Origin of the sequence: Colwellia sp. M166 (assembly GCF_024585285.1) — a bacterium.
Taxonomy (GTDB): Bacteria; Pseudomonadota; Gammaproteobacteria; order Enterobacterales; family Alteromonadaceae; genus Cognaticolwellia.
The window spans coordinates 3863988-4094673 of sequence record NZ_CP040755.1 but is presented as its reverse complement, the minus strand read 5'-3'; the positions used below and the strand labels follow the sequence as shown (position 1 = coordinate 4094673).

Genomic DNA, 230686 nt, shown 5'->3' with positions numbered 1-230686 from the left:
TTATTGAAAGAAACCGATGCCCTTACCACGATCGACCGTGTTGGCGAAGAAATTCAAGCTCTGCTGTCGCGCGTATTTAGCAAGTTTGATATTGAACATTGTTTTGCCGGTCCTAATGCCATGTTTGGTGTGCATTTTGGCGCCAGTGTACCGCAGAACTATCGTGACTGGAAAAAAACCAATAGTGATTTATACACGCAATTTGCCCTGAATTTAATCGACAAAGGTGTCATGCTAGAGCCTGACTCGCGTGAACCGTGGTTTATTTGTGAAGCACATCAAACCATCGACTTTACCTGGTTAGAGCAAGTAGCTGAAGAAGCAATGGCAGAAGCACTTGAAGTAAAGTAAGCGTAAAGTAGGCATCAGAAATCAACAACAAAAAGCACGAATATAGCTATACTCGTGCTTTTTTATTCAAATCTAATTCACTGCAAAATGACTACATATCTACATCTCAACATAGCTAATGAGATGGTTATTCTGCTAGTGCAATAGCGGCCATTTTCATGGTGTTAGCAAACGACTCTGCGCCAGCAATAAATAAACCATTATGACAAAACATAGCATCATCAATACCGGTTACTTCTTGTAGTGCTTTACCCGATAAACCAGCCCACGCGTGTGGTAATGATTTCCTATCTTCAAATGAACCCGGTTCAACCGGCACGGTTTGAATTCGCCATTGACCTGATTGCGATGGATAAACCATATATAACGCTTCTGTCGACAAAGCATGTACCGTTCTTTTCCACGGTGTATATTTTTCTAAGACAATAACCCGCGGATCTTCAGCGTTTTCAATTGCCTGAGCAACAATCGTTTTCGCGCTAATACCGCCGCTTGCAGAGGCAATAAAACGCGCTAAAATACGTGCAGCAAAATCAACCGCTTCATTAAAACAACCATCAAAGTCGCCATCTTCTTGCCATGTAGGGTTAAACATTGAAATGGTTTGGCTCAAACTAATCCCTTGAGCAACACCTTCCACATGGCCGCAATCAATGGCATCAATAGTCGACACTAAACCGTCATCAACCGCATTAGCGACTTCTTGATTATTTTGACATAGCGCTAAACCATATTTTTGCCAAATTAAACCAAATGACGAATAAGGAATACCATTTTCGCGTGCGCCTGCCCCACCACGTTGATGATGATCAAAACGACCAGCATCTGCGTCATATTCACCGCCAACATCAATCACAATGTCAGCCTTGGCAATAACGTCTAGATCGCGTGTGCGTATCAAGTTAAAACCAGGAAAAATACTTTTAAGGGCAGCGATACTAAATACATCGTCTGCATGAAAATTACCGTCATGCGTTACTATTGTTTTATCAGTCATTTATATTCTTTTAATTAGCTTGTGTCAGGTTAGACAGAAATATGAAGCAGTCATATAATGAGTTTCCAATTTAATAAAGTGCTAAATAGGAAAAATTAAGGCCGAATTCTATACGAATACCAACAATAACAACAGTTGAGTAGGCAATAAATTCAAATCCACGACACTAAACCTATAAAGCTGGTCGATAACAGCGTAGGATCAAGCTACTTTGTTAACACTAGGTTTGCACTCAGGTGCACAATATCAAACCATTATGCAACTAACCGCAAAAGCAGCCCTTAATCATGCCCTACTTATTTCTATTGCCACACCTGAATTTAAAGGTGATGAAGCTACTGAATCTCTAGCAGAGCTCGCTCGCTTAGTCACAACCTTAGGCTTTAAAGTGGTTGGTACTCAATCGCAAAAACTAAGTTCAACAAAAAGAGTGAATGTACTGGGTTTAGGAAAACTAGCTGAAATAGCTCATCTTACGGGTAACAAAGGTGATGTTGAAGACATTGAAGAAGTTGAATACTCTGCAGCTAAAGCGCTAGCGGATGAAGCGGCAATGGCCATGACATCGTCAGATATACCGTCTGAAAACCTTCCCTTTGGTTGTGCCGATGTGGTGGTATTTGATTGTGACCTGAGTCCGTCTCAATTACGTAATGTTGAAAATCAACTAGGCGTAGAGGTATTTGACCGTACCGGTATCATCATCGAAATTTTTAGTCGCCATGCTCGTACTAAAACAGCGAAATTACAAGTTGAAATTGCCCGACTTAATTATGTCGCGCCACGACTTCGTGAGTCCTCTTGTGGTGATAAAGAACGTCAAATGGGTAAAGGCGCAGGTGAAACTACACTGGAATTAAACCGTCGGAAAGTACGCGACCAATTAGCCGAATTAAAACGCGAGTTAGTGAGCGTGCAAGACGAAATGCAAGGACGTCGCACACAGCGCTCAGAGCTATTTTGTGTTGCTTTAGTTGGCTATACCAATGCTGGAAAATCGTCAATGATGCGAGCAATTACTGGTAGTGATGTTGAAGGTGAAAACAAATTGTTTGCCACCCTTGATACTACCGTCCGTGCTTTGTATCCAACCACCCAGCCGAGAATATTAGTCTCTGATACCGTCGGTTTTATTAAAAAATTACCGCACGACCTCGTTGCCTCATTTCATTCAACCTTAGCAGAAGCCCATGACGCTTCATTATTGCTATATGTGGTTGATGCTGCTGACCCCTCTTTTCGTACACAACTTGATGTTGTTCATGAAGTATTAGCAGAAGTTGGCGTTGAAGATAGTAAAAAATTATTAGTACTGAATAAATCAGATCAGCTAACAGCTGAGCAACAACAGGCCTTAATGGTAGAATTTCCTGATGCCATGATGACCTCAACTCGCAACCCTGATGATATCAGTAAACTACATCAGTATGTCGTTAATGCGGCACAAGAAGAGATGATTGAAGATGAGATCATTGTGCCTTATACCGCCAAAGGTATCATAGGTGAAATTCGTGCCAGCATGAGCGTCACTAAAGAAGACTATCAATATGAGCATATTAAACTTACTGTACGTTCGAACGCAATTGAATTAGAAAGATTAAAAAAACGTATGAAGAATTTATAAAGACCAAAGCGCACTCAGTAGTAAAGTGGCATAATTTAGTGTTAAAAAATACATTTTTTACCTATCGAAAGCGATAAGTGAAGCTTCGCCCAACAAATCAATTATACCTACGGCACAGTTGATAAAATATCTACATTTTTATCAACTGAATATTAGTGGAAGCCTCTGTCCCCCTAAAGCTTGATTTTTTATTAACTGTTCTTCCCTCAATTTAATAGACACCTCATCATATTGATGAGACTACAATGCCCAAATATACACAACCTAGAAAAACATGGTTTTATCCAGTAAGTTTCAAAATCAAGGCAGTCAAACTAAGCTCAAAAAACGATATTGTGTCAAAGCATGTTGCGTTAGCGCTTGATATTTAACTGTTTATGCCCTGTCGTTAGCAAAAACAGCACTGAGAAAAAAATATTTTAAAGCTCAGCGCTACAAAGGCAGTAACAAAATAATGCCTCTAATGACTGACTTCTTAGTAAGGTATTTAAACTTGTAGAGTGAAGCATCTTGAATTGAAATATTGCGATAAACTATTGCTTAAAACCCTGAGTGTGATTAAAGCCCTGAACGAGTTTTTATTTCAGTAGCTTCAACCGCATGTAGAATATGTTGATAAGGCTGAGATAACAAACACCAAAAAATTTGGCATTCTGGCTGTTCTAACATTATGCAGGCATTGTAAACTTCATCACAAAGCGATTTTATTTGCCTGTCTTTGCTCGGCATTGAGTAGGCAATAATGCCGGTATTCATCACTCGGTTGTTAGCACAATAGCCATTTTCGAGCTTAGTATTAATAAAATCGATGGTTTTATCCATATGCTTCACATATCTTTCTTGCCCTTTTGCGTCTTCTACCTCGTGCCATATAGTGGGCTTAAACCTTGCTTCATACCTGAGTAAGATCCCTTTTTTATTAAGCTTAATGATATCAGCAATGTCATCAGAAATTCGTCGACTGTCCATATATACGATGTGTTCAGCATGCTTGAAATTAGTGTCATCAATTTGCAGAAATTTAACTTTTTTAGCCAATAATGAGGAAGTAATACTTTCTCCGTTATCAATGTCACTTTCAATAAAGCAGAAATGCCAACCTTTAAACAAAACTTCTTTTTTTAACCTTTTATTGTTCGAATAAAAGTAGCAGTTTTCGATATTATTAGGTGCTGGAGGTATAATGGACACTAAACCTAGGGCATCTAAAACGCGAAAAGGTAGGATATTTTTTATCGTCGCGTAACACCATTGTTTACAGGCAGCGAATGAATTGACTCTAAGTGGCTTATTAAATTTATAACCAAACCAACACGATAACACAGCAACGTTTTTCATTTGGTCTTCCTTAACCGCTCGATGGTTTATAGCTGATAATACGAGAATACTGACGACTATATAGCCACTCAGAATAATAGCCAATCAAACAATAGATTAAACAGAGCTTTCTCCCCTTGCTCGGTTATTTAAATATGTGAGTAGTGCACTTTACGTCTTTTATTATCAAGCCTTAGCTTGATTCGCTGCCTTTTTAGCAACATATAATGCAAAAAATACAATCACAATGTACCTTGGCATTATTGTACCTATGGTAAATAACCAATTTTGTGACTGTCCTATGTTGATAAAAAAGAAAATATGCTGAAAACAAAAAGGCGCCAATAACACTAAAAATGGTAAGTAATGTTTATTGGAGTTGAAGTATTTGACTATAAAAGCAAAAAGAAAATAAACCATTATTAACGGTAAAGCCGTTGTAATCATGTCGACTAAGGCAAAGGCAAAAGTTGGCGGTACTTTAGCTATCGGAGCCAAAATGTTAGCAGGTACGGCAATAGCAGCACCAATACTGATGATGTATACCGATAAGTACGCATATAAAATACCGAGTAAAGCAGCTAACACAGTAATTTTACTCTATCCATGAGCCGGTCTCCATTAAAAATATAACTACGTCCTATTTAGGCACATATTGTTTATATGGCATATTCGAATGTTGCACTGAGCTGTTATCTCTCAGCGCTGATATATCTATTCGTGTCAGTATTAATATTTTTCATGTTTGATGATTTACTTTTTAAACTAAAGCGCTGTAAAGTTAATGTTATTGCACCATATAATTCTTCGCATCATCCTAGCAAATATCATGTTTTATGCTGTTGCCATTACACCTAACTTTACTCGATTAAGCAAATCATCATTAAAAGCAATGCCATTTAACCTTTGATGCTTTTACGCATTTGGCTAGCACATTCAGCCAGTACAATAGCGCCGGCGGTTGAAACATTTAACGAATTTCCCATGCCGTGCATGGAAATATGTATCTGTTGATTGGTTAATTTCAGTGCCGCCTCACTAACGCCCTTGCGCTCATTACCTAACACTAACACACAAGGTGACGAGTAATTAAGCTCTTTGTAGTCAACCGATTGCTGACAAAGTTCAACGCCGTAAATAGCGTAACCTTTATCAATTAAGCCCTGTATGCTTGCGGTGGTACTATCGCTATATTCAACACAAACCCATTTCGCTTCATTTCTTGAGGCTTTACGCAATTTTTTATCTGAAATAGTCAGCGCACCACACACAATTATTTTCTCGATAGCAAAAGCGTCAGCCAAGCGAATAAACGAGCCAATATTGTAGCTATTGGTGACATTGTCTAATACCAATACCAGTGGAATTTTAGGCTTATTTACGTATTCATCTCGAGTAGGCTTGGTGGTTCTAAGCTCTTCTTTGCTAAGTTGTATTGCTGAATGCATGCTGTTTACTCTTGTTACGACCGATGTATGTGTGATGTTGTGCTGAAAATCGTTTATTGTTTTATCTTTATTGCTAATAACATTGGGGTATAATTAATCGACATCATTTTTAAGAGTTAACATTATCGACCAACAAAATAGTAAAAAAATTAATCAGCAATTCCCGTCTGCAGCATTATCCGTATCAGTGACAAATACACAACTTAAAATTGCCACTTTCAACTTATTTAATTACCTTGAACCGCCAAATGCTTTTTATGATTTCGAACGTATTTATAGCGCTGAGCAATGGCAAAAAAAGCAAAAATGGATCGCTGACTATTTACTAGAACATCAGCCAAACATTATTGGCTTTCAGGAGGTTTTCAGTCCTGAGTCATTAAAACAACTAGTTGCTGCACAAGGTTATCAGCATTTTGCTGTAGTTGACCAAGCACAAGTTATTGATGACTTTATTTATCGTAGCCCGGTTGTAGCCATTGCCTCTCGCTACCCCATTGTTGCACTAGCCGCGGTTAAGCCAAACACTGAGCTAGCAGAAAGTTTAGGGCTAGCTAGTGACTTTTCATTTAGCCGTAAAGTACTAAGAGCCACCGTAGATGTTCCTCATCTTGGCCATTGCGACTGCTATGTCGTGCACTTTAAATCTAAACGCTCGATGATCGAACTTGATGAACAAGATAAAACTCATAGCGCTGAAAAAACCATTATTGAGAGCTTAAAAGTACAAGTAGCCGGTGGCTGGGGTTCAACCATACAGCGTGGCAGTGAGGCAGCATTATTAATGATTGAAATGATTGCGCGGCGCGAAACTAGTAATAATCCGATGGTATTAATGGGCGACTTTAACAACAGCTTAGCCGACGGCGTGCTCAGCCATTTACTTACCAATACTCTGCGCTTTGTTTCTGCTATTGATCGCGATGCATATCTGGCTAAATATTGTTTAAACGATGCTTGGGATTTATTTCAAGTGGCACAAAGTAATGACGGTGATGTACAAGGCGAAACACATATAGAAACTCATCAGCAAGTTAGTCAAGCAGTTAGTCAAGCAGTTAGTCAAGAAAAAGTGCAAACAAAACCAATAGCACGTACACCAACGCATTATTTTGGCGCGAGCAGTTCAGTGCTCGATTATATTTTACTGTCATCTGAATTTGACGCTAGCGACCACGACAGTTTGTATCAAGTCAGCGATTATCACACCTATGATCGACATTTAATTAACCCTATTTTTGATCGTGATGGCGAAAGTACCGATCATGGCATAGTGTTAGTTACCTTAACCTTGAGATCTTAATAGTAAACCGGTTAATTAACCTGATAAAAGCAACTAAATATAACTACCCAGCTGATGCAACTAAATTTAATTGCCTTTGTAAAAGCAATCAAATATAGTTGCATTAGGTATATACACTGAATTAGGTTAATTAATATGATTGCGGTATTAACAGGGGATCTCGTCAGCTCGACGAAGATGACTAATGAAACATATACCAATGCTATTGATAGCATTAAAAGTCACCTTAAAACAGCAAATGAAAAATATCATGCCATTGGTGAAGTGTATCGAGGTGACGAATTTCAAATCCAGTATCCAGACCCTATTCAGGCTTTAAAAAGCACATTACTCATTAAGCTTGCCCTGCACTTAGCAAGTTTTTCAACAAAACCTATACAATGCACATTATCGTTAGCTTACGGTCGCCATAATATTTATGATAACAAGCCAAACACTTCATCAGGACCGGTATTTATAGCGTCGGGAAGAGGTTTAGAAAAGTCTCAGCGAGGCGAGTTGTCACTATGCTTTACGCAAAACGATAGCGATCGTGAACTTCAGCTGTTAACGCAGTTTTTAAGTCATTTATTGAATCGGCTGACGAAAACCCAAGCTGAATTACTATATCAATATATAGATAGCGACTTTGCTGAACATAAAAAAATTGCAGAAATTACCGGAACAACACGGCAAAATATCAGTAATAGATTAAGTAATATTGGCGCTTTTCTTGTGAGAGATTACACGAAAAATATAAATCAAAAAATTATGCTATACCAAACAGATTAATGACTTGACCACTTAGCAAGAATTAAAAGACTCAGAGGCAACAACGAATGGAACTGTTACTGCTATTGTTAACTGCACATTTTATTAGTGATTTTTATCTCCAGCCCGCTCATTGGCTTACTTATAGAAACAGCCACCATATAAAATCGCTGGGGTTTTGGCAGCATGTTGCCGTTCACACCCTGCTTAATATCGTAGTTTTTCTTATCTCTGATATAGCATTGCTGCCCGCAATTATTGCTATTGTACTGATATCACTAGCACATGTTCTGACCAATCACTGGTTGTCGTATCGAAGCAATAAGCTTAGCTTTTTATTAACCACACAAAGTTTCCATTTATTGCTTATCTGCATTATTTGGGCATATCTTGCCAACTTCACCATCGAGCAAGTAACTAGCTTTATTAGCAGTTTTTTAAGTGCCAAAAACCTGATCATTGCTATTTCATATTTGCTAGTTTGTAAGCCTGCTTCTGTCATTATTTCATTGGCTTTAAAGAAACACACCGATAGCCTAACTCAACATTCTAATGGGTCAACAGAAAACACTACGATAGAAGAAAATGAAAATATTGGTTTAGTGTCGGCTGGTGCTTGGATTGGTTATATTGAACGTTGTTTAGCTATTTCATTTATCTTTATGGGGCAGTTTGCCGGCATTGGGTTTCTGGTCGCGACTAAAACTATTTTTAGATTTGGGGATTTGACAAAAAATAAGGATATGAAACTAACCGAATATATGATGCTAGGTACGCTATTAAGCTACGCTATCGCCTTATTCATCGGTTGGAATGTATTACAAATTTATAAGGTTTTATAATCTACTACCGTGTTTGAACAAGTAAGGTCAATGACTTATCAGCCTTAGCACACTTATGCTAAACCTTACTGAGTAAGTCTTGCTTTGTCAGAGTCGTGATCAAAGTGCTAATTTTAGGTAGTAAGCCTTTGATGGATTGATTTTTATCATGTAGTGCCTCAACTAAGTTGGTACTACTATCAACTAAAGCATCACTGTAAGCAAAGCCGATCAAAGCAACTAACTTAACCATACCTTCTTCATCAAGCATCTTATAACTTTCATTTTGTTGATCATAAACGCTGTTAACTAACTCAATAGTACTGACCAGCTTTTCCATTTTAGGGTTAAGTCTAAGTAGCGCTTCAGCCCTTTTACTGGGTGCTTTATCAATAAGTGCTTTACTGAAGGCTAATTTAGGCCGAGATTTATTACGCTTACGCGCTGGTTTTCTTTTGATAACCTTACGCTCTATCGAATCATCAAAGGTGAATTCGCCATCAACAAACTGAGCGATATTAGTTACACTTAAACGTTCAGACATTATGGCTGCAGATTTAGCTGTTTTACGCGTAAAGTCACGATGATCTTCAGCAAAACCATGAGTAGAAATACATTGTGCTAAATCGAGTATTAAAGCATCAGTTTTACCTTTTGAAGCTCGTAAACACCGACCAATAATTTGTAAATATAACCTTAATATTTTTGTTGGTCGAGCTAACACTACGCAGTCAGTTGTCGGATCATCAAAGCCTATGGTCAACATAGACATATTAATGATCAAGCGCACCTCATTCGATTTATAACGGCGAATACTTTCATCGTTATCACTAATAGAACGTTTAGAATGTACCCGCTCATGCTTAACACCGAGCGAATCAAAAGCGTCAGAAAGTGCTTCAACATGCTTGATAGAGTTAGCAAACAACATAACTTTTCGCCCTTGGGACAGCGCATCATTAAGTGTTTGTTGGGCAACAAGAGAACAATGCTCAAGCAATATTAGGTCTAAGCCAGAAACACTAAAATCACCGCGGTACATTTTCACAGCGCTGTAGTCTATTTCTTGCGATAAGCTTGGTACTTTGTAAACCGGTTTGGCTAATTCTCCGATTTCAATTAACTGCCGAGTTGTTGTTTCTTCAATCAACTGCATGGACGGATCAATATAAACGCCTAATCGATCAATCGGTGTGGCAGTCAGACCGATAATTAAATCAGGCGATAGCTCTTCACGCATATTAATATAAACACCGCCCATACAACCGACATGATACTCATCACGTAGCAGTACATCACAAACGATGTTGAGGTGTCTTCGTCGGTTAAATGATTGTTCCATCACTAAAGTGACATCACCACCAGCAACATAGTTATAGCCCGATTTAACCACACTTACTGATAAGCCGTTTACCGTAAGCGTATGTAATAATTGAGGTACTAAGGCAGCATTACGCAGGCTCACCACAACTTTCTTGTCGGGCATTGCTTGACATAATTTAAGTATACAAATGCTCTTACCGCCCCCCGTAGGTAATGCGATAATGGAGTTAGCCCCTGCTGCGATAGCCTTACGGACACTGTTAACTTGATAATCTTTTTCTAATATCCGCATGCCATACTACTCAGTTTTTTTCCTTGCTTATTCTAAATAAGTTTTTTAAAACTCATTTTATTATCAGCTAAATTATTGCTTAAGCTGGTTCTTGAACTAGCTCTAGATAATCAATCTTATGGTTATATTTTATGATTACATTGCACAGCCTTATTGCACAATAGCGAACAATTTACCGCTCAAAATCATAGCCCTTATTGAAGGCGAAAAAGTATTATACCCTCAATCAACGACAAGATGCAGGATTCTGCACTTACTTGCTGTAGAAACAGCAATACTATTGCAAATAACCACCTAAAAGCGCTCAATTTACAACCTAAGTAGTGCAGCTATTTTCATTCAATAGTGATTAAGGCTTGCTAGCGCGGTAAAATTTCACCATGATATTAAATCGAGTGCATTTTAGTTTTAGTTTTAGTTTTAGTTTTAGTTTTCAAGGAATTTTCATTAATGAACTCATCGAAGTACCTGCTCCAAAAAATAGTTAATTTTTCCCTTGTTCGAAAAGTCATCGCTATAGTAGCGTTTATCCCTATGTTTTCACATGCCAGCATTGCAGATGAAAATTTTCTTCAGTGTAAAGCTAATTTAGCTAAACGTGCTGGTAGCTCGGGTTTTTCTACTTACATCACCAAAACCGTTATTGATGATATTGCACCACTTAAACGGGTGATCGCATTAGATAAAAAACAACCTGAGTTTACCCAAACCTTTGCGCAATATATTAAAGCCAGAGTAACCGCGTATCATGTCCGCGTAGGCAAAGAAAAACTTAAAAGTCATAAAGCGCTATTTGATCGTTTAGAAGAAAAATACGCCGTTCCGCGTCAATACTTAGTGTCTTTTTGGGGCTTAGAAACTGTTTTTGGCAAACATAAAGGCAAAATGTCAGTATTAAATGCACTAGCAACACTGGCTTGTGATCAGCGTCGTAGTGAGTTCTTCACTTTAGAATTATTAAATCTATTTACCTTAATTGAAAGCAAAAAAGTTTCTGTCGAACAACTACAAGGCTCTTGGGCTGGGGCAATGGGACATATGCAGTTTATGCCAACCGCTTTTTTAACATATGCCGTTGACGGCGACAACGACGGTAAAGTCGATATTTGGCAAAGTGAAGTAGATGCGCTAACCACAGCAGCAAATTACTTACATAATATCGGTTGGCAAAGTAAAGAGCGTTGGGGCAGAGAAGTTAAACTTCCTGATAATTTTGCCTTTGAAAAAGTCGCTTTTGACCAATATTATTCACTCACACACTTTCAACAATTAGGCGTACAGCAAACAAATAATCAAGCATTGCCTGCTTATGACATTCAGGCTGAGCTTTACCTTCCTTCTGGTTATCAAGGACCGGCATTTTTACTCTACCCCAATTTCAATGTCATCATGAAATGGAACTTGTCGAAAAGTTATGCCCTCTCGGTTGGCATATTAGCCAATAAACTCGTTGGCGCTAAAGGTGTAGAATTTATAGCAAAAGCTCAAAATCAAGCGAAGCCTTACAGTATTACCGAAATGAAAAACCTACAAAGCCAACTGAATACGTTAGGCTTTGACACCGGCGAACCTGATGGCATTTGGGGACCAAAAAGCCGAAAAGCCATTCGCTCATTCCAATTACAACACCAACTGATTGCTGATGGCTATCCAAATAAAGCGCTGATTTTAGCGGTTGATTCAGTGATAAACGCCCGTAAAACTCACACAACTAATAACAACCAAGAGAGTTAACGGCACCATGATCTTTGAAATAGCATTTCTGTTTTTTGCTGGTTTTTTTGGTGGTGTACTTAACTCGATTGCCGGCGGTGGTAGCTTTATTACCTTTCCGGCACTTATCTTTGTTGGTATTCCTCATATCATGGCCAGTGCAACCAATACTTTCGCTTCATGCGCGGGTTATATCAGTGGTACTTATGCTTTTCGAAAGGAACTTGCGGAACATAAAGATGAATTGCTACGGATCATTATTATCAGCTTACTCGGCGGTATTTCTGGAGCCTGGCTCTTGCTTAAAACCCCCGAAGAGCTGTTTAAAGAGGCTATTCCTTGGTTATTACTGTTTGCTACCGTGTTATTTATTTTTGGAGCTCAAATTAATAGCAAGCTAAAAACCATGGCGAAAAGTCATCAACATGCCTCTGCCATTGGTGTTATTTTATTAATGGTATTACTGTTAGCCGTATCGGCTTATGGTGGATTTTTCAATGCCGGCTTAGGCATTATAGTACTGAGCTATTTAGCATTAGCTGGCCACACTAATATCAACACCATGAATGGCTTAAAGCTATTAATATCAACAACTGTATCACTCATTGCTATCGTATTGTTTATTTATAATGACGTTATTGCTTGGTACGAAGGTTCGATTGTACTATGCGGCACACTAGCCGGAGGTTATGTTGCGGCAAATGTATCGCGCAACTTGCCACAAAAACAAGTGAGACGCTTTGTTATATTTGCCAGTATTGCGACTACGCTCTATTTCTTTTTTGACAGTTATATGGCTTAAGCTTTGCCGTTACTGACTTTTACCTATTAGCGTAAAGCATTGCGGGTAAAAAAATAATAAAACAATAAACTAGACTGACTTCAAGCGCAGTGCGCCAATAACAAGCTATTCAACTATTATTTACAGCATATTCTGATCAATAAATAAATGTTCAAGTAAATTTTTCACTTGTTCATCATCATCAAAAAACTTAATGCCAACACTTACTTTTCCTTGTTCATTACGGCTATTACAAACTTGAGCAGGTATTTTCACATCACCGGTACTTGGGTGGTGAATACAAACAAAAACATCACGCTTGTTAACCATTATTTTGGTGTTATCAGCTTTAAAAGCAAAACCACAACCTTGTATTGATATGTCAGCAATAATACCATTTAAACGAACACCTTTTCCATCACCAACTTCTATGTCTACCATAATGCTGGCTGGTAAATGTGTCGTGATTCGTTGCTGTAATCGCAATTGTCGACTTTCAATTTTTTCAGGGTAATGCAATATAATAAAGTTTTCAGGGTATTTTGTTATATGCTTTATGGTCGAACGAAAAGCATAACACTCGCCGCGCTCGCCTTCTAAAATATAGCGAGCAATAACAACGTTACCTTCAACCAATACATCTTGATAATCACTTATTCGCGATGAGACGGGATATTTTAAAATAATATACTTACCGATTTCATAACCGATCAGCGGCACTTTAATACGAACTTTAACAGGATGATTAATTTCTATATCAAGCACTTTACCGGGTTGAAGGTCAAAACCATATGATACTGCGGGTACTTGTTGAGTTAATACAGTCATTACTTCCTTGCAACTATGTTGATGAAACCTCTTCTTAATATAAACAAGCAAGTCACTTTAAACAATGGCTATTTTTTAATATATCTTACTGATGGCTTAAGCTACGGCCTGACACTGAGAACCACTTGAATGGTTAACTTAGTTAGCTATACAATAGCCACGTTTTTCATCAATAAAGTACTTTGCTTGCAGCTCAATACCCTCTATGTTTAAGGTTATGCCAAACACTATGCAGAACATTATCCAAAACAATAAGCCAGCCAACAAGCTCGGCTTTAAACTCAGTAAGCGCTTACAACAAATTGAAGCTATGATAACACCTCAATACGATCATATATGGGATTGTTGCTGTGATCATGGCCTACTTGGCTTTGCGCTTTTATCAGGTAAGATATCCGGCCAAACCTCGCAGCAAGGGTCATTTCAGGCCAGCAGCACAGTGCATTTTGTTGATATTGTTCCCGAACTTATGGCTAAAGTTCAGCACAAGCTGGAGCGTTTTTATCCAAACTCAAGTTGGAAAACTTATTGCTTAGATGTGGCAAAACTGCCCTTAAGGCAACAAGGTAAACATCTGGTGATCATTGCCGGTGTCGGCGGCGACTTAATGCTGCAGTTTATTAGCGCCATTGTTGAGCAGCATAAGCAGCTCAATATTGATTTTTTACTTTGCCCTGTCCATCACCAATTCGCCTTACGTCAGCAATTAATCGCGCTAGATTTTAGTTTGAAAGACGAAGTGCTAATCGAAGAAAATCAACGTTTCTATGAGATACTCTTAGTTTCATTCTTGAACGAAGACAAAAGTGAAAACCCAGCTGAAGAACTAAGCGAAACCAAAAGCAAAATTAACCCTGTTGGCGATAAAATTTGGCAAACAACATCAAGTAAGCAACGTGAAATAATCGATAGATATTTGCATAAAACCCTTAGCCATTACCAACGTATTCAACAAGGAGCTCAACAAAATAAGGTAAACGATGTACAGCACATAATTGATGCTTATAATGCTATTGCACGCTAATACCATAGCGCAATATCACCACTGCTGTAGCTATTAGTTATCTATCACAACAACACTTCAAGTAGTGTTGTTGAGATAGATAACAAGGCAAGGTATTTCATTAACACCTTGCTTAGGAAGAAATTGAACTATGGCAAAATTTTATGCTATATCAAGGTTTTCTGTTGCTATCATGCTACAATACTGGCTATATTCATCGTAACAACACCCCCTACTATCATGGCAAAAACATCACTCACCATCCGTGAGAAAACCATCTTTGACGGTATTTTCACTAAATATATTTTAAAATTTCTTTTTAGCCTTTGGTTCAAGGTTGCCGGCTGGAAGCTGTGCAAAAATGCCCCTGAAGGTGCTGGAGTAGCGATTGCCGCACCGCATACTTCAAATTGGGATTTCTTTTATGCCCTGGGTGCTGCCATACAACAAGATGTTAAAATATACTTTTCTATTAAAGACAGTATCTGCCGAGTACCGATATTAGGTACATGGCTAATGTATCTTGGCGCGATTCCAATTGATCGTTCAGAGCAAGGTGTTGGCCAAGTTCAACAAATAAAAGACTTTATTGATAGCCAAAAATTAAAGCGGGTGTTTTTCTTATTTACCCCAGAAGGCACCCGTGGTCCAGTATCTAAATGGAAAACAGGTTTTTACCATGTGGCTCAAGGCTGTGGTTTACCAATATTTTTAGCTAAAGTAGATTACCTGAGCAAAGAATCTGGTGTTTTTCATACTTTCAAATTAACCGACAATAAAGCAGACGATATCAAAGCAATACAAGCGTCTTATAAAACTATTCGTGGTAAGTTTCCGCTGCATCAATACCCGCCATACGCAGGTAGCATCCCTAAATTATCTGAAGTAGAAGCTAAAATAATCAAGACCATGTACTCTTGCAAAGGTGTTGCCACTAAAATGGAAATCACCGCAAAAGCTAAGCTGGATGAGCTATCAACAACCATGTTGGACTTTTTAATTGAGAAAGGCATGCTTGAAAAAGTTTCGTCTAGCGCTAACCCTAACGAGCCTAGTTATCAGTTAACTTTTGCCGGTAAAGGTTGCTTCCTACATTTATCACCGAGTGTTTAACAAGTTGTTTTTTAATGATGCTGACTGCTATGCAATGACCATAACTTAGTGGTCATTGCATAGCCGTCAGCATTTCCCTTAATTAACGCTAGCCTGTAAATAAAAAAAGAGCTAAACAATAACTTGCTTAGCTCTTTTTAGTTGCTTAAATGCATCACGTTAACGCAGCGCTTTGCTTTAAAGCGATTTATGCGTCTTTATGTAAATGAACATCCATTTGTGGGAAAGGAATGTTTAAGCCTTCTCTGGCGAAGGTTTTATATACGTTCTCATTCATGTCGAAGTAAACACCCCAATAATCCGGCGCACTTACCCATGCTCTGACAGCAAAGTTCACTGAACTGTCAGCTAAAGCAGAAACAGCAATAAATACTTCAGGCTCTTTTAAAATACGGCTATCTGCATCACATAAACGTTTAATAACTTCGCGTGCTTTGTCTAAGTCATCACCGTAAGCAACACCAATGGTCCAATCAACACGTCTTTTTGGCTCAGTTGAATAATTGATCATTGATGATGTTGATAATCCGCCATTTGGAATAATAATGGTTTTATTATCAGGCGTTTTCATAATGGTATTGAAAATTTGTATTTGAGAAACACTACCAACATACCCCTGCGCTTCTATAACGTCACCGACTTTGAACGGTTTAAAAACCAAGATCATCACACCGCCAGCAAAATTCTGTAATGTGCCTGACATTGCCATACCAATGGCTAAACCAACGGCACCAACAATGGCAATAAATGAGGTCATTTCGATGCCTAACATGCCTAGTACTGTGATAACCAACATAACTTTTAACAGACCGTTGACAATGCCTGTTAAGAAAGGCTTTAACGATGGATCAGTGCCGCTTTTGTCTAAAGTACTTTTTACCACTCGACCGATGACATTTATTACCCAGCCACCAATGATCCATACCAAAATAGCACCAATCAATTTCGGTCCATAAAGTAATGCCATACTGATAACTTGATCAACAACTTCTTCTGTATTCATATTTTTTCCCTGATTTATTTGTCGAGTTTAAAAGGCTGACTTTTTTGCTCTATTTAATTTTTTTATTTATTTTGGTGAAACTTAACTTGAGCTTCTAACCTAAGTTAAATTTCACCTTATGAATATAGAATAAAAATCATAATTATTCTCAAAGTTATTTTTGATTTTCATATAGTACTGACGTCGAGACCGACCTAGGCTAATGACTAATTACCTTGCTGAGATGGGAATTTTGCGATCGTTGAAGTTAAGGGCTTAACTCCAACGATGATTCGATTATCGCTATATACTTGTTGCTTTTATGAAACGGCAATCGACTCACTTATACCAATGCGACTAAGTTTCTTCCCACTCAGTGAAATTTAAAAGCTTTAGCGGCACTGGTTCACCGTTCCAGACTGAACCTAAGTACATCCATATAGGCAAGGCATTGATGTTTACTTATCTGGAGTTAGCTTTAAAAGCCTGGCACCTGAGCCGTCTTCTAAAATCCATAACGCCCCATCAGGGCCTTGTTCAACTTCTCGTATACGTTTATCCATAGCAAACCTTTCCGCTTCTGCTGCGCTATCACCGATTATGTTTATGCGTAAAAGTGCCTGAGACTTAAGGCCTCCGATAAAAGCATTACCCTGCCATTGGGCAAACATAGCGCCGTGATAAATAATCAAACCGGACGGGGCAATTGTTGGTAGCCAAAAAGCGGCTGGTGCATGAAATTCTGCACGGGTGTTATGCGCCGGAATAGCAACACCTGAGTAGTGTTCGCCCTCAGAAACAATTGGCCAACCATAGTTATGGCCAGCGATAGTCAAGTTTAATTCATCGCCATCTCTAGGACCCATTTCATGGGTCCACAAACGCCCTTGCTGATCAAAAGCCATACCCAGCATATTTCGGTGCCCTAACGACCAGAACGTTTTTGCCAGCTCCCCTTTAAGTTGAAAGGGATTATCTTTAGGTACAGAGCCATCGGCATTTACTCGAATTACCTTTCCTAAGTTTTGCTGCCAGTCTTGCGCCGGTATTTGCTTTTGTCTATCGCCAGAAGTTATAAATAGTTGCCCGTTAGGACTAAATGCCATGCGGTGTGAGTAATGCCCATAACCTGATACTTTGGGAAATTGACGCCAAATAAATTCAATATTTTCAAGCGTCGGCGTTGAAGCGTTTATTTTTAACTTTGCGCGGATCACAACGGCGCCTCTTTTTCCTGACCTACCTGCTTCTACATAAGATAAATAAAGCCAATTATTTATCTTAAATTGCGGATGCACAATAACATCGCCTAAGCCACCTTGCCCACCGTATACAACTTCAGGTACGCCTTGTATTGTTTGCTTAGAGCGTTTTTTCAAATCAACTAAAAACAACTTCCCTGCTTTTTCAGTAACAATAAGTTTGCCATCAGGCAAAAAAGACATCGCCCAAGGAGAATCGAAAGTAGCAAATTCTTCAGCAAACAAGGTAGCCCCAGCAGTACCGCTATAACTCTGCTGACCGCCAGATTCAGCACAAAGATTAAACGAGAACAAGAATAACAACAGGTACTGACAATATTTAAAAGCGAGTGACGACATAATTTTCTCAAGGTAATTAAGAACTAAATATCTGTATGTTTAGTATATAAACATCCACAAAATAGTTCAGCAAAATGGCGAATATAATTGAGATGCCGGTCGTAGCTTTTAACTCCAGCGGCCACTAGCTTTAATTTTAGTTCAAGCTTAAGTTTATTTTATTGCTTAACGTATAGTGAAAACAATAGTTATAAAAACAACTTAACACTAACAAAGCTTGTTATTTTTTACGCATAAACTGAAATTTTTTGTCTATTGTGACTATCTACTTCAACAGAGTTATTAAGCTTGAATAAATGTAAAGGAATGCTATATGCCAAAATCATTGATAAAACTATTAACTGCAGCCTTACTGATAATAGGTTTCAGCGCACAAGCACTTGAAATTGAAGATTTAGGTGATGGTTTGTACCGTTTTATTGACGACAGACATCGCTCAGTATTTTTGATCACCCCACAAGGCGCCATTGTTACCGACCCACTGAATAAAAAAGCTGCCACTTGGCTGAACGAACAAATTAAAACCCGTTTTAACGTTCCCGTTAAGTATGTCATCTATAGTCATAATCACAGTGACCATATTTATGGCGCAGAAGCATTTAAAAGCCCGCATACCACTTTTGTTGCCCACACACTCAGTGCGCAAGATATTAAAAACACGCAAATGAAAACTGTAACACCTGACCTCACTTTCGATGACGAGTTAGTGCTAACCCTAGGAGACTCAAGCGTTAAACTTAATTACCATGGCCCCAATGACGGTCGTGGCTCAGTCAGTATGTTGTTTGAAAAGCAAAAAACCTTATTTGTCGTTGATTGGATATTAATCGGTAGAATGCCATGGCAAAAGCTATGGAGTTACGATATTCAAGGCATGATCAACTCAACAAAAGCGGTGCTCAATTATGACTTTGATACCTTTGTTGGTGGTCACGCTGATATAGGAAATAAAGCCGATGTAAAACATTATTTAAGTTACATAGAGCAATTATACAGCCAAGTAACTGCAGGTGCTTTAGCCGGTAAAACACTTGATGAAATAAAACAAAACATTCAGCTAGATGAATTTAAAGACTTCAGACAATATGAAGCTTGGTTACCGCTCAATATTGAAGGCGTATACGAACGGTTAATGGAAGAGTCAGGCATGGGATGGCGCAGTGATTTATAATGCTCGTTTAGATGCTAGATATACAGATAAAGATGAAATCACAATACGTTATTTCATCATATCAACCCATTACGCTTTAAACCTTCGAGCGCTAACACGACATAAAAAAATAAACCCACAAAACTTTAAGCAATAAAAGCAAAGGGTTATATGAGTAGAGAATAAGCCGACGCTTAATGCTACAGCCTAAATTTGTGCAACATTAACTTTTTTAAAATAAATGTTGCACAAATTTAAAACTCACATTATTATCTCGCCGCTTCTTGATGATAGCCAATCCGAGTACATTACAAATTTAGTTTGTAGCAAGGCAATGAGCAACTATCCAAGAGTGAATTTGACTGTGCATAAGCACTATTGATATCACTTAACTGACTCGTAGATACCCCTTATCCGAGCGGTTACTGAGAACGTAATAACGACGTTCTTTTACTCGGAGAATACCATGGCTTTATCTACGCAATTAAAAGATTTCCACATCAAAGTACCTGCAGTTGCGGCTGCAGCTAACCAAAGCGAATGCTTTGCTTATACGCAACCAAGCAATCAAGAAATTGAACAACTAGCAGCACAATACGGTGCGCCTTTAATGGTGCTTGACTGCGAAGCTATTCGTCGCCAATACCACGCACTTAAAAATGCACTACCAAACGTAACCCTACACTTTGCCTTAAAACCTCTGCCATTAGCCGCGGTTGTTCGCACATTATTAGCAGAAGGCGCAAGCTTTGATCTTGCCACCAGCGGCGAAATTGATTTAGTTGCCCGTGAAGGCGTACCAAGTGAGCGTACCATTCACACGCACCCTATTAAACGCGATAGCGATATCCGTGATGCACTAGCTTATGGTTGTACTGTATTTGTGGTGGATAACATCAACGAACTAGAAAAATTTATTGCTTACAAAGATCAAGCTGAAATTTTAGTACGTTTAAGTTTCCGCAATAAAGATGCATTTGCTGATTTATCTAAAAAGTTTGGTTGTAGCCCTGAAATGGCCATTGAAATCATGACCTACGCACAACAGCTAGGTATTAGAATCAAAGGCTTATCGTTTCATGTTGGCTCGCAATCGCCAAACCCAACTAAATACGTAGAGGCAATAAATGCCTGTGCAAAAATAATTTTACAAGTAAATGAACTCGGTTTACCTGCATTGAGCACATTAGATATCGGTGGTGGTTTTCCGGTGCCTTACAGCACTGACGTATTACCAATTGATGTGTTTTGCACGCCAATTAACCTCGCCCTTGCTCAATTACCAGAAACCATGCAAATACTTGCTGAGCCGGGTCGATTTATTGTGGCAAGTTGTGTAACCAGTGTGGCGTCTATTATGGGTCAAGCTGTGCGTGAAGGTAAAACATGGTACTACTTAGATGACGGTATTTACGGCTCGTTCAGCGGTTTAATGTTTGATGAAGCGGCATACCCAATCGACAGTGCAAAACAAGATTTTACGCGTTTTGAATCCGTACTTGCAGGCCCAACATGCGACAGTATTGATGTAATTAGCGAATCGATCATGCTACCTAAACTTAACAATGGCGATTTAATTATTAGCCGTATGATGGGTGCTTATACGCTAGCGACAGCTACCGACTTTAACTTTTTCAAACGCGCAGAAGTCGTGGTATTAAATGAGCAAATACACCACCAAGAATTAACCGGCTAAGCGCTTAGTTAAAGTTTCCTGCACGGTAAAATCAGGCTTGTATCCATACAGAAAAACGCAGTTTAATACTGCGTTTTTTACGTTAAACAACATATAAATCATTAACCATAAATAACAATAAAAAAATTATTCATCCGTGTCTTACCAATAAAGTGGTATCTTGTTATTTGTTCGAAAGCAACCATGATCACTCTAATCTGCTTTGGGAGAATACTGATTAAAATATTAAGGTTCATGGATGAACGGTAAAGCGCAATGCTATGAATGCCATGGATGGCAAGGAGCGCAGTGCTACCCGAGCGTTAGCTCGATACATTATTATTTTATCACGTTTATTTATCTTGCTACGTTGGCCAAACAAAGGGAGCAGGCTTGCTGGAGGTCTTTTCTGCTACTGCTGTTTTTTGAGCAAGTATCCCTCTGATTGCACTCCCTGTGCCTTTATCTTTACTACAAAAGGTTTTCAGGTACAAAATTTCAACTCTACTGCGTGCCCAAGGGGTTGTACGAAGAAATTTCAAACTTGATTTAAGGCGCGGTTTATTGAGGAAACAACGAATATTCAGTAACTCACCCATCTTATCCCAACCAACTTCCTTCTCAAGTTCAGTTAGAATTTGTTCAAGTTTCACGCCGTGTAGCGGCTCATTACCTTTATTCATTGGCTACCTAAAATCAAAAAATAGCATTGTACCAAGTTTTCTAACGATTAACAGACTTATGGTTTCTCCCACCCATCACAATTTTTTAGTTTGGCCTTAACCGTCGCTTAGAGTTTGATTATTTGCTTGGCGTCGGGGTCGACTACACGCAAGGGGGCTTATGTTTAGGGTACGGGCACAGATCTCCCCCCTTGCATCCCTCACTGTGCACTGCTCAGCTAAAACTGAAATAGTAATTTTTGCAGTTATCGATACCTGACGAATGCTCGTCCCTGCGCGACGTCAGTTCCAGCCATCGACGTGCAGGGATGCACTAATGCCGTGAAGGCATGGATGCCTGAGAACGGCCATGGCTGTCATCGATTAACTGCTGTTAAAAATTAATATTTCAACGCTGAGGTGGGAATTTAGCGATCGTTAAAATGGTACAGCAAGTAAAGCTAATAATAGAATTACGAAAGATTAGCGATCACCCCAATCTGCTTTGGAAAAATGCTGAATAAAATATTAATGTTCAGCTATTGTTGGCAGGATGCCATCAAAGCGAAGTAGCACATGGATGTGCGTTCTGAGCGTTAGCTCGATACATTATTATTTTGTGAAGAGTACATTTTTCAGCAGCGCCGAGGGAGTCCAGAGCGAGGTCGGCGTCAGCCTCCCTTTGGGTGTCGTCGCCACTGCGACAATGATAAACCAAAGCAAGTAGCGTAAAAATGCACCAAATATTATTTATTTGTTATTGATATTTTTGAGTGGGTGATGTGATGGACGCTCCCAATTACGGCGTCAATGCGCCAAACTGGTTAAAAACAATCAGTTAATTTAAGGAACGTCCGTCATGAAAGTTAGCACAATATCAATTGATTTAGCAAAAAACGTTTTTCAACTCATGGGGTTTACTGAGGCTAATAAAGGCGTTTTTAATAAGCGCTTGAACCGCGCTCAACTGAAGCATTTTATGCAAATGCAACCCCCATGTCGTGTTGTGATGGAGGCCTGTTATTCTTCTCATTATTGGGGCCGGTTGTTTGAATCCATCGGTCACACTGTGCACTTAATTCCTGCGCAACACGTGACACCTTTTGTGCGAGGAAACAAGAATGACAGTAACGATACACTGGCCATATTCGAAGCAAGTAGGCGACCTTTCATTCGGTTTGTCCCCATCAAAACCCAAACTCAGCAAGAAACGTTAATGCTACATCGCTTGCGAGAAAGGTTACTTAAAACACGTACAGCGGTCACTAATCAACTACGTGGTTTATTAGCTGACATTGGCCTTGTTTTCCCGTTAGGCATACCTGCTTTTAATGAAAGTATGCAAGCATTATCACTTGATACCACGTTATCGGTATCAGTTCAGTGGCTAGTTAACGATGTTTATCAAGAATTCAAAACCTTAAACCTACGTATTAAAGCGATTGAAAAACAATTAAAAACTGACATTGAAGCCAATTCATTAGGGCAAATACTATTGAGTATCCCTGGCATTGGTTACCTCAATGCTTCTGCCTTTATTGCCTCTATAGGCAGTGGACAAGCCTTCACCAGTGCACGCGACTTTGCTGTTTGGCTAGGCATTACACCCAAACAATTTGCCTCAGGCAATAAAAGCGTGATGGGCGGCATCAGTAAACGTGGAGACCAATACCTGCGTAAACAGCTTATCCATGGTGCGCGTGCCATCATCGTTCATGCCAGAAAGAAACACGATGCATTGAGTGTGTGGATAACCCAGTTAAGTGCACGAAAACCGTTCAATTGTACCGCGGTTGCCACTGCGCACAAGTTAGCACGCATCATGTGGACATTGTTACAAAAGCAATGCCATTACACGCCTCAACCGGTTAAGGTAATCACATGATTGACGACCCGTTTTACCCTCTAGTAAGCCTGTGCAGGACAAAGGCCATGAGTCTGTGTGGGTGTTTAGGCTGCTAGAGGGGACTTAATTTATCCAGAAAACTTTTCAAGACTGTTGTTGATAAGATGAAAAAAAGGCACTAGCCAACTAGAACAAAGCCTGTGAGAGGACAAGTGTATCTATCACGTTTGGGTGAACAATGTTTTAAGGTATTTCTAGTTCGCAACTTATCTGGAGCATGGATAACAAACCATAGCTCGAATATATGTCAGTACAGTTTGCTTTAAGCAAGCGAAAGCGCCTGTCATCATGAACAAAAGTATGAAAAGAGTAATGCTCAGTAATCAAAAACATAAGCCCGTTTTGTTATGTTTTCGTATTCACTTGGGTTGACATCAAGGAAGCGTCCATATATGTCCGCTATTTCCTCTATTTCCGTTATTCTCATATGCGTATACCAACGCTTAGCTAAGCGGAAAAATGCAGTTGGCTATAATGTGCGAGGTACGAGCGCAGCCAACTGTAATTTTTCCGTTTAAGCACCTTATAGTTGCCTTGGATTAATCGTAGTGCTAACATTTGTGAGTACAACACTAGTTTAAGGTAACTTATAATGGACACTCGCATTCAATTTAGAGTTGATGAAGAAACAAAACGTTTGGCGCAACTAATGGCCGAAAGCCAAGGTCGCACTCTTAGCGACGCATGCCGAGAACTCGCAGAAGGTTTAGCAGAAGAACAGAGAAAAACGATGAGCCATGATGCATGGTTATCGGAACAAATAAATGCAGCATTTGACAAGTTTGATAATGGAAAAGCTGATTTTATTGTACATGATGAAGCAAAAACATTAATGGAAGCAAGAAAACAGAAAATCCGTAATAGAGACAAATCATGATCTTTTGGGAAGAAGAATCACTAAATGATCGTGAAAAAATATTTGAATTTCTTTTTGATTTTAACCCAAATGCAGCAGACAAAACTGATCAAACTATTGAAGCTAAAGTTGAAAACTTACTAGAACACCCACTAATGGGTGTTAAAAGAGATATTTTTCGTGGAAGAGTGCTAATCATTCCAGAAATATCAATGATTGTTTCTTATTGGGTCGATGGTGATACGATTAAAATAATGCGAGTTTTACACCAAAAGCAGAATTTCCCACCAGAATAAAGGCAACTACCGAGCCTGTAGAATTACTCGTTTTTATTAAAATTAAATGAATAGTGCCTTTACTGGTGGTCATTTTGGCACTGTCATTATCGGTAACGTTACTTTTAACAGGCTTGCCTGTGCTGCCTGTTTTTTCTTGGTGAGTGGCTAAGAACTCGCTGATTTTACTGGCGCTATTATCAAGTTTCGCTTTTTGCTTTAAGTCATGACTGACTTCATCATCACTTAAGCCATCTTGTACTTGATGCCTCGCCAATATACGTTGGCTGGCCTTACGTAATTTCGTTTCCTTACGCTTTAGCTCTTCAAACGTGCCGCTGTATTCCTTACTGGCATTTGATTTTATTTTGCAACCATCGATAGCAAACATATGGCGACCAATGAGGCCTTCTTTATCACATATCAGTAATACTTGGGTAAATAGTGGCTCAATTTGCTCTTTCATCCGCGCAACGAATGCAGCAATACAGGTGTAATGTGGCTGAATATCTCCCGATAAACTCATAAAGGTAATGTTGGTTTCACAAGCGTTGGCAATGCGGCGACTATTGATAAACCCACGAGAATAACCAAAGAGAATTGTTTTTAGCATCACGGACGGAGAATAGGCGGCTGCGCCGCCTTTATCGTTTTGATACCACTGTTCAAAGCCTGATAAATCAAGATGGTTATCAACAATATGCGCAAGCGCATACTCAAAGGTGCCGGGCATTATTTGTTGTGAAAAATCGATGGGAATGAACTTACTTTGACAAGATAAATCAGGTTTATAGTTCGCCATGATATTTTGCTGTCGGTGAATAATATCTATTAGATCACAGACTAAAACTCAGTTCAAGGTTAAAAAACAAGCAATTCCGTCAAATATAAAAAAGATGTGAAAACGTCATTTTTGGAGAAATTCTACAGCCTCAACGCCAACTTAAGTGGAAAAATAAAGTTGGCTAAAATATTGAACAGAGTGAAAATAGCCAACTGTATTTTTTCCGTTTGAAGTTCTTATAACTCAATATCATCCAAACTAAGCAACTGACGACTATTACGTAAAGTTAGTATTTTAACTTCATTTTCAACTTTATAGATAATACGATAACTACCAAATATCACTTCACGATAATTTGAACCTGACAACTCTGGCACTTCTCGGCCTAATTCAGGTTGAGAACCGAGTAAGTCAGTGCGATCAAAAACATCATTAACCCATTTGTCTGCAGCCGATGGTTTATCAAGCGCAATAAACTTAGCAGACACTTCTAGTTTTTCTAACGCTAAAGGTGACCAAACTACTTTCAAGGATTAATACTCTTTAAAATTTGTGCGCGAGCATCAGAATTAGAAATACCTAATCCAGCAGAAAGTTGAGCTTCAGCTTTTTGTACTTCTTCAAGTAATTCAATTTTTTCCTGCATTGACTCATATTCTGCCACATCGACAACTACAGCCACACCTTTTCCTCTTTGTGTTATCACAATTGGTCTTCTTGTTTCGTTAATTTGACGAATAAATGACGCTGCACCAGCTCTAAAATCAGAAAGTGGTTGAATATCTTGATCAAAATGAAGTCTAGTCATGAATAATACCTTTAGTTGTACGTCCTATGGTACAAAGTATAGATAAAACTAAATGCAAGTACAAGACTTTGAACTTGAGTTATAACGAGCCTGTAGAATTACTCGTTTTTATTAAAATTAAATAATGAAAATGCTCTAACTGGATTATTTTCTTTTAACAATCAAAAACGTTTACGTTTTTGCCGATTTTAATTTTTCTATCGTTGAGCATTCAACACTGGCGAGTATTGGAGCGATAATGTAGTTTTGAGGTCATTTTAGTGGTGTGATGTTAGAGTTTTAGGCCCTAATGCAGGCGACTTCTTAACTTTTCAATGTTATGAACAAGGCAATACATTTGCCATTGGGTGTTCACGTTATCTTTTCCGCGCAAGGTGAATTTATTCATGCCTTTATTGACGGTAATATTGCCAAATACTGGTTCTATTGCACCTAACCTTTACTGTATTGCCGTCGACCAATCGAACTGTCTATTTTTATCTTCATTTTGTCGCTGTGACTGATGTTTTGCACTTTCTCTGTTAAGAACTGTACTTGTCGGCCCGTCGATTTAGGCGATTTTCTCATGCATTCATTTTGCAGGAGTCTTAACTAGGACATTTTAAATAAAATTAAGTAAGGAAATCGTCGATATGGCATGGCAGGCACAGTTGAGATTATGCCGACGATACAACCGACTCATGCACAAAGGCAAACATCGCGAGGTGGTACTACCTAAAGTTGATGTGAAACTGCGTATGTTGAGAATGCCAGCATGAATATTTTTTTAAACACAAGTTTTGAGTTAGCGCATGGGATCAAGCATCGGGTGTGGCACAACCACCGACGGCGTTAGGATGGCAATAGCCTAACGGCTATTGAACCACGAACATAGACTGAAGACAGGTGTCACGACGAAATGAGTAAGGTAGGCGCTGTTAACCAATAGGTTGGTAATCCACGAATATCAGCATGATAACCGACGAAATTACTTGCTTCATTCTATGCGTTAACTCACTTAATTTAAAAGTGAATAGAAAAGGTTCTGAAATTAATGAACACGGATCAGTGTATTTAACTTGACGTGGGGAGTCATACCCCAATAAACCGGCGAAAAGAGCGAAGCGAGTTGAGGTCGGATTAATTGGATTGTTGAACGAAGCCGCTTTGCGGCAGAAAAAACAAAAGTAATCTGTACTTACCTTAACTGTCAATGTCGGCAGTCTTGAGGAGTACCTTATGAATATCACCGAGCAAGCTCGTTTCAATTTATTGGTTCAATCTTACCTTAACGAACTGACCTTACAAGGAAAAAGTGACAAAACTATTGACTGTTACAGTCGATGTATTAGGCAAACAGCCACTTTCTTTGATACCTGCCCAGACGACTTGACGGTTGAAGCGCTGAAAACTTACTTCCTGTACCTCGTTGAGAATAAATCATGGAGTCACGTTAAAATCACCCGTTGTGCTATTCAGTTTTTATACACACACGTGCTACAGCGCCCTTGGCAATGGGTTGATATTGTTAAGCCCCCCTAAAGTTCAAGCACTTCAGGATGTTTTATCCTTATCTGAAGTCGCTGCAATTATTAATACCACGCGTCAATTACGATACCAAGTGTATTACTTAACCACTTATAGTTTAGGGTTGCGCTTATCTGAAACCTTAAATTTAACGATTGCTGATATTGATCGTCATTTAATGCAAGTGCATTTACGTTATACCAAAAACAAAAAAGACCGTTTCGTTCCTTTGCCACAAGCAACCTTGTTGGCATTACGTCATTATTGGAAAACACACCGTCATCCCAGTTTGTTGTTTCCTGGGGGGAAGCCACCACATATTCGACAAGACAAAACGCTGGTCATGGACAAAGGCGGTATACAAAAAACCATTAAACTTGTCGCTAACGCCTGTGGCATAACTAAAAATGTTCACGTGCATACGCTGAGACACTCTATTGCCACCCATATGCTTGAGCGTGGCGCGAGTTTGCGCTCTATTCAAGTTTTTCTAGGTCACGCTTGCCCCAAAACAACCGCGCTTTATACCCGCATGACAGAGGAAGTCGCGCAAAACAGTACACTTATGCTCAATGATATCGTTGACTCGCTTAACATTACTTGGCGGGAGCAGCGTGATGATTGAACTCGCCCAGATAGCCAGACAGTATCAAGATGAATTTACCCAAAAATACGCGAAACAAATGAAAGGAGTACACCATCAGGCACTCACAAAAATCATGGCGTGCCATACCCCACAAGCAGGGGCAATGTTGTATCATTGTGATGATTGTCAAACCAACAGCACCTTTCATCCTTCATGTGGCCATCGACACTGTCCGGCTTGCCAACATAAGAGCAATAGTGATTGGTTAACGTTGCAACAACAAAAATTGTTGCCTGTAGATTATTATTTAGTAACGTTCACGTTACCCTATCAATGTCGTCATTTTATTTGGACTCACCAAAAGTGGGCTTATCAAGCGATGTTCACTGCCGCTAAACAAACCCTAGACGCTTTTTTTTTAAACGAGATAAACAGCTTGGGGAAAATAATGGCCTCATTGCGGTGTTGCACACGCACTCCAGGCGACTTGAGTTTCACCCTCACATTCATCTTGTGGTACCCGCAGGCGGGTTAGATAAATCGAGAAAACAGTGGCAAACAAAATCAGGGAAATACCTTTTTAAAGCCGATAACTTAGCCAAGGTGTTTCGAGGAAAATTCATCGCGCTACTGTGTGCGTCTGGTTATTATCTCCCGGCTAAAACCTCTAGTTCGTGGGTAGCTGATTGTCAGCACGTAGGGAAAGGCGATAGTGCGTTAACCTACCTTGCTAGATACCTCTATCGTGGGGTGGTGAATGAAAACAACCTACTCTCGATTAAGCATGACCGAGTGACGTTTCAATATAAAGAAAGTAAAACGAAACAGTTTAAAACCATCACCGAGCACGCTACGGCCTTTTTATGGCGAGTACTACAACATGTACTGCCTAGCGGTTTTCGACGAGCACGCAATTATGGTTTTTTACATGGCAATGCTAACCGTACGTTAAAGCGGTTACAGTTACTGCTTAACGTGGTGTTAGCGCCCAGTGAAACATTACCTACAAAGGCGTTTGTTGCCCTAATTGTGCCACTCAAATGACGCTATACCTAATGCGACGAGGTCATCGCGTCATTATGGGTCATACGATATAAAACAAGGAAGTGCCTAAGCAAAAGGAATTGTTGCGCCCTAAACAGTCACAAAGTGAGGATAATAAATATAAGAAAAAACAAATTGTTGCGTTACTATATTACCAAACTCTGTTTAGTGATAGTAGCTGCGCTTGGCCTGAAAATCACCGCTTAGAGGCACCGCCAACAGACAACCCATCTTAGTTTTATTTATTTACTTATAAAGAGTACGCACCAACACCGGGCTTGTTCAACAACAGGATTAAGTTGCGGCTGCGCGCAACCTATCCTTTATTTATTATGTGCCACCACGTTATACTGTACAAATAAACGTACATGAACAATTTGGAGTCCAATATGGATGCAATAAGCTACACAGCAGCTAGAGCAAATTTAGCAAACACAATGGCGAATGTTTGTAATGATCATGCGCCAGTTATTATAACTCGTAAAAGTGAAGCTCCTGTTGTGATGATGTCTCTAGAAGACTATAACTCAATGCAAGAAACTACATATTTACTCAGATCTCCAGCTAACGCTAGAAGCTTACTTGATTCTATTGCCGAACTTGAAGCTGGCAATGGCACTCAAAGAGAGCTTATCGAGTGAAACTCACTTTTTCAACTAAGGCCTGGGAACAATATCTATACTGGCAAACTACTGACAAAAAAATACTTAAACGCGTCAATTTGCTCATTAAAGATATCCAAAGAACGCCAAATGAGGGCATTGGAAAACCTGAGCCATTAAAGCACGGGTTATCAGGCTATTGGTCTCGTCGAATTAATGATGAGCATCGCATCGTATACAAACAGCAAGATGATACAATTCTAATTGCTCAACTGCGCTACCACTACGGCACATAGCCCAATTAACAGGCAAGAAATAGTTGGTTAAAATATGCGACGAAGGAGCAAAAACCAACTGTTTTTTGTCCTTGTTTAATTTATTGAACGAAGCCGCTTTGCGGCAGAAAAAACAAAAGTAATCTGTACTTACCTTAACTGTCAATATCGGCAGTCTTGAGGAGTACCTTATGAATATCATCGAGCAAGCTCGTTTCAATTTATTGGTTCAATCTTACCTTAACGAACTGACCTTACAAGGAAAAAGTGACAAAACTATTGACTGTTACAGTCGATGCATTAGGCAAACAGCCACTTTCTTTGATACCTGCCCAGACGACTTGACGGTTGAAGCGCTGAAAACTTACTTCCTGTACCTCGTTGAGAATAAATCATGGAGTCACGTTAAAATCACCCGTTGTGCTATTCAGTTTTTATACACACATGTGCTACAGCGCCCTTGGCAATGGGTTGATATTGTTAAGCCCCCTAAAGTTCAAGCACTTCAGGATGTTTTATCCTTATCTGAAGTCGCTGCAATTATTAATACCACGCGTCAATTACGATACCAAGTGTATTACTTAACCACTTATAGTTTAGGCTTGCGCTTATCTGAAACCTTAAATTTAACGATTGCTGATATTGATCGTCATTTAATGCAAGTGCATTTACGTTATACCAAAAACAAAAAGACTGTTTCGTTCCTTTTCCACAAGCAACCTTGTTGGCATTACGTCATTATTGGAAAACACACCGTCATCCCAGTTTGTTGTTTCCTGGGGGAAGCCACCACATAGTCGACAAGACAAAACGCTGGTCATGGACAAAGGCGGTATACAAAAAACCATTAAACTTGTCGCTAACGCCTGTGGCATAACTAAAAATGTTCACGTGCATACGCTGAGACACTCTATTGCCACCCATATGCTTGAGCGTGGCGCGAGTTTGCGCTCTATTCAAGTTTTTCTAGGTCACGCTTGCCCCAAAACAACCGCGCTTTATACCCGCATGACAGAGGAAGTCGCGCAAAACAGTACACTTATGCTCAATGATATCGTTGACTCGCTTAACATTACTTGGCGGGAGCAGCGTGATGATTGAACTCGCCCAGATAGCCAGACAGTATCAAGATGAATTTACCCAAAAATACGCGAAACAAATGAAAGGAGTACACCATCAGGCACTCACAAAAATCATGGCGTGCCATACCCCACAAGCAGGGGCAATGTTGTATCATTGTGATGATTGTCAAACCAACAGCACCTTTCATCCTTCATGTGGCCATCGACACTGTCCGGCTTGCCAACATAAGAGCAATAGTGATTGGTTAACGTTGCAACAACAAAAATTGTTGCCTGTAGATTATTATTTAGTAACGTTCACGTTACCTTATCAATGTCGTCATTTTATTTGGACTCACCAAAAGTGGGCTTATCAAGCGATGTTCACTGCCGCTAAACAAACCCTAGACGCTTTTTTTAAACGAGATAAACAGCTTGGGGAAAATAATGGCCTCATTGCGGTGTTGCACACTCACTCTCGACGACTTGAGTTTCACCCTCATATTCATATTGTTGCGCCTTCTTTTTAAACGAGATAAACAGCTTGGGGAAAATAATGGCCTCATTGCGGTGTTGCACACTCACTCTCGACGACTTGAGTTTCACCCTCATATTCATATTGTTGCGCCTTCTGGCGGGTTAGATAAATCGAGAAAACAGTGGCAAACAAAATCAGGGAAATACCTTTTTAAAGCCGATAACTTAGCCAAGGTGTTTCGAGGAAAATTCATCGCGCTACTGTGTGCGTCTGGTTATTATCTCCCGGCTAAAATCTCTAGTTCGTGGGTAGCTGATTGTCAGCACGTAGGGAAAGGCGATAGTGCGTTAACCTACCTTGCTAGATACCTCTATCGTGGGGTGGTGAATGAAAACAACCTACTCTCGATTAAGCATGACCGAGTGACGTTTCAATATAAAGAAAGTAAAACGAAACAGTTTAAAACCATCACCGAGCACGCTACGGCCTTTTTATGGCGAGTACTACAACATGTGCTGCCTAGCGGTTTTCGACGAGCACGCAATTATGGTTTTTTACATGGCAATGCTAACCGTACGTTAAAGCGGTTACAGTTACTGCTTAACGTGGTGTTAGCGCCCAGTGAAACATTACCTAAAAAAGGCGTTTGTTGCCCTAATTGTGCCACTCAAATGACGCTATACCGAATGCGACGAGGTCATCGCGTCATTAGGGGTCATACGATATAAAACAAGGAAGTGCCTAAGCAAAAGGAATTGTTGCGCCCTAAACAGTCACAAAGTGAGGATAATAAATATAAGAAAAAACAAATTGTTGCGTTACTATATTACCAAACTCTGTTTAGTGATAGTAGCTGCGCTTGGCCTGAAAATCACCGCTTAAAGGCACCGCCAACAGACAACCCATCTTAGTTTTATTTATTTACTTATAAAGAGTACGCACCAACACCGGGCTTGTTCAACAACAGGATTAAGTTGCGGCTGCGCGCAACCTATCCTTTATTTATTAGAGAGCTATTTATAATTACGCTTATCAAATTCCATGAATAAAGCTCCGTACAAGGCAAAAATTGTAACGAATGACATAAAGGCAACCATTAGCCAAAATGCAAAAGGGTTTGCGGTTTCACTTATGAATATATTTTTATAAGTAAACTCTCTGCTGGAAATAACTTCCCAAAGATAATTGACTCCAATTAAAACAGCGAAAACGCAAATACCTTCTATTATAGAAAACTTACTTTTTAGTTTAGGTAATTTCATTGCGCTATTTTGCACCCAAAATATGATTAAACACTTTTAGCTCTCTAACGCCTTGCTAAGAGGCAAAAAATAGTTTGCTAAAATGTTGAGGAACGAAAACAGCAAACTGTTTTTTGTCCTTTTGAGCAACTTGTTAGGGCTAGCTTACGTCAAGCGAAGGTATTGCGAATACAACACCTTCCATATGCCCGATCACACCTTCTTCTTTACTTTTATTTTCACCTGTTTTTAGTAGAGTGAAATAATCGATCATATTCCCGTCATCATCAGATGTTTTAGTAATAATGCATCTTTTGTCTCTTGGAGTTTCGACTACTGCTACATGATCAACTTCTAATATTTTTCGATCAAACCTCTGGCAAAGAGAACCAAAATAAATTTCATTCTCAATATGTTCACAATTTAAAAAATCTTCAGTGCAAATTGAGCACTTACCAATAGATTCAGTAGCTCCTGAGCTGTTATAAAGTGCCCAACTAGGGAAAACCGCACTCTCAATATCAATTAATTGTTGTTGAAAATTGAGGATTCCTTCATATTCTTTTACCTTTAAACCAATACATGTATATTCTTGCGCATCAATTAAAAATGACCAAGATTTTTGATAACTCTCATCCTTTAAAGCCAACCACATATTCAAGACCGATTTAAGTGCATTAACTACACATTGCATATGAAAGAATTCATTTGCCATAGGCTCACTGTCAAAATGAACAGCTTGGGACTTATAAGATTTTATTTGAAGAATAAATTCTTCACATTCTTGAACTTTTTGACTTTGTAGCTCTTTAGAACGAGTAAAAAAATTAAGCTTTCCACATGAATCAACGAAATCTCGAAAGTTTTGACTTATTTTTTCAAAGGACATTTTGTCAGTCACGATTTATCTCTTTTTACTACTTCTAGTATTGATGATTCCAACTTATCAAGTCCATTAATATCACCTTCATATGAAATTTCAGTTGTTTTTGTCGACTTAGTTTCCTTATACAGCACTTTAAGTTTGATTTGTGGACTTTCAGAACTTCCTTTAAAGAAGTCTGTTAAATAGTTTGATACGACACCACAAAATACTGATATTAATTCACTATTACCAGAGACTACTGCAGAAGAAAGTAAGATCATTGGTCCAAACCACTCTCCTGAACGCTGTTCAACAAGCACTTCTGGTTCAGAAAATAACTGCAGATCCAGTTCATTTTTTGCATATTTCCAAAATGAAATAGCTGTAGATGAATATTTATTATTATCTTCTGCCTTAAAGCTGACGGGCATTAGCATTACTGCATTTTTTTCGAATGCATTTCCTTCTAATTCGATTTCAGATATTGCAATACTCAATTAAATACTCCTAGAGCCCTAACGCCCAAATAACAGGCTTAAAATGGTTTGTTAAAATTTTGAGGAACGAAAAACAACAAACTGTTTTAAGTCCTTGTTTATTTTCTTGTTGAACGAAGCCGCTTTGCGGCAGAAAAAACAAAAGTAATCTGTACTTACCTTAACTGTCAATGTCGGCAGTCTTGAGGAGTACCTTATGAATATCACCGAGCAAGCTCGTTTCAATTTATTGGTTCAATCTTACCTTAACGAACTGACCTTACAAGGAAAAAGTGACAAAACTATTGACTGTTACAGTCGATGCATTAGGCAAACAGCCACTTTCTTTGATACCTGCCCAGACGACTTGACGGTTGAAGCGCTGAAAACTTACTTCCTGTACCTCGTTGAGAATAAATCATGGAGTCACGTTAAAATCACCCGTTGTGCTATTCAGTTTTTATACACACATGTGCTACAGCGCCCTTGGCAATGGGTTGATATTGTTAAGCCCCCCTAAAGTTCAAGCACTTCAGGATGTTTTATCCTTATCTGAAGTCGCTGCAATTATTAATACCACGCGTCAATTACGATACCAAGTGTATTACTTAACCACTTATAGTTTAGGGTTACGCTTATCTGAAACCTTAAATTTAACGATTGCTGATATTGATCGTCATTTAATGCAAGTGCATTTACGTTATACCAAAAACAAAAAAAGACCGTTTCGTTCCTTTGCCACAAGCAACCTTGTTGGCATTACGTCATTATTGGAAAACACACCGTCATCCCAGTTTGTTGTTTCCTGGGGGAAGCCACCACATATTCGACAAGACAAAACGCTGGTCATGGACAAAGGCGGTATACAAAAAACCATTAAACTTGTCGCTAACGCCTGTGGCATAACTAAAAATGTTCACGTGCATACGCTGAGACACTCTATTGCCACCCATATGCTTGAGCGTGGCGCGAGTTTGCGCTCTATTCAAGTTTTTCTAGGTCACGCTTGCCCCAAAACAACCGCGCTTTATACCCGCATGACAGAGGAAGTCGCGCAAAACAGTACACTTATGCTCAATGATATCGTTGACTCGCTTAACATTACTTGGCGGGAGCAGCGTGATGATTGAACTCGCCCAGATAGCCAGACAGTATCAAGATGAATTTACCCAAAAATACGCGAAACAAATGAAAGGAGTACACCATCAGGCACTCACAAAAATCATGGCGTGCCATACCCCACAAGCAGGGGCAATGTTGTATCATTGTGATGATTGTCAAACCAACAGCACCTTTCATCCTTCATGTGGCCATCGACACTGTCCGGCTTGCCAACATAAGAGCAATAGTGATTGGTTAACGTTGCAACAACAAAAATTGTTGCCTGTAGATTATTATTTAGTAACGTTCACGTTACCTTATCAATGTCGTCATTTTATTTGGACTCACCAAAAGTGGGCTTATCAAGCGATGTTCACTGCCGCTAAACAAACCCTAGACGCTTTTTTTAAACGAGATAAACAGCTTGGGGAAAATAATGGTCTGATTGCGGTGTTGCACACGCACTCCAGGCGACTTGCGTAATATCATGAAGCCGATCGGTCAATACTATTCAAGCCGATCACTTTTTTGTCTGCCAGTAGACCTTAGTAAAATCTAACTTGAGTGATCGCCATCAGTCAAGGAATTTAGTTTTTTTCGCATCGATTCGCCTTTTAATTCCAACTTTATTGCTCCGTGAACAAGCCGATCTAGGATCGCATCAGCATGTGTCGATTCTCCGATCATTTCATACCAATTTTCTATCGGTAATTGGCTGGCAATTAAGGTCGATTTTGTGTCATATCTCGCATCAATTAATTCCAGTAAATCACTGCGTTGTTGAGCTGTTAATGGCTCTAATCCCCAATCATCTAGGATCAGTAAATTGGCAGAGCTAAGCTTGTTGATCAGTTTTCGATAACTACCATCGGCTTGCGCTAAGAACATCTTTTCTAATAGCTCTTTAAGCCTAAAATAATAAACGCTACTCCCTTGTTGGCAGTGGTTTTGACCAAGAGCACAAGCGAGGTAAGTTTTGCCACACCCCGTTGCTCCCGTGATCAAAATGTTTTGGTGAAGGCGTAGCCATTCACCTTGTGCTAATGAACGGATCTGAGTTTTATCTAGTTGTCGTGCTGCGCCATAGTTGAGTTGAGCAAGCGTACCGCCAACTCTGAACTTTGCTTGTCGAGTTAGGCGGTCAATTTTACGCTGATCACGCTGAGTTATTTCATAGTCAAGCAATAAGCTTAGTCGCTCTTCGAAGCTTTGTTCAACGTAGAGATTGGGTTGCTCATATTGCTGCAATAGTGCATCACGTATACCGCTTAGCTTTAAGTTACTTAACTGGTTATTGACTTGTTGATTGATATTTTGCATAAGATTTCCTTTGGTTTGTTAGTTTTGATTAATGGTAATAGTTGTTGCCGCGGATATTTTTATGATCAATATCTTGTAGTAAATCACCTTGAGCTTGTGGCAAGGGTTGCTTATCCAAGCCCTTTTCTAAAATGTTTTTTACTTGTTTTACGCGAGTAACACCTGTGGCTAATGCGCGATGACAGGCTGCTTCAAGACGTTGGTCAGTAAACTTCTTACCTAGGCTTAATAACCCCATACAAGCACGGTAGCTTTGCTCTGGATGCTTTTTAGCTTGCATCAATTGCATAACAAACTGCTCCGTTGAACCACCGAACTTAGCTGCCCAACGTTCGAACCGTTGTGGTGACCATTGCTGCTGCTTTTGATGAGCTATTGGCATATGTAGATCAAGCGTGGTGTGTGCACCTTCTCGGTGTGATCTTGGGTGAACGGCTACTTGAACACCCTGATGGTAAAAGTGTCACCAGTTGACCTGTGGCATGGGCTTCAAGCTTTTGTTTGATCAAGGTATGAGGTACTGAGTAGTAGTGTTTTTCAACTTCGACATGATAATCAATATGCACGCTTACTTGTTTGACTAAGGTGTAACTGTAAGCCTGTGTGGGTAGTGGTTTGAGAGCAGGTTTATCAATGGATTCAAACTGACTGAGCCTTGAACCAGGGTGCTTCTTCATTTTCCGCTGGTTTAAGTCGACAAGCAGTTTTTGTATCTTTAGGTTTAATTGGCGCAAGCTAAAGAAGCTTTCATTGCGAAGCCGTGCCATTATCCAGCGTTCGACAATTTGCACACCCACTTCTGCTTTGGCTTTATCCTTGGGCTTATAAGGTCTAGCAGGCACAATGACCGTATCATAATGTGTCGCCAATTGTTGGTAGGTTGGATTTAAATCAGGCTCATATCGACAAGGTTTAGTTACCGCACTTTTTAAGTTGTCAGGGATTACCAGCTCTGGCACACCACCAAGAAACTCAAAACAGCGAGCATGACTCATCACCCAATCTTCTAGCTTTTGGCTATACGTTGCCTCCGCATACGTATAATTAGATGCGCCCATAACTGCGACAAACACTTGAGCTGTACGGTATTCACCTGTACTAGCATCAACAATATTCATAGTTGGGCCGCAGTAATCAACAAACAGTTTTTCACCTGCTTTATGGTTTTGTCGCATGGACGGTTTTTGACATTTAAGCCATGCCTTGTACTGTCGGCAGAAGTGGGTGTAACTGTAAAATCCTTCCTCGTGTCGCTCTTTGTATTCTTGCCAAAGCAGCAATAGCGTCATGGTTTTGGGTCGCAGCTCCTGCTGAACTAACAACCAGTCAGGAATACTAAAGCCTTTTAGTCGGGGCTTTGTTTTGAAGAATGCTCGTTGCAGAGAATGATCATCCCATTTTTCATCAAGCGGCCAGCAAGTGATACCTAACTCTGCTGATTTACAGGCATATTTAGAAACAATTGAAGGTGAAATAGATAAGCTGTTTGCTATCTTTCGATGACTGAGTTTACAGTCGTATTTTAGTCTTAAAATCTCTTTAAGTTTACGCATTGAAATAGGTGCCGTTGGCATGGTTATTCTCATCATCAAAAATGAAAAGAATAACGGTTAGAAACACCTACTGGATAGACAAAAATGAGTATAAATTGAACGATACCATTCAAGCCGATCACTCAATACCATTTTGACCAAAAAGTGATCTGCATCGATGGTATTGAGTGATCGCGATGGATAGTATTAAGTGATCGGCTTAGATGGTATTAGGTGATCGCGATGCATGAGAATATGCACGACTTGAGTTTCACCCTCACATTCATCTTGTGGTACCCGCAGGCGGGTTAGATAAATCGAGAAAACAGTGGCAAACAAAATCAGGGAAATACCTTTTTAAAGCCGATATAACTTAGCCAAGGTGTTTCGAGGAAAATTCATCGCGCTACTGTGTGCGTCTGGTTATTATCTCCCGGCTAAAACCTCTAGTTCGTGGGTAGCTGATTGTCAGCACGTAGGGAAAGGCGATAGTGCGTTAACCTACCTTGCTAGATACCTCTATCGTGGGGTGGTGAATGAAAACAACCTACTCTCGATTAAGCATGACCGAGTGACGTTTCAATATAAAGAAAGTAAAACGAAACAGTTTAAAACCATCACCGAGCACGCTACGGCCTTTTTATGGCGAGTGCTACAACATGTGCTGCCTAGCGGTTTTCGACGAGCACGCAATTATGGTTTTTTACATGGCAATGCTAACCGTACGTTAAAGCGGTTACAGTTACTGCTTAACGTGGTGTTAGCGCCCAGTGAAACATTACCTAAAAAAGGCGTTTGTTGCCCTAATTGTGCCACTCAAATGACGCTATACCTAATGCGACGAGGTCATCGCGTCATTAGGGGTCATACGATATAAAACAAGGAAGTGCCTAAGCAAAAGGAATTGTTGCGCCCTAAACAGTCACAAAGTGAGGATAATAAATATAAGAAAAAACAAATTGTTGCGTTACTATATTACCAAACTCTGTTTAGTGATAGTAGCTGCGCTTGGCCTGAAAATCACCGCTTAGAGGCACCGCCAACAGACAACCCATCTTAGTTTTATTTATTTACTTATAAAGAGTACGCACCAACACCGGGCTTGTTCAACAACAGGATTAAGTTGCGGCTGCGCGCAACCTATCCTTTATTTATTAGTAGTATTTTAATCCACTGAACTTTCTTTCGTTGTTGTACGTTTTTTGATTATACTCAAGGATAAAAACACTATAGCAGAAATTAAAAACACTCCTGAGCCAATAAAGTCTTGTTCAAAAACGTTGTAGATTAAACCTAAAAACATAATAAAAGATGCAATTAAATAATTATTAGATTTAGATGATGAATCGTTTTTCATTGACACTTCCCTTTGATTGATAATGGATATTTGCTGATACTACTAACGCCTCGTTAAGAGGCAAAAAATTGTTGGCTAAAATTAGCGACGAAGGAGCAAAAGCCAACTGTTTTTTGTCCTTTTAAACGACTTGTTAGTTTTTGTTTAGCAACACTATTTTCCTATTTTTCCCATAGATTTCATGTAACTATCCAGTTGCCCCATAGAACTTAACATTCTAAATGGGTTACTTCTAGCAGCGTCATCCTCATGGGCTTCGGTTATACTACACCAAGGACATAAATCGCTCTCTGCTACTAGTGGCTCTGCACAACTATCACAAATATTGGGTGCAATTAAAATATTGTTTTCAGAGAATGTGAAAATATCCTTAGACTCATTTTTCATATATGGTTTCGGGTGGCTTTTACCGATGACTAACTCATACCAAGTCAATTCATTTTCATCAGCTATTTCCTGAGCTAAGCCAACCTTTTCCTTAGGGTATTTTGAACCTATAATAATGCCCGTTACCAAACTACAAGGAATGTATAAAATATCGTTTCCAGCTACTTTCTCAGTTACCTTTTTTAAATCAACAAACCGACACTCTTGCTCGTATTTCCAGTCATCGTATTTAGCAAAATATGATTCAACAAAAATATATTCTTGTAAGGCATAAGAGTAACGTGGTTTTTTTAAAACAGCGGCTCTTTGGAGGATCGGTTGAAGATGTTCACTTGGTGCATCTCTATAAGTAACATCCCAGATTGGGTTACCTTTAAAGTGTTCTTGCAACTTATCTAAATCAAACTCTAATACGAACCCTGTATGATTATTCGCATAATGCGCCCACATAGGGGAAACAATCGGAGACTTAGAAAAACAGGTTGTAGGACTTTGTGGAATATCAGAAATAATATCATTATAAAAAGCAAGTTGATCCGCAGGAGTGTTCAAATCCATACCAAGGAAAAGCTCATACGGATCATTATAATCCTGTGGTAAAGAGCATTTTACACCGCAAAAACCTTCTTTTTGGAAAACTAGTTCGATTACATCATTTGAAAAGTATTTATATATTTTTGACATTTGAATCGATCATCCATGTACGAAAAAAACTAACGCCCGCGTAATAGGCGCGAGCTTGCGAGCGTCCTGATTGACGCGATTGTTATCTGTTTCACCTGCCTTATTACGACAAACATGAATAGCATTGCTCACCCTGCTAGGAATTTAGAAACTTCACTTGAATACTCTTGAATAAATTCAAGTTTATTATCTAGTGGCTCTACTGTATTCGGCGGAGCTAAATCCATGAACGAAAAATGACCAGCGCCGTTAGTGATGCGTAGATCTGCTTTTTGCGAACTAGATATAGCTTGAGCCAACCATTCACTTTGTGATGGTGGGGTAATGTTATCTTCAGAGCCCACCCAAACTAAAATCGGCACTTTTAGAGCATCAAGTGCGCCCGGAGCTTGGAAGAACCCAGTAGGTGGCGCCAAAAGGGCTAGGCGAAGCAACCTCTTTTCCCGGCTAATATTGACCTGCCGGCCAGGACCCAACCACATTTGCGCCCCAGCTAGAGCGAAAAGAGTAGTGGCGCCAATTGAGTGACCTACACCAACTACTTTTGCGCCAGGTTGACTGAACGCTGAGAGTGCGAGAGACAAACGCCTTCCTCGCAAAGCCAACTCTTCCTCTCTCGGGTGTGGCGAAAGTAATCGCTCGAAATGAGGAGCAATGACGGTGAAATCAGATTCGACTAATTCTTTCAAAAATGTACTGTATCGCTCAGGTTGACCTCCAGAGCCAACAGCAAAAAGTACTACAGGACAGTTTTTGTCGCCCTCATGTATTGAAACATCGAATGGCACTCCGCCATCTTCAATTATTTCCAATCTCATAAATAATTTGTTCCTTTGGCTCGATGCCGGACAAATAACAGCTTATTATGAAGAAAAAATCCTTATTTAAACAAGGAAAAGATCCTTTTTTCATATTTTTAATAATCAAAACATACCTTATTTATCTATTATCTACAATAAGTTACTAATAAAACATTTCGTTATGCTAAAGACATAAACGAGAATATTTCCTTTTTATTGGATAAAAGCAGGATACCTCACTAAACTGTATAAATACACAGTACAATTAATGGCGTAACAAAATAAATAAGGATAAATATATGAGCTCTCTTTTTCTTACCCATATTAAAGAGCAGATGTGGACAAAAAGATATGCAAAACGCACTATCGAGTCTTATTTATATTGGATAAAAGCGTTTATCATTTTTAATAATAAGCGGCACCCTAGCACTTGCCATAATCATGAAGTTGAGTCTTTTCTCTCTCATTTGTCTAATGTCATCAATGTGGCGCCTAAAACACAGGCATTAGCATTGAATGCCTTATCGTTTATGTACAAATATGTGCTTAAAAATGAATTAACATTGGAATTGAATTTTAATAAAAGCCATATTCAGCAAAAATTGCCTGTCGTACTAACGCAAAAAGAAGTATCTGCACTGCTTCGACAAATTGACGCTAACTTTCAATTAACTTGTCAACTTATGTACGGAAGTGGCCTGCGCTTAATGGAGGCTGTTCGTTTACGAGTACAAGATATAGATTTTGATTTTTATACTGTTAGAGTGTGGCAAGGTAAGGGAGGAAAAAACCGCTGCGTGACTTTAGCAAAAGAGCTTGTTGATGCATTAAAGATGCAAATAAATTACGTTGAACTACTTTTTATCTGTGACTCTAAAAACACTAATTATCAGGGTGTTTATTTGCCTTTCGCATTAAGTAGGAAGTACCCTAACGCACGAAAAGAGTTAGGATGGCATTATTTATTTCCTTCAAAAAGACTAAGTATAGACCCTGAAGTGAATGCGCTTAGACGGCATCATATAAATGAAACATCGATAAGAAAAGCAGTAAAACAAGCAGCAAGGAAAGCCCATATCGAAAAAAATGTAACTTGTCATACATTGCGTCACTCCTTTGCTACACACTTGTTACAACGAGGTGCCGATATTCGTACGGTACAAGAGCAATTAGGGCATAGTGATATTAGAACAACACAAATATATACACATGTCATTGAATGTGGTGCTGATGGTGTTACTAGCCCGTTATCTGATCTAATGAAAATAATGCCAAGTTAATTAATTATCTGCTCATTTTTAATGGTTAAAATGAAAAAATAGTTCGCTTAATTAAAATGATTTTATATACAACAAAAAAAGCGAGCCGAAGCTCGCTTTTTATTATTCTATATCAACCAGTTAGTCTTGATAAGTAGAAACCGGAGGACAACTACAAATCAAATTACGATCCCCGTATACATCATCAATACGGTTAACCGTTGGCCAGAATTTATTCGCTGCTGCCGCAGGCACAGGGAATACCGCTTCAGCAATCGTGTAACCACGATCCCACGTATCGGTAATATCTGCTAAGGTATGCGGTGCATTGTGTAATGGGTTGTCTTCACTTGACCATTCACCTGACGCTACTTTACGCACTTCATCACGAATACAAACCATCGCTTCAATGAAACGGTCTAATTCAACTTTTGACTCAGATTCTGTCGGCTCAATCATAAACGTACCCGCTACTGGAAACGACATGGTTGGCGCATGGAAACCGTAATCCATTAAACGTTTTGCCATATCAACTTCAGTCACACCTGATTCTGCTTTAAGTGGACGTAAGTCGATAATACATTCGTGAGCAACTCGGCCATTTTTCCCCGCATATAAAATCGGGAAATGTTGGCTAAGTTTGGTTGCTAAGTAGTTAGCGTTAGTGATCGCATACTTAGTCGCATCCGTTACACCTTTACGGCCTAATAAAGCAATGTATAGGTAAGAGATACATAAAATACCGGCACTACCGTAAGGAGCGGCTGAAACTGCGCCATTACCTTGAGTGCTTTCGCTCACGTTGATTAACGCATGGTCTGGCAAAAATGGCGCTAAATGCGCTTTAACGCCGATAGGACCCATACCTGGACCGCCGCCGCCGTGTGGAATAGCGAAGGTTTTGTGTAAGTTTAAGTGTGAAACGTCAGCACCGATAAAGCCTGGTGAAGTCACGCCAACTTGCGCGTTCATGTTAGCGCCATCAAGATAAACTTGACCGCCATGCTGATGAATAATATTACAAATTTCAGCAATAGTCGTTTCGTATACACCGTGTGTTGACGGATATGTGATCATGATACATGACAAATTCTCGGCTAACTCGCTAGCTTTGCTACGCAAGTCGTCCATGTCAACGTTACCTTCTTTATCACAGGCAACAACAACCACTTTCATGCCAACCATTTGCGCTGACGCGGGGTTAGTACCATGTGCTGAAGCAGGGATTAAACAAATGTTACGATGATCATCACCACGGCTAGCGTGGTATTTGTGAATCGCGATAAGACCGGCATATTCACCTTGTGCACCCGAGTTTGGTTGCATTGAAATGTTGTCGTAACCTGTTAGCTCAATTAATGCGTCGCCTAACTCGTCAATCATTTGCTTGTAACCTTGTGCTTGGTCAACAGGTGCAAATGGGTGCATGTTAGCAAATTCAGGCCATGATACTGGGATCATTTGCGCTGTCGCATTCAATTTCATGGTACAAGAGCCCAATGAAATCATCGAATGGTTCAATGCTAAATCTTTGTTTTCTAACTTTTTGATGTAACGTAGCATCTCAGTTTCACTGTGATACGAGTTAAATACTGGGTGGGTTAGAATCGCTGTTTCACGTTTTAATGCCGCAGGAATTGAGTCACTGCCTAATACACGCAACTCAGCGTCAAGTAATTCGATATCTAAGTCGTGATCTTCACCAAATAAAATAGCTAATATTGCGGCAAACTTAACGCGGTTAGTGGTTTCATCAAATGAAATACTGATTTGATTTTCAACGTCAGTACGAAAGTTAACACCTTTAGCTAAGGCACGCGCTACGATGTCAGCTTTTTTCTCGTTTGATAAATTAAACGTTAAAGTATCAAAAAATTGTCCGTGTAAAGGTGTTAAACCTTTAAGATTAGCGGCATGCGCTAAAATATCAGCAAAACGATGAATACGTTCAGCAATCACTTTTAAGCCTTTCGGACCATGGTAAACCGCATAAAATGCCGCCATGTTCGCGAGTAATACTTGTGCGGTACAAATGTTTGAGTTGGCTTTTTCGCGGCGAATATGTTGCTCGCGCGTTTGCATGGCCATACGCAATGCTGGGTTACCGCGAGTATCTTTTGATACCCCGATAATACGACCCGGCAATGAACGCTTGTATTTATCAGACGTTGTGAAGAATGCGGCGTGTGGTCCGCCATAGCCCATAGGAACCCCAAAACGTTGGCTTGAACCAATAACCGCATCTGCACCTAATTCACCCGGTGCTTTTAATAACACTAAGCTCATAATATCGGCGGCAACGGCAACAATACCTTTTTTCTCATGTACTTTAGCGATTAACTCACTGATATCAGTAACTTCACCCGTCGCACTTGGGTATTGTAATAAGGCACCAAATACGTCGTGCTCTACCACGTCAACCGCAGGTGCTACAACAATGTCAAAACCAAACATCTCGGCACGTTGTTTAACAACGTCGATAGTTTGTGGGTAAACATCACTTGCAACGAAGAAGGTATTTGATTTTTTATTTTTAGATACCCGTTTTGCTAATGCCATGGCTTCAGCAGCTGCTGTACCTTCATCAAGCAATGACGCTGATGCTAGGTCTAAACCGGTCAGGTCTAAACACATTTGTTGGTAGTTTAATAATGACTCTAAACGACCTTGAGCAATTTCTGGTTGGTATGGCGTGTAAGCCGTGTACCAGCCTGGATTTTCTAACACGTTACGTAAAATAACATTAGGCGTAAGTGTGCCGTAGTAACCTAAACCAATATAAGTCTCGTTGACTTTGTTTAAGCTAGCCACCGCTTTTAAGTCGGTTAACGCTTGTACTTCGGTTTTGCTTTCTTCAATCGCCGGTAAATCTGCTAAACGAATATCGCTTGGTACGATTTCATTGATCAAGGCATCAACAGATTCAGCACCGATATCGTGCAACATAGCTTGAGTTTGCTCGTCATTTGGACCAATGTGACGACGAATAAAATCTTGTCTTTGCTCTAATTCAGCTAAAGATAAAGAGTCATTATATTGAGTAGTCATAAAACAGCTTCACTTAGTATTTAAACGTAATATAAAAGAAAGCCCCGGTATTCAAGTGAATCTTCGAGGCTTAAAATTCTTTTCGTAAACAGTTTGTTATTTATACACAGGTTAATTGTTCCCGACTTAACCTAAGTACTTACATCCATGTAAGCAAGGCGCTAAAGTTATCAGTCTTATGAGCTTAGTGAACTAAGTGATTGAGACGAATAACAAAAGCAACGCAGTATAAAGACAAAATGTGCCCGAAAAATTAGCGATATCAATTATGTTTTAGGCAAAGCGGTCAAGTTGCAAACCGTTGGAGCTTACTGGTGTAAGTGACAAGGTGAGCAACGCCGACAATGCAAACTAAACTTAATTGACGAGGCTAAATTAGTCTTCGTCGATCGAGTTTGCATAACCTTCAGCATCAAGCAAGCTGTCTAGCTCGCCTTCATCTTCAATTTTTAACTTGAATAACCAACCGTCACCAAACGCGTCTGAGTTTACTAACTCAGGTGAGTCTTCTAGGTCTTCATTCACTTCAACAACTTCGCCCGTTACCGGTGCGTAGATGTCTGATGCTGCTTTTACTGATTCTGCTACGGCAACGTCGTCACCAGTACTTACGCTGTCACCAACTTCAGGTAATTCAACAAATACCATATCGCCTAAAAGGTCTTGTGCGTGCTCAGTAATACCGACAGTAACGATACCGTTACCTTCGTTACGTACCCATTCGTGTGATGTTGCATATCTTAGTTCTGAAGGAATGTTGCTCATAGTTTTGTTCCTAATCTTTATTTTTAAATTTTGTGTAAATTACTATAGTATAAAGCTATGCCTACGCTAATAACGTCATACTATAGCTTAAATTTTTAGCATTTTTAAGCACATTTTATCGCCAATTTATTGTAGCGAATGGGTTGTAAATTGCTTAAAAAACTTTTTCACCGTTACGTACAAAGCTCGGCTTAATCACTTGCACTTTAACTAATTTTTTACGCATTTCAACTTCTACTGTAGTGCCTAACTTTACGCTACGTGGTACGCGTGCCATGGCAATACTGTGCCCTAGCGTTGGAGAGAAAGTGCCTGAAGTAATAATGCCATCACCGTCTTCAGTGATCACTTTAAGACCGGTGCGTAATACGCCTTTTTCTGCCAGTACTAAACCGACTAATTTAGCTTGGTCGCCCGCTGCACGTTGTGCTGCTAATACTTCACGACCGTTAAAGTTACGATCTTCTGGTTCCCAGCTAATGGTCCACGCCATGTTAGCGGCTAATGGCGAAACGCTTTCGTCCATGTCTAAACCATAAAGGTTCATGCCCGCTTCTAAACGTAGGGTATCACGAGCACCTAAACCACAAGGTTTAACGCCGGCATCAAGCAAGTTTTGCCATAAATCAGCGGCTTGGTCAGCAGGTAAGGCAATTTCATAACCGTTTTCACCGGTATAACCTGTAGTAGCAATAAATAAGTCGCCAGTTTGAGCTGAGAAGAATGGCTTCATACCATCAACAGCGGCAATTTGTTCAGCCGTTAATAACGTCGCTACTTTAGCTTTGGCTTGTGGGCCTTGCACAGCGATCATGGCAAATTCAGGACGTTCAGTTACGGTGACGTCGAAAGCAGCTGATTGCTCAGCGATCCAAGCGAGATCTTTTTCACGTGTTGCTGAATTTACCACTAAGCGGTAATCTGTATCAGTGAAGAAATAAACGATTAAATCATCGATAACGCCGCCTTCATGATTACACATACCGGTATAGAGTGCTTTACCAGCAACGTCTAACTTGGCGACATCGTTGATCACTAAACGGCGTAAAAATGCTTGTGCATCAGTACCTTTAACATCAACGATGGTCATGTGTGAAACATCGAACATACCGGCATCTTTACGCACCGCGTGATGTTCTTCAATTTGAGAACCGTAGTTGATTGGCATTTCCCAGCCGTGGAAATCAACCATTTTAGCGCCAGCTTCTATGTGCTTAGCGTGTAATACTGTTTTATTTGTCATCGTACGTTTCACTCACGTTAGTTGTTTTATCTAAATTTTCAGCGCTAAAAGCAAGCACAGAGACTAAATCTAGGATAAAGACGGTAGATTTACAAAAAGTGAGCAAGATTATATCCCTCAGCAGCTGTTGATTCAACAGATAAGATGGCTATTTTAAAATTTAAACCCGACTAAAGAAACTATTCCAAATTAAATTTTCAAAAGTCTACCTTTTAAAAATTTAATTCCTTAAGTGTCGATAAAGGCAGCGATTGGCAAATTTAAATTTTATCTTGTCGGTAAATAATGACAGAAATGAATTTCTCAAGCTGCCAATTTAGTATCAACAGATTGAGAAAATATCGACCTTTCTTGACCTAATGGTCAATAAAAACAAGGTAAGAGTGCGATCATTGTGTTTTTTTGTTGGCTAAGTATTGTGACCGTGGTTTGGCTAATTCAGGTAATTGCCCCTTAAAACCCAACGCTTGATTTATCATTAAAGCTTTAGCCGGTTTAATTTTATTAAGTAACGACATACCAACACCACGAATTAATTTAACCGCGCTTTGCTGCGGAGCAAAAGCTTGTTTAATCGCTTCCATGGCGGCAATCATTTCTGCCGCTTCGCTTTTACGCCAACGGGCAAACTGCTGCAGCGATTTATCACTATACCAACCGTGATCATTGCCATTGCTTTGGGCTTGCGTACTTTTAAGTTTTACTTGTTCAACAAGGGTTTGTGCCAACGCGGCAGCATCAAGTAAACCTAAGTTCACTCCTTGCCCCGCTAACGGGTGTATTGTATGTGCGGCATCGCCAACCAGTACCATACGACTTTTCACAAACTCTTGGGCAAAACGCATAGTTAACGGGTAAGTAAAACGTTCACTGACTAGGGATATAGCACCCAACTTACCGTCACTTGCCGCGGTTATTTCTTTGGCAAAATCTTCGGCTGATAACGTGCTTAATCTTGTCGCTTCTTCAGGGCTTGTTGACCAAACAATAGAGCATAAATCGTCTTGGTATAATGGCAATAATGCTAAGGGTCCCGTTGCTAGAAATACTTGCCAAGCGGTATTTTGATGGCCTTGTTGGCATTTAACGGTCGCGACAATGGCATGATGATCATAATCACGAAAGGTTAACGGTACGTTCATTTGTTGGCGCACCCAAGAATTTGCCCCGTCAGCACCAACCACTAATTTTGCCACTAGCGGCATCGCTTGCTGGCCAGTTTCGCGATTAACTTCAAAGGTGGCGAATACTTCGTTATCACTGAGGTTTAATTGCTGTAGTTTATGCTCAGTAAAAAACTCAATGCCACTGTCTTGTGTTGCTTTGTGCCATAGCGCATTGCGAATTGCTTTGTTTTCAACAATAAAGCCTAATTGTTCGGGGCCATGCCCTACGGTTTTGTGGTTAACATCTTTTAAAGCAAAGTCTAATTGACCATAACCGGCTTTATCCCAAATATGCATGTCATGATAAGGCTGAGCGCGTTGAGCGATTATATCTTGCCAAACATTGAGGTTGTTAAACAGTTGCACACTGACGGCATTAATAGCACTCACCCGTACTTCGGGCTCATCAGTGAGTTCAGTTATCGGCGAGTTGTCAACAATCGCAACGCTTAGCTCACTTTGCTGACGGATCGCTAAGGCAAGCGTTAAGCCCACCATACCGCCACCAACAATTAACAGATCAAATTTTTGCATTATATTTCACATTTATTTGTTTAATTCTAATAGCCCGACGGGCTTTTTAGTTGTCGCACTTAGCTTATAACTGGCGGCTAAAAGCTGGCTGCTAATAACCCATGGTTTTCTTCACCAAGGCGTTTTTCAACATCGGCACATAATTCAATACTTTCAAGCCAATATTACGCCCTGCAACTAATAGCGGTAATTGGTTGGAAAACAAGGTCACTAATGAGTCGGTTAAGCTGATCACTTGTTGTTGGTCTTGCTGTCGAGCCTTGGCATATTGCATTAAATTAGCAAACGAGCCAATGTCTTGTTGGCTCTCTAAAGCATTTTTGATCACTTGAGTCATATCACTGACATCACGTAAACCTAAGTTAAAACCTTGTCCGGCAATCGGGTGTATGGTGTGTGAAGCGTTGCCAATTAAGGCCATGCGATGATAAACCTGCTCGCTCGCTTGCACTAATTTTAACGGATAAACCACCCGTTTGCCGACATGCGTTATCTTACCCAGCCAATGACCAAAAGCTTGCCCTAGCTGCTCAGCAAATTCATCATCTGACAAATTTATCATTTTTTGGGCTAACGCTGGCGTTAACGTCCATACCAATGAACAACGTCCTTGATGTTGTTGATTAGCATTTGGCGATAGCGGTAACATGGCAATTGGGCCAGTTTCGGTGAAACGCTCGTAAGCAATATTATTATGTTGATGAGCGGTAGCGACATTGGCAATTAATGCCGATTGTTGATAATCACGGCTGGTGGTCGCAATATTGGCAAACTTGCGACAAGGTGACTGCACACCATCACAAGCTAACAATAGCGCTGTGGTTAACTTAATTCCCGAACTTAACGCAATATTGACTTGCTCGCTTTGCCATTGCACATTTTCAATGCTGTCAGGAGTAAACCAAGTAATGTGTTTTTTTGTTGCTAAGGCTTTTAATAAAGCCGCACCAATAACCGACATTTCAGCGACATAACCTAGCGCGTCAACTTGTTGATGTTTTGCATATAATCGAGCTTTGCCATAATGACCACGGTCTGAAATATGAATATTTTGAATTGGCTCAGCGTATTGATACAAATACTGCCATGCTCCAACTTCAGTTAAATAAGCGGCACTACCATGTGATAAAGCTAATACCCGATCATCGAAGCTACGTGACGGATCAGTTAAGATCGGATTCGCTTCAATAATCGCTATTTTCAGTGCGGCTTGCTGCGAAGTAACTAAAGTGGATAAACTCAGTGCCATTAGTGCGCCCGATAAACCGCCGCCCGAAATAACCACATCAAAGTGCTTAGCCGTATTAGCAGTAACCTTGTCTTTATTTACGCTTGTGTTCATCGTTAACCTTTAATTTTTATACTGCTTTAGCGTTTTTTTGTTACTTTAGCCTTATTAACAACAGGCATAATTAACCCTAAGCTTATCTTTTGATCAGGTTTATCACTTTGTTTTTAATCAACTGATTTGTTTGCAATAAAAAACAGTTACTTCGACATCAGTGTTTCAATTTCTGCAATGGTTTTCGGTGCATTAACGGTTAAGTTTTCAAAGCCTGTAGGCGTTACTGCAATATTGTCTTCAATTCGTACGCCAATACCACGCCATTTTTCATCAACACTTTGATCGGTTAATGGGATATAAATACCCGGTTCAATGGTCATCACCATGCCCGTAGCAAAAGGTCGATGTTGTTCACGTTGCTGATTTGAGTGATAGTCACCGACATCATGCACATCGAGTCCTAGCCAGTGTCCTAAGCCATGAATAAAATACTTTTTGCAGGCTTTTTGTGCCAACAACTCACTTAGGTCACCGGTTAAAATACCTAAGTCATATAAGCCTTGGGTTAAAAAACCACCAACAAGACGGTTTAATTCTGCAAAGGTTTGCTGTGGTTTTATCGCCTCGATAGCAAGATTTTGACTGTCGAGCACGAGTTGATAAATTAACGCTTGTGGCTCAGTAAACTTACCACTGATTGGAAAAGTACGCGTAATATCGGCGGCATAGCCCGCCAATTCGCCGCCGGCATCAATAAGCAGTAAATCACCATTATTTAGCGCGTCATCATTATCGGTATAGTGCAAAATATTGGCGTTATCACCACCGGCAACAATAGTGCCATACGCTGGGTAACGGGCACCGTTGGAGGCAAATTCATGTAGTAGTTCTGCCTCAATTTGATATTCAAACTTACCGGCTTGGGTTTGCAACATTGCGCGTTGATGAGCAGCACCACTGATCACGTTAACTTGTCGCATAATATCAAGCTCTGCTGATGATTTGTGCAAACGCATTTCATCAATCAGTTCGCTACAATCAATTAAAGATTTTGGTGCTTTAACACCGCTGCGAGCAGACTTTCTAACTTGGCTCAACCAATTTAGCACTTGTTGTTGAAATTCAGTCAGTTCTGGTTGGCAAATCAATACTGCACTTTTGCCCGCAATTAATGGCAACAGTTGCTCATCGACTTCTGCTAAGTTAAAACAGCTATCAACTTGATAATCAATCACGGCTTGTTTTTGACCGACTCGTCGGCCATGCCAGATTTCTTGCAGTTGATCTTTCTCTCGAGAAAATAAAATACTTTGCGCAGACCTTGATTGCCCGTTTTTGACTAATGCCAAAATAGCATCGGGTTCATTAAAACCCGTTAAGTAGTAAAAATGCTTACTTTGGCAAAAGGGGTATTCGGTATCATTACTGCGGGTAACTTCTTTACCCGCCGAAATGAGCGCTATGCTGTTGGCTGGCATTTGCGCTATAAAATCGCTTCTGCGCTGACAAAATTCAGCAACAGGTAGTAGCGTGTTTTTGATCATAGTTACCAGCTCACTGTTTTTATAGTTGGTGGGTAGCTTAAAGATAAATAACTAAACGTTTTAGTCGCTAGTGCTAATGCAGCGTTGCCGAGTTATCTTTTAGCTCAGGTGCGGCACCTAATTCGGTAAAACAAAGTAAGGCAGAAATTCTGACGTATTCAGCAATTTCAAAATAGGCTTGCTCGGTGTCTTCATTTTCTTCGACTTCATCTGACAAATTGGCAATTTCACCAAAGTCGGTCAGTACTTCTTTGACATCTTCAGACAGTGTGGCATTTTTATTTTGTTGTAAACCAAAGCCTAAATTAAAACCTTGTACCCATTTACCTAGGGCATGGCCACGTTCAACAATTGAGTCGTCATCATCAGGTAGCATTAATTGAAAGCTATAAGAATCATCAAGAATTTTTTGCCAAATATCACTGTAAATATCTTTAACTAAGCTTTTAACGCTAGCAGGCAAGCCTTCGGCATTATTAAGCATGTCATTAACCATAGCGACATAATCGTTACTTTCAAACTCAAAACCTGCCGCAATTAAGCCAGTAAGCACACCATGAATTTCAGCAGCGTGCGCCTCAATACCTTCGCTAGTTAAAATTGCTTGTACAGAGGGAAAATCTAAAGTGGTGCTATCAGCCATAAAAATATCAATTCAATCGAGGTATATTGTTGACTATCTTAACATCGGCATAGCCTTGATTCCAGAAAAAAACCATAGAGATCACTTGCATAGTGTAACACTCACCGTTATAGTTCCCCCTTATGGGGTACTAAGTTTTGATTATTATTACTTTTCTTGGTATTACAGTCTGTAGTTTAGTATTTCGAGCTATTGTTTGAAAATACTAAAATAATGTTTTTGAGAATAACAACGCGATGAGCCAACACACAGTTACGATAAATGTTGCCAACAAACGATTAAAAATCGCTTGTCCTGCTGGCCATGAATCGGCTTTGTTGCAAGCAGCCGATGAAATTAATAAGCGCTTAGCTCTCGATGTGAAGAAAAGTCCTTCGGCAAAAACCCCTGAGCAAGCTTTGGTGATGATGTCGTTAAACCTTGCCAATGACTTGGTTAAAGCACGAGCTGAGTTAGAGCAAGAACGCGAAAAAATGCAAAGTAAAATTGAACTGCTACAAGCCACAATTGAACTGGCTGTTAATTCCCCTAAAAGCGCATAACTCACCCTCTCGGTATTATTCAATTTTCTAAAAATATGGTTTTTGTTTAAAGAAACTTCAATTTGTTCAAGCATTAAGCAGTCAGGTCTTACAAGTAATAAAAGACTTAATTCGGCTGACATTATTCGCTATAATAACTTCGTCTTCTGGGATGTTTGTTTGTGAACTATGTCCCTGAGCCGATAAGTTTTACCTAAGGAAGTTGATTATTAACTATTGTGCAAGCCCGGCTCGTATCGGGAAGCCTACGGTTAGCATGATATTTCCGCCCTGAACACCCGGTGTTCAGGACTATGTGAGCTGCGGCATTCTGGAAGACATTACTAATTTTTTATTGCTAACAAGCCTTCTGCTTAAAAATATCAATACTATTTCCGCACATCACTAGAAAAGCACCCAGTGTTCAGGACTATCTGAGCTGCGGCATTCTGGAAGACATTACTAATTTTTTATTGCTAACAAGCCTTCTGCTTAAAAATATCAATACTATTTCCGCACATCACTAGAAAAGCACCCGGTGTTCAGGACTATCTGAGCTGCGGCATTCTGGAAGACATTACTAATTTTTTATTGCTAACAAGCCTTCTGCTTAAAAATATCAATACTATTTCCGCACATCACTAGAAAAGCACCCGGTGTTCAGGACTATGTGAGCTGCGGCATTCTGGAAGACATTACTAATTTTTTATTGCTAACAAGCCTTCTGCTTAAAAATATCAATACTATTTCCGCACATCACTAGAAAAGCACCCAGTGTTCAGGACTATCTGAGCTGCGGCATTCTGGAAGACATTACTAATTTTTTATTGCTAACAAGCCTTCTGCTTAAAAATATCAATACTATTTCCGCACATCACTAGAAAAGCACCCGGTGTTCAGGACTATGTGAGCTGCGGCATTCTGGAAGACATTACTAATTTTTTATTGCTAACAAGCCTTCTGCTTAAAAATATCAATACTATTTCCGCACATCACTAGAAAAGCACCCAGTGTTCAGGACTATCTGAGCTGCGGCATTCTGGAAGACATTACTAATTTTTTATTGCTAACAAGCTTTCTGCTTAAAAATATCAATACTATTTCCGCACATCACTAGAAAAGCACCCGGTGTTCAAGATTATCTGAGCTGCGGCATTCTGGAAGACATTACTAACCCTGTGTCTGCTAGAAAAATATATAGATCTCATTTGCCGGTTAATAATATACTTAACAATATTGTTTTCTGTTCACTCTAAGCCGTAGTTATTTAATGCCCCCGCAAAATAAAACCCATACCAAGATAGCGATTTCAAAGCGAGACAGTCTGCAGCAAGTTAATCGTGCTGACCCTATCGGTATTTTTGATTCGGGTGTTGGCGGTTTATCTATTACGCAATGTATTCAACAGCAACTCCCTCATGAGAACTTACTTTATGTGGCGGATACCTTGAATGCCCCCTACGGTGAAAAGTCGACACAATTTATTCAACAGCGAGTTAACGAGATTGCTCAATGGTTTATTGAACGTAAAGTTAAAGCTATTGTTGTTGCTTGTAATACCGCGACCGTTAATGCCATAGATCAGTTACGTAAACACATTTCGATTCCGGTCATTGGCGTAGAGCCCGCGATAAAGCCAGCAGCAAACTTTAGTAAAAACAAGAAAGTCGCTATTCTGGTCACGAAAGCAACGGCAGAAAATCAGCGTTTTCTCACCTTAGTGGCGCAATATCGTAATAACAGTGAAGTCACGATTCAGCCCTGTCCAGGTTTAGTTGAGCTTATTGAGCAAGATAAAAAAAACTCTGTTGAATGCAAACTGATGTTGAGCGCTTATTTGCTGCCGCTTATAACCCAAGGTGTTGATACTATTGTCTTAGGTTGCACGCATTATCCGTTAGTCAAAAGCTTAATTAGTGAAATATGTGGTGACGGTGTACTCATTATGGAGACAGCACAACCCGTCACTGAGCAGTTGCAACGACAATTAGCATTACACCAGCTAATGAATAACAGTAATGACTTAGGTACAACAAGCTTTTATAGCTCTAAACATAGTGCACCACAGCAAGCGCTTTTCAGCCACATTTGGCAACGTCCATTACAATTAAAACACTATCCCTAAAAAATTTAGCGCCACAACATGAACAAAAAGTAATATTTTTTGAGATATAGGAATAAGTTTTGATATAGCTCAAAGACGTTTAGCCATCTAGGCGTAAAAAACTCTAGAAAAGCGATAGGTAAACAGTTAGAATATCGCCATTAAAGCAATTTTTGTTTTTCAATTAATTTTTACGAGGGTTTATGTCTACACACCTTTTTACTTCTGAGTCAGTATCAGAAGGACATCCGGATAAAATTGCCGATCAAATTTCTGATGCGGTTTTAGATGCTATTATTGCCAAAGATAAGCATGCACGTGTTGCTTGTGAAACCATGGTAAAAACTGGTGTTGCCATTATTTCAGGTGAAGTTACTACGTCTGCATGGGTAGATTTAGAAAGAATTACCCGTGATGTTATTTCAGAAATTGGCTACACCTCTTCTGATGTTGGCTTTGATGGTGAAACATGTGGCATCATGAATTTAATTGGCCAACAATCTCCAGAAATAGCTCAAGGTGTTGATCGCGTAAAGCCTGAAGATCAGGGCGCTGGTGACCAAGGTTTAATGTTTGGTTACGCCACCAATGAAACCGAAACTTTAATGCCTGCACCATTATACTATTCTCATCGTTTGGTTGAGCGTCAAGCTGAAGCACGTAAATCAGGTATTTTACCTTGGTTACGTCCTGATGCAAAAAGCCAAGTAACCTTTATCTATGAAGATAACAAGCCTGTCGCTATTGATACTGTTGTGCTTTCAACTCAGCATAATCCTGATATCAAACAAGAAGACTTACATGATGCGGTAATGGAAAACATTATTAAGCATGTTTTGCCTGCAGAGTTGTTAACTAAAGAGACAAAATACCATATTAATCCAACGGGTCGTTTCGTTATCGGTGGCCCAGTGGGCGATTGTGGCTTAACCGGTCGTAAGATTATTGTTGATACCTATGGCGGCATGGCTCGTCATGGTGGTGGGGCATTCTCAGGTAAAGATCCATCAAAAGTTGATCGCAGTGCGGCATACGCTGGTCGTTATGTTGCAAAAAATATTGTTGCGGCTGGTTTAGCTGATCGTTGTGAAATTCAAATTTCATACGCTATCGGCGTTGCTGAGCCTACTTCAATCTCTGTTGATGCCTTTGGCACTGGCAAAGTCTCTGAACAGCGTTTAGTTGAGCTTGTGCGTGAGCATTTTGACTTACGCCCATACGGCATCACTAAAATGTTAGATTTGCTGCACCCAATGTATAAACAAACGGCAGCTTACGGTCACTTTGGTCGCGAACCTTTCGAAATGACCGTCGGTGATGATACTTTCACAGCATTTAGTTGGGAAAAAACCGATAAAGCAGAAGCGCTACGTTTATCTGCTGGTATCTAATAAATATCGCCAAATAGCATTAATATTAAGCATAAAAAAACCGCTCATTGAGCGGTTTTTTTATAACAAATAATCGAGATAAAACAGCCTCATACCAAGTTTATTAAGTTTGTTCCCCCTCAGAAACTTAGTAAAACTGGTATTAATCTATATAAACATTCGCACTACATAGCCAACATCATATTTTCACTATCGGGTTTGATCACAAGTATATCACTAGAGATTTTATCAGTTAAAAACTGCGAACTATCGCCGAGCATTCTATTGAAGAAATGATCATGTTTACAATTACCAATAATTGTTAAACCGACATGAAGCTCATCAGCAGTTTGCGGTATATCATCATCAGGCATTGACTCATTTAGGTGAACAGTACCATTGATATTTGCGTGAGCAGCAACATACTTATTAATTGTTTTCATGTGTTGACGCTTCACCGAAACCCCTTCCCTAAAACCAGAGTCTGCATCATAGTTTATTGCGATAGAAGCTGACTCACCATAATAACAATCCAAGATATGTAATTCGGCTGACTTCAACGGTATTAACTGCTCGCTAGCATCCAAAATAGTATGATTCAATGCTTTATTGGTTTCAGTGTCATCATCAATATCCAAACAGGCAAGAATTTTATATTCAGGTAATTGTGCATTATTTTTTACCAGCCAAACCGGTAACTCGCAATGTCGAGTTAAGTAACGCTCAACTGATAAAGTGAACAAATCAAGGAGATGGTTTTCTTTATGAAAAAGCCTCATCACTAAAGATATTTTATTAGCGTTAATAATTGCAGCGATAGATGTTACCGCTGGCGCTTGCCATGAAATGATAATGTCTAAATCTAGGTCTTCATCAGTCAAGCGATTAAACTTTTCACAAATCAATTGCTGTTGCTGTAAAACAAATAGTGATAAGTCATCTGGCAAGCCACTATCAAATTTTTTGTCATGCACTTCTTTATAAAAAGACCTAAATACCGTTATTTTAACATGGTTCTGTTTGGCTACATCAACCGCACGTTGTAAAACAAAGTTATTAGTATCACTTGAGCTTTCAATCACCAATATATGCTTAAAAATACTATTCATCGCTATCTTCCTTAAAGGTGTCTGCATTTTATCGTTACTATCTATAGAAGCGAAAAACCAGCTCTATATGCGACATTTAATTTTCTAGCGTTGGAGTTATACCAAGTTTATTAAGTTTGTTCCCACTCAGAAACTTAGTAAAATTGGTATTATGACTTGCTCACGTAACATTAGCGTACTTGACGGATGTGGGAAATAGCGAAGTATTAATGAAGGGTTAGTGTGTGGCTTAGCCATGCTTTGGCTAATTGGGCATTTCTTTCAACTGTTTTTTTAGAGATCTCAAACAGGTCAGCTATTTCTTGAGTTTTTAAGCCAGCAAAAAACTGCAAATGTAATATATCAGCCTTGCGTTGATCAAACATGGCCAAAGAACTAAGTGCTTCGTCTAACTCAATCATATCGTCAGAGAAGTAGCTGGGTTGTTGATGCTCATGGAGGGTTAGCAACTTAGCACCATCGCCTCGTTTGGTTGCTTTTTTCATTTTGGCATAATCAACAAGAATTCTACGCATAATACGGCTAGCTAAGTTGAAGAAATGAATACGGTCATGATAATTCACTTTCACATGCATAAGCTCAAGAAAAGCTTCATTTACTAATGCTGTGGCTTGTAATGTATGGCCTCTACCCTCTTTACTCATTTGCTTTGCTGCTAAACGATGCAATTCATGACTGACAAACTCACTTACTTTATCCAAAGCATGTTTCTCACCTGCTTGCCAATCTCTTAGCAAACGAGTGATTTCAGCTGAATTATCTCTATTCATAAACTTTCACAATCATGTTTTTCGTCTAGTATTTAACCAGTATACCGTAATTTCAATTTTTCGCCGGCGCATAACAAAAGACATAGCAAAAGATAAATGAAAATACAGGGATAAATTAAGGTTATGGATAAAATAACATGGCGTTTAATAGAGGATATTTTCAATCAAGCTATCAAGCTGCCTAAAGCACAACAATCAGCCTATATTACGCAAGCGTGTGGTACAGATACCGAGCTATTTCATAAAGTAAAATCACTATTAGATAATCAAAACAACGCCACCAAAATTTATGATGTGATCTCGAAAACCGCGGCTAATTTTTTTACGTTACAAGAGAGCCTCATTGGCCAAAACATTGGCAATTATCGCGTCATTAAATCTTTAGCTAAAGGTGGTATGGGCAGCGTGTTTTTAGCTGAGCGTGCCGACCAACAGTATCAACAACAAGTAGCTATCAAACTTATTAATACACAACTTGCCGACAAACAAACCCAAAACGCTTTTCGCACCGAACGGCAGATACTGGCTAATTTACAGCATGCAAACATTTCTCGGTTGTTAGATGGCGGTACTTTAGATAATAATATGCCTTATTTGGTGATGGAATACGTTAAAGGCGAGCCCATCAATAGCTATTGCCATAACAACAATTTGTCATTAAAAGCACGACTAACACTATTTAAAAAAGTTTGCCACGTCGTGCAATATGCACATCAAAACCTTATCATTCACTGTGATTTAAAACCTTCAAATATATTAATTACAGCAACTGGCGAGGTGAAGTTACTCGACTTTGGTATTTCGAAATTAATTGTTCAACAAAGTAGCGGTGATAACGAAGAAAACCCCTTACCCACCCACGCTTATAGCTTAGCTTATTCAAGCCCTGAACAAATAAGGTGTGAGCCAGTGTCGATCATGGCTGACATTTACGCTTTAGGTGTTGTACTTTTTGAAATGCTTACTCAGCAAAGACCTTTCGATTTAAATAATAAAAATCTTACCGAGTCAAAAAATTTGCTTATGAATGTCGAGCCTTTGCTCGCCAGTGTGGCCCTAAAAGCGGCATCAACAGCCGATTCGACAAACAAAATAACAGCAAGCCAACTCTGCGGGGATATTGATGCGATTATCAACAAGGCCTTAGAAAAATCAGCCACTTTAAGGTATCAATCTGCAAGCCAATTTGCTGATGATATTAATAATTTTCTTAACTGCCAACTCGTTACCGCAAGAGTTAGTCCACGGTCATTAAAGTTAGTAAAACTATTTAAGCGCAATAAAACCATTAGCCTAACTTCTTTATTACTTTTTAGCGCTATTGTTAGCTTTAGCACAACCTTATGGCTACAGTCGATTCAGTTAACCAAAGAGCGAGATCGCTCAGCACTTACCTTATCATTCTTTACTGATATGTTTAACGAATTAGATCCCAACAAAGAAAAGGGCCAAAACGTACTTGTTAGAGAGGTGTTAGACAAAACCAGTACAGCGCTTAACAATACGGAACATTCATTGAAGCAGCATCCAGACTCTGAAGCGATTATTCGCAGTGTGATCGGTAATATCTATTTAGAGTTAGGCATGCTCTTACCTGCCGAACAACACTTACATGGCGCTATGTCGTTATTTCAGCAACAAGCATTAACGCATTCGCCAGCCTATTTAAACTTGCTAATACAGCTTACTCGTTTGTACGCAGTACAGTTTGAGCACAAAAAATCACTGACGATTATTTATCAGTCGCTAGCACTTAGTAAAGAACTATATGGTGATAATGCGCCGCACACATTGGGTATCATGAGTAACCTCGCTGGGTATTTAAACATGCAAGGCGATCATCACGCCGCAAAAACCTTATTTGAAGAAGTTTACCTAGAACGTTTAAAAACGCTGGGCGAAGAGCATATTGATACTATCGCCACCCTGAAAAACATCGGGATTGTTTATCACTGGTTAGGAGAGTATGACAAAGCCAATGAATATTATCGCAATGCCTATCACTTATTGGTTAAAACCAAAGGCGAAAAACACCCGGCAAGTTTTAGCATCTTGAGTCTTATTGGTTCGGTATTACAAACCATGGGACAATACCAACAAGCCTTACCTATTATTAAACAACATATTGAAATAGCGACAGTTGTTTTAGGCGAAAATCACCATGAAGTACTACGTTCTATGCACAACTTAGCTGATGTCTATAAGGGCTTAGGTCAATTAACACCTGCAGAGACTTTATTCAGAAAGGTATTGAAAAAGCGTCAAGAACACTTGGGCAGCACCCATATTGAAACACTGCAAACACAAAAAAAACTGGCTAAATTACTCAATAAAACCGGAGGAGCAAGCAAGCTTGAAGAAGCATTAGCGTTAGCATTAAGTACCGTTAATACGAATACAAACAAGCTCGGTGAAGCGCATCCTGATACGCTCAGTTCTTTACAAACACTCGCTAATGTTTATCTTTCTCAGCAACAGCATGATAAGGCAAGAAAGCTATATCTGAAAATTTTGGCAATAAGAGATAATAGCAATGAATACCAAAACCATCCAAGCTCGATTACTATTTATCTTAACCTCGCGAGTATTGATATTAACAATAATAAAATAACCTCAGCTGAAAAAATGTTTAAGCAAGCGATCTTAATTGCAGAAAAACACCCAAAATTGCATCAACAAGATATCAAGCAGAGTGCTTTAAAATTTATTGAATATTATCGAAGCCAGAATAACGAGACAAAAGTACAAGACTTTCAAATTCATCTAATTTGAACTTAACTCCGATAACAATCAGCTATTGATATTAAGGCCTGTTTTTAAACAAACCATAACTTAAATTAAATAAATGCTAATTGCTATAACAATAGCTAAGCTTTGTTTAAATACCCTGCTATGACGCCATTTGAGGGCAAAGCATAACAACTAAAACCCTATTCAATAACCAAACTGATACAGATAAAATCTTAAGTAATAAAAAACAAATCATTAAATTTTGTAAGAAAAACTGAGTTCGGTGGTCTATTAAATTAGTTTTTATCAATTATTAATATTTCAAGGAACTTTTATGGCTCAACCATTATCGTCGGATGTAGAAAATCGTTTGCAGTGGTCATTACTATCACTGCGACTAGGTGTTTTTGTTGTTATGTTCATGTGGACACTGGACAAATTTGTTAATCCTGGTCACGGCACACGCATTTTTGAAAAATTCTATGGTTTAGGTGGTTCAAGTGAAACCATTATCTACGTATTAGGTGCATTACAACTGGTATTAGTTTTCGCATTTCTCTTTGGTTTTAAAAAGCGTATCTCATACGGTCTTATCTTTTTAATACACGGTGGTTCAACATTATCAGCTTACGCACAATATTTAGATGGCTTTAAGCATTTGTTATTTTTTGCTGCATGGCCAATGTGGGCAGCATGTTTTGCCCTATACTTATTACGTGATCAAGATACTAAGTTCACTATAGATAAGTAATATATAAAAATGGATTAGCGGGCTTTTAATACCACTGAAAAGGCCTGTTAACTCCTTATTTCATTAGTAAAACTCGACGTATACACTCTCAACAGCTAGCATTAGATGGTAAATAAAGCAGGATAAGTCATTGCTGACATCACATTCACAGCATTAAAGCTAAAAATAACCTCCCCTCACCAGCTTATCTAGCGAAAAATAATAGCAACAGATCTCAGTGAAAATAATAACGCCTAACAGTTATAATATAAGCCGTTGACAAAATAATGTAATATTTTTCTTTAAACAATTGAATTCTCGATGAGTTGCCCTTATTTACAATCTATATTAAGAGCAATAGCCGGTAAGTAATTTAAAAAATATTACGGCTAACCTTATCAATTGTATTATTGCTAACCCAACAACCTCAAATGATCACTATGGAAACTTTTTATGCGTAATCCTCGTATTTATCAAGCACAGGCATTTGAAGTCGGTCAAACGCAAGCATTAAACGATGATGCTTTTGGCCATACCGTACGAGTATTACGCCTTAAAGATGGTGACGACATCACTTTATTTAATGGTATAGCAGAGCAGCAAAGCTATTACGAATACCAAGCAAAACTTTGTAATGTCGGTAAAAAACGTGCTGATATTGAAATTATTGCAAAAAATAAAGTCGAGAATGAATCACCGCTTAATATTCATTTAGGCCAAGGTATTTCACGCGGTGAACGTATGGACTTTACCTTACAAAAATCAGTTGAGTTGGGTGTGAATACTATCACCCCTATTTTTACTGAACGCTGTGGTGTAAAGCTTACCGGTGAGCGTTTAGAGAAAAAGCATGAGCAATGGCAAAAAATAGTCATCAGTGCTTGTGAACAAAGTGGTCGATGTGCGGTCCCTATTGTAGCAGCACCGATTTATCTCGATGATTGGTTACAGCAAGACAGTTCAGCTTTAAAGTTAAATTTACATCCCCGAGCTCAGCATTCAATTATGAGTCTGCCGATTGAGAACAATCGTGTACGCTTGCTGATAGGTCCTGAGGGTGGTTTAAGTGACGATGAAATTGCCAATGCTAATAGCGCAGGCTTTCACGATGTATTACTTGGACCTCGTGTACTAAGAACAGAAACAGCGGCTTTAACAGCAATCACCGCCTTGCAATGTCGCTACGGTGACTTAACCTAGCTTCAAGGCATAAAGCACTTATCAAAACATTAAGACAATTAGGAAAAAATATGAGCATAAAAATTGGCGTTGTAATGGACCCTATTTCCGAGGTCAAAGTAAAAAAAGACTCTTCAATGGCAATGATGCTTGAAGCGCAAGCGCGTGGTTATGAAATTTATTACATGGAGATGCAAGATCTCTATTTAGAACAAGGTGTCTGTCGAGCAACTGCCGCGAAAGTAAAAGTATTTGATGACCCACAACATTGGTATGAACTCGATGCACGTGAAGATATCAATGTCGCTGATTTAGATGCGGTATTAATGCGTAAAGATCCGCCATTTGATACTGAGTTTATTTATGCCACATATATGCTAGAACGAGCAGAAGTTGCGGGAACGCTCATTGTTAACAAACCACAAAGTTTACGTGATTGTAATGAAAAATTATTTACTGCTTGGTTTCCAGAATTAACGCCAAAAACGTTAGTCACACGCAACAATCAGAAAATTAGAGAGTTTCATAAAGAAAACAAAGATATTATTATTAAACCATTAGATGGTATGGGCGGTTCGTCTATTTTCCGTATTGGTGAAAATGATCCTAATGTGGGGGTTATTCTTGAAACTTTAACCGCTCATTCAACACAATATGCTATGGTTCAAGAGTACATGCCTGAAATTGTTGACGGTGATAAGCGTATTTTAATCGTCAATGGTGAACCAATGCCATATTGCTTAGCCCGTATTCCTGCCCAAGGAGAAACTCGTGGTAATTTAGCGGCTGGTGGTCGCGGTGAAGCTCGTCCATTAAGTGCTAGCGATAAACTCATTGCTGAAACGATAGCGCCAGAATTGAAAAAACGTGGTTTATACTTTGTTGGTTTAGATGTCATCGGCGATAAAGTCACTGAAATCAATGTCACTAGCCCAACCTGTATTCGCGAAATTGAAGCAGCATACCCGATAAATATTAGCGGTAAATTAATGGATGCCATTGAGCAAAACATTAAAAAACGCTAAATCTGATATTAATATTGACGCTAAAGATGAGCTTCTTTAGCCTATTTCCCTTTGATTATTGAGGTATATTTATGGATAGTTTTGAAAATCAACTCTTGATTGCTATGCCCAGTTTAGACGACTCCTACTTTAATAAAACTGTCACCTATATCTGTGAGCATAACGCTGAAGGTGCGATGGGATTAATTATTAATTTACCTATCGACATCACGTTAAATGAATTACTGATACAAATTGACCAAGCCAAAGAAGACACCCCAGAGCTTGCTCAACAAGTATTAACCGGTGGACCGGTATCACAAGATAGAGGCTTTGTGTTACATAGCACACAATCTGGCTGGAGTAGTTCGTTGGCCTTAAGCAGTGATGTAATGATCACAACATCAAAAGATATTTTAATGGCACTCGGTACAGAAGATGCACCTGAAAAATATATGGTCACGCTTGGCTATGCCGGTTGGGGGCCAGGCCAATTAGAGGAAGAAATCAAAGCTAATTCTTGGTTATTAACCCCTGCAGATGACACCATTATTTTTGATACGCCCATCGAACAACGGTGGAAAAAAGCCACTGAAAAGTTAGGTATTAATATTGCTCATCTCTCCAGTGAAATAGGACATGCATAATGGTAAGTAAAGCAGCTATCGGGCAGCGAACAATCATAGGTTTTGATTTTGGTAAAAAGTATATTGGTGTCGCCATTGGTCAAGAATTAACCGGCTCAGCCTCTCCTTTAGGCTCAATAAAAGCACGTGATGGTATTCCTGATTGGGATGGCATGACTAAATTTATCAATGAATGGCAGCCTGACTTTATTGTGGTGGGTTTACCTCTCAACATGGACGGTAGTGAGCAACAACTTACCCGCGATGCAAAAAAATTCGGTAATCGCGTTGCTGGCCGATTTGGCATTAAAGTAGAGTTTCAAGATGAGCGCTTAACCACAGCAACAGCCAAAGAAGTTTTATTTGCTGAAGGTGGTTATCGTAACCTTAAAAAAGACAATATTGACGCGGCATCTGCAAAATTAATTATAGAAAGTTACTTTGAAAATCAATATTAAGCATTTGAACGGTTATTACCCGACACTCTTAGCAACTTTTCCTTTAATTCACCTGACATTTCTTACTCAGAAAGAGCTCTTTAATGGCGATTATTGCACTTATTAGCCCATTGATTATTATTGGCTTTATCGGTTTCTTACTGGCAAAGAATGCTTGGTTTGACAAAGCTCAAATTGATACGTTAACTAAATTCACTTTCAACCTAGCCATTCCGGCATTTTTATTTCAACAGCTGGCGAACGCCGATTTAAGCACAATAAATTTAAACATTTATGCCGCCTTTTATTTACCTGCGTTATTGGTTTATGGCTGTGCTTGGGCGTTAAATTATTATTTTCATCAACATTTACAACATGACCTTCCTGCATCGGCTGTTTACGCCTTAGGGGCAAGTTATTCAAATAATGTCATTGTTGGTATGCCGGTGGCTTTAATGGTTTTAGGTGAGCAGGTGCTGCCGACCGTATTTCTTGTTATCAGCTTGCACAGTGCCTTGCTATTTGGTGCAACCAGTATTTTAGCAGTTAATATTAAACAATTTAACTGGCGAGTATTTCTCAAACAAACCTTTTACAATCCGTTATTAATTGCGATAACCAGCGGATTTTTAGTTAATTTAATGGCGCTAAAATTACCAAACATAATCAATGACAGTTTATTACTTTTAGGTAAACCCGCCATCACCCTCGCCTTATTTTTGCTTGGCGCCTCTCTGGCTTTTTATAAAATTCGTAGTGAAATAAAATTCATACTTTCTGCCAGCATATTAAAACTCGTACTTTTACCGAGCTTAATACTATTAGCAAGTCATTATATCTTTCATTTTTCAGTGATAATAACCATGACCTTGGTTATCTTAAGTGCAAGTCCTACAGGGGTAAATGCTTACTTAGTTGCTAAGCAACAAGCAAAACATCAAGAAACAATTGCCGGAACCGTAGTAACCACGACTTTACTTTCTATTATTACATTACCTTTATGGTTGTGGGGCTTATCAAGTATCTTCACGCCATAGCTAAGCCATGCCCATAGCGAGTAACTCGTTTAGTCATATCGGACTAAAATGGATTTAGGCTATAACCTTTACTGTTTAAAACAGCATGAGCGGTCATTGCTGACAAAGCCATTTTAACGCCTGGCTCTAGTAATTCATGCTCGATATCGTAATATGCCGCTGATTGCCCACATAAATAAACCTGTACTTGGTTTTTCATCAAATCTTGCAAAAGTGCACTATTAGCGTTAGTTTTTTTAAATTTCTCTTGGTACAGCGAAGCTTTTAATAAATCAAATCCGGCTTTACCGTGTACCACTAAGGCTAAGTGAATATTTTCTGCCGGGACACCATTAGCCACATGCATATTAATAAAGCGAGCTAGGGTTTCAATTTTTCGATTAACCTCACCAACTTTACCTTGTTCACTGACATCAAAAGCGACTTTAAATAGCGCACTTTTATCAAAGTTAAGGTCTTGTTGAACTTTCGCATGCTTCCCATAATTTTTGATAACCGAGCCAGCAGCAAACTGCTCAGCCCCAGCCAATGCGATATTACTTGTGGTCATGACTAAAACCATCAGAGATAAACGTATGAGTGATATCATTACAATGCCCTTTCTTTATAGTGTTGTTAGTTAAGGTGATTGTTAGTTACAGAGAAAACAAGCATACCGAAATTAGCATGCTTGCTTAGCTAACATCAGCAAAATAATCAGTACGCTTTTGGCTCTAAACCATCAATGGTGACACCGGACAATGAGCCTGTCCCCCCTTGTTCATTACTGCGCAGTTTAATCATTAAGCGTAAATCATTAGGTGAATCAGCATGATGTAAAGCGTCAGCATAATTAATAAGCCCTTGTTGGTAGAGATTAAATAAAGCTTGATCAAAAGTTTGCATACCTTGTTCGGTAGACTTTTCCATCACCTCTTTAATACTGCCAACATCGCCTTTTTTAATTAGCTCGGCGATATAGGGTGAGTTCAACAAAATTTCAATCGCCGCTACACGGCTATTGCCGTCACGAGTTGGAATTAATTGTTGAGCGACAATACCGCGCAAGTTCAGCGCTAAATCAAAGAGTAATTTTCCATGCTGCTCAGCTGGTACTAAATGCATAATACGATCAATCGCTTGGTTAGCATTATTCGCATGTAAAGTGGCAATACATAAGTGCCCTGTTTCAGCAAAGCTTAAGGCATGTTCCATGGTCTCTTGGTTACGAATTTCACCAATCAAGATGACATCAGGCGCTTGGCGTAATGAGCTTTTGAGTGCAGCATCAAAACTTTCAGTGTCTAGCCCTACCTCACGCTGTGTCACCATACACTTACCATGCTCATGAACAAATTCAACCGGATCTTCGATGGTTAAAATATGACCTCGAGAGTTTTTATTGCGATAACCAATTAACGCGGCCATTGACGTTGACTTACCGGTACCGGTACCACCAACAAATAACACTAAGCCACGTTTTGACATCACGACATCTTTTAGCACGGAAGGCAAGCCAAGATCATCCGCTTCCGGTATTTCAGTGACAATGCGACGAATAACCATACCCGCCATATCACGCTGCCAAAATGCCGAAACACGAAATCGGCCAATACCATCAATTGAAATGGCAAAGTTACATTCTTTGTCTTCATCAAACTCACGTTGCTGTTTTTCTGACATCGCATTATGAACTAAACCTAATGCTTCAGCCGACGTAAGAATCTTGTCATCAATGGCAACAAGTTCACCATTAATTTTTGCACTAACCGCTAACTTGGCCGTAACAAACATATCCGATGCTTCATGTTGCACCATTTTTTGTAATAAATCATGAAAAATCATCTGGTTACCCTTTAACTTAAGTCGAAACTAGCTGAAACTAGTAACCCATAAATTGGCTTTTATCCTGTGCTTTTTCCATCGCATCATGCTTGGTGATAATGCCGCGGTTAACTAAATTTTGTAAACATTGATCCATTGTTTGCATGCCATGCGACATACCGGTTTGAATAGCAGAATACATTTGGGCAATTTTATCTTCACGGATCAGATTTCGAATAGCAGGTACGCCCATCATAATTTCATGAGCTGCTACGCGCCCACCGCCGACTTTTTTGATCAAAGTTTGTGAGATAACGGCACGTAAAGACTCTGAAAGCATTGAGCGCACCATTGCTTTTTCTTCACCTGGGAAAACGTCAATAATACGGTCAATCGTTTTGGGTGCAGAAGTGGTATGCAAGGTACCAAAAACTAAGTGACCCGTTTCCGCCGCAGTCATGGCTAAACGAATAGTTTCAAGATCTCGCATTTCACCAACCAGAATAACATCAGGGTCTTCACGTAAAGCCGAACGTAATGCTGCACTAAAGCTCAAGGTATCGCGATGAACTTCACGTTGGTTAATCAGGCAAGAATGATTTTCATGCACAAATTCAATCGGATCTTCTATGGTTAAAATATGATCATGTTTATTTTTATTAATATGATCAACCATAGCAGCAAGTGTGGTTGATTTACCCGAGCCGGTAGGTCCAGTAACCAGCACTAGGCCACGAGGCAATGCTGATATATCACGAAAAATATCTGGGCAACCTAAATCATCCAATGATAAAATTTTGCTTGGGATAGTACGAAAGACCGCCGCAGGTCCACGATTTTGGTTAAAAGCATTCACCCTGAAACGGGCTAAATTTGGCACTTCAAAAGAGAAATCGACTTCTAACTTTTCTTCATACTCTTTTCGTTGACGGTCATTCATAATATCATAGACCAAAGCGTTAACATCTTTTTCGTCAAATGCAGGTATATTAAGTTTACGTACATCACCATCGACTCGTATAGATGGTGGAGTTCCAGTTGATAAATGTAAATCTGACGCATTGTTTTCTACGCTAAATGCGAGTAATTCGGTAATATCCATACAAACCTCTTAATCGAGTTAATAATTGATCTAACAACTGAATAAGTTATTGAGAACTGAAATAAATAATATGATTGCTATTAAAGATAATATTGCCCAAGTTAAACTGCAAATTTCTTCTGCTTGTCAACATGCTCACCGCAAACCTGATGAAGTTACTTTACTTGCAGTGAGTAAAACTAAACCTGTTGAAATGCTTGAGCAAGCTTACCAAGCTGGGCAACGAAACTTTGGCGAAAGCTATGTACAAGAAGCCATTGATAAAATAACCGCTTTGCAGAACAAGTCTGATATAACTTGGCATTTTATCGGGCCAATTCAAACCAATAAAACCAAATTAATTGCCAATCACTTTTCTTGGGTACATAGCATAGATAGAATCAAAGTTGCCAAACGTCTTAACGAGCATAGGTCAAATCAAGATACTCCGCTAAACATATGTTTACAAGTGAATATTAGTGGTGAAATAACTAAATCTGGCGTTTTACCTCAAGAGCTTCCAGCCTTGCTTGAAGCCATCGAAACTTGTGAAAACTTATGCTTACGTGGTTTAATGGCTATTCCAGAAAAGAACGCCTCTGCGGCGAGTTTTATACAAATGCAACAGCTATTTCTAACACTTAAAACGCGATACCCTACCATGGACACATTATCCATGGGCATGTCAGCTGACATGCAGCATGCTATCAATGCTGGCTCAACACTGGTACGCATTGGCTCTGCCATATTTGGTGCTAGAAACTAATCACTTAAACGAAGCTTACAGATCAGCCTAGATAATAAAATACTGTAGCAGGCTAAGACAAAGGTAGTCTTTCACTCGTAGTAACTGCAGTTTACAATTTACAATACGTAATTCGATACATAGCACGCTCGCAAATATCGGATCAGTCAGACTTGATAGGAAAATTATGAAAACAATTGCATTTATCGGCGCAGGCAATATGAACGGCGCAATTATTTCCGGCCTAGTACATGGCGGTTTTATTCCCGAGAACATTATGGTGTCAAATCCATCAGCGCCAAAACGTGAAGCTTTACAAGCAGCACATGGTATTTTGCAAACACAATGCAATATTGAAGCAGCAAAATTTGCTGATGTTATTGTATTAGGTGTAAAACCACACTTTATTGGCGATGTGTGTCAACAATTAGGTGAAAATTTAGATCTTACTGGTAAATGCTTTATTTCAGTTGCCGCAGGATGCACTATCAAGCAAATAGAACAGGCACTCAATCAACCTTGCACTGTGATCAGAACCATGCCAAATACACCGTCACAGCTCGGTTTTGGTGTTACGGGGATATATGCTAACGAGCTGATCAATGATAAAGAAAAAGCATTTACCACCGCACTTATGGAGTCAGTTGGTATCATAAAATGGTTAGAGTCAGAACAACAAATTGACCATATCATTGCTGTATCAGGCTCGGGCCCGGCTTATTTTTTCTTGTTTATGGAAGCGATGGAAAAACAAGCCAAAGCTTATGGTTTTAGTGAACAAGACAGCCGTGAGCTAGTCCAGCAAACCGCCCTAGGCGCAGCTAAGATGGTGACAGAAAATAAATTATCTATCAGCAAGTTGCGTGAGAACGTTTGCTCAAAAGGTGGTACAACCCAAGCAGCAATTAGTGCCTTTAGTGAAGGCGGCTTAGAGCAACTTGTCACTAAGGCAATGGATACCGCATTGAATCGTGCTAAAGAAATGGCACAAAAGGCTTAATAGTATTATTATTCCTTGCGTAATAACCTCAGCAACCTGAACTCGGGGTAAGTAAATTGCTAGGTATAACGATTACATGACGGTTAAATTCATTCTCATAATTTTGGAGTTTTAGATGGAAGCAATTAATTACTTGCTTAAATTTGCTTTTGACGCAGTACTGATGATTTTAGTGCTACGAGTATGGTTACAACTAGTGCGCGCTGATTTTTATAACCCATTTAGTCAGTTTATTGTTAAAGTGAGTAATCCCTTGGTTATCCCATTGCGTCGCATCATTCCGGGTTTAGGTGGTGTCGACTTAGCCACCATTGTTTTAGCCTATGTTGTTGCCACCCTAACCTTTATTATCATTCCACTGCTTAATGGTGGCCCAATAGATATTATTTCTGCTTTGTATTTGGGCTTAATTTACCTTATCAAACAAACTGGCGTATTACTGTTTATTGTCATGTTAGTGATGGCATTAATGAGCTGGGTAGTGCAAGGTTACAACCCAACGCAAATGATTTTTCATCAACTTACCGCTCCGGTATTAACCCCTATTAGACGTATTATCCCAAGTATAGGTGGCCTTGATTTATCGGTACTTATCGCCTTTTTATTATTGAATGTGCTTAATATTCTCTTCCGCGGATGGGTGCCTTACTGGGCAATGTTGTAGTTGTTATTTAATCGTATATACTTAACACAAACGGCTTAATAATTAAGGTCATAAACATGAAAAATATCATCACTAAGCTAGTAATGTTTGCGATATTGTCTATCGCATTTGCCACAGCAAGTAACGCTGAAAACATGAAAAAAATGAACGATATTAACGTTCATTATATTGCTTTAAGTTCGACGTTTTTGACGCCTGAAATTGCTAAGGCTTATGGCATTGAACGTAGTCGTTATAAAGGTCTTATCAATATTTCAGTATTAGATAATACCCAGCAGGATAATCCCGCTAAAACGGTTATTATCAATGGTAAAGCCCGTAATGATGTTGGTCAAATAAAATCACTTGAGTTCACTGAAGTTGTTGAAGGTGATGCGGTTTATTACCTTGCCCAAGTGAATTACACTAATGAAGAAACGATTTATTTCGACATTAATATTACCGATAAAGGGCAACAACATAACTTAAAGTTTTCGCAAAAGTTTTATGTTGATTAGCATACTAAGTTGAATAATACACTTCATATAAACGGCACTATAAATACTTTAGGTAAGTTATAGTGCCTTTTTTTTGCCTATTTTTAGCAACTATATTTAGTACCAAAGGCGCTGCTTAGCCCCTATTTTCACCTCAAATATATTACGCCGCTTTAGCGCTAATAGCGTGATAAAACTTTGCACCAAAGCTATTCACTAATAACCCAACCATCACAATAATACCGAAGATCTGCTGCGTTGACATCCTCTCTTCAAGCAATAATGACAAAATTAACGCCCGAGATAAAAATAATAACTATACCTAAAATTGTAGCTTTTAACGACATATGGCCTCTGAGTTCTTCGTAATTTAAGGCTTTACGCTCCCTCTTTGTTGCAGATTAAGGTATTATGCGCGCCATTGTTATAATTAATTTATTTTTGCGCCTATATAAACGTATTACCATGCTTCGCGGTGCATTTAATCAAGATATTCTAAAAGGTATTTTTCATGACCACTATCGTATTGGCAACCGGCAATCAAGGTAAAGTTAAAGAACTGGCCAGTTTATTAGCTGCACAGCATATTGAGATCAAACCACAAAGTGAATTCAATGTACCTGAGGTTGCAGAAACGGGTACTACCTTCGTTGAAAACGCCATAATCAAAGCTCGTCATGCCGCCAAAATTACCGGCATGCCAGCTATCGCTGATGATTCAGGTTTAGAGGTTGATGCACTCAATGGTGTTCCAGGTGTTTACTCTGCACGTTATGCCGGTGAAAATGCTAGCGATGAAGATAATACCAATAAATTATTAACCGCATTAGAAAATGTTGCCGATGAAAATCGCACAGCACGTTTTCATTGTGTATTGGTTTATATGCGTCATGAGACTGATCCAACACCGTTAATTTGTCACGGTGTATGGCAAGGCAGCATTTGTCGTGAAAAACAAGGTCAACAAGGCTTTGGCTACGATCCTATTTTTTGGCAAGCTGAACATCAGATGACCTCAGCACAATTACCTAGAGCATTAAAAAACCAACTCAGCCATCGTGGTCAGGCATTGCAACAATTAGTGCCACTACTGAGTAAAGAGCTTGCTAAAAACCTGATTGAAGAAAACACCTAAATGTTAATTGCCCCGCCGCTATCGTTATATATTCACATACCTTGGTGTGTAGAAAAATGCCCTTATTGTGACTTTAATTCCCATGCGTTAAAGCATGCGATCCCTGAGCAAGATTATATCGCACAACTTTTACTGGATTTAGATACCGATATCACGCGTTTTAATCTCAGCGACAGACCTTTGCATTCAATATTTATTGGTGGCGGTACACCGAGCTTATTTTCAGCACCTGCCATCGAGCAACTGCTAACGCAAGTATTGCAACGCTTTGAGCATAAAGCTGATATTGAAATAACCTTAGAAGCAAACCCCGGCACCGTTGAAGCAGATAAGTTTATTGGTTTTTTTAATGGTGGCGTGTCTCGTTTATCGGTGGGTGTGCAAAGCTTTGCATCAGATAAATTAATAAAGCTAGGTCGTATTCATGACAGCCAACAAGCAAAAACGGCCGCGAATCTCGCCAGCGAATGCGGTGTTAAAAGTTTTAATCTTGATTTAATGCACGGTTTGCCAGATCAAAGTGTTGAACATGCACTTGATGATTTAAAAACCGCGATCAGTTTAAACCCAACGCATATTTCTTGGTATCAATTAACCATTGAGCCCAATACCGCTTTTCATTCTAAGCCGCCGAAATTACCGCAAGATGAAGTGTTGTGGAATATTCAAGACCAAGGTATTGCCCTGCTCAATCAAGCCGGCTACCAACAGTATGAAATATCGGCCTATAGCAAGCCAGAATATCAATGTCAGCATAACCTGAACTATTGGCAATTTGGCGATTACTTAGGTATTGGTTGTGGTGCGCACGGCAAAATCACTGACGTAGACCATCAAAAAATCTACCGTACAGTAAAAGTGAAGCATCCCAAAGGCTATTTAGATACCAGCAGAAAGGCACTTGATAAACTGCATACCGTGACAGCAGAAGAGCTCTCCTTTGAATATATGATGAATCGCTTACGTTTATTTTCTGGCTTTTCACTTGATGACTATCAAGCCTATACGGGGTTAAACACTGATACCGTTTTACCGACCTTGCTACAAGCAAAAACTAAAGGGTTGATGGAGTTCGATGGCACGCTTTGGTCGGTCAGTAAATTAGGTCATAGATACTTAAATGATTTATTGGAAATGTTTTTATAGCTTATGAGTGACAACAACCTATCCTCTAAACCAGATTTTCCAATAGAAGCCGATTTGCCGATAAAAACAACATTTTCAACTGATGATGAAAGGTTTATGCGCCGCGCTATGGTCTTGGCTGATCTAGCTCAGCGCCACAATGAGATCCCCGTTGGCGCTGTGTTAGTGCGTGATGGTGAAATCATCGGTGAAGGCTTTAATCAATCCATCATGAATAACGACCCATCAGCCCATGCAGAAATGATGGCAGTTCGTGATGCCGGCAAAAACATCGCAAATTATCGTCTACTCGACTGCACCTTATATGTAACACTTGAACCCTGTTGTATGTGCGCAGGATTATTAGTACATAGCCGTATAAAGCAGTTAGTGTTTGCCAGTAAAGATTTGAAAACTGGCGCTGCTGGCAGCGCGTTCGCATTATTAAATCATCAACAGCACAATCATCAAGTAGAGGTAAAATCCGGACTGTTCGCTGAAGAGTGCAGCACCATGTTGTCAGCATTTTTTAAACGCCGCAGAGCCGAGAAAAAAGCCGAGAAGCAAGCGAAAAAAAATGAGAAAGAGTGAAACATCTAAATCTGTCGTAGCTACAAATCAAGCTGATCAGCTTTGTGCTTTAACAGTCTATTGTTAGTATGTAACATCAGCTATCGTTTTGCTTTTGAGTTAAAGCTTCGATACCTTTAACTCAAAATCGGTAACTTTCAACTTTTAAAAATCAGCTATAATACCAATTTGATTAAATTTTTTCCCAGTTCAGAGCTCGAGTTTAAAAGGTTTACCTGCTGCGTTATTAATTTTGACAAGGTTCTTACAGGGATGTGAGTCATTAGAACAACACAGGAGCAGTTGTCGAGAATAACCCTTATCTTCAATCAATGCCTTGCCTGCATGTAGGTACTTAGGTTCAGTCTGGAACTATGAACCTGTGCCGCTAAGCCTTTTAATTCTCGCTGAGTGGGAAAGAACTTAATCAATTTGCTATAAGATCTCAACTGAACTTATATAGCTTAGGTAATACAGCTTAGGAAATACAACTTAAGAAACCCCGTCCAAGTTCATCGTCCGACATCAACTGCTCTGATTAATGTCTTTAAACTGAAGATATAATGCTTGCCTTGAAAAAGCATCAATCTTTGTTGGCTTACAGGACGTAGGTACTTAGCGTGGGCAGGACACGATAAGCTGTGCTTAATAAGCACTTGGAGCAACCAAACACTATATCAAGCGCCTCGATTGCAAAATTTTTCAAGTGCAACAGAGCTATAAAGTGAAAGATCAACAGCCCTTAGTTTAATCCAACTGCTCATACATAATTTTACTGCGAACTAACTGAGCCAATGTTTTTGCTCCTAGTTTCATCATGACATGGGAACGATGTACTTCAACAGTACGCTCGCTAATATTAAGATCTGAAGCTATAACTTTGTTCATCATGCCATCGGTTACTCGCTCAAACACCTCTCGCTCTCGACTCGATAGCGACTCAATCTCTATTTTAGTTTTATGTTTATTGATCAGTTGTTCATGTTGTTTGTCATCAAGAACAAGTGCCTCATTAATTCGGTCAATTAAGTGCTGCTCATTAAATGGTTTTTTTATAAAATCAAGCGCACCTAAACGCATGGCTTCGACCGCCATAGGAATATCACCGTGACCAGTAATGAATATGATCGGCAATAAGCAATTTAAGTCTTTGAGCTTTTGTTGCAGTTCTAAACCGCTCATTTTAGGCATGCGTATATCTAAGACTAAACAGCCTGTCATATTTTGATTATAGACATTTAAAAACGCAGCACCTGATCTGAAGCTCTGAGCAGTTAAATTAATAGATTCAAACAGTAATTCTAACCCTTCACGAATACCTTCATCGTCGTCAATTATAAAAACGGTTTGTTTATTTGTCATAAACGATCCCTCTATCATGTATCGGCAAGGTAAACATAAAAATGGCTCCCGTTGGTTTATTGTCATGAAAGTGAATATGTCCACCATGTTCTTCCACTATGCTTTTTGAAATAGACAAGCCTATGCCGGTGCCATTTTGTTTAGTTGAGGAAAATGGTTTAAATAACGTCTCTCTCATCTCTTCCGGTAAGCCGGCACCAGTATCCGTTACTGATATTTCAAGGTACTTATCCATGTTTAATTTTATTTTGAGCTCTATTGTTGTATCACTTTCAATTGACTGCATGGCTTCCATACCATTACGTAATAAATTAAGCACAACTTGCTGTATTTGGACTCGGTCAACATACACATTAGTCGGCTGTTCACAGGCTATAATTTTGATAGTAATATTATGTAGACGAGCTTCAAATTCGGCCAGTTTACTCACTTCGATGATCATAAGGTTGCAATCAATAATCTCTTTTGTTCTTTTGCCTTTCTTAGTCATTTTCTGCATACGCTCAATAACCGCACTCGCCCGTAGAGCATGTAAACTTAACTTTTCAAATAGTGCAGGAAGTCGGTCAAATTTACCACTTTCACAAAAATTTTTAGCTGTTTGCGAAAAAAGTGAAATTGCCGTCAATGGTTGATTAATTTCATGTGCAATTCCTGCCGCCATTTCCCCTAGAGCATTAACCCTTTCGGAATGGGCTAATTGTTCGGTATGCAATTGTGCTTGATCTTCTAATGCTCTTTGTTGAGTGATATTTCTAATTAAACCCACAAACATTTTATTTTCATGGTTGTTAATTTCACTTACCGATAAATGAATGGGGAATGTGCTGCCATCTTTATGTTTAGCAACAAGTTCTCGACCAATACCAATAATATGAGCTTGTTTACTGGTTAAGTATTGTGCTAGATACTGGTCATGATGATGACTAAATGAAGCCGGCATTAAAATGCTTACATTTTTATCTAGCACTTCATCATAGGTATATCCAAATATACTTTGTGCTGCGTTGTTAAAACTCTTTATCAAGCCGTATTGATCTATGGTAATAACGCCATCAATCATAGCGTTGACTACCGCATCAGAAAAAGCATAACTTGTTATAAGGTCGGCTTCGGCCTTTTTAATTGACGTAATGTCGTAGACAAAGCCTTCAATGACGACATCATCATTATACATGGAATCTACCGCCCCACCTTTTTCCCAAACTAATTTAACACTATTGCTTTTGGTGTTAATTCTATATTCAATTTCAAAACTGCTATGGTTTTTAATCGCTGTGTTTATTGTCTCTTTTACACGTTGATAATCATCTGGATATATTACTGCTTGCCAAAGTATTCTATTATTTTTAAATTGCTCCCTAGTGTAACCTGTTAAGGTTTCACAACCGTCACTCACTCGCATCATAGGCCAGCTTTTTGTATCAAAAGACTGGTAAGCCATGCCAGGAAGATTCTTTAGTAAATGTTCAACTTTGTTCCGGCCATCTTTTATTTCTACGGTTTTATTACGAGCAATTAAATAGGTATAAGCTGCCAATGCTATTAAAATAGCAATAAAAATAGCTAGTGTAATTATTACCCCTATTACCTTGTAGTGAACCACATATAAAAATTCATTCTTAGGTGAAATATTTATTTGCCATTGGTGAGCTTGCAAATTATAGGATGCTTTTTTATTCCAAGAATTTTTAATTGTTAACTGATTGTTTTGATTTGAATAAACAACTTGTCCATCAATTAACAAGATGAAATTATGTTCCTTGAGTAAGTACGTCGGTATGACTGATTTAATATATGGTTTGAAAAGAAGCACGCCTGCGATAAAACCATGTAATTGTTTACTGTTTTCAAGCGTACTAAAAACTGGCGCGTATAGTCCTAATCCTTCACTGCCATGAATAGAAAATAAAGGATTGGTGATCACCACTTGTTCGGTTTTTTGCGCTTTTATTGCCGCGGACAATGCTGCTGGTTTTTCTGCCAAATCAAAACCAATCGCAATTTCGTTTCCTTCTTCAGGTATTATTTTTCGGACGTGGAATGAGTTATCAATCCAGCCAATCGCTTGATAGCCATATTGTGAGTCATATAATGTTTTGCTAATGACACGCCAATTATCTTTTAATAGGTGACTGGAAGTTGGAGGGAGTTGAGATAATTCTGCAAGAAATATTATTCGTTTTTTTAAATCGTCTTCAAGTAATACTTTAATAGTATCGGCGGTACTTTGTGTTACTCGTTCAATATGCAGTCGTTCTTCAGTATCGATATTAAATATGATGAACGCCATGAAGCTGGAGGCCAATAGCCCAGCTGTTATTGCGTACAATAAGATAGCTAGCGGGGATGAAAAAGATAACTTTTTTTTATCATTAAAATTCATATTCAGTTAAAGCTAACACCTATGTAGGTAATTAATGATTGTCTTCTGCTTAAAGCCAACCATAGGCATTTTATGGCTAGAGGAACGTGCTTAACCATTAAGCTAATATTATGTTTTAGTTAAATTAATCATCAGCCTAGTCGTAATATTACCGAGCAATTTATCCGTGCATTTATCATTCTACTTATTAGCTTACTATCTTCGATCTATCATGCCTGCGTCAAGAGTTAACTGCGCTATTTGGCGATTAATTAAAGATTTAAATGAGGCCTTTAAAGGGCGGGGAACCTAAGCCTCAAAAAGCTGACTTTCAGTATTAAATAATAAGACACTTAACATATTAATTACTTCTGTTTTTTAATTCATTTCAAACCAAATAAGTCCCTTTAGAATCAATGCGTTGAAATTTCAAGTTGTGGTTTTCCACATCAGTTTACGTGACATTACGAATAGTCTTCATTTAGTACTTGATCTAGCATAATGGTACACACATTTCTAAGCGTTATTTATTTAAATATTGAGCGCATTAAAAGTTTTATTAATTAACTGAGGAAATTATCATGGCCTATGCAACAACAAATCCATATACAGGAGAAGTGGTAAAAACTTTCCCTGACGCTACAGACGCTGAAATTATTAAAGCGATAGAAGATGCCGACAAAGCCTTTTCATCATGGAAAGAAACGTCTTTTGCTTCTCGTGCCAAAATAATGCAAAAAGCGGCTGATTTATTACGCAAAGACTTAGCGGGTTATGCCAAGTTATTAACTTTAGAGATGGGTAAAATAATATCAGAAGCAAAAGCTGAAGTTGAATTATCTGCGGCCATTTTAGAGTATTACGCTAACAATGCCGAAACTCTTCTTGCATCAGAAACATTGCCCGTTGCCGATCCTGCTGAAGGCGAAGCAATTATTGTACACGAACCCCTTGGTGTATTGCTTGCGGTTGAACCGTGGAACTTCCCGTACTACCAAGTGGCTCGTATTATTGCGCCACAGTTGTCTGCGGGTAACACTATGTTACTTAAACACGCTGGTATTGTTCCGCAAAGCGCCGCCGCATTTGAAAAACTGATGTTAGATGCAGGTTTACCTAAAGCTGTTTTCCAAAATCTTTACGCAGCACATGCACAAACAGAAACGATCATCTCTCATCCGTTGGTTCGTGGTGTTGCACTTACCGGCTCTGAAGGCGCTGGTGCAATCGTTGCGTCTACCGCGGGTAAAGCACTTAAAAAATCAACATTAGAACTTGGTGGTGCTGATGCCTTTGTTGTACTTGCTGACGCTGAAATGGAAAAAACCGTTAATTGGGCTGTATTTGGTCGCCACTGGAACGGCGGACAAGTATGCGTATCATCTAAACGCATGATCATTGCTGATGAAGTTTATGATGACTTTGTTGAACAGTACACCGCAGGTGTTGCTAAGTTACAAGCAGGCGACCCGTTTGATCCTGCAACGACATTAGCGCCATTATCGTCACAAAGTGCAGCAGATGAACTAAAAGTTAAAATTAGTGAAGCAATTAAACTTGGTGCAACCGCGACTGAAGTAGGTCCTAAAGTTCCTAGCCAAGGTGCTTTTGTACAACCAACCATTTTAACGAATATTAGTGAAGATAATCCTGCCCGTAATTGGGAATTTTTTGGTCCTGTCTCTATGCTGTTTCGTGCAAAAGACGAAGCAGACGCCATTAGAATTGCCAACGATTCTCCATTTGGCTTAGGTGGCTCAGTGTTTACCTCGGATCCGAAACATGGCTTAGAGGTTGCCAAACAAATCTCGACTGGAATGATATTTATAAATCATCCAACCATGGTGAAAGCCGACTTACCATTCGGTGGCATTCGTCATTCTGGCTATGGTAGAGAGCTTATAGGTTTGGGCATTAAAGAGTTTGTTAACCATAAACTCATCGACGTTGTTGATATTGATGCGCCATTTTAACTCACCGTAATTAGGGCTGCTATTAATTATATAGCAGCCCTAAAAGTACCGACAATTGTAAATAATATATAGGAATGATTATGAGTAAAAAAATGAAAGCCGCCGTTGTCGAGGAATTTGGCAAACCTTTAGTCATACGTGAATTAGATATTCCATCGCCAGCTGCAGGGCAAATATTAATTAAGACGGAAGCTTGTGGTGTATGCCACACCGACTTACATGCTGCAAATGGTGATTGGCCATTAAAACCGACGCCACCATTTACGCCCGGCCATGAAGGCATTGGACTTGTTACTGAAATTGGTGCAGGTGTTACCAGCGTAAAAGTGGGTGATAGAGTAGGTGTTCCATGGCTTTATTCCGCCTGTGGTCATTGTGAGTTTTGTTTAAGCGCTTATGAGCCAGTGTGTCCTGAAGCTGAATTTGGTGGTTACACCAAGGACGGTGGTTTTGCTGAATATATTATTGCCGATCCAAATTACGTTGCTCATATTCCTGCAGGCCTATCAGCAATACAAGCTGCACCCATTATCTGCGCAGGTATTACAACGTATAAAGGCATTAAAGAAACCGAGGCTAAACCGGGTGAATGGCTTACTATTTCAGGTTGTGGTGGTCTTGGCCATTTAGCTATTCAATACGCTAAAGCGATGGGACTTAAGGTTTGTGCGGTGGATATTGATGATGACAAGCTTACACATGCAAAAGAAGTCGGTGCTGATGCGGTGGTTAATGCTAAAACAGAAAGTGCCGCTGAAACTGTCAAAGAAATAACCGGTGGTGGCGCACATGGTGTACTTATTACCGCACCTTCCTTACCGGCCTTTGAACAAGGGGTTAATATGACCCGTAAACATGGTACCTGTGTTTTAGTGGGCTTACCGCCTGGTGAGTTCCCAACGCCACTGTTTGATGTAGTAGCAAATTGCATCACTATTAAAGGTTCATTTGTTGGTAACCGTAAAGATATGGCCGAAGCGCTTGCTTTTGCCGCGCAAGGTAAAGTTAAAGCAGATATCGAGTTACAACCTTTAAGCGCTATCAATGACATTTTTGAACGACTTGAGCATGGTAAAGTACCAGCTCGTGTTGTTATTGATTTCACGCTTTAAATTGTCATAGATACAATGGTTATTCGTTAATTTTTATAGGCTTAGTTATAGGCCTATTTATAAAAACACACGATGCCATTGTGTCTTTCACTTTCTTTTCTCTATGACAAAAACTTATTACAAAGTTTTGCTCCCCTTCCTGTCGTTAAAATCGGAGGTTATTAAATGAAAATCGGTGTGCCAAAAGAAATTTCCAAGGGTGAACGACGCGTTGCCACAACCCCAGATATCGTAAATAAATTAACAAAACTTGGTTTTAATGTTGCCATTGAAACCGGTGCAGGGGTCGCGGCTAATTACACTGATGATGCATACATTCATGCCGGTTGTGAAATAGTGAGCTCTGCAAAAGCGTTATGGCAACAGTCTGATATTGTCCTTAAAGTACAAGCGCCAGAAGCTGGAGAACGTGCGTTATTAAAAAGTGGACAAACATTGATCTGTTTTTTATGGCCAGCACAAAACCCTGCCATGCTAAAAGAATTAACCGAACGGGGTGTAAACGCCATCGCGATAGATAACATACCGCGTATTTCTCGTGCACAAAAAATGGATGCGCGTAGTTCGATGGCCAATATATCCGGCTATCGCGCAATAGTAGAAGCTGCGCAACATTTTGACCGATTTTTTACCGGTCAAATAACCGCTGCAGGAAAAGTAGAACCCGCTAAAGTACTTGTTATTGGCGCGGGTGTCGCTGGCTTAGCTGCCATTGGTGCGGCAAAAAGCATGGGCGCAATTGTGCGTTCTTTTGATACCCGAGCGGAAGTTAAAGAACAAATTGAAAGTATGAACGCCGAGTTTTTAATGCTCGATTTTAAAGATGAAGACGGCTCCGGCGAAGGCGGTTATGCCAAAGTGATGAGCGACGAATTCATCAAAGCCGAAATGGCATTGTTTGCAGCGCAAGCTAAAGACGTTGACATTATTATTACCACGGCGCTTATTCCAGGAAAACCTGCTCCTAAGTTGATCACCAGCGATATGGTGGCCTCAATGAAAAATGGCAGCGTCATTGTTGATCTTGCAGCGGAGCAAGGCGGTAATTGCGTATTAACCATACCAGGAGAAGTTACCGTAATTGATGGTGTATCTATTATTGGTTACACCGACTTACCCAGTCGTCTTGCAGCGCAGTCCAGCCAACTCTATAGCAACAATTTACACAACTTATTAGCCGAAATGACACCTAAAAAAGATGGAGTTCTTATTATTGATATGACAAATGACGTTGTCTTAGGTGCAACTATTTGCCTTGAAGGAAAAACAACTTGGCCGCCACCAGCCCCTACGCTTTCAGTTGCACCTAAAAAGCCCGCGCCTAAAAAAGCTGTACCTGTTACGGTTGAGAAAAATAAATCTATAGTTGGCCCGATGATTGGCGCTACTCTTAGCGCTATAGCATTGCTTGGGCTCGGTGGGTTTGCTCCGGCTAATTTTATGTCGCACTTTACTATTTTTGTATTGGCTTGTTTTGTTGGCTATATGGTGATTTGGAGCGTATCGCCAGCATTACATACGCCATTAATGAGCGTAACTAATGCTATTTCAAGCATCATTGTTATCGGTGCCTTGATTCAAATAAGTTCGACGGACGATACAATTAAATGGTTTGCCGTTTTTACGGTGTTAATTGCCAGCATTAATATTGTTGGCGGGTTTGCTGTAACACATCGCATACTTAAAATGTTCCGTAAGTGAGGTTGTCATGATTAGTACGGGTATTGTAACCGTGGCGTATATTGCTGCGATGGTCCTTTTTATTTTAGCTTTAAGCGGATTGTCTAATCAAGAAACGGCTCGAAAGGGCAATTGGTATGGCATTGCGGGAATGACTATTGCGTTTCTGGCAACCGTTTTAGGTGTGGTCAGCAATAATTATATTGAGTTGATGGTGGCATTGTTAATTGGCGGCAGTATTGGCATGTTAGTCGCCAGACGCGTGCAAATGACCGAAATTCCGGAGCTTATTGCTATTTTACACAGCCTTATTGGGCTGGCGGCTATTATGGTGGGTTATGCTAATTTTGCTGATGCCTCAACTAGTTTTGCCGGTATTGATTTAACCATTCATGACATAGAAACCTATGTTGGCGTGCTGATCGGTGCGGTTACTTTCTCAGGCTCAATAACGGCTTACGGTAAACTTTCAGGGCGCATAGGCAGCAAGCCATTGACGTTACCCGGACGCCATATATTTAACCTCGCGTTATTGGTTGCAGTGGTTTGGTTTGCTCAACAATTTGTTGCTCAGTCTGCCATTGGTGGAGGTTTGTTACCTTTGCTGATTATGATAGCCATTGCCTTAGTTTTTGGTGTTCATATGGTTATGGCGATTGGCGGTGCTGATATGCCGGTGGTTATATCTATGCTCAATAGTTATTCAGGTTGGGCAGCAGCGGCTACAGGCTTTATGTTGAGTAATGATCTGCTGATTGTCATTGGTGCACTCGTTGGCTCAAGTGGCGCTATTTTGAGTTACATTATGTGTAAAGCAATGAATAGAAACTTTTTATCTGTCATTGCTGGTGGTTTTGGTACTGGCGCTAGTGCAAAAGCATCATCTGTTGGCGAGCAAGAGCAAGGCGAAGTGATAACAACCACAGCAATTGAGAGCGCTGAACTGCTTAATAATGCTAAAGAAGTTATGATCATTCCTGGCTACGGAATGGCGGTGGCTAAAGCACAGCAGATTGTCTTCGAACTTAGCGATAAATTACGTGATAAAGGTGTTAATGTTCGTTTTGCAATACATCCTGTGGCTGGACGTATGCCAGGGCAAATGAATGTGCTACTAGCTGAGGCAAATGTACCTTACGATATTGTCTTTGAAATGGATGAAGTAAACGATGACTTTGAGCACGTTGATGTTTCCTTAATCATTGGCGCTAATGATATCGTTAACCCCTCAGCGCTTGATGAACCAAACAGCCCGATAGCCGGCATGCCGGTACTTGAATGTTGGCATGGTAAAACATCTATTGTGTTAAAACGCAGCATGGCAACGGGTTATGCGGGCGTGCAAAATCCTTTATTTTTCAAACAAAATACACAAATGTTATTTGGTGACGCCAAAGCGACATTAACGGCTGTTGTTGCGGCGCTTTAAACATTTTATAAAAGAGCATACTATACCGCTGATAGCTAACATCATAATCAAGCTATATTTAAAGTAAAAAATATCCGCTGCTGAATAAATTCATGCAGCGGAAATTATTTAGTCTGAAATAGCTTAGCCAGTAGCCGTTACTGTTCAGCAACAAACTGCTTGGCTTTGGCCTTTAATTCATCAAGATCGGCTTGGTTGTAATAGCGATTATGCGAAATCACACCCGTAAGTTTTTGCGTGTTTCGTACATCAGTTAGCGGGTTACCCGTTAAGAAAATAATATCCGCCGTTTTACCTTTACTCAGCTCACCAAACTGTTCACTTTTACCTAAAAACTTCGGACCAGCAAGTGTCGCTGATTGCAATGTTTGCAAAGGTGTTAAGCCATAATCACTAAAAATAGTCAGCTCTTGATGTAGTGATAAACCGGGGTAAATGTAAGAATTTAAAAAGCCAGCATCAGTGCCTGCAATAATTGATACTCCGGCCTGCTGGGCCAATACAAGTAACTGAGCTGTTTTTACAAAGCGCTCTTTACGTTGTTTTATTTGTTCAGGAGTGTCTTCGTTTGCTCTGTCGACACGCCATTGATAAGTGGCTTTAAGCTCTTTGCCCAAGTAATTTAAAAATTCATCATTTTGATGATTGTCTTCATCAATATAAGCGGTAATTTGGCCGCCAACCAAGGTTGGTACTACTGCAGTGTTATTTTTAGCTAACACTGCGTATTTACTCAATGCCGTTTTTTTAGCAATATTTGCGGTGATAATCGGTAAAGCACTACGGTAACTCAGCTCACCAGAAGCGACTTTAGCTGATATTTCAGGTTCATTGATTGCTGCCGCTTTTAATAAATAGGTCATGTGCTCTATGGCATCTAACCCCGCATGAGACACATCCGTTACTGATAGCGAAAAAGGAATATGTCCCGATATTTGGTAACCGCGTTTTTTAACCTCTTTTACTGCTTTTAAATAGAGCTCAGGCGTTAATGCGCTATCGGTGATTTTTATAAAGTCGACATTCATCGCATCAAGACTATCAATCGCAGCATGCATCTCTTCAACTGTTTCTACTTCAAGGTCGCCCGGCCAAATAGAGTCTTTGCCTTCGAGCTTAGGTCCTGAGGTATAAATGGTTGGGCCAATTAACTGATTATTATTTATTTGTTCACGCCAGCTTAAAACAGAGTCACTTAAATCAGCGGCAGCATCACGTACCGTAGTAATACCATAAGCAAGATACAGTGGTAAAAGCTGTTTATTTTCTTCTATTAGGTCTTCACCACCACCAAAGTGCACATGCATATCCCAGAGTCCAGGCATAATAAATTGCGCTTTGGCATCAATATAATTCTCGGCAATATAGCTATTTTTTAATGAATAATTACTGCGTTCGATGATCACGCCATCTCGAATTGCCAATGATTGCTCTTTATTTAACTTACCTGTCTTTACATCAACAATAGTCGCATTGCTGATCACAATATCAGCGTATTCATTGGGTTGACTAACGCAGGCATTAACTAGCAAGCAAGTTGAAAATAAAAGTATAAATTTCATATTTTTAACTCTTAAATTTTTTATTCAGATTAACATAATCATAGCTAGTAGCTAGACGGTTTGAGTTAAAAGGTAAAAAAGATAGGATGGTTGATAGCAACAATTCAATCTCACACATTCGACATCATCAAATTGAACACTTAAGACTCACAACATAGGCTTTATGCAATTACCCCACGAATGTTTTATGTTCATTAGTTACTTTTAATTTTTTAACTAAAAAGTCTACCGCCGCTTTTACTTTTGGTACTAAATAGCGCTGTTTTTGATACAATAAATAAACCGCCATATCAGAATTTTGTGTTATTGCTAACTCATGATCAAACTTAAGTTCTTGCAACTTTCCTGACTCAAGATATGACGCTAACGCCCATCGCGTTGACATTAAAATACCTTCACCGTCACAGGCTTTTTTCGCTAGCCATGGTCCGTTATTTGAAATCGCTATCGCTGGCCCCGAAACATCATGCCATTGACCGTTCATGTTACATAACCAAGGCGTTGGTCCTGATGGCGTTTTAAAATAAATGCCATGATGTTCTTTTAGTGCCATTACGTTATCAGGTACGCCGTGTTTTGCTAAATAACTTGGTGAAGCAACAGGAATAAAGCCATTGTCCATTAGTCTTATGGCTAACACACGTTCATTTGGCGCGTAACCACCGCGAATCGCAATATCAACATCGTCACGTCCTAGTGTTGATAGCTCATCACTTAAACTAATATCTAAAACAATTTCTGGGTATAACACGCTTAACTCATCTAACAAAGGCAGTAATATTTTTTCACCAAAACCGACCATCGAACTGATAGATAAGCGGCCCATTGGCGTTGTTTGGTAACTACGCACCGTTTCATTACTTTGCTCTAGTTGATTCAATATTTGCTGAATGTCGTTATAATAAATTTGTCCTACTTCAGTCAGTTTAACGATTCTGGTCGAACGCTTTAACAGTGTTGCTCCCAGACTCTTTTCTAAATCTGCAACGCGCCTCGACAACGATGATGGCGGCACATTTAACGTACTCGCCGCTTTGGTAAAACTACCGGTTTCGACGACTTTACTGAAATAGCGTATTGCACGTAATTGATCCAACTCACTTCTCCATTAAAATAGAACTTGAATGTTTCGCTCTACTATTGCTTTAAAAGCAATAGTGATTCGCATTTTTCCTTATATATAACCAAATTAAAACCAGTAATAATAGGTTTAACTTAAACATTGCCACCTTGCTCTTGTGGCAAGATATTAAAAACAGAAGCTTTAATTGCATTTTCGACAATTAAACATAATTAGAGTTAGACACAAATACAGTTAAACACAATTTTCACGTTAACAATGGGACATTTACTTATGATGACTTTGCACGGTTTTGCCGCTAGCAACTACTACAACCTCGTGAAACATGTATTGCTATACAAAGAGCTACCATTTAAAGAACACCTGCTTTACGCGGGTAGTGAAGCATTACTGACAATTAGTCCTGCTGGCAAAGTACCTGTTATCACCACGGCTGAAGGCCTTGAGCTTTCAGAGTCGAGTGTTATTTGCGACTTTATCGAAGAGACTTACCCTACAGCGCCGCTATACCCTGAAAATGCAGGAGAGCGAGCGGTTGTACGCCAAATAATGAAAATGGCAGAGCTGTATTTTGAACTGCCAAGTAGACGACTGATACCTTATGCACTTTCAGGCACTGAAGTTCCAGAGTCAGTTAAAACTGAAGTACGCCAAGTATTAACCCGCGGCATTACCGGTTTAAGTCGTTTGTGTCAGTTTTCACCTTGGGTTGCCGGTGAACAATTCACCATGGCCGATATCTACCTTTATTATGTCAATACCATTGTTAACGCTTTTGGCTCTAGCCAACTTGAATGGGATGTACTGGCAGAAGTGCCCAGAATGAAAACATGGAATGATGCCATGAGTCAATCGGCCATTGCCCAAAAAGTGGAGGCTGATCGTCAGGCAAACATGCCTGAGTTTATGCAAAAAGTTAAAGCCCAGATCCAAGCAGCAAATGCTGGATAGCGTTTAGCTGTAAAAACAATCAATACCATGAGAAACAAGACCAAAATTTTTATTTGAATTTAATTACGAACGAAGTATGACCAATACCATAACGTTATTGGTTGAAAAAATTTCATTATTTGCAGGAGCAAACATTATGACAACGTCAAATATTCAACTTACTTCAACTATCAGCGAAGACAATAAATTAACTCTTGCCTTAAAAAACATCGAAATACCACAACCTGGTGCCGATGAAGTGGTTATTCGTCTAGAGGCTGCGCCATTAAACCCGTCTGACTTAGCGGTGCTTTTTAGCGCTGCAGATATGACAACAGCGCAGCAATCAGGCACTGAACAAAGCCCTGTGATCACGGCAGATGTTCCAGCTAAGTTTATGCCTGCGGTTAAAACGCGTGTTGGTAAAGCTATTCCTGTTGGTAATGAAGGCGCAGGAACCGTTATAGCTGCGGGTTCATCGCCTGCAGCGCAAGCATTAATGGGTAAAACCGTTGCCGTTATTGGTGGTGGTACTTATCGTCAATATATTTCTGCCAACGTACAAAGCTGCTTAGCATTAAAAGCAGGTACTACTGCGAAAGAAGGTGCATCTTCTTTTGTTAACCCGCTTACGGCATTAGCGATGGTTGAAACTATGCGTGCTGAAGGTCATAAAGCCATTATTCATGCAGCGGCTGCATCTAACCTTGGCCAAATGTTAAATCGCATTTGCATTGCCGATGGCGTTGATTTAATCAATATTGTCCGTAAAGCCGAACAAGAAACATTGTTGCGTGATATGGGCGCAAAATACGTTGTTAACTCACGTAGTGATACATTTCTTGCTGACTTAACGGCGGCAATTATTGAAACCGGCGCAACTATCGCGTTTGACCCTATTGGTGGCGGTAAGCTAACCAGTGACATTCTAAATTGTATGGAAGTTGCTGCATCTCGTGATATGAAAGAACACAGTGTTTATGGCTCTGATACATTCAAACAAGTGTATATTTATGGTGCATTAGACCGTGGCCCTATAACACTAAATCGAAATTTTGGTTTTGCTTGGGGTGTCAATGGCTTCTTATTATTCAATGCGCTAGGTAAGTTAGGTACTAAAACGGTCATTGCGATGCGCAAACGTGTAGCAGATGAAATCACCACCACATTTGCTAGCCACTACACACATGAAGTGTCGTTGGCAGAAGTATTACAATTAAAATCGATGGCAGCTTATTCTAAACAAGCGACTGGTGAGAAGTACTTAATTACTGCGCAAAGATAATTCAGTTAAAAAGTAATGACTTCTTAACTGAATTACTGAATTTTAATGTATGCAAAGCAGATACTGATTATGGTATCTGCTTTTTGTTACTTATGCGTAATAAAAAACAACAGGCTACATTTCAAATGTTATCGTTAAACAGATATCTGACAAAAAAACCGCCTCCCACCATAGCGAGTACTGCTTTTCATTAAAAACCGAGAAAGACCTTAGGCGATGAGATACCGGCAGTGCGATTCAACCAATGTGTTGTATCAAATTGTTGAACTCAAAGCTACCAGGGGAAATATACCAAACCTATTAAGTTTGTTCTCTATCAGCGCTTTCCCGCGGTTTGAGAACACCGATCACTTTTTGAATATAGTTATTCTATATGAAAGAAATTATGTCTTTGAACCACCACAAGTAAACTTCTCTTCCCCCAAGTGATATATATTATTAACTCCAACATATATACCTGAGATGACTCCACTTATCGGCAGTAAAATAACACCACTAATAGAATAAAAACTATTTGTGCCTTTAGCCGCATCAACAACTTTTAATATTTTTCGGTCGCTAGATATTTCACATTGATTAACATATGAGTGATCATCAACAGGCATTACAACACAGCCACATAAAAAAAGAGTTAGAGCAAAAAGAGTAAATTTCATTAAGATATCATCCATGATTGAATTAAAAATATAACCAAGCTGTAGCATAACTCCAACAGCCAAATTCAGCTATAAAAATAGTCATTGAAATCAATCTTAAGCAACTTTATAGCATTGAGTAATACATGATTAAGAGCGTTAGAAGATCAAGAAACTAAACTTACACATAGCCCTTATTATGTTCGACTTTCCACGAAGTTATATATTGCGTTTAATATTTCTAAACTGTTTAATTTATTAACTGGTTTGTCTAAATTTATTATTTTATCTGCTAAATTACTCGGGTTATCGGACTCAAGAAACTCAACTGAATTTAAACTTATGGCACGCATAGCCTGAAAATACTCAAACTGTGGCGCAATTAGTTGCAAATGTTTAACAAAATTTCTTCTAGATCGTGTTGGATCTGAAACTTTCCTTGCACTCAATTCAGAATGAGGAGCCTTAAGGACAATATATTTATTTGGAAATTCGATATCACCGTTCTGAACTCTGCATTGGTAAAAATCAAACACCTCATTTAGTGGTTGAAGACCGTCATTGGTAAATATCCAGTTATACCAAACAGGCTGAAATGGATCTCCATCTAATACTGCAACACCACCTTTTTGTGATTCATCTCGCGCCAATTTCCACCGGTCTATTTGGCGCTCAAAATACCAAGTGCTTGATTCATTTATCGAGCTTTCAAAAAGCTCATTTACTTCAGCGATTCTAAGATAGCCAAATCTTTCTTCTAGTAACTTACTCACTGTAGTTTTGCCTACAGCGCTAGCACCTTCAAGACAGACAATACTCATGGCTACTCCGAAGTGCCAACACCTAAATAACAGGCAAAAGATTGTTGGTTAAAAAAGCGATGCAGGAGCATAAGCAACTATTACTTGTCCTGCTTTAACGACTTATAGTTATGTTTTAACTATCAGCTGATTCTTGAGTTGTTTGTTTTTTCCTTAATAAAGTAATTAGCTGAACTTGAGACTCTGCTATAGACTTTTGAGAACCTGCAATGTCTGTAATACGGTTAAGTAATTTGACAGCAAAAACGATAACCGCAGCGACAATTGCAAGTTGAAAAATAATGGCTAAAAAAGCTACTCCTGCGAACATATACGATCCTTATATAGTGAATAAAGCATAAATAGTTTTAATAACTTACCAGTAAGTTTAATTACATTCAACTTCATCTATGTGTGTACGTAACGTGCCAAATGTCTTGGTCAGGTATTTATTTGGCGACAAAAATTATTCATTAGAAAATATACAGCAAAAAATTTGCTATTAAAGCATTCAATATGCACTTTGAAGTCATGTCGATGGAATTAGCTAATGACTATAATGGTGGCTTTTTCAACAGGCTAATTAAATTAATAATCTCATAGGTTGCTGATTGATTTAAGCGGCTAATAATCATTTTTTTGTCCAATATCTGCAGTTAAATATTCAACAAGTTCAATTTCATAGCCGTCCGAATCAATAAAGTAAGTATTGTTACGAACGCCTGCAGCACCATCACCCTGCACTCCAACAAATCCTGCCGCCATTAGTCGTTGAGTTATATTCGTTAACTCGTTAGTCACAAAAGCAAAGTGACTTAGCCCTACTTGAAATGCACGATTGTCGCGAATATCGCTTTCACCATGGTCACTCAACGCCAGATAAATATCATCATCGCCAAAGTGTAACCAGCGTCTTGGCTTGCCATACCATGTGGACTGCCCCTCACCTCTAATACGCCAGTGTGGAAAAGCGACTTGATAAAATTTTAATGCTTGTGGAATGTCTTTAACAACTAAATTTAAATGCTCTAAATACAACATGGTAATCCCTCTTATGATTAATTTATTTTCAGCAAACTAGCAAATTACATATTCAGTAAAGTTGCACAATAAATTTCTAATGTGCGAGAGATAACCTTTGAGATAAAGTGACTTACTTGTGATTGTTTGCTTTTTTTTGCGTGATCTTTTAATAAAGCTTTCATTGTCTTATTCCTCTGCGTTAATCTGAGTATCAGTATAAAACCTCAAGTTAGCTTGAGGTAAAGCGATTTTTCAACAAATTCAAAAAAGAAGATATCTATGCTGGAAGAAGCTAATTTAAGTGTCGGACAAGTAGCTAAGCGCTGCGGTGTAAAGGTATCAACTTTACATTTTTACGAACAGGTGGGTTTAATCAAAAGCCTGCGTAATCAAGGCAATCAACGGCGTTATAAACGTGAGGTATTGCGGCGAATTTCAGTCATAAAAGCCGCACAGAAAATGGGCGTGTCGTTAGAAGAAATTAAAAAGGCTTTTGCCAACTTACCAGATAAAAGAACACCAACTAAAGATGACTGGCAGCAGTTATCACGCTCCTGGCGGCAAGGCTTGAACCAAAAAATAGCATATTTAGAAAAACTCAGAGATTCACTTGATGGCTGTATCGGCTGTGGCTGTCTTTCGATGAAAAACTGTCCAATATATAACCCTGAAGATATCTTAGCCAGTGAAAATAACGGCCCGGTATTACTTGAAAGAAATAGTAATTGATCGTTAACTTTGGCCCTATAGCTTAACTGAGAAAGAACTTATATCTGTGTAAATAACCAATTTCGAGCATCTTGCAAGTGGTAGAAATATTTGCAGTTTTTTAATTGTAACACTGCTGGCTAAGCATTATTAACAATACCAAGCTGAAGTTGATGGTTATATGTCATTGCCCGAGCCAAACCGTTTTGCCTGTTTAACCACAAGATGTGCTGATTAGATATTCTATGCACATTAGACGTGCTCACTTCTTACGCCGTACAGTCAAACAATAAGCAAAACCTTGACCATTCAGGCTATCTACTATTTGTGAACAAACGGCCTGCGTTGCAAAGTTATTAAAATGTCGACTGAAATAGTTTTCAACATTCTGCCGTCAAGTTCAACGGTATAAGTGCCGTGCTCAATCATAACTTTTAAAACTATTGTTTATCTTAGCTTTGCTGACTTTTTTTATACCAACGTAAAAGCTCTTTTTGATCCGCTGGAATTTCTAAGCCTTGATTAACAAATGATAAAGCCTGTTGCGCTAATAGCTGCTCAGCTTTAGCTTCTATTTTAGTTAAACATTGATAGAAAACTTGCTTTTCATCGTCATTTAAAACACTTTCCAGTGCTTGAGCACGAGGCTCTAAGGCATTACTCAGCTGCTTGTACAAGGTCACACCAAGCTCAGTTAAGGTTAAGTGTTTAATATTTTTACTGACCGAGTCAGGTTTCGCCGCGATCAGTTTTTTCGCTAAAAGTACTTTCACTGCTCGGCTAACAGTAGAAGAGTCGAGTCGAGATTGATAAGCAATATCCGCTGATTTAATCGGCATATATGAGCCAATATTAAGCAATACTCGCATTTCTCTCGGCTCTAAATTTGATAAACTACGGATATTTAAATCACGGTTAAGTGCCAACAAATTACTTACTATTGCGACACGATAGGGTAAATGTTCGGATAGGTTCAATGGTTCATCAACTAAATTAGTTAGATTAAACGCTTGCTCTCTCGCTGAAGAAGAAATAATTACACCTTAAATTGTCAGTAAAATCATCCAAAAATCACTTTACCTTGCAGCTAAAGTTGACACAAGTTATATCCATATATTTTCAATACGACTTTCATTTATAAATGAAAATTTGAAATACTTAACGATATTGCATTTGCAATATCGATCATATATGTTAAAACTGAATGAAGTATTTTAAGCGTTATAAATTATCTTTGGAGATCACACTCATGCCCTTAGTTCGCCCTCTTGCTAGCGATGAAAATAAAGAAGTTGTAGAGCTTGCACGATTTTTCAATGAAACCTTAGGTTTTTGTCCTAATAGCGTGCTCACCATGCAGCGACGCCCTGCGATTGCTAAAGCCTTTATTAATTTAAATATGGCTGTAATGGCAAATGATGGCCGAGTTAACGCAGAGCAAAAGCGCTTAATTGGCTATATTACCAGTGCGAATACCGGCTGCCGATATTGTGAAGCTCATACCATTTTAGCCGCGCAACGTTACGGCGGTACAGATGAGCGTCTAGAAAATATTTGGAATTTCCGTGCTAGTACCTTGTACACAGCAGCAGAAAAAGCAGCTTTTGAATTTGCTTTAGCGGCTTCAAGTGTCCCTAATGCAGTTGATGATAATATTGCAAAAGCGCTGCATAACTATTGGGATGATGGTGAGATAGTTGAAATATTAGCCGTTATTTCATTGTTTGGTTATTTAAATCGTTGGAATGATTCTATGGGGACAACCATGGAAGATGGTGCGGTTGAAGCTGGTGAACAGCTATTACAAGCAACAGACTGGAGTCGAGGAAAACACAAATAACCAGGTAGCTGGTGATTTAAACTGGTAGAAATGAGCTACTGAACAATGAATTTGGTATTAAAGGATCTGTTTTCAAGTTAGCAATGACCTAGCTCGTTATTTACTTTAATACACGTTGGTAGCTCACTGTATCGCTCTAATGAAAACTGCATATGACGGCGATTAGCCAATCGTACCTTATTACGATGTAAGGTTCTTTTTCGTTGATTACTTGCTAAATATCTCTTAATTCTCATATTAACCTCTTTAACATACATATTACTGATAGTTTTCAGTAGATACTTTATAACTTAATGTAATTTTAAATACTTACAATCAGTTTTCTTAGTATCACTAAGGTATATGACAATTTCATGACACAGCGCATAATATCAATAAATCCCTGCTATTACTCAACAGCAACAACATGCTCAGCATCAACTAAGACTTGTTTGGTCTGATTATCCATCCAAGTTAACGTATCATAGTAACGACGAATGTTCTCAACATAATTAACCGGTTCATCACCACGAGCGTAACCATAGCGCGTTTTTTTATAAAACTTTTTTTGTTTTAATAAGGGTAAACGCTCTTTTACTTCCACCCAGCGATCAGGATCGCCACCTTGTTGTTGAGTAATTTTTCTCGCATCATTTAAGTGCCCTAAACCAATATTATAAGACGCAAGCGCAAACCAAAGTCGGTCTGGATCTGGAATTCTCGCGGGCATACGACCAATAAGTCGCTTAAAATATTTTGCGCCACCACGAATACTTTGCTCGGCATCTAACCTACTTTTTATGCCCATTTGCTTTGCTGTTGGTAACGTTAGCATCATCATACCACGCACACCGGTATATGAACGGGCATGAGGTTCCCAATGAGACTCTTGATAACTGATTGCAGCGAGTAAACGCCAATCAACCTCTTGTCCATATTTTTCAAATAATGGTTGATATTTCGGCAATTTTTGCTCAATTGCCTGAATAAACATTCGGGTATCAACATAGTTAAATTCTTCAATATGACCATAATGTTTATCATTCAAGGCTAATAAAACACCGTTATGATGAACCTCACCAAAAAACTCAATTAAGCTGGCAAAAATAGAGTTATCACCATTTTTATTAACCATCCAAGCTAAAGGCTCTTCTTGACGAATGGTAAAGCCGATGCTTATTTCAGGATAATAGCGACGACTAATCGCCAAGGTATTACTGTCAGCAATGGTGTAATCAATTTCACCAGAAAGCACACGTAACAGTAATTCTTCGCTATCTAATTCAGCGCTTGTCGACCAAGAGAGTTCCGGGTGAGATATCTTTAATTGTACCAAGCTTTCCACATGGCTCGATTGTTCTACCACCGCTAGCTTGCCGGTTAAATCAGCAAGTTTTCGGGGTCTAATGTTGCCCTGTTTAAAGACTAGCTTTTGACTAACATCATAATAACTTGGAGCAAAGTGATACTGTTCACGACGTTCATCAGTCACGGCTAGGCCAGCTGCTAAAAAATCAACGCCACCATTATCGAGTTGCTGAAACAATTCATTTAAGTTGTAGCTAGGCATCATTTTTAATTCGACACCCAAGTATTCAGCATAGTTTTTAGCTAATTCGTATTCAAATCCCGCTGGACCTTCTGCATCAAGATAATAGCTAGTGTTACCATAAAGCGTGCCGACAGTGACGTAGCCACGATCTATGATGCGTTGCAAACTAGCCGGTGTTTCTTGTGTTTTACAACCAGAGAAAAGCAGCATAAATGGCAGTAAAAACAACACCAACAGCTTATCCATGCTAAGTTTGTTAGCAAATGATTTTATTTGATTTTTTATCATAGTGCCTATTGTCACGTGAATTGAGATATTAAAAAAGCTATTTTTTATAATTGTCAATTATATCGCTAAGAAAATTCCGCCAAAATATGACAAATCATTTCTCTAATTAGGCCATTTAATCTATAATACGCGCGTTTTTTATCCTTAATAAATCTAACCGGTGAAATAGACTATGTCGATGTTGATGAAAACCCTTCGCGGTGCGCCAGCACTATCTGATTTTAGAATAAGTAAACTACTAAATCAGTGTTCTGAACTGCAACTGCCCGTTACGGATATCTATGCTGAATTTAGCCACTTTGCACATATTTCAGAGCAATTGAATACTGAAGAGACTGAAGTTTTACAACAACTTCTTAAGTATGGTCCAACAATTGAAGAACATGAGCCTGTTGGGCAACTATTATTAGTAACACCGCGTCCTGGCACTATTTCACCTTGGTCATCAAAGTCTACCGACATCGCAAACAACTGTGGTTTAACTAAAATCATTCGCTTAGAACGAGGCCTAATTTATTATGTTAGCACCGAAGATTCTTCGCCATTAACCCCAGCGCAACAGTCAACATTAAATAACTTATTGCACGACCGTATGATGGAGACCATTTTTAAGGATCTCAATGATGCAACAGCTCTATTTGCTAGCGCAGAGCCTGGTGAATTAACCAGTATTGATATTGAGCACGGCGGTAAAAATGCCTTAGTACAAGCCAATATTGATCTCGGTCTTGCCTTAGCTGATGATGAAGTTAACTACTTATTTGAAAACTTCAGTAAACTTGGCCGCAATCCGCACGACATCGAACTTTATATGTTCGCTCAAGCTAACTCAGAGCATTGTCGTCATAAAATATTCAACGCAGACTGGACTATCGATGGCGTAAAACAGCCTAAATCATTGTTCAAAATGATCCGTAACACCCATGAAGTCAACCCTGACTTTGTCTTAAGTGCTTATAAAGATAATGCTGCGGTTATGGTGGGTAATAAAGGCGGTCGTTTCTTCCCAAATCCTGCAACCAACGTTTATGGTTATCACCATGAAGACATTCAGATACTAATGAAGGTTGAAACCCATAACCACCCTACGGCTATTTCCCCTTATCCGGGTGCAGCAACAGGCTCAGGTGGTGAAATTCGTGATGAAGGCGCTACCGGTATTGGTTCAAAACCGAAAGCAGGTTTAGTCGGATTTTCAGTTTCAAACTTACGTATTCCTGGTTTTGAACAACCGTGGGAAACTGACTTTGGCAAACCAAACCGTATCGTTTCGGCCTTAGATATTATGACTGAAGGTCCTTTGGGCGGTGCGGCATTTAATAACGAATTTGGTCGCCCGGCTATTTTAGGTTATTTCCGTACTTACGAAGAGCAAGTTAACTCGTTTAACGGCAGCGAAGTACGTGGTTACCACAAGCCCATTATGTTGGCCGGTGGTTTAGGTAATATTCGTGACGAGCACGTACAAAAGCGTGAAATTGTTGTTGGCGCTTACTTAATTGCGCTTGGTGGCCCAGCCATGAACATAGGTTTAGGTGGCGGCGCAGCTTCTTCAATGGCTTCAGGCCAATCAGCTGAAAGCTTAGATTTTGCTTCTGTACAACGTGAAAATCCTGAAATGGAACGTCGTTGCCAAGAAGTTATTGATAAGTGTTGGCAGCTAGGTGAAGAAAACCCGATTGCTTTCATCCATGATGTTGGCGCAGGTGGTTTATCAAATGCTTTCCCTGAATTAGTTTCTGATGGCGGCCGTGGTGGTGTTTTTGAATTACGTAACGTACCAAATGATGAACGCAGCATGGCACCACATGAAATTTGGTGTAATGAGTCTCAAGAGCGTTATGTTATTGCGGTATCAGACAAAAACTTAGCAACCTTTGAGCAAATATGTCTTCGTGAACGCGCACCATTTTCTGTGGTTGGCCGTGCAACTGAAGAAGAACATTTAACGGTGAATGATTCACACTTTGCCGGCAATGAAAAACTTGCTACGCCAATTGATTTACCGCTTGAAGTGTTATTAGGTAAAACACCGAAAATATTTAAAGACGTTGAAACAAAAATAGCGACTGGCGATAACTTTACCGTTGCTGACATCACCTTAGCTGATGCGGCAGAGCGTATTTTATCACTACCTACCGTGGCAGAAAAAACCTTCTTAATTACTATTGGCGATCGCTCGGTAACCGGTATGGTTAATCGCGACCAAATGGTTGGCCCTTGGCAAGTACCCGTTGCCGATTGCGGTGTTACCGCTTCAGCACTTGACTCTTACCACGGCGAAGCTATGTCATTGGGTGAACGCACTCCCGTTGCATTGCTAAACTTTGGCGCTTCAGCACGTTTAGCGGTAGCTGAGTCATTAACCAATATTGCCGGTACTGATATTGGCGATTTGAACCGCATTAAACTTTCAGCTAACTGGATGTCACCTGCGGGTCACCCAGGTGAAGATGCTGGTTTATACGAAGCGGTAAAAGCCATCGGTGAAGAACTTTGTCCTGCGCTTGGCTTAACCATTCCGGTTGGTAAAGACTCAATGTCGATGAAAACGACATGGCAAGAAGCGGGAGAAAATGGCGAAGACAGCGGCGAGCAAAAATCAGTTACTTCTCCAATGTCATTAATCATCACCGCTTTTGGTGTTGTTGAAGACATTCGTAAAACCGTAACGCCTGAATTGAGAATTGATCAAGGCGATACCCGTATCATTGCCATTGATTTATCAAAAGGTAAACAGCGTTTAGGCGGTTCATGTTTAGCACAAGTTTACAAACAGCTTGGCAACGAAACACCTGATGTTGATTGCCCTGAAACCTTAAAAGGTTTCTTCAACGCTATGCAGACACTAGTACGCGATGAAAAACTGATTGCTTACCATGACATTTCAGATGGTGGTTTATTTACCACGGTTGTTGAAATGGCATTTGCAGGCCATACCGGTGTTGATATCGACTTAAGTAAGCTGACATCAGCGTCTGGTAATGACGTAGATGTATTGTTTAGTGAAGAGCTTGGCGCGGTTATTCAAATTCGCGAAAGCGATGTAGATGCTATTAATACAGTATTTGCTAAATTTGGCATTGAAGATTGTTGTACTGATATCGGTCGTATCAATAACGAAGATACCCTGCGCTTTAGCCGTAACGGTGAAGTCGTGCTAGAAAACTCTCGTACTTACTACCGTACAACTTGGGCACAAACCACGTATAAAATGCAATCATTACGTGATAACCCAGAATGTGCACAACAAGAGCATGACGTTAAATTCGATACTGAAGATCCAGGTCTAAACGCTGACTTAAGTTTTGATATTAATGAAGATATTGTTGCTGACCTTATTATCAAAGATGCGCAAAATGCCAAGGTAAGCAATCCTCGTATTGCTATTTTACGTGAGCAAGGTGTTAACTCGCACGTAGAAATGGCTGCGGCTTTTGACCGTGCTGGTTTCATTGCTATTGATGTACATATGTCAGACATTTTATCTGGCCGCACTGACTTAGCCGACTTTAACGGTTTAGTGGCTTGTGGTGGTTTCTCATACGGCGATGTACTTGGCGCTGGTGAAGGTTGGGCGAAATCTATCTTGTTCAACAAAGACGCTAAAGCTATGTTTAAAGCCTTTTTTGAGCGCGAAGATACTTTCTCATTAGGTGTTTGTAATGGCTGTCAAATGCTGTCAAACCTGAAAGAAATTATTCCTGGTGCTGAGGCATGGCCACGTTTTGTGCAAAACAAATCAGAACGATTTGAAGCGCGCTTTAGCTTGGTAGAAATACAAGAAACACCGTCTATCTTCTTTGATGGCATGGCTGGCTCTCGTATGCCAATCGCGGTTTCTCATGGTGAAGGCCGTGCCGAGTTTAGTTCTGATGATGCTATCGATACAGCGAATCTGTCTGGCACTGTAGCTCTGCGTTATGTTGATAACTATGGTCATATCACTGAAACCTACCCGGCTAACCCGAACGGTTCACCTGACGGTATTACAGCGTTAACGACAACCGATGGCCGAGTAACCATTATGATGCCACACCCTGAACGTGTGTTCCGCACTGTGGCCAACTCATGGCACCCTGATGAATGGCAAGAAGATTCACCTTGGGTACGTATGTTCCGCAACGCCCGTAAGTTTATTGGCTAAGCAGCTACGACATTAGTAACTTATCACTCATCTGGTAAGTTTCGGTTATGAAAAAAGCGCCTTTGGGCGCTTTTTTATTGCCTTAATACCAATTGAATTAAGGCAATGTGTGACTACGCATAATGATTGATACTAGTCTTATTTACGGTTGATAGTTTTTAAAGGGGAAGTTAGCTATCGGTTGTTCTTTAGGTCAAGTGATAGCCAAAAGCGGTCATAAATCTTTTGTAGAACAATGATCATATTTAGGGTAATACCACCCTAAATATGATCATTGTTTGTGGGGCTGGTTTAAGCTCAAAGCAGTCGTTAGCTGAATCGTGTTGAAATCTACTTTTTCAACTTATAACTACAAGTTAAAAGCATAAATAAAATTATTGGACTTTATTTATTCATCTAATGCGAATATTGACTCTACAGGAACTTCGAAATACCTAGCAAGTTTTAGAGCAATAACAACTGATGGAGTAAAACGACCTGTTTCGACTGTACTAATTGTTTTTCTAGACACGCCAATTAAGTCAGCAAGTTGCTGTTGAGAAACCTTCCTTTTACTCCGTAATTTCGCAATATTATTATCTAATTGACTATTCATCTTCGCCTCGTAATAGAAGTAATATTGGTAAGCTATAACTGATAAATGACAGCCCAAGTGTAAACTCAGCAAAGTCACTAAAGGATAGATTAACTAAAAAGCTTTGAAAGTGATGACCGAAAACAGAAAAAAACACACAAGGAAAGCACAGGAAGTATTGAATGAATATTTAAACCCTTTATTGTTAATATGATTAAAATACTCATCATTAAAATGACTATACCATATTGTATATCTATCCATATTTCCCATTGATTTTATTGTTTTAAATAATGTAAAAACAATAGATATACCTAAAACTATACTTAATAGACCTAAGGTTATGTATAACCAATCATATAGAGTAATAAAAGGCTCAAGTAATTTGTATAAGGGAGAAGATATAAACATTAACCCTACAAATATCCCTAATAGTGAATTTCTTTTTAAGAAAATCTGTTCGTTTATTGCTGTCGATATGATTTGAGTATTCATTGATTTATTCCATTAACACAAAAATGATACCTGTAGGTTACTTGTGATACCCTAAGTTGTCAATGGTAACCTTTAGGTATCAATCAGTATGAATGAAGATTATTATCAAAAGTTAGCCTGCTGCATAAGAATGGTATGACTATTTGATCGTCTCAACAGCCTCTTTTATTTAAAGTGTCTATGACTGCTTTGGTGGCTTTGTTGACTATCAAGATCAGGTTAGCTCAATAGCTTATGAGCACTAAATATAGCTCAAAAATATATTTATTTTAATGTCCGCTTTCGTATCTAAGCGGACTATTTATTTTGATAAATTCACGCCTAAGTTAATAACCTGCGGGGTCAGGTTCGTTGAAAGTAGTCGGAATTGAATAAACGGAATTATGAATTAGACTTTGGATACCCAAAGAATGTAAAGGAAAAAAAGTTATCATGCCACCCATGATAATAGTCAACAACAATGACACATCAATGCTCTTTCATTTCGAGTATTTAAACACTTATTTATTGAAAAGTTCACTCAACAATTTAGAGTGAGTGGCCTGTTAATTTGTGTTAATTTATCCTGCTAAAAAATCTAAATTAAATAAGGCTTTCCAAACGTAGGAATAATGACTTTTAGAGGATCCAAGTTTAATTTCTTAATTTCTTCTTTAAGCGTCACAATCGGATCATTGTATCCCTCATCTGTTAACTTAAAAGTCCCAAAATGAATCCCGATCATCTTTTTACTGTCTAGGTCTTTAAATGCTTGTAGAGAATCCTTTGGATTAAGGTGGGCATCTTTCATGAACCATCTAGGTTCATAAGCGCCAATTGGGAGCAAAGAAAGGTCGGGTGCACCAAGCTTCTCTTTAATTATTTTAAAAAACTTTCCATATCCTGTATCCCCTGCAAAGTAGATTTTATAAGCATTTTCAATATAGAAACCACCCCAAAGCATTTCTCTTTTATCAAATATACCTCTAGCCGACCAGTGTTGTGAGGGAACAAAAGTAATCTTAGTTTTATTAGCGGTTATACTTTGCCACCAATCAAGATCGACAGCCGCTTTAATTCCGTTATCTTCTAAAAATGACTTCGTTTTCAACCCCGCAACGAATTTTGGGGCATCTCTATCATTTAAGCGCTTGAGCGTATCAAGATCTAAATGGTCATAATGATTATGAGAAATAAGAACAATGTCAATTGCTGGTAAATCATCAAAGGCAATGCCAGGCTTAACAACTCTCTTGGGGCCAGCAAATTGAACCGGTGAAGCTCTGAGTGAATATTGAGGATCTGTTAATATATTTAAATTATCAACCTGAATAAGCACTGATGCATGGTTGATTACAGTAATAACTGGCTTGACTGATCTTTGGGTAGAGGGCTTAAATTGCTTAGAGTCAATTTCATCTGGCCAAGGAGTAGATTCACTCATACTCCCCATTTGCCACTTCAGCAAATCAAGTAGACTTTTATCGACAAAGGGCTCAATGTTATCAAATTTAACACCATCAAAAGGAGCATTAGTCTTTTCATGAGGTTGGGATGTGCAGGAGGAGAGTAAAACGGTAAATACTAACGATAATAACTTTTTCATTTAGTTTGCTCATTATTTCTTAGAAGTTATCATGCCACCCAAGATAATAGTAAGCAACAATGACACATTAATTTAGAGCGTTTAAACACTGATTTATTGAAGAGTTAACTCAACTGAAAAACTTATTCTCAACATATCCAAATAAATATATGTAGGTTGCATTAAGTTCGTTACCACTGCGGTAACATTGAAACTATGCCACTTCAACTAGTCTCAATGAATTTAACATCATTCACCGATATGCTACAAAATTTAGTCTGTGATGAGATGGACGCTCCCAATTACGGCGTCAATGCGCCAAACTGGTTAAAAACAATCAGTTAATTTAAGGAACGTCCGTCATGAAAGTTAGCACAATATCAATTGATTTAGCAAAAAACGTTTTTCAACTCATGGGGTTTACTGAGGCTAATAAAGGCGTTTTTAATAAGCGCTTGAACCGCGCTCAACTGAAGCATTTTATGCAAATGCAACCCCCATGTCGTGTTGTGATGGAGGCCTGTTATTCTTCTCATTATTGGGGCCGGTTGTTTGAATCCATCGGTCACACTGTGCACTTAATTCCTGCGCAACACGTGACACCTTTTGTGCGAGGAAACAAGAATGACAGTAACGATACACTGGCCATATTCGAAGCAAGTAGGCGACCTTTCATTCGGTTTGTCCCCATCAAAACCCAAACTCAGCAAGAAACGTTAATGCTACATCGCTTGCGAGAAAGGTTACTTAAAACACGTACAGCGGTCACTAATCAACTACGTGGTTTATTAGCTGACATTGGCCTTGTTTTCCCGTTAGGCATACCTGCTTTTAATGAAAGTATGCAAGCATTATCACTTGATACCACGTTATCGGTATCAGTTCAGTGGCTAGTTAACCTCAGATCGGGTTAAGCCCTAACCATAGCATTCTTCTCTACGTCACTAATATTAAGGGTTGGCTTATTTTCTTTAAGGCAATAAGCCACTAAACCTGCCAGTAAATTCAACATAAAACTATTAGGGCTACGATGACGCGAATGCTCTATTTGAGATATATTCTTCAATTGATCATTTATCGTTTCAATAATAAACCGTCTAGATAACATTGCTCTATCCCATAACGACATAGCTTTGGCTTTCATATTACGGCGCACGGTTGTTATCAAATCAACTCCTTTTTCCTTCAAACCAACTGTTAATTTTTTTGCTTATATAGCCTTTATCTGCATATAACTTCCCTTTTAAGTTTTTAGCTAAGGCTAATACGGGCTTTGTGTCGTGAACATTGCCAGTAGTTAATTTAGCCTCAACTATTTCACCTCTAAAGTTAGTGACTAAATGTAGTTTGAACCCATAAAACCAACCCATTGTTCCTTTGCCCCGTTCGGCTATACCGTCAAATGTTTTATGTCTAGGAATTCTTAAGTTATGGCATACTTTTATGCTTGTAGAGTCAATAAACTCAATACCTGTAGACTCACCTTTAAGTATTGAAAAGTAGCTAGAAAGTGGAACGACCGCTTTAGGCATCACTTCTAAAAATCGAGTGTAGCTCAATAAGCTAGGGAAATGTGAACGATAAAACTTAGCAATATAACCTTTATAATAATTTTTAAAGTCGCGATGATTTGATGTATGAAAAGCAATTAATATAGTGATTATCTCACTCATAGCCATACGGCATGGACGATTTCGCTTGATACTTCCATCAGCAATTAATTGTTTCTCCCATTGTGGGATAAATACGCGACAAAAATCATCGACATCACAGAATATTTCAACTAGTTTATTCATGCCCGTTCCTTATTATCTTTCTGTTTTTTCTTGGTCGAAAGATCGGATCGTGGAACGGGCACTTAGTTCAATTTAATTAATTCTTATCCCGAGCTGAGGTTAGTTAACGATGTTTATCAAGAATTCAAAACCTTAAACCTACGTATTAAAGCGATTGAAAAACAATTAAAAACTGACATTGAAGCCAATTCATTAGGGCAAATACTATTGAGTATCCCTGGCATTGGTTACCTCAATGCTTCTGCCTTTATTGCCTCTATAGGCAGTGGACAAGCCTTCACCAGTGCACGCGACTTTGCTGTTTGGCTAGGCATTACACCCAAACAATTTGCCTCAGGCAATAAAAGCGTGATGGGCGGCATCAGTAAACGTGGAGACCAATACCTGCGTAAACAGCTTATCCATGGTGCGCGTGCCATCATCGTTCATGCCAGAAAGAAACACGATGCATTGAGTGTGTGGATAACCCAGTTAAGTGCACGAAAACCGTTCAATTGTACCGCGGTTGCCACTGCGCACAAGTTAGCACGCATCATGTGGACATTGTTACAAAAGCAATGCCATTACACGCCTCAACCGGTTAAGGTAATCACATGATTGACGACCCGTTTTACCCTCTAGTAAGCCTGTGCAGGACAAAGGCCATGAGTCTGTGTGGGTGTTTAGGCTGCTAGAGGGGACTTAATTTATCCAGAAAACTTTTCAAGACTGTTGTTGATAAGATGAAAAAAAAAGGCACTAGCCAACTAGAACAAAGCCTGTGAGAGGACAAGTGTATCTATCACGTTTGGGTGAACAATGTTTTAAGGTATTTCTAGTTCGCAACTTATCTGGAGCATGGATAACAAACCATAGCTCGAATATATGTCAGTACAGTTTGCTTTAAGCAAGCGAAAGCGCCTGTCATCATGAACAAAAGTATGAAAAGAGTAATGCTCAGTAATCAAAAACATAAGCCCGTTTTGTTATGTTTTCGTATTCACTTGGGTTGACATCAAGGAAGCGTCCATATATGTCCTGCTAATTTTTCCTTCTTGTGACTAAAAAGCATATCAACGAGCCTAAAGTGACTAGTGCAACGCCCTGCCAAAATGATCCAGTGAGTGAAATCGATAAATATAACGAAGCAAAAAGCGTAGAAAATACAGGTGTAAAATAAGACAGCGTACCTAATAGAATAATATCTCCACCGATCATCGCTTGATTCCACAGCGCATAACCTGCGCCAATCACAATACCGGCAAGTAATAATGTTAACGTTGATAGTAACGTGAAATGTAAGCTAGGCTCGTTACTAAAAAAGTACTGCACCCACAACGCGGTAGCCGTGGCGCTAAAAAAAAGTGTTGTTGCGTTTTTGCCATTGCTAATTCTTTGTGTCACGACACAATAAATGGCCCAAATTATTGCTGCAGAAAAAGCCATAAAATACGTTAAAGGATTGTCAGAGATGTTGCTCAGTAAAATATCTAATGAAATACCTTGCTCACCAGCAATACACCAAGCCACACCTGTAAAGGCTAACAATATACTCGGATAAACTAAAATGTTGACTTTTTTAGCGCTTATTAGCACGCTCAACAGAATAGTTAATGCCGGCCATAAATAATTAATAATCGCCATTTCCATTGCTTGATGTCGGCTATTCGCCATGCCTAAAGAAAGCGCTAAGCAAATTTCATAGGCAACAAATAAGCCACCACCAATCATTAAATAACGCTTTGGATAGCTCTTTATTTTAGGTATGCCCATAACCGACATTAAAAATATAGCGCTAACGCTGTACATCATAGCTGCACCGCCAATAGGGCTAAATAACTCAGACAAATCGCGAATAAAAGCAGTTATAGTGCTCCACAACAAAATGGCGAGAACACCATACAGTGTGTACTTATTTTTATTGGCAAAGGCATAAAGAAAAGGCATAAAAATCAAGATTATCATCATAGTAAAGTTAGCCTTTCACTATCAAGCTTAACTAATGTAGATGCAAGAGCTCGAAGCAGGTTAAATTGTTGTTATATTGTAACGGTGAGTTGTTGCCTTTCATTCGATAGCGCTACTGCAAGCTATGTCACTTTAAATCATGGTATGTTGAGTGCTTAAAAAAGGAAAATAAATCCCGTAGATGTTAAAAAATAAATCTAAATAATAAAATATGCCTACAACAAAAGCATTGCTCATGAACCTTGTAATATTTGAAACATTATCAACTAAAAATTTAGAAATGCTGTTTAAACTTGCACTAGAAAATAAGGTCTTTAATATCGTTGTGTGACAATATCTTATTAGGAGCACGACTAAAATTTTGCCAGCAGTATCTCTTCACCGGTTCAGCAACAACATTGACCGAATAGACATTAAGACTCTTTCTTATATCGATTTCGAATAGAAAATAAACTTATGTATGCTTATTTTCTATATTATACTAATTAGTCATCTTAGTGACTGTGATCAGCGTGCATATTGTGAAAGCGACTATTCAATTCGAAAGTTTATTTATACTCACCATTTTATGGCTAAGAATAGTGCTAAGTTACTGCGTTTTTGGTGCTTTGCTTGTAACATTAAGTTCTGCTTATTTTCAAGAAATTTATATCATACTCATTATTTCAATTATGTTTTTATCACTTATGATTGGTATTTATTTTGCTGAAATAACTCGCCGAAAAATAGGTTTAAAGCAATATCAAAAATATTTACATCAACAAGAGCATTTACGTTACTAACGCCATATGAGTCGTTACCTGCTCATTTATAGCAAGCTCACCTTTACTTAGTGATATTGGTTATCGCTAATTGGCTTTACTCATAACAGCATTATATTATCGATTTACTGGCTCTATAGTTCAATCTATAAACGCCTAAAAACTTCACTCACTATCCTCATCAATATTCATACAATTATTTAGGCTATTTAACCGGTTGCATACAATGATAAGCTTGATTTTAATGCTTTTATCGATATTCTATAAACAATAAAATAATAATAGGATCTCCCCATGCAAGCTCATGACGCATCACCTTTAAGCGATTATATTGAATACCCTAGCGAAGAAATGCTTAAGCGTTCAGCCGATTTTTATAACAATATTAAACGTCGTCATAGTATTCGAAGCTTTAGTGACCGCCCTGTCGCTAAAGAAATAATTGAAAACTGTATTAAAGCAGCAGGCACAGCACCGAACGGAGCAAATCATCAACCTTGGCACTTTGTTGCTATTAGTGATCAAGAGGTTAAAAAGCAAATACGTCAACAAGCGGAAACTCACGAAAGTAATTTCTATCAGGGTCGTGCAGGTGAAGAGTGGTTAGACGCTTTAAAGCCATTAGGCACAGACGCTAACAAACCCTACTTAGAACATGCGCCTTGGCTAATTGCGATATTTAGTGAGAAAAAAGGCGGTACCGATATCGAAGATAAAAACACCAATTATTACGTGCATGAATCCGTTGGTATTGCCACAGGATTTCTCATTAATGCCTTGCATTCAAGTGGCTTAGTTACTTTAACCCATACACCAAAACCGATGTCTTTTTTAAGTAAAATTTGTGGCCGTGACGATAATAGCCGCCCTTACATGTTACTTATTGCAGGCTATCCAAGTGATGATGCTACTGTGCCACATCACGCATCAACTAAAAAAAGTTTGCAAGATATCTCAACTTTTTTATAAGTTATCATTTTCGAGCTTAAGATTAGGTTCAAAAGCTAAAGGCTCTGAGTATCAGCATAACAGAGCCTAAAAGTTAAATTCAGGTTACATAACCTCTTATAAAACAAAATCTAAGGCTATATTAGTACAGCCTTTTGCGCAGTACAGACCGGTAGGTTTTTTATCTTCTGGTAAAACAACTCTAATCGATGTACCGCACTGCTGACATGGTATATCTCGTCCTGCCAAAACTTTTTTTATCAACGCTTTTTGAGCATTAAATGATTTAGCACTGACTGTTTTTAAACGCTTAAACTGCTGTTCATCCATGCTTTTGCCCTGATTTATTTGTCACCTTAAAAGCTCGCTTATTTACTAGAATCAAGACAGTACCAACCATCATAATTACCTGAAAATGGTGCCACACTTGTCGTTAATAACTCTTGATAAGCGGCAATATTTTCATAACTTGCTGACATAAATGGATATGCCGTAATCTCCCATGGAAAAGCATCGTCACCTTGGTAAGGACAAAATGAAAGCTTTTGATTGTTTTCTAATAACAACTGACCGAATTTTAACGCCTGCTCTTGATCGGCAAAAATAACCGAGAATTCAAATTCTCTTTCAATAGTTAAATCATCGCCAGCTTCAAGCATTTGCCATAAAGCGTTACCAACATTGTCTAAAGGAAATAATTCTTCATCGCGTTGCATTTGATACTCTCATTTTGTATTTGCTATTAATCGCTATTTTATCGTTCTATGCACTTAAAAACCACGTCCGATTCGATTAAATCAAAGCAATTTCGCTTTTTACTCACGATATTTTTTCACTAACACCAGAAGTTATGCTGGTGAGATCAATTCTCGTCATAAATTTGTTAAACTAATAGTAATAAATTATTGAGTTGAATTATTTTGAAAAAATTTGAATGCCATATCAACATCGATCGCCCGATAACTATCGTGCAAGCACTGCAAATTCAATGCGATTTAAGTGTTGGTGAAATCAAAAAATCTATTGATAAAGGCGCCTTATGGCATAGCCGAGGTAAAGCTACTCAGCGCTGTCGACGCTTAAAAAAAACCTTAAACATCGGTGACAAACTGCACTTTTATTATGACGAAAATGTGTTGTCTCAAGTACCAACGCCGGCCACGTTAATAGCTGATGTAAATGATTACAGTGTTTGGTATAAACCCTACGGTATTTTATCGCAGGGTTCGAAATGGAGTGATCATTGTACTATTACGCGCTGGGCACAGAAAAACTTAACGCCTGAGCGAGCGGTTTTTCCTGTACATCGACTCGACCGAGCGGCTACAGGGTTAATTTTAGTTGCCCACAGTAAAAAAGCAGCACGAGCATTAAGTCAAATGTTTGAGCAACATCAATTAGAAAAAACCTACCATATTATTGTTCACGGTAACCTGCAACAACGAACACAACCTGAAACGGTTGCATTGGCTATCGATGGTAAGCCAGCTTGTAGTCATTTTTCACATATGGCCTATGATGAGAAACGAGATTTATCGTTATTAAAGGTTAATATAGAATCTGGCCGTAAACACCAGATACGTATTCATGCTGCCAGTATAGGTTTGCCGGTAGTCGGTGATCGGTTACATGGTGTACAACAGTCATTAGCTGATCTGCAGCTTTGTGCTGTAGCACTTAACTTTACCTGCCCTATTCATCAGCTTGAACGCTGCATTGCTCTGCCAGAAGCAATGCGCCCTCAACTGTCGAATTTAGCTCAGTAAAGCTTAGCAGTAGTTATTTTTGGACAAAAAAAGTGAGCTTACGCTCACTTTTATAAAACATTAACAATATGATTCAGTTAATAACAATATTGAAAATCATCATCTGCCATTAAACTCGGTTCATTACCCACTCTTTCAGCTAATGATAACTCTGCCAATAGCGCTACCCCTTGTTTACGTTGCTCTAATGTTAAAGCTTTATAAGGCATTCTAAAAATAGGTGCAACAGCACCTGTCATCATTAATGCGGTATTAATAGCAATAGGGTTAGGCTCGCAAAACAACCAGTTCATTAATGGCTGCATTCGTTGCTGAAGACTTTCATTAGGCGCATCCATGAGTTGGCGCATTAAACTAGGTGCAATATTAGATGTCACTGAAATAACACCATGTGAACCATGAGTATGACGCCCTGCAGCACTTTCATCATCATTACCTGACCAACAAGCAATTCCTCGTTGCTCATAATAAGCAATACGTTCATTACCGGTACATTCTTTAACACCAATAAAGTTATCATGTTTTGATAAAGGTTCAATTAGCTCAGGGGTTAAATCCTGTCCGGTACGCCCAGGTACGTTATAGATAATACCTGGCCCAATATCGAGTACTTTATGAAAGTGTTCGGTTACGCCAGCAAATGAACTACGACCATAATAAGGGTTAATTTGTAGTGTCGCATCCATTCCCGCGGCAAAGCCATATTGTGTGGCTTTAATCGCTTCTCGGGTATTATTACTGCCGGTATTACCGATAATCAGTAAATCGTTACCATGTTTGTGCACACTATGGGCGATAAGGATTAAATGCTCTTCCCACGTCAGCAGGTGCCCCTCGCCAGTTGTACCACCAACCACAATACCATCAACACCCGCTTTGATTTGTTCAGCGACTAGTTGATCATAAGTATTAAAATCTATATCACCTTTAATGTTAAATGGTGTTTTAATTGCCGTAATCAGACTGGCGGATTTAATTTCTTTCATTCGAACTCTCAAAAAATGATGTATGGAAACAGATAATAAGGAACCGATAGTGATGCAATTATCTTAACTAAGAGCGATATTATCAACAACTCGGCGTAGGATAAACATTTCATTGCTCAAGACATGCTGATATTCAAAAATTTGGCTATTTAGCGTCAGTACCCGATAAGCATGGTAATTATCATCATGCTCAAGATCGGCAGCATAGTGTTTATCATGTATAAATTCACTTTTACTGATGGTAAAGTGAATATCTCCAACTAAACCCCAATCTCCCGACTCAACAGATTGTGCTAAAATATTGCCACTTTCATCATGTTCAATAAAGGTAAACTCGTAACGACCATCCGCTGACATTTCAGCAAATTCAGTGAATACCTGTCCAGCTTCATCTTGATCACTGCGATACCATTTACCAAACAGCAGTGTTCGGTGATAAGATTGAATATTTCGGCTCATTTTATAAAATTTCTACTTATTTATGATAAAACTAATGGTTTTCCGATGCTTCAATAATACCATATTTTTGTTTCATCTCTGTCACTAGTTGATTATGAGTACGTAAGAATTGATCAAATTCAAGCATAATCTCAGGATGAAAAATAGTTGAAAGGTGAAAAGCATACCGCTCATGCTTCGTGTGTTCATTCAATACTACGTCATCACTGTTTTTTAGAAATAGCGCTAGGTTATAATCAATGACATTTTTATCAATATTAACCGCCTCAACATTACCGTGTAACAAGTGCTTGATCAGACTGTACGAGGAGGAAGCTTCAACTAGCTCAAGGGTATTATTTTCAATTCTGTCGTACCAAAGCGTTGGTATGAAGCCCAAAATTGTCCCGAGTCTTTTAATCGCTGCACGAGGTAGGTTTTGGTTTTTTTTCAACACATAACTGCCAGCAGTTAACTGTAACACAGGTCTACTATAGATAATATTTAGGTCTTTTAATTGCTCTGTTTGCCAACGTACATTGTCAGGAAACTTAAAATCTATCGCTTCTTCTAAATACCATTTATCAAAACGCTTCAGCGGTAATGCGACAAATTTAAATTGATAACCTCGATAACGAAAAAAACTACTCAATAATGCTTTACTAAAACTGTCTTGCTCAAGATCCTTCGCAGAGAAGTCATAAAAAGGATAATAACTCACATCTTCCACACCAATAATATATTCTTCCGCCTGCAAAGTATTATTGCCGATGAATAAAATGGCAAATAAAGAAAATAGCAATACCGGCGACAGCCTTGTTGTTCTAATCGGGATCAATTGCTCACTCAGTTCATTTGTTTCTGTACTCATCATAGTGCAAATATTTGAGTCTGATGAAGAGTTATAAAGCTGAGTCAAATTAACTCGCCGTTATGATTGATAGTACGCTTACCTTGAAGTTTATTGCACAGAGCCTAAACCCTGCTAACGCTAAAGTAGATATTTAATAACGCAAAATTTTGATGCAGCCATTAACACTCGCTAATTTAACATTTACATCACTATGGCCTATTTTCCCTGATAGATGACGGCCAGTAAATAAATTCTTTGCTGCCACTAAGCCAAAATTAAGCCAAAATCAGTTTTAATACTACCATGCATTTTTCTGCTTCAACACTGGCATTAAATGAATTAGCTACTGACAGCTTAATACTACCGTTAACCGTTTCAAGATCAACCTGTTTTAGATCAGCGGATAAATCACTGTAATTAATGTTAATACTGCCGTTAACTTACTATTATTTACTCAGCCATTTGCTTTAATCGAGCTATTAGCAAGGTTAATTGCCAATAAAGAAACACTTTTCGACACCATAATCATATATTCAACTTTGCGGGTTGATTACGCTTCTAGCTTTCCCGTTCTCTATAACGAGTTTCTACAGTTACCCCATTGATGACTGTTGCATATCAATGACGACATTATCTCTATCTTTTTGACTATCAGTATTAGTACCCAATAGCATAATAAAACATGTGATCAGAAAAGTTTTTATAATTGAAGTAAACATAGTATTCCCTTAAATTTAATAATTTACTATGTAATAACTAAGTGAGCTTTAATCTTCAAAAGGTTTAAATCATTATAAAAAATTTAACTAAACTTGCCGAGCAATCATGACAATTTTTCGTTAACATAAAACAACAGTGTAATTAAATTTTGGAGTAACATGGACACGCAAGTGAACTTATTGTTGACGGGCAACGAATTAATGAATGGTGATATTATCGATACCAATTCACTCATGTTTGCCGAGCAACTCAATAACATTGGTTTAAGTATCAACAAAAAAATCACTATTGGTGATGACTCTGAGCAGTTATGCTCAGAAATAGTCCAACTTAGCCAAACCGCTGATCTGTTGATTATTAATGGCGGACTAGGCCCTACGATTGATGACCTAACATCTCCAGCCTTAGCTCAAGCCTGCGGTGTTGATTTACAACTTCAACCACAAGCGCACTCACATCTAAAAAAATGGGCAGCAAGACGAAACATCATACTCAATGAGCCTAATTTAAAACAAGCTTATCTCCCTAAGGGTTGTAAAATAATTGCCAACACCACTGGTAGTGCTGTTGGCTTTAGCATCACACTCGGCAAGTGCCTCATCCTTTGTACACCGGGAGTACCGAGTGAATTAGCTCAGATGTTAAAAGATGAGATTATTCCTAACTTGCAACTACGTTTTCCTAATGCAATTAAGCCCTCTATTGCCCGTTTACAAACCTTTGGCGTTGGTGAATCAACATTACAAGCACTGATTGATGACAACTTACCCGATTGGCCTAAAGAAGTGGCTATCGGTTTTCGTGCTGCCATGCCCTTGCTGGAAATAAAATTAACCCCACTAAACTCACAAGGAAAAAAAAACCTAACATCAAGTCTACAAGCCATCAGTCAATTACTCGGTGATCATATCCTCCAGACCGGTGAAAGTGATAAAAACACCCTCGCTGAATATCTGGTGCCATTACTGATTAAATCAAAGCAAAAAATTACTGTAGCAGAGTCTTGTACTGGTGGTTTAATCGCAAGCCAAATCACCGCAATAGCAGGTTCCTCAGCGATATTTGAGGCCGGCTATGTTACCTATTCGAATGAAATGAAAAGTAAAATGCTCGATGTTCCTAGCGCAACATTAGCTAATCATGGAGCCGTTAGCAAAGCAACCGTATTGGCTATGGCTAATGGCGCACTGGAAAAATCTGCCGCTGACTATGTTATTGCTGTCTCTGGTATAGCTGGACCGGATGGTGGCACAGCAGATAAACCTGTCGGCTCTGTCTGGATCGCCTGGGGCACTAAAAAAACCTTACAGGCAAAATATCATTATATTCCGCGAACAAGGCTACAATTTCAACAAGTAGTGGCGGCTCGAGGCTTAGATTTAATTCGAAGAATGTTAATAAATAGTAAAGAATGTCCGAACTATGAGCGAGTTAGCTAATTAAAATACAATATTAAAACAACAGTACGGTTTTATATTGCTTAGTAATTCAAATCTTTATATATTTAAAGGTAACTAAAAATAATGGCTTACCTTGTACTCGTACGAAATAATAAGTTATTAATTTCAATATTTGCTTTTATATAAATGAAAACGTACTTTTAACCGTTATAATTAAAAGCTGCAAGTAACTGATTCTCAAAAGGAGAATGCTTTGAACGATAAAAATTTTATAACCAGCGGTCGTAATACCATCATTCATAAAAATAGAAAGTTTGATCTACTCGTGATTAATGGTAACCATCCCGTTGCTATAGTGAGCCACGCAGGTATAGGTTTATATAAGGGTGACATGCCCCAAAAACGAGCTGAGGCAAAAAAAGCCTACCAAGAAGTTGTTGATGTTAGCGCCTCGGAAGTCTTTGGTGAAGAAAAAACCTTAGTGTTTATTCAGGCTTTGGATAATAAAGAATATAAACTTGATTATTCAAAAGTCGGTACAGCAAGTTTTATCAAAGTTCATCAAGAGAGTTACCTCTAAACCCCTGAACTTGGTAAAATAGTGGAGTTATAAAGTGTGAGCAAGGCAAGTTTAGTCAGTAACGATAAAAATAATATCGATTTAGTGCTGTCTCCAGTAAAAACAAAGACGCCGTTAACAGAAGTTAATATTAACGAATTAATCGAAAGCTCGGAGTATAGTAATTTATATGTTGATAGTGGCAATATCAAAAGTGCCATAGCAGAACTAAATAGTGTTCTTAAAACTTTGTCAGAAAACCAACCTGGCCGCGAAATAACATATCAAATACTTGAGCGACGTGATGCAAGCATTTCAATTTCAATTGAACAAGACAACATGTCAGCATCGGCTGAAATATCAACCGCATTAGGTGGCCAACATATGAGCGCAAAAGCCATATTAAATGCCGCTCAAGCTGCCAATGTTTGTAAAGGTTTCAGTAAAGAACAATTAATAAAACTTGCCAAGCAAGCCGCCAAAGAGCCCGCGGGCTCAATCGTTAAAAGTGAAATAGCGCATGGGAAATTACCAATAGATGGTAAAGATTCCCGCATCAAGCTCTTGGTTGAGAGCGCACAAGATAGGATTTTAAAACCGAAAAAGCGTGAAGATGGTAGTGTCGACATGCGCGATCTTGGCGATATTATCTGTGTGAAAGTAGGTGATCCTCTGGCTAAGAAGATCCCGCTGACGGATGGTATTCAAGGGTATACCGTTACCGGTGAAATATTAACACCTAAGCCGGGTGAGGATATCAACATACATGTCGGTGAAGGAACCAGTTTAAGCCCGAAAAATAATAGTATTTTAGTTTCCACTAAAGTCGGCCTACCTCGTATTATCGAAAACGGCATGGAAGTTGACAGTATTTATCAAATGAAAAATGTTGATGTCAGCACTGGTCATGTAAAATTTGAAGGCAGCGTTATTATTGACGGTGATGTTTGTGAGGGTATGAAGGTTTTTGCCACCGGTGATATTTCCATCGGCGGTTTTGTTGAGTCTGCGTCCTTAGATGCCGGCGGTGACATTACCATAGGCACCGGTATTATAGGAAAAAAACAAGAAGTTGAAGGTATTGACGTTTCTGAAATATCGATGAGCGCCAATATCAAAGCTGGCGGTAAAGTGTTTGCTAAATACAGTCAATATGCTGAAATTTCCTGTGACTCATTACGTATTGAAAACCAAATGATGCACAATATCGTCAAAGTTGCTAAAACCTTATGGCTTGGCAGTGAAGCGAAAGCCAATGGTAAACTCATTGCTGGCTATATTCGTGTCGGTGAATCCGTTCGAGCGGGTACCGTTGGCGCCACTGCGGGTAGCATGACATTCATTACCTTTGAAGACAAAATTAATGATTACCTCAAACAAATGGCGGATCTAGATCTGACGGTAAAAACTGAGTCGGACAAAGCATCAGAGTTAAAGCTTGCCGCAGAGAAATTAAAAAAGCTACCTAAAGATAAAGCCAATCCTAAAATGTTAGCAAAGGTAATGTCAACCTATCAACATCACGCTAAAAGCATGGGAAAATTACTCTTTGAAAAAGAGGCTCTTGAAGCCACATTACAAGAGTACATGACAAGCGTTTATGTTGAAGCAAACGAAAAAGTGTACCATGGCGTGCAAGTAACCATTGGCGAGTTTCATGAAAGAACTCGCCGAGAATATGGCCCAAGTCGATTCGCTTATAAAGAACGAAAAGTTCATATAGACCCAATTGTTTCGACATAAAAGTCGCCACTGAAACCCTGAAATAGTATGGAGTTTTGCTATGGCATTGATTGCCCGCAGCCTATTAATTTTCTGTTTGTGTGTTGGCGTAGTAAACGCTCAACAATGTGATATTAATTTCAATTATGCTGTAATTATTGACCCTGCTCATGTACGCATTGTTAATCACGGTCAAACTTATGTACAAATTAATGGTCAACACCAACTTTTTGTTCATGGTCGTGAAATTCAGCTTAGTAACGAGCAAAAAGTTCAGTTAAGTGAATACGCTAGTGGCATTAGATCACAGGTACCCGCGATTGTTTCTATTGCCATTGAAGGTGTCGAACTTGGACTTAAAGCGGTGAATAAAGTCATTAGTAGCTTAACGGGCGAAAATAGCGCCTCACATCAGCAGTTCCAAGAAAAATTTGATGAAATGAAATGGCGACTACGTTCACGATTCAATCATAGTGATGAAAGTTATTACATTGCACCGCAAGATTTTGACGATTTTGACGAAATTTTTGCTGGTGAATTTGAAAAAGAGATCGAAGCGATTGTTTCCGATTCTGTAGGTTCAATTCTCGTTGCGGTCGGTGAAGCAATGACTCATCGTGAAGAGCAAAGTACAGAGCAACGTGTTGAAACTTTTGATCAACGCATTGAAACAATGGGAAATGATCTCAAGCTCGATATTAGTAAGCAAGCTAATGCTTTAGAAATAAAGGCAGAGGTAATTTGTGCAAGCTTGGTCAAACTAAATGCTATAGAGAACAAGCTGCAAATGGAAATCCCGGCCTTAGCAGAATTCAACTTAATTGAAACTAATTAATCGTTTATTTACTCATTTCATCGCTATAAAAAAGCCTGCAACTGCAGGCTTTTTCTATTTTAACTACATATTAGGATAATTAGGACCGCCGGTCCCCTCTGGTGTCACCCAAGTAATGTTTTGACTTGGATCTTTTATGTCACAAGTTTTACAATGCACACAGTTTTGCGAGTTAATAACAAACTTATCTCCCTCTGGTGTACTTTCAACTTCATATACCCCTGCTGGACAATAACGCTGAGCAGGCTCATTATATTTAGTTAAATTAACACTAATTGGGATACTGCTATCAGCTAACTTCAAATGACATGGCTGTTCTTCTTCATGATTGGTGTTTGATAAAAATACTGATGACAGTTTATCAAAACTCAATTTATTATCAGGTTTTGGATAATTAATCACCGGAACATCTTTTGCAAGCTTCAATTGCTCATGATCTAAGCTTTCATCTTTAAAATTAAATGGTAATTTTCCGCCAAAGAAATTTTGATCAATAGTATTATAAGCCCCACCTAAAAAGGTACCAAACTTATGCATAGCAGGGCCAAAGTTACGGGTATTATAAAGCTCATCATACAACCAAGAGTTTTGGTACTTCTCGGTGAAGCTTGTAAGATCTTTAGCACCTTCGTCTCCTGCAGCTAAGGCTTCAAATATCGACTCTGCTGCTAACATTCCGGACTTCATTGCGGTATGGTTACCTTTGATTTTTGCAAAGTTAATGGTACCCGCGTCGCAACCCACTAATACCGCACCAGGCATGGTCATTTTAGGTAACGAATTAAAGCCGCCTTTCGCCATAGCTCTTGCGCCATAAGATACGCGCTTGCCACCTTCTAAATATTGGGCAATTTTTGGATGATGTTTATAGCGTTGAAACTCATCAAACGGGCTCAAATGTGGATTGCTATAGTTTAAGTCAACAATTAAGCCAACAAATACTTGATTATTTTCTGCGTGATATAAGTAACCACCACCAGTTGTATCTTTCTCTAACGGCCAACCCGCAGAGTGAACCACTAAACCTTCTTGATGCTTTGCCGGGTCAATATCCCAAATTTCTTTAAAGCCTAGACCGTAGTGTTGCGGTGATTTATCAGCATCTAAGGCAAACTTAGCAATAAGCTCTTTACCTAAGTGGCCACGACAGCCCTCAGCAAAAACCGTATATTTAGCTTTTAATTCCATACCAGGCATAAAAGAATCTTTTTGATTACCTTCTGCGTCTAAGCCCATATCACCAGTAATAACGCCACCAACACTGCCATCGTCATTATAAATAATGTCATGGGCTGGAAAGCCTGGAAAAATTTCTACGCCTAATTGCTCAGCCTGTTCAGCTAACCAACGGCAAACATTACCCATGCTCACAATGTAGTTACCTTCATTATGCATGGTTTTAGGCACACCAAAGCCCGGTAATTTAACCGCACTTTCTTCGCCATTAAACAAATAAATATCATCACCAGTAACGGCGGTATTCAAAGGAGCACCTTTTTCTTTCCAGTCAGGAAATAACTCATTTAATGCTCGTGGCTCAAAAACTGCCCCCGAAAGAATATGGGCACCAACTTCAGAGCCTTTCTCAACGACACAAACCATGAGTTCTTGTTCTTTTTCTTGTGCTAACTTCATTAATTGACAAGCAGTTGACAGGCCTGCAGGACCGGCTCCAACAATTACAACGTCAAATTCCATTGATTCGCGTTCCATAACATCTCCCATCATTCTATTTTTATGAAAAATTCAAACACTCGTTTGATTTTCAAACACCTGTTTGATAACATCAAACATTATAGATATTTTCGTGTTAAATACTATCTTGTATTGCATTATTTACCGATAATATTTGTTTAAGCGCAATTTGACTGACGATATCGACAGAAGACGTTGACGTAAACGTAATCTACAAGTAGTCTTTCAAACCATTATTCCAGTGTTAAGCTGAGTTTTTATTTAGTTTGGCCAATATTACTTACAACAAGCACAATCAGAGGCAACGATGAAAGTATTAGTACCCATCAAACGCGTTATTGACTATAACGTAAAAGTACGTGTTAAAGCAGACAACTCAAATGTCGATCTTGCTAATGTAAAAATGGCAATTAACCCATTTTGTGAAATCGCAGTTGAAGAAGCTGTTCGTTTAAAAGAAGCAGGAATAGCAACAGAAGTTATTGCCGTATCTATTGGTGATAAATCTTGTCAAGAGCAGCTGCGTACAGCTTTAGCTTTAGGCGCTGATCGTGCTATCCAAATCGATACTGATCAGAATTTAGATTCTATCAACGTGGCTAAATTATTGCAGAAAATTGTTGAAGAAGAACAACCTCAACTGGTTATTCTCGGTAAACAAGCTATCGATAGCGATAACAACCAAACTGGCCAAATGCTAGCTGCTCTTACAGGCATGGCACAAGGTACATTCGCTTCAGCTGTTAGTGTTGACGGTGATAAGGTCAATGTGACTCGTGAAGTTGACGGTGGTTTACAAACTATCGCATTAAACTTACCTGCAATAGTCACAACTGACTTACGTTTAAATGAACCTCGTTACGCGTCATTACCAAACATTATGAAAGCTAAACGTAAACCTTTAGATGTAAAAGCTGCAGCTGACTTTGGACTTGATCTAACATCACGCACGACTTTAATTAAAGTTACACCTCCTGCAGAACGTAAAGCCGGTATTATTGTTGAAAGCATTGATGAATTAGTAGAAAAATTAAAAAATGAAGCGAAGGTGATCTCATGAGCATTTTAGTATTTGCCGAACACGATAATAGCCAATTAAAAGCTGATACCTTAAAAACTGTTGCAGCGGCACAAGCAATTGGTGGTGACATTCACCTCTTAGTTGCTGGTCATAACTGTCAAGCAGTAGCTGATGCAGCAAGCAAAGTTAACGGTGTATCAAAAGTATTGATTGCTGATAATGCAGCTTACGAGCATCAATTAGCTGAAAACGTTTCACTGTTAGTGACTGAACTTGCAGCAGATTATACTCACATCATTGCGACAGCCTTGACGACTGGTAAGAACTTTATGCCACGTGTTGCTGCCTTATTAGATGTAGCACAAATCTCAGACATTATTGCTGTAGAAAGTAGTGACACATTTGTTCGTCCTATCTATGCAGGTAATGCCATAGCAACCGTACAAAGCTTAGACAGCAAGAAAGTGATTACTGTTCGTCCTACTGGCTTTGACGCTGTAGCAACCGATGGTAATGCTGAAATAGTTGTTTTAGATATAGTAACTGATGCGGGTATTTCTAGCCATGTCAGCGAAGAACTGTCAGTTTCAGAGCGTCCAGATTTAGGTGCTGCTTCAGTCGTTATTTCAGGCGGTCGTGGTATGCAAAATGGTGATAACTTCAAACTACTTGAAGGTATAGCTGATAAGCTAGGTGCTGCTATTGGTGCTTCTCGTGCTGCTGTTGATGCTGGTTTTGTACCCAATGATATGCAAGTCGGCCAAACAGGTAAAATTGTTGCTCCTGACTTATATATCGCTGTAGGTATTTCAGGCGCTATTCAACATTTGGCCGGTATGAAAGATTCAAAAGTAATTGTTGCCATCAATAAAGATGCTGAAGCGCCAATTTTTCAAGTAGCTGACTATGGTTTAGTTGCTGATTTATTTGATGCTTTACCTGAGTTAGAAAGTAAGCTTTAAGCTAGTAATCTCATAGTAAAAAGCCCATAAAATAAAACCACTCTTGTAGTGGTTTTATTTTATCTAAAAAATAATAAATTTGACTCCCCCCCTTTAAGCATTATCTGCAGAGAGCACAGGCAAACAAGATGTATTAAGATAGTATCGCTATGCTAACTATTTTAGTTTGAAAATTGCTATAATCCCATGGATTGTTTTGTAAAAGTACTACGCCCTGTTGCTTAATAGCTATTTATAACCGCTAAATATTATATTAATTACTATCGAGTTTACCTTTTATAAACGTAATAAAAATACCAATTTAAAGAACAATAGACACTATTATGACAAAAACATTTTCAAGTCTGAGCGATTTAGCTGGAGCCTTTGGCAAAAGTATGGATAACGATAATAATTCCACAACCAGCCATGATGAATCATTAGTTTATTCGACATCGCAAGGAAGGATCAAACATTCGACAACAGAAGCAATAACGGCTTCTGACGGTTTTGCAAAAGTACGTAGAGAAACCAAAGGCAGGAAAGGTAAAGGTGTTGTCACAATCACCGGTTTAGGTTTAGACAATAAAGCCTTAAAAGAGTTAGCGAAAAAACTCAAGAAAACTTGTGGTACCGGTGGTAGTGTTGTCGGTGAAGTCATAGAGGTCCAAGGTGACAAACGCGAAGAAATAAAATTAGTCCTTGAAAAGAATGGTTTTAAAGTCAAATTTATTGGTGGTTAGACACCAATCACCGTAACAGTTGAGTCATATTATGAACCCGAATGAATTATCTTTACTTGTTGTTGAGCCTTCTGATTTACAAAGAAAAATCATCATTAAAGAATTAAAGCAACAAGGTATAACCCAAGTTGCCGAAGCTAAAAATATTACTGAAGCATACGAAAGCGCCAAAAAACATCCTCATGATTTAATTACCAGTGCAATGTATTTTAATGATGGTAGCGCGATAGACTTATTACATAAAATAAGAAATAACCCTAGCATTGCTGATACGCCTTTTATGTTAGTTTCAAGTGAACATCGACGCGAAAGCTTAGAAGAATTTAAACAGTCTGGGGTTATTGCACTTTTACCAAAACCTTTTACTTCAGCACACTTAGCAACGGCCATTGATACGACTATTGATTTACTATCAACTGATGAGCTCGAGCTCGAGTACTTTGATGTTCATGAAGTGCGAGTATTACTGGTTGATGATAGCCGTCTTGCTAGAAATCATATTAAACGTGTGCTAAATAACTTAGGCTTACTGAAAATAATTGAAGCAGCTGATGGTAGCGAAGCCATCACATTATTAAAAGAAAGTATGTTTGATCTTGTTGTTACTGACTACAACATGCCGGAAGTTGATGGTAAAGAACTAACACGCTATATTCGCAACGAAAGCACACAGTCACATATTCCAATCCTAATGGTAACCAGTGAGAGCAACGATACACATCTTGCTAATATACTAACCGAAGGCGTAACTGCAATGTGTGATAAACCTTTTGAACCAGAAAACGTCAAAAAGATTTTATATAAAATATTGGAAGAGTAAGTGCATTAACTCGTAATACTAAATTGACGTAATTTCATTGCTATTTTGTTATGAGATACTTTTAGTCGCTCAGCAAGCTTGCGTGTGGTTGGGTAATATGGATATAAGTGAGTGATTAATTGCTCTTCGAAGGCCGCTTGCGCACTCGCCCAATCACCAACTTCGTTTGCGACACTAACTTCATTTATATTAGCCACGTCATGTTGCTTGAACTGAGCTAAAGCTACTGAAATATCTTCTGCATAAATATCACCTTGTTCGTTTAATGCTACCGCCCTAAATAGCACATTTTGTAATTCTCTAATATTTCCGGGCCACCGATAAGAAGCCAAAAGCTGCATAGCACTTGTATCTACCAGAGGTAGTTTCACATTCATTTGTGTGGCCGCCAGAGCAACGAAGTGACGAGCGATTAAAGCAATATCCTCCACTCGCTCTCGTAATGGCGGTGAATTTAAATTAAGCACATTGAGTCGATAAAATAAATCTTCTCTAAATTTTTTCTGACTGATCATAGCTAACAGATCTTGATGCGTGGCGCTAACCACTCTTACATTCGCCTGTAATTCTTTGGTGCCACCAAGTCGACGAAATTTAAAGTCCTGAAGAAACCTGAGTAACTTTGCCTGTAAGTACGATGACATTTCCGCAACTTCATCCAAAAATAAGGTCCCCCCTTCAGCTAATTCAAGTAGCCCTGGCTTACCACCTTTTTGCGCGCCAGTAAAAGCGCCATTTGCATAGCCGAATAATTCACTTTCAAGTAAGTGTTCAGGTAAAGTAGCGCAATTTACCGCTAAAAATGGTGCTTGCTGTCGATAACTTGCGTTATGTAAAGCACGGGCAACAAGCTCTTTGCCGGTACCGGTTTCACCATTAATTAAAACCGGTAGCTCTAACTCAGCAAAGCGCGCTGTTTGTTCTTTAAGTAGTTGAATACTTGCCGATTGCCCAATAATATTATCAATACCTTGTTCATCACGAGTTTGTAATATCGAAATTTGTCGACCTAAACTGCTGATCGACTTTAATGAAATAACCGCCCCTGAGCTATTTTCTTGTTCGCTAATGGGGCTAATTTCTGCGATATAGCTCTGACCCGCGATATCAACATTTTGCGAGCTAATTTTATCGAGCAAAGGTAAGACTATTTCTATATCAAGTATATCGCTGATCAAAACGCCTGCCAGTTCTTCACCCGCTAGTGGTGATGTCCCTATATGCCGCTGGTGATTCACCAACAACTTTTCACTCGCTCGATTTAGTGCCATCACACGCGCATTAACATCAATATCGATAATAGCATCAGGTAAGCGATTCACTAAGGCCCTTAAATGCCGCTCTCGACTTTCAGAGGGTAATAAATCAACCTCACTGCAATGATTAACACCGGATACGGCCATCAAAGCAATTTTTACCTTGCTGAAACTAATGGCACTAGGAGCTAAATGAACAAATATAAACTGAGAGCTCACTTCCATCGCTTGCATGTTTAGCGTCAAACGGGTGAATGTAGCCAGTATTTCTTGGCTAATTCCCATCCGGTCTTCCGATTTTATTTCTATGCGCATATTTTTGCCTGAGTTATACGCCAAGATTGTAATAAAAAAATTACAGCGTAATGTTAATATTACAAGCAGAATAAACAGACTGCAAGTCATATAAATTGGCAATCTATTAAATTTTTTTATCATCCTCAAGTGATTACTAGGTTATTTTGTAATAAAAAAAATACAAAACACATCTTATTATAATATAAAACACGTAATATACTGATAAATATAAGATTTAATTAGTGGCAGTATATTTGCATTGTGATAATTCATCAATATTAATGCACAGCTAACAACAATAATAATTTTCTAAATGAGGTATTCCATGTCGACAAGTAAGCATATTGAAACTCAAGCTATTCATGCTGGCCGAATTAATGACGAGCAATTTGGTTCATTAGCCACACCACTTTATCAAACCTCAACCTTTATCTTTGAAAACGCACAACAAGGTGCAGATAGATTTGCAGGCGAAGCAGAAGGCTATATTTATAGCCGCTTAGGCAACCCTACCACTCGACAATTAGAAATGCGGGTTGCTGCAATGGAAGAAATGGAAGACGCTGCAGCAACAGCTACTGGCATGGGCGCAGTATCTGGCGCGCTCTTGGCCAACTTGTCATGCGGTGACCATTTGATTTCTTCAAAAGCAGTTTATGGTTGCTCATTTGCGCTGATGAATCATCAATTAACCCGTTGGGGCATTGAAGTTAGCTTTGTTGACATGGCTAAACCCGCAGAAGTCGAAGCGGCGATAAAACCAAACACTAAAGTGATATTTTTAGAAACACCGGTAAATCCTAATTTGGCGGTATATGACTTGGCTGCAATAGGTAAAATTGCCCAGCAACACAAGATTATTTCTGTCGTCGACAATACCTTTTTAACACCGGTACTACAACAACCTAAAAAATATGGCATTGACATAGTCGTACATAGCGCCACAAAATATTTAAATGGTCACGGTGATGTGGTTGCCGGCATTATTTGTGGTAGCAATGAAATGATCATGAACATTAAAATGACGGTTTTAAAGGATATCGGTGCGACGATGAGCCCACATGATGCATGGTTGATCATGCGAGGTCTGAAAACCTTACCAATACGTATGGAACGCCATTGTAACAACGCTCAAATAATTGCCGAGTTTTTAGAAAGTCACGAAAAAGTAGCACAAGTTTACTATCCTGGTTTAAAAAGTCATCCAGGGCATAAGTTTATTGGTTCACAAATGAAAGCCGCTGGCGGTGTTATTGCCTTTGAAATTGATAGTGACTTAGCGGGTGGTAGTGACTTTATTAACCGCATGCAGCTATTCTCAATTGCGGTAAGTTTAGGCGATGCTGAGTCACTTATTCAGCACCCTGCTTCAATGACACACTCTCCATATACCCAAGAAGAACGTGTAGCTGCAGGCATCAGTGATAGTTTAATTAGAATATCTGTTGGACTTGAAAACGTCGATGATTTACTAGCAGATTTGAGTCAATCACTTGCAATGATAAAATAATCAACTAGTCGTAAAGCGTTGCTTAAAACAAGCAACGCTAACTATGCTATTGGTTGTGTTTACCTTGCGTTTAATTCTTAGTTGATAATATTGTCAATAGCTTAGGTAGTATACGTAGCTTAATTTCAGCTAATGCTTCATCAGTATAAGGTGTTAGCGCTTGCTGACCCCAAACAGGTTTTGGCCAGCAAGCATCATTCTTAAAACGTACAATATGGTGCATATGCAATTGCGGTACTACATTGCCTAGCGCTGCTACATTCATTTTATCACCTTTAAACTCTTGCATAAGTATCTCACTTAGCATACTTGACTCATTTAAAAGCTGCTGCTGCTGCTGCCAGTCAAGTTGATAAATATCTTGAATATCATCAACTTTTGGCACTAATATAAACCACGGAAACGCACTATCATTACACAGTAGTAATTGAGAAAGCGGCAAATCGGCAATAACAAAACAGTCATTGGCTAATTGGTGGTGTAATTGAAATTGTTCACTCATATTGTTACTTCATCCTATATTTATATTAACGCTTATTCCGACGACCTCGACCTCGCGCTATCTTTTTTGCCTCTCTAGCGGCAACTTTATCCGCCTCAACTTTATCGAAATGAATAACCTCAGCAAGCACCATTTCAGGTGTTTCAAAAGTAATAGCACCCAAAGTTTTATCACGAATTTCATTAATTAATATTTCAGAAGCTTTATGAAAGTCGATATGTCCACCACTTTTAACACAACCGCGACGCCTACCTATGGCTTCAATTAACTCGACGTCCTGCTCTGGTAAATCATCAAGCTTATAACGCTCTTTTAAACGTTCAGGGTAAGCAGCTAGCAAATATTCAGCGGCAAAACAGGCAATTTCTTCATGATCGAAAGCCGTATCTTTAACAGCACTAGTAATAGCTAAGCGATAACCACTATTTTCATTAACTATCTTCGGCCAAAGCATACCAGGGGTATCATATAAATATAAACCGTCATCCAAACGAATTCTTTGCTGTCCTTTGGTGACTGCTGGCTCATTACCTACCTTTGCCTTAGCTTTGCCTACTAAGGTATTAAGCAAGGTAGATTTTCCAACATTAGGTATCCCCATGATCACGGCATTAATTTGTTTACCAGCTTCATCTTTATTTGGCGCTAATTTCCGGATTAAATTTGGTAAAGTCTTAGCAACAGATGGCGATTCTGTTGTCAGAGCAATCGCTTTAACATTATGTTGAGATTCTAAATAACTAAGCCATTGTTCAGTAACTTTTGGATCAGCCAAATCAGACTTATTTAGAATTTTAATTAAAGGCTTATCCCCACGAATTTCAGTGATCATAGGGTTTTCGCTACTAAAGGGTAAACGAGCATCGCAAACTTCAATCACCACATCAATTTGCGGTAAAATTTCTTTAATCTCTCTTTGGGCTTTATGCATATGCCCTGGGAACCACTGTATACCAGTTCTACTCATCGGATATTTTAACCTTTAATCTAATACCTATGTAAATATTGCTATATCGCGTATTTAATAATTTATGTGACTAAACACGACTATCGGACACAGTTTACACCATTAGTCGCTATTTGTTTTTTTTAAACACTAAACCTAGTTTAGTGTTTACCAAGAACTTCTCAACACCACTGCAAAAAAATTCACCATTACAGAATAAAAATTCACAAATATGATTGAAAAAAGCACAATAACAGTACAGAATTGTTTTTACTTTACGATCGAATTTTTAATATAAGTAAAATAAATTAAGCATTTCATTAGTAAAAACAATAGTTTTTTCTAACCTCGATATGCTTAGTCCAAATATGAAGTGATTAAACTTAATTTTGCTTATAAAATAAATTCTTAAGGATGAAATTATATATGTCGTACATTCATAAGACTATTGCAGATTTAAAAAATAGCAGCCCTGCTCAAGCTGAATTTTACCAAGCAGTAGAGGAAGTTTTAGATTCATTAGCGCCGATATTAGAAAGTAATAAACTATATCAGCAACAAGCTATTATTCAACGCCTTGTTGAGCCAGAAAGACAAATTATGTTCCGTGTACCTTGGGCCGATGACCAAGGTAATATTCAAGTTAATAAAGGCTATCGTATCGAGTTTAACTCCGCCTTAGGGCCTTATAAAGGTGGGCTAAGATTTCATCCTAGCGTAAATGCCAGTATTATAAAATTTTTAGGCTTTGAGCAAATATTCAAAAATGCCTTAACCGGCTTACCTATTGGTGGTGGTAAAGGGGGGTCTTAACTTTGATCCTAAAGGTAAATCTGATAGTGAAATAATGCGTTTCTGTCAATCCTTTATGTCTGAATTATATCGCCATATAGGTCCAACTACCGATGTCCCAGCAGGCGATATCGGCGTTGGCGCACGTGAGATTGGTTATATGTTTGGTCAATATAAAAGATTAACAGGTCGCTACGAAGGTGTATTAACGGGGAAAAGTTTGTTATGGGGCGGGTCGTTAGCTCGTAAAGAAGCAACCGGCTATGGCGTGGTTTATTTTGCCGACAATATGTTGGCAATAAAACACGATAGCTTGAAGAACAAACGATGTTTAGTTTCAGGCTCAGGTAATGTTGCTATTTATGCGATAGAAAAACTTTATCAGATTGGTGCAACGCCCATTTCCTGTAGTGACTCAACAGGCACTATCTACCATCAAGAAGGCATAGACTTAACCTTACTAAAACAATTAAAAGAACAATCAAGAGTAAGTCTAAAAGCCTATTTAGATTCCTATAAAGATGCACAATTTACCTCAATTACTGACTATCCAAATGATGGCCATGCCGTATGGCGCATCGAAGCAGATGCAGCATTTCCATGTGCCACCCAAAATGAATTAACCTTAGCTGATGCTAAAGCATTGATTGCAAATGGCTGCCAGCTCGTTAGTGAAGGCGCTAACATGCCGTCAACGCAAGAAGCCATAAATGCCTTTGTTGACGCAAAGATCTCTTATGGACCTAGTAAGGCTGCAAATGCTGGAGGGGTCGCAACAAGTCAATTAGAAATGGCACAAAACTCAAGTATGCAAACCTGGTCATTTGAACAAGTTGATCAAAGGTTACAAGAGATTATGAGTAATATATTTGAAACAGCACATCAAGCGGCAGTGGAATTTGGCCAACCTGGTAACCTTGTATTAGGAGCTAACATAGCTGGATTTAAACGTGTTGCTGACGCAATGCTCGAACAGGGCGTTGTTTAAATAGCTGTCAGCTTTACTGTTCTTTTATACTGTCAGCAAAAAGCCCGACTCTTTTGAATCGGGCTTTTCTTAATAGAAGCCTAGCAATGACGTGCAGGATGCACTAATGCCGAGGGTGCATGGATGCACAAGAGCGGTCTCACATAAAGAAAAGAACACCCACACGCTCTTTACCACCGGCGCTAACACGTTTGACGTGAAGGGAATTACTAATGCCGTGAGTGCATAGATGCACAAAAATGGCCACTGCTGCTTATCTGGTATAGCGAATAGGATCAGGTGGGGCCACGGTGCTATTGTCGCAATTTTTTATTTAAACGTTAGATAGCAAAAAGATTTGAATGTCAGAAAGCAAAAAACCCGTAGCATCAGCTACGGGTTTCTCTTAATAGAAGCCTAGCAATGTCCTACTCTCACATGGGAACTCCCACACTACCATCGGCGCTAACACGTTTCACTTCTGAGTTCGGAATGGGATCAGGTGGGGCCATGTCGCTATTGTCGCTAGACAAAAATTTTCTTGTTAATTACCAAATTGACGCCATTGCTACAATCGCTCTGATACTCATTGAGTAAACTCAACTCCGTTTCTCGCTCATTTGCGGCTTTGTCAATTCGTCACTTACCTTCGTAAATGATTAACAAGTAATAATCTTAGAAAGCTGAACTCTGTTAAGAGTTAAAAATACTCGTTTTACTGATAGCTGACAGCTTTTAACTGTTAGCTTATCTATCTCTTATTCACACCATTGTCATGCGTGATGTGTGTATTCCTACACTTTTGTCAAACTTCATACAACAAAACCACTTGGGTGTTGTATGGTTAAGCCTCACGGGTAATTAGTATTGGTTAGCTCAATGCCTCGCAGCACTTCCACACCCAACCTATCAACGTTGTAGTCTCCAACGACCCTTTAGGGAGCTTAAAGCTCCAGTGAGAACTCATCTCAAAGCCTGCTTCCCGCTTAGATGCTTTCAGCGGTTATCAGTTCCGAACGTAGCTACCGGGCAATGCTATTGGCATAACAACCCGAACACCAGCGGTTCGTCCACTCCGGTCCTCTCGTACTAGGAGCAGCCCTCTTCAATTCTCAAACGCCCACGGCAGATAGGGACCGAACTGTCTCACGACGTTCTAAACCCAGCTCGCGTACCACTTTAAATGGCGAACAGCCATACCCTTGGGACCGACTTCAGCCCCAGGATGTGATGAGCCGACATCGAGGTGCCAAACACCGCCGTCGATATGAACTCTTGGGCGGTATCAGCCTGTTATCCCCGGAGTACCTTTTATCCGTTGAGCGATGGCCCTTCCATACAGAACCACCGGATCACTATGACCTACTTTCGTACCTGCTCGACGTGTCTGTCTCGCAGTTAAGCTGGCTTATGCCATTGCACTAACCGTACGATGTCCGACCGTACTTAGCCAACCTTCGTGCTCCTCCGTTACTCTTTAGGAGGAGACCGCCCCAGTCAAACTACCCACCAGACAGTGTCCCCAAGCCCGATAAGGGCCCTAGGTTAGAACATCACGCATACAAGGGTGGTATTTCAAGGTTGGCTCCACCACATCTAGCGACATGGTTTCAAAGCCTCCCACCTATCCTACACATGTAGGAGCAATGTTCACTGTCAAGCTATAGTAAAGGTTCACGGGGTCTTTCCGTCTAGCCGCGGGTATACGGCATCTTAACCGCAATTTCAATTTCACTGAGTCTCGGGTGGAGACAGTGTGGCCATGATTACGCCATTCGTGCAGGTCGGAACTTACCCGACAAGGAATTTCGCTACCTTAGGACCGTTATAGTTACGGCCGCCGTTTACCGGGGCTTCGATCATGAGCTTCGTCCGAGGACTAACCCAATCAATTAACCTTCCGGCACCGGGCAGGCGTCACACCGTATACGTCATCTTTCGATTTTGCACAGTGCTGTGTTTTTAATAAACAGTTCCAGCCACCTGGTTACTTCGACTCTCCATTGCTTACTGAGCAAGTCATTCACATTAGAGAGCGTACCTTCTCCCGAAGTTACGGTACTATTTTGCCTAGTTCCTTCACCCGAGTTCTCTCAAGCGCCTTAGTATTCTCTACCTAACCACCTGTGTCGGTTTGGGGTACGGTTCCTATATATCTGAAGCTTAGAAGCTTTTCCTGGAAGCATGGCATCAATGACTTCATCTCCTTGGAGACTCGTCTCGTATCTCAGCGTTTAAATGAAATCCCGGATTTACCTAAGATAACCGCCTACATACTTTCACACGGACTACCAACGCCGTGCTCACCTAGCCTACTCCGTCCCTCCTTCGCAATATATAGAAGTACAGAAATATTAATCTGTTTCCCATCGACTACGCGTTTCCGCCTCGCCTTAGGGGCCGACTTACCCTGCCCTGATTAACATGGGACAGGAAACCTTGGTCTTTCGGCGGGGAGTTTTTCACTCCCCTTATCGTTACTCATGTCAGCATTCGCACTTCTGATACCTCCAGCAAGCTTTACAACTCACCTTCAACGGCTTACAGAACGCTCCCCTACCACTTGAACCTAAGTTCAAATCCGCAGCTTCGGTGACTAGTTTAGCCCCGTTACATCTTCCGCGCAGACCGACTCGACTAGTGAGCTATTACGCTTTCTTTAAAGGATGGCTGCTTCTAAGCCAACCTCCTAGCTGTCTATGCCTTTCCACATCGTTTCCCACTTAACTAGTACTTTGGGACCTTAGCTGGCGGTCTGGGTTGTTTCCCTCTTCACAACGGACGTTAGCACCCGTAGTGTGTCTCCCGCATATCACTCATTGGTATTCGGAGTTTGCAAAGGGTTGGTAAGTCGGGATGACCCCCTAGCCTTAACAGTGCTCTACCCCCAATGGTGTTCGTGCGAGGCTCTACCTAAATAGATTTCGGGGAGAACCAGCTATCTCCCGGCTTGATTAGCCTTTCACTCCGACCCACAAGTCATCACCGCATTTTTCAACATACGTGTGTTCGGTCCTCCAGTTGATGTTACTCAACCTTCAACCTGCCCATGGGTAGATCGCCGGGTTTCGGGTCTATACCCTGCAACTAAACGCGCAGTTAACACTCGCTTTCGCTACGGCTCCCCTATTCGGTTAACCTTGCTACAGAATATAAGTCGCTGACCCATTATACAAAAGGTACGCAATCACCGGACTAAATCCGGCTCTCACTGCTTGTACGTATGCGGTTTCAGGTTCTATTTCACTCCCCCTCACAGGGGTTCTTTTTCGCCTTTCCCTCACGGTACTGGTTCACTATCGGTCAGTTAGGAGTATTTAGCCTTGGAGGATGGTCCCCCCCATGTTCAGTCAACGTTTCACGTGTGCCGACCTACTCGATTTCATGATAAGTTTATTTTCGTGTACGGGACTATCACCCTGTATCGTTCTACTTTCCAGTAGATTCCACTAACTTACAAACCACTTAAGGGCTAATTCCCGTTCGCTCGCCGCTACTAAGGAAATCTCGGTTGATTTCTTTTCCTCGGGGTACTTAGATGTTTCAGTTCTCCCGGTTCGCCTCATTAAGCTATGTATTCACTTAATGATACCCGCCTTACGACGGGTGGGTTTCCCCATTCGGATATCTTTGGCTATAACGGTTTTTATCACCTCACCAAAGCTTTTCGCAGATTAACACGTCCTTCATCGCCTCTAACTGCCAAGGCATCCACCACATACGCTTAGTCACTTAACCATACAACCCCAAGTAGTTTCCTATTTGGTACAAGCAGGTGACAAAACCTGCTCAATTGTAAAGTCTGACATTTTCACGCACACAAAGTGTGTCTTGAATAAGAGTGGTAATTCATTACGATTAGTAAACTAAAAGTAAATAAACTACCGGGTTGATTACGTTTCCGAGGAGGAACCGTAATCACCATCATTAACAGGCGATATTCCCATTAATAACAGCTTGGTATTTATAATTTACAAACAACAGCGCGACACCGTGTTTGCCATATAAATACCGGTATTTATATCAGCTTTCCAGATTGTTAAAGAACTTGTCATTCACACGCATTCGGTGGTGACTTGGTTAAAAACCAAACTTAAAGTAGCTTAAATAAAGCATAACTTAAGTTTGGTCTTTCAATTCTTAGTGAAGAAGTGGTGGAGCTAAGCAGGATCGAACTGCTGACCTCCTGCGTGCAAGGCAGGCGCTCTCCCAGCTGAGCTATAGCCCCGCAATGGGAAACATCTTTAAGCTAGAACAAAACTCAGATTTACGTTTTTTACAAGGCGGTTTATCGCGACGTGTAGGTTTTCTACACGAGTGATGAACCAACGCCGTAAAAAGCGTAAATTGGTAGGTCTGGGCAGACTTGAACTGCCGACCTCACCCTTATCAGGGGTGCGCTCTAACCAGCTGAGCTACAGACCTATTTCTTTTTCAAGAATTATGTCCGAAGCTTAGATGTTTGGACTTCTTCTAATTCGTTATCATGTAATTTGTGTAGACACTCGTGAAGCCGAGGCTTCCATTAAGCTGTTTTACTTCAAGATAAGGAGGTGATCCAACCCCAGGTTCCCCTAGGGTTACCTTGTTACGACTTCACCCCAGTCATGAATCACAAAGTGGTGACCGTCCTCCCCGAAGGGTTAAACTAGCCACTTCTTTTGCAACCCACTCCCATGGTGTGACGGGCGGTGTGTACAAGGCCCGGGAACGTATTCACCGTAGCATTCTGATCTACGATTACTAGCGATTCCGACTTCATGGAGTCGAGTTGCAGACTCCAATCCGGACTACGACAAGCTTTGTGGGATTCGCTCCACCTCGCGGTATTGCTGCCCTCTGTACTTGCCATTGTAGCACGTGTGTAGCCCATCCCGTAAGGGCCATGATGACTTGACGTCGTCCCCACCTTCCTCCGGTTTATCACCGGCAGTCTCCTTAGAGTTCCCGCCACTACGCGCTGGCAAATAAGGATAGGGGTTGCGCTCGTTGCGGGACTTAACCCAACATTTCACAACACGAGCTGACGACAGCCATGCAGCACCTGTCACAGAGTTCCCGAAGGCACAAGTCTATCTCTAGTCTCTTCTCTGGATGTCAAGGGATGGTAAGGTTCTTCGCGTTGCATCGAATTAAACCACATGCTCCACCGCTTGTGCGGGCCCCCGTCAATTCATTTGAGTTTTAACCTTGCGGCCGTACTCCCCAGGCGGTCAACTTAGCGCGTTAGCTACGCCACCCACGGTTCAAGACCACAGACGGCTAGTTGACATCGTTTACGGCGTGGACTACCAGGGTATCTAATCCTGTTTGCTCCCCACGCTTTCGTGCCTCAGTGTCAGTCTTTGTCCAGGTAGCCGCCTTCGCCACTGATGTTCCTTCCAATCTCTACGCATTTCACCGCTACACTGGAAATTCCACTACCCTCTACAAAACTCTAGCTTGCCAGTTCAAAATGCAGTTCCCAGGTTGAGCCCAGGGCTTTCACATCTTGCTTAACAAACCACCTACGCACGCTTTACGCCCAGTAATTCCGATTAACGCTTGCACCCCTCGTATTACCGCGGCTGCTGGCACGAAGTTAGCCGGTGCTTCTTCTGCGAGTAACGTCACAGCTAGCAGTTATTAACTACTAACCTTTCCTCCTCGCTGAAAGTGCTTTACAACCCGAAGGCCTTCTTCACACACGCGGCATGGCTGCATCAGGCTTTCGCCCATTGTGCAATATTCCCCACTGCTGCCTCCCGTAGGAGTCTGGGCCGTGTCTCAGTCCCAGTGTGGCTGATCATCCTCTCAAACCAGCTAGAGATCGTCGCCTTGGTAAGCCATTACCTTACCAACTAGCTAATCTCACTTGGGCTAATCAATGAGCGAGAGGTGCCGAAGCGTCCCCCCCTTTGGTCCGTAGACGTTATGCGGTATTAGCAGTCGTTTCCAACTGTTGTCCCCCACTCAAAGGCATATTCCCAAGCATTACTCACCCGTCCGCCGCTCGACGCCGAATAGCAAGCTATTCTCGTTTCCGCTCGACTTGCATGTGTTAAGCCTGCCGCCAGCGTTCAATCTGAGCCATGATCAAACTCTTCAATTAAAAATCGTTTGTGATGTGAGACAAGTAAACTTGTTTCAACATCTGCTCAATGAATTCTGTCGTGTTACTCTCTATCCGACTAAAGAAGAAAGTAACTACATAAAACGTATATTTAAATCCGAAGACCTAAATGATACTTATTTTTTGTGTGACATCATATTAAGCTGTTTTTTTGTTATGTCCTTTCCGAAGAAAGAGATAACTATGTAAAATCAACGTTAATGTGAGTGTCCACACAAATTGCATGATAACTAATTGTTAAAGAAACTTACCGCTAAGATAAGTAGCAAATAATCGCATTCGTTATTTGCTTGACTTCGTTGCTGTAGCCCCGAAGCAGGAGGCGTATATTACGCTCTCAGGTTTTAATGTCAACGTTTTATTTCGTTTTTTTAAACTTTCTTTTCAGAAGATTCAAACTTAACTTTAAAACGTTAAGTTAACCAAATCAGCCTAAACTGAAAGAGATAACTGATTAAAACAACCTCTTCGACTCGTCCCGAAGAAGTGGAGCGCATTTTAGAGATTTCTCGCCTCACGTCAACACCTAATTGCAATTAAATTACAGAAATGGGACTGTTCGTTGATTAATTAAGCCAACAGCTCAATTATGCAACTAAACTTGCTAATTATTATCATTAGCAGCCAATAAAACACACAAAATCCAACGGTGAATATATTAAAAATATCACAAAAAAAATCACTTTATTTATAAAATAAAGCCAATGAGTGAGGTCTATATAGAAGATAGTACCTTGTGAATAATTAAAAATATCTATTAATACTTATTTAGCATTATTATTACTATGACTATTAATGAAAAATTAAGAAAATATGCTGGCTAACTGTCTTCTAGGTTTATAGCCAGCCAACTCACGTCACCTGCTACATAGTCAAACGCTAATCTTTATTTGATATTTTCAAAACGCTTTGCTTCACCCAATACACACAGCCTCTAATAATTACCTACAGATATGGCTCTGCTATTTAAACGAACAATTTATTTAGCATATAAATTATTACCTACTATTATTTTTAATAGCATAAGTTAATTTTCAAAATCTATATAGTTAAGGATGAGTATACGTTGAATGAGTCACTTAAGCTGTTGCATAGCAGCCCCTTCCCAATGTTGTTGCTCAATAGGAAGGGGGTTATTAAAGCCGTTAATAGTGCTCTCACTCAATTTCTTAATGTTTCCATAAGTAATATTGAACAAAATCATCTATTCGAATATTTTTGCCCCCTAGATCATAACCCTAATAATAGTATTACAGCTGACTCTCAAATTTATGTTTATGCTAGTAAAAATAAGAACATCAATAACATAATGCGTCTGAATATCAATACAAGTCCAGAAGATCAGTATTATTGGGTCTTACTCACTAAAGAAAAAAATTGGCAACTTGATTATTGGGAAATAGAAGAATCTCTTTCTCGGCTTACCAATACAATATCAGCAACCAACTTTGGTATATGGGAATATAATATTGCAGACAAAGAGGCTTTATTTTCAAATAAGTTTAAAGAAATTATACAAATTAATATTGAGCAGCAATTAAGCTGGGAAATGTTTATTGACGCCATCTATATAGAAGATCAATTACTATTTAATAACAGTATTAAGACACATGTTGCCTATTTAACTCCTTTAGACTTTGAATTTCGCATGCTGCTAGATAATAAAATTCACTGGTTCAGTATTAAGGGAGAAACCTTTTTTAATGACAAACAGCCAATATGCACAATGGGCACACTATCTGATTGTAGCCATAGAAAACAAATTGTCCATGAATTAAACAATGCAATTGAAAGCAATAATATTGCGATGGAAATAAGCAAGGTAGGTACCTGGTACGCGGAATTAAATTTACACAATGATTGGATATGGACTTGGGATATATTAACAAGCGAAATGTTTGGTTTTAATAATAAAAATACGGGGACAGATGATTTTGATAAATGGGCTACGTGTTTACATCCTGACGATGAGATGAGGGTAACATCTACTTTGCTCAATTCATTGGAAACAGGCAAGGTCTTTTCAGAAAGCTTTCGAGCCATACTTGCAGGCGGTAAAATAAGCTACTTCATAGGTAAAGGTCGTGTTAGACAGAATGAAAATAATGAAAATTATCGAATTGACGGGATATTTTTTGATGAAACACCAATACAGAGCACACAAAGGAAATTAAAAAATCTTAATTTAAAATTAGAAGAAAGAGTTAATGAACGTACACTTGAGCTAGAACAAGCAAAAATCAAAGCAGAAAAGGCTAGCCAAATAAAAACTGAATTCCTTTCTATGATGAGTCATGAATTACGGACCCCGATGAATGCGGTAATTGGCTCTTTAGATCTATTACAGTCCACTAAACAAACTTACGAAGCAAAAGATCTCATCGATACAGCCAAAACCTCTGCTGAAAACCTCTGCTGAAAACCTTGTCTTTATTCTCAATGATATTTTAGATATCAATAAAATAGAGGCCGGTAAATTAGATATTGAAGAACTTACTTTCTCGATATCTGAAATCGTAGATAACATTATTAAAGTTTATATTCCTGTAGCTATAAAAAACAATATTACCCTTAATGTTATTGAGTCACCTTTTATACCACGGTTTGTTAAGGGTGATGCAATGCGGGTCAGACAAATTTTGTTTAACTTGATTGGCAATGCTTTAAAGTTTACCACTACAAGCAAAGAAAAAAGAGGTGTTGTCACACTCACAATTGATGAAATAGAAAAAAATGATTATGTTAGTAATGTTAACTTTAAAATAAGCGACAACGGTATTGGTATTAATGAAGAGAATCAACAAAACCTCTTCCAACCATTTACTCAGGCTGAACGCTCAACGACGAGAAAATATGGCGGTACTGGATTAGGTTTAGCTATATCTGGAAAACTATCAAATTTAATGGGCGGACGAATAACCTTAAGCAGTAAATTACATCTAGGTTCAACATTTGATGTTGACATACCGTTTTGGAAATCCCAAGAAACCAGAGCAATGGATATCACTGAACTCGACTCTATCAATGTGAAGCTAGTCAGTTTTTCAAATCAAGACAATGAAAGAGAAACTCGCATTAAAAATCACTTAATTAGAGAAGGTGCTAATGTAATTTCAGTTCACTCTCCTATAGGTGAACTATTTGAAGAAAAAAGTGATGTTCTGTTAATCATCATAAATAACTTATCAGAAGAAAAACAGAAATTAACAACCCTTTTACACACCATCAAACAATATCAAAATATAATAATCACTTTCACGACAGAAGATATGGAGCAAGGTCGTCAACAATTTAATCAAATTCGACTAATAAATATAGAGTCGCTAACTCGACAACTGTTAATTGAAAATATTTATAAGACAAAGCAGCAAAGTTTAGAAATTAATATCGACAATTTAGACCTTGATTTAGACCTTGATTTAGACCTTGATTTAGACCTTGATTTAGACCAGTTGACATTATTATCAAACAACACGGCACGTAAAAAGCAACAAAATGTAAAACAAAACAATAATAAATTGAAAAGCGGCATCTTAGTTGTTGAAGACAATCCAATGAACCAAAAACTTATTACCATGCAACTAAAAAATATCGGTTACCACTGCGATGTTGCAGACAATGGCGAAGATGGAAAAACAAAATGGCATAGCGGTAGCTATAAATTAATTATTACAGACTGCCATATGCCAATTATGGACGGCTATGAAATGACCCGCAACATTAGAGAGTTAGAAGGCTCTGAAAACAGAGCAGCAATACCAATAGTTGCGGTTACTGGTGCTGCAATGACTGGAGACTCTCAGCATTGTTATGACTCAGGTATGAATGACTTTGTCAGCAAACCCATCCAGCAAAGTGATCTGCGCGCAATATTAAAAAAGTGGTACCCTCATGAGTAAAGCGCAAGTAAAAGTCTTAAATAAAAATGTCATGCTTAACTTAATTGGCAACGAACCTGAAACCATTAAACAATTTGAAATTGATTTCATTAAACAAGCGCACGAAGCAATGAAGAATATAATTGTTCAATATAATCACAATGATTTTGAGCAAATAAAAGCAACAGCACACTTTTTAAAAACATCTGCACATGCCATTAGCGCTGAACAAGTTGCTGATTTATTAGAAAGCCTTGAAGAAGTCTCTTTTCTACATGACAAAGCAAAATGTAAGGAACACATAATTTTAATAAATAGTGCAATAAAGCAAGTTTATAAGGAAATTCTAGATGAAAACTAAATCAACACCATTTTCAACACGCCATCCTAAGGTGGTTATGGTTTTCGAAAAAGAAGATGATATATCTGGCATCTCAGCAATAATTTCTAACAACATCAATGAATATAGAGCCATCCCCTTAGATGATGAAACCAACAACTTCCTTGATGAAACTAAACCTTCTATTATAATTTTTGCCTTATCGACCGTGGATCAATGTATTGAATATTATTCTGAACTGCTGGCAGATAAACATTTAAAAAATCCGCACTTTGCTATTTTACTTTGTAAAAATAAAGAGTCGGGCCTCGCTTTTCGTTGTTGCATGAAAGGCCTTTTTGATAACTACTTTATCTTTCAGCCATTGTTCGAAAAATTAAGACTATTGATGATAATTCAAAGTGGCTTAGTACAATGTAAAGTGAAAGACTCATTCGATGAGTTTAATAATGCAACTTTTGAACAATTTGATGAAAATATTACTAAGCTAATAGATGAAAGCAGTCAATGTAAACGTGATCTACTGGATAGATTAAATAAACTAGATAGTAGTATAGTTCAGGTTGAACAGAAGGCTGAGCAACTAGGTATTAGTAAGCCAAAAATCAATCATGAACCACTGAGCTCGTCACCGCAGGAATTAATTTCTTCAATAAAACAAAACTGCGTAGAGCCATTATTGAAGCATCTTGAGGATGATATAAAAACCAGTTTAGACAATATCATTCAACAGTTGCTTACACAGCAAATAGCGATGAAAACAGCTGCGACTAAATCCAAAGGTTTAATACACCACGTACCTTCGATAAAAAAGAGAAACACACTTAAAGAAGAATTACATAATGAACAAGACCAAGAAAAGCACGCAGAAGCCTCAGGGGGAAGCAAAGGCTTGATACATCATACCCCTTCATTGAAAAAAAGAGACGAAGCAAAGGATCTCACAAGTAATGCTGGAGAAAGCGAGCAATGTATAGCGCCAATAACTGAAGCTGCTGCAACTGAAAGGAATAAGAAAAAAGTGTTAATCGTTGAGGATAATGCTTTATATAGAGAGCTGCTAAAAAGCGTACTAGGTAAAGAGAGCTATGAAATCACTGAAGCAGAAGACGGTCTGCAAGCACTCAAAATAATTAAAGACAATACATTCGATTTAATTATCATGGATTTATTTATGCCAAACCTTGATGGGCTAAATGCGACAAAACAAATACGACAATTATCACAAGGAATTGACATTCCCGTTATTGCATTAACCGGTAATAAAAACAAAGAAAATGTAAAGAAATGGGCTCATTACGGGCTAAAAGGCTACATCATAAAACCATCAAACAGAGAAGAGATTTTAAAGACTGTAAGGTCAGCTCTCATTAACGGTTAATAATACTTACTTAAAGCAGATTAACTAGGATCTCAATGTGGATGTTTTGTGTTAAAAGATAGTTCTATCAATTTGAATTAAATCAGACGGCTAAACCTAGATTGTAGAAAAATAAAACATGGCGGTGAGGGAGGGATTCGAACCCTCGAAGGCTTGCGCCTTACACACTTTCCAGGCGTGCTCCTTCGGCCACTCGGACACCTCACCATGATAAAACTATTGTGTAGGTTAACGTGCTACAACACGTTATGGTTATTAGCCGATGAGCACGCAAGGCGTGTCAATTCAACTTAGCGTCCACTCGGACACCTCACCATTATAAAACTTTTCACTCTATTAACGTGCTGCCACACACTATGGTTATTAGCCGATGAGCACGCAATGCGTGTCAATTCAACTTAGCGTCCATTCGGAAGCTACACCACTTATAGCGACTTGATATCAATGAAGTTCAAGCTCTAATGCGCGCTATGGTAGGGAATTAATTCATAGAACGCAAGCTGATTTAAGCAAAGTCAGCCTAGTTGATTGTTTTATAGGCTATCAATAATAAAGTTACTTCTTTTTCATCTCAGCATTAAAGTTTAACATGCGATCAAGTGATTTAAGGGCACCTGTACGTAGTGACATATCAACAAAGACTTCTCGCCCTTGTGGATCAAGTAATGCTTGCTCTATTTCTTTTAAGCCATTCATCGCCATCCAAGGGCAATGTGCACAGCTACGACATGTTGCTCCTTCGCCAGCCGTAGGAGCTTCAAAAAATTCTTTATCTGGACACAGCTGCTGCATTTTATAAAAAATACCGCGATCAGTAGCAACAATAAACTTTTTATTTGCTAGCTCCTGTGCCGCTTTTATCAATTGGCTCGTTGAGCCTACAGCATCAGCAAGTTCTATAATTTCTGCCGGTGATTCTGGGTGAACAAGAACAGCAGCGTCGGGATGAAGTGCCTTCATATCATGTAAGGCTTTAGTTTTGAATTCATCATGAACAATACAAGCGCCCTGCCACATTATCATATCAGCGCCGGTTTGCTTTTCAATGTAAGAACCTAAGTGACGGTCTGGTCCCCAAAGAATTTTTTCACCTAAGTCATCAAGATGCTCAACAATTTCTAGGGCACACGAAGAGGTAACAATCCAATCTGCTCGTGCCTTTACCGCTGTCGAGGTATTAGCATAAACAACAACTGTTCTGTCAGGGTGTTGGTCACAAAAAGCATTAAACTCTTCAATCGGACAGCCTAGGTCTAACGAACACGTAGCTTCTAAAGTCGGCATCACCACTGTTTTTTCAGGGGTTAATACTTTTGCCGTTTCGCCCATAAAGCGCACCCCAGCAACAATTAGCGTTTCTGCAGGGTGGTTATTGCCAAACCTTGCCATTTCTAGTGAGTCAGCAACACAACCGCCGGTTTCTTCAGCTAGTGCTTGAATTTCGGGATCAGTATAATAATGAGCGACCAACACAGCATTTTTTTCTTTCAATAATATTTTGATGCGTGCTTTATACTCTTCACGCTCTACATCACTTAATGGTGCAGGCTTTTGTGGAAATTGAAAGTCAAAGTCAACGGCTAAATTTGCTTGGGTCATATGTATTCTCAATGAGTGCCTTAAAATCGTGAGAATTATAAGGTATAGGAGAATAAAAGTGTACTACGAATATACCCTAGCTAAGTACTTATGATAATAAGAGCTATCGAATAAATATAAAGTATGACTGATTAAAAAATTGCTTGAGGAATTAGTTGCTTTATTAAATATAGAAACAAGCCAGAAAATAATACTGAGGGAATTAAAAGTGGTCGGTCGTGAAGGATTTGAACCTTCGACAAATTGGTTAAAAGCCAACTGCTCTACCAACTGAGCTAACGACCGATAAACTACTTTTAATATTATAATGATAATCTCAATGTCACTTTACTCTCAAAAAGTAAGAGAAAGTGGTCGGTCGTGAAGGATTTGAACCTTCGACAAATTGGTTAAAAGCCAACTGCTCTACCAACTGAGCTAACGACCGATACATACTACTAAAACAAATGTCAACCACTTCATTGGTAAAAAAGTGGTCGGTCGTGAAGGATTTGAACCTTCGACAAATTGGTTAAAAGCCAACTGCTCTACCAACTGAGCTAACGACCGACATTTGTTTCCGTTGCACTACTCGTCCAACGCGGGGCATATAATACCCATAAAAAATTTTAGTGCAACAACAATCTTCAGCTTTTTTAAACTTTATTGTTCGTTCGAACAAAAACCAATCAAAGCGAACAACTTATCAACAATATTTATGGTTTTAAGCTATTTAACCTTGGTTGTGCTAGTTTAGCCGCGCTTGAATTCGGGTATTCAGCTATTAGCTTTTGATAAATTGTAATAGCTTTGGCTGGGTTATTCTCTTTTTGTTCAACCATAGCCAATTTCAACATTGCATCACTACGTTTACTAGAATCAGGATAATCACTAACCACTAAATCAAATTCTTGTCGTGCTTTAGTCAACTCACCTTTATTAAACAATAATTGTCCTAACCAATAATGTGCATTCGCCGCATAAGTCGAATTAGGGTACTTTTGATTAAAGGCTTCAAACTCAGGTATTGCTTGTTCGTAGCGTTTATCTTTGAGCACCATATTTACAGCACGATCATAGGCTTCATTTTCAGTTAAGTTATTACTGTAATTTACCTTACCGACACTATTAGTGGTTGCAGCAATTGCAGCAGGGACTTTATTTGCTGGTTTTAGTGCTTCAGATACTCTGCGATCAAGTTCTTGATAAAGCTCACGCTGCCGATCTAGTACTTGACTCAGTTGATAGGTGTGTAGCTCTGTTATACCGCGTAGTTCATTAACTTCATTTTGTAAGTCATCTAACTGTCGCTGAACATTAACTTGTGCTCGATTGCGTGCATCAAGCTTACGCTCAAGGCTCACCAGCTGTTCACTTAAGCTTGCTTTGGCACCATTGGTAGGTGTACCAGCCATTACTTCAATAACAGGAGCTGGTTCTGCCGCCACTACCAAATTGGTAGCAACAGCAAAGGACATCCCGAATAGAATGCTATTGGGTTTCATTTAATTACCTGATTAGTAGACCAATACGGCACGACGGTTTTTAGCAAACGCGCCTTCACTGCGATCTTTAACCATAGGCTTTTCTTCGCCATAACTTACAGTACTTAACTGTGAAGCTGAAACGCCCATATTTTCTAGATAAGTTTCGATAGCTTTTGCACGTCGCTCGCCTAAGGCAATATTGTACTCTGGCGTACCACGCTCATCAGCATGACCTTCAATTAACACATTAACATTTGAATTTTCATTAAGAAACTTCGCGTGTGCATCAAGAACAGCAGAAAAATCTGCACTTACTGATGATTTATCAAAATCAAAATAAACAATGTGTTCTGAACGTAATCTTTCAATTTCTTGACGTTTTTTAGCTTCGATTTCATCTGCTCGCTGCATTGCGGCAACTTTTACGCGTTCAGCTTCGTCACGAGCCTTTTGCTCAGCCATTGCGGCTTCGTTAGTTTGCATTGCACTAGCATCTTCGCTAGCTGAATCTGATGAACTACAGGCTGATAAAGCCATAATAGGTAAAACAATTGCTAAAGCTTTTACTGTTTTATTCAAGCGCATTTTATGTGTCCTTATTATTTACAAATTAAATTACTAATAATTATTATAAAAATGGTGACCATGAAGGTGACTTCACCTCACCATTGAGTGCTGGCAATCTTGCCTTAAACCTTCCATCTACAGAAACTAAACTTAGTACCTGCCGGTTATTGTGTAAAGTACTATAAATTATCATCCCGCCATTAGGCGAAATACTTGGGGATTCATCCAAGCGAGTGCTTGTTAACACTTGAAAAACCCCTGAATCGAACTCTTGTTTAGCTAGATGATACTTGCCACGTGTACGATTTACCATTATTAATTGGCGACCATCCGGTGTTAACGAACCACCTAAGTTCATTTCACCATCGAATGTTAGTCTTCTAACCTTGCCATTGACTAAATTTACGCGATATAGCTGTGCTTTTCCACCTCGTTCTGAACTAAATATCAATGAATTACCATCTGGTGTCCAACTTGGCTCAGTATCAATTGCACGATGACGTGTCACACGACGTAACTTTTTACTGGCAACATCCATTACATACAACTCTGGGTTACCATCTTTGGAAAGTACCATAGCCAGTTTTTTGCCATCAGGTGACCACTTAGGCGCACTATTAATGCCTTCAAAAGAAGTGATTAAATTACGTTGTCCTGAGTAAATATCGATAACATGAATTTGTGCTTGTCTATTTTCAAATGTTACATAAGCTAACTGATTGCCATTAGGGTGCCACGCTGGTGACATCAGGGGTTCTTTAGAACTCAAAAGTACATGTTCATTAAAACCATCATAATCAGCAATCACTAACTGGTATGGATACTCACCTTCATCACGTACAATAACATAAGAAATTTTTGTTAAAAATGCTCCGCGAGTACCGGTAAGTTTTTCATAAACCACATCACTAATGCGGTGTGCATAGCGGCGAAATTGATCTGCCCCTATTTCAACGCTACTTTCATCTAAAATATGGTCAGAGGTACGCACTAACTCGCCATTACTCAACATTTGTGTTTCGCCACCAGTAACTTGGCCGCGGATAACATCCACAAGTTGATATTTTATTTGATAGCGGCCTATAGAAACTTCACTCACTTCACCAATGACAATCGCTTCAACCCCTTCACCTGCCCAGGCAGCATAATCAACCTCACTATCATCGCTAGGCGACTGCGGAAAGCGTAAATCGTTAATCGGACTGAATTTTCCACTGCGTAGTAAATCATCACTGATCACTCGAGATAACTGTTCTGGCATTACGCCAGTACCTGTCCACTTAAAAGGTACTACAGCAATTGGTCGAGCTGTATTAATACCTTCGGTGATTATAATTTCAATAACAGCCGAGCTTGAGAAAGCCACTGTCGCTAATAAAGTGAGTAATATCGTCTTAAAAATTTTCATAAGTCTCTTAAAGTTATTTATTCCACAGGGGCAAAGGTTAATTTAACTTCTACTAATTCCTTGTTTACATCTACGTCTTCTGACATTGGGAATTTATTTACACGATAAACCGCATTCTCAGTAGCATCACAAATAATTTTTCCTCCAGAATTAACCACCACGTATTTAATACTGCCTTCTAATGTTAAGTGCACCGTTACACTACAGGAGTTTCCTTTATGCTCACCTTGTAAGTTTCTCAAGATTAGACCGTAAAAGATTCCGGTGTATTTTTCAACTTCTGTCATCATTTGTTGGCGACGCGCTTGTTGACGATTAGCCATGTCTTCAGCCATTTGCTGCTCTAATCTTTTTTGCTGTTCAGCTCGTTCTTGAGCTTCCTGCTCTTTTCGTTTGCGCTCTGCAGCTTTCTTTTTACGTAAATCTTCTGCTTTTTTAGCAGCAGCCTCTTCTTTTACTCGCTTTGCACGAGCATCTGATGCGGCTTTATCTGCCTGTATTTTTTCAAGCTCTTTTTGTTTACGTAACTTATCTGCAGCGTTTGCTTTAGCCTTAGCTTTTTTAGCGGCACTATCAGCCGCTCTTTTTTCTTGTTCTTTTTTCTTACGTTGACGTTCGAGGTTTTTAATTCGCTGTTCTTCATTTTTACGTTTTGTTTTTGCCGCCGCAATACTATCTTCAAGGTCTTTAAGTTTTTTGGCATCATCAGCCTTTTGTTTTTTAATCTGATTAAATTGTGCCTCGATTTTACTTCTATCAACAACCACCGCTTGAATCGGCTCCATTTGCGCCGATGGTTGCGTCGGTTTTGGTGGTAAAGAAAAGTCGCCTAATAACAAAACTGCCGCTAACCCTATATGTATGGCAAAACTTAACACTAAGGGGGTCGAATACTTGGATGACACTACTTACGCTCCGGGGTATCAGTCATTAAGCCAACAGATGGTACACCAGCCACTTTTTGTAACATCACCATTAATTGAATAACAGCATCATAAGAGACAGCACCATCACCATTAACTACAACAGGCGTATCTGGTTCTAACTTTAAATGTGCGGCAACTAACGTCGCGACTTCTTCTGCTGACATTGGCTTATTTTTACTGGTGCCAACCGCTAAATAGTAATTCCCCTCAGCGTCAATAGAAGCAACTAATGGTGGCTTCATATCTTTACTCAAGGGCTCTGCATCAGCCTGTGGTAAATCTACCTTTACGCCTTGGGTTATCAACGGTGCTGTCACCATAAAAATAATCAGTAATACCAACATGACATCAATATAAGGCACTACATTTATCTCAGCAACCTTACGGCGCCTAACTCGATTATACATAGTTATTATCTACCTTAGCCGTGTTGTTCTGTCGCAGTTTGTCGCTGTAAAATACTGGCAAATTCTTCCATAAAGTTACCATAACTGTTTTCCAGTTTTTCAACATTATGGCTAAAGCGGTTAAAGGCCATTACCGCAGGAATTGCAGCAAATAACCCCATTGCTGTTGCTATTAAAGCTTCTGCAATACCAGGCGCAACCATGGCAAGTGTGGCTTGCTCCACAGCACCTAAGGCAATAAACGAATTCATAATACCCCAAACCGTACCAAACAAACCAATATAAGGGCTTATTGATCCTACCGTAGCCATAAATGGCAGATGTGTTTCTAAACTATCAACTTCTCTTGATAAGGCCACCCGCATTGCTCGATGCGTGCCATCAACAATAACTTGTGGTGCATAAGCATGGCTTTTACGCAAACGCGCAAACTCACGAAAACCCGAGACAAAAAGACTTTCAATACCATCAACATGTTCTTTTGCTGATACTTCACTGTAAAGTTTACTTAAGTCAGCACCGCTCCAAAACTTATCTTCAAAGCTTTGTAATTGGCTTCTAGCCGCCATTAATACTTTACGACGTTGAAAAATCATCGTCCAACAAGCGATAGAGAAGCCAAGTAGGGTCAACATTACAAGTTGAACTAATAGACTAGCTTCTAAAAATAAATCAAAAAATGAGAGTTCAGCTGACACGTTTTAATGCTCCTAATATGCTTTTGGGGATAATACATGGTTTAACAACAGACAAATCAACACAGGCGACTTTAATTTCAACTGTGCATAATGTTAATTCATTCTGATTTACCAATTGTTGTGAAAAGACCACACTGGCCGATTTTAATTGATTTATGGTCGTGGTAGTCGTTAACAAATCATCGAGCTTTGCTGATGCCTTGTTGTCCATCACTACTTTTGTGACCACAAAGCCGATGTTTTGTTCTAAAAATATTGACTGATTAATACCAAGTGCCCGTAACCACTCAGTTCTTGCTCGCTCAAAAAATTTTAAATAGTTAGCATAATAAACGATACCACCGGCATCGGTATCTTCATAATAAACGCGAATAGTGTGTTGATGACTGTTCAATGACATTAATTTATTCAAATAATTTTATAAAAACCTTCAGAAGCTTATCTTAATAGATAAAGCTGACGCGCGACAAGGCTTAAGCGACTTTCTTTAGCACTATTTCAATAATAAATTTAATTATCGACAAAATCTTCCAGACTTTTGCTACTTATCACGGGTTGGTAATAAGTAGCGGTTATCTAGCATCGGAACTTCGCATTAGTTTTTCTAATGATAAATATAAATTTATTTCGTTTGTTCGAATAAATTTATCGGATTAAAATGACCCTGTTTTTGAGCTAGCGTACGAATTTTTTCTTTTACTGACAATTTTGTTGTTGGATATTCATTTTAGTTCATAAATTTTTTTATTTGGTATTGCTACCTCTCTATTGCATATTTCCTGGAAACCTAATTTCCTTCTATCAACTTATATTCTAAGTTGGCCCACATCAATTTATGTGGGCTTTTTTTTACCTAAAATATATCCAATTATTCTGTTCTCATTTATGGCTATGTCAATTTAATACTCTCCTAAAGGGACCTATTTAACCCCAGTTCGAGTTAAGCTGCTTTACTCAACCATGCTATTTAAGCGCCTATCAACGTTATTTTATCAACTAATAGACCGCTATTGGTTGCTATAAATTCCTTACTAAGCAACAACTTAAATATATATAATGAATAATTTAACCAATAACGCTATGAATAAACTGGTTATAAAGCCCATTAACCCGCACTCAGGTTACTTAATTCTGCTTCGGCTAAGTTACTCCTGTCTCTGTAAGAACTAAAAGTCTTAGGTACATAAGTTTATCGTTTAATATCAAAGCTGAGTATATCCCTCTTATAACCATAAGAAATTGATTAAATGGTTAACTTAAAGTCAATAATGATAGCTTTTCTATCCAAAAAATGACCGATTTAATAGCTAGGGTTTACTAGGAACTATTAGCATCAAAAATAGCCTATTGTGTAACTTTATTTGTTTTTAAAGTACAGCAAGCTGAGGGAGTTTAACTTATGATTGAGCAATCATTGAAATGCTTAAGCACGTATTTTAATAACCTAACATTAGCAAAGGCTAGAAGTAATCTAGCCACTCGTAGTATTTAGCAACCCTAACAATAAAAACACTCGTTAGGGTTTTACCTTGAGTGATAGCTTTATGATTTTTCCGGAAAGTCTAAACCAAAATGTAAATAAGCACGGTTAGTCGCTATTCGCCCTCTTGGCGTTCGTTGTAAAAAGCCTTGTTGGATCAAAAATGGTTCAAGGACATCTTCAATGGTTTCACGTTCTTCGCCAATAGCGGCGGCAACATTATCTAAACCTACAGGACCACCACCAAACTTATCAATGATAGCTTCAAGCAGTTTTCGATCCATTAAGTCAAAACCTTCATTATCTACCTCTAACATGTCCAAAGCACTTGCCGCTGTTGATTGACTAACGATGCCGTTAGTTTTCACATCGGCATAGTCCCTTACTCGGCGTAATAAGCGATTAGCTATACGCGGCGTACCACGTGAACGCCTTGCAACTTCAAATGCACCTTCTTTATCAATTTCTAAATTTAAAAAATGCGCTGAACGCATAACAATTTCAGTGAGTTCTTTGGTGTTATAAAATTCAAGTCGTTGAACGATGCCAAAACGATCACGCAGTGGCGAGGTTAATGCCCCTGCTCGCGTAGTTGCTCCAATTAAAGTAAAGGCCGGCAAATCAAGCTTTATTGAACGGGCTGCTGGGCCCTCACCTATCATGATATCTAACTGATAATCTTCCATTGCAGGATAGAGGATCTCTTCAACAACAGGGCTTAAACGATGAATTTCATCGATAAATAAGACATCATTCTCTTCGAGATTCGTCAACAACGCGGCTAAGTCACCAGCCTTTTCCAACACTGGGCCTGAGGTCGTACGAATGCTAACGCCCATTTCATTAGCAACAATATTAGCTAATGTTGTTTTACCTAAACCTGGCGGGCCAAAAATTAATAAATGATCAAGCGGTTCTTGCCTTTTCAATGCCGCGGCAATAAAAATTTCCATTTGTGATTTAACATGTTCCTGCCCGGTATAGTCAGACAGCATTTTAGGTCTAATAGCTCTATCAACCGTTTCATCTTCTTGGTTAGCTATAGGCTCAATTAATCGATCGGCTTCTATCATGATTTACTCTTTGGAAAACGTTGTAAAGTTGCGCTTTAAACTATCGTAATGACTGCGTAGCTAACATCACTATACTAACAGCATTGATAATACGCTTTATAACATGGCCTTTAGTGCATTACGAATTAAGTCTTCACTGCTTTTATCACTAGTAAATACTGACTTAACCGCTTTATCAGCTTGCTGTTGACTATAACCTAAAGATACCAATGCATTAATAGCATCGCCTTTAGCGTCACTCACAAAATTGCTGGTTTGTTTGACATCGTTTGGCAGCATATGAGTAAGAGCATCAGTGCTGTCAGTCTGCCAATCTTTTAATCTATCACGCATTTCAATCAATAATCGTTCAGCCGTTTTCTTACCGACACCGGGTATTTTCACTATAGTACTTAAATCATCATGTATAACACAGCTAACAAATTGATCAGCCGACATACCGGATAATATAGCCAGTGCTAATTTAGGCCCAACACCATTAACTTTAATAAGTAAACGAAACAATTTACGCTCAACTTTATTAGCAAAGCCATAAAGTAATTGTGCATCTTCGCGCACGACAAAGTGCGTATATAAAGTTGCTTCTTGGTTTAATTCCGGTAAGGCATAAATACTGGTCATTGGCATGGTAACTTCATAGCCAATACCATGACATTCAATTAAAATTTCAGGGGCCATTTTTTCTATTAATGTGCCACGTAAACGTCCAATCACCACTTAACCTTTTTACTTGATATGTTATATGACGACACCATACCACTAGATATTTATACAGTAAAGTTATCATCATAATAATTTAAAACCGCATAACTAACACCGTTTGCTGAAGTGCCCTAACGTAGACGTCTGCGTACTGTTTTACTGACTTGACCAGACATTTTACTGAGCGAGTCATGACTATGGGCATGACAAAGTGCCACCGCAAGTGCATCCGCGGCATCGGCTTGTGGTGTACCGGGTAATTTCAGAATGGTTTTGACCATATGTTGCACTTGAGCTTTATCTGCCGCACCAGTACCAACAACAGCTTGTTTTATTTGTCTCGCAGAGTACTCGGCAATACTGAGCCCAGTATTGGTTGCCGCGACAATAGCAGCGCCTCTAGCCTGACCTAGTTTTAACGCACCACCAGGGTTAACCCCCATAAAAACTTGTTCGATAGCAAACATATCAGGCTGAAATTGCAAGATAAGCTCACTAACACCAGCAAAAATAGTTTGTAATCTAGGCGCTAATTCATTGCCTGCCGCAATTGCTTTAATACAGCCGCTACCGAGATAGATAAAATTTCGACCGCTTTTTTTAATAACACCGTAACCGGTTAATCGAGATCCCGGATCTATACCTAAAATAATGCTCACTGATAAGCGCCCTAATAGTCAGCCAAGTGACTTTGATATGATCATGCTAGTGAAAAAAAACGCACTAATAAAGCAAAATAGCTTAAATTAGTGCGTTTATCATAACGAAATAGCCGTTATTAAATGCTATCGGAAAAAGCTATTCTGCTTGTGTGTCAGTATCAACGGCTTTTTCAATTTCTTTTTCTAAGCGGGCAATGCCTAACTCCGCTAGCTGTGCAGGGTTTGCATGGCCTGGAGCATTGGTTAATGGACATGCTGCAGTGGTTGTTTTCGGAAATGCCATCACATCACGAATTGAACTCGCACCGGTCATTAACATCACTAAGCGATCTAAACCAAATGCTAAGCCTGCATGTGGTGGAGCACCATATTGTAACGCTTCGAGTAAGAAGCCAAATTTCTCTTGTGCTTCTTCATCACTAATCCCTAAGATTCTAAATACTGCAGCTTGCATATCTTGGTTATGAATACGAACCGAGCCACCGCCTAGTTCACAGCCATTTAATACCATATCGTAAGCATCAGATAACGCGCCAACAGGATTAGCTTCTAGCTCTTCTGCCGTTAAATTCGTTGGTGCAGTAAACGGATGATGGATAGCATGCATGCCGCCATCAACTTCTTCAAACATAGGAAAGTCGACAACCCAAAGTGGTTTCCAGTCGCCTTGTAGTAATTCAAGGTCTTCACCAATTTTAAGTCGTAATGCACCTAATGCTTCAGTCACTACATTGTAACCATCTGAGCCAAAGAAAATAATATCACCAGTTTTCGCGTCAGTGCGCTCTAATAATGCGTTAACTGACTCTTCAGTTAAAAATTTTAGAATCGGTGATTGCAAGCCTTCAAGGCCGCCATCACGGTCGTTAACTTTTAACCACGGCATACCTTTCGCACCATAAATGCCAACAAATTTAGTCAGTTCATCAATGCCTTTACGAGAAAACTTAGCCGCGCCTTGTGGTACACAAATAACCGCAACTCGACCTTTTTCATCATTAGCTGGACCAGAGAACACTTTAAATTCAACATCTTTCAAAATATCAGCAACGTCAACAATTTCTAACGGGTTCCGTAAATCTGGCTTATCAGAACCAAAACGCGTCATGGCTTCAGAATAAGGCATACGAGGAAACTCCCCCAAATCAACATTCAACAGCTTTTGAAATAATTCACGGATCATCGTTTCAGTAACTTGCATTACTTGATCAGAACTCATGAATGAAGTTTCAATATCGATTTGGGTAAATTCTGGTTGACGATCAGCACGTAAATCTTCATCACGAAAACATTTAACGATTTGATAGTAGCGTTCCATACCTGACATCATTAACAATTGTTTAAACAATTGTGGTGATTGTGGCAAGGCAAAGAACTGACCTTTATGCGTACGGCTTGGTACTAAATAATCACGTGCACCTTCGGGTGTAGCAGCGGTTAGTATTGGGGTCTCAATATCTAAAAAGCCTTGTGTTTCAAGTGATTCACGTACTGCTGAAGTAACTTTTGCACGAAAACGCATACGCTCTGTCATTTCTGGGCGGCGTAAGTCAAGGTAACGATATTTTAAACGTTGTTCTTCTGAATTCTTTTGATTTGGATCTAACGGTAATGGCGCAGATTTATTTAAAATAGTAAGCTCTAAACCTAATACTTCAATACCGCCAGTTGCCATGTCTTTATTAACTTGGCCTTCGGGACGGGCTCTTACTTTACCCTTTATTTGGACACAAAATTCATTACGTAAAGTATTGGCTTTTTTCAATACCTCTTGTAAATCAGGGTCGTAAACAACTTGCACAATACCTTCACGATCGCGTAAATCTAAAAATATAACCGCGCCTAAATCACGACGCTTGTTAACCCAACCACATAAAGTTACTTCTTGGCCAATGTGAGACTCATTAACCTCACCACAATAAAGACTACGCATGTATATACCTTGAAAATTCGAATAAGCTATTAATAAGCTACAGATAATGCACCATTACAGGTGACTTAACTCTATAACTTGTTACGATAAATTTTTGCCGACATTATAAAGCAATATAAAGCAAAGTCACCCGACATTGCCTTATATTACAAGTAAGAGGAATAATTAACTAATGGCACTGGTTTTACGATTAAAAATATAATGATTCTTACCTGCAGCTTTAACCTCGTACATTAATGAGTCAGCCACTTTTAATAAATCATTATCTGATTCACCATCATCTGGATACATGGCAATACCAATACTACAACCGATATTAGCGGTAACTTTTGACGACAACTTAATTGGCTGTTGAATAAGCTTTAAGACTTTGTCAGCGACATATGCTGCTTCATCTTGGTTATGTAAGCCAGTCAAAAGCAGTACAAATTCATCACCACCAAAGCGTACCACAGTGTCAGACTCTCGCACACAGCCTTTTAGACGGGACGCAACTTCAATTAATAACTCATCCCCAACATCATGGCCATAGTTGTCATTGATATTTTTAAAACCATCAAGATCAATAAAAAGCACCGAGATAAGGAGTTTTTGCCTACGATGAAAGGTGATCGCAGTGTTAAGTCGATCTTTTAATAAAACTCGATTCGCCAGACCGGTTAAATCATCATGTGTTGCCATGTATTTCATTTGTTTTTCTAGTTTTCTACGGCTTTTGATCTCAAGATATAATCGACGATTCCACACCATAATGATAATAATGATAATAACAATAAGTACACCGATTTGAGCGGCTACTCGTAAAACCACATTCTTATCTAAGCCGGTCTCAATACTAATATCAAACCACTTCTCATATATTCGCTGACTTTCAACATCAGAGAGAGTTAATACCGATTTATTGAGTATGGTCGCTAAAACCGGCAATGACTGATTAATCGCTAAATGATTGCCACTTCGGTCTACTTCATCAAGCACCGACATACCTAAACTGACTAAGCTTTCTTTTTTCAGTAACTCAGTCCCTGACGACAAACTATCAATAAAGCCGTCAACCATCCCCTTTTGTACCGCTAATAAACCTTCTTCACTATTGTCCACTAACCTTAAAGTAATTAATGGAAACTTCTTCCTAATCACCGAAACTAAATAGTAGCCTTTAGTAATAGCTAAAGCTTCGCCCTCAAAGTTTTCTAAGTTTAATTGCTTGCCTAATTCTCGCGGATGTACAATTACCCACGGCATACTCCAGTAGGACTCAGTAAAGAGTACTTGTTGCTTACGAGTTTCTGTTGCCATAACACTGCCAATAACGTCAACCTCTCCCTCTAACAGGGCTTGATATAAATCTTCAAACTTATTATAAGCAACATAATCAATTTTTAGATTAAGTCGTTGAGTAATCAATTGAAAAAGATCAGGATTAGTGCCTTTAAACTCACCATACTTATCAACAAACTCTATCGGTAGCCAATTTTTAGTTATACCAAATTTTACTACCGGGTGAGCTTTAACCCACGACGCTTCTTGTTCAGTTAACTCCAGCTGGGATAACTGACTTTTAAAAAAACCTGATGAGGTATCTAAATTCCATTTTTTCTCTAGAGCAATTAGATTTGCTAACGGTATTTCATCAAAACCTTCCACGATTAGTTGCTCTAACTCAAAATTAGTCTTATTTAAAGCGGCATGAACATCCCGCTTGAATCTATAACCGGGAAAGTGAAAATAAGTTGATTGCAATTGATTTTGCAGCAAATAATGTTCAATAACATCACTTTGGCCGGCAATAATATCAAGCTCGCCAAGTACTATTGCGGCAAATAATGACGGGTAGTCATCAAAATAAATAATATTGGCATTAAAAACATGCTTGTTAATATCTTTAACAAAATCCGGCGTTGATACTACACCAATATTTTTGTTTCTAATTTCTGAGATATGGCTAGCTTTATCAATTTTATCGGACAAAAATAAACTATAATCAATACTGTAGATAACAGGTCCTAAAGCACGATTCACCTTGTCTTTTTCATTACTTAAACTAGCGATATGAATATCAGCACTATCTTGACTTAGCTGATTAAGTTGATTTGGGTCAGCAACGACAAATTCGACCTCTAAGCCACTATATTTTGCCCACATTTGCCATAACTCAATAAAGAAACCTTGAGCATTTCCTGCAGCAGAGGTATCAGAAAAAGGCATCTGATTATTGAAATATGACAAAATAAGCACGTTGTCTGACTTATCAACTCCAAGCCATTTTATTTCTAAAGCCGACTTTTCTTCTGCTGATATTCTATCCAAACCTTGTTGAATAAAGTTAAGTAATGGCTTTTTACTTTTTGTGACCGCCGCGCCATAATCACTTACCTGATAAGAAATCCTAGCAAATGCCGGATATTTTTTATTGAGTAAATCATAATCAGAGAAATTTTTTGATAGTTTATCAACACCGGCAATTATCAATATTTCATTTTTCAGTGCGGCATTGTATAAAGTATGGCGGTCAGAAAATATTCTTAAGGTTAAATTAGGGTATTTAGCTTTTATCGACTTTTCATGACTCGAACCAGCAACAACACCAACAGCATAAGGTGTTAGTTGTGTAATATCTCTAATATGGGCAATTGAGCGATGTAGAAAAAGGTGTCGACTTTGACGAAAGAAAGCTGAGCTAAAATCAAACATTTCAGCTCTAAAGGAATTTTGAGATAAACCAGCATGAATATCGACCCGGCCATCTTGCACTTGTTTGAGCGTTTGTTGCCAATTCAATGGCACAAATTCGACCTTAACACCTTGCTTTTTTGCCCATAGTTGCCAAAGTTCCACCATCATGCCATCAGGATTGTTTTGTTTATTCACAAAATGATAGGGGTAAGATGTTTTGTTAATGGCGATGCGATATGTTTTGGTCGTATCCTGTGCAGAAACCGGCATAACCAGAAATAAGCACAGCAGAGCTAAGCTTGTTAATAATTGCTTGAAAGATCTTAGAACCAAGTTAAATTCTCATTATTTTTTATTTTTGCCAATAAGCGCTGATGTAAAATAAACAAAGACTAACAACAAAAAGCATAAATACATATTATCTACGCGTTGCAATGTTTATCGTTGAAAATTTCAGGTAAAATGCTCTTTTATATAACCTAAACGTTAGTATAGTTCCTACATCATGCAAGAATCAGACACCGATTTAATTTTTTCTAACAAACAAAGTAAAATCAAAGACTTTGCATTTGATGCTCAAGTCGTTGAAGTTTTTCCTGATATGATCAGCCGTTCAGTGCCTGGTTATAATACTATTATCGATACCATAGGTCGACTAAGTCAACGTTATGTCACCGATAATAGCCAAGTTTATGATCTAGGCTGTTCACTCGGCGCCGCAACATTAGCGATGCGTAAAGCTATTAGCGCAAAAAACTGTAAGATCATCGGCATTGATAGCTCTAGTGCTATGGTAGAACGTTGTAAAATGCATGTCAGTGCTTTTAAAGGCGACACGCCAGTAGAGATAATAGAAGACAATATTCTCAATATTGAAATTGAAAATGCTTCCATGGTAGTACTCAATTTTACTTTACAATTTATTGCTCCTGAGCAACGCCAGCAACTACTAACCAAAATAGCTGAAGGCCTTAAACCTGGCGGTTTATTGCTGTTGTCAGAAAAAATTGCTCACCCTGATAATGTTTGCAATGAATTGCTTATCGACTTACATCATGACTTCAAACGAGCAAACGGTTATAGCGAATTAGAAATTGCCCAAAAGCGTACCGCACTTGAAAATGTTATGCGTACCGACAATTTAAATACCCACCTAAACCGTTTAAAACTCGCTGGCTTTAATCATAGTGCGCCATGGTTTCAGTGTTTTAATTTCTTTTCTCTCATCGCGATTAAATAGCTCATGATTTCATTTAATAAGTTCTATCAAAAAATTGCCGGCAATCGTTTATGTCATTGGCTTGATACCTTACCTGCACAACTAACTCAATGGCAAGAACATCATTTACATGGTGAATTTGCACAATGGCAAAAAACGATTGCGGCATTACCTAAAACATCACCGTCAAGTGTTGATATCAGTTCTACCGTTCGTGCCGGCGAGCGCACAGATATTAATGACGGTGAATATAAACGCATAGAAAACCTACTGAAAAAATTTAAACCTTGGCGCAAGGGTCCGTACCATATTCATGGCCTGCACGTTGATACAGAATGGCGTTCAGATTTTAAATGGGATCGCTTAGCGCCACATATTAGTGATTTAAAGAATCGTTATGTACTAGATATTGGCTGTGGCAGTGGTTATCACTTATGGCGCATGCGCGGCGCAGGAGCAAAATTTGTTGTCGGTATTGATCCCACACAATTATTTTTAACACAATTTCAAGCCGTGCAACATTTTGTTCAAGACGATAACGTTAACCTACTGCCTTTAGGTGTCGAGCAACTCCCTGAGTTAAATGCCTTTGATACCGTATTTGCGATGGGTGTTTTATATCATCGTCGCTCGCCTATCGATTTTATTTATCAGCTAAAATCTCAACTGGCGTCTGGTGGTGAATTAGTGCTTGAAACTTTAGTGGTTGATGGTGATGAAAACACTGTTCTCGTGCCGGGTGAACGCTACGCTAAAATGCGTAACGTATGGTTCTTACCTAGCTGTGATGCAATGTGTGCTTGGCTTGAACGCTGTGGTTTTAAAAATATTCGCGTGGTTAATACTGACATTACCGCTTTAGACGAACAACGTAAAACTGATTGGATAGACACAGAATCATTGCAAGACTTTCTTGATCCAAATGATACTACTAAAACAATAGAAGGCTATCCGGCACCAAAGCGTGCAATATTTATTGCTAATAAATAAAACGGCTCAGCTAATAAAAATAATCGCCGCTATTACTTATCAATAGCGGCTTAGCATTTCATTAAAACTAACGCTTCGTTTATAACATCAAGACACCTTCCACTAAAACCATTAAAGTCATAGTGCTAGCTAGTAATGCAGCTATTAATTCCTGAGAGAACGGGCTATTTTAGTATCAGAAAAATATTCACTCGCAGCAATTTCACTAATACCGACACAAGAAAACAGCGAAAGCCCATTTAATAGAATTGAGCTAATCTATTTACATAATAGCCTCAATACCGTTATCTTTATCTAGGTATTAATTAAGTCTCTGTAAATACTCAAAACTATTGATATATTACAGTGAGCTCACAGTGAATGTAGAGGTATTATGGATAATCAATGGCTAGTAAGACGCTTAGAGCGAGTAGCACAACGACATCAGGATCATCGCAGCCCATTTCAACGAGATAGGGCGCGAATATTACACTCTGCTGCATTCAGACGCTTGCAATCAAAAACCCAAGTCATGGGCAGCGGTCAAAGTGATTTTCATCGCACTCGCTTAACGCATTCTCTAGAAGCATCGCAAATCGGTAGCGGCATTATTGCGCAAATTCGCTGTAAATATCCCGAGAAAAGTGCCCTTCTACTTCCTAGTGACGATAGCTTAATTGAGTCATTATGCCTAGCACATGATATTGGACACCCTCCATTCGGTCATGGTGGAGAAGTCGCTCTGCATTATATGATGCGTGATCATGGGGGCTTTGAAGGAAATGGGCAAACATTTCGTATTGTTTGTCATTTAGAGCCTTTTAGTGAACATTTTGGTATGAACTTAACCCGTAGAACATTACTCGGTCTAATAAAATATCCGCAAACATTAGATAACTTACAACAAAATACTCCCCAGGTATTACCAGCATCGTTTCGTCAGCTAGAAGCCTGTAAGTGGCATCCACCAAAAGGCTTGTATTTAGACGATATTGAAATGATTAATTGGGTGTTAGCACCACTATGCCATGAGGATAAAGCTATATTTCAGCAGTTTACAATTAACAGCAATAAACATAGCAAAACACAGTTTAAATCTTTAGATTGCTCAATGATGGAATTAGCTGATGATATCGCCTATGGCATTCATGATTTAGAAGACGCTATTGTTACTGGTGTGGTTAATCAGCAAGACTTTCATGAACATGTGATCAAAAAACTCTTAAAAATCGATGATAAATGGCTACATCAATATAGCCGAAGCTTAGCTGATAAATTGTTTAGTTCGCAACGATACCAACAGAAAGAGGCGATTGGCGGTCTAGTGAATTACTTGATAACAGCAGTCGAATTAATTGATATTAATGAAAGCAAAGCCTGTGATTTTCAAGAGCCATTATTACGATTTAATGCTGTACATCCAACTGTTGCAGCGCGGGTGCTTCAAATATTTAAAGATTTTGTTTATCACTATGTTATTAAGCAAACATCTATTCAGCAATTAGAATACCGCGGACAACAAATTGTCATGGAATTGTTTGAGGCTTTATCATCAGACCCTGAACGTTTGTTGCCGAAGAATACAGTAGCTCGATGGCAACATGCCAAACAAAACAACTTAAACCAACATCGTGTTATTGCTGATTACGTCGCAGGCATGACCGATGAGTATGCAACAAGGCTTTATCAAACCCTATTTTTGCCTATCGGACAAACCGGCTTTGGTAAACATGATTATTAAGCTATCAAATGATTATTTCATTAGCGATAATGAGCTAGTGAATAATCAGCTTTATATCTTGTTGTAATACTATTCTTATCCCCGCATACAATTTACGTATCCAACATGGAAACTAAATGACGCATAAACATAGCGTTAACCTGCTATCAATATCAAAAACTTAATAAAAATATTAACGGCTACCTTGCTAGCATCAAACTCTGTACCTATAGTGAAGAAGTAATCAAAAACAGCTTAGGCTTTGCTAAGAAGGTTTGTCGTGATAACGGCATGATTAATTACCATCTTGATGGCAATATCCAACAGAGAAAATGCTAATATTAGTGATGCCTTAAAATGCTTTTCTCAACTCTCCTACGCCTAGCTGCTAAATACAAAGACTTTCAAAGCTAAACACTATGAAATTATTGCCACGCATTCTAGGGGCTGTTGATCTTTTATTCTAGTCTCTGCTACTCGCTAATTTTTGAGATCACAAGGCGAAAAATGTGCGATGTAGTGCTCTACTTTAACAATTTTCAACGATGTTAAGTTGAAAATTAGCCATCGCCCCTTGGGTTGCCTTGAAAAAGCGTCAATCTTTGTTGGCTACAGGACCGTAGGTACTTAGTGTGAGCAGGAAACGCTAAGCTGTGCTTAATATGCATTTCGAGCAACCAAACATTATATCAAACGCCTCGATTGCCAACTTTTTCAAGCACAACAGAGCTTTAAAGTGAAAGATCAACAATCCCTAAAGGAGCTTTAGTATTTGAACTCATAGGCACATCGCAATATCAAACATATAAATCTGGACTAATCAGCTGATACTGATCTATCAAAATAACTAATGGCTTAATAATATTATGAAAAAAAAGCACTTAATCACTTGGGATACCGCATTTGAAGTGGGTATAGCCAGTATTGATAGCCAACATAGAACCTTAATCAATTATATTAATGAATTGGCATACACCATTGATAATAGAAAAATAAAGACAGAGGTTTCTACCTTATTTATTAAGCTTTACGAATACACTAAATTTCATTTTAAAGCAGAAGAAGCTTACTTTTTCACTTTGAATGAGAACGACTGCTTACTACATCAATTACAGCATAAACACTTTATTGAAGAGCTTGATAGGCTCATCGCCCTAAATGAAAACGAAACCTGTTCACAAGAGCAACTTTACCTTTTAACAGATTGGCTGCTTAATCACATTCAAGAAGAAGATCTAAAATTTTTACAGCAACATAAACCTTAAACAGTTCACTTACCAAAGCCGTCGAAACAAAATAAAATAAGCACTATCAGAAAGAACTTAATTCACCATCATTGAGACTGACATCACTCGATACTCATTTTTTGATAAATAGCACAAACAGCTCCCGCGGGGTCTTTAATTAAGGCATATTTATCATTGCCCATGCTTTTTAGTGCTGATACTAAACTGCCACCGCTTTCCTCTACAGGCTTAATCGATACCATAATATCGGCTACTAAAAAGTACGGTAGCCAAGCGGGTGGAAGGTCTTTATTTATACCTTTAGCATGGCAAACGCCTGCAACAGCTTCATTGCCACTCGGCTCAAGCATGGCATAATCATCATAATCACCCATAGAAATATTATCAGCTTTCCAACCAATCACCTGTTGATAAAATGACTTTACTGTTTCAGCATTCTCAACAGATAAATCAAGCCATGCCATCGTAGCAATTTTATTATCATGCATTTTTAGCTCTCCATTTTTTGCTTTGGATTTCTGGGATAAAACTTATCCGGCAAGCTACTTATATGTTCAAAAAAACGTGTGTCTTTATAGGGTAGTTTCATAAAGCCAGAAATACCAAAGCCATTTATGGTAGGCAATAACGCTAGTATTTCAGTTAAGCACTGTTTAAATTCTGCTTCTTTATCATGGTTTAACAGCATTAAATAACTATGAATTTTCAAATGTTGTGGTAATACTTCAAAAATAATACACCCAGTATGATGAATTTGGTTTAAACGCGCTAACACTGCCATAATTTCATCAGGTAAATATAAATATTCATCAGGGTCTTTACCATCCTCAAAGTATGAATGGAGCCGAGTAATATCATCAATAACAGCAACATCACTGACATCATAATGTATGACTTGACTTGGTAACGCTCGAAACGGCTCATCTTCATTATCACGTTCAACATGCAAAGTATTGCGGGCATTAAACAAGCAACTTTTAAAAACCCCGACTCTAAATATGCCTTGAGCCAGCCTTACCATATTATTTACCGCACTTTGGAATGAGGTTTTTAATTTCGGATCAAACAGTGATAAGTTTGAATCGATATAAACACCATCTTTTTCCCAACGCACAGCTAAGCCACCAACCACAGGAAAATTAGCTAAACGGCCTACAGCGGCAATAAAGGCTTTCTCGGTATCGCCCATACCCATTAAAAAATTCTTAAAATATTTCTCCAGCTGCATGTCATCGATATCACTTAATTGCTCTTTATCTGATGACTCTCTGAGAAAAGATTTTCGCGAACCGTAGACCACAGTGTCCATATCCTTTTGGTAGTTTTTACACCAAATAGGTACCAAAGGTTTAATCTCAACGGGTAATGGCGGTTCGGCCATAACGGTATTTTTTAGCAGCGCTAAATGCTTAAAAAGATAATCGCCGGCCTTATTACGCGTCTGTCGCTCTTCACTGAGCATACCAGATAGTATTTGCGCGAGTAATTTAGGTAAACCCAAAGATGATGGTGTGATCACCGCACTACCGTAACGACAAGATTGGCCCGAGGCTAACGCATATAAAGTGGCTGCCAATCCTTGTTCATCAAAACGTGGCGATGACATTTCACCACTAATTTGTTCATGGCCAATAAAGTACACATCGCCCAATCGAGCATTACTATTTTGTAAATCACTACTCATCAGGTCCATAATATTATTCGCGGTCGTTTGCCCACGAACATCAAGTTGTGCAGGAACTGCAGAGCCCCAGTCAACAAGGTAAACTTTCTCTGTTTCACTATCAAAAACCACGTTGGACGGTTTTATATCACCATGAACATAAGGCTTACCCTTATAATGTTGCTTGCTGTCTCGTAAATAGATTAAGATTTCAACCAATTGTATCGCTATTTTTACCACTAACTCACTGGGCAACGGGCCTCGCTGAAAAGATAGCTTTTCTAAGTCTATACCTGGAGCACGTTGCATATGAACAATGGATTGACGTTTGATTTTATAATACTCAAAAACCTTCGGAATACGACTATGGGTAAATTGCTTTTGTAAGTCAGCCTCTTCAGCAAGACGGTCTTGTACATGTAAAGGTAAATTAATACGTGAAAATTTAAAAACATGAGCTTGTCCTTGTTCATCTTCACCACCAAAAACAAAGCCATAGGCTCCTTTACCTATTAAAGCAATATTTTGATAACCTAGTAACAGCAATTGCTGCTGACAAAGCTCAACCCATTGTTTTAACTTGGTTGCATCTTTGCTGTTTAACAAATAAATCGACTGTTCTTCAGCGATATAAAAATGTTGAAGCTTATTTTCTGCCACTTACGTCCCTTAACTGCAATGTACAAAACTCAATTAAATTATCATTGATATTGGCTTTAAATGATATGACTTATTAAAATAGGGTTTTAACATCTAAGCAGAATATGCTGTCTCCAAATGTCTATGTTGAGTCTCTCTGCTTTATTCGTGATGCGAATAGACTTTATTTAGCAAATTGCTTATACCCGTTATTAATGATGATTAATTGATAACGGGCTTTTTTTACCCCTGTTATCTTCCTAACAATCCTTTGCTATCAACATAGATGCTCTACACGACTGTAAGTCATTAGCATAATGCGGCAGCAATTATCGAGATGTGCTATTGCCTTGAAAGACAGGATGTCTGAGAAAGCCCTAAACATCGTCGCTCTTTCACATCGACATACACGGAGGTATTAATGCCGTGCAGCCAGGGATGGCTAAGAATGGTCATGTGACCGCGACATTGCTTACATGGATGTAAGTACTTAGGTTATGTCTGGAACCAATAACCTGACCGTACTTCCTGTACATCGTCACTCTTTCACATCCATGTGACCGCGACATTGCTTACATGGATGTAAGTACTTAGGTTATGTCTGGAACTAATAACCTGACCGTACTTCCTGTACATCGTCACTCTTTCACATCCATGTGACCGCGACATACCGTACTTCCTGTACATAAAAAAGCCTGCGATAAAGCAGGCTTTTAATGATCGAATTTCAGAAAATACTAAGACATATGCACTAACATATTGCTTGGCTCTTCAAGGAATGATTTCCATAAATTACAAAAACGCGCAATAGTACCACCGTCAATTGTACGGTGATCGCCAGACCAACTTACTTGCATAATTGAACGAGCTTCAACTTCGCCTTTGTCATTAAAGCGAGGTAATTTTTGTAGCTTACCTAACGCAACAATCGCAGATTCAGGCTTGTTAATGATAGGTGTTGCCACCGTACCACCAATAGCGCCAATATTTGAAATAGTAATCGTGCCACCTTTTAAATCAGCGGCAGGAACTCGACCTGAGCGGGCATCATTCGTTAAGCGGGTAATATCAGTGGCTAAGTCTAAAATAGATTTAGTTTGCACTTGCTTAACATTTGGCACTAACAAGCCTACTTTCGAATCAACGGCCATACCAATGTTATGGTCGTCGAAATATGTTAACTCTGTACAGTCTTCATTAACTTGCGTATTCACTAACGGGAATTGTTTCAACGCTAAAGACATCGCTTTCATAAAGAAAGGCATCATGGTTAATTTAATATCTTGCTTAGCATAAACTTCTTTAAGTTCACCACGCAATTTAATCAAATTCGTCATATCGATTTCTTCACAATAAGTAAAATGAGGAATAGTCGAGACAGAATTCACCATGGCTTTTGCCATTACCGCTTTAATACCGCGAATTGGCTCAACACGTGTGCCACCTGTAACCGCGCTAGCAGCTACGGTAGGAGTTGCTGAAACTGCTGGTGCTTCATTAAAAGCAACAACATCTTCTTTGTAAACACGCCCTTTTTTACCACTACCTGGAACTTGATGAATATTAACATCTAATTCACGAGCAATACGGCGTACCGCAGGGCTTGCCACAGCTTTTTCATTTACTACTTTACTGGCTACTTTTGCAGGTGCAGTTTTAGCAGCTACAGGAGCTTTAGTTACTGCAGCTTTTGCTGTCGGTGCTGGTGCTTCAACTACAGGGGCAGCCGCAACTGCTTGCCCTGTTGCGGCAATTTCAACCGCAAATAAAGGCGAATGTACTTTAGCAATTTCACCTTTAGCATAATAAAGTTTAACAACTGTACCGTTATGCATAGCTGGAATTTGCACTAAGGCTTTGTCCGTCATTACATCGGCAATCGGTTGATCTTCTTCAATCACATCGCCTTCAGCAACTAGCCATTCAACTAATTCACATTCAACAATACCTTCACCAATGTCCGGCAAAATAAAGTCTTCTACTTGGGTACCTGAAACAGGTGCAGCACTTTCAACAACTGCTTGAGCTACTGGTACTTCAGCCACCGCTTCAGTTACAACTGGCGCACTGTCACCTTCAGGTGTCATAGCAAACAATGGCGAGTGTACTTTAGCAATATCGCCTTTGGCGTAATAAAGCTTATCAACCACACCTGAATGCATCGCTGGAATTTGTACTAAAGCTTTATCTGTCATCACATCAGCAACTGGCTGATCTTCAACAATCACATCGCCTTCTGCTACTAGCCATTCAACCAGTTCACATTCAACGATACCTTCACCAATGTCTGGTAATATAAAATCAATGCTCATGCTCTAAAATCCTAGTAAGTCATACTGTTTTTAATTGCTTCGTAGATCTTCAAATGATCTGCAACATATTCTTTTTCAAGTGCTAATGGGTATGGTGTATCCATACCACACACACGAGCAATCGGCGCTTCTAAATGCAAGAAACATTCTTGTTGAATAGTTGCCGCAATTTCACTAGCAAAGCCTGCTGTTAATGGTGCTTCTTGGCTAACAACAAAACGACCTGTTTTAGTGACAGAATTTGCCACCGTCTCAATGTCCCAAGGTAAAATGGTACGTAAATCGATAATTTCACATGAAATGCCGTCGCTAGATGCTAATTCAGCGGCTTTCTCAACGATTTCCATTTGTGCCCCCCAAGCTAACAACGTGATGTCACTACCTTGTTGAACAACTTCAGCTTTACCTAATGGTAATTGGTAATCTTCTTCTGGTACTTCACCAACCGAGGCACGATATAAACGTTTCGGTTCGAAAAATACTACTGGGTTATCGTCACGAATAGACGCCAATAACAAACCTTTAGCTTGGTACGGGTTACGTGGCACAACCACTTTTAAACCAGGCGTATGAGCAAAGTAAGCTTCTGGTGATTGGCTATGATATAAACCACCTGCAATGCCGCCGCCGTATGGCGTACGAATGGTTAACTTACCTACATCAAATTCATTACCACTACGGTAACGGAATTTAGCTGACTCATTTACAATTTGGTCAAAGGCTGGAAAAATATAATCAGCAAATTGAATTTCAGCAATTGGTGTACTGCCTTGCGCAGCTAAACCATTCGCAAAACCAATAACACCTTGCTCAACTAGAGGCGTGTTGAAACAACGATTTTTACCGTATTTGTCTTGTAAACCACTTGTTGCGCGGAAAACGCCACCAAAGTGACCAACATCTTCACCAAAACAAACTGCACGATCATTCTCGGCCATTACCGTATCAAGCGCGTTATTAATCGCTTGTAATAAATTCATTTGCGCCATTACTTAATTCTCCCAGCAGTGAACGGATAAGCATCGGGATATTTCTTAATATGTTCTTTTAATTGTTCGAACTGACTTTGCAACAATGGTGGTGCTTGGTCATAAACATCAGTAATTAAGTCTTCAACCGGTGGCTTATCAATTTTTTCTGATACTTTAACCGCCGCTAACACTTCATCACGTAGTTTTTCAAACAATGTTGTTTCTTGGGCTTCGTCCCACCAACCTTGCGCCAACATCCAGTTCTTCATACGAAGAATTGGGTCATGTTCTTGCCATTTAGCTTCTTCTTCGCGTGTACGGTAACCTGAAGGATCATCAGAAGTTGAGTGAGCACCTAAGCGATAAGACATCGCTTCAATCAGCACAGGCTTACCTTCTTTAACGGCATATTCACGCGCTAATTGCACAGCGGCAATTACTGCTAAAATATCGTTACCGTCAATTCGAAGTGTTTTCATGCCGTAACCAACACCACGAGATGCAATGCCGTTACCCATGTATTGCTCATCTGATGGCGTTGAAATAGCGTAGCCATTGTTACGACAGAAGAAAATAACAGGAGACTGATGAACAGCGGCCATATTTAAACCGGCATGGAAATCACCTTCAGAAGCAGCACCTTCACCGAAGTAACAGATAGTTACAGCGTCTAAACCTTGCATTTTCTGCCCGTAAGCATAACCTGCGGCTTGTGGGATTTGCGTGCCTAACGGTGATGAAATCGTCATGTAGTTCAACTCATTACTTCCGTAATGAATTGGCATTTGACGACCTTTACCTAAATCTTGTTCATTACTGAACATTTGGTTCATAAAGTTTTCAAGGCTAAAGCCACGAAACATTAATGCACCCTGTTCACGATACTGCGCCATGATCATATCTTGATCTTTAAGGCCTGCAGCACCACCAACACTTGCGGCTTCTTCACCGAGTGCTGCCATATAGAAACTGATGCGACCTTGGCGTTGTGCCGCCACCATACGTTCATCTAAAACACGATGAAAAGCGAGAGTTTTGTAGGTTTTGGTGGCAAGTTCTTGATCAATTTCCGGCATGATAGCATTTTCATAAATGCTGCCATCTTGCTTCAATATTTTAAGGATTGGAATTTCAACTGAATGACCATCAATAAAAGCTGGTTGGTGTACTACCGGGCTTTCGTTATATATGTCAGTGTTCATAGCCTTCTCTTTTTTATTAACCTTGAATGACAAGGTGACATCAAACATTCACTAATTATTAACCACCGAAAGTATAGAAGCTTTCACGGTAAGATGAATATTTATGTCATTGTTATGAATTGTTGGTTGTAATAATCGCAAGCACTTTACCTTTACGTAAACTGAAAAACAAGTTTAGTGAACAAAGTTAACACTTTTATTTGACTAAACGCGAGCATAATTCTTTACAGTAATATCCGCCATTAAAGAGCAGACCAGTTGCTTAGTTATGCACGCGCTTATTGTTCTAAACAATAGCTAAGCATCTAAAGTACTTATACTCACTTAGGAACAAATTTCTATGCCAGACGTAATCTAACTACTTTTTGACCTGAACTTAAGTTCGTTTAGGCACTGGTTATTAGTTCCAAACATAACCTAAGTACCCATCCAGCCAAAACATAGTCCCTTTAGGCAAGTGTTGTAGGGGTTACCGTCAGCATGGCACGTTGACCAATAGCCACATTGGCATTAGGAAAAATAATTGCCTCACCATCTTGTTGTGTTTTCACTTCGTTACCGCCATCAATGGCTAAAACATGCCCTTTTGGAAAGTCAGTAAAGTTTTCAACATCATCATCAAAGGTTAGAGAAAAATCTTCATGGTGACGATCAATCACCTGTGAAATTTCATACAAGTTAAAGTCTTCTGCTTGATATGGCGTTAATTCAAGGTCTTGGCCTGAAACAAACTTAGTTAAGGTTTCACGAACCTGAGTAAACTGACTCATATCATTTTCACCAAATGGGCGAACTTTGCCTAACTCAACGGTGAAGGCATCAGCGCCAAACTCATTCGATGAAAAATAACTAAAGGTCGTTGTTGGTGAGTGTGATAACAAAACAGTGCTTACACCACAGGCATTTAAAAACTGTAGTTGGCTTTTCTTGCGAGGCGCACCATGTAAAAACGGATAAACAGCAAATTTATCACACTTCGAGCCTCGAATAGCGGTATGTAAATCATAATGACTACGCTGGCGTACGATGCCATTCGTACTAGGTACTTCACTGCCAGCTGCAAAAAATTCTCTAACCGTGTTTTCTAATAACAAGGCACGATGGCGCTCTTTGTTAATCAAGCCCGGCCCTTGGCCTTGGTCTTGTGAATGACCACCTGAAAACAAGCGATTCATATTTTCTTCAACAAAGCGCTGTGCAATATTCATTGACGCAGGATTACCGAAAATAAACAGCACGCGTTCTGCTAGCGCTAATTCACCACGAATCAATTGCCCAATAATATCACTACAAATTTCAATCGGCGCGGTTTCGTTACCATGGACGGCACTTGATAACACGATGTCGTGATTGCTTGCGCGATCAATGGGTTCAAAGGTAATCAAGCCGGTATTTAATACTGACACTTTACTCTTTGTTTGAGAGGCTTGATGACAAACCTCAAAACTAAAAGCACCACCAGGTAGTGACCATTCATTGGCCCGCGTTATTGATAAAAAGTCACCACTTTGTTGTAAAGCAGATGCGAAGGCATTGGTTGAATGGGTTGGATTTGTTGAATTGGATAAGTCACTCACGCAGATTTCACCTATTGTTTTGTCGAATATAAATTCTAATTTATATGAGGCCGAACATCAGACACTGTCACAGCATTCTTTAATGATTGCGCGCTATTATACAAGATATACTTGTTAAGGTCTTTGCGATAGCAAGTTAACCTCGATATCAAAACAATTTACTTAAACGTTATTTCCCCAAGTGTATATTGTGACTAAAAACGACAGTTTGAAAATGTTGAATAATAAAATAGCAAACAATTTCCAATGAGGCTTTCTCAAGCAAGTTGGTATGATACTCGGCAGACACTAAACAAAATTAGCGTAAATAACGAGATGCATTGAGCCCATCAACATTGATATCAGGTTGACTGCCAGCAATAATATCAGCGAGTAATTTCCCTGAGCCACAAGCCATGGTCCATCCTAAGGTGCCATGACCTGTATTGGTGTATAAATTACTGATTTTTGTTTTGCCAATGATCGGTGTACCATCTGGCGTCATTGGTCTCAGCCCGGTCCAAAATTCCGCTTTAGTTATATCGCCAGCTTGCGGAAATAAATCCTGTGCGACCATGGCAATTGTCGCTTGCCTTCTTGATGATAGAGCTAAATTAAAGCCAGACAACTCAGCTGTGCCAGCAACTCGGATACGATCATCAAAACGGGTAAGTGCCACTTTATAACTCTCATCCATTACCGTTGAAACGGGTGAACACTCGGCATTTGTCATCGGAATAGTGAGCGAATAGCCTTTCACGGGGTATACCGGTAAGTTAATTCCGAGCGGCTTTAATAACAAAGCCGAATAACAACCTAACGCCACCACATAAGCATCTGCATTTAATGTCCCCATAGAAGTATCAACGGCTGTTATTTTCTCATTATCAATAAGTAACCGATTAACCTGAACATTAAAGTTAAATTCAACACCTGCAGCTTTAGCCATTTCAGTCAGTTGTTGACAAAACTGATAGCAATCACCAGTTTCATCATCAGGTAAATGTAAGCCAGCTACTATTTTGTTTTTCACTATTGCTAATCCGGGCTCTTTTTCAATACATTCTTCAACATTAAGTAATTTAAAGCGTGTGTTGCTAGCCGATAACACCAGCAGGTCTTTTTCAATATTTTCCACTTGTGACTGATGTCTAAAAACTTGTAAAGTACCTTTTTGCCGTCCTTCATAAGCTATCGAGTGTTTTTGCCTTAGTTCCACTAAACACTGACGACTATAGTTTGCCACTCTTAACATTCTACTTTTATTAATTTGATAATTTTTTTCAGTACAATTTTTTAGCATTTGCATGGTCCAAAGATATAACTCTGGCGACATACCGGGCTTTATAACAAGTGGTGAATGCTTTTGAGCTAACCACTTAATCGCTTTTAGTGGTATGCCTGGGGCTGCCCACGGTGATGAGTAACCATAAGAAATTTGTCCAGCATTGGCAAAGCTGGTTTCTTCACCACTTTGTGCTTGTCTGTCAATAACCGTTACCTGATGACCTGCTTGGGCTAAATACCAAGCAGACGTCAAGCCAACAACACCTGCTCCCAATACGATAACTTTCATAGCTGTACTTGCCACTGTCCAATAAGATATATCGGCACAATGCAAAAATAACGTGTATTTATCAAACGATATTTATTAACATCTGTGTTTAGTTATTCTAAAGACTGAGCTCTACATGGCATTAAAAGGTAATATATTCTCTGGATTGGTCACTTTTGAGGTTGCAGCTCGACTTGGTAGCTTTACAAAAACCGCAATGCACTTGCATATCACTACAGGTGCTATCAGTCAGCAAATAAGTTTATTAGAAAGTCAGCTATCAATTAAACTGTTTGAAAGACATTCTAGAGGTATTAACTTAACTGACGATGGCTACAAGCTCTACCAAGCCGTCAAACGCAATTTTTCAGACATAGAAAATACTATTGATGATATAAAGCAAGGACAATCCCTTGATGGCGAGATTAAACTTAAGCTCACCCCGTCTTTCGCCTATAAATGGTTAATCCCTCGTCTTCAGAAATTTTATAACCTATACCCTAACATTAGTATTCAAACCTATGCTGAAGGGGCTTTAGTTGACTATCAAGATAGAAGCTTTGATCTCGCAATAGACTATGGCCAAAGCCCTTATCTCAATCAACATGCGGAGCTACTACTGAGAGAACAATTTATTCCGGTAATGAGCCCGAGTTATTTTAAGCGTTTTAATTGGCAAGATAACTCGGTAGCACATCAAAAAAATCTTTGGCAGTCAGTTACCTTATTACATGATGCCATGCCATGGCGACACGCAGAAAAACATGCCGAATGGTATTATTGGTTTGCTCAAATGAAAATAAAAGCTGAAAGTAATCAAGGACATTTCTTTAACCGGACCGATATGGCCATGGCTGCTGCAGAAGCTGGTTTAGGTATCGCTTTGGCTCGTTCTGCCTTAGTAGCAGAAGACTTCAAACATGGGCGACTGATGTCACCATTTCAAGCAATTGAGGCAAACACCGGTTATTATATTATTCAGCATCGAACATCTGCGGTGATCCAGTGCTTTAAGTCTTGGTTATTAGCTGAAAGCTATAGCGTCGAATAGCTTGCAACGTTTTAGCGTTAATTTTGCATACACGATAACGGGTTTATCCCAGACTCATCTTACTTAATTCGTGCTAAGTAACTTTACAAAAATAAGTAGCAAAATAAAAACACTCACCGCAAGTGTTGTATAACCAAAGGTACGTTGGAAATATTTACGCTTATTCTGTTGACTGAATAACGCAACAATTGTCGCTAAAATTAAGCCAACGACTACAGCCACTATCACGGTATAAGTAAATATAAAAATGTATTCCACTGCACCACCTACTATCTAATTAACTATTATTAAATTATGACCTAAATGACTACGCAGAGTTTAGTCGCATTAAACTAATGCTATAAGCTGAATTTATAACAAGCTTATGTCATAACTGACTTTACGAGCTAATAATTAATCTTGCTCTGCAGAATAGCTAATGACTTGATTGGCAATCGAATATGAAAAACCTTTTGCGATCAAATGTCGTAATGCTTTCTGTTTTAGCTTTAAGTCACCAATAGGCTCTGCGCCAAATTTTCTTACTTTTAAGCTTAGCGCTTTTGCAAAATAGTCTTCTTCGGTTGTTTCTAAAGCACTAACGCATTCATTAATTATTTGTGATGAAAAACCTTTTACATAGAGCTTTTCTTTGATTTTATTAACACCGATATTTTTTTCTGAAAAACTAGCCGTTAAACGCTGTGCATAACGAAGGTCATTCACAATGTCTCGCTCAATAAGATACGCTAGCGCAGACTCATTAAATTGCGTATCGTCTTTAAATAATAGATTGGCCTTTTGTAGTAATGCTCTCGCGGAATAATCGCCATATCGCTCGATCATCCATAGCATATATGACTTTACACGATCATAAGAAATAACTTGTGGCTTAGCATCTTGCTTTCTTTTGTACATGGTAGTATTAGATCCTATCGCTGGTATCCATTTATTTAAAACAAGTTCAGCGTAATAGCAAAGCACGCCAATATAACATAGCATAAAGTAGTAAACCCCAGCATTAAAAGACCATGACTTTATCAAGACCGCCTATTCAATAAAAAGTGCTTACGATGATGGTTTTAACAACAGCAGTTAGATGCTCTGCTTGACAGTTTAGCAAGCAATAATTTGACTTTCTCCAAACCCACATTCATTAACCTGCGCTATGATTAATGAGGCAAAAACATCGCTAACCTTTTAGCTTAATAAACCGCTTCATTATTTAATTTTTTAAGCCCGCTTTCAAAGGCTTTTATAATGTTATCGGTATCTCTAGATTTGCTAAAGGCAATATAAATATCGCTGATGTGATTTATAGCTCCTTGCTTAATAACCGAGCTTGATAAATTTAGTTGTTGCAGAGAATAAGCGGCAACTTCATCAAACATAATAGCCATATCTATTCGCTTTGATTGTAGCATTTCGATTATTTGACTTTGCTTTGCTAATCTCACTTCATTAAAGCGTTGCCTATGTTTTTCATAATCATCGCCATATTCGTAACCAATAATCAATCCAATAATAATATCATCAGGAATATCAGCTAACCTTTGATAATCCAATGAAGAGTTTGGTGGGTAATAAAAAGAGGCGCTAGCTTTTAAAAAAGGGACATCATGAAAATTAAATTGCTTAATTGTGCTAATTTGCTTAGTAACATTAAAGGCACCATCCAATATTCCATCTTTGGTCATTTTTAATGCTCTAGCATAAGGTAAAACAACAAATTCCACCTCAAGTTCCACAGCACGAAAAGCTTTAGTAATGATATCTTTAGATATGCCGTTACCGTCTGAGTCAGAATAAGGTGGCCAACTATTTTCTACGCCTAGCATAATTACCTCTTTAGCATATGACTTAGCTGCAAAGAGTAAAAATATATAGATGATAACAACAGTAACTTTCATAATTTAGTTCAGTTAGGTATTAAATACTTTAAAGCAATCATTTTAGAACAACGAAGAATAGCATAAGCGTTTTATAGTTAACCCCCTCGATACTTTATAAACAATAAATTAGCAGTAAAAAAATAAGCTAAACATTAGGGGCTTTTATGTTTACAGATATAAAAAGAGTGCCTATAGCACCCTTTTACAAGATCAAGCAAATAATTGAAAAACCACTACAACCCTGCAGCAACAAATGCAGCACTGACTAGCTTTTGTGCATCGCTGATAATCAGCTGTAAATGTTTGTCGTCAATAAAGCTTTCAGCATAGATTTTATAAATATCTTCAGTGCCAGATGGTCGAGCAGCAAACCAACCGTTTTCGGTACAAACTTTAATACCACCAATAGCAGCATTGTTGCCTGGTGCGTGTGACAATATTTGCGTGATTTTCTCACCCGCTAAACTATCCACAGTAATTGCAGCAGGTGTTAATGACGTTAGCACCTGCTTTTGCTCTAAGTTTGCTACCGCTTCTACACGGCCATAGCAAGGTTCGCCTAACTGCTGAGCCAATTCTTGATATAACTGATAAGGGTCTTTACCTGTCACGGCAAGCATTTCTGCTGCAAGTAATGTCATCACAAAGCCATCTTTATCAGTAGTCCAGCAACTACCGTCTCTGGCAAGAAAAGATGCGCCGGCACTTTCTTCACCACCAAAGGCATAGCTTGAATCATGTAAACCATCAACAAACCATTTAAAGCCAACCGGTACTTCTGAAAGAGGTCGGTCAATAAGTTTTGCAACACGATCAATCAACGAACTTGAAACCAAGGTTTTACCAATTTTACAACTTACAGGCCAATTTCTGTGAGTCATTAAGTAGTGAATAGATACCGCTAAGTAATGATTTGGGTTCATCAAACCACCGCTTTTAGTCACAATACCATGGCGATCAAAATCTGGGTCGTTGCCAACAGCAACATCAAACTTATCTTTTAAGGCGATTAACCCCGACATGGCATAAGGCGATGAACAATCCATACGAATTTTACCGTCTTTATCCAACGGCATAAAAGCAAAGCTGGCATCAACAACCGGATTAACAACATCGAGTTTCAAACCATATTTCTGCGCAATTACTGGCCAATAATGAATTCCTGAGCCACCTAATGGGTCAACACCCATATGGACACCAGCTTTTGCAATAGCTTCCATATCAATAACTTGGTTTAATTCATTAACATAGAACTCAATGAAGTTTTCATGAGATAATTGTGATGATTGTAAGGCTTGGGTGTAATGAACACGTTTAACGTCAACAAGCTTATTAGCAATAATTTCGTTAGCGCGTTGCTCAATAACTTTCGTTATTTCACCTTCGGCTGGGCCACCATGAGGAGGATTATATTTAATACCGCCATCCGTCGGTGGATTGTGTGAAGGCGTAATAATCAAACCATCAGCTTGGTCTTTATGTGTTTTATTATGCACTATAATTAAACGTGAAATCACCGGAGTAGGGGTAAAGCCATCATCAGCTTGAATTACAACAGGCACATTATTAGCAATTAAGACCGTAATAGCAGAAGCAAATGCCGGCTCAGACAAGGCATGAGTATCTTTACCTAAATACAAAGGGCCTTTAAAACCTTGTGCCTGACGATATTCAGCAACGGCCTGACAAATAGCTTCGATATGATGTTGATTGAAGCTTAATTTACTGGCATTACCACGATGTCCAGAGGTACCAAAGCTGACTTTTTGTTCCTCAATGCTAATATCTGGTGCTTGTAAAAAGTAATCACTGACCAAACGACCAATATTAATTCTGTCTTCTGGCCTAGCAGGTTTACCAGCATGATGATGAATTGTCATTTAAATTCCTTGTCTTTATATAAAACTTAAGCTTGATATATTTTACCGTTACTAAAGTAAATCGCGAATATCTTCTACATCTTGTTCGTTATAACCTAGCGCACGCCCTACTTCTGTTAACATCATTTTCTTACGCGTAGTATTTGAATTTGTGATCACCCAAAATGGACTATCAGGAATTTGGCGTGGTTTCGTGCTGCTGCCACTCGCGGTTAATTCTGCTTCACTGCCAGCAAAATATAAACGGTCACGGCCTCTAATATTACAAACAGTAGAAAAGTGTTGATTATGCACGCGATACAGTGCTGCTAAAATCAATAAAAACCGCCCTACTGCACCACGTTGCATGGCTAATTCTTCTTTATTAATATAATTAAATACCGTGCCATTACTATCAACTGCAACAGGAGCAGGCTGAGCTTGTTTTTCAACGACCTCTTCAACAACCGGCTTAACTGTCTCTGCTTCAGCAGCATCGTCAATATTGTGTTGTATTGGTAACTTAATAAGCCGACGTAATATCGACGACGCACTTTCGCCAATATACTGAGTATTTGAGGCTATATGCTGATAAAGCTCTTCATCTATTTCGATGTTTTTCATTGATGACCCTAGGAAAATTATTATAGATCGCGGCAAGATTATACTTACGTTAATAGCAAGTCTCTATAGTGGAATAGCAAATGATGGAAATATTTTTCAAAACACACAGATAACAGATAGCAATAAAAGATTAAAAACCATTATAGTTAACGCCATTTCCCTATTACACTAATAGCATCAGTTATTATTCAACTTAAAAAAATTGAAAAGCATAGCGTTAATCATTGGTACAGTTTAAGCTATTTTAACAACCCCATCGCAAAGTTTTGCCCACGAAAATAAGTAATACCGGATAAAGGGTTCTAAACATATTCTTTGATTCGCTTTGCGCCCTGACATACACGCTTTGGATGCCTTAGCTTTAAATCAAGCTCCCTAAATTATATCGAGTCCACACACAATGACTAGATTGCTTGCATCAAAAACTAAAAACAAGCACAATTTCGCCATTGAAGCCGCGCAAAACGTCGTACTGATGACATTGTTATAGTGCGAGAAAGAAACAACTGAGAGATAGATGACCCAGCTTTTAAATTACCAACAACTTGGCAGCGGCCAAGACATTATTCTAATACATGGCTTATTTGGCCGTTTAGAAAATCTTAATATGGTTGCCAAAACGCTATCAGAAAAATATCGTGTCACCAGTGTTGATGTCCGTAATCATGGTGATTCATTTCACAGTGGTATGATGGATTATCCATCTATGGCACAAGATATTATTGAAATAATGCAACATTTAGCTATCGATAGTGCCATTGTGCTCGGTCATTCAATGGGGGGGAAAATAGCCATGGAGTTAGCGCTTACCTGCCCAGAGCGTGTTGATAAACTTATCGTTGCAGATATTGCCCCGGTAGAATACCCACCACATCACAACCAAATTATTAGTGGTTTGAAGGCCATAGATTTAAGCTCAGTAAAATTACGTAAAGATGCGGATAAACAATTATCACACTATGTTGACAACCAAAGTATAAGACAATTTTTATTAGGTAACTTAACCAGTAAAGATGGCCAGTTTGCCTTTAAATGTAATATTGAAAATATCGATAAGAATTACCCCTATATTATGCGAACCTATCAAGGTTGTAACACTTACAGTGGCCCAACATTGTTTATTAAAGGCGCAAACTCAGACTATATTTTGCCAGAGCATAGAACAGAAATTGTTCGGTTATTTCCACAAAGTCGTGCTCGTGTTATTCAAGGCGCAGGCCATTGGCTGCACGCTGAAAAAACCATTGCTTTTAATCGCAGCGTGGCAAGCTTTCTAACAACTTAATACCGCTTAGGCACTAATTTTAGCTCCGCTATAAAGTGAAAAATTAATAGCCTCTACTTGATCTAGCTCTAATGTTGAACAGTTAAGCTTGGTATGATTAAACTAGCAAAACATCCTTCAGGCCTTTATTTTAGCTGCTCCCCTGAAAAAACAGCATTGATAAATCATATAACAGTAAACAAAATTAATGTGTTTAAAAGCAACGATATGCTATAGTGCTGCCTGAAAATTTTAGGGTTGATTATGTTAGCAGAACACTTCGAATTAGTTGAGGCCATCGGGCTGAATTTATTTTTTGCTTTTATCTTTATTTTCATTGGGTTATCAATCCATGATGTAATGAAAAAGAACGATGTTCCTAAAATGGGGAAGCTCGTTGTTTATTTTGTATTATTTTTAGGATGTGCCGGCTTTATCGCCAAAGGCATCATTCAGTTTATTTGGGAAAGCCAAGGCGTTGGATAAGTAAGTAATATAATGGCAAAAGAAGTAGCAGATTTAACAACCATTGACTTATTTAGCGATGAAAAGCGTCCAGGGCGACCAAAAACGAACCCTCATTCACGCAGTGTACAAGTTAAAATAAACAAGCGTAATCAGGTTAAGCGTGATAAGAACAATGGTTTAAAGCGGGTAGAGTTTAAATTGCACTCGAGTGTATTTGAACGTTTAGACGCTTTATCAAAAGATAAGGGTCTCAGTCGAAGTGAATTAATTGAAGCATTATTAATTCAATCGCTTGATGCCAATGAACATTAAAGTTTAGTTAGATATAAAAGGTTAGATTCATGGCAATTGTAGGTTTATTTTTCGGAAGTGATACAGGAAACACCGAAGCTGTTGGCAAAATGATCCAAAAAAAATTGGGTAAAAAGCTTGTCGATGTAAAAGATATCGCCAAGAGTACCAAAGAAGAAATCGCCGCGTTCGATTTATTAATCTTAGGTATTCCTACTTGGTACTATGGTGAAAACCAGTGTGACTGGGATGACTTCTTACCCGAATTAGAAGAAATTGACTTCACTGATAAATTAGTCGCTATTTTCGGCCTAGGTGATCAAGAAGATTACGCCGAATACTTTTGTGATGCGATGGAGCCTTTACGCGATATCGTTGAGTCAAAAGGCGCAATTATTGTCGGTAACTGGCCAACACAAGGCTATGAATTTGAAGCCTCTAAAGGCTTAGTTGACGAGAATACGTTTATTGGTTTATGTATCGATGAAGACCGTCAACCAGAATTAACTGAAGCACGTGTTGATGCTTGGGTTAAACAAATTTATGACGAACTTTGCTTAGCAGAATTAGAAGACTAATTTCCTCTAACGCAAGTAATTAAACAAGCCAGCAACCCGCTGGCTTTTTTGTTTACAATTTTTGCCCCATCCTGAGCAAGGTTGACACTTTCCCAGTAATAACTCAGACAGTGCTATGAAATCAACGACTAAACGATACATCTTCAGACGTTATGCCATACAGAGCAAATAATGACGCCAATTAGTGTTAATTTTTAACACCAAGCTTCTTCAAAATTGCCATCATTGGGCACCACTTAGTCAATGATGATTGTAATAGATTCACGCCAATAAAAGCTGTAAACCATAACCAGTTAATTGAAAAAATGATTGCAAGGTATAGCGATAACAAGATCATAACACCGGCAATTAACCGTAAACATTCATTAATATTCATACTTATTTATCACTTTAAATTAGAGATCTCTACATTAGCATATACTTATTTACAGTTTACTAATATAGCGCGCTGCGCTAATATGTCAAATACAAGTTCATCGAACAACTCTGAGAGAAAATGAATATAAAGCCTGCTGAGCTGTCAAAGAGTGCTAAGGAAGTGTCGGCAATACTTAAACTGCTTTCAAATCATTACCGGCTGATGATCCTTTGCTGTCTTGCTGACAGTGAACTTACCGTTGGCGATTTAAATAAACAGATTGATTTATCACAATCGGCCCTGTCACAACACTTAACTAAACTCAGAGAAAATGGCTTGCTGGCAACAAGAAGAGAGTCACAAAGCATATATTATAGAATTGATAATACTGAAATTAAGGGACTTCTGTTTTATCTTCAACAACAGTTTTGTGATAATTTATCAGGAAAATCATTAAAATGAATAACCAACAAAACTTTACACAGCAGCTAGTTAGTTCAGTGTTGAGTAGTAAACTGCCATTATTTTTACTCATTATTGCAATAGTATCAGGCTTCATTGCGCTGAAATATACCCCGAGAGAAGAAGAGCCTCAAATTGTCGTCCCCATGATCGACATCATTGTTTCAGCTCCAGGCATAAACGCCAAACAAGCTGATCGCTTGGTGACTACCCCGCTTGAAAAATTGCTCTCACAAATTAGTGGCGTTGAACACGTATATTCCATGACAAACAATGGTCAATCAGTGGTTACCTTGAGGTTTCATGTTGGGGAAAATAGAGAAAGTGCGCTACTCAATACTTATAATAAGTTACACGCTAATAGCGATAAAATTCCAGCACTGGTCAGCAATTGGCGTGTCAGCCCGGTTGAAGTTGATGATGTCCCTATTGTTATGCTTGGGCTATGGAGCGATTCACCCGAGCAAGTCGATGACTTTGCTTTAAGAAGGCTTGCTGAAGAAGTTACGACCTTTTTACAAGCTATCGATGATACCAGTGAGGTCAACATTGTTGGTGGTCGCACACGGGAAATTCAAGTTAATCTCGATCCAGAGCAAATGACCGCAAGACAGGTCACGACAGCGGATGTTGTTAAGGCAATTCAATCCTCCAACCAGTTACAACATTTAGGTAATATAACCTTATCAAATAGCTCAGTTATTTTAGAAAGTGGTGATGTTTTTAGAGATAAGGACAGCTTAGCTGCTGCACCTATTTTAGTGGTTGATGGTGCAACGGTGATTTTAAAAGATATTGCCAAAATTATCGATGGACCTGCAGAACAACAGGCATATCATTGGCTAGACTTTACAAATGCCCACCCCAATAAAAATAGTCGTGATCAGCCTTTTGTCACCATTAGTGTCGCAAAGCAAAAAGGTAGCAATGCGGTTAATGTTGCCGAAGCGGTACATGAAAAAATAGCACAACTACAGCAAACCATCTTTCCACAAGGCACACATGTAGAGGTACTCAGAGACTACGGCGAAACCGCCAATGAAAAAGTTAATAACTTAACCACCAGTTTAGCCTTTGCCGTTTTTACTGTGGTTGTTTTTATCGGCGTATTTCTTGGCTGGCGGCCTGCTTTAGTTGTTGGCCTCGCAGTACCTATTTGTTATGGCATTACACTCTCGTTAGATTTAGCCTTTGGTTACACCATCAACCGAGTAACACTTTTTGCGCTTATTTTATCACTCGGCTTATTAGTTGATGACCCAATCACTGGCGTAGATAACATTGAGCGTTACTTAGCAAAAGGCAAAGGTAATCTAAAAGACAAAGTAGTCGATGCCATTAACGAGATCCGTGTGCCTCTGATCATGTCAACATTCACTATCGTACTGGCATTTATTCCGCTTGCCTTTATTACCGGCATGATGGGTCCTTATATGGCACCTATGGCATTTAACGTTCCGATGAGTGTCATTAGTAGCACACTGGTAGCATTTTTAGTAACGCCATGGTTAGCTACCAAGTTAATTAAACCTAAAGCGATTACTGAAACAAGTCAGCAAAACCAAGGTTTTAGCCACTTCTACCGTCGAATGCTCAGCCCTTTGTTAGAGAGTAGAAAAAAAGGTAAAGCCGTTCTTTGGCTATTACTGGCCTTATTTATTGCCGCCGCCTTATTACCAGTATTACGTTTAGTCCCTTTAAAGCTATTGCCTTTTGACAATAAAAATGAACTGCAAATTATCGTCGATATGCCAGAAAGTGCCACTTTAGAACAAACCGCGGCAATGACCAAAAAAGTCTCAAATATTATTCAACAACTCCCTGAAGTTAAAACAATCGCTAATTATGTCGGTGAATCTTCTCCGATCGACTTTAATGGTATGGTGCGGCAATATTATTTTCGTCAAATGCCCAACACTGCCGATATCAGAGTTATTCTTGTTGATAAAACCACACGTGAGCATCAATCACATGGCGTGGTACTACGAATACGAGCCTTATTAGCACCGCTAAATACTGACGGTATTAAGCTTAAAGTAGTTGAAGTACCGCCAGGACCGCCGGTGATGAGCACACTCGTTGCAGAACTTTATGGCGATGAATATACCAGTTATCAGCAATTACGCGATGCCGCCACAAACGTGGAGAAAAGATTAGCATTAGAGCCGTATGTTGTTGAAGTAGACACTATGGTAGGTGACGACAAGCAAAAGCTGCGTTTTATCACCGATAAAAATAAAGCCGCGCTTTCCGGTGTTGCTACCGACGATATTAACCAAGCATTAAACATTGCTAATCAGGGTGAAATCATCAGCTTTATGCATGATGAAGTTAATGCCACACCACTCGCGATAAAATTACGCTTACCCATAGCACAGCGTTCAATAGTCAGTGATTTACAACGTATAACCATTAAAGGGCAGCTAGGCATTGTTCAGCAAACCACAGCGCAAGGCATTGATTTAGCACCACAGTCTCTAGTAGCACTAGGTGAGCTTGGCTATTTTGAAACATCATTAAATGATAAAGCCATCTATCATAAAGACTTAAAACCAGTGGTTTACATTACCGCAGATATCTCAGGAAGAACACCGGGAGAAATTATTGCCGATGTCAGTGCCGATTTAAATAGTGACAATACAGAGCAAGATTGGCAAGCCAGAACATTCTTAAGCAATGGCGGCGGCAATGCTTGGACACTCCCGAGCAATGTCAAGCTAGTTTGGAGCGGTGAAGGTGAATGGCGTATTACCATTAGGGTATTTAGAGATATGGGGCTAGCTTTTGCTTTTGCTTTACTAGCAATTTATATCGTACTGCGTATTCAAACAAAATCTGCCGCCCTATCGGGTATTATTATGTCTGCCATTCCATTAACCGTTATTGGTATTATGCCTGGTTTCTTGTTGTTGAATCAGTTTGGCGAACGTGAAATTGCCGGTGCGCCAGAGCCGGTTTTATTCACCGCAACGGCTATGATAGGTATGATCGCTCTTGCCGGCATTGTGGTACGTAATTCTTTAATATTGATTGAATTTATCACTCAAGCACGCAATGCAGGGGAAACCATTAAAGAGGCATTAATTCAAGCCGGCGCTGTTAGAATGCGTCCCGTGTTATTAACCGCAGGCACCACACTCTTGGGTAATTTAATTATCACCTTAGATCCGGTATTTAGTGGCTTAGCTATCGCGATTATTTTTGGCATTATTTCATCAACCCTATTTACCTTACTTGTTGTACCAATCGTCTACGCATTAATTTTTGATAAGCAACAAAGTACGGCTAAAATCGAGGAACTATCATGAACACAAGGCAGATTAAAAAAGTAATCATTCCTATCACTGCCATTGTTATTTTATTAGCCATGGTCGCTTGGCTTGCTGGCTCATTTAATGACAAGATTGCACCAATACTCCAAGCTAACAACCACCTAAAAAGCTCGGTACCAAGAGCCGAACAATTTATTGTCTCATACAGCGAACAGCTATCTTATGAGCCAGTTGCCGCCGGCATTGAAGCTAAACAAGCCACTATTATCTCCTCCCGACTTTTAGCCAGAATTGAGCAAATAAAAGTACGTGCTGGAGACAATGTTAAACAAGGTGATGTATTGATTGAACTTGAGAAATCGGATTTGACAGCTTTAGTGTCACAGGCACAAGAGCGAATCAATGGTATATCTGCACGCTATCAAGAGGCAGAAAAAAGCTTAGCGCGAGCCAATAAGCTCTATAGTGACCAATTGATTTCAGCCGCGGATCTTGATAGCCAAAAAGCAAGTTTTCAAAGTATTGAAGCTGAGCTAACGGCCGCTAAACAGGCACGACAACAAGCACAATCTACCTTGGCTTACGCCACAATCACCGCAGCTATTGATGGTAAAGTTGTTAACCGTTTTGCCGAACCTGGCGACACCGCACAGCTAGGTAAAAAGTTGCTCGCAATTTATAACCCGCTAACCCTAAGAGTTGAAGCAAATGTGCGAGAACAACTGGCCATCACTTTGCAGCAAGGCCAGACACTTCAAGTGCAGGTGCCCTCGATTAATCAAACACTAAGCGCAAAAATTGAAGAAATAGTGCCCGCCGCAAATACTGGCTCACGCAGCTTTTTGATCAAAGCAAGCATTAGCTACAATCAAAAGCTGCTACCGGGAATGTATGCAAGAATGTTGCTCCCTGCAAAACCACAGCAAGTCTTACAAGTGCCAAGCAATAAAATAGCCAGCATGGGGCAATTAAATTTTGTTTGGATAGAAGAAAATGACGAACTACAACGCAGATTCGTGCGTTTAGGAAAAAAGAGTAGCGAAAATATGACCATAGTAGTATCAGGTTTAAATGCCGGTGATAGCGTTATTAATCCACCCACTACTCAAGATTAAATAAGCTCAATCGCTTTAAAATAGCGCTTTAATTGCCACGATTAACAGAAAAAAAGCGCTTTGCGATTAACAAAGCGCTTTCGTATCCGTTAGCATTCAATTAAGTATTTTTAGTCACACTAACTACTAAGCAAGTGCGCTTTAAACACTAGAGCTTAAATTTAGATAATTGGCTACTTAACTCGTAAGCAAGCTCCAATAGTTCTTCACTAATTTGCTTACCTTTTATCGCGTCTTCACTTGATTTTTCAGCCACAGTACTAATATCAACAACATTTTTATTGATTTCATCAGCAGCAATATTTTGCTGCTTAGCCGCATTAGAAATTTGACAGTTAAGCTCATCAAGTTCACGAATTTGCTCAGCAATACCCTCAAGTAAACTAGCAACATCGGTAACATCTTGGGCTTTTTCACTTGCTTGCTCACTCACCTCATTCATTGACGTTACCGCTTGTTTGGCATCAACTTGTAAGCTGCCAATGGTCGCTTGGATCTGATCAATTGATTCACGTGTTCTGGTTGCTAAGCTTCTGACTTCACTGGCTACTACAGCAAAACCTCGGCCATGCTCACCTGCTCGTGCGGCTTCAATAGCTGCATTAAGTGCTAATAAGTTAGTTTGCTCGGCAATGCCGGTAATAACCTCAAGTACGCTGCCAACTTCATTGGTTTTGTTACTTAATTCAGTGATCATTGCAGTATTTTCAACAACCTGATCACGTAATTGATTAATGCCAGTTTTAGCACTATCAACCAATATTAAACCTTGTGATGCGCTTTGACTGGCGTGAACCGATTTTTCAGCAGCCATTTCAGTATTGCTTTGTACTTCATCAGCGGAAGCATCAAGTTCATTTATGGCGGCAGCAACGGAATCAGTACCGTTTTTTTGTTGAAGTACCGCTTCACGAGTTAAAGTGGAAATTTCATCAACATTTTTTGCTGAGCCAATAAGCTGTTCAGTGGCACTTGAAAATGATAGAAAGCTGACTTTAAATTTCTCCATCATGCTATTAAGTGCTGCACTCACAGCACCTAATTCATCATCATAATGCACTTGAATGGTTTTCTTTAAATCAAGGTTTGCCTCAACATCATTAATCGTGTGCTTTAAACGACGTAAACGTGAAATAACCAATTTACTGAACATAAAGCTCAGCAAACCAAAACAGACCACAGTGATAATTAACTGTAGAAGACCTGCTTGAATAATTGATTCATTTATTTCTTTATCCACGGTCGTTAAATCATACGTAATTTTAACAGCACCGAGAATTTCATTCTCAGGCACTTGATGACAAGTTAAACAATTAGTGCCGCGATAGTCGCTACTCGCATGAATAGGCATGATAAAGCTCATCATATTTTTGCCATCTTGCTTAATATGCTTAAATTCCTTATTGCCCAGCAAGCCACTGCGTTCAAAGTTATTATTTGCCGCTTGATCATCAAAACCTTTACCAAACGTTTTAATTAATGCCGGCGCTCTGATAATTCGGGCTTCAACGATTTCTTCTTGGCTAAGTGCTTTTTGTTGAGCAATTTTACGATTAGCGGCAGTGCCCGTGATCATCATAGTATTAATCGAATCAAAATAATTCAATGCGAGATTTTCAAGATTATTTTTTACAAACTTCTCACTCAGTGCTTTTTCATCAAACCAGAAAAAAACTACTGTAGTACTGAGAAAGATAATGGCAAATAAAATTAAGATAATATTTATTTTTTTTGCTAAAGAAAGTTGAATCATCATATTGTAATCATCCCGATTAAAATAAAAACTGAGTTTTAATAACACCAGAGTATAAATAAAAATTATGCACAATAACAATCATGTTGTCACCAATCATCCGGTCATTAGATAAAATCTAACCATTGTTTGTTTTACTTCAACTATTGAGCCGATACTTTTCGACGTATGTACAATTTTCTATTGAGTTTAGCGACAATTTCACCTTCGGCATCCTTAACATAAACCGGGATTTCAGGCAGGTACTTTTCTCCTTGTGCAGTATTTAGTAAAATATCTTCAATCAAGGCATCGGTGATCAAGAACTCAGCGGTGACTGTTCCTTTACCCGGTTTGATATAATCAATATCTGCCGACTTATCCCAAACAATATAATCTTTTCCTAAGCGCGACATCACCATCAGCATGCAAAAGGGATCTGTCATGGCGTATAATGAACCGCCAAAATGAACACCAACGGCATTCTTATTAAAAACACTTAACTTTAAGCGGACTTTGGCTTTGCGAAAATCCTCAGAAATATCAACAATGCGAATACCAGTAAATAGAAACGGTGGCCAAATATTTAATAAAAATTTCATTTGCCAAGCTTTTTTAAACATCTAATTTCCTTCAAAAGCAACATAAAAATATAAGTATCCATATAAAGCGTATGGTTTATATCGTAAAACTCATCAGACCAGAATAAATATTATGACGCTTTAAGCCAATAAAACCAACAAAATAGATAATCATTTACAACTAGCTCTTTCAACCTAGCGCATAACCTCCTATAATTTTCACTAAATTGAAAGCCCGATGTAGAGATTTAAATAAATGCCTGAACAAAATGAAGAATTAAAGAGAGCCGGATTAAAGATCACTCTGCCGCGCATTAAAATATTGGCCATTTTACAAAATCCAAACAACCAACACATCAGTGCTGAAGATGTATATAAGATTTTACTTGAACAGCATGAAGAAATTGGTTTAGCCACGGTATATCGTGTATTAAACCAGTTCGATGATGCTGGTATTGTTACTCGCCATCATTTTGAAGGTGGTAAATCAGTATTTGAATTAAGCCACAAAAAACATCATGACCATTTAGTTTGTCTAAATTGTGGCAAAGTGGTTGAGTTTGAAGATGATGTTATTGAGCAACGCCAAGAAGATATTGCTAAGTCGCATAAAGTAAAACTGACTAATCACAGTTTATATTTGTACGGTGAATGTGAAGACGAAGTAGCATGCGAAAAATACCGTAAATCTCAATTTTAATTGACGACTAAAAAAATTAAAATTTTAAGCCTTAATTATTTATTTAATTAGGGCTTTTTATTTTCAAATAAAGTCTATTTAATATTAACCATACCTCCTGCATGCGTAATTAACTATTTCCCTCCTCTGCTTACCATATAAATAGGTAAAACCTATCGTAATCATATAATCAATCAATTTACTATATGTGAATTATTCAACTATGCTAATGCTGTCAATATAAAAAATTAGTCAAAGGTGTCTATCATGAAGAAAAAACTTACCACCAGTGCAGGTTGTCCTGTTGCTGACAATCAAAATATTATGACAGCAGGTAAACGCGGTCCGCAGTTACTACAAGATGTTTGGTTTTTAGAAAAGTTAGCGCATTTTGATCGTGAGGTTATCCCTGAAAGGCGCATGCACGCCAAAGGCTCTAGCGCTTATGGTACTTTCACCGTAACACACGACATCAGTCAATATACCAAAGCAAAAATATTTTCTGATGTTGGTAAACAGACTGAATTTTTTGCTCGCTTTAGTACCGTTGCCGGCGAACGTGGTGCTGCTGACGCTGAACGTGATATCAGAGGCTTTGCTTTAAAGTTTTATACTGAAGAAGGCAACTGGGATTTAGTTGGCAACAACACTCCGGTTTTTTTCCTCCGTGACCCACTAAAATTTCCTGATTTAAACCATGCCGTAAAACGTGATGCCCGTACTAATATGCGTAGCGCTCAAAACAATTGGGACTTTTGGACTTCGTTACCAGAAGCATTACATCAAGTGACTATCGTGATGAGTGAACGTGGGATCCCGGCTAGCTATCGTCATATGCATGGCTTTGGTAGCCACACGTTTAGCTTAATTAATGCTGACAATGAACGTTTTTGGGTGAAGTTTCACTTCAGATCCAATCAAGGTATTAAAAACTTAACTGACGTCGAAGCGAATAAACTCATTGGTGAAGACAGAGAAAGTCATCAAGCTGATCTATATAACACTATAGAAGCCGGTGAAAAACCTTCTTGGCAATTACAAATTCAAGTCATGACTGATGAACAGGCACAGAACTCACCATACAACCCTTTTGATTTAACTAAAGTATGGCCGCACGGTGATTACCCACTGATTGATGTTGGTGTTTTAGAGTTAAACAGAAACCCTGAAAACTACTTTGCTGAAGTTGAACAAGCCGCCTTTAACCCCGCTAACATTGTTCCCGGGATTAGTTTTTCACCCGATAAAATGCTGCAAGGTCGATTATTTTCATACGGCGATGCTCAACGTTATCGTTTAGGTGTAAACCATAGTTCAATTCCTGTCAATGCACCACGTTGTCCAGTGCACAGTTATCACCGAGATGGAGCTATGCGAGTTGACGGTAATCATGGTGGCACCATTGGCTACGAGCCAAATAGTCAAGGTGAATGGCAAGAACAACCTGACTTTTCAGAGCCACCTTTAAGCTTATCTGGCTCTGCTAAGCATTGGGACCATCGAGAAGATGAAGATTACTACTCACAACCTGGTGCATTATTTAACTTAATGACTCCAGCGCAGCAGCAAGCGCTCTTTGCAAATACTGCAGCTTCAATCGGTGGCGCATCTATTGAAGTACAAAAACGTCATATTCGTAACTGTTTAAAAGCAGCACCAGCCTACGGTGAAGGTATCGCAAACGCTCTTGATATATCATTAACCAAGCTTTAATTAAGCGTTAAATTAACTCGTTATGGTACTAAAGCAGGTAGTTATCTCCAAAATACCTGCAATTATTGATACTAACGCCACGAATAAAGGCTATTGATACAGCGTATTATTGTGCTTTATCCAACCCGCCTTGTGCTCAGCTAACGCGTTATTTTTATGAGTCCAATGCACTAAGCCGCCAAAACGATTCCATTGATAAACTCCATAAAACTCGACTTTATCACCAATATTTAAATTATTGATACGCCGAGATATATCAATATTATGCACAACTAACACTGATTTTTTATTGTTAAGTTTAACGGTAAACTTTTGATGTCGACTACCTTTAAGATCATCAGCAAAAATTTTTTCAACACTACCTTTGCCATACAAATATTGGCTAATCATAATTTATCCTGCCACAGAAATATTAATGCCGTCATTTATCCAGCATGATAGTTTTAACCACTTTATCTTTATTTTATCTGCGATATTTTAAAGTATACCTCTTTAGATTAAGGCTAATATCACTCAGCTTTAGTTTTACCGCTGGGCAGATAAAAATATACTTTTACCTTTTAAAATAATAAGTTAATAACAGCTCTGGAACTAAAGTAGCATTCAATAAGTTTGCTGTATGCGCCATGCTGTTTAACATCAAAAACTGCGTTTCTTAGCTTCTTACTCTATGGAATTTAATATGCTTAAACATTTAACTGCTTTTATTATCATTTTAACCCTTTTTTTTAGTGTTAACAGCTTAGCTGAGTCCTCAGTATTAACCGAATTTGGTAGTAACCCAGGCGAATTAACCGCAAGTTATTTTCAAGGTGCTAAGAGTAATAACAATCTCATAGTGCTATTGCATGGTTGCGTTCAGCAAGGAGAAGTACTTGCACAGCAGACTGGTTTACTCGCGCTAGCAAAACATAAGCAGTTCTCCTTACTGATTCCGCAACAAAGCGAAAATAACAATATTAAGGGCTGCTTTAATTGGTTTTCTAAACAGGATATTGAAAAAAACCAAGGTGAAAGTCTGTCAATAAAAAATATGATCACCACGGTAAATGCTGAACAAAGTTTTAACAATATCTACATCATAGGGTTATCAGCCGGTGGCGCGATGGCAAGTTCAATGCTAGTTAATTATCCAGAGATTTTTACTGCCGGTGCCATTGTCGCAGGTATCCCCTATCCCTGTGCAAATAATTTAATTACCGCTATTGCCTGTATGCGCAGTGGTCCATCGCAAGAGCCTGAGCAATTGACAGAATTAGTCAAAAAAATAAACCGTACACAAACTCACTGGCCGGCCCTATCAATATGGACCGGTAATCAAGACTCTGTGGTTAATGCCAAAAATGCTCAGTACCTTGCCAGACATTGGGCACAATTAAGTCAATCGACAAAGCAGCCGACGATCACGGAACATTCAGGCTATACCATTAGCCAGTGGCAAGGGCTGGATAAACAAATCACTGTCGAACTGATCGAAATTGAAAATATGGATCACGGTATTGCTGTTGCCCCAGAACTCAGTAACGGTGGCAGTGAAGCACCATTTGTTATTAAAACACCAATTAGCACAATTTTATATTTGCTCGAGACATGGAAAATATAAAAAATGCGTTGTATAAGCAAAGAAACAGTAAATATTATCGATTGCAAATCAATATAAGCAATATATTACAACAACTTAAATCATAATCGGGTCGACATACTACTATAGTACAAATTATCTTCTGGCAAATTTACTATAGAGTTTTATCCACACCAATAAAAAACAATAAAGTGCGTAAATTAGCGATTTATTAGATATAAAACACGGGGAAAATTATGAAACGTTATACTGGAAAGTTGAGTTATTTAGCCATAACCATTTCAGCGGTTCTCGCTAGTCAAAATCTTATGGCGGCAGAAGTTGATCGAGCGCTAAAAGATGATCCAACATTAGAGCGTATTGAAGTTACTGCGCGTAAATCTGTTGAAAGTTTGCAAGAAGTGCCTGTTACTATGACCTCATTAAGTGCCGATGAATTATCAGAAAGAGGCATTGAAACAATCACTGAAGTACAACAGTTTTCTCCAAATACCACGTTGCAACGCAGCCGTGGCACTAACTCAACAATCACAGCATTTATTCGTGGTGTTGGCCAACAAGACCCGTTATGGGGTTACGAAGCTGGTGTTGGTATTTATATCGATGATGTTTACATTGCTCGTCCACAAGGTGCAGTGCTTGATTTACTCGACATTGAACGCGTTGAAGTATTACGCGGACCTCAAGGTACCCTTTACGGGAAAAACACCATAGGTGGCGCAATAAAATATGTCACGAAAGAAATGTCCGGTGATGCCGAGTTTAAAATTCAAGGAACCGTGGGTCAGTACAATCAAAAAGATATAAAATTAACCGGTCAATACCCAATAATTGCTGACAAACTTTATGTTGGTTTTGGTTTAGCCAGCATGCAACGCGATGGCTACGGTGAATTTTTAACTTCTGACTTACCCAATCAAGATAAAGAAAACTACAATAAAGATCTAATGGCAAGCCGTATTAGCCTTGAATATCATGCCAGCGATGATTTACTTTTCAGTTTAGATTGGGACAAAACAACTGATGATTCAAACGCTAAAGGGGGTTATCGTTTACTGCCAAGTAAATTAACTGATGCACCCGTACCGGATGATTTTTACGATTCATACACCAGTTTACCCACTTGGAATGAAGTTGAGCTAGAAGGTATTAGCTTTACGGCAAAATGGGATGTGAGTGATGCCACGACACTCAAGTATGTTTTTTCATCACGTGATAGTTACTCGCCAACCAATATCGATTTTGATAATACTGCTTTAAGAATTTTTGATGTTCCTGCAATTTATGACGACAAGCAAAAAACACATGAAATTCAACTAAACAACACCGGTGACAATTATAAGTTTGTTTCAGGTTTATATTATTATGATGGCGAGTCCTGTGGACAATTTGAGGCTATTTTAGAAGAGCTTGGAAAAACAGCTTTCGGTACTCCGGGGTTAACCCGTGAGGTTAGTGGTTGTAGTAACTCAAAAAGTACCGCGGCGTATGCTCAATTTAGCTATGAGCTATCAGAAAAGTGGTCAGTTACTGCCGGTGCTCGTTACACTAAAGATGAAAAAGCAGCCTTAGTTCGCAATGGTTTAATCTTTGATACTGTTTACCCTGAATCAGGTTGGGTGGATGGCTATGTTCGACCAGAAGGTGAATTAGTCCCCATTGTACTTGATGATGAAAAAGACTGGTCTAAATTTACTCCGCGTATTGGCGTTGAATATCAAGCCAGTAACGACTTAATGTTTTTTACCAGTTTTGCACAAGGCTTTAAATCAGGTACTTTTAACCCCCGTGCAACAGCTGCAGAGCCAGCAGCAAACCCAGAAGATGTTGATTCATTTGAAATCGGTATGAAGAGTGAGTGGTTAGAAAACCGCTTACGTGCCAATATCACATTATTCTCACTTGATCATAAAGACCGTCAATACATTTCGGTATTGCCAAGTGAAGATGCGAGTGTTTTAAATCAACGCTTAGGTAATATTGGTAGTTCTGATGCAACAGGTATCGAGGCTGAATTTACATATCTAGCAACTGATGACTTAATGTTATCAGCGAGCTTTGGTTTTATTGATTCTGAATTTAAAGATGTTATCGATACCGACCCAGTTACTGGTGAAGAGTTTGATAAATCAGATAGATTCTCAATTTCAAATACGCCTGACTACACCTTTAATCTTGGCGTAAATTACACCATTGAATCAACTGTTGGTGACTTTATTATTAATGCAAGTTATTACTACAGAGATGATTATGTCTTGTTCGAGGAAGATAGTTTATTAACACAGGATGGCTACGGTTTAGCTAACATTAGTGTGGTTTGGTACAGTGATGACAGTAACTGGAATGCAGGTTTACATGTTAAAAACTTAACCGATGAAGAGTATATGATTGGTGGTTATCAGTTTGTTGCGCCGTTAGAAGATGGAGGCTATGCACCAGGATTAGGTGGTGATAATACGTTAATTGGCTATTACGGCGATCCAAGAACAGTATCTTTCACCGTTGGATACCAATTTTAATTGCTTGTGTTATTGTTTTAATACCTGATTTAATACCTAAAACAAAGAGCTGAATTATTCAGCTCTTTTTCATCGAGCAGTTTACCGTCAAATCAAGACAATACGGGAGTTTTCAATGTCAACAGCAAAAGTAATTATCGCCGATGATCATCCATTATTTCGTACCGCCTTAAAACAAGCGATTGTTGAATGTATCGATGATGACGAAACCTTAGAAGTGGATAACTTTCATGATTTACTTAAAGAAGTCAGCAACAACAGTAACTTAGAACTTGTTTTTCTCGATTTACATATGCCGGGTAATGATGGCTTTACCGGCTTAACCCAATTACAAAACCACTTTCCTGATATTGTCGTGATCATGGTATCATCCGACGACAATTCAGAAACCATGCAAAAGGCGATTAACTTTGGTGCAGCAGCCTTTATTCCAAAATCGGCTGATTTAGCCACTATAGCTCAGGCCATTGATACGGTTTTAGAAGGCGGTATATGGTTACCAGAACATATCGAGTTTAATGCCGATCAACAAATAGATATTGCGCATCAAAAACTCGCTAAACAATTAAGTCAACTTACGCCACAGCAATACATAGTGTTGACCCAAATTGCTGATGGTCAGTTAAACAAGCAAATTGCATATGATCTCGACATTAAAGAAACCACAGTCAAAAAACATGTTTCAGCGATATTATTAAAACTAGAAGTTAATAATCGCACACTGGCCGGCCTAGCCTATCAACAACTCATGCTAACCCCAACACAACATCTCAATGTCTGTTAAAGGTATAAGAGGGTTTAGCCATTTGAGACAAATGCGTTAATACTTATTGCAGAAAACATTGACAGACAATGCAATAAGTAGAAGAGAGTAAACCACTTAGCTGAGTATGTATCAGCTCTACAATCGATACGTAAAAGACTTAGCTATAGTATTTATTATATTTGTGCTTATGACTATCGATGTTTATACAAGGTAGATAAATATCTAGTCAATATATTAGCGAGTAAACTATAGAGCCTTTTAACGTCATCAAGTAACTTTATGGTCGCAAGTAACATGTTTTTTTCGCGTAATTTTGAACCAAAAAATCATTTCAAAAATTAGCCCTAAAGCAATAAAAATGACCATGCTCTGAGAAAAACCATAATGGTATGACACCAATGCAGCTAATAATAGCAGCGCAAGAATAAGCCACTTTTTAAACATATTGATAACCTCTAATAAAATAAAGTCCAAGCTAACAGACAAAATATATGGCTAAATGGTGCTAAAAACAAATAAAGCTTGTAAGCAAATATTTATCTCAAATTATAACGATGGCTCTGCATGGTAAATGCTTTCAAATGATATGAATAAATGACAACGGCTATATTTGCTATTCTCTGTCATGTAATACCAATTTTACTAACTTGGTATAATTCAAGACTCGTCACCATAACTGTACCTCGATGAATTTCTCTGCCCTTTTTAACATCAACGACGTCTTTTTTTTGAAAACCAAACTTGCCATAAAATATTTTTGCTCGACTATTGCCATAATATAAAGTCCAATTACCCACCCCATTTATTAAATGGATAATATAAGCTTTTGAAATTTAGAAACTAAAATATTTATAAACTACAATCAAGGCCAAAATAAGTACATTCGCAACCTAACTATAATTAATTAAAAAACATTTATGTGCGAATAAATCATCAATTTATACTAAAACTATCGCTTTTATAGCTGACCTTGGTAAAATTTTAATCGACGCAATAATTAATTAAAAAATAAAGTCAGTTTGCAAGATATTGTTACTGCCCTTCGCACTCGATTTCGCTATAATGTTGCGCGCTTAAATTTAAGCTAACTTCTCATCCACTTTAAACAGGTAATTTGCATGTCGGTACAACAGCAGGAAGTCGATCTACGACGCACCTTCGCTATTATTAGTCACCCCGATGCGGGTAAAACGACGATCACGGAAAAGGTCTTACTTTTTGGTCAAGCTTTACAAAAAGCCGGGACGGTAAAAGGTAAAAAGTCGGGGCAACATGCAAAATCTGACTGGATGGAAATGGAAAAAGACCGTGGTATTTCAATTACCACCTCGGTAATGCAATTTCCTTATGAAGGCTGTTTAGTTAATTTATTAGACACACCAGGCCATGAAGACTTTTCAGAAGATACCTATCGTACTTTAACGGCCGTTGACTCCTGTTTAATGGTTATTGACGTTGCTAAAGGTGTTGAGGCTCGTACCATTAAGTTAATGGAAGTTACTCGCTTACGCGATACGCCAATTATCACTTTTATGAATAAAATGGATCGTGATGTTCGTGACCCAATGGAAGTAATGGATGAAGTTGAAGACGTACTGAAAATTAAATGTGCGCCGATTACTTGGCCAATAGGTATGGGGAAAGAATTCAAAGGTGTTTATAACATTTTAACCGATGAAATCTTTTTATATCAAACCGGCCAAGGTCATACTATTCAAGAAAAACGCGTGATTAAAGGGATCGATAACCCCGAGTTAGATGCTGTTATTGGCAACTACGCGGAAGATTTACGTGAAGAACTTGAACTTGTTGTCGGTGCCTCACATGAGTTTAATCATGAAGAGTTTTTGAAAGGCGAACTAACACCGGTATTTTTTGGCACCGCACTAGGCAACTTTGGCGTCGATCATATGCTTGACGGTTTAACCCGTTGGGCTCCTAAGCCATTACCGCGCGAAACTGATACTCGCATTGTTAATGCCGAAGAAGAAAAATTCTCAGGTTTCGTGTTTAAAATTCAAGCTAACATGGATCCAAAACATCGTGACCGTATCGCTTTCATGCGTATTTGTTCAGGCAAATATGAAAAAGGCATGAAAATGAAACAAGTCCGTATTGGCAAAGACGTTAAAATTGCTGACGCGGTAACGTTTATGGCTGGCGATCGCTCTAACGTAGAGCAAGCTTATGCCGGTGATATTATTGGTTTACATAACCACGGTAGCATTCAAATCGGCGACACATTTACCGCTGGCGAAAACATGAAATTTAGCGGTATTCCAAACTTTGCTCCGGAAATGTTCCGTCGTATTCGTTTGCGTGATCCACTAAAAGCTAAGCAATTGCAAAAAGGCCTTATTCAATTATCTGAAGAAGGGGCTGTGCAAGTATTTAGACCATTCAACTCTAACGATATGATCGTTGGCGCCGTAGGTGTATTACAGTTTGAAGTGGTCGTGCAACGTTTAAAAACTGAATATAATGTTGACGCTATATATGAACCGATCAGTGTTGCTACTGCCCGTTGGTGTACCTGTGATAACGAGCGTACGTTAGAGCAATTTCAGAAGAAAGCTTATGATAACTTGGCACTTGATGGCGGCGATAACTTAACCTACATAGCGCCTACCATGGTGAATTTAAGCTTAGCGCAAGAACGTCATCCTGATATTGAGTTCCACAAAACACGCGAACATTAATCAATAGCCGTTGATGACAAGTAAAAGTCAATCAAGTAACTTATAGATAAGCGCAGTGCTTTGTCCTGCGCTTATATGCTCAAGTCTCAATGCTAGGCTTGGGTCGATAATCCAATTAAGAGTTAATTTACATGAATATTAGTAACATCCTAAGTGAGAAAGTTAGCGCTGCTATGGTCGCAGCAGGTTTACCTGAAGGGACAAACCCAGCGATAAGTTTATCAAATCGAGCAAATTTCGGTGATTACCAAGCAAACGGTGTTATGGGTGCAGCTAAGAAATTAAAAACCAACCCACGTGAACTGGCAATTAAGGTTGTTGAAGCGCTCGACTTAACCGGCATCGCTGAAAAAGTTGACTTAGCTGGCCCTGGGTTTATTAATATTCATTTAGATAAAAATTGGCTAGCGACACAGTTAAACCTGATATCGAATGACAAAAACCTTGGCGTAAACCAATCAGCAGAGCCACAAAATGTTGTTGTCGATTACTCTGCGCCTAACCTCGCAAAAGAAATGCATGTCGGTCACCTACGCTCTACCATTATTGGTGATGCGGTTGTTCGAGCTTTAGAGTTTCGCGGCGAACATGTGATCCGCCAAAATCACATGGGTGATTGGGGTACACAGTTTGGTATGCTATTAGCACATTTAAGCGATAAATTAGCGTCAAATGAAGTCGCTGAAACTGCACTGGCTGATTTAGAAAACTTTTACCGTGAAGCTAAAATTCGTTTTGATAACGAAGAAGGCTTTGCTGATCGTGCCCGCGACTATGTGGTAAAACTACAAAGTGGTGAAGCGCAATGTGCTGTACTTTGGCAACAATTCATAGATATTTCCATAGCGCACAGTGAAGAGATTTATCAAAAACTCAATGTTACGCTAACACGTGATGACATCATGGGTGAAAGTGCTTACAACGATGATTTATCGAACGTCATTGATGAATTAATGGCACAAAAAATTGCTGTAGAAGATCAAGGCGCAAAAGTTGTTTTTATTAACGAAATGGCCAATAAAGATGGTGACCCTTCAGTCTTTATTGTACAAAAATCTGGCGGCGGTTATTTATACGCGACGACCGACTTATCAGCCTGTCGTTACCGTAGCGGTGAATTAAAAGCCGATCGCATTATTATCTTTACCGATGCCCGCCAAGCCCTACATTTTAAACAAGTGGAAATTGTTGCTCGTAAAGCTGGCTTTTTACCTGAACATGTCGGTTATGATCATTGCCCATTTGGCATGATGATGGGAGACGACGGAAAACCATTTAAAACGAGAACAGGTGGTACGATTAAACTTGCTGCATTACTTGATGAAGCGATCGTGCGTGCAGCAACGTTAATCAAAGAAAAAAACCCAGAGATTACTGAAGCTGATTTAGCGGAGATTTCACATAAAGTTGGTATCGGCGCGGTTAAGTTTGCCGATTTATCGAAAAACCGTACTAGTGATTATATTTTTAACTGGAAAACCATGTTAAGTTTTGAAGGTGCAACGGCACCTTACTTACAATATGCTTACTCTCGTATTCAAAGTATTTTTACTAAAGCTAATTTTTCAACAACAAATAGCATGCAAACCATTACTATTATTGAATCACAAGAAAAAGCGTTAGCATTAAAGTTATTACAATTAGAAAATGTAATCGACGCTGTTATCAGCGAATGTACGCCTAATTTATTGTGTAATTATTTATATGAGCTTGCTAGCCTATATATGAGTTTTTACGAAGCTTGCCCTATTTTAAAAGATGATATTGCAGTCGACATTAAACAATCACGATTAGCACTAAGCTACATTATTGCCAACACCCTTAAACAAGGTCTAGATATTTTAGGCATAGACGTTATGGAACGTATGTAACTTCTAGTTATAAAAAATATCGACAAGGCAATGTGTTGTAAATGAAAGTATTATTAATTGATAATCTTAGTGGTCAGCTGTTGGCGCTTAAGCAAGCGCTAACTAATTCTCGGGCAAAATTCGCTCATGTAACAGGCTTAAATGCGGCGGTTTCTGCCCTTTCACAACACCAGTTTAATGTGGTTATATGCGCGGCAATGGTCGATAACAGTAGTGGTGACGCTATACTTGAAATGGTGTCAAAAAAGTTTCCGACTATCGTGCGCATATTGATTGATGGCAACGAGCAACAGCCACATAGCATTGCCCATTACTGTTTTGCCCAACCTTTAGAATGCCGTGTCATTGTTAGCACCATTACCCAATTAACGAATAATAATCAAGCTATTACTAAAGATATTATTGTCAAAACCATTGCTAATATCAAAGTATTACCCAGTCCTCCAAAAGTTTATATGCAGCTCAATGCCATTTTAAAAGAGCGTAATTCTGACTCTCATAAAATAGCTGAAATTATTCAACAAGACCCTGCCCTCACGGCAAAAGTATTGCAATTTTCTAACAATACTTTTGCAACTAACGGCAAGCCGATGATGAATATTAGCGATGCTATTACTAAAATGGGTATTGATACTTTATGCTGTATCGTGATGACAGCTGAGTTATTTGCTTATAATCCAAAAATCAAAGACTTTTCGATACTTGATGAACAACTACATTGTTTAGCAACAGCAAAACTGGCAGCATCAATGGTTAAAGCCGAATTAAAGCAAGATGCCATGATCGCGGGTTTACTGCACGATATTGGTAAGGTGGTACTCTTTGAAGTCAATGAAAAATCGACCGCGTTATTCTTTACCCATCGTATCAAGGATAACGATAACATCGCGTTAGAAAATAAAATATTCGCCAGTGATCATTGTCATGTCGGTGGCTATTTATTACATATCTGGGGTTTTACATACCATATCATCGAGGCCGTTGTTTTACATCACAGTCCAGAAAAGCTACGACAAAAAAATTTTGGTGTTGCACAAGCGGTTTATCTTGCTAATGTACTTATTAATAAGCAAACACCGGACGTTGAATTTATCAGCCATTATAAATTAACCGGTGTTATTGACGCACTAACTCAACGAGCAGAAAAACTCACTTAACTTATCGCTGCATTCATAATAAGTTATTGGAGCTAAGAGGCCAAACATGTTGCGCTTTACCGACAGCCACTGTCATCTTGATTTTGATGCCTTCACTAATGAACTTGCTCAACTGCTTGAGCAATGTCAACAAGCAAAAATTCACCGTATCATTATCCCCAGTATAGGACCTAAAAATTGGCATAAAGCCCTTACTCTTGCTAAAAATCACAGTACAGAAGCGTTAAACCTACAGCCATGTTTGGGCATACACCCATGGTTTCTTGATGATTTAACTACCGATAGTTTCGATACTTTAGCGCAGTTAGTACAACAACAGATAAATAACATTGTCGCTATAGGTGAGGCCGGTATCGATGGCGTTATCGATAAAGAACAGCAAAACTTGTCACTGCAAATCGAAGTATTTGAACAACAATTATCGCTCGCTAAAAACTATAACTTACCCATTATTGTTCATCATCGTCGCTCACATCAACATATTGTGCCTATGTTACGAAAAAAAAACTTACTTAAAGGTGGAATTATCCATGCTTTTTCAGGCAGTTATCAACAAGCAGTGCAATATATCGACTTAGGATTTAAACTCGGTATAGGCGGAACTATTACCTATCCAAGAGCAGAAAAAACCATCAAGGCAATCAAGCGGCTACCATTAACTAGCTTAGTGCTAGAAACCGATGCACCTGCGATGCCTTTATATGGTTTTCAAGGTCAGAATAACTCACCATTACAGTTGATAAAGGTTTTTCAAGCCTTGACTAGCATACGCAGTGAATCAGCGACAGAACTTGCCCATGCCTTAGAGAATAATATTAATGCTGTTTTACCTACCCCAAGAGCACCTGAGTAATAAAGCTTAAGCAATAGGGGGTCTATATCCTTGACGGCTAAAGCGATTTAGGCCTCGTGTTAACAGAAAACCAATAACACCAGCCACGATTAACAGTAAGCGCATAATATCGTACTGTGAACGGCTATTTTCAGCCAATTCATCGGCTAAGATTGAACGATGAAGTGATAATCGAATATAACCATTTAATTGCTCTGTCCGTAACTCTTGAACAAAAGGCAGCAGCTCATCAGTGTGATTGATTTTATTAATACTAACGCCAAATAGATCATTAATAGACTCTGCTTGTTCTGAACTAACAATTTTTTGCCCGGTAGTGTCATAAACATGAACACTTTTCACTAAAGCCTGCTGTACTAAAGTATCAGCATAGCCTTGTAGCGAACTATGCTTTTGCGTCAAATAAGGTGTCGCGCTCGCGGCTGCTTGTGCTAAATAAAGCTGACCTACTTTATACACATGTGCTTGGATCTGTGCTTGCTGTGCATCACGGCTATTGACCCAAAAGTTCATTAACAGCACAAGTAATAAAATAGCCATAGCTAATTGCAATATTTTATTATAAATCGGCGATAATTTAGGGTATAAAGGCTGTTCTAGTTGCTTCATAAAACGTATTGTTTCCTACATTTCTATAACTACACTATAGAACCACATTTACACTTTTTATACTAGGGCAGTTGTTTTAAAGCGTATTTTTCAAATAAGGCATTACCGTGACAATCGAAAAAAAATCAGTTTCCCTCGCGAATATTCAGCATTTAAATTTAACACAATGGTTGCCAACCGACTCAGTCACTAATGAAATTTTGCTGACTTTTGATAAAGAACAGTTAATATTTACTGTCACTGAGCATCCCGCTTTATCAGCAATAATAGCTCCACCTGAGCCGTTAGAACTTGTGGTTTTTGGCGACATGAAACTTGATACCTTTACTCATTTACTTAATGAGTGCCAACTAACACTTTTATCCCTACAGCAAGTAAATCAACGCAATAACGCCATAAGTTATCGATTTTCTGTACAAGTAGACGATATAAAAACGGCCCGGGAGCGATTAGTAAAATTCAATATATCTAAACAAGTTGAATCCGCATTATTAATCAATGCGCCAACACTAGCTCAACCGGGACTTTTGGTTATGGATATGGATTCAACGACAATAAAAATTGAATGTATTGATGAAATAGCAGCACTTGCCGGTGTCGGCGAAGAAGTAGCAGCAGTAACTGAGCAGGCTATGCAAGGACAACTCGACTTTAGCGAAAGTTTACATCAACGCGTCGCTAAATTAAAAAATGCTTCTGATGATATATTAGCGCAAGTAGCACGTAATATCCCCCTGATGGAAGGCTTAGAAACCTTAGTTAGCGCATTAAAAGTACATCATTGGCGCATTGCTATTGCTTCAGGCGGGTTTACCTATTTCGCAGATCATTTACAACAAATGTTAGCACTCGATGCTGCGGTAGCGAATATTCTAGAAATTGATAATCACCATTTAACCGGCAAAGTTTTAGGTGCGGTAATTGATGCAAAAGCTAAGGCCGATTGCTTAGAGCGATTACAAACAGACTTTAATATTGCCGCGACACAAACCGTGGCTATGGGTGACGGTGCAAATGACTTAGTAATGATGGCAGCAGCTCACTTAGGCGTGGCCTTTCATGCAAAACCTTTAGTGTTAGCACAAGCTGATGCCTGCATTGCCACTTCAGGCTTAGACTGTTTATTACATTGGCTGAAATAACGCTAGCGAATAAGCTAAGGGGAACGCTGGCTAACGATAAACACCGTTAGCCAGCGTTAACTTACCGCATCAGTTGATAACGAAAAAGCACTTCATGGGTTATATCAAAAATTTGTCCAACGCCGGCAACACTGAAAATATCTTGTTCAATTTGTTTGCCGCGATGAATAGCATATGAGCTAATATAACTGAGTTCAGGATGCAGATGAGCCATGTCAGGTTCGCTAGCTCGTGACAATTTCATCATGACACAGAAAAACTTACCTTTTTTCAAAGCTTGATGAATAAAAAACTCTTTTACTTTGTCATTGGCGAACTCTGAGGCAAGCTTGATCGTTATCGCTTTCTCCACCACTTCAACACTGGTATTAATAGCAATATAAATTAGCTCCGTGCTTGCGCCATCGGTGCTTTGCTTTTTCTTTAACTTAGCAGTCAGTTTAGCCATAATATCAGCATGACCAAAAACAGGGTATAAGTTGTAATAGCCATCAAGATCACTGAGTTGCTTCAACGCTGACATTAACTTACTACCGTAATCTCCGCCCGCAATCACTTCTGCTTTATAACGACTACCACTGGTTTGCACGATAATAGATGATAATGCTGAACTCGCACTGTAGATATTACGCAATGCTTTTGCTAAACCTGGGCTAGACATAGCATATTCATCTGGCGTTAACTTATCGCGATTTTTATCAATCAAGGCTTTAAAGAACTTACGCCCAATATGTTGATGTTTTTCGACATATACGCGTAAATTAACCACTGTTTTTGCCGCATTTAAGCGCATAACCTCGTACGGTAAACCAGATAAATCAAATGCAGAGGTGATTTTTTGTAAGGCCGGAAAGCTAACATAAACAATATCTCCTTTACTCAAAATCGTCGACTTATCTAGTTCAACTTTTAACCCTGATTTAGAAAAGTCATGTGAAACCCCTTGCCACATAACATTTTCAATTTTAACATGTGCTGGCGTTTTATAAGTAAAGCGTAATTCTTGACGTTGGTTTTTATAATTGATACCAACTTCATCAACACTAAATGGTTTACTGAGCCGTTTATGACCGAAGTTTTTCAGTTTAACGGTGTTAATACCTTCATAAGACAGTGACTGGTATGCCTGTATGCTTTCACTATCTGTTACCTCGCTTGCCACAACGATATAAGGCGTTTTCGCAAGTAAAGCTTTGACTTCGTCAGATACTGGGGTATTCAAATATTCATTTTGTTTAGCAATGGTATTTGATAATGTTAAAAGTGATTCAGCACGACGTGAAAAGACATCCAACAGAGACAGTTGAATAATTGAAAAACTCTCTTTTGCTGCTGCAAAGCCTAAAAATTGCAACATAAAATCTTTATCTTCAGCCAATTGCAATTCATCAGCGGTATAGAAATAAGACTTGCCTTGGCTTTTATGAATAAAGCTAAAAACCAATAAAGGCTTACCTGATACAGCTAACTGCTTAAGTCGCTCAATTCGCTCTGGTGTCATTAAGCAATATAGAGTCGAATAACGCTTTTCATCTTGCCAATATTGATATAAACCTTGATTATTATTACAAGTTAATGCGTATTTTGGTGTTAATACTTCATCATTTTTTTCAAAAAAAACAGGGAGTTCATTTGATTTAGGAAGAACATATTGCTCATAACTACGTGACTGTAATGCACTAATAGTATTATCTAAATTAATTTTATATCGGCGTTTATTGCCTTGAATAAAACCAACAAGAAATTGTCTAAAACCGTCTGGGCGCGGTTTTTTATCAACAACCCTTTGGACTCCGACTAACTGTACATTGTCTAATGTAGTGATATTTTTTACTTCATAGATAAAAGTACTATCAGCACCAAACTGAAACTCTTCTTCCAAACCTCGAAAACGCAACGTCAGTTGCATGCCGATTTTAATAGGCTTAAAGCCACTAATTCTAAATTTACAACCACTAACGCTAATATCTGAACTGGTACATTCAAAACTAATACCATTACTTAACGATACCTGAATTGCCACAGCAAAATTCATTCGCTCTTCACGACGATTATAGTAAGGACCAAAACTATAAAATTTTGCCGGACATTGTGATTTTTCGAATGTTTTTGCAGCGTCTACTTGTGAGGTTAAGCTGGCCTTTAGTTTCTCTTTTTGATAAATAACCCGAAAATTATTTTCAGTGTTCATGGTTGCTTCGTAAACACCAAAGGTATAGCCATTGTAACGTGTAAACGCTTCAGTAAACACGCGGCTAGCAACTGCATCTAAGTAGTGTGTTCTCTCTTCGTGTTCAAAGGCTTTACACTCCCCGTCAACATGGCCACGTAAGTCGATTAAACGTGTGCATGGTGCAGCTAAGCGCTTTAACTCCATTTTTAACAGAAAGCGTTCAGTTTTCGGGATTTTTTTCGTGGCAGCAATAAACCTAGCTTCAAAGTCACTTGTTAAGACCTGGCCACTGAATTCATCGATAATTTTTTGATATTTTGAAAAATCTTTATTCATTTACGCGTCAATATCTTTACAATAAAGAAAACTACTCATCGTATATTAATCCTAAGTATAAATGGCTTAATAGCTAATTAACACCACAATAACATTTAAGATTAACATTAATGAGTAAACATTGGGTATGTTAAGCAAAAACTATACCTGTAAAGTAGTAACAAAAAAAGTAAAACTGAGCACTGAAATTAATTTAACTAACGCGTTGAATATAATTATAAAAATTACAGCATAATAATTTCATCCCTGACAAACGGCGATCCCATCATTTATTGCGCCAGCTTTTTGTCATAATTTCAACTCACGTTTTGTCATAATTTCAACTCACGTATAACGTGTATTAGGTTAAAATACTTAAATTTAGAAAATAGGTAGCCAAATGGCAAAGTTAGCAAAATTAGAATTCGTTTGTACCGATTGCGGTATGAACTACCCGCGTTGGCAAGGGCAATGTAGATGTGGAGCATGGAATACCTTAACAGAAATGAAAATCCCAGCTAACCAGAGTAAAAGTGCAACTAAAAGTCGTATTTCAACTGGCGGTTATGCCGGTGGTACCGGTGGTGGTTCAAAAAAAATTAATGAAGTTGAATCAACTGAGGCGGAAAAACAACTTACCGGTATAGGTGAACTGGATCGTGTATTGTGTGGCGGTGTAACTACTGGCTCAGTCAATATAATCTCAGGTGATCCTGGCGCGGGGAAAACCACATTACTTTCCGATTTAGTCGCTCGTATGTCGCAGCTCATGCCCTCACTTTATTGTACAGCTGAAGAATCACTTTCACAGTTCAAAAACCGCGTGCAACGTTTAAAGCTTGATTATAACCCTGACGAATTGTATTTATTATCCGAAACCAGTGTTGAAGCCATTATTGCAGAGTTAGAACAAAAGAAAATAAAATTTGCCGTGATTGACTCCATTCAAGCCGTTGTTACCGATAATGCCAATGGCAGTCCAGGCTCCCCCTCACAAGTAAAAAGTGCCGCTCAAGCACTAACGCAATACTGTAAACAAAATAACGTTACTATGTTTCTTATTGCCCATGTTAATAAAAACAATGAAATTGCAGGGCCACAAACCTTAGTACATATTGTTGATGCCCTGCTCCATATCGATACCAACGATGGCCAAATAAGAACCTTGCGTGCCAATAAGAACCGTTTTGGTGACATAGACACTGTCGGTATTTTTAAAATGTGCGAGCGCGGCATGCTCAGTGTTGATAACCCGAGTGAGATATTTTTATCGGGCTCAAGCACCGAATCCCCCGGCTCTGCTATTACTTGTATCAGAAAAGGTAACCGAAATTTATTACTTGAAATCCAATGTTTAACCACAGAAACCGAAGCTGAATTTCCACAACGGGTTTGTGTTGGCTTAAATATGAACCGGATCAAAATGCTAACCGGAATTTTACGTAAACATACCAAAACCAAAATTTATCACGATACCTTTTTTAATATTATTGGCGGGCTAAAAATAGATGAATCAGAAACCTGTATTGATCTCGCCCTAGTCACGGCGCTGTTAAGTAGTTTGAATGAATTTGTTATCCCAAGAACCACCTGCATTATGGGAGAGCTAAGTTTAAATGGTGACGTGCGCCCAATTGATAGTGGCGTTCCTCGGGTAAAAGAAGCGGCTCAACATGGCTTCACGGAAATATTTATTCCCTTTCGTAACTATCATAAGTCGATGGAAGGTTTAGGGGCGAAAATAACCCCGCTAAAAACCATTCATGAATTAATTGAGCTCATTAAATAGTGTTTAGTAAGAAGTACTTAGTAAATAGCGCTTAAAAATCTTCAAGCAACTCGATATTCACAATGAATAAATGCAGAACATAAATTCTGCATTTATTATTTTCCTCTACCCTACATAGCTACCAAGCCTATTTAACAGCCGCAATATTACGATGGCTCATAATCTAAGTTAGCTGATAACCAACGTTCGGCCTGCGGCATGGTCATTTCTTTACGTGCAGCATAGCTTTCTACTTGATCTTGCGCCACTTTAGCGACGGCAAAATATTTCGAGTCTGGGTGTGCAAAGTACCAGCCACTAACCGCAGCGCCTGGCCACATAGCAAAACTTGAAGTTAGCTCCATACCAATATTTTCGTCCACGTTGAGTAACTGCCACAACAAGCCTTTTTCGGTATGTTCAGGACAGGCTGGATAACCTGGCGCAGGACGTATACCTTGGTATTTTTCGCGAATTAAACTGTCGTTATCAAGATTTTCATCCGCTGCGTAACCCCAATACTCTTTACGAATTTGCTCATGTAAATACTCAGCGCTAGCTTCGGCGAGTCTATCAGCAACGGCTTTAATTAAGATACTGTTGTAATCATCATGCTTGGCATCAAAAGCTTTTACTAACGCTTCAACCCCAAAACCGGCTGATACCGCAAAAGCGCCAACATAATCATCAACACCTGAGGCTTTATCAGCAACATAATCAGCTAAACAACGGTTAAATTGCCCTGCTGGTTTTTTACTTTGCTGACGTAATTGGTGCAGTTTCATTAACTTTTCCGTGCGCGATTCATCAGTATAAAGCTGTAAATCATCTTGCTCACGATTAGCCGGAAATAAACCAAACACCGCTTTAGCGGTTAACTTTTTATTATTAATAACATCATCTAACATAGCATTAGCATCGTTAAATAGCTTAGTGGCTTCTTCGCCCACCACTTCATGACGCAAAATCAACGGATACTTGCCCGATAACTGCCAAGTCATAAAAAATGGCGTCCAATCGATATAATTTCTCACGATATTTAAATCGATATTATCAAGTACCGTTACACCTAATTTATTGGGTACTTTAGGGGTGTAATGGTCAAAACTAATGGGTACCGCATTGGCACGAGCATCTTTTAGCGAAATTAAACTCGAACGTGGACCTTTTTTATAATGACGTTCGCGTACTTTCACGTATTCAGCTTTTTGTCGCTCAACGAAACCGGCTCGGTTTTCATCAGAAAGCAATGTGCTTACCACTGACACTGAACGCGAGGCATTAGGAACGTAAACGACAGGATGTTCATACTGCGGCTCAATTTTAACCGCCGTGTGAGCTTTTGAGGTAGTAGCACCGCCGATCAGTAAAGGTAATTCAAACTCCTGACGCTTCATTTCTTTCGCGACATGAACCATTTCATCGAGTGATGGCGTGATCAAACCCGATAAACCTATAATGTCGACTTTTTCTTCACGTGCAACGCGTAAAATATCTTCACACGAAACCATAACGCCTAAATCGATAATTTCGTAATTATTACACTGCAGCACAACGCCAACAATATTTTTACCAATATCATGAACATCACCTTTTACTGTCGCTAACAGTATCTTACCATTCGATTTTATTTCAGTTTTTTCCGCTTCAATAAAAGGATTTAAATGCGCCACAGCCTGCTTCATTACCCGGGCTGATTTTACCACTTGCGGTAAAAACATTTCGCCAGCACCAAACAAATCACCAACGACATTCATGCCATCCATTAATGGCCCTTCAATAACATCTAGAGGTCTAGTTGCCTCTAGTCGAGCGGCCTCAGTATCTTCAATAATAAATTCATTAATTCCCTTAACAAGAGAATACTCTAGGCGCTTTTTAACCGGCAGTTCACGCCAAGTTAAATCGGCTTTACTATTTTGACTACCCGCTTGACCACGATATTCTTGAGCAATGTCGAGCAAACGTTCAGTGGCGCCATCATCGGAGTTTTGAATAACATCTTCAACCGCTAAACGCAGGTTATCTGGAATATCAGAATAAATAGCTAATTGACCAGCATTCACTATGCCCATATCCATACCATTTTTTATTGCATGATAAAGAAACACTGCATGAATGGCTTCACGTACTGGATTATTACCACGAAATGAAAATGAAACATTAGACACGCCACCTGAGATCATCGCATGCGGCAAGTTTTGCTTAATGTCCGCTACCGCGTCAATAAAGTCGCGTGCATAATTATTGTGCTCTTCAATACCGGTAGCGACAGCAAAAATATTCGGATCAAAAATAATATCTTCAGCAGGATAGCCAATTTCATGCACCAAAATATCGTAGGCACGATGACATATTTCATACTTGCGCTCACGCGTATCTGCTTGGCCCTTTTCGTCAAAGGCCATGACAATAACAGCGGCACCATATCGGCGTAACAACTCTGCTTGCTGACGGAAGTTATCCTCGCCTTCTTTCAAGCTAATAGAGTTAACAACCCCCTTACCCTGAATGCATTTTAAACCCGCTTCTAAAATATCCCATTTAGATGAGTCGAGCATAATAGGCACTTTGGCAATATCAGGCTCACCGGCAATTAAATTTAAAAACCGCACCATAGCCGCTTGTGAGTCCAACATGCCTTCATCCATGTTGATATCGATAATTTGTGCGCCATTTTCCACTTGCTGTAAAGCAACGGCTATCGCTTGGTCGTAGTTCTCTTCGGTGATTAAGCGTTTAAAAACCGCAGAGCCGGTAACATTGGTGCGCTCGCCGACGTTAACAAATAAGCTGTCTGTTTTAATGGTTAAGGCTTCTAAGCCCGATAAACGACAAGCAATTTCTTTAGCGTTAATTGCTCGCGGTGCAATGCTCGCCACTGCATCGGCCATACCTTTAATATGTGCCGGCGTGGTACCACAACAGCCACCAATAATATTTAAAAACCCAGCATTTGCCCATTCCGCAACATGCTGATCCATGTCTTCAACAGTAAAGTCATACTCACCAAAAGCATTCGGTAAACCAGCATTAGGATGCGCAGATACCGCGACATCTGAAATACGACTTAATTCTTCGACATACTGACGTAACTCAACCGGACCAAGCGCACAGTTCAAACCAAATGAAATCGGCTTAGCATGCCGTAAAGAGTTATAAAAAGCTTCCGTTGTTTGCCCTGACAAGGTTCGACCTGATGCATCAGTAATCGTGCCTGATATCATCACCGGTAAACGTTCACCGCGACTTTCAAAAACGGTCTCAACAGCAAAAATAGCTGCTTTAGCATTTAAGGTATCGAATATAGTTTCAATCAAAATAATATCGCTGCCGCCATCAATCAAGGCATGGGTCGACTCAATGTAAGCATCTTTAAGCTCATCAAAAGTGACATTTCGATAAGCAGGATCATTGACATCTGGCGATATTGAACAAGTTCTATTGGTTGGCCCTAAAACACCGGCAACAAAGCGTGGCTTATCTGGATTATTAGCGGTGAATTCATCCGCCACTTCACGTGCTAGCTGCGCGGCTTTGAAATTAATATCAGCACTATGCGCTGCCATGTCGTAATCAGCCATGGCAATCGTCGTAGCGTTAAAGGTATTCGTTTCAAGAATATCAGCACCCGCTTCAAGATATTCACAATGAATGGCTTTAATAATGTCAGGTTGCGTCAGCACCAACATATCGTTATTACCTTTAACGTCACAATGCCAATCGGCAAATTGTTCGCCACGATAATCTTGCTCTTCAAATTTATAGGCTTGGATCATCGTACCCATTGCGCCATCTAAAATAAGAATGCGTTTTGCTAACTGCGCTTGTAATAAACCATAAGAGGAAGATTTCAGCACTTTTGCTTGAGAGTTTTCTGACTTAGACACGGGATTTCCCTGGATGAATGGCTTTAATATGGTCTGCATCTAATTGATACGGCGTAATTTGATAAACGTAATAGTTCAACCAATTGGTAAAAAGTAAACTGCCATGGCTACGCCACGTGTTTGCGGTATCACTTTTAGGGTCGTTATCAGTAAAGTAATTATCAGGTTTTGCAGCATGTCCGCCAGTATCAAGATCTCGAAAGTATTCCTCACTCAAAGTCGAAGCGTCATATTCTGGATGCCCGGTTAGGTAAACTTGTTGTTTGTTTTTACTGGCCGCTAAATAAACCCCAGCATCATCTGACTCAGCCAATATTTCTATATTATCTAACGTTTGATAATCAGCTTTATCAATATAACCATAACGGGAGTGTGGCACATTAAAGCTTTCATCAAAGCCTCGGGTTAGTTGCTCTTTCGGTTTTAAACAACGATGACGATAAACCCCTGAAAGCTTATGCTCACGCAAATGTCGTTTTAAACCATAATGATGGTAGAGCGCAGCATGGGCAGCCCAGCAAGAAAACATCGTTGATGTCACGTTTTGCTCTGCCCAGTCAAACACTTGGCAAATTTTATCCCAAAAGGTCACTTGCTGATAATCAAGCAATGCTAGTGGCGCACCGGTAATAATCAAACCATCATATTGTTTATGTTTAATATCATCAAATAAGCGATAAAAGTTATCTAAATGCGCTTGCGGTGTATTTTTAGATTCATTGGCATGTATACGGACAAATTCGACATTAATTTGCAACGGAGTATTCGCCAACATGCGCAAAATTTGCACTTCGGTTTCGATTTTATTCGGCATTAAGTTAAGAATTGCCACTTCCATTGGACGAATTTCTTGATCAGCAGCACGGCGTTCAGACATCACAAAAATATTTTCATGATCTAAAATCGTCAAAGCTGGCAGTTCATTGGGGATCTTAATGGGCATAGTACTAACCTAATATCAAATATTCTTAAAGTATAAGGTAACGCTGAAAAACAGCATTATTACCAACAAATTTTACCTGCCTATAATGTGACTTGGATTTCTAGCTATGTCAACCTCTAAACGTATAGACGTCTAAATGTTTTTTTATGATAATGACAATTTTATTATTAAGACAATGATTCAGCGATAAAAATTAGTCAGAAAATGACAAATAATACGTCTATTAAGCCTTTCAGGTTAACAAAATGATTTTAATGATTTTAATGATTTTACAAAGCGATGATGAAAAAGAGAGCATAGAAAGGAGTAAAATGTTTAAAAACTATCAGAAAAAAATTATAAACACCTGTTATATAATAATTTAACTTAAAGTTACGCATTTAAGCATTTATAAATTGAGTTAATAAACTTACCATAAAAACTGACGACATAACAAAATGGGTTAATACAGCATTGAGTGAAAAGTGCTTTTCTCAAAGATAAATTCAAAACATCTCAGCTTAAAATTTAACAGATAAAAACACGCTCATGAATAAAAAATAAAGCTCCGCGGCTAGTTATTTTTTTTACGGTACTTAACATAGCCATAAAAGTAATTTAACAATACCGCAATGACCAGTAGAAAAACACCGGAAGACATTTGCCTTTCATTTAGGAGCTTTAACTGCCAAAAGTAAGCAATAAATGCTAAAAACATCGCAAGTAACAATAAACTTATTCCAACACTTTTACCAAAGGCTTGAGGATCAGAAAAATTACTTTCCTTGTAGCCTGAAATTAGGCCTCTGCGCCCTTTAAAGGCGATCAAATAACCAGAAATACCACAAGGTAAAACAGCAAAGAATAAAATAATTAAAGCTTCAATCATCGACTTTTCAATAACGCAGCTCCTTAATGCGAACGCCAAACCAATAATTTTCTTCCACTCAGTAAAGTTTCAAAGGTTTAGCGGCACAGGTTCACAGTTCCAGATTGAACCTAAGTATCTACATCCTGTAGACAACAAAGATTGACGCTTTCTCAAAGCAACCCAAGGGGCTATAGCTAACTTTTAACCTAACATCGTTGAAAATTGTTAATGTAAATAACTACACCGAACACTTTTCACCTTGTGATCTCAAAAATTAGCTAATAGCAGAGACTAAAATGACAGATCAGCAGCCCCTAACAATAATAAGCACAAAAGCTAGCAGTAAATATTTAATGCTAGCTTTTGAAAAAGTGATCTTAGATTGAAACCATTCTTTAAAGGGAATAATTAACAACATCGGCGATAACATCAAAGCTCTAAACAATGCCAATGTTCCAATAGCACCAGCTACTTCGCCAAAATCGATCACCCTAGATTGATAAAATTGCAGCGCATAAGTGAGTACAATAAGTGCCTAAAGCCTTTGATCAGCCTTGCACTACGTTGAATTTTACTGACTTGATTTTTCGTTAAACTCAAATCATCCATAATACAAAACTCCATAATAATAATTTAACGCTCAATAAAGTGGCTAGCACTTAACTGATAGTGATAATAAAAGTCAACTGTATGTTGAATTTTTTGTTTAATTTACTATTCAATTATTTCTCTTTGTAATAGCGCAACCATATTGCCTATTTTAGCCGACCAAACATTTTGCGCTAATTCAGGAGTTAATATCTGTACAACCAGCCAACCTTCCTTGCCCTCTCGGTTAAATATTTCAGTAAAATCGGGCAGCTTAGCCTTTTTAATTCCAGCTAAAAACCCTTCTTTATACGCTAGTTCCAGAGTTTTATATTCGTATTTTGTCATTTTTATGACTTCCTGGTAATCAAGGTCATGAATACTGATATCAAAAACAGATGCTAATGCTTTTTTAGATTGAAGCGATGCTGATGCCTCATTTTCAATTCGCTGAATTGTCCTAAGGTTAAGCCCTGCAGCTATCGCAAGTTCATCTTGTGACCAAGAGTTTTTATTCCTTAAATCAATAACTAAGTTTGCATTAATCTTCATAAGTATCGACAACCTATTATTTTAGAGACCATTAAATTATCCACATAATTGCTAAAAACTTTACGACAAATCGACGAGATAATAACGACAACTATACGACATCTTTACGACAGCTGTGAAATAAGTCAACAAAACACAAAATAAAAACACTATAACGAGCACTTTACGTATTAATTAATCTGAATGATGCCTGCTCCCAACGCTCGATAAGTCAATACTGTTCAACACTACCAGCCATAAAACACATCCCAACGTAAAACTAACCGAACTGGCAACAATCTGCCAAATATCGATACCTGAAGAATAAATCAACACTGGGATTGCAATAAAGCTTCGTAAAATCAGAGTACCGTAATGGTAATTAACGCTAATTTAAATATTAAGGTATCTTGCTAGCATCTGCTAAAACACTCGACACAATAACCACTAAATCACTGTAATTAAAATAAAAACACTAATTCACCTTATGCTAACATACGTAAATTGAAACCGAAATGTGCAAGGAAGTGAACGAGATAACCAAAAATTTATTAAGCTGAAGTGTATAGTTAGTAGTATGGTTGAAAAAGTGGCTTTAACAACGAGAAGCGTTGAACCGCTGACCAAAGAGGATTATCGCACCATCTACCTATCATAACGGCGTGCGTAATCCTCCAAGAAAAGAATAGTCAGAAACCTAGCTATAGAAGGCTTCAACCGTTCCTTTTAACGTCATCAGAAGAGGTTGTCCTCGACGATCTAGCGCTTTAGGGTGTGGGATTTTTACCCATCCTTCACTGATGCAGTACTCTTCAACATCAGAACGTTCTTTGCCATTCAATATAATACCGATAGCATGTTCAAAAATTTCTGCCACGTGGTGTGGACTACGAGGGTTACCAGAAAGACGATCCGGTAAAGCCGGCAACGATGTACTATCGCTCATGTTATTAACCTGAATTAAATAAAAGTGCGCTATTGTAGACAATATCACTCTAGCGCTCAAGAACTGCAATAGAGTTTAGTCGCATTATGATGCGGCTACAGTCACCTACTTGATTGACCAGTAGGCTTCACAATTTTATTTCACCTTATCATCCACACTTCAAATTTTAAAAAAACTTAGGCGTATCAACCAAATAATACCAAACTCAGCTATAGCGAAAGAATTTCCTATCTTGCAAGTAGATAAAGCAACATTGTCTATAAAAGTGTTATAGATACGCCAAACTCAGGACAAGCACAATTGTTCAATAATTTATGACAATTACACGCCAGCCATATTAATTAAAAACAACGGTAAAAAACTATAAAGTAAAAAATCGATAAAAATAAAAGCTTGTTGTTAAATTATTAACATACCAACGTATTAAAGCAGAACCTAAAAGTAATTTAGCAAGTATCATTAGGCTATTTCTATAAAATAAATTAGCAATATTCAATTGACTCACCCCATGTATATGATGTCGATTAATACCAGTATAAAATTGCTGAAGTGTAGGTAAGGGGCGATAACAGAACCCGATAGCCTTAGGGTGCCAACGGTACTTACGTATCGCTGTTTCACGAGAATACAGCATATATCGATAAACTAGTATCGCGTTAAACAAGATGCCGATATAGATTATGAATACAGATGTCACAGCGGAGTAAATTAGGTGTTGCTAATCAACAGATTAGTAATTATCGGAAAAAACCAGGAACAATTATGGCAAGCAAAAGGCAGGATGCCTGCATGAAACCGACGAATTTACTTGTTTCATCTGCTGCGTTAACTCTTTTAATTTTAGCTGTGCAACTTTGGTTCTATTAATTGAACAAGGTCTAGTGAATTTTACTTGATGTGAGGAGCCACACCAACATTTAAAACAGCAGCTTAACAAGGTTAGTTATAATGCTGAACAAAGTGAGAAACAATCAACTGTAATTTATTCATTAAAAGACTTATAACTTATTTGTAACTCTATCTAAAAGGCTAGAATTTATTCTACTTTGAAAAACTTCAGGTTTTAATTTTAAAGACCACGATTTTATTAAATTCTCCCTAAACTCATAAATTATTTGTGGAGGGATTTTAGAGTCATTTACCTTTGACAGCTCGTCAGGAGCCTCTAATTCTAACATTTCGTATAGGTTTAATAGCTTATTTTTCTCGAAAGATAAATTTCGTTGAGTTGTAAAAGAGTTTATTAACTCTTTAGAAAAACTGGAATAGTGAACATTAAAGGATGTAGACCACAAATCTGCTAATGTATTGTCCGCATATTTAAAAGATCTTAATCCCGCCGTTACATATCTCCCTGACTTGACGGCTTTATCTAATGCTATTTTCGATTCTTGTATTACGTATAACTCTTCTATTTTAGTGAGTCTCTTATATTTTTTATATATCTGTTCTATTTGATTTTTGATTTCATCTGCTTTAGACATATCTACTTCAAACTCTTGATCATAAAGTCTAATAACTTTTTTACCGTTCCTTTCGTAAAAATCATTTCTGTTATATGATCTGTTAACGAAGTTACTATCATAACCATATTGACTCATTGTTGATTGAAGTGACTGAATAAAGTTATCAAGTGCAAGCTCCAATATAATTTTACTTTGATCTGATGTAATATTCCGTTTTGCAGGATCCAATGAATCTTGTAATTTAGTTATTTGAGTAATCCACTCTTTTCTTTCATCAGCTTGTTCTGGATAAATATAAATCACAAAAAATACAACTAAAAAAATTGCGATGCCATGGTCTTTAATAAAGCCACCAAAAGAAGCTAATAAGTTGGTTTCTGAATTGTTATCTGCATTTAGTAGTTCAGTCATGGTCAAGTCCATTGAAGTTATAACGAATCATATCGACTCTCTCCTTCCTAATTTATAGCTATAAACCTTATTGACAGATGTTAAAAATATCGAATTAAGGGATAGTCCATATATCATTAATTAAAGCCGTTGATATCGATTTAGCCAACCTTATTTTTAGTATTCGCACTATTGATGGCCATGATAAGTATAAATTACGTAAAACAACCTGTTAGTAGAATTAGGCACATTCTCCCCTGTATCATAGGCATGGCAGCTTACTCTGGAACATATATTGAAGTTATTATAGATGGTTAAAAGTTTCACGCTTGTTCTCATGGTGCCGTGGGCAAAACAGCACCATTAACCGATTTTTGTCATCTACAACACTTAAAAACCTCGCTACTATTAAGAATTGCGCAACATTACTTACCTAACGCTATTACCACTACATGCAGGCCCCTTCACAATTAAGTACACATAGAACAGTTGTGTTTAAAATCACGCTAGAGGCTTTTTAAACTGAAAATAGATAGCAATCAACGTTATATTCAACGCCAATTCTTGAATTAGAGCATAAGCAATCTTGAATAATAATTTGCATGGATGTCGCTATTTTTTCTTGCTATTTTTTACAAAGCAAACAGTTCGTACAAATAGTAGTCAACGGTATACAAAACATTAACCAAACGTCTAGTTGTTATGCCCTTGAACTTTTGTTAGAGTCCTGCGATCCCTTAAGAATTGAAAAAAACGAGCGACAATTTACGCGCTCTGTACTGCAAATACACCAAGAGAAACATACGTTATGATCATCTTTTTTATCTGTCTCACTATTTTAATATTAGGATACAAGTTTTATAGCCCATTTGTAGCAAAACAAGCAGGCTTGGACTCAACAATTGACACACCACAAAAACGTTTTAGTGAAGGTGTGGACTATGTACCCATTCATCCCGTACGTGCATTTTTAATTCAATTTTTAAACATTGCAGGTGTAGGGCCAATTTTTGGTCCAATACTTGGCGCTATTTATGGCCCAATTGCCTTGGTCTGGATTGTACTTGGTAACATCTTTGGTGGTGCTGTACATGATTTTTTCTCAGGTGTTATGAGTATAAAAGAAGACGGCAAAAGCTTACCTGAAATAGCGGGAAAATATTATAACGTTGTTTTTAAAGGTTTTATGTTAGTGTTTACCGCTATGCTACTATTTTTTGTTGGCGTGGTTTTTATTATGAGTCCTGCCGGCTTACTCAGTAATTTAGATTTTTTTAAAGGCACAATTTTAGCCAATAATACTTTTTGGGTATTAACAATTTTAGCCTACTATTTTTTAGCAACGCTATTACCTATTGATAAAATTATCACTAAATTTTACCCGTTTTTTGGTTTATTGATGATTGTAATGACCACCGCGGTCGCCATAGCACTCTTAATAAACGCACCTCATTTACCTGTAACAGGCGATTTTTTAGCTTACTTTGAAACTAGTCATCCTCATGATTATCTAGAGCCAAATCCCGATGGATTACCCACTTGGCCACTGTTATTTATAACTATTACTTGCGGTGCTATTAGTGGTTTTCACTCCACTCAGGCCCCTATTATTGCCCGCTGTTTAACGAACGAAAAATATGTTCGCCCGGTATATTACGGAGCAATGGTATGTGAAGGTATTGTGGGTTGTGTATGGGCATTAGCCGGTATTGCTGCATTTCCTGATGGCTATGAAGGTTTAAAATTATTACTCGCCCAAGGTGGACCAGGCTTAGTCGTTAACCATGTAGCAAATAGTTACCTTGGCGTATTTGGCGGCATTATGGCAATTATTGCTGTTGCTGTATTCCCTATTACTTCTGGCGATACTGCATTTCGCTCATTGCGATTAACCGTTGTTGATGCCTTTAATATTCCACAAAGCTTACGCAATCGATTATTACTTGCTGTTCCTATACTAACAATTGCCTATTTTATGACTAAGCTCGATTTTACAGTAATTTGGCGCTATTTTGCATTCTCAAATATGTTGCTTTCTACCAGTGTATTATGGCTTGCGACGAAATACTTATTTGACCGAGGTACGTTCCATTGGATAGCGAGCATACCTGCAGTAATAGCAACAGCGGTGACCCTCTCATACATTATGACTGAGAAAATAGGCTTTAATTTATCCAGTGAACTAGGTAAACCCATTGGTGTTGTTGTCGCTGTGATTGGTTTGATTATGCTTATGATTGTTCATATGACTAAACACAATAAAAGAGCTCTTGTGGCCAAGCTTTAAGTAAGTGTTATTAAGCATTAGAAGCTTGCAATAAAATACTAACATCCCCCATCGTGAACTAGCCAACGATGGGGGATTTTTATACCCATATGCCCCATTACATTTAAGCTAAGCATACCAACACCTATTTCACTAGGGGGTTGTTGACCTTTCACTTTATAGCTCTGTTGCACTTGAAAAGTTGGCAATCTAGGCACTTGATATAATGTTTGCTTGCTCCAAATCCATATTAAGCACAGCTTACCGCGTCCTGCTCACGCTAAGTACGTCCTGTAGCCAACAAAGATTGACGTTTTTTCAAGGTAACCCAAGGCTATGGCTAATAGCAGAAACTAAAACGAAAGATCCACAGCCCCTAGAGCAATAGTAATACCAGGTCTATAAAGTTTATTCCCACTCAGAGCTTAGTAGAGTTGGTATAATATAATGTTATGCATAGGATCTACGTTTGTAGCAGTTTTGGCAAAGACAATATATAGACTAAAATTTGGCTTACTGTTATTTATTAATAGATTTAAGAAATAAGAGCACTGTTTTAAACCTAATTGAATTCCTAATGCCTAATTATTTTTTTAGTCAACAATACAGAACCAAAGCAGCTTGATATACCTATAAGTTTTACACAACCACTTAGGTATTATTTGCATATATTTTCATTATTTAAAAAAGATCCAATTACAAAGCTAAATAAACGTTATCAAGCTAAACTTGAGCAGGCGATGAATGCGCAAAGAAATGGTGATATTAGATCTTATGCAATGATAATGGCTGAAGCGGAAAATATTCAAATTAAAATACTTGAGTTAGAGAGTTCTAAAAAAATATAAGCTTTTGTTGGATAACAAGAGCCATCAAAAATTTGCTCAAAATAGACAGTGAACATATTAATTATTTCAAGCTAACCGGCTAACTAAAAATAGCCTGCCTCGTGGCAAAACTTATCGGCTTACTACTATTTTTTCAGTAATATTTGCAGGTATATTCCAGCAATGCTAATTTAATACTGACTTTTAGCAGCATGCTTTTTATATTCGTTATTCGTAACCTTATAAAGGCCAGTTATAGAGAACTTTATGGATTTAATACAAGGTTTACTCTTAATTACCTCTATCCATTTATTAGCTGCAGCTTCACCAGGACCTGATTTTGTTTTAGTATCACAACAAACGTTGTCTAACGGCAAGCAGTCAGGTTTCATGGTCAGTATTGGCATTGCTTTAGGCTTATCTGTACACATTATTTATTCTGCTCTAGGTTTAGCCGCAGTTATCGCCAACTCAGCAACAGCTTTATGGACCATAAAAATTATTGGTGGCTGTTATTTACTCTATTTAGGTAGCCAAGGTTTACGGGCTAAAGCAGCTAGCAGCGTTGACTTGATGAATAATGAAAAATCACCAATAAAGCATTCCCATTTAAAAGCTATAGGTAAAGGTTTTTTATGTAATGCCCTAAACCCCAAAGCGCCTATTTATTTTGTTGCCCTGTTTACCGTCGTTTTATCGCCCAATTTACCGACATTACATTTGTTTATTTACGGTATTTGGATGATGATATTACAGTTGCTTTGGTTCTCAACCGTGGTGGCTTTATTATCAAAGCCCAGTGTTAATGCAAATTTTCAGCGCTGCGGTCATTGGATAGATCGTGTTTTAGGCGGCGCTATGATTGTCATGGGTCTAAAAATACTCACTAGTAAAATAAACTAGGTAACTTTTTAATGACAAACGTCCAAGCAAAAGAATATAAAAGCTTTAAATCGTTTTATCCTTTTTATTTAAGTCAGCATCAAAGTATTACCTGTAAAAGGCTGCATTTTATTGGTTCTAGTTTGATCATATTAATGCTGACTTATATTTTAATAAGCACTCACTGGGTCTTACTTTGGACACTGCCCTTATTTGGTTACGGTTTCGCTTGGTTTGGTCACTTTTTTTTCGAAAAAAATAAGCCCGCGACATTTACTTACCCTTGGTATAGTTTTTTGGGTGATTGGGTGATGTATAAAGACATTTTAACGGGGAAGCTTTAGAGTTCTTTAAGTTTTACCGCACTATGGCACTTTTAAATAAGGTAATACTGGAGCCTACTTAATAACCCCCTGAATTCAGGATAATAAATGCTTCTCTAGCGACTATTATTCCTTGGCTCACGCTAGAAGTTTAATTAACTGTTTTGAATTGTCATTAATTTTTATAAAAAAATGCTTACCCCGAATTCAGGTTAAATAGCTCGAATGATGATTTATATATCTTTACTGACAGGCATTTACCTATCAAGAGCGTTTTTGCACTGTCAAAATGGTAATGGCCAACCTAAATTAGCTCCTAGCAATATTGAAAAGTATGACTGGTTAACACGACTACACGATATTTCAACACTGCCAACAAACTTATCTGCTTAACATCATCGACATAAATAACAATACGTATAAAAAACATAGCATTCACCAATAAAACTATCATGCAAATTTACTAATACCAATTTTACTAAGTCTCTTCCCTTCAATTAAAAGTATAATTTATCTAACATCATGTAAAAAATTTTTGACTTGAAGTGTATTATCAACTAAAGTCTAAATATTATTACATCAAGTCAAATATTTCATACACCAATTTTTATATACTCATAGTATTTTTACTATTATCGATAAACGAGGATTAATTATGTCATATAAAGAGCGCAGTATTTGGGTATCATTAGCCATTACTTTATACATTTGGTTTAATTATTTTTCAGATCTTTATTGGTCTGCGCAACAAAATAATCTAACAATTAGCAGTATGCAATCGGCCTTGTTAACCGTAGTTATAATGACTATAGCTTTGGAGATCCTTCACTACATTATTATTGCGATCATTGACCATAAAAATACTAACTATGATGAAGATGAGCGAGATAAGCAGATATCACTTATTGGTAGCACAAATGCTTATTATATTTTGAGTTTCACCATTATTACTGCTGTGCTACATTTACTCTTTCCTATCATGAGTCAAGGTTTGGTGACTGCACTTAATTTACCAAGTGATTATGTCATCATTAATATTATTATTTTTGGCGCTTTAGTGGCTGAAATTACTAAGTTTTCGACACAAGTATTTTATTATCGTAAGGGCTTTTAGGATGACAAAACGCATTTCTAACCAGATCCGTCGTTTGCGTTTCAATAATAATGAAATGACCCAACAAATGTTAGCCGATGCGGTAGGTGTATCACGACAGACTATCGTCGCGATTGAAAAAGATAAATATTCGCCGTCTTTAGAGGTGGCATTTAAAATTGCGTTATATTTTGATGTACCACTAGAGAGTGTTTTTCAGTATCAGTAACGATAAAAAGAAGTACTCACCACAACACTTGGTCTATCTCATTTAACAATTCTTGGGTGTGGGTATTGATACTATCAATTTGATTCTTTTTAATTACCGTTTCTAGTTTCAACGCAAACTTAGATAAGTCAGCAAAACCGAACATTTGCGCTGCACCAGCAATGCGATGTGATAATTTAGCCAGTTGTTCAAAGTCGTTATTATTGATGTGTAAAACTAAGTCTTGCTGCTCTAAAACTAAGTTAGACTTAAACTCCTCGACTAAATCTGACATTTCAACTTTATTAAAACTTTCATTGGCTTGTTCTTGCGAAATAACATCACCATAGTATTTCGCGATAGTAGGAATAAAAACCTTTCGTTCGATAGGTTTAGATAAGTGGCCATCAAAACCCAATGACAAATAATGCGCTATTTCATGTGACATTGCATTTGCCGTTAAGGCAATAATTGGCGTTTCACAGCCTTTTTGTTGCAATATTTTAAAAGCTTCAATACCGTCCATTTCCGGCATTTGAATATCCATTAATACTAAGCTTGGCTGATGTTGCTCGAATATAGCCACCGCTTCACGACCATTGCGTGCTGTAAATACTTCTAATCCTAACGAAGCTAATAACCGAGCAATCAGTCGGCGATTATCATTGTGATCATCAGCAAGTAATATCCTGCCTTGTAATTTTTCATGTTTAGCCGAGTGACGATTACTGACATCGTTTGCGGATACTGTGCTTTCATAACATTGCTCAGCGGTACTGGCCTGACACGGTAAGCTAAAAACAAATACACTACCTTGATTTAACTCACTTTCGACATCGATTTTACCACCCATAATTTTGGCTAACTGATCGGATAAACACAAACCTAAACCGGTACCACCAAACCGTCGACTGATACTGCTATCACCTTGAGTAAAGCTTTCAAATAAGTTTTGCAGTTGTGAACTGCTCATACCAATACCGCTATCGGTGATCTTAAATATTAAGCTACCGTTATTACGAGTTATTTTTAATTCCACATGCCCTTTCGGGGTAAATTTAATCGCGTTTGAGCATAAATTAATTAAAATTTGCTTAACACGAAAACCATCAATTTCAATTAAAAAAGGCTTTGGTAGGGTATGAACAATTTCAAATGTTAAGCGCTTTGACTTGGCTTGCAAGGTAAACATATTAGCAAGTTCTTGTAAAATTTCATGGAGATTTTGCGTTTGTAGCTCTAACTCAATTTTATTGGCTTCAATTTTACTTAAATCAAGAATATTGTTGGTAAGCTCTAATAAATGTAAACTATTTCCGTGAATGATTTCGACTTCTTTATTGATAAATTCATCGTCTACGTCACCGCTAATAATTGCTTCAGCTTGACCAATAACGGTGGTTAGTGGCGTTCTTATCTCATGACTCATATTTGCTAAGAACTGGCTTTTAATCTTATTCGCATTTTGTAATTCTTGCATTAAATATTCAAGTTCAGTGGTTCTTTGCTTTACCTTTGACTCTAAATCTAGCGTTGAACGACGTTCAATATCCCGACGTGTAATTAAAAAACCAATCAATAAAGCGGCAAAAATAACAACAATAATAAAGTTTCGTTCTTGCGATGAGCGTTCGCTTTCAAGTTTCTGTAAACGCTTTTGTTGCTTTAATTGCTTAACTTGTTGCTTAAGTTGTTCAGAGTCAAATAAGGCTAATTGCGAGTTAAGTTGACTGTTGGCCATTTCAAGGTGGGTTTGTAAAAAATTTGCTTGGCTTTTAACGGCTGCAAAAGTTTTATGTTGTGCCGCAAGGATCAGTGAACGTAACGACAAGTTATGCTTTATTTGTTCCTTATATTGCATTTTCTTTGCAACTTCACTGGACTGTTCAACATACCTCAATGCTAATTCAAGTTTACCTTGATGGAAATAAGCTTTCGCCAAGCTATATAAGCCTCCAACATAGGCGTTATCATGGCCTTGTGCCACACTTAACCGTATACCTTCTTTGGCATATTTTATTGCTTGCTCTATATTGGTTTTATGGTTATTCAGTTCAGCCAAATTATGTAATGTTGAAGCGGCATTATAGTCATCTTTGTTCCTCTGATGAAAATTAAGTGCCAAGGTCATGTAGCGTTCAGCTTGCTGATAATCACCAGCATATCGGTACGAAGAGCCTAAATCACTGTACGCCATTGCAAGCCCTTGCTGATCATCAAGTTCTAATCGTTTCTCAATCACCTCATGAAACATCGATATTGCTGTATCAAAGCGTTTAAGGCGTAAATGTAAACCGGCAATATTGTACTGCACATCAATTTTATCTTTTTCACTGCCAAAAGCTTGGTAGAGTGGTCGCGCTTGTTGGTAACTCGCTAATGCACTTTCGATATTTGACGTTGCCGCATGTACTAAAGCAATATTATTGTATAAATTTGCTTGAGCTATCGGGGCATTAATTGTTCGATAATAGTTGAGTGCTTGTTGATACGACTGTAAGGCTAAAACATTATTGCCTTTGTAATAGGCATAAACCCCTATTCTTTTATAGGCATCAGCTTCAATGGCGATAAAATCAAATTTATTGGCAAGTTGTTGTTCTTCTTGAGCTACTTCAATCGCTTTATCGAGTCGACTTAATTGATGATATATTTTGCTTTTACTTGCCAAAATAGCAAGCTTATTTAATGTTGATAGGGTTTTGTCTGCACTGAGTGAGTTAACTAAAATTAAGGCTTGATTTTTATCCGCCATAGCCTCTAGCGTTAATAGCTTTTGCCCTAAGTTTTTACCAAGATATTCGCTTGCTCTCTCACTACTGACAGTAAAGCTAATAAAGCCACAAATAAGCCATAAAGATAATAAAAATTTTCGACTGGCAAAAGCCATTAATGACACCTTAAAATACCAGAAATTTTATCACCGCATAGAATAAGGCTTCTTTAACGATAAACAATTATTTCAATTGATAAAAATATTATATGAACGCTATTTATAGCATTTTGCTATTCTACTAACAACGCTAACAATGATTGATTTTAAGATTACTGTATTGGCTCTGTTTGTTTAGAAAAAATTATAACTATTAGTTAGATAGATAAGGAATAAATGACAATACCTCTAATTATATGGTTAAACTTTCAACTGAACTTGTAACCACAGCAAGATGCACAAATAGCAACACTTCCCTCTCAATAGCTTTGCAACTCAAGTGTGGCAAGCGATAACGGAAAGTTTAACAGATGCTAGCAAAGAGATAGCGAAAAAGCTTATAATTCGCGCCTAAATGTACCACTCATCAAATTAATTGTGTCCTCAATGTATCAGTCTACTAAAGCGGCCTTTATTAAGCTTAAAAACAATAAACTTTTCGAATTAAGTGTTATCTGCGTGATCATCATTTCAGCACTTGAAATTGGCGCTAAAACCTTTCCATTATCTAATACCGCGGTTTCAATCACCTCAGTACTTGATACCTTTATTACTGTGTTTTTCTTATTTGAAATATCAATAAGATTCCTCACCGAAGAAGATAAAAAAGGCTTTTTCAAATCAGCTTGGAATGTTTTTGATACCCTCGTCGTTGTGATCAGTTTGATCCCCATTAATGATTCTGAAATGGCCTTGCTCGCTCGACTCGTGAGAGTATTTCGGGTCTTAAGAATGGTTTCTGTTGTGCCTGAGCTACGAATATTAATTAACTCTCTGATTAAAGCTCTGCCGCAATTAGGTTATGTGGTATTGCTGATGTTTATTATTTTTTATATCTACGCGGCGATTGGCAGCTTTCTGTTCAGTGTGATTAATCCAGTATTATGGGGAGACATTGCCATTTCAATGCTCACCCTCTTTAGGATAATGACCTTTGAAGATTGGACTGATATACAATATGAAACCATGGAGGTTTACCCATATAGCTGGATTTACTATATGACCTTTATCTTTTTTACTGCTTTTGCATTTCTTAATATGGTTATCGGTATTGTGGTTAACGTGATGGAAGAGGAGCATTCAAAAGAAAAAAACAAAAATGAGCCAACGTTAAGTGAATTAAAACAAGAAATTACTGAGTTGAAAACGCTAATTTTAAAGCTAAATAACAACACAAATAACAACAGCGAGCAAATTGAGCGATAACATTGAATAGGCTTATTTTTAATACTTTGCTGAAGGTTGATTGCAACATTAAGTCTTTTTATTAATCGTCCAATTGATTTACGTTTTTTTACATTTTAAGTGCTATATTTTTAATGGTTTTACAGATAAGCTCTAGAGATTGTTATAAATATCATTGAAAACATAAGGGAAAATATGAACTATTTAACTAAAGTAATGTTAGCGACTTCCGCGATTATTACCGCTACATCAGTCATGGCCGAAAGTGCAAAATCATTAGACCATGCTAAAAAAGCAACAGATAACCGTAAAGCTGTATTCACCTTACTCGGTAGTAATATGGGACCTTTAGGTGCAATGGCAAAAGGCAAAATACCTTTAGATGCTAAAGTAGTAGAAAAAAACGCCGAAAGAATTAATCAATTATCTTTAATGATAGCTGACTACACTAAAACAGACACCTCTAGCTTTAAAGTAAAAACAGCAGCATTAGATAAAATTTGGCAAGAGCCGAAAGCTTTCGCTAAACGCATCAATGCACTAAGTGAAGCTTCAGCACACTTACAAATGGCTGCAAAATCAGCTGATAGTTCTGCAATTAAGCAAGCCATTGCAGGAGTAGGTAAATCATGTGGCGGTTGTCACGATGATTACAAAGCTGATTAATTATTAGAGTACTATTAGCTAATAATAGTACTCTTCAATAACCGGGGCATTGAGCACGACTAACCAATAGATAAACCCGGCAACAACGATTGATAACAGGATAGCTAAGCCAATCTTTGAATGGTTGATGCTATCCTTTTTATTAACTATTTTTGCTGATTTTTTCCCCGTAATTATTGCTGAGATCAGCGCTTGCTTTTTAACTCGCTCATAGAAAACAACCGCACAGATATGCAGCGCTATTGCGGCTAACATAAGATTAAAACCATTACGGTGAATATAAATAAATACCGTTTCTAAACTACTACTTATTGAGCCACTATAAGGTCCAGTAGTAAATATGTCATCATCCATAAACAAGCCACTAACCGCTTGCAAAAATATGGTGATTAACATAAAAAACACCATCAAACTTCCTAACGGATTATGTCCGGCATAATGTAATGGTTCAGCTTGTTTAAAAGATTGAATATAGGCAGTTATTTTTTTCAAACTAGGAAAAAAATTAATAAACTTCGAATGTCTTGTACCGATAAATCCCCATAAAATTCTGAACACTATCAAGCCTAGCGCAAAGTATCCTACCCATAAATGATATTCAATAAGACCATTATCTTGATTTGACGTATACCAAGAAGCGCCAATACTTAATACCAACAACCAATGGAATATGCGCAAAGGTAAATCCCAAATTAGATGCATTTTTTCTTTATTCATCGCTATTTTTATCTCAAGGTTTTATTTAACCTGAACCATTTTCATATGAACAAAATTTAATCTGATAAGGCGATTAAACTTTTTGGCTCAGCCATTTTACCGCCAAGATATTAGCATTTTTACTGAGAATATTCATAGTCACATAGCGCCCCTCTCTATGTAAAGTTGCAACATAGCTTTTATGCGCAATCAGCAAGTTAGTGTAGTTACGAAATCTTACCTATCTCAAATCAAAAGCAAGATGAATGCTTTGATATCGTGGCCAATAAATAGCGCAGAAAAATCAAACATCTGCAAAGATACAAGTCTGGTAATGCAAGCTCTGTCATCATGTTTTCCCTAATTGCTATAAATTTAGCCGCAAAGACAACAAAATCATAAAATAACTTTGCTAACGGGTGTTAACTAGGTAAGCTCAAAGTAAAGTATTAGCAACAATAATAATTATCATTTATGAGTAATGTTAGAGATTCGTTTCATTCAAGAATAGGTTTTGTTCTTGCAGCCGCTGGCTCGGCAATCGGTTTAGGCAATATTTGGGGCTTTCCAACACAAGCCGCCAATAATGGCGGTGGTGCATTCTTGTTTGTTTACTTAGTGGTAACCGTTCTACTTGCGCTACCAGCCCTCTATGCCGAAGTGTATATTGGCAATCAAGCACAAAAAAATCCAGTTTCTGCATTAGAAGATGCCTGTCGTGATACCGCACCAAAACTTGGTAAATATGCTGGTTTAATTGGTCTAAGTGGTGCAATTATGATGCTAAGTTTTTATACCATCGTTGCCGGTTGGATGCTTGCACACGCCCTTTCACCACTGTTTGAGTTATTAGGCCAGCATGAGCTTTCGCAATGGTTAGCAACATCGAGTACTCAAAGAAATTTAATGTTTACGCCGATATTTATTTTACTCGGTGCGGGCATTATTCATCAGGGCGTTAATGCCGGTATCGAAAAATGGTCCGCGCGTTTAATGCCCGTGTTATTGATTATGCTAGTTGCCTTAATTGCTTATATACTGCAACAGCCTGGCGCTGAAAAAGGTTTAAGAACTTACTTAATACCGGACTTTTCACAAGTTACCAATCCAAAACTTATTGTTTCTGCCATGGGGCAAGCTTTTTTCTCCTTGTCTATTGGTGTTGGCGGCATGATGGTTTACGGCTCTTATATGAAGAAAGACCGCGATATAGGTAAACTCGCCCTTTCAATTACTGCACTCGATACCTTTATTGCCTTTATGGCCGGTTTATTAATTATTCCTGCACTTTATGTTGCGCAAGAAGCCGGACAACAAGTATTTCAGGGTGATAAGTTAATTGGTGAAGGACAACTTATTTTTAACATATTACCTGAGCTTTTTAATTCTATGGGCAATATTGGTATGTTAGTCGCGATAGGGTTTTTCTCGTTATTATCAATAGCAGCGCTAACATCAACTATTTCATCAACCGAAGTACCCGTTGCTTATCTTGTTGAAGATAAAAAGTTTAGCCGTTCAAAAGCAACATGGATGGTATCAGCAGTTGTATTAACCGCGAGCATGACTTTGATTGCCTTTTTTGATAGCTTGTTTGGCTTAGTGATCCGAGTCCTTACCACTATTTTACAGCCGCTGAGCTGCTTGTTTTATTTCATTGTCGTTGGTTGGTTATGGAAGCGAGGTAATAAGCTGCGCGATGTCTCATTGCAAGAAGGTAGAAAATGGTTACCGATATGGGGCAATTATTTACGCTTTGTTTGCCCACTGTTATTAACCGTTGTTTTTGTTAACGTCGCTATTTTAAACTAGGGTCTGTTGAGTCACCTGTATTAAATTTAACATTTGCTAACGTAGTGACTGAAAGCCATGGTAATGTTCGTGGCTTTTTTATTGGCTTTCAGCAGCCAGCTTTATCCATTGCCAATATTATTCACTAACATTATTGCGACCCGTTTTTTTTGCCCGATATAGCGCCTGATCGGCTAATTTTAAGCTTTGTTCAAAACTCAATTTTGGTGTTCTTGCCGCCAAACCAATAGAGATGGTGACCCTGACAGTTTTCATTTGATGGGGTGTTTTACTGCTGCGCACTTTTTTCGTGCTTCGCTGCGCTTGGCGAATGATAATTTTATAATCTTCTACCGCTTGTCGAACTGCTTCTAAAGCAGGTTTGGCCTGCGCAACGGTTTTACCGGGGAAAATAATGGTAAATTCTTCACCACCATAACGAAACACTTTGCCGGAGCCTTTAACTAGTGCCAATTTACTTGCTACTAGTTTTA

At 38.8% G+C, this 230686-nt stretch carries 203 protein-coding genes, 6 tRNA genes, 3 rRNA genes, 1 other RNA gene and 8 pseudogenes (2 of these 221 only partly in view); 111 read left to right on the top strand and 110 right to left on the bottom strand.

What is annotated here, in order from left to right:
- Positions 1-351, top strand: partial view of an aspartate aminotransferase family protein gene (locus FGD67_RS18545; protein ID WP_257172524.1) — the end only. It extends 975 nt beyond the left edge of the window; the window shows 351 of its 1326 coding nt (coding positions 976-1326); its start codon lies off the left edge, out of view; the stop codon is at positions 349-351.
- A 127-nt stretch (positions 352-478) separates the two neighbouring features.
- Here the strand turns inward: FGD67_RS18545 and FGD67_RS18540 are convergent, their stop codons facing one another.
- Complete coding sequence (locus FGD67_RS18540; protein ID WP_257172523.1) at positions 479-1348, bottom strand: MYG1 family protein; 870 nt, start codon at positions 1346-1348, stop codon at positions 479-481.
- 256 nt (positions 1349-1604) lie between these two features.
- On the opposite strand from FGD67_RS18540, the gene hflX reads away from it, so the two are divergent.
- Together hflX and FGD67_RS21950 are read left to right on the top strand one after the other, a co-directional pair.
- Positions 1605-2972 (top strand): GTPase HflX, encoded by a 1368-nt coding sequence (gene hflX / locus FGD67_RS18535; RefSeq protein ID WP_257175161.1) that lies wholly within the window; start codon positions 1605-1607, stop codon positions 2970-2972.
- Positions 2973-3217: 245 nt separating this feature from the next.
- Positions 3218-3340: pseudogene (locus FGD67_RS21950) on the top strand (IS3 family transposase); the annotation flags it as partial.
- Positions 3341-3530: 190 nt separating this feature from the next.
- On the opposite strand, the gene FGD67_RS18530 reads toward FGD67_RS21950, so the two are convergent.
- The 3 genes from FGD67_RS18530 to FGD67_RS18520 all read right to left on the bottom strand — a co-directional run bounded on the left by FGD67_RS18530 (position 3531) and on the right by FGD67_RS18520 (position 5737).
- Positions 3531-4310, bottom strand: coding sequence for a hypothetical protein (locus FGD67_RS18530; RefSeq protein ID WP_257172522.1), 780 nt, complete (start codon positions 4308-4310; stop codon positions 3531-3533).
- A 165-nt stretch (positions 4311-4475) separates the two neighbouring features.
- Positions 4476-4877, bottom strand: coding sequence for a hypothetical protein (locus FGD67_RS18525; RefSeq protein ID WP_257172521.1), 402 nt, complete (start codon positions 4875-4877; stop codon positions 4476-4478).
- Positions 4878-5188: 311 nt separating this feature from the next.
- Positions 5189-5737, bottom strand: a complete 549-nt coding sequence (locus FGD67_RS18520) for a TrmH family RNA methyltransferase (protein ID WP_257172520.1) — start codon at positions 5735-5737, stop codon at positions 5189-5191.
- A gap of 187 nt (positions 5738-5924) precedes the next feature.
- Between FGD67_RS18520 and FGD67_RS18515 the strand changes: the two genes are divergently transcribed.
- The 3 genes from FGD67_RS18515 (at position 5925) to FGD67_RS18505 (ending at position 8632) form a co-directional block, all read left to right on the top strand.
- Complete coding sequence (locus FGD67_RS18515) at positions 5925-7040, top strand: endonuclease/exonuclease/phosphatase family protein (protein ID WP_257172519.1); 1116 nt, start codon at positions 5925-5927, stop codon at positions 7038-7040.
- A 135-nt stretch (positions 7041-7175) separates the two neighbouring features.
- Positions 7176-7811 carry a hypothetical protein gene (locus FGD67_RS18510; RefSeq protein WP_257172518.1) on the top strand — a complete coding sequence of 212 codons (636 nt, stop codon included), beginning with the start codon at positions 7176-7178 and terminating at the stop codon, positions 7809-7811.
- Positions 7812-7858: 47 nt separating this feature from the next.
- Positions 7859-8632, top strand: coding sequence for a DUF3307 domain-containing protein (locus FGD67_RS18505; protein ID WP_257172517.1), 774 nt, complete (start codon positions 7859-7861; stop codon positions 8630-8632).
- 58 nt (positions 8633-8690) lie between these two features.
- On the opposite strand, the gene FGD67_RS18500 is transcribed toward FGD67_RS18505, so the two are convergent.
- A complete protein-coding gene (locus FGD67_RS18500) occupies positions 8691-10226 on the bottom strand; it encodes a DEAD/DEAH box helicase (protein ID WP_257172516.1) in 1536 nt (511 codons plus the stop codon).
- A 450-nt stretch (positions 10227-10676) separates the two neighbouring features.
- Here FGD67_RS18500 and FGD67_RS18495 point away from each other — a divergent pair, with 450 nt between their 5' ends.
- Together FGD67_RS18495 and FGD67_RS18490 are read left to right on the top strand one after the other, a co-directional pair.
- Positions 10677-11960, top strand: coding sequence for a lytic murein transglycosylase (locus FGD67_RS18495; RefSeq protein WP_257172515.1), 1284 nt, complete (start codon positions 10677-10679; stop codon positions 11958-11960).
- Positions 11961-11967: 7 nt separating this feature from the next.
- Positions 11968-12741 (top strand): sulfite exporter TauE/SafE family protein, encoded by a 774-nt coding sequence (locus FGD67_RS18490; RefSeq protein ID WP_257172514.1) that lies wholly within the window; start codon positions 11968-11970, stop codon positions 12739-12741.
- Positions 12742-12861: 120 nt separating this feature from the next.
- Here the strand turns inward: FGD67_RS18490 and FGD67_RS18485 are convergent, their stop codons facing one another.
- Positions 12862-13548 carry a flagellar brake protein gene (locus FGD67_RS18485; protein WP_257172513.1) on the bottom strand — a complete coding sequence of 229 codons (687 nt, stop codon included), beginning with the start codon at positions 13546-13548 and terminating at the stop codon, positions 12862-12864.
- A 229-nt stretch (positions 13549-13777) separates the two neighbouring features.
- On the opposite strand from FGD67_RS18485, the gene FGD67_RS18480 reads away from it, so the two are divergent.
- The gene (locus FGD67_RS18480; protein WP_257172512.1) at positions 13778-14572 is read left to right on the top strand and encodes a tRNA (adenine(22)-N(1))-methyltransferase TrmK; all 795 of its coding nucleotides are present in this window, start codon (positions 13778-13780) and stop codon (positions 14570-14572) included.
- 219 nt (positions 14573-14791) lie between these two features.
- Complete coding sequence (locus FGD67_RS18475; protein ID WP_257172511.1) at positions 14792-15664, top strand: 1-acyl-sn-glycerol-3-phosphate acyltransferase; 873 nt, start codon at positions 14792-14794, stop codon at positions 15662-15664.
- Between the two features lie 187 nt (positions 15665-15851).
- Here FGD67_RS18475 and FGD67_RS18470 read toward each other — a convergent pair whose 3' ends face one another.
- Entirely contained in the window at positions 15852-16667 is an 816-nt protein-coding gene (locus FGD67_RS18470; protein WP_257172510.1) for a mechanosensitive ion channel family protein, read from the bottom strand.
- A gap of 437 nt (positions 16668-17104) precedes the next feature.
- Positions 17105-18247: a PQQ-dependent sugar dehydrogenase gene (locus FGD67_RS18465; RefSeq protein ID WP_257172509.1), complete on the bottom strand. Its 1143-nt coding sequence runs from the start codon at positions 18245-18247 to the stop codon at positions 17105-17107.
- 313 nt (positions 18248-18560) lie between these two features.
- On the opposite strand from FGD67_RS18465, the gene FGD67_RS18460 reads away from it, so the two are divergent.
- Both FGD67_RS18460 and FGD67_RS18455 read left to right on the top strand, forming a co-directional pair.
- Entirely contained in the window at positions 18561-19418 is an 858-nt protein-coding gene (locus tag FGD67_RS18460) for an MBL fold metallo-hydrolase (protein ID WP_257172508.1), read from the top strand.
- A 445-nt stretch (positions 19419-19863) separates the two neighbouring features.
- The gene (locus tag FGD67_RS18455; protein WP_257172507.1) at positions 19864-21093 is read left to right on the top strand and encodes a type III PLP-dependent enzyme; all 1230 of its coding nucleotides are present in this window, start codon (positions 19864-19866) and stop codon (positions 21091-21093) included.
- A gap of 344 nt (positions 21094-21437) precedes the next feature.
- Here FGD67_RS18455 and FGD67_RS18450 read toward each other — a convergent pair whose 3' ends face one another.
- A complete protein-coding gene (locus FGD67_RS18450) occupies positions 21438-21755 on the bottom strand; it encodes a VF530 family protein (RefSeq protein WP_257172506.1) in 318 nt (105 codons plus the stop codon).
- 838 nt (positions 21756-22593) lie between these two features.
- On the opposite strand from FGD67_RS18450, the gene FGD67_RS18445 reads away from it, so the two are divergent.
- The 3 genes from FGD67_RS18445 to FGD67_RS18435 all read left to right on the top strand — a co-directional run bounded on the left by FGD67_RS18445 (position 22594) and on the right by FGD67_RS18435 (position 24792).
- Positions 22594-23619, top strand: coding sequence for an IS110 family transposase (locus FGD67_RS18445; protein WP_257171489.1), 1026 nt, complete (start codon positions 22594-22596; stop codon positions 23617-23619).
- A gap of 613 nt (positions 23620-24232) precedes the next feature.
- Positions 24233-24517 (top strand): damage-inducible protein J, encoded by a 285-nt coding sequence (locus FGD67_RS18440; RefSeq protein WP_257172505.1) that lies wholly within the window; start codon positions 24233-24235, stop codon positions 24515-24517.
- Positions 24514-24792, top strand: a complete 279-nt coding sequence (locus FGD67_RS18435) for a type II toxin-antitoxin system RelE/ParE family toxin (protein WP_257172504.1) — start codon at positions 24514-24516, stop codon at positions 24790-24792. Before FGD67_RS18440 ends, FGD67_RS18435 begins: the two co-directional genes overlap by 4 nt.
- Here FGD67_RS18435 and FGD67_RS18430 read toward each other — a convergent pair.
- From FGD67_RS18430 to FGD67_RS18410, 5 genes are all read right to left on the bottom strand, one after another.
- Positions 24743-25573 carry a transposase gene (locus tag FGD67_RS18430; RefSeq protein ID WP_257172503.1) on the bottom strand — a complete coding sequence of 277 codons (831 nt, stop codon included), beginning with the start codon at positions 25571-25573 and terminating at the stop codon, positions 24743-24745. The two genes, FGD67_RS18435 and FGD67_RS18430, sit on opposite strands and share 50 nt — an antisense overlap.
- A 218-nt stretch (positions 25574-25791) precedes the next feature.
- Positions 25792-26085: a type II toxin-antitoxin system RelE/ParE family toxin gene (locus tag FGD67_RS18425; protein ID WP_257172502.1), complete on the bottom strand. Its 294-nt coding sequence runs from the start codon at positions 26083-26085 to the stop codon at positions 25792-25794.
- Complete coding sequence (locus FGD67_RS18420) at positions 26082-26363, bottom strand: type II toxin-antitoxin system Phd/YefM family antitoxin (protein WP_257172501.1); 282 nt, start codon at positions 26361-26363, stop codon at positions 26082-26084. The genes FGD67_RS18425 and FGD67_RS18420 overlap by 4 nt, the downstream gene beginning before the upstream one ends.
- Before the next feature lie 286 nt (positions 26364-26649).
- Positions 26650-26751 carry a transposase gene (locus FGD67_RS18415; protein WP_257172500.1) on the bottom strand — a complete coding sequence of 34 codons (102 nt, stop codon included), beginning with the start codon at positions 26749-26751 and terminating at the stop codon, positions 26650-26652.
- Between the two features lie 44 nt (positions 26752-26795).
- Positions 26796-26930, bottom strand: a complete 135-nt coding sequence (locus FGD67_RS18410) for a hypothetical protein (RefSeq protein ID WP_257172499.1) — start codon at positions 26928-26930, stop codon at positions 26796-26798.
- Positions 26931-26974: 44 nt separating this feature from the next.
- Here FGD67_RS18410 and FGD67_RS18405 point away from each other — a divergent pair.
- From FGD67_RS18405 to FGD67_RS18355, 11 genes and pseudogenes are all read left to right on the top strand, one after another.
- Positions 26975-27121: pseudogene (locus FGD67_RS18405) on the top strand (IS110 family transposase); the annotation flags it as partial.
- A 460-nt stretch (positions 27122-27581) separates the two neighbouring features.
- Complete coding sequence (locus tag FGD67_RS18400) at positions 27582-27884, top strand: site-specific integrase (protein WP_257171974.1); 303 nt, start codon at positions 27582-27584, stop codon at positions 27882-27884.
- Positions 27868-28494: a tyrosine-type recombinase/integrase gene (locus FGD67_RS18395; protein ID WP_257172498.1), complete on the top strand. Its 627-nt coding sequence runs from the start codon at positions 27868-27870 to the stop codon at positions 28492-28494. Before FGD67_RS18400 ends, FGD67_RS18395 begins: the two co-directional genes overlap by 17 nt.
- Positions 28487-28990 (top strand): transposase zinc-binding domain-containing protein, encoded by a 504-nt coding sequence (locus FGD67_RS18390; protein WP_257172497.1) that lies wholly within the window; start codon positions 28487-28489, stop codon positions 28988-28990. Before FGD67_RS18395 ends, FGD67_RS18390 begins: the two co-directional genes overlap by 8 nt.
- Entirely contained in the window at positions 28918-29499 is a 582-nt protein-coding gene (locus tag FGD67_RS18385; protein WP_257172496.1) for a transposase, read from the top strand. Before FGD67_RS18390 ends, FGD67_RS18385 begins: the two co-directional genes overlap by 73 nt.
- A 389-nt stretch (positions 29500-29888) precedes the next feature.
- A complete protein-coding gene (locus tag FGD67_RS18380; protein WP_257172495.1) occupies positions 29889-30140 on the top strand; it encodes a type II toxin-antitoxin system Phd/YefM family antitoxin in 252 nt (83 codons plus the stop codon).
- Positions 30137-30397, top strand: coding sequence for a Txe/YoeB family addiction module toxin (locus FGD67_RS18375; protein WP_257172494.1), 261 nt, complete (start codon positions 30137-30139; stop codon positions 30395-30397). The genes FGD67_RS18380 and FGD67_RS18375 overlap by 4 nt, the downstream gene beginning before the upstream one ends.
- A 170-nt stretch (positions 30398-30567) precedes the next feature.
- On the top strand, positions 30568-31173 hold the full coding sequence (locus FGD67_RS18370) for a site-specific integrase (protein ID WP_257172493.1): 606 nt from the start codon (positions 30568-30570) through the stop codon (positions 31171-31173).
- Positions 31118-31477, top strand: a complete 360-nt coding sequence (locus FGD67_RS18365; RefSeq protein WP_257172492.1) for a tyrosine-type recombinase/integrase — start codon at positions 31118-31120, stop codon at positions 31475-31477. Before FGD67_RS18370 ends, FGD67_RS18365 begins: the two co-directional genes overlap by 56 nt.
- Positions 31470-31967, top strand: coding sequence for a transposase zinc-binding domain-containing protein (locus FGD67_RS18360; protein WP_257172491.1), 498 nt, complete (start codon positions 31470-31472; stop codon positions 31965-31967). Before FGD67_RS18365 ends, FGD67_RS18360 begins: the two co-directional genes overlap by 8 nt.
- 40 nt (positions 31968-32007) lie before the next feature.
- Positions 32008-32643: a transposase gene (locus FGD67_RS18355; protein ID WP_257172490.1), complete on the top strand. Its 636-nt coding sequence runs from the start codon at positions 32008-32010 to the stop codon at positions 32641-32643.
- A gap of 285 nt (positions 32644-32928) precedes the next feature.
- On the opposite strand, the gene FGD67_RS18350 is transcribed toward FGD67_RS18355, so the two are convergent.
- From FGD67_RS18350 to FGD67_RS18340, 3 genes are all read right to left on the bottom strand, one after another.
- Positions 32929-33177, bottom strand: a complete 249-nt coding sequence (locus tag FGD67_RS18350) for a hypothetical protein (protein ID WP_257172489.1) — start codon at positions 33175-33177, stop codon at positions 32929-32931.
- Positions 33178-33316: 139 nt separating this feature from the next.
- Entirely contained in the window at positions 33317-34057 is a 741-nt protein-coding gene (locus FGD67_RS18345) for a hypothetical protein (RefSeq protein ID WP_257172488.1), read from the bottom strand.
- The gene (locus FGD67_RS18340; protein ID WP_257172487.1) at positions 34054-34518 is read right to left on the bottom strand and encodes a hypothetical protein; all 465 of its coding nucleotides are present in this window, start codon (positions 34516-34518) and stop codon (positions 34054-34056) included. The genes FGD67_RS18345 and FGD67_RS18340 overlap by 4 nt, the downstream gene beginning before the upstream one ends.
- A 196-nt stretch (positions 34519-34714) precedes the next feature.
- Here FGD67_RS18340 and FGD67_RS18335 point away from each other — a divergent pair, with 196 nt between their 5' ends.
- Genes FGD67_RS18335 through FGD67_RS18325 form a run of 3 tightly spaced genes read left to right on the top strand, consistent with a single transcriptional unit; the run spans position 34715 to position 36081 of the window.
- Positions 34715-35017, top strand: coding sequence for a site-specific integrase (locus FGD67_RS18335; protein ID WP_257171974.1), 303 nt, complete (start codon positions 34715-34717; stop codon positions 35015-35017).
- Positions 35001-35627, top strand: coding sequence for a tyrosine-type recombinase/integrase (locus FGD67_RS18330; RefSeq protein WP_257172486.1), 627 nt, complete (start codon positions 35001-35003; stop codon positions 35625-35627). The genes FGD67_RS18335 and FGD67_RS18330 overlap by 17 nt, the downstream gene beginning before the upstream one ends.
- Positions 35620-36081 carry a transposase zinc-binding domain-containing protein gene (locus tag FGD67_RS18325; protein WP_373567797.1) on the top strand — a complete coding sequence of 154 codons (462 nt, stop codon included), beginning with the start codon at positions 35620-35622 and terminating at the stop codon, positions 36079-36081. Before FGD67_RS18330 ends, FGD67_RS18325 begins: the two co-directional genes overlap by 8 nt.
- A gap of 72 nt (positions 36082-36153) precedes the next feature.
- Here the strand turns inward: FGD67_RS18325 and istB are convergent, their stop codons facing one another.
- Together istB and istA are read right to left on the bottom strand one after the other, a co-directional pair.
- On the bottom strand, positions 36154-36918 hold the full coding sequence (gene istB / locus FGD67_RS18320; RefSeq protein ID WP_257172485.1) for an IS21-like element ISShfr5 family helper ATPase IstB: 765 nt from the start codon (positions 36916-36918) through the stop codon (positions 36154-36156).
- A gap of 28 nt (positions 36919-36946) precedes the next feature.
- Positions 36947-38492, bottom strand: a pseudogene (gene istA / locus FGD67_RS18315) (IS21 family transposase).
- Positions 38493-38722: 230 nt separating this feature from the next.
- Here istA and FGD67_RS21945 point away from each other — a divergent pair.
- Both FGD67_RS21945 and FGD67_RS18310 read left to right on the top strand, forming a co-directional pair.
- A pseudogene (locus tag FGD67_RS21945) lies at positions 38723-38827 on the top strand (transposase); the annotation flags it as partial.
- 5 nt (positions 38828-38832) lie between these two features.
- Positions 38833-39327: a transposase gene (locus FGD67_RS18310; RefSeq protein WP_257172484.1), complete on the top strand. Its 495-nt coding sequence runs from the start codon at positions 38833-38835 to the stop codon at positions 39325-39327.
- 288 nt (positions 39328-39615) lie between these two features.
- Here the strand turns inward: FGD67_RS18310 and FGD67_RS18305 are convergent, their stop codons facing one another.
- From FGD67_RS18305 to FGD67_RS18295, 3 genes are all read right to left on the bottom strand, one after another.
- Complete coding sequence (locus FGD67_RS18305) at positions 39616-39807, bottom strand: hypothetical protein (protein WP_182677904.1); 192 nt, start codon at positions 39805-39807, stop codon at positions 39616-39618.
- A gap of 153 nt (positions 39808-39960) precedes the next feature.
- The gene (locus FGD67_RS18300; RefSeq protein WP_257172483.1) at positions 39961-40878 is read right to left on the bottom strand and encodes a DUF2971 domain-containing protein; all 918 of its coding nucleotides are present in this window, start codon (positions 40876-40878) and stop codon (positions 39961-39963) included.
- A gap of 128 nt (positions 40879-41006) precedes the next feature.
- Positions 41007-41696 carry an alpha/beta hydrolase gene (locus tag FGD67_RS18295; RefSeq protein ID WP_257172482.1) on the bottom strand — a complete coding sequence of 230 codons (690 nt, stop codon included), beginning with the start codon at positions 41694-41696 and terminating at the stop codon, positions 41007-41009.
- 281 nt (positions 41697-41977) lie between these two features.
- On the opposite strand from FGD67_RS18295, the gene FGD67_RS18290 reads away from it, so the two are divergent.
- Positions 41978-42958 (top strand): integron integrase, encoded by a 981-nt coding sequence (locus FGD67_RS18290; RefSeq protein ID WP_257172481.1) that lies wholly within the window; start codon positions 41978-41980, stop codon positions 42956-42958.
- Positions 42959-43078: 120 nt separating this feature from the next.
- On the opposite strand, the gene gcvP is transcribed toward FGD67_RS18290, so the two are convergent.
- The 7 genes from gcvP to FGD67_RS18255 form a co-directional block, all read right to left on the bottom strand.
- Positions 43079-45985: an aminomethyl-transferring glycine dehydrogenase gene (gene gcvP, locus FGD67_RS18285; protein ID WP_257172480.1), complete on the bottom strand. Its 2907-nt coding sequence runs from the start codon at positions 45983-45985 to the stop codon at positions 43079-43081.
- Positions 45986-46360: 375 nt separating this feature from the next.
- Positions 46361-46750 (bottom strand): glycine cleavage system protein GcvH, encoded by a 390-nt coding sequence (gene gcvH / locus FGD67_RS18280; RefSeq protein ID WP_077284557.1) that lies wholly within the window; start codon positions 46748-46750, stop codon positions 46361-46363.
- A gap of 154 nt (positions 46751-46904) precedes the next feature.
- The gene (gene gcvT / locus FGD67_RS18275) at positions 46905-47993 is read right to left on the bottom strand and encodes a glycine cleavage system aminomethyltransferase GcvT (protein ID WP_257172479.1); all 1089 of its coding nucleotides are present in this window, start codon (positions 47991-47993) and stop codon (positions 46905-46907) included.
- A gap of 389 nt (positions 47994-48382) precedes the next feature.
- A complete protein-coding gene (locus tag FGD67_RS18270) occupies positions 48383-49693 on the bottom strand; it encodes a UbiH/UbiF/VisC/COQ6 family ubiquinone biosynthesis hydroxylase (RefSeq protein ID WP_257172478.1) in 1311 nt (436 codons plus the stop codon).
- Positions 49694-49784: 91 nt separating this feature from the next.
- Entirely contained in the window at positions 49785-51035 is a 1251-nt protein-coding gene (gene ubiH / locus FGD67_RS18265) for a 2-octaprenyl-6-methoxyphenyl hydroxylase (protein WP_257172477.1), read from the bottom strand.
- Positions 51036-51181: 146 nt separating this feature from the next.
- Positions 51182-52522, bottom strand: a complete 1341-nt coding sequence (gene pepP, locus FGD67_RS18260; RefSeq protein WP_257172476.1) for a Xaa-Pro aminopeptidase — start codon at positions 52520-52522, stop codon at positions 51182-51184.
- 73 nt (positions 52523-52595) lie between these two features.
- On the bottom strand, positions 52596-53165 hold the full coding sequence (locus FGD67_RS18255; RefSeq protein ID WP_257172475.1) for a UPF0149 family protein: 570 nt from the start codon (positions 53163-53165) through the stop codon (positions 52596-52598).
- Positions 53166-53401: 236 nt separating this feature from the next.
- Between FGD67_RS18255 and FGD67_RS18250 the strand changes: the two genes are divergently transcribed.
- The 4 genes from FGD67_RS18250 to metK all read left to right on the top strand — a co-directional run bounded on the left by FGD67_RS18250 (position 53402) and on the right by metK (position 57181).
- Entirely contained in the window at positions 53402-53707 is a 306-nt protein-coding gene (locus tag FGD67_RS18250) for a cell division protein ZapA (RefSeq protein ID WP_257172474.1), read from the top strand.
- 140 nt (positions 53708-53847) lie between these two features.
- A non-coding RNA gene (ssrS, locus tag FGD67_RS18245) (6S RNA) lies at positions 53848-54028 on the top strand.
- A gap of 928 nt (positions 54029-54956) precedes the next feature.
- Entirely contained in the window at positions 54957-55811 is an 855-nt protein-coding gene (gene murI, locus FGD67_RS18240) for a glutamate racemase (protein ID WP_257172473.1), read from the top strand.
- Between the two features lie 182 nt (positions 55812-55993).
- The gene (metK, locus tag FGD67_RS18235) at positions 55994-57181 is read left to right on the top strand and encodes a methionine adenosyltransferase (protein WP_257172472.1); all 1188 of its coding nucleotides are present in this window, start codon (positions 55994-55996) and stop codon (positions 57179-57181) included.
- Positions 57182-57345: 164 nt separating this feature from the next.
- Here the strand turns inward: metK and FGD67_RS18230 are convergent, their stop codons facing one another.
- Together FGD67_RS18230 and FGD67_RS18225 are read right to left on the bottom strand one after the other, a co-directional pair.
- Positions 57346-58269, bottom strand: a complete 924-nt coding sequence (locus FGD67_RS18230) for a universal stress protein (protein ID WP_257172471.1) — start codon at positions 58267-58269, stop codon at positions 57346-57348.
- Positions 58270-58475: 206 nt separating this feature from the next.
- A complete protein-coding gene (locus FGD67_RS18225) occupies positions 58476-59039 on the bottom strand; it encodes an ECF-type sigma factor (RefSeq protein ID WP_257172470.1) in 564 nt (187 codons plus the stop codon).
- Between the two features lie 123 nt (positions 59040-59162).
- Here FGD67_RS18225 and FGD67_RS18220 point away from each other — a divergent pair, with 123 nt between their 5' ends.
- The 7 genes from FGD67_RS18220 to FGD67_RS18190 all read left to right on the top strand — a co-directional run bounded on the left by FGD67_RS18220 (position 59163) and on the right by FGD67_RS18190 (position 66782).
- On the top strand, positions 59163-61811 hold the full coding sequence (locus FGD67_RS18220) for a serine/threonine-protein kinase (protein WP_257172469.1): 2649 nt from the start codon (positions 59163-59165) through the stop codon (positions 61809-61811).
- A 292-nt stretch (positions 61812-62103) separates the two neighbouring features.
- Complete coding sequence (locus FGD67_RS18215; protein ID WP_257172468.1) at positions 62104-62520, top strand: hypothetical protein; 417 nt, start codon at positions 62104-62106, stop codon at positions 62518-62520.
- A 432-nt stretch (positions 62521-62952) separates the two neighbouring features.
- Positions 62953-63699: a 16S rRNA (uracil(1498)-N(3))-methyltransferase gene (rsmE, locus tag FGD67_RS18210; RefSeq protein WP_257172467.1), complete on the top strand. Its 747-nt coding sequence runs from the start codon at positions 62953-62955 to the stop codon at positions 63697-63699.
- 50 nt (positions 63700-63749) lie between these two features.
- On the top strand, positions 63750-64703 hold the full coding sequence (gene gshB / locus FGD67_RS18205; protein WP_257172466.1) for a glutathione synthase: 954 nt from the start codon (positions 63750-63752) through the stop codon (positions 64701-64703).
- A 71-nt stretch (positions 64704-64774) separates the two neighbouring features.
- Positions 64775-65329, top strand: coding sequence for a YqgE/AlgH family protein (locus FGD67_RS18200; protein WP_257172465.1), 555 nt, complete (start codon positions 64775-64777; stop codon positions 65327-65329).
- Complete coding sequence (ruvX, locus tag FGD67_RS18195) at positions 65329-65766, top strand: Holliday junction resolvase RuvX (RefSeq protein ID WP_257172464.1); 438 nt, start codon at positions 65329-65331, stop codon at positions 65764-65766. Before FGD67_RS18200 ends, ruvX begins: the two co-directional genes overlap by 1 nt.
- Positions 65767-65849: 83 nt before the next feature.
- A complete protein-coding gene (locus FGD67_RS18190; protein ID WP_257172463.1) occupies positions 65850-66782 on the top strand; it encodes an AEC family transporter in 933 nt (310 codons plus the stop codon).
- Positions 66783-66825: 43 nt separating this feature from the next.
- Here FGD67_RS18190 and FGD67_RS18185 read toward each other — a convergent pair whose 3' ends face one another.
- The 3 genes from FGD67_RS18185 to FGD67_RS18175 form a co-directional block, all read right to left on the bottom strand.
- Complete coding sequence (locus FGD67_RS18185) at positions 66826-67332, bottom strand: DsrE family protein (protein WP_257172462.1); 507 nt, start codon at positions 67330-67332, stop codon at positions 66826-66828.
- A 146-nt stretch (positions 67333-67478) separates the two neighbouring features.
- Positions 67479-68606 (bottom strand): PilT/PilU family type 4a pilus ATPase, encoded by a 1128-nt coding sequence (locus FGD67_RS18180; RefSeq protein WP_257172461.1) that lies wholly within the window; start codon positions 68604-68606, stop codon positions 67479-67481.
- A 37-nt stretch (positions 68607-68643) separates the two neighbouring features.
- Positions 68644-69687, bottom strand: coding sequence for a type IV pilus twitching motility protein PilT (locus FGD67_RS18175; protein ID WP_257172460.1), 1044 nt, complete (start codon positions 69685-69687; stop codon positions 68644-68646).
- Positions 69688-69757: 70 nt separating this feature from the next.
- Between FGD67_RS18175 and FGD67_RS18170 the strand changes: the two genes are divergently transcribed.
- The 4 genes from FGD67_RS18170 (at position 69758) to FGD67_RS18155 (ending at position 72572) form a co-directional block, all read left to right on the top strand.
- Complete coding sequence (locus FGD67_RS18170) at positions 69758-70432, top strand: YggS family pyridoxal phosphate-dependent enzyme (protein ID WP_257172458.1); 675 nt, start codon at positions 69758-69760, stop codon at positions 70430-70432.
- Positions 70433-70598: 166 nt separating this feature from the next.
- Positions 70599-71411, top strand: a complete 813-nt coding sequence (gene proC, locus FGD67_RS18165) for a pyrroline-5-carboxylate reductase (RefSeq protein WP_257172457.1) — start codon at positions 70599-70601, stop codon at positions 71409-71411.
- Between the two features lie 115 nt (positions 71412-71526).
- Positions 71527-72075, top strand: coding sequence for a YggT family protein (locus tag FGD67_RS18160; protein ID WP_257172456.1), 549 nt, complete (start codon positions 71527-71529; stop codon positions 72073-72075).
- Between the two features lie 56 nt (positions 72076-72131).
- Positions 72132-72572, top strand: a complete 441-nt coding sequence (locus FGD67_RS18155; protein ID WP_257172455.1) for a DUF4426 domain-containing protein — start codon at positions 72132-72134, stop codon at positions 72570-72572.
- Positions 72573-72714: 142 nt separating this feature from the next.
- Here FGD67_RS18155 and FGD67_RS18150 read toward each other — a convergent pair whose 3' ends face one another.
- Positions 72715-72840, bottom strand: a complete 126-nt coding sequence (locus FGD67_RS18150) for a hypothetical protein (protein WP_257172454.1) — start codon at positions 72838-72840, stop codon at positions 72715-72717.
- Between the two features lie 222 nt (positions 72841-73062).
- On the opposite strand from FGD67_RS18150, the gene FGD67_RS18145 reads away from it, so the two are divergent.
- From FGD67_RS18145 to tadA, 3 genes are read left to right on the top strand one after another with little or no spacing between them, the layout of a single operon-like run.
- Positions 73063-73686 (top strand): XTP/dITP diphosphatase, encoded by a 624-nt coding sequence (locus FGD67_RS18145; protein WP_257172453.1) that lies wholly within the window; start codon positions 73063-73065, stop codon positions 73684-73686.
- Entirely contained in the window at positions 73687-74832 is a 1146-nt protein-coding gene (gene hemW / locus FGD67_RS18140) for a radical SAM family heme chaperone HemW (protein WP_257172452.1), read from the top strand.
- Between the two features lie 3 nt (positions 74833-74835).
- Positions 74836-75402, top strand: coding sequence for a tRNA adenosine(34) deaminase TadA (gene tadA, locus FGD67_RS18135; RefSeq protein WP_257172450.1), 567 nt, complete (start codon positions 74836-74838; stop codon positions 75400-75402).
- Between the two features lie 726 nt (positions 75403-76128).
- Here tadA and FGD67_RS18130 read toward each other — a convergent pair.
- Positions 76129-76743 carry a response regulator transcription factor gene (locus tag FGD67_RS18130; RefSeq protein WP_257172449.1) on the bottom strand — a complete coding sequence of 205 codons (615 nt, stop codon included), beginning with the start codon at positions 76741-76743 and terminating at the stop codon, positions 76129-76131.
- On the bottom strand, positions 76733-79036 hold the full coding sequence (locus FGD67_RS18125; RefSeq protein WP_257172448.1) for a PAS domain S-box protein: 2304 nt from the start codon (positions 79034-79036) through the stop codon (positions 76733-76735). Before FGD67_RS18125 ends, FGD67_RS18130 begins: the two co-directional genes overlap by 11 nt.
- Before the next feature lie 653 nt (positions 79037-79689).
- On the opposite strand from FGD67_RS18125, the gene FGD67_RS18120 reads away from it, so the two are divergent.
- The 4 genes from FGD67_RS18120 to pntB all read left to right on the top strand — a co-directional run bounded on the left by FGD67_RS18120 (position 79690) and on the right by pntB (position 85302).
- Positions 79690-81081 carry an NAD-dependent succinate-semialdehyde dehydrogenase gene (locus tag FGD67_RS18120; protein ID WP_257172447.1) on the top strand — a complete coding sequence of 464 codons (1392 nt, stop codon included), beginning with the start codon at positions 79690-79692 and terminating at the stop codon, positions 81079-81081.
- 92 nt (positions 81082-81173) lie between these two features.
- On the top strand, positions 81174-82193 hold the full coding sequence (adhP, locus tag FGD67_RS18115) for an alcohol dehydrogenase AdhP (RefSeq protein WP_257175160.1): 1020 nt from the start codon (positions 81174-81176) through the stop codon (positions 82191-82193).
- Between the two features lie 165 nt (positions 82194-82358).
- Positions 82359-83894 (top strand): Re/Si-specific NAD(P)(+) transhydrogenase subunit alpha, encoded by a 1536-nt coding sequence (locus tag FGD67_RS18110; protein WP_257172446.1) that lies wholly within the window; start codon positions 82359-82361, stop codon positions 83892-83894.
- A gap of 10 nt (positions 83895-83904) precedes the next feature.
- Positions 83905-85302 (top strand): Re/Si-specific NAD(P)(+) transhydrogenase subunit beta, encoded by a 1398-nt coding sequence (pntB, locus tag FGD67_RS18105; protein WP_257175159.1) that lies wholly within the window; start codon positions 83905-83907, stop codon positions 85300-85302.
- A gap of 137 nt (positions 85303-85439) precedes the next feature.
- Here the strand turns inward: pntB and FGD67_RS18100 are convergent, their stop codons facing one another.
- Entirely contained in the window at positions 85440-86864 is a 1425-nt protein-coding gene (locus FGD67_RS18100) for an amidohydrolase family protein (RefSeq protein WP_257172445.1), read from the bottom strand.
- Between the two features lie 169 nt (positions 86865-87033).
- Positions 87034-87960 (bottom strand): LysR family transcriptional regulator, encoded by a 927-nt coding sequence (locus FGD67_RS18095; RefSeq protein ID WP_257172444.1) that lies wholly within the window; start codon positions 87958-87960, stop codon positions 87034-87036.
- Positions 87961-88218: 258 nt separating this feature from the next.
- Between FGD67_RS18095 and FGD67_RS18090 the strand changes: the two genes are divergently transcribed.
- Together FGD67_RS18090 and FGD67_RS18085 are read left to right on the top strand one after the other, a co-directional pair.
- Complete coding sequence (locus tag FGD67_RS18090; RefSeq protein ID WP_257172443.1) at positions 88219-88896, top strand: glutathione S-transferase family protein; 678 nt, start codon at positions 88219-88221, stop codon at positions 88894-88896.
- Positions 88897-89032: 136 nt separating this feature from the next.
- A complete protein-coding gene (locus FGD67_RS18085) occupies positions 89033-90160 on the top strand; it encodes a zinc-binding dehydrogenase (protein ID WP_257175158.1) in 1128 nt (375 codons plus the stop codon).
- A gap of 383 nt (positions 90161-90543) precedes the next feature.
- Here the strand turns inward: FGD67_RS18085 and FGD67_RS18080 are convergent, their stop codons facing one another.
- The 4 genes from FGD67_RS18080 to FGD67_RS18065 all read right to left on the bottom strand — a co-directional run bounded on the left by FGD67_RS18080 (position 90544) and on the right by FGD67_RS18065 (position 92636).
- Positions 90544-90879 carry a hypothetical protein gene (locus FGD67_RS18080; protein ID WP_257172442.1) on the bottom strand — a complete coding sequence of 112 codons (336 nt, stop codon included), beginning with the start codon at positions 90877-90879 and terminating at the stop codon, positions 90544-90546.
- Positions 90880-90992: 113 nt separating this feature from the next.
- Positions 90993-91616, bottom strand: a complete 624-nt coding sequence (locus FGD67_RS18075; protein ID WP_257172441.1) for an AAA family ATPase — start codon at positions 91614-91616, stop codon at positions 90993-90995.
- A 115-nt stretch (positions 91617-91731) separates the two neighbouring features.
- Positions 91732-91926: a hypothetical protein gene (locus FGD67_RS18070; RefSeq protein WP_257172440.1), complete on the bottom strand. Its 195-nt coding sequence runs from the start codon at positions 91924-91926 to the stop codon at positions 91732-91734.
- Positions 91927-92219: 293 nt separating this feature from the next.
- Positions 92220-92636, bottom strand: coding sequence for a VOC family protein (locus tag FGD67_RS18065; protein WP_257172439.1), 417 nt, complete (start codon positions 92634-92636; stop codon positions 92220-92222).
- Between the two features lie 261 nt (positions 92637-92897).
- On the opposite strand from FGD67_RS18065, the gene soxR reads away from it, so the two are divergent.
- Positions 92898-93347, top strand: coding sequence for a redox-sensitive transcriptional activator SoxR (soxR, locus tag FGD67_RS18060; RefSeq protein ID WP_257172438.1), 450 nt, complete (start codon positions 92898-92900; stop codon positions 93345-93347).
- A gap of 431 nt (positions 93348-93778) precedes the next feature.
- Here the strand turns inward: soxR and FGD67_RS18055 are convergent, their stop codons facing one another.
- Positions 93779-94303 carry a MarR family winged helix-turn-helix transcriptional regulator gene (locus FGD67_RS18055; protein WP_257172437.1) on the bottom strand — a complete coding sequence of 175 codons (525 nt, stop codon included), beginning with the start codon at positions 94301-94303 and terminating at the stop codon, positions 93779-93781.
- 272 nt (positions 94304-94575) lie between these two features.
- Here FGD67_RS18055 and FGD67_RS18050 point away from each other — a divergent pair, with 272 nt between their 5' ends.
- On the top strand, positions 94576-95166 hold the full coding sequence (locus FGD67_RS18050) for a carboxymuconolactone decarboxylase family protein (protein ID WP_257172436.1): 591 nt from the start codon (positions 94576-94578) through the stop codon (positions 95164-95166).
- Between the two features lie 77 nt (positions 95167-95243).
- Here the strand turns inward: FGD67_RS18050 and FGD67_RS18045 are convergent, their stop codons facing one another.
- Positions 95244-95402 (bottom strand): hypothetical protein, encoded by a 159-nt coding sequence (locus FGD67_RS18045; RefSeq protein ID WP_257172435.1) that lies wholly within the window; start codon positions 95400-95402, stop codon positions 95244-95246.
- Between the two features lie 152 nt (positions 95403-95554).
- Positions 95555-96985: a membrane-bound lytic murein transglycosylase MltF gene (gene mltF / locus FGD67_RS18040; protein ID WP_306556765.1), complete on the bottom strand. Its 1431-nt coding sequence runs from the start codon at positions 96983-96985 to the stop codon at positions 95555-95557.
- A gap of 184 nt (positions 96986-97169) precedes the next feature.
- Here mltF and purL point away from each other — a divergent pair, with 184 nt between their 5' ends.
- Positions 97170-101132: a phosphoribosylformylglycinamidine synthase gene (purL, locus tag FGD67_RS18035; RefSeq protein WP_257175157.1), complete on the top strand. Its 3963-nt coding sequence runs from the start codon at positions 97170-97172 to the stop codon at positions 101130-101132.
- 388 nt (positions 101133-101520) lie between these two features.
- On the opposite strand, the gene FGD67_RS18030 is transcribed toward purL, so the two are convergent.
- Both FGD67_RS18030 and FGD67_RS18025 read right to left on the bottom strand, forming a co-directional pair.
- Positions 101521-101727 (bottom strand): helix-turn-helix transcriptional regulator, encoded by a 207-nt coding sequence (locus FGD67_RS18030; protein WP_257172028.1) that lies wholly within the window; start codon positions 101725-101727, stop codon positions 101521-101523.
- 1051 nt (positions 101728-102778) lie between these two features.
- The gene (locus FGD67_RS18025) at positions 102779-103786 is read right to left on the bottom strand and encodes an MBL fold metallo-hydrolase (protein WP_257172434.1); all 1008 of its coding nucleotides are present in this window, start codon (positions 103784-103786) and stop codon (positions 102779-102781) included.
- Positions 103787-104127: 341 nt separating this feature from the next.
- Between FGD67_RS18025 and FGD67_RS18020 the strand changes: the two are divergent.
- Positions 104128-104572 (top strand): annotated as a pseudogene (locus FGD67_RS18020) (transposase); the annotation flags it as partial.
- Positions 104573-104675: 103 nt separating this feature from the next.
- On the opposite strand, the pseudogene FGD67_RS18015 reads toward FGD67_RS18020, so the two are convergent.
- Positions 104676-105561, bottom strand: a pseudogene (locus FGD67_RS18015) (IS982 family transposase).
- An 87-nt stretch (positions 105562-105648) separates the two neighbouring features.
- On the opposite strand from FGD67_RS18015, the pseudogene FGD67_RS18010 reads away from it, so the two are divergent.
- A pseudogene (locus FGD67_RS18010) lies at positions 105649-106158 on the top strand (IS110 family transposase); the annotation flags it as partial.
- Between the two features lie 423 nt (positions 106159-106581).
- On the opposite strand, the gene yddG reads toward FGD67_RS18010, so the two are convergent.
- Positions 106582-107508 carry an aromatic amino acid DMT transporter YddG gene (gene yddG, locus FGD67_RS18005; protein ID WP_257172433.1) on the bottom strand — a complete coding sequence of 309 codons (927 nt, stop codon included), beginning with the start codon at positions 107506-107508 and terminating at the stop codon, positions 106582-106584.
- Positions 107509-108020: 512 nt separating this feature from the next.
- Here yddG and FGD67_RS18000 point away from each other — a divergent pair.
- Positions 108021-108290, top strand: coding sequence for a hypothetical protein (locus FGD67_RS18000; RefSeq protein ID WP_257172432.1), 270 nt, complete (start codon positions 108021-108023; stop codon positions 108288-108290).
- A gap of 273 nt (positions 108291-108563) precedes the next feature.
- On the top strand, positions 108564-109238 hold the full coding sequence (locus FGD67_RS17995) for a nitroreductase family protein (RefSeq protein WP_257172431.1): 675 nt from the start codon (positions 108564-108566) through the stop codon (positions 109236-109238).
- Positions 109239-109334: 96 nt separating this feature from the next.
- Here FGD67_RS17995 and FGD67_RS17990 read toward each other — a convergent pair whose 3' ends face one another.
- Positions 109335-109547 carry a hypothetical protein gene (locus tag FGD67_RS17990; protein WP_257172430.1) on the bottom strand — a complete coding sequence of 71 codons (213 nt, stop codon included), beginning with the start codon at positions 109545-109547 and terminating at the stop codon, positions 109335-109337.
- 38 nt (positions 109548-109585) lie between these two features.
- Positions 109586-109933: a ribonuclease E inhibitor RraB gene (locus FGD67_RS17985; RefSeq protein WP_257172429.1), complete on the bottom strand. Its 348-nt coding sequence runs from the start codon at positions 109931-109933 to the stop codon at positions 109586-109588.
- Positions 109934-110137: 204 nt separating this feature from the next.
- Here FGD67_RS17985 and FGD67_RS17980 point away from each other — a divergent pair, with 204 nt between their 5' ends.
- Complete coding sequence (locus tag FGD67_RS17980; protein WP_257172428.1) at positions 110138-110983, top strand: RluA family pseudouridine synthase; 846 nt, start codon at positions 110138-110140, stop codon at positions 110981-110983.
- 77 nt (positions 110984-111060) lie between these two features.
- Here FGD67_RS17980 and dapA read toward each other — a convergent pair whose 3' ends face one another.
- The 4 genes from dapA to FGD67_RS17960 form a co-directional block, all read right to left on the bottom strand.
- Entirely contained in the window at positions 111061-111969 is a 909-nt protein-coding gene (gene dapA, locus FGD67_RS17975; RefSeq protein ID WP_373567794.1) for a 4-hydroxy-tetrahydrodipicolinate synthase, read from the bottom strand.
- 63 nt (positions 111970-112032) lie between these two features.
- Entirely contained in the window at positions 112033-112428 is a 396-nt protein-coding gene (locus FGD67_RS17970; protein ID WP_257172425.1) for a hypothetical protein, read from the bottom strand.
- Between the two features lie 31 nt (positions 112429-112459).
- Positions 112460-113281 carry a hypothetical protein gene (locus FGD67_RS17965; RefSeq protein WP_257172424.1) on the bottom strand — a complete coding sequence of 274 codons (822 nt, stop codon included), beginning with the start codon at positions 113279-113281 and terminating at the stop codon, positions 112460-112462.
- Positions 113282-113853: 572 nt separating this feature from the next.
- Complete coding sequence (locus FGD67_RS17960; protein WP_257172423.1) at positions 113854-113979, bottom strand: hypothetical protein; 126 nt, start codon at positions 113977-113979, stop codon at positions 113854-113856.
- Positions 113980-114138: 159 nt separating this feature from the next.
- Between FGD67_RS17960 and FGD67_RS17955 the strand changes: the two genes are divergently transcribed.
- From FGD67_RS17955 to FGD67_RS17940, 4 genes are all read left to right on the top strand, one after another.
- Entirely contained in the window at positions 114139-115419 is a 1281-nt protein-coding gene (locus FGD67_RS17955) for a CinA family nicotinamide mononucleotide deamidase-related protein (RefSeq protein ID WP_257172422.1), read from the top strand.
- Between the two features lie 214 nt (positions 115420-115633).
- Complete coding sequence (locus FGD67_RS17950; protein WP_257172421.1) at positions 115634-115960, top strand: hypothetical protein; 327 nt, start codon at positions 115634-115636, stop codon at positions 115958-115960.
- Positions 115961-115996: 36 nt separating this feature from the next.
- Entirely contained in the window at positions 115997-117682 is a 1686-nt protein-coding gene (locus FGD67_RS17945; RefSeq protein ID WP_257172420.1) for a DUF342 domain-containing protein, read from the top strand.
- A gap of 40 nt (positions 117683-117722) precedes the next feature.
- Complete coding sequence (locus FGD67_RS17940; protein WP_257172419.1) at positions 117723-118496, top strand: YggN family protein; 774 nt, start codon at positions 117723-117725, stop codon at positions 118494-118496.
- A 63-nt stretch (positions 118497-118559) separates the two neighbouring features.
- On the opposite strand, the gene FGD67_RS17935 is transcribed toward FGD67_RS17940, so the two are convergent.
- The gene (locus tag FGD67_RS17935; protein ID WP_257172418.1) at positions 118560-120209 is read right to left on the bottom strand and encodes an electron transfer flavoprotein-ubiquinone oxidoreductase; all 1650 of its coding nucleotides are present in this window, start codon (positions 120207-120209) and stop codon (positions 118560-118562) included.
- 289 nt (positions 120210-120498) lie between these two features.
- On the opposite strand from FGD67_RS17935, the gene FGD67_RS17930 reads away from it, so the two are divergent.
- The 4 genes from FGD67_RS17930 to FGD67_RS17915 all read left to right on the top strand — a co-directional run bounded on the left by FGD67_RS17930 (position 120499) and on the right by FGD67_RS17915 (position 123716).
- Entirely contained in the window at positions 120499-121251 is a 753-nt protein-coding gene (locus FGD67_RS17930) for an electron transfer flavoprotein subunit beta/FixA family protein (RefSeq protein ID WP_257172417.1), read from the top strand.
- Positions 121248-122174 carry an electron transfer flavoprotein subunit alpha/FixB family protein gene (locus tag FGD67_RS17925; RefSeq protein WP_257172416.1) on the top strand — a complete coding sequence of 309 codons (927 nt, stop codon included), beginning with the start codon at positions 121248-121250 and terminating at the stop codon, positions 122172-122174. Before FGD67_RS17930 ends, FGD67_RS17925 begins: the two co-directional genes overlap by 4 nt.
- A gap of 377 nt (positions 122175-122551) precedes the next feature.
- Positions 122552-122896, top strand: a complete 345-nt coding sequence (locus tag FGD67_RS17920; protein WP_257175155.1) for a stress response translation initiation inhibitor YciH — start codon at positions 122552-122554, stop codon at positions 122894-122896.
- 19 nt (positions 122897-122915) lie between these two features.
- Positions 122916-123716, top strand: a complete 801-nt coding sequence (locus tag FGD67_RS17915) for a response regulator (RefSeq protein WP_257172415.1) — start codon at positions 122916-122918, stop codon at positions 123714-123716.
- 5 nt (positions 123717-123721) lie between these two features.
- Here FGD67_RS17915 and FGD67_RS17910 read toward each other — a convergent pair whose 3' ends face one another.
- The gene (locus FGD67_RS17910) at positions 123722-125287 is read right to left on the bottom strand and encodes a sigma 54-interacting transcriptional regulator (RefSeq protein ID WP_257172414.1); all 1566 of its coding nucleotides are present in this window, start codon (positions 125285-125287) and stop codon (positions 123722-123724) included.
- A 307-nt stretch (positions 125288-125594) separates the two neighbouring features.
- On the opposite strand from FGD67_RS17910, the gene megL reads away from it, so the two are divergent.
- Positions 125595-126779 carry a methionine gamma-lyase gene (megL, locus tag FGD67_RS17905; RefSeq protein ID WP_257172413.1) on the top strand — a complete coding sequence of 395 codons (1185 nt, stop codon included), beginning with the start codon at positions 125595-125597 and terminating at the stop codon, positions 126777-126779.
- Positions 126780-126849: 70 nt separating this feature from the next.
- Here megL and FGD67_RS17900 read toward each other — a convergent pair whose 3' ends face one another.
- Together FGD67_RS17900 and ylqF are read right to left on the bottom strand one after the other, a co-directional pair.
- Positions 126850-127281: an HIT domain-containing protein gene (locus tag FGD67_RS17900; protein ID WP_257172412.1), complete on the bottom strand. Its 432-nt coding sequence runs from the start codon at positions 127279-127281 to the stop codon at positions 126850-126852.
- 25 nt (positions 127282-127306) lie between these two features.
- On the bottom strand, positions 127307-128248 hold the full coding sequence (gene ylqF, locus FGD67_RS17895; RefSeq protein WP_257172411.1) for a ribosome biogenesis GTPase YlqF: 942 nt from the start codon (positions 128246-128248) through the stop codon (positions 127307-127309).
- Positions 128249-128653: 405 nt separating this feature from the next.
- Between ylqF and gdhA the strand changes: the two are divergent.
- Positions 128654-130007: pseudogene (gene gdhA, locus FGD67_RS17890) on the top strand (NADP-specific glutamate dehydrogenase).
- Between the two features lie 394 nt (positions 130008-130401).
- Here the strand turns inward: gdhA and rrf are convergent.
- From rrf to FGD67_RS17865, 5 genes are all read right to left on the bottom strand, one after another.
- Positions 130402-130516 (bottom strand): 5S ribosomal RNA (gene rrf / locus FGD67_RS17885).
- Between the two features lie 310 nt (positions 130517-130826).
- Positions 130827-133724 (bottom strand): 23S ribosomal RNA (locus tag FGD67_RS17880).
- A 414-nt stretch (positions 133725-134138) separates the two neighbouring features.
- A tRNA-Ala gene (locus FGD67_RS17875) sits at positions 134139-134214 on the bottom strand.
- Positions 134215-134334: 120 nt separating this feature from the next.
- Positions 134335-134411, bottom strand: a tRNA-Ile gene (locus FGD67_RS17870).
- A gap of 121 nt (positions 134412-134532) precedes the next feature.
- Positions 134533-136077 (bottom strand): 16S ribosomal RNA (locus FGD67_RS17865).
- Together the 16S, 23S and 5S rRNA genes with 2 tRNA genes alongside form the textbook arrangement of a ribosomal RNA operon.
- Before the next feature lie 1087 nt (positions 136078-137164).
- On the opposite strand from FGD67_RS17865, the gene FGD67_RS17860 reads away from it, so the two are divergent.
- From FGD67_RS17860 to FGD67_RS17845, 4 genes are all read left to right on the top strand, one after another.
- The gene (locus FGD67_RS17860; RefSeq protein ID WP_257172410.1) at positions 137165-138517 is read left to right on the top strand and encodes a PAS domain-containing protein; all 1353 of its coding nucleotides are present in this window, start codon (positions 137165-137167) and stop codon (positions 138515-138517) included.
- Positions 138518-138719: 202 nt separating this feature from the next.
- Complete coding sequence (locus FGD67_RS17855) at positions 138720-139997, top strand: ATP-binding protein (RefSeq protein WP_257172409.1); 1278 nt, start codon at positions 138720-138722, stop codon at positions 139995-139997.
- Positions 139990-140337: an Hpt domain-containing protein gene (locus FGD67_RS17850; RefSeq protein ID WP_257172408.1), complete on the top strand. Its 348-nt coding sequence runs from the start codon at positions 139990-139992 to the stop codon at positions 140335-140337. The genes FGD67_RS17855 and FGD67_RS17850 overlap by 8 nt, the downstream gene beginning before the upstream one ends.
- On the top strand, positions 140327-141697 hold the full coding sequence (locus FGD67_RS17845) for a response regulator (protein WP_257172407.1): 1371 nt from the start codon (positions 140327-140329) through the stop codon (positions 141695-141697). Before FGD67_RS17850 ends, FGD67_RS17845 begins: the two co-directional genes overlap by 11 nt.
- A 119-nt stretch (positions 141698-141816) precedes the next feature.
- On the opposite strand, the gene FGD67_RS17840 is transcribed toward FGD67_RS17845, so the two are convergent.
- The 17 genes from FGD67_RS17840 to FGD67_RS17760 form a co-directional block, all read right to left on the bottom strand.
- A tRNA-Ser gene (locus FGD67_RS17840) sits at positions 141817-141904 on the bottom strand.
- A 348-nt stretch (positions 141905-142252) separates the two neighbouring features.
- Positions 142253-143296, bottom strand: a complete 1044-nt coding sequence (gene nadA, locus FGD67_RS17835) for a quinolinate synthase NadA (RefSeq protein WP_257172406.1) — start codon at positions 143294-143296, stop codon at positions 142253-142255.
- A gap of 209 nt (positions 143297-143505) precedes the next feature.
- A tRNA-Lys gene (locus tag FGD67_RS17830) sits at positions 143506-143581 on the bottom strand.
- 66 nt (positions 143582-143647) lie between these two features.
- Positions 143648-143723, bottom strand: a tRNA-Lys gene (locus FGD67_RS17825).
- Positions 143724-143769: 46 nt separating this feature from the next.
- Positions 143770-143845, bottom strand: a tRNA-Lys gene (locus FGD67_RS17820).
- Positions 143846-143991: 146 nt separating this feature from the next.
- Positions 143992-144780 (bottom strand): tol-pal system protein YbgF, encoded by a 789-nt coding sequence (gene ybgF, locus FGD67_RS17815; RefSeq protein WP_257172405.1) that lies wholly within the window; start codon positions 144778-144780, stop codon positions 143992-143994.
- Positions 144781-144792: 12 nt separating this feature from the next.
- Positions 144793-145347 carry a peptidoglycan-associated lipoprotein Pal gene (gene pal / locus FGD67_RS17810; RefSeq protein ID WP_257172404.1) on the bottom strand — a complete coding sequence of 185 codons (555 nt, stop codon included), beginning with the start codon at positions 145345-145347 and terminating at the stop codon, positions 144793-144795.
- Positions 145348-145390: 43 nt separating this feature from the next.
- Positions 145391-146737, bottom strand: a complete 1347-nt coding sequence (gene tolB / locus FGD67_RS17805) for a Tol-Pal system beta propeller repeat protein TolB (protein WP_257172403.1) — start codon at positions 146735-146737, stop codon at positions 145391-145393.
- 17 nt (positions 146738-146754) lie between these two features.
- Positions 146755-147642: a cell envelope integrity protein TolA gene (gene tolA / locus FGD67_RS17800; RefSeq protein WP_257172402.1), complete on the bottom strand. Its 888-nt coding sequence runs from the start codon at positions 147640-147642 to the stop codon at positions 146755-146757.
- Entirely contained in the window at positions 147642-148070 is a 429-nt protein-coding gene (tolR, locus tag FGD67_RS17795) for a protein TolR (protein WP_257172401.1), read from the bottom strand. The genes tolA and tolR overlap by 1 nt, the downstream gene beginning before the upstream one ends.
- A gap of 14 nt (positions 148071-148084) precedes the next feature.
- Positions 148085-148768 (bottom strand): protein TolQ, encoded by a 684-nt coding sequence (gene tolQ, locus FGD67_RS17790; protein ID WP_257172400.1) that lies wholly within the window; start codon positions 148766-148768, stop codon positions 148085-148087.
- A complete protein-coding gene (ybgC, locus tag FGD67_RS17785) occupies positions 148758-149168 on the bottom strand; it encodes a tol-pal system-associated acyl-CoA thioesterase (RefSeq protein ID WP_257172399.1) in 411 nt (136 codons plus the stop codon). Before ybgC ends, tolQ begins: the two co-directional genes overlap by 11 nt.
- A gap of 1142 nt (positions 149169-150310) precedes the next feature.
- Positions 150311-151321 (bottom strand): Holliday junction branch migration DNA helicase RuvB, encoded by a 1011-nt coding sequence (ruvB, locus tag FGD67_RS17780; protein WP_257172398.1) that lies wholly within the window; start codon positions 151319-151321, stop codon positions 150311-150313.
- 96 nt (positions 151322-151417) lie between these two features.
- Positions 151418-152035 carry a Holliday junction branch migration protein RuvA gene (ruvA, locus tag FGD67_RS17775; protein ID WP_257172397.1) on the bottom strand — a complete coding sequence of 206 codons (618 nt, stop codon included), beginning with the start codon at positions 152033-152035 and terminating at the stop codon, positions 151418-151420.
- 119 nt (positions 152036-152154) lie between these two features.
- On the bottom strand, positions 152155-152682 hold the full coding sequence (ruvC, locus tag FGD67_RS17770) for a crossover junction endodeoxyribonuclease RuvC (protein ID WP_257172396.1): 528 nt from the start codon (positions 152680-152682) through the stop codon (positions 152155-152157).
- A gap of 139 nt (positions 152683-152821) precedes the next feature.
- The gene (aspS, locus tag FGD67_RS17765; RefSeq protein ID WP_257172395.1) at positions 152822-154618 is read right to left on the bottom strand and encodes an aspartate--tRNA ligase; all 1797 of its coding nucleotides are present in this window, start codon (positions 154616-154618) and stop codon (positions 152822-152824) included.
- 165 nt (positions 154619-154783) lie between these two features.
- The gene (locus tag FGD67_RS17760) at positions 154784-157564 is read right to left on the bottom strand and encodes a transporter substrate-binding domain-containing protein (protein WP_257172394.1); all 2781 of its coding nucleotides are present in this window, start codon (positions 157562-157564) and stop codon (positions 154784-154786) included.
- A 235-nt stretch (positions 157565-157799) separates the two neighbouring features.
- On the opposite strand from FGD67_RS17760, the gene cmoA reads away from it, so the two are divergent.
- From cmoA to FGD67_RS17740, 4 genes are all read left to right on the top strand, one after another.
- Positions 157800-158534, top strand: coding sequence for a carboxy-S-adenosyl-L-methionine synthase CmoA (gene cmoA / locus FGD67_RS17755; RefSeq protein ID WP_257172393.1), 735 nt, complete (start codon positions 157800-157802; stop codon positions 158532-158534).
- A 3-nt stretch (positions 158535-158537) separates the two neighbouring features.
- A complete protein-coding gene (gene cmoB, locus FGD67_RS17750; protein ID WP_257172392.1) occupies positions 158538-159503 on the top strand; it encodes a tRNA 5-methoxyuridine(34)/uridine 5-oxyacetic acid(34) synthase CmoB in 966 nt (321 codons plus the stop codon).
- A gap of 373 nt (positions 159504-159876) precedes the next feature.
- Positions 159877-161223, top strand: coding sequence for an anti-phage deoxyguanosine triphosphatase (locus FGD67_RS17745; RefSeq protein ID WP_257172391.1), 1347 nt, complete (start codon positions 159877-159879; stop codon positions 161221-161223).
- 845 nt (positions 161224-162068) lie between these two features.
- Positions 162069-162467, top strand: coding sequence for a bacteriohemerythrin (locus FGD67_RS17740; RefSeq protein WP_257172390.1), 399 nt, complete (start codon positions 162069-162071; stop codon positions 162465-162467).
- Positions 162468-162550: 83 nt separating this feature from the next.
- On the opposite strand, the gene FGD67_RS17735 is transcribed toward FGD67_RS17740, so the two are convergent.
- From FGD67_RS17735 to FGD67_RS17705, 7 genes are all read right to left on the bottom strand, one after another.
- Positions 162551-162937: a VOC family protein gene (locus tag FGD67_RS17735; RefSeq protein WP_257172389.1), complete on the bottom strand. Its 387-nt coding sequence runs from the start codon at positions 162935-162937 to the stop codon at positions 162551-162553.
- A 2-nt stretch (positions 162938-162939) separates the two neighbouring features.
- On the bottom strand, positions 162940-164772 hold the full coding sequence (locus FGD67_RS17730) for a serine/threonine protein kinase (RefSeq protein ID WP_257172388.1): 1833 nt from the start codon (positions 164770-164772) through the stop codon (positions 162940-162942).
- Positions 164773-165488: 716 nt separating this feature from the next.
- Positions 165489-167063 carry a dihydrolipoyllysine-residue acetyltransferase gene (locus FGD67_RS17725; RefSeq protein ID WP_257172387.1) on the bottom strand — a complete coding sequence of 525 codons (1575 nt, stop codon included), beginning with the start codon at positions 167061-167063 and terminating at the stop codon, positions 165489-165491.
- Positions 167064-167074: 11 nt separating this feature from the next.
- Positions 167075-168052, bottom strand: a complete 978-nt coding sequence (locus FGD67_RS17720; protein ID WP_257172386.1) for an alpha-ketoacid dehydrogenase subunit beta — start codon at positions 168050-168052, stop codon at positions 167075-167077.
- Positions 168052-169236, bottom strand: coding sequence for a thiamine pyrophosphate-dependent dehydrogenase E1 component subunit alpha (locus FGD67_RS17715; RefSeq protein WP_257172385.1), 1185 nt, complete (start codon positions 169234-169236; stop codon positions 168052-168054). Before FGD67_RS17715 ends, FGD67_RS17720 begins: the two co-directional genes overlap by 1 nt.
- Before the next feature lie 449 nt (positions 169237-169685).
- On the bottom strand, positions 169686-170813 hold the full coding sequence (astE, locus tag FGD67_RS17710; RefSeq protein WP_257172384.1) for a succinylglutamate desuccinylase: 1128 nt from the start codon (positions 170811-170813) through the stop codon (positions 169686-169688).
- Positions 170814-171111: 298 nt separating this feature from the next.
- Positions 171112-172368 (bottom strand): D-amino acid dehydrogenase, encoded by a 1257-nt coding sequence (locus FGD67_RS17705; protein WP_257172383.1) that lies wholly within the window; start codon positions 172366-172368, stop codon positions 171112-171114.
- Between the two features lie 115 nt (positions 172369-172483).
- Here FGD67_RS17705 and FGD67_RS17700 point away from each other — a divergent pair, with 115 nt between their 5' ends.
- On the top strand, positions 172484-173398 hold the full coding sequence (locus tag FGD67_RS17700) for a LysR substrate-binding domain-containing protein (protein ID WP_257172382.1): 915 nt from the start codon (positions 172484-172486) through the stop codon (positions 173396-173398).
- 63 nt (positions 173399-173461) lie between these two features.
- Here the strand turns inward: FGD67_RS17700 and FGD67_RS17695 are convergent, their stop codons facing one another.
- The 5 genes from FGD67_RS17695 to seqA form a co-directional block, all read right to left on the bottom strand.
- Positions 173462-173656, bottom strand: coding sequence for a hypothetical protein (locus FGD67_RS17695; protein WP_257172381.1), 195 nt, complete (start codon positions 173654-173656; stop codon positions 173462-173464).
- Positions 173657-173791: 135 nt separating this feature from the next.
- Positions 173792-174295 carry a regulatory protein RecX gene (locus FGD67_RS17690; protein WP_257172380.1) on the bottom strand — a complete coding sequence of 168 codons (504 nt, stop codon included), beginning with the start codon at positions 174293-174295 and terminating at the stop codon, positions 173792-173794.
- A 287-nt stretch (positions 174296-174582) separates the two neighbouring features.
- Complete coding sequence (locus tag FGD67_RS17685) at positions 174583-175287, bottom strand: ABC transporter substrate-binding protein (RefSeq protein ID WP_257172378.1); 705 nt, start codon at positions 175285-175287, stop codon at positions 174583-174585.
- A 215-nt stretch (positions 175288-175502) separates the two neighbouring features.
- Positions 175503-177149, bottom strand: coding sequence for a phosphoglucomutase (alpha-D-glucose-1,6-bisphosphate-dependent) (gene pgm / locus FGD67_RS17680; RefSeq protein WP_257172377.1), 1647 nt, complete (start codon positions 177147-177149; stop codon positions 175503-175505).
- Between the two features lie 51 nt (positions 177150-177200).
- Complete coding sequence (gene seqA, locus FGD67_RS17675) at positions 177201-177752, bottom strand: replication initiation negative regulator SeqA (RefSeq protein WP_257172376.1); 552 nt, start codon at positions 177750-177752, stop codon at positions 177201-177203.
- A gap of 517 nt (positions 177753-178269) precedes the next feature.
- Here seqA and FGD67_RS17670 point away from each other — a divergent pair.
- From FGD67_RS17670 to fldA, 4 genes are all read left to right on the top strand, one after another.
- Complete coding sequence (locus FGD67_RS17670; protein ID WP_257172375.1) at positions 178270-179037, top strand: alpha/beta fold hydrolase; 768 nt, start codon at positions 178270-178272, stop codon at positions 179035-179037.
- Between the two features lie 243 nt (positions 179038-179280).
- Complete coding sequence (locus FGD67_RS17665) at positions 179281-179502, top strand: DUF2788 domain-containing protein (RefSeq protein WP_257172374.1); 222 nt, start codon at positions 179281-179283, stop codon at positions 179500-179502.
- A gap of 12 nt (positions 179503-179514) precedes the next feature.
- On the top strand, positions 179515-179796 hold the full coding sequence (ybfE, locus tag FGD67_RS17660; RefSeq protein ID WP_257172373.1) for a LexA regulated protein: 282 nt from the start codon (positions 179515-179517) through the stop codon (positions 179794-179796).
- A 29-nt stretch (positions 179797-179825) separates the two neighbouring features.
- The gene (gene fldA / locus FGD67_RS17655) at positions 179826-180353 is read left to right on the top strand and encodes a flavodoxin FldA (protein ID WP_257172372.1); all 528 of its coding nucleotides are present in this window, start codon (positions 179826-179828) and stop codon (positions 180351-180353) included.
- A gap of 187 nt (positions 180354-180540) precedes the next feature.
- Here fldA and FGD67_RS17650 read toward each other — a convergent pair whose 3' ends face one another.
- A complete protein-coding gene (locus FGD67_RS17650) occupies positions 180541-180729 on the bottom strand; it encodes a DUF2892 domain-containing protein (protein ID WP_257172371.1) in 189 nt (62 codons plus the stop codon).
- 120 nt (positions 180730-180849) lie between these two features.
- Here FGD67_RS17650 and FGD67_RS17645 point away from each other — a divergent pair, with 120 nt between their 5' ends.
- The 3 genes from FGD67_RS17645 to FGD67_RS17635 are packed head-to-tail and all read left to right on the top strand — an operon-like array spanning position 180850 to position 185560.
- Positions 180850-181173: a helix-turn-helix transcriptional regulator gene (locus FGD67_RS17645; RefSeq protein ID WP_257172370.1), complete on the top strand. Its 324-nt coding sequence runs from the start codon at positions 180850-180852 to the stop codon at positions 181171-181173.
- Complete coding sequence (locus tag FGD67_RS17640; protein WP_257172369.1) at positions 181170-184481, top strand: efflux RND transporter permease subunit; 3312 nt, start codon at positions 181170-181172, stop codon at positions 184479-184481. Before FGD67_RS17645 ends, FGD67_RS17640 begins: the two co-directional genes overlap by 4 nt.
- Complete coding sequence (locus FGD67_RS17635) at positions 184478-185560, top strand: efflux RND transporter periplasmic adaptor subunit (RefSeq protein ID WP_257172368.1); 1083 nt, start codon at positions 184478-184480, stop codon at positions 185558-185560. The genes FGD67_RS17640 and FGD67_RS17635 overlap by 4 nt, the downstream gene beginning before the upstream one ends.
- Before the next feature lie 148 nt (positions 185561-185708).
- On the opposite strand, the gene FGD67_RS17630 is transcribed toward FGD67_RS17635, so the two are convergent.
- Positions 185709-187316 carry a methyl-accepting chemotaxis protein gene (locus FGD67_RS17630; protein WP_257172367.1) on the bottom strand — a complete coding sequence of 536 codons (1608 nt, stop codon included), beginning with the start codon at positions 187314-187316 and terminating at the stop codon, positions 185709-185711.
- A gap of 140 nt (positions 187317-187456) precedes the next feature.
- Positions 187457-187915, bottom strand: a complete 459-nt coding sequence (locus FGD67_RS17625) for a DUF4442 domain-containing protein (RefSeq protein WP_257172366.1) — start codon at positions 187913-187915, stop codon at positions 187457-187459.
- Between the two features lie 214 nt (positions 187916-188129).
- Between FGD67_RS17625 and fur the strand changes: the two genes are divergently transcribed.
- Positions 188130-188573 (top strand): ferric iron uptake transcriptional regulator, encoded by a 444-nt coding sequence (fur, locus tag FGD67_RS17620; RefSeq protein ID WP_257172365.1) that lies wholly within the window; start codon positions 188130-188132, stop codon positions 188571-188573.
- 246 nt (positions 188574-188819) lie between these two features.
- A complete protein-coding gene (locus FGD67_RS17615; protein WP_257172364.1) occupies positions 188820-190265 on the top strand; it encodes a catalase in 1446 nt (481 codons plus the stop codon).
- A gap of 90 nt (positions 190266-190355) precedes the next feature.
- Here FGD67_RS17615 and FGD67_RS17610 read toward each other — a convergent pair whose 3' ends face one another.
- Complete coding sequence (locus tag FGD67_RS17610; RefSeq protein WP_257172363.1) at positions 190356-190655, bottom strand: DUF3465 domain-containing protein; 300 nt, start codon at positions 190653-190655, stop codon at positions 190356-190358.
- A 292-nt stretch (positions 190656-190947) separates the two neighbouring features.
- Between FGD67_RS17610 and FGD67_RS17605 the strand changes: the two genes are divergently transcribed.
- From FGD67_RS17605 to FGD67_RS17595, 3 genes are all read left to right on the top strand, one after another.
- Complete coding sequence (locus FGD67_RS17605; protein WP_257172362.1) at positions 190948-191868, top strand: PHB depolymerase family esterase; 921 nt, start codon at positions 190948-190950, stop codon at positions 191866-191868.
- Between the two features lie 215 nt (positions 191869-192083).
- Positions 192084-194366: a TonB-dependent receptor gene (locus FGD67_RS17600; RefSeq protein WP_257172361.1), complete on the top strand. Its 2283-nt coding sequence runs from the start codon at positions 192084-192086 to the stop codon at positions 194364-194366.
- A 115-nt stretch (positions 194367-194481) separates the two neighbouring features.
- Positions 194482-195150 carry a response regulator transcription factor gene (locus FGD67_RS17595; protein ID WP_257172360.1) on the top strand — a complete coding sequence of 223 codons (669 nt, stop codon included), beginning with the start codon at positions 194482-194484 and terminating at the stop codon, positions 195148-195150.
- Between the two features lie 605 nt (positions 195151-195755).
- Here the strand turns inward: FGD67_RS17595 and FGD67_RS17585 are convergent.
- Positions 195756-195929, bottom strand: a complete 174-nt coding sequence (locus tag FGD67_RS17585; protein ID WP_257172359.1) for a hypothetical protein — start codon at positions 195927-195929, stop codon at positions 195756-195758.
- A 321-nt stretch (positions 195930-196250) separates the two neighbouring features.
- Between FGD67_RS17585 and prfC the strand changes: the two genes are divergently transcribed.
- The 4 genes from prfC to FGD67_RS17565 all read left to right on the top strand — a co-directional run bounded on the left by prfC (position 196251) and on the right by FGD67_RS17565 (position 201712).
- Complete coding sequence (prfC, locus tag FGD67_RS17580) at positions 196251-197831, top strand: peptide chain release factor 3 (RefSeq protein ID WP_257172358.1); 1581 nt, start codon at positions 196251-196253, stop codon at positions 197829-197831.
- Between the two features lie 131 nt (positions 197832-197962).
- Positions 197963-199702, top strand: a complete 1740-nt coding sequence (argS, locus tag FGD67_RS17575) for an arginine--tRNA ligase (protein ID WP_257172357.1) — start codon at positions 197963-197965, stop codon at positions 199700-199702.
- Between the two features lie 41 nt (positions 199703-199743).
- A complete protein-coding gene (locus tag FGD67_RS17570; RefSeq protein ID WP_257172356.1) occupies positions 199744-200859 on the top strand; it encodes an HDOD domain-containing protein in 1116 nt (371 codons plus the stop codon).
- Positions 200860-200905: 46 nt separating this feature from the next.
- Positions 200906-201712 carry a TatD family hydrolase gene (locus tag FGD67_RS17565; RefSeq protein ID WP_257172355.1) on the top strand — a complete coding sequence of 269 codons (807 nt, stop codon included), beginning with the start codon at positions 200906-200908 and terminating at the stop codon, positions 201710-201712.
- Positions 201713-201718: 6 nt separating this feature from the next.
- Here FGD67_RS17565 and FGD67_RS17560 read toward each other — a convergent pair whose 3' ends face one another.
- Positions 201719-202321, bottom strand: a complete 603-nt coding sequence (locus FGD67_RS17560) for an AhpA/YtjB family protein (protein WP_257172354.1) — start codon at positions 202319-202321, stop codon at positions 201719-201721.
- Positions 202322-202428: 107 nt separating this feature from the next.
- Here FGD67_RS17560 and serB point away from each other — a divergent pair, with 107 nt between their 5' ends.
- The gene (serB, locus tag FGD67_RS17555; RefSeq protein WP_257172353.1) at positions 202429-203463 is read left to right on the top strand and encodes a phosphoserine phosphatase SerB; all 1035 of its coding nucleotides are present in this window, start codon (positions 202429-202431) and stop codon (positions 203461-203463) included.
- Positions 203464-203524: 61 nt separating this feature from the next.
- Here the strand turns inward: serB and FGD67_RS17550 are convergent, their stop codons facing one another.
- The gene (locus tag FGD67_RS17550) at positions 203525-205972 is read right to left on the bottom strand and encodes a PilZ domain-containing protein (protein WP_257172352.1); all 2448 of its coding nucleotides are present in this window, start codon (positions 205970-205972) and stop codon (positions 203525-203527) included.
- A gap of 379 nt (positions 205973-206351) precedes the next feature.
- Between FGD67_RS17550 and radA the strand changes: the two genes are divergently transcribed.
- The gene (gene radA / locus FGD67_RS17545; RefSeq protein WP_257172351.1) at positions 206352-207740 is read left to right on the top strand and encodes a DNA repair protein RadA; all 1389 of its coding nucleotides are present in this window, start codon (positions 206352-206354) and stop codon (positions 207738-207740) included.
- 146 nt (positions 207741-207886) lie between these two features.
- Here radA and metH read toward each other — a convergent pair whose 3' ends face one another.
- From metH to FGD67_RS17515, 6 genes are all read right to left on the bottom strand, one after another.
- On the bottom strand, positions 207887-211579 hold the full coding sequence (metH, locus tag FGD67_RS17540) for a methionine synthase (protein WP_257175153.1): 3693 nt from the start codon (positions 211577-211579) through the stop codon (positions 207887-207889).
- A 22-nt stretch (positions 211580-211601) separates the two neighbouring features.
- A complete protein-coding gene (metA, locus tag FGD67_RS17535; RefSeq protein WP_257172350.1) occupies positions 211602-212552 on the bottom strand; it encodes a homoserine O-succinyltransferase in 951 nt (316 codons plus the stop codon).
- A gap of 553 nt (positions 212553-213105) precedes the next feature.
- Positions 213106-213420 carry a hypothetical protein gene (locus FGD67_RS17530; RefSeq protein ID WP_257172349.1) on the bottom strand — a complete coding sequence of 105 codons (315 nt, stop codon included), beginning with the start codon at positions 213418-213420 and terminating at the stop codon, positions 213106-213108.
- A 696-nt stretch (positions 213421-214116) separates the two neighbouring features.
- Entirely contained in the window at positions 214117-214542 is a 426-nt protein-coding gene (locus FGD67_RS17525) for a DUF4177 domain-containing protein (protein ID WP_257172348.1), read from the bottom strand.
- Between the two features lie 676 nt (positions 214543-215218).
- Positions 215219-215467, bottom strand: a complete 249-nt coding sequence (locus tag FGD67_RS17520) for a DUF3297 family protein (protein ID WP_257172347.1) — start codon at positions 215465-215467, stop codon at positions 215219-215221.
- A gap of 998 nt (positions 215468-216465) precedes the next feature.
- Entirely contained in the window at positions 216466-217344 is an 879-nt protein-coding gene (locus FGD67_RS17515) for a hypothetical protein (RefSeq protein ID WP_257172346.1), read from the bottom strand.
- Positions 217345-218131: 787 nt separating this feature from the next.
- On the opposite strand from FGD67_RS17515, the gene FGD67_RS17510 reads away from it, so the two are divergent.
- The 7 genes from FGD67_RS17510 (at position 218132) to FGD67_RS17480 (ending at position 222943) form a co-directional block, all read left to right on the top strand.
- Positions 218132-219610 carry a carbon starvation protein A gene (locus FGD67_RS17510; RefSeq protein ID WP_257172345.1) on the top strand — a complete coding sequence of 493 codons (1479 nt, stop codon included), beginning with the start codon at positions 218132-218134 and terminating at the stop codon, positions 219608-219610.
- Between the two features lie 641 nt (positions 219611-220251).
- Positions 220252-220437, top strand: coding sequence for a DUF6435 family protein (locus tag FGD67_RS17505; protein ID WP_373567792.1), 186 nt, complete (start codon positions 220252-220254; stop codon positions 220435-220437).
- A 246-nt stretch (positions 220438-220683) separates the two neighbouring features.
- Positions 220684-221319, top strand: coding sequence for a LysE family translocator (locus tag FGD67_RS17500; RefSeq protein WP_257172344.1), 636 nt, complete (start codon positions 220684-220686; stop codon positions 221317-221319).
- A gap of 11 nt (positions 221320-221330) precedes the next feature.
- Entirely contained in the window at positions 221331-221642 is a 312-nt protein-coding gene (locus tag FGD67_RS17495; protein ID WP_257172343.1) for a DUF962 domain-containing protein, read from the top strand.
- Between the two features lie 204 nt (positions 221643-221846).
- Positions 221847-222014, top strand: coding sequence for a hypothetical protein (locus tag FGD67_RS17490; protein WP_257172342.1), 168 nt, complete (start codon positions 221847-221849; stop codon positions 222012-222014).
- A gap of 262 nt (positions 222015-222276) precedes the next feature.
- On the top strand, positions 222277-222735 hold the full coding sequence (locus tag FGD67_RS17485; protein ID WP_257172341.1) for a hypothetical protein: 459 nt from the start codon (positions 222277-222279) through the stop codon (positions 222733-222735).
- A 1-nt stretch (position 222736) separates the two neighbouring features.
- Positions 222737-222943: a helix-turn-helix transcriptional regulator gene (locus FGD67_RS17480; RefSeq protein ID WP_257172340.1), complete on the top strand. Its 207-nt coding sequence runs from the start codon at positions 222737-222739 to the stop codon at positions 222941-222943.
- 16 nt (positions 222944-222959) lie between these two features.
- Here the strand turns inward: FGD67_RS17480 and FGD67_RS17475 are convergent, their stop codons facing one another.
- Positions 222960-225812, bottom strand: coding sequence for a response regulator (locus FGD67_RS17475; protein WP_257172339.1), 2853 nt, complete (start codon positions 225810-225812; stop codon positions 222960-222962).
- Positions 225813-226241: 429 nt separating this feature from the next.
- Between FGD67_RS17475 and FGD67_RS17470 the strand changes: the two genes are divergently transcribed.
- Together FGD67_RS17470 and FGD67_RS17465 are read left to right on the top strand one after the other, a co-directional pair.
- The gene (locus tag FGD67_RS17470) at positions 226242-227060 is read left to right on the top strand and encodes an ion transporter (protein WP_257172338.1); all 819 of its coding nucleotides are present in this window, start codon (positions 226242-226244) and stop codon (positions 227058-227060) included.
- A gap of 174 nt (positions 227061-227234) precedes the next feature.
- The gene (locus FGD67_RS17465; protein WP_257172337.1) at positions 227235-227705 is read left to right on the top strand and encodes a cytochrome c; all 471 of its coding nucleotides are present in this window, start codon (positions 227235-227237) and stop codon (positions 227703-227705) included.
- An 18-nt stretch (positions 227706-227723) separates the two neighbouring features.
- Here the strand turns inward: FGD67_RS17465 and FGD67_RS17460 are convergent, their stop codons facing one another.
- Complete coding sequence (locus FGD67_RS17460; RefSeq protein WP_257172336.1) at positions 227724-228422, bottom strand: cytochrome b/b6 domain-containing protein; 699 nt, start codon at positions 228420-228422, stop codon at positions 227724-227726.
- A gap of 453 nt (positions 228423-228875) precedes the next feature.
- Here FGD67_RS17460 and FGD67_RS17455 point away from each other — a divergent pair, with 453 nt between their 5' ends.
- The gene (locus FGD67_RS17455; RefSeq protein WP_257172335.1) at positions 228876-230213 is read left to right on the top strand and encodes a sodium-dependent transporter; all 1338 of its coding nucleotides are present in this window, start codon (positions 228876-228878) and stop codon (positions 230211-230213) included.
- 117 nt (positions 230214-230330) lie between these two features.
- On the opposite strand, the gene FGD67_RS17450 is transcribed toward FGD67_RS17455, so the two are convergent.
- Positions 230331-230686, bottom strand: partial view of a diguanylate cyclase gene (locus FGD67_RS17450; RefSeq protein ID WP_257172334.1) — the final stretch only. The gene runs 793 nt beyond the window's last position; the window shows 356 of its 1149 coding nt (coding positions 794-1149); its start codon lies beyond the right edge, outside the window; the stop codon is at positions 230331-230333.

What these genes read in the sequence shown, in the direction of transcription:
- FGD67_RS18540 (WP_257172523.1), bottom strand. Translation starts at nt 1,348, where the DNA reads ATGACTGATAAAACAATAGTAACGCATGACGGTAATTTTCATGCAGAC.
- hflX (WP_257175161.1), top strand. Translation starts at nt 1,605, where the DNA reads ATGCAACTAACCGCAAAAGCAGCCCTTAATCATGCCCTACTTATTTCT.
- FGD67_RS18530 (WP_257172522.1), bottom strand. Translation starts at nt 4,310, where the DNA reads ATGAAAAACGTTGCTGTGTTATCGTGTTGGTTTGGTTATAAATTTAAT.
- FGD67_RS18520 (WP_257172520.1), bottom strand. Translation starts at nt 5,737, where the DNA reads ATGCATTCAGCAATACAACTTAGCAAAGAAGAGCTTAGAACCACCAAG.
- FGD67_RS18510 (WP_257172518.1), top strand. Translation starts at nt 7,176, where the DNA reads ATGATTGCGGTATTAACAGGGGATCTCGTCAGCTCGACGAAGATGACT.
- FGD67_RS18505 (WP_257172517.1), top strand. Translation starts at nt 7,859, where the DNA reads ATGGAACTGTTACTGCTATTGTTAACTGCACATTTTATTAGTGATTTT.
- FGD67_RS18500 (WP_257172516.1), bottom strand. Translation starts at nt 10,226, where the DNA reads ATGCGGATATTAGAAAAAGATTATCAAGTTAACAGTGTCCGTAAGGCT.
- FGD67_RS18495 (WP_257172515.1), top strand. Translation starts at nt 10,677, where the DNA reads ATGAACTCATCGAAGTACCTGCTCCAAAAAATAGTTAATTTTTCCCTT.
- FGD67_RS18490 (WP_257172514.1), top strand. Translation starts at nt 11,968, where the DNA reads ATGATCTTTGAAATAGCATTTCTGTTTTTTGCTGGTTTTTTTGGTGGT.
- FGD67_RS18485 (WP_257172513.1), bottom strand. Translation starts at nt 13,548, where the DNA reads ATGACTGTATTAACTCAACAAGTACCCGCAGTATCATATGGTTTTGAC.
- FGD67_RS18480 (WP_257172512.1), top strand. Translation starts at nt 13,778, where the DNA reads ATGCAGAACATTATCCAAAACAATAAGCCAGCCAACAAGCTCGGCTTT.
- FGD67_RS18475 (WP_257172511.1), top strand. Translation starts at nt 14,792, where the DNA reads ATGGCAAAAACATCACTCACCATCCGTGAGAAAACCATCTTTGACGGT.
- FGD67_RS18470 (WP_257172510.1), bottom strand. Translation starts at nt 16,667, where the DNA reads ATGAATACAGAAGAAGTTGTTGATCAAGTTATCAGTATGGCATTACTT.
- FGD67_RS18465 (WP_257172509.1), bottom strand. Translation starts at nt 18,247, where the DNA reads ATGTCGTCACTCGCTTTTAAATATTGTCAGTACCTGTTGTTATTCTTG.
- FGD67_RS18460 (WP_257172508.1), top strand. Translation starts at nt 18,561, where the DNA reads ATGCCAAAATCATTGATAAAACTATTAACTGCAGCCTTACTGATAATA.
- FGD67_RS18455 (WP_257172507.1), top strand. Translation starts at nt 19,864, where the DNA reads ATGGCTTTATCTACGCAATTAAAAGATTTCCACATCAAAGTACCTGCA.
- FGD67_RS18450 (WP_257172506.1), bottom strand. Translation starts at nt 21,755, where the DNA reads ATGAATAAAGGTAATGAGCCGCTACACGGCGTGAAACTTGAACAAATT.
- FGD67_RS18445 (WP_257171489.1), top strand. Translation starts at nt 22,594, where the DNA reads ATGAAAGTTAGCACAATATCAATTGATTTAGCAAAAAACGTTTTTCAA.
- FGD67_RS18440 (WP_257172505.1), top strand. Translation starts at nt 24,233, where the DNA reads ATGGACACTCGCATTCAATTTAGAGTTGATGAAGAAACAAAACGTTTG.
- FGD67_RS18435 (WP_257172504.1), top strand. Translation starts at nt 24,514, where the DNA reads ATGATCTTTTGGGAAGAAGAATCACTAAATGATCGTGAAAAAATATTT.
- FGD67_RS18430 (WP_257172503.1), bottom strand. Translation starts at nt 25,573, where the DNA reads ATGGCGAACTATAAACCTGATTTATCTTGTCAAAGTAAGTTCATTCCC.
- FGD67_RS18420 (WP_257172501.1), bottom strand. Translation starts at nt 26,363, where the DNA reads ATGACTAGACTTCATTTTGATCAAGATATTCAACCACTTTCTGATTTT.
- FGD67_RS18415 (WP_257172500.1), bottom strand. Translation starts at nt 26,751, where the DNA reads ATGAATAAATTCACCTTGCGCGGAAAAGATAACGTGAACACCCAATGG.
- FGD67_RS18410 (WP_257172499.1), bottom strand. Translation starts at nt 26,930, where the DNA reads ATGAGAAAATCGCCTAAATCGACGGGCCGACAAGTACAGTTCTTAACA.
- FGD67_RS18400 (WP_257171974.1), top strand. Translation starts at nt 27,582, where the DNA reads ATGAATATCACCGAGCAAGCTCGTTTCAATTTATTGGTTCAATCTTAC.
- FGD67_RS18390 (WP_257172497.1), top strand. Translation starts at nt 28,487, where the DNA reads ATGATTGAACTCGCCCAGATAGCCAGACAGTATCAAGATGAATTTACC.
- FGD67_RS18380 (WP_257172495.1), top strand. Translation starts at nt 29,889, where the DNA reads ATGGATGCAATAAGCTACACAGCAGCTAGAGCAAATTTAGCAAACACA.
- FGD67_RS18370 (WP_257172493.1), top strand. Translation starts at nt 30,568, where the DNA reads ATGAATATCATCGAGCAAGCTCGTTTCAATTTATTGGTTCAATCTTAC.
- FGD67_RS18360 (WP_257172491.1), top strand. Translation starts at nt 31,470, where the DNA reads ATGATTGAACTCGCCCAGATAGCCAGACAGTATCAAGATGAATTTACC.
- FGD67_RS18350 (WP_257172489.1), bottom strand. Translation starts at nt 33,177, where the DNA reads ATGAAATTACCTAAACTAAAAAGTAAGTTTTCTATAATAGAAGGTATT.
- FGD67_RS18335 (WP_257171974.1), top strand. Translation starts at nt 34,715, where the DNA reads ATGAATATCACCGAGCAAGCTCGTTTCAATTTATTGGTTCAATCTTAC.
- FGD67_RS18325 (WP_373567797.1), top strand. Translation starts at nt 35,620, where the DNA reads ATGATTGAACTCGCCCAGATAGCCAGACAGTATCAAGATGAATTTACC.
- istB (WP_257172485.1), bottom strand. Translation starts at nt 36,918, where the DNA reads ATGCAAAATATCAATCAACAAGTCAATAACCAGTTAAGTAACTTAAAG.
- FGD67_RS18305 (WP_182677904.1), bottom strand. Translation starts at nt 39,807, where the DNA reads ATGAAAAACGATTCATCATCTAAATCTAATAATTATTTAATTGCATCT.
- FGD67_RS18300 (WP_257172483.1), bottom strand. Translation starts at nt 40,878, where the DNA reads ATGTCAAAAATATATAAATACTTTTCAAATGATGTAATCGAACTAGTT.
- FGD67_RS18295 (WP_257172482.1), bottom strand. Translation starts at nt 41,696, where the DNA reads ATGAGATTGGAAATAATTGAAGATGGCGGAGTGCCATTCGATGTTTCA.
- FGD67_RS18290 (WP_257172481.1), top strand. Translation starts at nt 41,978, where the DNA reads ATGAGCTCTCTTTTTCTTACCCATATTAAAGAGCAGATGTGGACAAAA.
- gcvP (WP_257172480.1), bottom strand. Translation starts at nt 45,985, where the DNA reads ATGACTACTCAATATAATGACTCTTTATCTTTAGCTGAATTAGAGCAA.
- gcvH (WP_077284557.1), bottom strand. Translation starts at nt 46,750, where the DNA reads ATGAGCAACATTCCTTCAGAACTAAGATATGCAACATCACACGAATGG.
- gcvT (WP_257172479.1), bottom strand. Translation starts at nt 47,993, where the DNA reads ATGACAAATAAAACAGTATTACACGCTAAGCACATAGAAGCTGGCGCT.
- FGD67_RS18270 (WP_257172478.1), bottom strand. Translation starts at nt 49,693, where the DNA reads ATGCAAAAATTTGATCTGTTAATTGTTGGTGGCGGTATGGTGGGCTTA.
- ubiH (WP_257172477.1), bottom strand. Translation starts at nt 51,035, where the DNA reads ATGAACACAAGCGTAAATAAAGACAAGGTTACTGCTAATACGGCTAAG.
- pepP (WP_257172476.1), bottom strand. Translation starts at nt 52,522, where the DNA reads ATGATCAAAAACACGCTACTACCTGTTGCTGAATTTTGTCAGCGCAGA.
- FGD67_RS18255 (WP_257172475.1), bottom strand. Translation starts at nt 53,165, where the DNA reads ATGGCTGATAGCACCACTTTAGATTTTCCCTCTGTACAAGCAATTTTA.
- FGD67_RS18250 (WP_257172474.1), top strand. Translation starts at nt 53,402, where the DNA reads ATGAGCCAACACACAGTTACGATAAATGTTGCCAACAAACGATTAAAA.
- murI (WP_257172473.1), top strand. Translation starts at nt 54,957, where the DNA reads ATGCCCCCGCAAAATAAAACCCATACCAAGATAGCGATTTCAAAGCGA.
- metK (WP_257172472.1), top strand. Translation starts at nt 55,994, where the DNA reads ATGTCTACACACCTTTTTACTTCTGAGTCAGTATCAGAAGGACATCCG.
- FGD67_RS18230 (WP_257172471.1), bottom strand. Translation starts at nt 58,269, where the DNA reads ATGAATAGTATTTTTAAGCATATATTGGTGATTGAAAGCTCAAGTGAT.
- FGD67_RS18225 (WP_257172470.1), bottom strand. Translation starts at nt 59,039, where the DNA reads ATGAATAGAGATAATTCAGCTGAAATCACTCGTTTGCTAAGAGATTGG.
- FGD67_RS18220 (WP_257172469.1), top strand. Translation starts at nt 59,163, where the DNA reads ATGGATAAAATAACATGGCGTTTAATAGAGGATATTTTCAATCAAGCT.
- FGD67_RS18215 (WP_257172468.1), top strand. Translation starts at nt 62,104, where the DNA reads ATGGCTCAACCATTATCGTCGGATGTAGAAAATCGTTTGCAGTGGTCA.
- rsmE (WP_257172467.1), top strand. Translation starts at nt 62,953, where the DNA reads ATGCGTAATCCTCGTATTTATCAAGCACAGGCATTTGAAGTCGGTCAA.
- gshB (WP_257172466.1), top strand. Translation starts at nt 63,750, where the DNA reads ATGAGCATAAAAATTGGCGTTGTAATGGACCCTATTTCCGAGGTCAAA.
- FGD67_RS18200 (WP_257172465.1), top strand. Translation starts at nt 64,775, where the DNA reads ATGGATAGTTTTGAAAATCAACTCTTGATTGCTATGCCCAGTTTAGAC.
- ruvX (WP_257172464.1), top strand. Translation starts at nt 65,329, where the DNA reads ATGGTAAGTAAAGCAGCTATCGGGCAGCGAACAATCATAGGTTTTGAT.
- FGD67_RS18190 (WP_257172463.1), top strand. Translation starts at nt 65,850, where the DNA reads ATGGCGATTATTGCACTTATTAGCCCATTGATTATTATTGGCTTTATC.
- FGD67_RS18185 (WP_257172462.1), bottom strand. Translation starts at nt 67,332, where the DNA reads ATGACCACAAGTAATATCGCATTGGCTGGGGCTGAGCAGTTTGCTGCT.
- FGD67_RS18180 (WP_257172461.1), bottom strand. Translation starts at nt 68,606, where the DNA reads ATGATTTTTCATGATTTATTACAAAAAATGGTGCAACATGAAGCATCG.
- FGD67_RS18175 (WP_257172460.1), bottom strand. Translation starts at nt 69,687, where the DNA reads ATGGATATTACCGAATTACTCGCATTTAGCGTAGAAAACAATGCGTCA.
- FGD67_RS18170 (WP_257172458.1), top strand. Translation starts at nt 69,758, where the DNA reads ATGATTGCTATTAAAGATAATATTGCCCAAGTTAAACTGCAAATTTCT.
- proC (WP_257172457.1), top strand. Translation starts at nt 70,599, where the DNA reads ATGAAAACAATTGCATTTATCGGCGCAGGCAATATGAACGGCGCAATT.
- FGD67_RS18160 (WP_257172456.1), top strand. Translation starts at nt 71,527, where the DNA reads ATGGAAGCAATTAATTACTTGCTTAAATTTGCTTTTGACGCAGTACTG.
- FGD67_RS18155 (WP_257172455.1), top strand. Translation starts at nt 72,132, where the DNA reads ATGAAAAATATCATCACTAAGCTAGTAATGTTTGCGATATTGTCTATC.
- FGD67_RS18145 (WP_257172453.1), top strand. Translation starts at nt 73,063, where the DNA reads ATGACCACTATCGTATTGGCAACCGGCAATCAAGGTAAAGTTAAAGAA.
- hemW (WP_257172452.1), top strand. Translation starts at nt 73,687, where the DNA reads ATGTTAATTGCCCCGCCGCTATCGTTATATATTCACATACCTTGGTGT.
- tadA (WP_257172450.1), top strand. Translation starts at nt 74,836, where the DNA reads ATGAGTGACAACAACCTATCCTCTAAACCAGATTTTCCAATAGAAGCC.
- FGD67_RS18130 (WP_257172449.1), bottom strand. Translation starts at nt 76,743, where the DNA reads ATGACAAATAAACAAACCGTTTTTATAATTGACGACGATGAAGGTATT.
- FGD67_RS18125 (WP_257172448.1), bottom strand. Translation starts at nt 79,036, where the DNA reads ATGGCGTTCATCATATTTAATATCGATACTGAAGAACGACTGCATATT.
- FGD67_RS18120 (WP_257172447.1), top strand. Translation starts at nt 79,690, where the DNA reads ATGGCCTATGCAACAACAAATCCATATACAGGAGAAGTGGTAAAAACT.
- adhP (WP_257175160.1), top strand. Translation starts at nt 81,174, where the DNA reads ATGAAAGCCGCCGTTGTCGAGGAATTTGGCAAACCTTTAGTCATACGT.
- FGD67_RS18110 (WP_257172446.1), top strand. Translation starts at nt 82,359, where the DNA reads ATGAAAATCGGTGTGCCAAAAGAAATTTCCAAGGGTGAACGACGCGTT.
- FGD67_RS18100 (WP_257172445.1), bottom strand. Translation starts at nt 86,864, where the DNA reads ATGAAATTTATACTTTTATTTTCAACTTGCTTGCTAGTTAATGCCTGC.
- FGD67_RS18090 (WP_257172443.1), top strand. Translation starts at nt 88,219, where the DNA reads ATGATGACTTTGCACGGTTTTGCCGCTAGCAACTACTACAACCTCGTG.
- FGD67_RS18085 (WP_257175158.1), top strand. Translation starts at nt 89,033, where the DNA reads ATGACAACGTCAAATATTCAACTTACTTCAACTATCAGCGAAGACAAT.
- FGD67_RS18075 (WP_257172441.1), bottom strand. Translation starts at nt 91,616, where the DNA reads ATGAGTATTGTCTGTCTTGAAGGTGCTAGCGCTGTAGGCAAAACTACA.
- FGD67_RS18070 (WP_257172440.1), bottom strand. Translation starts at nt 91,926, where the DNA reads ATGTTCGCAGGAGTAGCTTTTTTAGCCATTATTTTTCAACTTGCAATT.
- FGD67_RS18065 (WP_257172439.1), bottom strand. Translation starts at nt 92,636, where the DNA reads ATGTTGTATTTAGAGCATTTAAATTTAGTTGTTAAAGACATTCCACAA.
- soxR (WP_257172438.1), top strand. Translation starts at nt 92,898, where the DNA reads ATGCTGGAAGAAGCTAATTTAAGTGTCGGACAAGTAGCTAAGCGCTGC.
- FGD67_RS18050 (WP_257172436.1), top strand. Translation starts at nt 94,576, where the DNA reads ATGCCCTTAGTTCGCCCTCTTGCTAGCGATGAAAATAAAGAAGTTGTA.
- FGD67_RS18045 (WP_257172435.1), bottom strand. Translation starts at nt 95,402, where the DNA reads ATGAGAATTAAGAGATATTTAGCAAGTAATCAACGAAAAAGAACCTTA.
- mltF (WP_306556765.1), bottom strand. Translation starts at nt 96,985, where the DNA reads ATGATAAAAAATCAAATAAAATCATTTGCTAACAAACTTAGCATGGAT.
- purL (WP_257175157.1), top strand. Translation starts at nt 97,170, where the DNA reads ATGAAAACCCTTCGCGGTGCGCCAGCACTATCTGATTTTAGAATAAGT.
- FGD67_RS18030 (WP_257172028.1), bottom strand. Translation starts at nt 101,727, where the DNA reads ATGAATAGTCAATTAGATAATAATATTGCGAAATTACGGAGTAAAAGG.
- FGD67_RS18025 (WP_257172434.1), bottom strand. Translation starts at nt 103,786, where the DNA reads ATGAAAAAGTTATTATCGTTAGTATTTACCGTTTTACTCTCCTCCTGC.
- yddG (WP_257172433.1), bottom strand. Translation starts at nt 107,508, where the DNA reads ATGATGATAATCTTGATTTTTATGCCTTTTCTTTATGCCTTTGCCAAT.
- FGD67_RS17995 (WP_257172431.1), top strand. Translation starts at nt 108,564, where the DNA reads ATGCAAGCTCATGACGCATCACCTTTAAGCGATTATATTGAATACCCT.
- FGD67_RS17990 (WP_257172430.1), bottom strand. Translation starts at nt 109,547, where the DNA reads ATGGATGAACAGCAGTTTAAGCGTTTAAAAACAGTCAGTGCTAAATCA.
- FGD67_RS17985 (WP_257172429.1), bottom strand. Translation starts at nt 109,933, where the DNA reads ATGCAACGCGATGAAGAATTATTTCCTTTAGACAATGTTGGTAACGCT.
- dapA (WP_373567794.1), bottom strand. Translation starts at nt 111,969, where the DNA reads ATGAAAGAAATTAAATCCGCCAGTCTGATTACGGCAATTAAAACACCA.
- FGD67_RS17970 (WP_257172425.1), bottom strand. Translation starts at nt 112,428, where the DNA reads ATGAGCCGAAATATTCAATCTTATCACCGAACACTGCTGTTTGGTAAA.
- FGD67_RS17965 (WP_257172424.1), bottom strand. Translation starts at nt 113,281, where the DNA reads ATGATGAGTACAGAAACAAATGAACTGAGTGAGCAATTGATCCCGATT.
- FGD67_RS17960 (WP_257172423.1), bottom strand. Translation starts at nt 113,979, where the DNA reads ATGTTTACTTCAATTATAAAAACTTTTCTGATCACATGTTTTATTATG.
- FGD67_RS17955 (WP_257172422.1), top strand. Translation starts at nt 114,139, where the DNA reads ATGGACACGCAAGTGAACTTATTGTTGACGGGCAACGAATTAATGAAT.
- FGD67_RS17940 (WP_257172419.1), top strand. Translation starts at nt 117,723, where the DNA reads ATGGCATTGATTGCCCGCAGCCTATTAATTTTCTGTTTGTGTGTTGGC.
- FGD67_RS17935 (WP_257172418.1), bottom strand. Translation starts at nt 120,209, where the DNA reads ATGGAACGCGAATCAATGGAATTTGACGTTGTAATTGTTGGAGCCGGT.
- FGD67_RS17930 (WP_257172417.1), top strand. Translation starts at nt 120,499, where the DNA reads ATGAAAGTATTAGTACCCATCAAACGCGTTATTGACTATAACGTAAAA.
- FGD67_RS17925 (WP_257172416.1), top strand. Translation starts at nt 121,248, where the DNA reads ATGAGCATTTTAGTATTTGCCGAACACGATAATAGCCAATTAAAAGCT.
- FGD67_RS17920 (WP_257175155.1), top strand. Translation starts at nt 122,552, where the DNA reads ATGGATAACGATAATAATTCCACAACCAGCCATGATGAATCATTAGTT.
- FGD67_RS17910 (WP_257172414.1), bottom strand. Translation starts at nt 125,287, where the DNA reads ATGCGCATAGAAATAAAATCGGAAGACCGGATGGGAATTAGCCAAGAA.
- megL (WP_257172413.1), top strand. Translation starts at nt 125,595, where the DNA reads ATGTCGACAAGTAAGCATATTGAAACTCAAGCTATTCATGCTGGCCGA.
- FGD67_RS17900 (WP_257172412.1), bottom strand. Translation starts at nt 127,281, where the DNA reads ATGAGTGAACAATTTCAATTACACCACCAATTAGCCAATGACTGTTTT.
- ylqF (WP_257172411.1), bottom strand. Translation starts at nt 128,248, where the DNA reads ATGAGTAGAACTGGTATACAGTGGTTCCCAGGGCATATGCATAAAGCC.
- FGD67_RS17855 (WP_257172409.1), top strand. Translation starts at nt 138,720, where the DNA reads ATGCGGGTCAGACAAATTTTGTTTAACTTGATTGGCAATGCTTTAAAG.
- FGD67_RS17850 (WP_257172408.1), top strand. Translation starts at nt 139,990, where the DNA reads ATGAGTAAAGCGCAAGTAAAAGTCTTAAATAAAAATGTCATGCTTAAC.
- FGD67_RS17845 (WP_257172407.1), top strand. Translation starts at nt 140,327, where the DNA reads ATGAAAACTAAATCAACACCATTTTCAACACGCCATCCTAAGGTGGTT.
- nadA (WP_257172406.1), bottom strand. Translation starts at nt 143,296, where the DNA reads ATGACCCAAGCAAATTTAGCCGTTGACTTTGACTTTCAATTTCCACAA.
- ybgF (WP_257172405.1), bottom strand. Translation starts at nt 144,780, where the DNA reads ATGAAACCCAATAGCATTCTATTCGGGATGTCCTTTGCTGTTGCTACC.
- pal (WP_257172404.1), bottom strand. Translation starts at nt 145,347, where the DNA reads ATGCGCTTGAATAAAACAGTAAAAGCTTTAGCAATTGTTTTACCTATT.
- tolB (WP_257172403.1), bottom strand. Translation starts at nt 146,737, where the DNA reads ATGAAAATTTTTAAGACGATATTACTCACTTTATTAGCGACAGTGGCT.
- tolR (WP_257172401.1), bottom strand. Translation starts at nt 148,070, where the DNA reads ATGTATAATCGAGTTAGGCGCCGTAAGGTTGCTGAGATAAATGTAGTG.
- ybgC (WP_257172399.1), bottom strand. Translation starts at nt 149,168, where the DNA reads ATGTCATTGAACAGTCATCAACACACTATTCGCGTTTATTATGAAGAT.
- ruvB (WP_257172398.1), bottom strand. Translation starts at nt 151,321, where the DNA reads ATGATAGAAGCCGATCGATTAATTGAGCCTATAGCTAACCAAGAAGAT.
- aspS (WP_257172395.1), bottom strand. Translation starts at nt 154,618, where the DNA reads ATGCGTAGTCTTTATTGTGGTGAGGTTAATGAGTCTCACATTGGCCAA.
- FGD67_RS17760 (WP_257172394.1), bottom strand. Translation starts at nt 157,564, where the DNA reads ATGCCGGTTTCTGCACAGGATACGACCAAAACATATCGCATCGCCATT.
- cmoA (WP_257172393.1), top strand. Translation starts at nt 157,800, where the DNA reads ATGCAAGAATCAGACACCGATTTAATTTTTTCTAACAAACAAAGTAAA.
- cmoB (WP_257172392.1), top strand. Translation starts at nt 158,538, where the DNA reads ATGATTTCATTTAATAAGTTCTATCAAAAAATTGCCGGCAATCGTTTA.
- FGD67_RS17745 (WP_257172391.1), top strand. Translation starts at nt 159,877, where the DNA reads ATGGATAATCAATGGCTAGTAAGACGCTTAGAGCGAGTAGCACAACGA.
- FGD67_RS17740 (WP_257172390.1), top strand. Translation starts at nt 162,069, where the DNA reads ATGAAAAAAAAGCACTTAATCACTTGGGATACCGCATTTGAAGTGGGT.
- FGD67_RS17735 (WP_257172389.1), bottom strand. Translation starts at nt 162,937, where the DNA reads ATGCATGATAATAAAATTGCTACGATGGCATGGCTTGATTTATCTGTT.
- FGD67_RS17725 (WP_257172387.1), bottom strand. Translation starts at nt 167,063, where the DNA reads ATGAGCATTGATTTTATATTACCAGACATTGGTGAAGGTATCGTTGAA.
- FGD67_RS17720 (WP_257172386.1), bottom strand. Translation starts at nt 168,052, where the DNA reads ATGGCGCAAATGAATTTATTACAAGCGATTAATAACGCGCTTGATACG.
- FGD67_RS17715 (WP_257172385.1), bottom strand. Translation starts at nt 169,236, where the DNA reads ATGAACACTGACATATATAACGAAAGCCCGGTAGTACACCAACCAGCT.
- FGD67_RS17705 (WP_257172383.1), bottom strand. Translation starts at nt 172,368, where the DNA reads ATGAAAGTTATCGTATTGGGAGCAGGTGTTGTTGGCTTGACGTCTGCT.
- FGD67_RS17700 (WP_257172382.1), top strand. Translation starts at nt 172,484, where the DNA reads ATGGCATTAAAAGGTAATATATTCTCTGGATTGGTCACTTTTGAGGTT.
- FGD67_RS17690 (WP_257172380.1), bottom strand. Translation starts at nt 174,295, where the DNA reads ATGTACAAAAGAAAGCAAGATGCTAAGCCACAAGTTATTTCTTATGAT.
- FGD67_RS17685 (WP_257172378.1), bottom strand. Translation starts at nt 175,287, where the DNA reads ATGAAAGTTACTGTTGTTATCATCTATATATTTTTACTCTTTGCAGCT.
- pgm (WP_257172377.1), bottom strand. Translation starts at nt 177,149, where the DNA reads ATGACAATTCATCATCATGCTGGTAAACCTGCTAGGCCAGAAGACAGA.
- seqA (WP_257172376.1), bottom strand. Translation starts at nt 177,752, where the DNA reads ATGAAAAACATCGAAATAGATGAAGAGCTTTATCAGCATATAGCCTCA.
- FGD67_RS17670 (WP_257172375.1), top strand. Translation starts at nt 178,270, where the DNA reads ATGACCCAGCTTTTAAATTACCAACAACTTGGCAGCGGCCAAGACATT.
- FGD67_RS17665 (WP_257172374.1), top strand. Translation starts at nt 179,281, where the DNA reads ATGTTAGCAGAACACTTCGAATTAGTTGAGGCCATCGGGCTGAATTTA.
- ybfE (WP_257172373.1), top strand. Translation starts at nt 179,515, where the DNA reads ATGGCAAAAGAAGTAGCAGATTTAACAACCATTGACTTATTTAGCGAT.
- fldA (WP_257172372.1), top strand. Translation starts at nt 179,826, where the DNA reads ATGGCAATTGTAGGTTTATTTTTCGGAAGTGATACAGGAAACACCGAA.
- FGD67_RS17650 (WP_257172371.1), bottom strand. Translation starts at nt 180,729, where the DNA reads ATGAATATTAATGAATGTTTACGGTTAATTGCCGGTGTTATGATCTTG.
- FGD67_RS17645 (WP_257172370.1), top strand. Translation starts at nt 180,850, where the DNA reads ATGAATATAAAGCCTGCTGAGCTGTCAAAGAGTGCTAAGGAAGTGTCG.
- FGD67_RS17640 (WP_257172369.1), top strand. Translation starts at nt 181,170, where the DNA reads ATGAATAACCAACAAAACTTTACACAGCAGCTAGTTAGTTCAGTGTTG.
- FGD67_RS17635 (WP_257172368.1), top strand. Translation starts at nt 184,478, where the DNA reads ATGAACACAAGGCAGATTAAAAAAGTAATCATTCCTATCACTGCCATT.
- FGD67_RS17630 (WP_257172367.1), bottom strand. Translation starts at nt 187,316, where the DNA reads ATGATGATTCAACTTTCTTTAGCAAAAAAAATAAATATTATCTTAATT.
- FGD67_RS17625 (WP_257172366.1), bottom strand. Translation starts at nt 187,915, where the DNA reads ATGTTTAAAAAAGCTTGGCAAATGAAATTTTTATTAAATATTTGGCCA.
- fur (WP_257172365.1), top strand. Translation starts at nt 188,130, where the DNA reads ATGCCTGAACAAAATGAAGAATTAAAGAGAGCCGGATTAAAGATCACT.
- FGD67_RS17615 (WP_257172364.1), top strand. Translation starts at nt 188,820, where the DNA reads ATGAAGAAAAAACTTACCACCAGTGCAGGTTGTCCTGTTGCTGACAAT.
- FGD67_RS17610 (WP_257172363.1), bottom strand. Translation starts at nt 190,655, where the DNA reads ATGATTAGCCAATATTTGTATGGCAAAGGTAGTGTTGAAAAAATTTTT.
- FGD67_RS17605 (WP_257172362.1), top strand. Translation starts at nt 190,948, where the DNA reads ATGCTTAAACATTTAACTGCTTTTATTATCATTTTAACCCTTTTTTTT.
- FGD67_RS17600 (WP_257172361.1), top strand. Translation starts at nt 192,084, where the DNA reads ATGAAACGTTATACTGGAAAGTTGAGTTATTTAGCCATAACCATTTCA.
- FGD67_RS17595 (WP_257172360.1), top strand. Translation starts at nt 194,482, where the DNA reads ATGTCAACAGCAAAAGTAATTATCGCCGATGATCATCCATTATTTCGT.
- prfC (WP_257172358.1), top strand. Translation starts at nt 196,251, where the DNA reads ATGTCGGTACAACAGCAGGAAGTCGATCTACGACGCACCTTCGCTATT.
- argS (WP_257172357.1), top strand. Translation starts at nt 197,963, where the DNA reads ATGAATATTAGTAACATCCTAAGTGAGAAAGTTAGCGCTGCTATGGTC.
- FGD67_RS17570 (WP_257172356.1), top strand. Translation starts at nt 199,744, where the DNA reads ATGAAAGTATTATTAATTGATAATCTTAGTGGTCAGCTGTTGGCGCTT.
- FGD67_RS17565 (WP_257172355.1), top strand. Translation starts at nt 200,906, where the DNA reads ATGTTGCGCTTTACCGACAGCCACTGTCATCTTGATTTTGATGCCTTC.
- FGD67_RS17560 (WP_257172354.1), bottom strand. Translation starts at nt 202,321, where the DNA reads ATGAAGCAACTAGAACAGCCTTTATACCCTAAATTATCGCCGATTTAT.
- FGD67_RS17550 (WP_257172352.1), bottom strand. Translation starts at nt 205,972, where the DNA reads ATGAATAAAGATTTTTCAAAATATCAAAAAATTATCGATGAATTCAGT.
- radA (WP_257172351.1), top strand. Translation starts at nt 206,352, where the DNA reads ATGGCAAAGTTAGCAAAATTAGAATTCGTTTGTACCGATTGCGGTATG.
- metA (WP_257172350.1), bottom strand. Translation starts at nt 212,552, where the DNA reads ATGCCCATTAAGATCCCCAATGAACTGCCAGCTTTGACGATTTTAGAT.
- FGD67_RS17530 (WP_257172349.1), bottom strand. Translation starts at nt 213,420, where the DNA reads ATGATTGAAGCTTTAATTATTTTATTCTTTGCTGTTTTACCTTGTGGT.
- FGD67_RS17525 (WP_257172348.1), bottom strand. Translation starts at nt 214,542, where the DNA reads ATGAAGATTAATGCAAACTTAGTTATTGATTTAAGGAATAAAAACTCT.
- FGD67_RS17520 (WP_257172347.1), bottom strand. Translation starts at nt 215,467, where the DNA reads ATGAGCGATAGTACATCGTTGCCGGCTTTACCGGATCGTCTTTCTGGT.
- FGD67_RS17515 (WP_257172346.1), bottom strand. Translation starts at nt 217,344, where the DNA reads ATGACTGAACTACTAAATGCAGATAACAATTCAGAAACCAACTTATTA.
- FGD67_RS17510 (WP_257172345.1), top strand. Translation starts at nt 218,132, where the DNA reads ATGATCATCTTTTTTATCTGTCTCACTATTTTAATATTAGGATACAAG.
- FGD67_RS17500 (WP_257172344.1), top strand. Translation starts at nt 220,684, where the DNA reads ATGGATTTAATACAAGGTTTACTCTTAATTACCTCTATCCATTTATTA.
- FGD67_RS17495 (WP_257172343.1), top strand. Translation starts at nt 221,331, where the DNA reads ATGACAAACGTCCAAGCAAAAGAATATAAAAGCTTTAAATCGTTTTAT.
- FGD67_RS17490 (WP_257172342.1), top strand. Translation starts at nt 221,847, where the DNA reads ATGATGATTTATATATCTTTACTGACAGGCATTTACCTATCAAGAGCG.
- FGD67_RS17485 (WP_257172341.1), top strand. Translation starts at nt 222,277, where the DNA reads ATGTCATATAAAGAGCGCAGTATTTGGGTATCATTAGCCATTACTTTA.
- FGD67_RS17480 (WP_257172340.1), top strand. Translation starts at nt 222,737, where the DNA reads ATGACAAAACGCATTTCTAACCAGATCCGTCGTTTGCGTTTCAATAAT.
- FGD67_RS17475 (WP_257172339.1), bottom strand. Translation starts at nt 225,812, where the DNA reads ATGGCTTTTGCCAGTCGAAAATTTTTATTATCTTTATGGCTTATTTGT.
- FGD67_RS17470 (WP_257172338.1), top strand. Translation starts at nt 226,242, where the DNA reads ATGTATCAGTCTACTAAAGCGGCCTTTATTAAGCTTAAAAACAATAAA.
- FGD67_RS17465 (WP_257172337.1), top strand. Translation starts at nt 227,235, where the DNA reads ATGAACTATTTAACTAAAGTAATGTTAGCGACTTCCGCGATTATTACC.
- FGD67_RS17460 (WP_257172336.1), bottom strand. Translation starts at nt 228,422, where the DNA reads ATGAATAAAGAAAAAATGCATCTAATTTGGGATTTACCTTTGCGCATA.
- FGD67_RS17455 (WP_257172335.1), top strand. Translation starts at nt 228,876, where the DNA reads ATGAGTAATGTTAGAGATTCGTTTCATTCAAGAATAGGTTTTGTTCTT.